The sequence below is a fragment of the Shewanella metallivivens genome, from assembly GCF_028750675.1.
GTDB lineage: Bacteria > Pseudomonadota > Gammaproteobacteria > Enterobacterales > Shewanellaceae > Shewanella > Shewanella metallivivens.
In genome coordinates, this window is sequence record NZ_JAQQPZ010000004.1 from 115,343 (window position 1) to 277,227 (window position 161,885).

Genomic DNA, 161,885 nt, shown 5'->3' on the forward strand with positions numbered 1-161,885 from the left:
ATTCAGCCGCTAACCTAGCAACAAGTTGACTGGTGCGTTGCACTGCATCAGATTGCCCTGTTGTACTAATGCCACTATAAATGCCCTGACATAAACTGCCCCAAGCTTGCAGTTGGATATCATGTTGATGGCAATATTCGAGTGTACCTGGGGTAAAGTTAATGTCTTTACCGTCTTGATTACCTGCGTAAACGGCTTCGTCAACCCAGGCATGTTTTTGCAAGCTCATCTCAATTTGATTGACCACTAACGGTTCATTCAGTGCCCGTTGCAAGGCGCTTATTTGATGCTGTTGCATGTTAGACACACCAAGAAAGCGCACTTTACCCGCCGCTTTTAGCTGATGAAATGTGTCTGCAATTTCACTCACTCGCATTAATGGGTCTGGTCGATGAAGCAGTAATACATCAATGTAATCTGTGTTTAACGCAGTGAGGCTTTTTTCAACGCTGTGGGTGATCCAAGCCGATGATAAATCGTATCGCTTTGGGCCTTGATGGTCCTCAAAACGAATACCACATTTGGTTTGCAAGTATAGGTTATCGCGCAATGTAGGCCGCTGCTTTAACACTTGGCCAAATACCGTTTCTGCCTTACCGAATGTGTATATGTCTGCATGATCAAAAAAATTAATCTGGTTTTGCAATGCGGTATCGATAATGTCGTGAGTCTGTTGAATATCGCTGGCACAAATAGGGTTATTATTCCAACCTCCGCCCAACCCCATACAGCCGTAGGCTAACGAACTCACATGAGGTAATACATTTTGTAATGGAAGCACTGACATTAAATAAACTCTCTTTAAATAAGGATATCACTAGTGTAGAGGTTTATTGATGAAGGTGAAGCGCAAAAAACAAAATTATGATTTGATAAAACAACCACTAAACAATACCCGTGGTGTTGGGTTAACGCTTATCGATAACAGAATTTATGTTACTTCGTTAAGGGCTGCAACATGCCAGAGCAACACCTTTTTACACAAATCAATGATACCCACGGCTAACTAAAAAAGTCTCTAAGATGTAGCAGTGCCAATAAACAATGCAACGCAATAAAACCGATAAATCCTTGTGCAAACAGAATATGATAACCGCGCCACACTAATGCAGCGTTAGGCTCTACCGCGTACCAAACACCACCAGTGATTACCACTAGCAGCAATAAAATAACCCCTATGCCTTCAATAACACTGATTAAGCCTTTGCCTCCTGAATGAGGTAATTGCCCCTGCAGTAAACCGCGCATATCAGCAAGAAGTGGTTTGAACTCAAGCGTTAGCCAAGGAAAAAATTGGCGCCATTGCCCTGCTGAACACACTTTATAAGTAAACATGATGGCCAACAAAGCAGTGAATAAACCAACATATACATGGAAAAAATCCCAAAAACTGGCACGCGAGCCAAGTTGACGGCCAATAAGGATCCACGGACTGGTGCAAATTAATAGCAAGCACATTAACATCACTAATGGATGTAACATCACTTCAATACGTTGCCATAACTGCTTGAATTTCATGACTGTTAAGCCTCTATCATTTGCTGAGCAAATTCATCGACTTTTTGCCAATCAGTAAACTCTACTTTGGTATTGGGATCGGTAGGCCCTTTGGTTATCCACATAATAAAGCGAATAATATTTCGGTCCATTGCTCCATAGCCTTGGTAATCTAAATTACCGCCAAACACTTGTAAAAGCTTAGGTTGCCATACGCTTTGGCTTAAAAACTGCTGCATATACATGTTCGTTTGTGGGGTGTTTTTAAGCGGTTTACGCGCCACTAAGCTGACAGAAAAGAACCCACTGGGGATGCTTTCTAACTCTTTACGGTGGTCTTCAATAAACTGGTATAGGGCTGGACGGTGCTTACCGTGCCGAATACTGGCACCGATAAACACTTTGTCGAACTTAGCTAGCTCAGGCACCTCAGACAAGGGCGCGATAGTAACGTGTTGCTGCTGGGCTTCTAGCTTGCCTTTGAGGTATTCACATATTTTTTGTGTATAACCATGGACACTCGAGTGGATCAGTAAAATGTGGCTCATGCTGACCTCAAATTGAAATCATATAAAGTAATACAATATCTTAGCTTACTGAATGATAAATTTACATGAAACCGATCACGCCATTGCAACCCGCTATGGTAGCAATGTGAAGTAATACACAAAATACCCTAGCTAACCCGCTAGGGTAAGTCGTAATGCTACATGTAACCTTGATTATAACGAGCGTAAAAACACAATCACTTGATTACGCTCATCTTGACTGAGTGCCATAAAATCATCAGTTGATTGCTGCGCTTCTCCACCATGCCATAAAATAGCTTCTTCTAGTGTTGTTGCCCTGCCATCATGTAAAAAGCCCGCTTGCGGATTAACTGTTTGCGTTAACCCAATGCCCCATAATGGGCGGGTGCGCCACTCGTTACCGTCGGCTAAAAAGTCTGGCCGTCCATCGGCTAAGCCTTCGCCCATGTCATGTAACAACATGTCGCTAAATGGATAAATCGTTTGGCCTTTTAAACTGTCACTCATCGGTAAACCACCAATATCGCCCGAAGTTTTGGTGACAAACGACGGTGTATGACAACCGCTACAATTAAGCTGTTCAAACAGCCGCGCGCCTTCGCGAACATCGCTATCGTCAACATTGCGCCTTGCTGGCACGGCTAATGTTTCGGCATAAAAAACCACCGAATCACTAAATGCTGCACTGGCTTCAGGCTCGCCATTGGCATCTTCGCCAGTATCAATAAAACCTGTTCGCGTTAAATATGAGTCGTGCAAACTGGTGCCAACGACACTTTCATCGGGAAACAGTGGGTTAGTAATACCGATGTCGCCTCGTAAAGCACCTAACGATTGTACCCGCACACTAGGGGTATTGGCTTTCCAGCCAAATCGGCCTAAAGAGACGGGATTTTCGTCACCTTGCTGCGCTTTTACCGCATCAAATACCCAATTTGCACGACCTGAAATGCCGTCGTTGTTGCTGTCTTCTGCATCGACATTTGCCAGAATACTCGCTTCTGGGATGGCTTCGAGTAACCCTAGGCCAAAGACTGGCATGCCATTACGCCAGCCCATTAACACATCGTCTTGCAATAAATTGGAGGTAACGTTGGTGCTTTGTTTGGTTTCGCCGGGTGCGTCATAGGGATTTTCAACCTCAAAAATCGGTTTTTTAAGGCTAACGACTACACCGTCGGCATAAGTCACATCGTGACGTTCATAAGATAAATACACATCGGCCTGGCCGACAAACGCATTGTCTTGCCAATCGGCACGGGCTTTTAATACCCCACGATGAAAGAGTTGGTCACCAAAATCAGGCACCTTAATGGGAGCGCAATATTGGTTGTCTGCCGAACCAACGGTACAGGGATGATCGGCAGCTTTGCTGATCCGTAAAAAAATCCCAGCAGAAGAGTCGAGTTTGACTCGAGTTTGGTCAGCCGCTAAAAACGGCGTTGAGTTTCGGCCATCACGTTGATGGCATGAATTACAATCGGCGTTATTAAATACCGGCCCTAAGCCATCTAACTCTGGGTGTTCGCTGTTAGGTGCTGTGGTAAATGACGCTTCAAAATTAGCATCGCCCTCTAGGTGCAATGCAAGCTCATCTTCGGTTAAGTTTAATGACGGGGTAGAAAATCCATGCCCTGAGTTACTGGCATCAAAGGTTGTGGTGTCACCGCCTAACGCGATGACATCTGTATAAGATGGATAACTCACTGTTGGTGTGGTGGGTGCGCCGCTGTCGTCGCCACTGCCACCACATGCCGTTAAGGTTAGCCCCATCAAGGCTAATAAAAAATAAGGTTGTTTCGAGAAATGATTCATTACAGGCTCACTCAAATAAGCCACGCTTACTCTAATTGTGTTTTTTTGTTAAGCGTTGGCGGTGATGTTTGGCCTACACCAAAGTGATATAGGCCAAACAAAGACAGACTATGAATTCCACTCAGATAACAGCGGAAGTACGTCTGACTCTAAAGAGGTTTGTAATGTCGTTAAGGCATCAACGGCAGTTTGTACCCGCTCGCGCCCCGCGTCATCCAAAATAGCTTGGCGAAATGGCATGTCAGTGGTGCCAGAAATAGCCTGGATTTTAGTAATGGCATCGTCAATTTCACTCGCCACTCGGGCAGATAACTGCGCATCGGCAGCAGCAACAAAATCAATCAGCCCGGTTTTATCGGCCGAGCCTGTAAACTCACCTTGATACACATTACGCACACCAATAATGTTGTCTGCAAAGTCGGTTAACGAGTTCCAAGAATATTGAGACTCCACTTTAGACGTGTCGGCAGTGGCTAGCGACTCGCCAAATGGATCGGCAATTTTACCGTTACCAACCTCATCTACAATGCCAATCATGCCGTTAATTAATTCTTCAATCACCGCAAGCTCAGATGAATAAATCGCATTGTTGGCATCACCTGGCGTTTTAAGTAACTCGCTATAAGGTAATGCATTGGTGTCTTGCGGGTTGTAGCTTACTTGCCATGCGTCATCAAGCTGTACTGCGTAGTCACGAAACACTTCTGCAAGGGCAATAAGATACTCACGCTCTTTGGTGGTTAAGTCTGCAATTTGTTTAGTATTGCTATTCACACCGTCGCCAAATAATAGGTACTCCATAGTATGGAAACCTTGCACGTCGTCGTTCCACCCCTTGATGGTTTCGGCATCAAAACCTTCGCTATTGGCCAGCTGAGTTTGCAAGTCTGTGGTATTGAGCGGCCAGCTGTCTAAGTGCGGATCGATACTTAACGAATCTACCGGGCCAAAAATATGCGCCTCGCCTTGCTCCCAAGGTTGTCTTGCGGCTTTCCAAGCATTTTGCGCGGCGACTAAATCAGCCTGCGAAGTTGAAGTTAATAATGTTTGTGTTGCTAAAAGTAATGCATCGCCTTGGGCGGCTAAGTCAGCATATCCGGCCACAATAATGTCATCGGTAATGTTGGTGATCATCTCTGTTGCGGCAAAACTAAAACCAATCGTTGGGGTTTCTGTGTCACCAGAATCAGAACCTGAACCACCACACGCAGATAATGTTGCCACTAATGCTAATGAGATTACGGTGTAGTTAAAACGCATAATAAAACTCCATTTAATAAATTTAGGTCGTACTCGTTAAATAAACTGACTTAAAGTGAAAATTGGTACCCAACACCTAACGCAAAAAATTCGGTGTCTGGAATACTCGCCACGGCGACTTGATGCAGCCCCCCTTCGGCTTTAATCACAATTTCTGGGATTGGGAAGTAGTTAATACCCACACTGCTCCAGGTATTTTCATAACGCTTGGTTGCGGTGCCTGTTTCGACATCCATAAGCGGGTTGGAATAATCAATATTGGCAAAAACGGTCATAGGCAAATCAAACCATTCGTCGAGTTTGACTCCGGCTTCGACAAAGAATGATTGCGACTCTGACCCTAGTTGCGCAAAGTTGCCCGGGCGTAAACCAGGGGTTGTTTTATTGGCTTGCGTAATGGCATCGGCGTTATCTAACGTGCCATAAAGGTATTGGCCACGCAGTATCCATGGACCTTCAACAAAAGCACCTGCAACAGACACAATGCGCAGTGCACCATCGACATCTAGCTTGTTACTTTTATGCCTATTACCACTGGTATTACCAAAGTAATACGCTACCCCAACGGCACTACCCGTTTTAAAATTGCCGTAATCAAGACGGCCCGCAAAGGCTAAATCATCAGTGTTGACATGTTCAAAGCGTTTTTGGTGGCCAGAAGCGACCCAATCATACGTGCGGAAGTATTCAGAATTTAACCCACTGACCACCTGAGCTTGGTAATGAAAGTCGGCAATTTCACCGTAGATCCCAATACCATTTTCATTCCAGACGGCCGGCATCATCGCCGCTTCGCTTTTATGGCGCTGCACCGTAAGATATTGATTAGGTTTGTGTAAAATACTAGTCAAACCCATTGGCAAGTGGATATTACCAAACTTAACACCAAACGCTTGGCTGGGGCGGTAACGGATCTCAGCCTTTTCAACAAGCACTTCACCGCCAGCTTCGACCTCAGACTCAAACTCGCCAAATTCGTCAAAACCGTCATATTCTAATGCTGATCCTGTGCCACCATGTTCGTATTCGATTTCAACTTCCATGCTCCAATGGTCAGTAAATTGATAGCCAAATTCAGTCACAATACGTTCAAGATCGGTGCGGTGACGTCGCTCACCGGTTGTATCTTGCACGTTATCGAAATATTCATCGCTGGTGTAATTGGCAGTACCATAGGATGTAAAGCTAAAGCGGCTAAAGCGGTCATCTGCTTTAGCAACATGGTGCGATACTTGTTCAACTTGTTTGGCAACGTCGGTATTATTTTGCTGTTGCTGTTTTTGCTCTGTTGCAAGTGTTGCCAATTGTTGTTTAAGCAAAGCAATTTCAGCTTCTTGCTTGGCAATGGCTTTGGCTAACGTCTCTGGATCGGTGGCTGCCTGCGCTTGAGTCATTAGACTGAACGCACTCGCGACAGAGACCGTCAGCAAGGTTAACTTTAGGTTCATTTCTCTCTCCAACAAAACGCACAATGCGTTAACAATTCCCAAAAAACTGCACACAACAATACACGTATTGATAACAATTCGCATTACAATTTACATTTCTATTTACTTTGTAAAGATTGGCATGCACTCAGTATTGCGGCTTGTTACATTGTTTAGTCACACGCTGAAACCTCGATTGAGTGCGCTATCTTAGCGCTGTACAAGAGTGGATTATCGCCATTAATTAACAACGTTTTTATTTGGAAATGAGATAAATCTAAGGCATAGTTGAGCCTATATTTAGGCGTAAAATCGTATTGATGTGTCGTTGATGATAATCAAACAAAAATTGGCGTTTATTTGATTTTTCGGCTCAAAAAAAAAAGCAAAATATTAACGACAGCGCCGACTAAGCCCCATTATTTTTTTGCTTTACATTAATACGTTAAATTTATTTTGGATGGATATGGCTGATATAGACCTAATAGATCTACCGGATGACAATACGCAAGTGTCTGCACGTAAAAAAGCGCTGTTACTCGGGCGTGTTATTGGTTTAGCAAGCGAAGATGAATACCGTCCATCATCGGCATCTATCGCAGAGCGTGCTGAGCATCGTCTGCGTAAACAACTTAGCCAGCATCAAAGTAATCTTGAGAGTATTTTTGCCCTCGCCCTTAACTATACTCCCTCAGATGTGACTGGCGTTGAGTTAGACCCAGACTGGCGTTATCAGTTTTTTCAAATGGCAGAACAAATACACAATCGTAAAATGCAAGATTTGTGGGCGCGGATTTTAGCAAGCGAAATCGTCAATCCTGGCAACTTTAGCCTGCGCACGTTAGCAGTGTTAAAGCAATTAACCTTGCGCGAAGCACAGATATTTGAAAAAGCGTTGGGCATGTCGGTAAAAATAAACACTGAACCTAGGTTTAAGCTATTAAGTGGTTATCGGCTAAATGGCGGGCTGACTCAATATTTTCGTAAACACAACCAAACTAACTTTGGCTTGTCGCAGTTTGGGTTGCCTTATTCAAATATTTTAACGCTAGTCGATGCGGGAATTTTACATAAAAGCGAATTTGAAACCGGCTTATTAAACCGTAATGAAGAGATTAAATTAACCTTGTGCCATGCCAATATGAGCTTAACGCCTAAAGGGCAACATTTATTATTTACCTATTATCGTTTTACTACGGTGGGGGATGAGTTGTGTCAGTTAATTCACGCCAAAAATGACCACGATTTTATCGGTGCCATAAAAGTGATATTAGCGAAAGATTTTAATGTTAACGATTAATGTCTTCATAAAGATGGGAAAACTTCGCTTTGTGTTGGTTGAACAAAAACTGCCTTAGCATCTGCCTGTTTTCGCCCTCGGCACTGATTTTAGCCGCCATCACACCGTTTTCAGTGCGAACAGGTTCAAACTCCATGTCGACCTGGGTACCATTAGGTAAAATAAGTCGTGTGTGTCTTGATGATTGAGTGTCGAGCTCTTTTGGTACTCTGATGGTGATACCTGAACTGGATAATGACAACACTTCAACAAGCTTCGATGTTTCACTGTCTATCACTCGCAAATCTTTTACATTATCTATACGCCAACTGCGCTCCCCGCCTCGCATATCAAGCACTTCTGGCGTGCCAAGCTCCGGCGTAAATTGGCCAAATTCATCTTGTTTAATTTGCAGCGGAAACCATAAGCGGTAATAGCTTATTTCTGCCAATAGGGTGAGTTTAGCGTTACCCAATATGTGTGATAACACTTGTGGAATTTCAGTGGCTACGCTCAGCGAATGTTTTGAAAATACATTATCTTCAGAATCACCAGAAGACTCTGGCGAAAACACATCGCTAAAGTAGGCTAACTCTTCTCTAGATAAAGTAGACATACATCACCTTAAACCAAATTATGACTAAACTATCTAATACTAACACCTTAGTATTAGATAGAACAAATTTTAGCCAACGAATTTACCCGATTTTACTGTGTAAATGGATTGTTTAAATTTTGAGCAGAAAAAAGGTGGACCATGTCCACCTTTGTGTTGGCCGAATGTGCGACATAAACGGTCGGTTAATTATCCGCTTCAATTTGTAATGCTTTTTTAAAGGCATCATGAGTTAGCAATTGTTGGTAATACTTGGCAATATTGGGGTACTTTTCAAACTCACCGTTTTGGCCAACAAGCTCAGCGATAAATGACATCATAATATCAGCACCGGTCAAACTATCACCCACTAAATAATGTTTCCCTGCTAATCGCTCATTAACGTAGCTGACGACTTTTGCGGTTTCTGCATCAGCGTAACGTCCAATAAAGCGAGTGTCAGCAGCTTCCATTTTGACAAATATTTTCAATAATAATGGCAATGCTGCAGAACTCTCAGCAAAGTGCATCCACTGAAGGTAATCAACATAATCGGCACTGCCTTTGGCTGGCATCAATTTATCTGCGCCATAGGTTTCAATAAGGTATTGTGTAATCGCACCAGACTCTGCAATAGTAAAACCGTCAGCCTCAAGCACAGGTGATTTACCTAAAGGGTGGATTTTTTTGAGCGACTCTGGGGCTAAAAAGGTTGTCGCATCGCGTTGATAAGCAACTAACTCATACTCCACGCCGAGTTCTTCTAGTAACCAAATAATGCGTTTTGATCGTGATTTATTTAAATGGTGTAATTTAATCATTTGCCATCCTTCCTTTGAGCAATAAAATCAGCCCAATGACATGTCACTGGACTGATTGATGTAGAGGTTAACCTGCTACTCGAGCAAGTTTGGATTAGCTAAGCAGCGCTAACATTTTTTCAGCGACTAACTCTGAAGACGCGGGGTTTTGCCCAGTAACCAGTTTGCCATCAACAACGGCATATGGGTGCCAATCATCCGCTTTGGTATAAGTTGCGCCATTTTCTTGCAGCATATCTTCCACTAAAAACGGTACCACATTTGTTAATTGCACGGCGGCTTCTTCGCCATTAGTAAAACCTGTTACATTTTTACCTGCAACTAACGCTGAACCATCAGCTTTTTTAGGATACTTAAGCACACCTGGTGCATGACACACTAAACCTAATGGCTTAGCCATGTTGTAACACGCTTCTATCAGTGCAATTGAATCTTTGTCGTTCGTTAAGTCCCATAAAGGCCCATGGCCACCGGGATAAAACACAGCATCAAAATCAGCAACGTTAATTGAAGCAAGTTTGTGGGTATTGGCTAACAACGCCTGAGCTTGCTGGTCTGCTGTAAAACGGCGAGTAGAGTCTGTTTGAAAATCTTCTTTGTCGCTTGTTGGATCTAATGGTGGCAAACCACCTTTTGGTGAAGATAAGACAATCTCAACACCTTTATCAATAAACGCATAGTATGGTGCTGCAAGCTCTTCTAACCAAAAACCAGTTTTATGCCCTGTGTCGCCAAGTTCATCGTGCGAAGTTAAAACCATTAATACTTTCATTTTGTGTCCTTTATTTTGGTCAATATTGGGCTAGCAGTTACTGTTATTATTCACTGTCATTGTTAAATATGTAGTTGATTGTGATTAGCGCAAAAATAGAATCGAAAGTGACTATAGCAGTGCGTATACCTTGCTTAAATCCACTCAATAACAATGAAAACCCTATGTCGAGTTGTACATAAAAACAGCATGGCCTTTAGTGGTATATACAAGTACACTACTTGTGCCTGTTATCTGCCAATAAAGCCATGTTGTACGAAAACATTACTTAGGTTGATCAAAAAACCATTTAGAATCGCTGAGCGCCAAATTATGAATGAACACCCACCTATTCGACTTAATAATCAGTTTTGCTTTGCGGTTTACTCTACTTCGCTAGCAATTATTCAACTCTATAAGCCATTACTTGAGTCTATTGGGCTAACTTACACCCAATACTTGGTCATGCTCATTTTGTGGGAGCAAGACGGCTTAAGTTTAAAAAGTGTCGCCACGCAACTAGGTCAGCAATCAGGAGCGCTCACACCAGTGATTAAACGCTTAGAGTCTGACGGCTTATTAAAACGTGTCCGCAAGCCTAATGATGAACGCATGCTGTGTTTACAACTCACTGATTTGGGCCGAGAGAAACAACCACAAGCACAATTGATACATAACAGTATTGTTGAACAATGCGGTGTCAGTGTTGACGAGATGGATCAACTCAAATTGTTACTCGATAAATTTAAGGCCAAACTCGTTGATCACATTGATTTCTAATCAGCAGCGCTTACTGAACTAGGTCCATGCACTTATAGTAACAACAATAATTAATTGCGCGCAATCTAAATTGACAAATATTAAGTTCATCACAATACAAATCTGTGAGCGCTATGCAACATGCACGCTGTTTCTGCCGACATTTTTTGATGAGTACAGTGCTTTATCTGCCCTGGAAAGCATTTGTGCGAAGGATTTATCTTTTACTGATAAAGTCGATACCCCAATACTAATGGTCACTTCAGGTAAGTCGTTGGCTTCATGTTGGCCAGGAAACCGATACGTTTGCTGCGATGCTCTTAAGCGCTCTGCTAATTTATAAGCCGAGTCAGTGTCTGTCCCAGGTAATAGAATCGCAAATTCTTCGCCGCCAATCCGCGCTAACACATCGGATTCACGTATGTGCTGAGCACACACCAATGCGACCCGCTTTATCACTTCATCGCCAATAAGATGCCCATAGGTGTCGTTGACACCTTTAAATAAATCGATATCAATAATCATCAACGATAAGGGCTCAAAATAACGCATAGCCCGAGCATATTCATGTTCACTAAATGCATTGAAAGATCGACGATTATACAGACCGGTCAGAGGGTCTGTATTAGCAAGTTGTTCTAGCTCTGAGCGTAAATTATATTCATCGGTAATCTCGGTAGACACACCGATTAGACCTGATAATTTACCTTTATCATCAAACAAAGGCTGCTTAACTTCATGAAAAACATGACAACTACCGTCTTGATCGCCCTCAACCATAATATCATCAGCAATTTTAAGCTGAAGCGCTAAAACTTTCCGGTCGTTTTGAAGCAGTAATTTGGCTACGGCTTTAGGAAAATAGTGAGTATCTGTCGTGCCTTTAAGCTGCTCTTGGGTGACGCCAAAAAAGTCTAAGGTCAGTTGATTGGCATACACATAGCGACAATGAATATCTTTAACATAGATATATGCGCCAGCTTGATTGAGGATTTGTTCGTAGGAATTTAACTGTTGGTTTTTGGCTTGTACTTGGCGATGCTCTTTTAAATTAAGCACCAGCAGTACAGCAACAAAGCACAATAACACCACCACTAACAGTGCGATATTATTAATCGGCATAAGCAATCCTTAGCTAAAATCCACATCCTGTGTCTCCACTGTGCAGCCTGTAATATCAACCTAATGCTGCAAAGACTTTATAGTGTTTGGTACCGCATAAACAGTGTTTACAATTATGAAAAATTTAATGCTAAAAATCAAACAAATAATTGTTTTGGCGTTTAAATATATACTGCGATTAAAAACATAAATTCTGGCAGTCAGGTAGCTAATCCACCAAGGTTACTGCCACAAAATATCATCAGCGTTTATAGATAACTCCAGCCTTCATCACAAAAGGCACATTTAATAGTGCATCAATATGCTTAAGTGGGCTTGTTGGCAGTGCAATAATGTAATGATTTTTCATTTTTATGATTATCCGAATGTCAAAAGTTCTACACTGACAAAAAGGCTGATATGTTACAACTGATAATAAATGAGTATGTGCATCTGTCATAATACAAAGAGGTGACCTAATGAGAATTGCCATTTTTGGTGCGGGCTCTACCGGGTGTTATCTTGCTGGGCAATTGTGCCTTTCTGGCTTAAATGTGAGCCTGATTTGCCGCCCAGCAATAAAGCAAACCCTTATCGAAAACAACGGCATTACTTTAAGTGATTACCAAGGTTTTTTACAAACGGTTATGCCACAAGCGCTGATCACCGACATTGAACAAGCGCCAACAGCTTATGACACTTTTGATGTGGTCTTTGTCACCTTAAAATGTCATCAAGTCAGTAGTATTGCTAATACATTAATTGCTATCACTCACAGCAACAGCAGCATTATTTTTATGCAAAATGGCTTAGGCAGTTTCGATACCATCACAGATACACTGAGTCACTGTCATTTGCTTCAAGGCATTACGCCTTTTAATGTGTTGCAGCAACCCCATGGCCGTTTTCATAAAGGGACCGAGGGTGTGTTCACTTTGCAAAAAAATGAACACACCAAGGTGATTCAAATTGCCATGCTTGCACAAGATTTTGGGTGTAATCTATATCAAAACATGGCCCCTGCAATATACGGTAAATTATTGTTAAACCTTAACAATGCATTAAATGCTATTACTGGATTACCCATAAAACAACAACTGAGTCAACGTGATTGTCGTCGTCAATTAGCTGCGGCAATGACCGAATGGCTCAACGTATGCCAAGCCGCTAACATAGAATTACATCAATACACTAAAGTGAAGCCCAAATGGCTACCGGTTATTTTATCGTTACCCAATATGCTATTTAACCTGCTGGCTAAACAGATGCTCGACATTGACCCGCAAGCCCGCTCATCTATGTGGGAAGATATTCAAGCTAAACGCAAAACAGAAATTGAATATATTAACGGGGCAGTCGTTCGATTAGGTGAAAAATACGGTATAAAAACCCCAGTGAATAGCGCCATAGTGACCAGCATCCATCAACTAGAACAGTCACGTTAACCTTAGTTGCAACATGGCGCATGACGCGCAATGCAACAACCTTAGATCAAGCACTAAAAATATCGTTCGTTGATGCGCTACGTTGATGCGCTATTGTGATTGGCTATATGTTGTTTATTAACATAACTGGCATACGCGATAAGCAGCCCGGCCCCCAAATACATGGTTAAACTGTACACGCCAGCAACCACAGCATAGCTGGGCATTTGCAATAAACTAATGCAAATGAGCATCGCCATGGTTGAGTTTTGCAAACCAATCTCAATGGCCAGTGTTAAGCCATCTTTGTGGGTTAGAGAGAATAATTTAGCACTCACCACGCCAATTAACATGGCACCAAAGTTTAGTAATAAACAGGCAATAAACACTTCGTTAAAAGCATCAACAATAATGGCATGCTCTTGAATGATCACCCCGGTTATCATCAATAACAAAAACACGACCGCAAAACGCCTAAAATACACTTCAACCTTAATGGCCCACTCACGGTAATAACTGCGCACAAGCATACCAAACACAATGGGTAGCAGCGTTATCACTAACAAGCCTAATGAGATGCTGGTTAACGACACATCAATGGGAGCACCATTGGCAAAATAGCCAACGGCAAATTGAATCACAAAAGGGGCTGTCAACACACATACGATACTGCTGATGGCGGTAAGGCTAACCGACAAGGCTAAATTGGCTTTAGCTAAATGGCTCACGACATTAGAGGTTGTCCCCCCTGGGCATGCAGCTAAAATCATCAAACCTATCGCCATAGGTGTCGATAACCCCATGGCTAAACAAATACCCAGCGCGAGTAAAGGCAGTGCAATAATTTGCCCAACAAACCCAGTAACAATCGGTGCAGGTGTTTGCCAAAGGCGTAAAAAATCAAAGCGGGTTAAGCTTAACCCCATACCAAACATAATAAAGGCAAGCGCAAGCGGCAGCAAAATTTCGGTAATAATCGAACCTGTCATAGATGCATCCTTGCTCGTCTAAGCCAAACGGCTTAGCGAGAGTCGTGTTAGCAGCTTGAGCAGCATTAATCTAAAAAGCTGTTATCTTGTGCCAGTACCACTTGATACATAGGTTGAAAATTGCCCCAGGTCACGAGATCTGAGCCATTCATTTGGCGGGTTTTGGTGGCAATATCATGGCCAATGAGTTTAAGGTCTCCAGCCGCTTGAGCCAATAACTGACTATGACAACAACTGTCTAACATGACAAAATTCGCGGTTGCTGCATCAACGGATTTACCAACCGTGAGTAATCCATGATTTTGTAAAATAACTGCAGCATGGCCTTGCAGTGCCTCGGCAATCATATCGCCTTCAGACAAATCAGCCACGACACCGGTAAAGGTGTCAAATACGCTATGGTTTTCGTAAAACATGCAGGCATCTTGTGAAATCGGTTTCAGTAACTCGCCTAATGCCGAAAAAGCCCGGCCGTAGGTGGTGTGCGCATGGGCAACAGCATTCACATCTGGGCGAGCATGATGAATACGAGAATGAATCGCGAATGCGGCATTATTAATGGGGTGCTTACCCTCCATAATGTTGCCTTTATGATCAACACGGACCAAATCTGACGCTCTGATTTGTGAAAAATGCACCGCCAATGGATTAACCCAAAAGGTGTCTGGGTCAATACAATCTCGAAGGGTAATGTGCCCTGCTAAGCCTTCGTCAAACCGGTAATGGGCAAACACTCTAAATGCAGCGGCTAAACGTTGTTTTTCATATTGTTGTTGCTGCTGGGGAGTGTCAAATTTAGGCGGTAATGGCATCGGGTATTTGTCGGTACCGATAGTCATTTTTTTAATTTGTAATGCTTCTTGTGATGTCGTCATGTTGAGTCTGCTTTTATTAGTTTAGTTTGACTTTAATTTAACCAAGCCTAAAATTAATTCAAATGATACTAACTCATAGATAACTATTAATATGCTGCATAGTAAAATAGACCTTAACTTATTTCTCATTATGGCAACGGTCTATCAACAAGGCGGCATCACCGCTGCAGCCAGTAAATTGCACTTAACGCAGCCTGCAGTAAGTCACGCTATTGCTCGTTTACGCACCAAGTTTAACGACCCATTATTTGTTCGCCATGGTCGCAAAATGGTGCCAACGCCTTTATGCCAAAAAATCATCCCCGATGTATTGCAAGCAATGGATTTACTTGGGCACACCCTCACAACCCCAGCCAAATTTGATATTCAACAACATAAACGAGAAATAAAACTCGGATTACGCGATATTTTAGAGTCGATGTTTTTCCCTGTTTTGGTTCCCGATTTACTCAACAACACGCCAAATCTGACCTTAAATAGTCGTCAAATTAAACGCACAGAGCTTGAGCCATCACTGGCTCAACAAACCTTAGACATAGTGATTGATGTACTTATGCCAACCCACAAAGACATTCGCAGTAGCTTAATTTGCCACGAATCGTTTTCACTGGTATGTCGCCAACATCACCCAATATTGCAGCAACTCACCTTAAATAATTACGCCAACGCATCACATGCGTTAGTCAGCTTAAAAGACTTTACCATCGACACCGTCGACATGGCGCTCGCAACCCAGGGCATTACCCGTAACATTGCCCTGCGCTGCGAACACTACTTTGCCGCCATTAATGTGGTGAGCCAGTCAGACATGATCATGACCATGCCAAGCAGTTACGCCATGCTGTTGCAACAATCCATGCCTATTGTGGTATCGCCCTTACCCTTTGAGGTACCCGATTTGGCTGTGCACATGTACTGGCACAAACAAGCCGATGACGATCCGGTTAACCAATGGATAAGACAAAAACTGTTAACGATTTCAGCGCAATTGTTTGACTAGGGCGTGTTTATCTTTGTTGATAAATTAAGCAAAGATAAACACGCCCTAATTAATTAAAAAAAATAAAACCCTTTTTAGGTTTTGCCGCGTTTACACAGATCAACAGGGTGTTTTACCCAAAACGCACCACTAGCGGAGTGAACAATGAATAAAATATTACTTAACAGCCTCATTTCAAGCACGTTATTCGCGTTAACTGCCACCAGCAATATAGCGACAATACAAGCAGCAGAGTTAAATTTCGCCCACATTGAAACGGTAGGCACCAGTACCATTGAAGCAAAAGCCGACATGGCGATTATTAGCGTTGAGGTATCAATTGAAGCGGCCAATGCAAAGTCGGCCAAAGATGAAGCCGACGAAGCGGTTAGCCAGTTTAGACAACGTTTACTTGAGGCGGGTATTGATAAACAGCACATTCAAACTGCCAATCTTCAACTCAATCCACAATATCGATATGTGCAAAATGAACCAAAAATCTTAACGGGTTACAGTGCTAATCGACAAATCACAGTGACCGTAATGGACCTAAGTATGCTCAACGAACTGCTAGACAGCGCCTTAGTTGATGGACTTAATCAAGTGAATAACATCGAGCTAAAGTCGAGTAAAGAAGCCGATATGATGGCTCAAGCACGCCAGGCTGCAATCAAAGATGCTAAACAAAAAGCAGAGTCATTGGCCAAGGGGTTTGGTGAGCAAGTGGCTGGGGTATGGCAGGTGAGATATTTTCCAACTCAATCTCATCAACCCGAAATGTACCGCGCCAGCATGAAAATGAATGCCGACGTGGCGCAAACTTATCAACAAGGCCAAGTGACTGTAAGCGACAGAGTTGAAGCAATATTTAGGCTTAAGTAACCTAAAGCTTCCCTCACAAACTGAGCCTAATGGGGCGACCCCGTTAGCTCTGTCTGTGGGAGTTAGAACAGCATAAATCAACCATCTTGCTGTCCATAATCATAAACAATGGCGAAAAAGTGCGACTTAACAGGTCTTACCATCGCTATTTTCATATTCATAACGCAATGTTAAATATGAAATAAATTCAAACATGCTTTTTAATTACCACAAAAATGATCTAAATCACGTCTGAACATTCCCTAGCCAATTAAACTGAATTTATCAACAGTGGGTGCAGAAACAACACCAAGGTAATCAAACGCAATCTGCAGAGCAGCATAATCCACGCTAAACAAACTCCGCTTTTTGTTGTGATACCTGAATGACGTCCAGTTATACGCTCCCCATTCAATGCAGAATTAAAAGGCCATGTAATGATTGACATCACCATAGACGGCGTACCCCTATCACTGCCCCAGGCAGATAGCTTGCTTAAAGCCGCCACCGATGCCGGTATTAACATCCCTAGCTTGTGTGACTTTTCTCACAATCAAGCCAAGCAGCCCTGTAACTTGTGCCAAGTGCAAATCAAAAATCATGACGGTAGTTTGCGCTGTGCTCGTGCATGTGAAACCGCATTAGAAACAGGCTTAGATGTGATTACCCAATCAAGCTATTTAAGTAAAGTGCGCCAGCAAGCACTCAACGACATCTTAAGTGATCACTTTGCCGACTGTGAGGCGCCATGCCAAACCGCCTGCCCTGCAGGTGTTGATGTGCAATCTTATCTTTACCATATAGGTAAAGGCGACCATCACGAAGCGGTTAAAGTCATTAAGCAAACCTTACCGTTACCCTTATCGATTGGCCGTGTCTGCCCCGCATTTTGTGAAGCAGAGTGTCGCCGAGGGCTCGTAGATGAGCCCGTGGCCATTAGGCAACTAAAGCGTCATGCTGCTGATTTAGACTTAAATGATCTCGAGTCTTACGTGCCACCAAAAGCCCCATCAACTAACAAACGCATCGCCATTATTGGTAGCGGGCCAGCAGGTCTTACCGCAGGCTATTATCTGTCAAATAACGGCCACGATGTCACCATTATGGAGTCGGCTGAAAAAGCCGGTGGCTGGTTACGTTATGGCATACCAGAGTATCGCTTACCTAAAGCAATTTTAGATAAAGAAATTGAGCTACTCACCCGTAACGGACTTAAGATTAAAACGGGTTGTGCACTGGGCCGTGATACTAATTTAACCGAGTTAGTGGCTAACTATGATGCGGTTTGTCTTGCCATTGGTGCGCAAAAAGCCGTACCAATGAACTACCCAGGTAGCGACTTACAAGGCTGCTATTTAGGTGTCGATTATTTACGCGATTATTGCACCGACAAAAAATTAATCACAGGTAAAAAAGTCGCGGTCATTGGTGGAGGAAATACCGCAATAGATTGTGCTCGCACTGCACTAAGAGATGGCGCCGATGTCACCTTAATCTATCGCCGTAGTCGCGAAGACATGCCCGCCGAACCCTACGAAATTCACGAGGCCGAAGTCGAAGGGGTTAAGTTTCATTTTCTGACAAACCCAATTGAAAACCACAGCGACAACCAAGGGCGTGTCTGTTCTGTCACCTTTGCCAAAATGGCATTGGGCGAGCCAGATTCTTCTGGTCGACGTTCGCCTAAAGCCACTGGCGAAACCTTTGAAGAAGCTTTCGATACCGTGATCCCAGCCGTGTCTCAACAGGTCGATGTCGACTTTTTAGAACAGCCCGAAAATCAAATAGACACAGGTCACCTTGCACTTAGCCGCTGGCACACTTTCTTGGGGTGTGAGCAAACCATGTCAGCAGGGGTTGAAAAACTGTTTGTTATTGGTGATTCACGCACCGGCCCTGGCACAGCTGTAGCCGCGGTTGCTGATGGTCGCAAAGCCGCTGAAGCCATTGAAGGTTTACTTAAAGAAGGCTTAACCTGCCACTTAGAGCCACAACAATTTAACTCACGCAAAGCAAAAAAAACCGCCTTGTTAGCGGCAAACTCATACCCAGAACTATACCCTGACACCACCAGACATCCGCGCTTAAAAATGCCCGAACTCAACCAGCTCACACGCACGGTTAACTTTGCTGAAGTTGAACTCGGTTTTAAACCAGACAAAGCAATGCAAGAAGCGCTGCGCTGCCTAGAGTGTGCCTGCCAAGCGAACACAGACTGTAAATTACGTGACTATGCCACCGAATATAAAGTCGATAGCAATAGTATTGAACAGCCCAACGCCCGCAAATTTAAAGTCGATAATAGCGCCCCATTTATTACCTTTGATGCCAATCGCTGCATCAGTTGCGGAGCCTGTGTTGAAGCTTGCCACCAGCAAAGTGGCCATAATGTGATTAGCTTTGCGCCCAATAGTTACCAAGCACTACCCGATGCAGCAATAGCAGACAACAGCCGAAATGCGCCACGCGTAGGCTTTAGCGCATCAATGAATGACAGTGATTGTGTGCAGTGTGGTAACTGTGTGCAAGTATGCCCAACGGGTGCATTAGTCGATGCCAGAGATAAAACCCAAGGCACCCACCGAAAACTAACCAAAACCTCAACGGTATGTACTTATTGTGGTGTCGGTTGTCGGGTTGAGTTACATGTTGATCAAACCAAAAACCGCGTAATGCGCGTCACTGGCGACAGCAACTCACTGGTTAATGAAGGTATGTTGTGTGTAAAAGGCCGCTCTGGTTTTGATTTTTTAAACAGCCCTAAGCGTCTTACCTCACCATTAATCCGTAAAAATGGTCAGTTACAACCAGCAAGCTGGAGCGAAGCCATAAACTACATTGCCGAGCAACTTAAGCCGATTAAAGAGGCTGCTGGGCCAAGTAAATTTGCCGCATTATCTTCAGCGAAATGCACCAACGAAGAAAACTATTTAATGCAAAAGTTTACCCGTAGCATTATGGGCACTAACAGCATCGACCACTGCGCAAGATTGTGTCATTCATCATCGGTTGCAGGCTTATTCGATACCATTGGTGGTGGGGCAATGACCAATGATATTCCTAGCATAAAAGAGTCTGATGTTATTTTTATTATCGGCTCAGATACCACCAGTGCTCACCCTATTATTGCTTCTCACATTAAACGTGCTGTCAGCCAGCATGGTGCGCGCTTAATTGTGGCAGACCCTAAAAAAACCACCATAGCAGACAGCGCCACCCTCTATGTCTCCCATAAACCCGGCACAGACGTTATGCTGCTCAATGCCATCATGCAGCAGATTATTCTCAATAATTGGCAAGACCAAGATTACATTGATAATCGGGTTGAATATTACGAGTTACTTAAGCAAGAAGTACTCAAATCAGAGTACAACCTAAAAAATGCGTCATTACTTACCGGTGTCAGCGCTGAAGACATTGCCGCAATGGCAAAAATGATTGGTACCGCAACCAAAACGGCCATGTACTATGCAATGGGAATCACCCAACATACCACCGGCTATGACAACGTAGTATCGACCTCTAATTTACAATTATTGTGTGGCAATATCGGCGTGGTCGGCGGCGGATTAAACCCATTACGCGGCCAAAGTAATGTGCAAGGCGCGTGTGATATGGGCGCGCTACCCGATTTTTATCCGGGTTATCAAAAAATCAATAACCCAGCCAATAACGCCAAATTTGCCCATGCATGGGGTAACAGCTCATTGCCTTCGACACCCGGTTATGCAGCAACAGAAATCATGCATGCCATTGTCAAAAATAAAATCGATGCTTTATATATATTGGGCGAAAATCCTGTGCTGAGCGACCCAGATCAGGCCCATGTCATTGCCGCACTTAAAAAAATTAACTTTATGGTAGTGCAAGATATCTTCTTAACCGAAACCGCTCAAATGGCGCATGTGGTACTGCCTGCCAGCGCCTTTGCAGAAAAACAAGGCCACTTCACCAACACTGAACGCCGAGTACAACAACTTCGAGTTGCATTAACCCCACCGGGTGAGGCAATGCTCGACTGGCAAATCATCCAAATGATTGCTAATAAACTCGATGCCAATTGGCAATATCAAAGCGCCAAGGATATTTGGCAAGAAATCAACCAGGTTACCCCGCAGTATCAAGGCTTAAATTGGCAACGTCTCGAGCATAAAGTAGATGGTTTACAGTGGCCATGTTTTGATGAACATCACCCCGGCACACCGGTTTTACATAGCGAAACCTTTTTACGCGGTAAAGGACGCATGATACCAGTCCGTTATCTTTTCCCGGCAGAAATGCCCGACAGCGATTACCCACTAATCTTGTCTACTGGTCGTTTATTGGAGCAATTTCATACCGGCACCATGACCCGTAAAACCCCAGAACTTGATATTAAAGGGGCGCCAAGAGTGATGATTTCGGTATATGACGCCGAGCAACTCGGTGTTAAAAATGGTGATATGTTAACCCTCAGTACGCGCCGAGGCACCATCGACATCGCGGCTTTTGTCACTAAGCGGGCACAGGTTGGGGTATTATTTTTACCCTTCCACTTTGCCGAATCTGCCGCTAACAAACTGACGATTAATGCATTAGATCCCATTGCAAAAATCCCTGAGTTTAAGGTGTGTTCAGTTAAAGCAGAAAAGTCACAACACACACTGACAGTGGCATAGTTTAAATGAGAAGTCGTAGTCACAGCTGCCGCTAAAACCAAAATGCCTCGTCCTAATTAGGACGAGGCATTTTTATCACGATACAGTTATCTAACTAAAACGATTAACGACTATCCATTAACCACTGCTGGCGTAATCTCGATATCTTTTTTAAGCACAAGCACAACAAGGAAAACCAAACCTAAAATAGGCACTATCGATAACCCTGCACCAATCACACCGGCTAAAACCGGCGATTGTGTTTTACGACGACCTAAGTAATAACAAATACAGCCCATAACTAGCGCAAAAACAATAATCAATTGCCCAACCAAAGTTGCATTAAAATCCATTTACCCTCTCCAAATTAACAGTTCGATGTAACACCATAACGTTCATCATTTAAACATATTTAATACAATATATTACTCACAGTAAAGTGAAGTATTATTATTCGCTAAATAAGCGATGTTATTTGCAACATTAACCCACGCAGCTTCCGCGCTAAACTTGCCATTTTGCTGAATTATCGGTAGTTTTAACCACATTGAAAGATGTAAAAATAACAACAAAGGATTACGAATGGGAAACATACTTTGGGTGGCCTCTTACCCTAAATCGGGTAACACTTGGGTACGCGCTTTTTTAGAGAACTACATTCAAAATCAAGATCAGCCTATCGATATTAATACGATGCACACCATTTCTACTGCCGAATCTGCAGCGCATCGTTATCAAGCTTATTTACCTAAAGATAAAGCCGCAACCACAGAGCTTACCTTAGAAGAAATCAGTGTTTTACGCCCTCAAGTGCAAGCCGATATCGCCCATCAAGCACAAGGCACCACATTCGTAAAAACTCACAATTATTTAGGCGAGTACAACGGCCAACCATTACATAACTCTTCTGTTACCTCCGGGGCAATTTATGTTGTGCGTAATCCACTTGATGTGGTGATTTCGATGGCCAATTACTTTGATTACACCATAGATGAAGCCATTGCCTACATGGCAGAAGAAATGACCGGTACCCCAAACGAAGCGCCACATGTTCCACAAATTATTACCTCGTGGTCGATGCACGTATCGAGCTGGACAAGCGATGATACGTCAAAGCTCATTTTGCGCTATGAAGACATGTTAGATGATCCTAAAAAAGCCTTCCGCAAAGTTGAGTCATTTTTAGGTTTAAAGAAAGATCCTGCAAGGCTCAAAAATGCCATTAAGCATTCATCATTTGCACAATTAAAAGCCCAAGAAGCCAAACGTGGATTTGTAGAAAAACATGAAAATGCCAATGCCTTCTTTAGGAAAGGCGGTAAGCATCAATGGCAATCACTGCTCACTCCAGAACAAGTAAAACGCATTGTTGATACCCATTACGAACAAATGAAGCGCTTTAAGTATTTACCTGCTGGGATGTAACCAGCTAACATAAAAAAACGTCCTAGTGCAGCTGCACTAGGACGTTTTTATTAACGATGTTCATCAGTTAGCGTTGCTTGCGATAAGCCATCACTAACAACACCACGCCCGTCAATAAAAATGGCAAACTTAACCATTGGCCAGCACTTAACATCGACTCATGGTAAGCCGCCTGGCTGACTTTAACGCTTTCTATCGCAATGCGCGCACTGAATACTGAGACTAAAAACACCCCAAAAATAGCACCGTGTTTTTGCTTCATATTGGTGTATTTGTAAATGGCGTAAAGGCCAATAAAAATCAATAAATACGCGAGTGACTCATACAGCTGCGCCGGGTGACGCGGCAACATATCAATCCGTTTAAAAATAATGCCCCAAGGCTGAGTGGTTGGCTCACCTAAAATTTCAGAGTTAGCAAAGTTAGCCATGCGCACAAAAAAGCCAAATATTGCGGTTGCAATGGCTAGACGATCAAGCAAAAACAAAAACGGCAACTTCACTTTACGTTGGTAGTAATACAAGGCCAATATGGCACCTAAACCACCACCATGGCTGGCTAAACCACCTTCCCAAATGGCCAGAATTTTAAGTGGATTAGCAAAATAATACCCAGGGTCATAGAAAACACAATGGGCTAAACGAGCACCAACAATAATGCCCACAACGCAATACACCAAAAGATTATCTAACGACTCAACATCAAGCCCCTCTTTTGTGTAAATCCGTTTCATCACCTGAAAACCAGTGGCAATCGCTAACGCAAAAAGTGCACCATACCAATGTACAGTTAAGCCCATAAACGAAACTAATATAGGGTCAAAATCCCAGACGATGTGTTCCAAATTGCCTACTCCAATTGCAATGTTGTTTTATCGCATTATGCTAAAACAACTTTACGACAGATGATACGTAACTGAAGAGAAAGTTTCATTAATCTAAGTGAGGTAAATTAACAATGAGGTTGTAAATAAGGTAACATTTAGTGTAATCGATGCTAAATCTCCTGATTGTTAGAGTTAACCCAATTAATGACCGATAAAACCGAATACCATATTGATGTGCTTGAGCACAGTACTGATGCAATTAATCTGCTGGCACAAGCAAGTGGTTTAGGTAAGCAAGTATTAAAAGATGCCATGCAAAAAGGCGCGGTTTGGCATACTCACGGCAAACAAACCAATCGAATTAGGCGGGCTAAAAAGCCCTTACAACCCGGCGATAAACTTCATCTTTACTTCAATCAATACATTTTAGATGAGCAAGTAGCACCTGCAGAGTTGTTGTTTGATGAAACTGACTACAGTGTATGGTACAAGCCTTACGGCATGCGCTGCCAAGGGTCAAAGTGGAGCGACCACACCACCATTAATCGTTTTGCTGAATTAAACATGCAGCCACAGCGCAATGCATTTATAATTCATCGTCTTGACCGTGCTGCCACTGGATTATTAATCCTAGGTCACAGTAAAAAAGCCACTGCCGCTATCGCTAAACTATTTGAAACTCGCGCATTAGAAAAACACTATCAAGTGATTGTTCACGGCAAGTTTTCCAGTGAAACGGTACAAATTGACACCCCTGTCGATAATAAACCGGCACTGTCTCATGCAACATTAATCACCTATCATTCAGGGCTCAATCAATCTAAAGTACAGGTCAAAATCGACACGGGGCGAAAGCATCAAATTCGTATTCATATGGCTAGCTTAGGGCATCCGGTGGTGGGTGACCGATTACATGGCGATGCCGATAACACTGCGCCCGATCTTAAATTAACCTCGTGTTATTTTACGTTTGTTTGCCCGTTATCCGGCAAACTCAAGGTCTTTGAACTACCTGAACAATACCGCCCCCAATTTGTAGATGAACAGCCGTAATAGCACAGCTGAACACTACATTAACTGGTTTCTACAATAGGATACACATATGCGTTTATTCATCCGTTTCGCACTCAGCTTAAGCGCATTAATTCTGTGCCAAAGCAGTTTTGCTGCCAGCTTACAGCTACCTAACAATGCCAATACAGTATTAGTGAATGGTGTCGCGACTGAGCAGCAACACGTTGCCTTAGACATCACTACTCCACAAGGGTTACAACAAATCGCCTTTCGCTATCATGCCCGCTTTAGAGATCAAGGCAGTCAACATAGCTTTAGCTCTGATGTGATTATTTTGCGTTTTGCCGCGAGCGACCAGGACTATCAATTAGCCCTACCCAGCATCCGTTCTCAAAGCAGCGCAGCGCGGTTTAATGACTCACCAGCACTGACATTAACTGATCAGGCAGGTAATGCAGTTGAGTTTACCCAAGACAAACTAATGAAAAAAGGCTTACAGCTTGGCCGTGACTTTGAGCAAGAAATCGCAAAATACAATAACGCAGCCAACCCTGCTAGCTGGAGTGCAGCCAAAGAGACGACCACGCCAATCACTTCAACTGTCTCCACCTCAACAGCAGCCACAGTGCCAGCCACGGTAATCACCGACAATACAGAACAACCCAACCAAGCTGAAGTGTCTACCATGCTCGATTACTGGTACCAAAAAGCAAGTCCACAAACGCAAGCTGAATTTAAGGCCAGAATAAATCAATAATTAACCAGAGTTGAAGTTAATGAGCTTTTATTGAAGGTGTAAACGAACAAAGCGATATATCCGCAGGTGTATATCGCTTTTTTATTAGGCGCAAATGTCGGCAAATGTCGCATTGAGTAAGCGCTGTAAATCATCAGGCTTAAGCGAAATATCGAGACCTCGTTTACCCGCACTCACATAGATTGTTTCAAACAGTTGCGCCGAAGCATCAATCACTGTCGCTAAGCGTCTTTTTTGCCCTAACGGACTGACGCCGCCAAGCACATAACCGCTAGACCGCTCAACGGCGACCGCCTCAGCCATTTGAGCTTTTTTAGCACCCGACGCTTTGGCCGTTAATTTCATACTCAACATTGCTGACACAGGTACAACTGCCACAGCTAATTTTTGATTATCAAGGCTCACCACCAAGGTTTTAAAGACTTGCTCGGCTGGTAAGGCTAATTTTTGCGCCGCTTCTAGGCCATAGGACTCGTTACTGGCATCATGTTGATACTCGTGCACCTTAAAATCAATCTTGTGCTTTTTTGCCATATCAATTGCTGGGGTCATGACGCCTCACTTATGCTGAAACTAATTTTCTGGGCTGATAAAAATGCAAATAACGCACACAAACATAACTGACAACCACAGTCGCAACAACGAGTTCAAACTCAGCTAAACCTCGCACCTGGGCAATATATTCTGCGCCAACATCCATGCTTTGCATCCAAGCTGCCACTTTAAATAATGCCGTAGCCCCTATCACCATTGGAAAGGTAAATGCAGCATAACCAGGACTAAACGGTAAACGCATCAGTTTAAAAAATGACAAATAAATAATACTGGTCATCAACACACCAATACCAAATAACAAACCAATAATCACTGGCGACGGCTGTGAGCTAATGGTTAAGTAGCCTGCTAACGATAAACTTGCTGGCGCGGCTAAAACAGCTAATGTCGGTTTAGCGGCATCGGGGATTTGCTCAGTAAAAATAAGTCGATAAATCATCATAGGTAACATCACTGCATAGCTCAGCATACCAAAAATCAACGCGCTATCGGCTATCCACAATAAATGCGCATTACCAGAAAAAGACACATCGGCAACCACAATACCAATCGGCGGAATAAACCAGCTCGGCACCATTTGAGGTAAGCTAAAGTGCTGGCTGCGATGATAAATAAACCCGACTAAAAAACTGATGTGCAGTATAACCGCAAAGCACCACAGTAAATCGCCGGCCATGGCTGAGGCATAACCCAGCGAGTTAGATACCACCATTAATGCCATGGCAAAAGTCGGCACCACACTGCCCACCACCGGATGGGCGACATCCTGGCGCAGTAGATCATGATGCAATACAAACTTACTGGCTAAGATCAGCAATAACACACTGGCAATCGCAGCACTGGTCCATTGACCATAATGCTGTAAATCAACAGCGTTCTCCCAGCTCCAACCTAAACTGGCAATACCTAACGCTAGCCCCGCCATAGGTGTAGGAACACCCACTATTTTTCGTTTTACTCTGTTTACCATAACAACCTCAACGGCCCAGTCCGCGACATACCGTTATATTACGCTTGCACTTTGTTTACATATATCCAATTATATAAAACATACGTTCAGAAAAACCAAACAGCTAATCCACTATTATTTTTCCAATTCAATATTATGAATATCTCACTCAAACAACTTAACGTGTTTAGCAGCATTACACAGCACAACACCTTAACGGCCGCAGCCGAGGCTTTGTTTTTGTCTAAGGCGGCAGTGAGTATGGCGCTAGCTGAATTAGAAAAGCAGCTAGGCCATCCGCTATTTGACCGGGTTAATAACCGATTAATTCTCAATCAAGAAGGTCACAAGCTGTTACCACTTGCTGATGAGCTGCTTAGTAGAGCAAATAACATCAGCCAATTGTTTGATGCAGACCACGCTTTTTCAGGTCAGTTGAAAATAGGCGCCAGTGATACCATCGGTAACCATGTTGTCCCGGGATTGCTAAGCCAATTTAGGCAACAATCACAGCATTTTTCGCAAAGCGTGGTGATTTCTAACTCACGATTAATTTGTCAAAAGCTGCTCGACTACGAGTTAGACATCGGTTTAATTGAAGGTAAAAGTCATCACCCAGAATTAGTTGCCCATCAGTTTAGTCACGACCAAATGTGTATTATTGCGGCGCCTCATTTGTCCATAAGCCAGCAAACACCCTGTAGATTTAACGAGTTAGAACACAGTGAATGGGTACTGCGTGAGGCAGGCTCAGGCTCAAGGGAGTTTTTTTTACGCACGGTTTCACCGCACATTGAGGCATGGCATGAGGTGTTTGAACTCAATACCACTGAAGCGCTCATCAACAGTGTCGCGGCAGGATTAGGTTTAGGGTGCTTATCGACCTTAGCCGCGCAGTACGCCATTAATGATGGCCGAGTCACTCAACTGCAATTACCTCACAATCATACCCTCAATATGCAACGCCCCTTTTGGCTAGTGGTGCACAAAGACAAATACCACAGCCCATTGTTGAAAAGCTTTATCGCGTTTTGCCATCAATGGGATAATACATAAAGCGGTTGTTTGCTGGGGTCTCGCTCTATGATTTATGGCTGAGTCGAATTTGAGCATTTGAAAACTAAGACTAAAACTAAAACTAAAACCAACTCGTTTTAGGCCAAGACTTGTTAACTCCCTTCTCGTCGTCCCGGCAATGCTGTTGAGCCGGGATCCAGGTGTTTCTTTATGCATTGCACTTATAAACTACGACCAAAAATATCGTGATGGCATGGTCAATGATGTTCCCTACATCAGTGTGACATTTCCCATATCCTAATCGGTCAGATGTGCGTGAAAGGCCATAGCCAGCTCACGTATTCTTTTGTAAAAAGCCTTCAACGACCTCAAATTATGAGTCGAATTTGAGCATTTGAAAACTAAGACCAACTAGCCCCACCAAAGCTTGTGATTCCACTATAGCTTAAACCATAGTTATAATAGTTAATTGACAAAATAACCTTGGTATCCATTAACTTATTATCTATGGCTTCCAGCTAATTTGGTTAAATAGATTATAATTAATGTGATTGTAACCACTAAGGAGACAGAGCATTGAAACCACTCAGTAGGTGTTGCCTTACCACTCGAGCACAGCAAAATGGTTGCGCAGTGTTGCAACCAACTAAATTTAAGCCGTGTTCATGACAAACGACCAATTATTGATTCTGCTGATTTTGTTCGCCACTGTAGGCCTGTTCCTATGGGGGCGTTGGCGCCATGACATGGTGGCTATCTGCTCTCTGGCGGCGTGTGTTCTCACCGGGCTAGTGCCATCAAGTGACGCTTTTGTTGGTTTTAGTCACCCAGCCGTAGTCACTGTGGCTTGTGTTCTTGTGCTCAGTCGAGGTCTTCAAACCTCAGGGGCTGTTGACGCGCTATCGCGTGCCGTACTGCCAGCTCGTGCCGGCGTGTTACTTAGTATGTCAACGCTTTGTGCACTTGGTGCGGTGCTTTCCGGTTTTATGAACAACGTTGGTGCAATGGCGTTGCTGATGCCTGTTGCCGTGCAACTCGCTGGTCGTCTTAACCTGACGCCTGGGCAACTTTTAATGCCGCTGGCGTTTAGCACTATTCTTGGCGGCATGACCACGATGATAGGCACACCTCCAAACCTGATCGTGTCAAGTTTTCGCGACCAGACTGGTACAGGCTTCGCCATGTTCGACTTTTTGCCAGTCGGGCTCGCAGTTGCCGCAGCCGGTGTCGGCTTTATCACTCTGATAGGCTGGCGACTGGTACCAGCACGTAAACAGTCTGGGGTAAAAGGCTTCGAATCAGAGGCTTATATAACCGAAGCCCGCGTACTCGAAAGCAGTAAAGTTACCGGCATAAGCCTGCGCGATATTGATAAAATGATCGATGAAATAGATGCCCAAATCATCGGTATGGTTCACAATGATGTCCGCATGATGGCACCCAGTGTTTGGCGTAAGGTTCGTGCCGGCGACATTCTCGTTATCGAGGCTGAAGCTAAATCGCTGGCGGTTGTACTCTCTACATTAGGCTTAGCGCTTGAGGAGGCAATTGAGCAAGAAGAGGCCGAACTGGACAAGACTAATGACGCAGTAGAAAACCGAGAAAATGCCCCAAAGGATGACGCTGATGGATCGGTAGACAAGAGTAAAGAACAAGATCAAACCAAATCCTCTGACCATATTGTGCTTATGGAACTTGCTGTGTTACCCGGGTCTCCTTTACTTGGACGTTCGGCCACCGATATCATGTTACGTTCGCGCTACGGCATGAACCTGTTAGCAGTATCACGCTATGGTAAGCCTTCATTGTCACGATTACGTTCACGGCCTTTCCGTTCAGGTGACTTACTACTGATGCAGGGCCCCCCCGAAGCCATCTCTGAATTTGCAAGTGATAACAACTGTGTCCCCTTAGCCAAACGGGAACTGCGCATACCAAGTAAACGTAAAGCTTGGGAAGCAGGTATCATCATGATTTTATCCGTAGGTGCTGCAGCCTTTGGTTTACTTCCGGCGGCAATATCATTTTCGCTTGGCGTACTCGCTTCTATGGTATTGCGAACCGTACCGCCACGCTCTGTGTACAATGCTATCGACTGGCCAGTGATTGTACTTCTCGGCGCTCTGATCCCCGTTGCTGGCGCAATGGAGTCCAGCGGTACAGCCGACCTAATGGCAAGATTCTTACTCGACAACATGGCTCAAGGCAATGCTGTATTTGGGTTGACGCTCATTCTGGTCGCCAGCATGTTCCTCTCAGACTTAATGAACAACACCGCGACAGCGGCCGTGATGTGTCCCATAGCCATTGCGACCGCGGCAGCGCTTGATGTCAACACCGACCCCTTCCTGATGGCTGTCGCGATCGGGGCATCTTGTGCCTTTCTCACTCCCATAGGTCACCAAAACAACACCTTGATTCTGGGGCCTGGAGGCTTTGGTTTTGGTGATTACTGGAAGCTAGGCATACCGCTAGAATTGTTAGTGATCGCCATCAGTCTTCCCATGCTGCTTTGGGTATGGCCGCTGTAAGTGATTACCACGTATAACGAATTTGTGCCCCGCGTTTGTTTCAACTATGGTATGGCCTGCGGCCACTATCGTCGTGGCGCTTCACCCACACCTGACTAACATCGCAAGGTCTCCCCCAGCACGGGCCAAATATGTTGGTAATACTTAGAAGTCATTAATAGATCCTACGAATCTCGCAATTCTCGACGTAAGATCTTGCCAACATTTGATTTTGGCAATTCATCTCTAAATTCGATTATTCTTGGATTTTTATAACCAGTAAGATATTTTCTACAATGCTTTTTTATTTCATCAACGGTCACATTGCCTTTGCGTACAATGAATAATTTCACTTTTTCTCCCGTGGCGTCATCAGGAACACCAATCGCCGCAGCTTCGATGATGTGAGGGTGAAGTGTTGCAACGGCTTCAATTTCAGTTGGGAAAACATTAAACCCCGACACGAGAATCATATCTTTTTTACGGTCTTCAATATAAAAAATGCCATCGTCATCCATTCTTCCTATATCGCCAGAGCTTAACCAACCTCCTGCATGCATTACCGTATTAGTTTCGGCTTCTTGTTGCCAATAGCCTTTCATCACTTGGGGCCCTCTAATTTGGATTTCACCTATTTGATTGGGACCTAAAGGTTCATTTTTATCATTAACAATACGGAGTTCAGTGCTGGGTAAAGGGACACCAATTGAAGAAATGAATGATTGTTGTTGATGAGTACCGGCAGCGACCACAGGGGAACATTCCGTTAAGCCATAACCTTCTATGACAGGCATTCCAGTGAGCTCTTGCCAACGATCTGCAATATGTTTCTGCGTTGGCATTCCACCTGCAATAGTAAAACGAGCGTGGCTAAAATCTAATTTTTGAAAACCAGCATGACTGTTTAAACCATTAAAAAGGGTATTTAAACCAAAAACCATTGTGAAGGGATATTTACTTAAATCGGAAACAAAACCATCGATATCTCTTGGATTAGTAATGAGTAAATTCGTTGCCCCGAGAAAAAGCATAAACATCATACTCACTGAGTTGGCAAAAATATGATAAAGCGGAAGTGGGGTTACAGCATATTCCTTATCGTATAAAGTTCTTGGGCTAAAATGAGCATGAACCTGCAGAACATTAGCAATAATATTGTTATGAGTAAGCATTGCCCCTTTCGCAAGCCCCGTCGTTCCACCTGTATATTGGAGATACGCTAAATCATCTGCTGTTATTTGAGGATCAATAAAGGGAAGTTTCTTACCATCGGTTAACGCTCTCCGCAATGAAATCGCGTCGGGAATATGATATTTAGGCACTATTTTTTTGACATGTTTAATAAGAAAGTTAACCAATGTACGTTTATGAATCGCTAACTCATCGCCGATTTTGGTTAAAATAACATGCTTAATGTGAGTCTCATCCAGTATTTGCTGAAGGTTATTACCAAAATTTGTTACAGCAACAATAGCACTGGCCCCTGAGTCTCGTAATTGATGTTTTAACTCTCGAGGGGTATAAAGCGGATTAACATTGACAATAATGAGTCCTGCTTTTAATGCACCTAAAATAGTGATGGGATATTGCAATAAATTAGGCATCATCAAGGCGATTCGTTCGCCTTTTTTCATTTTTAGTTCAGATTGTAGATAAGCAGCAAAAGCGTTACTTTTACTTTCAAGATCTTGGTAGGACAAACTATGTCCCATATTAATATATGCAGCTTTTTTAGCATGTACACTAAAAGACTCTTTAAACAAATCATTGATATTGTTATACATACTTGAGTCTATTGTTGTGGGAACATCCTCAGGGTATTGTGCTAACCACGGTTTATCATTTGCCATTATAATCATCACTGATGTTGTTGTTTAAACATCACTATTGTAAATTAATTTACCTGATTAGTATAAAAATAATAGCTTTAATTCAATGGATTAACGACTGTACTTGGGGGGTAGCCGTAGCGAATACTTCAGAATGTGACTCGTCTCTGCTTTTTCATTTACCCACTTCACGCTTTCTTTCTTAACAATGAAAAAACTAAAACCATGTCACCCATTATTTGAACATTCCAGAGGCTTGGTGGTTATGTCCTACTTATCGTGGCTGGCCATGTAAATTTTTATGTTTCTTTCGCCTAATACAATAACTTAAATAAATTAGTGAAATAAGCCAAAATAATACGCTGGTAAAGAGAGACCTAAAAATAAAATACCTAATCCCTCTCCATTCCCTTTTGCTAGTCGAGCATTTTCTTCATCACCTTCTTGATATAAAACATCAGCATGATGGCCTACAGGTATAATTTTAGAGTGAAATGATGTCTTAGACTTAACTTCATAAGTGGTACCATTTACTGTTAACTCGAAATGAGGACGATACACCTTTCTTTTAATATTATTACTATCTTTGGAAATGTACTCTTCATAACCCAGTACCCTACCTTTTATTTTAAGAGCTTTCTTATTAAAACGTCGATAGTCGTAGCATATGTATATACCTAATGCGCTGAAAACAATCCCTCCCAACAATGGAATAATGTTCATTTTTCCTTCCTTGACATCATTAAAAAGTAAACCGATTCAGTCATAAAACATAATGTTCCTAGAGTGACTCGTTTTAAAATTTATTTTAATTAATGAATAAACAATATCTGAGTTTATGTTTTGCTTCAATTATTTAGTGGTGTTTAGATTATTATTTAAAGAAAAAAATAAGCCATATATGGCCATGTTTAAGCCAAATAAACCCTTACAGTCATATACTTTGCAATAGGCGAAGCGCCACAGCGTTAGTGGCCGCAGGCCATAAAAACGAGTCCCGGCTCAAAGTCATGCCGAGACGACGTAAGTAGTGTATTTAACCTTTTGCTAAATAAAACTAAGCCACCTATTTTTTAACATATTGAAAGTTAAGACTTACTCGTTTTTAGACTAAATGAGTTAACCCCCTTCACCTCGTCCTGGCAATGCTTTTGAGCCGAGATCCAGGTGTTTGTTTTGCTTTGTGCTTATACCTTCAGCGTCCTCATGTTCAGAGTTGAAGCTAGCATTTTAAATGCTAAAACCAACTCGTTTTGGACGGAAGTACGTTTAAGTGACAAGTTTTGAACTGATATTTCAAAGGAATGAAAAGAGTCAGGCAGCACTCTTTATTTTTAAAGAAATCGCACTAAGAGAGCCTCTATATGTGTTTGCATGCTGTTGTGACTAAAAGCACGATGATTTGACAGCTAAATGACAGACGAAGTAGATGAATTTGTTGATTGACCATCTTGGATACTAAAGGTATTTGACTGCAAAAGCAGTCAAATAAGTTAGGCTCGCCTATTGACTGGCGGAAGGCTCATATGTGTTAAGGGGCCTCTCTAAGGTGATCTAAATATGGGCTGCATAATTGAATAAAAGTTGACTTCCAATCTCCAGGTAAATCATTGAAGTTATCAGGCCAATTATTCTGGATGTGTTGGTAAGCCTTATAAGGTTTTTCAGCACTTGGAGCATCATACCCGAGTAAATCTTCAATGCGCTCTTCAATCATTACCCTACGATCTTCGCCGGTCTGCTCAAGTATTGGTGCATTCATGGCTTCAGCTCGTTCAGTACCCGCATCACGATCATGCATAAGAATATAATTTACATTTAGAGCATTCAGATACTTAGCAATAGAAATCAACACTGCTTTACCTCTTGCACGAAGGAATTCACAGTTTCCTATAACCTTCGCTTTATCTTCAACTGACAACCTTTTGATAGTCTCCCTAACAACTACTTCCTCTGTGTCACCTTCAACAAAGATGCTCTTTTTAGTAAAGAACATCCTCGAAATATAATCATCTACCTTCAATAACATTTTCAAGTTTTGTTTTTCATCGTCTTGAAGAGTTATAAATGCATTTTCGAGATTAAATGAGTTTGACGTAGAAAAATTTGCCTCAGTAATAGTGAACTTGGTTAGGGAAACGCTCTTATCTGACCCAAGATTTACCATATAAGGGGAATGTGTTGTAGCGATAATTTGGCAATTCGGTCCTGCTAAATCATACAGTGAATCTCTCATTTGATTTGCCGCTGCCGGATGAAGGTATATTTCTGGCTCCTCGAAACAGAATATCGTTGCTCGAGGCGAACCCGAATTTCTATTAATAAAATTTTGAACATACCGTAGCAGCTGGAAAGCTGTAGCTCGGATCATTCCATGCCCTTGATAATTCACAGCAGTTTTAACATTGCTCTCCATTTCGACACTGAACTGAGGTTTTATTGATTTTTCTGGAACATCAAGTCTCGCATTAACATGCACCGCTGACTCTGGGAATAGATTATCGACCATTCCATTCAGTTCATTGATCAGCCTACCAAAATCTGTTTGATCATCGTTTGGGTCAAGCTCTGCTGCGAGATTATTAAGAAATTTCTGGGCTTGTGAATAGTTTTGTGAATTGCTCCGGACTTGCTCAAAAAGATCCCCAAGCAATGTCAATAATGCACCGCCTGAACTTGTTAACTCAGAAATACAGGATTCTGCCGGTATAACCACGATCCTCGGTAATTTTGACAGTACATTTCCCGGTATCCCACCGGGATTCTCCACCCAATTCGGCTCTTGATCCAACTGAACATCCCAGCAAGCAGGTAAATCATTGAATTTTGATTTTATTGCAACGGCCGTTAAACTCTTTTCAAAATTCGCTTCACCAAAGTGTTCTTTAAGAAACACCTCTGAATAATCCTCCCCAGCCAGATCGGATACTTTAGTACACTGTGAATAACGATCGCTCCTTAGCCGTGGATATTCCTTCATATAAATCTTTGGATTTGATTGATTCAACGACCAAACTTTTTTATAGATAATGGAATTTCCACTTTCACCATCAAGCTGTTCTTGTGATGGTATTACTCGGCCTTTGAATCCTAACCAACCATGGGCCTCCACAGGTACATTTTGGTATTCTGCAACAATCTCTACTTCATTCTCGTAAATATAGCTTTCCTCAGCATCACTGTATTCCTTAGAAAAATCCTCTCGATCTAAATTAGAGGTTTTATGCAAATACTGAAGAGCGGCAAAGACACTTGACTTGCCTGCATTGTTTGGCCCAATTAAAAAAGTAGTGTCTCTGAATTTAATGCAGCAATCTTTTAATTTTCTGAAGTTGTTTATTTTCAGCTCATGAAGTCTCATGTAAACATCCTTATTCGATTGAGGCGAAAGCCCCTTAACAGCTTATTGAAGGGCAAAGTAAATTTAAAGTCGCCCTTTTAAGTTATTGATTAATATCATCCTACATTTACTATCTTCTTGATGTAAAGCAGTTTTATTTAACTCCACTGACAAATAAAAGCGTGCTTGCGCGTTAAAAGTGGACTCAATATTCGACAAAAATAAAAAACTTTAATTTCAATTTATTCTGAGCAGCGCATACATCTCACTAAACAGAGTCTTTAACACCTGTAGATAAAACAAACATTAACAGCTTCATCATGGTGGTTTGCGAGCCGACCGTCCGACCCATGGACGGGTCGGTCGAGCTACATGGATGTACTAGCGCGTGTCGGTAAGTGAATACCATGTTGAAGCCAAATAAACCTTACAGTTATATGCTTTGCAATAGGCGAAGCGCCACAGCGTTAGTGGCCGCAGGCCATAAGTACAAAACAATAAAAGCTAACATCTGGATCCCGGCTCAAAAGCATTGCCGGGACGACGATTAAATTAACCTGCGTATTTAACACCCGCAGATAAGACAAACATTAACAGCTTCATCATGGTGGTTTGCGAGCCGACCGTCCGACCCACGGACGGGTCGGTCGAGCTACAGGGATGTACTAGTGCGTGTCGGTAAGTGAATACCATGTTGAAGCCAACTAACCCCTTACCGTCATATGCTTTGCAATAGGCGAAACGCCACAGCGTTAGTGGCCGCTGGCCATAAGTACATAACAATAAAAGCTAACACCTGGATCCCGGCTCAAAAGCATTGCCGGGACGACGAGAAAATAGCTAACAAGCTTCTATCCCAAAATACGTTAAATCGTTCAATTTCAAACAAGGTTAAATCGAAGATAACTATACGGCCGATGTAATCGCGGCTATGACCTTCGAAAACATGGATGTTTTCGCAGAGCGCCCATGGATGGGTTTACCGTGTGTCATAGAAGTGATTTCATTTGAGTATCTTTGCCTAACACCTCAATTTAGCCTGATTTGAATTTTTATAAATTTTCATCCCAAAATGCGTTAGAAAGCCTCTAAAGTAGCGACTTACTTTCATTGGACACTCATACTCAGCTGTGGGCGAAGCGCCACGACGCTAGTGGCCGCTGGCCATAAAAAAGAGTCCCGGCTCAAAATAATGCCGGGATAAGGTGAGGGGTGTAGTTAACCTTTTGCCATAAACTAGTTAAAACGGTGCAACGCTATCTAGTGCTGCCGTTGGTGTGGTCCAACGCTCGTGTGCATCTATGGTTGGGCGCTTAGCGCCTTGTGGTGGTATTTGGCCTCGGTCGCCATATAGCCACAACACAAAGTTGGTGCGCTCGCCACTCATTATAGGTTGAGCTGCATGAACCACATTGCCACGGTGGATCATTGCAGTACCTGGTCTAAAGGTTAAGCTATGTTTTTGCCCAGTTGCCACATCAAAAAAATCTACTTCAGAGCCGGTAAATGCTTCGCTTGGCAAGTTCAGGTTAATGTTTAATGTGACCGCCGATGCATCCGTATGTGGGCGGATCGAACTATCTGTATTGGGTTGATAATGAATCGAAAAACCAAAAGTTTGCGTGTCGTAGCCCATCACTTCAGGAAATAACATCCGCGCAATTGGGCGCATATAAGTGTCTAACATTTCACGATAAAATGTTTGAAAATTGGGTGCAGCAAGGTAGCCTTCAGAACGGCTGTCGAGCATTGCTCCACGGCGATTGAGCACAATGCCATAAGGTGGACGCAATGGAATTTGCGCATCCCAAACGCTTTCTAAATATTGACGTAAATCAGCTAAGCGCTCAGGGTTAAAAAACTGCAACTCAAATACGCCTGGTGCGACTTCTTGCAGTAAGTCTTTAACCGCAATTTCTTTACTTGGGTCTTGCCAGGCTTGCGCGACAGCATCGCGTAAACGTTTATCAAGTAATGAGCTGTCGAGAGTCAGAGCATCACCTTGCTGGCTGGCTTGCCACTCTTTCCAGGCGTCGCTGAACAACGCTTTATTGGTATGCCAAAATTGTTGTACTGAGGGGTCACGAGATAACATGGCTTCGCGAGACGGTAATGTTAAAGCCCGTGCACGTTGTAATTGAGTTGCTGACATAATGGGTAAAACTCCTATTCTGTGGCTCGGCGATCACTATCACCTTGCGAGGAGTTCAATTTATTACATCCATTTACCTGAATAAATAACACATTAAAGCAAACAGAATTAAGATTTTATTTATAATAAGGGGGGGGATGTATTGTTTTAGCTGTAGCTCTAGATTCAACTCCATGACTCGTGAGCCTTTAGAGTGTTAACGATCTCCTGAGATAATGCATCAAATGCATGCTGAACAGACTCAGTTAAGCCCATCATATTATCAAAATCAGGATTGGCCAGAATTGTAACCTCGAAAATGGAATATTCAGGCATTGCTTCTGAATCAACCCATGGAGCATCTTTTAATTTTTCCCAATAATGAGCTTGTACCTCTTTAGTTCGACCGAGTAACCACAGTTCGAAGTGCGCCTGCTGGTGATTAAACACAACAGCAAATTTAAGCTTGTGGTTTTTTAGGTAATCATTTTGCAAATAAAAATAGGTGAAGTCGATATAACCATGCATTACGCTGGCAACAGAAAACTCGCCTTGGTATATTTTTGAAAACTCAGTTCTAAGGCGCTGAACAATACCGACTAAACGTTGGTGAGTTTGTTGGATCTCTCCACTGGCAAAAGCCGCTTTGTAAGCAGATATCCGGTCGTTTATGTTTTTATCTGACATTATCCCCGCTCTCTACCTTTAACTGGCACCTAATAAACGAATGCAATAATGTTGATAAGCATTCTGAGAGATTTACCCTAAGCGCAGCTACATTAATGGAAACAAATTCTATTCTAGCGTTAGCCAAAGAGTATCAATGTTAATACTCGCAAAACGCAATCTCAAGTTCAGCATTAAGCACAAACAGGACATTAACTCCTGACGCACCTCACTGAAAACATATACTCTTTTGAGCTAGTGGCACGGCGAATTTCAGTTTTATGCGCATTCCACCACGAGTATGCAAGTGTGCGGATAATCGCTTGGCTGTTGGTTGCGCGGGTTGCGGTCCAAAATTCGGTGTAAGCCCCCTGAGTAATGTAAAATCCGTTCCATTTTACGCCTGCAGGTCTTGCAAAAAACTGCTGCTTATTGACAAGAGATGGTTCAAATTTAGCAAATGGGCCATCGGCTTGCGACTCTTTAAGCTGCAAACCAATATTTTGCTCACCGCCGCGCCAACCGTCTTTGTGCACCTCTGCTTCAGGCATGCCTAAGGTGCGCTCTAGGGTTTTCCAATCGTCATCGGTGGCAACTCGCCAGCCCACTGGGCAAAGATTTCGTTCATCTGACACATCATGCCAGTTGTACAAGCGGCCGTATGTTAATAGGTTTGCCGCATCATCGTTTGGCACTGCGCCCGAGTGCACCGCGGAGCCATCTTGAAACTGGGTGCTTCGTAGGTTTTCAGCAAGCCAAACTTGTTCGCCAATCTTAACCGTGCGATACACATTGCCTTCTCTGTCTTGAACCGTGTCGTCAAGTTTGTGTAACTCGCTGTTAATGCCGCTAGTCGATGCTGATGTTGATGCCGCTGTTGATGCCATGACCATGCTTACTCCTATCGATAAGATAAGTTGTTTCATAATGAGTCCCCTGCATTACTTTTATATACAAACAACTTTAACTCTCAAACTTGTAGTAAACTAGGCGATATACTGTCTAAAACATGCCTATTTGTATCAATATACGATTTTAGCCACTAGGCCACCTGTTCGAGTAAGGGGGCTGAATGACTCCATTGCTTAGGCGACTTGCCATACATACGCTTAAACTCTCGGCTAAATTGCGACGAGCTGACATAACCGACCTTCATCGCGGCCTCACTGACATTCATACCGGCGGCAATTCTCATGGCAGCATGATTAAGGCGCATCGATTTCATAAATTGAATAGGCGACATTCTGGTGGCTTGTTTAAATTTACGGTGAAAGACCGCTCGGCTCATTCCCACTAACGAGGCTAACTCATCAATGGTGACATTTTTGCTTAAATTCGTGGATAAATACTCAATTGAGCGAGCAATCTCATTGCCAACCCCAAACGCCCTTCTGGCTGAAATCCCCGCGTCACCTTTTAATACTGCGTAATACAGCTCTCGCAATCGGCTTTCGCCTAGTATTGACGCATCCATGGTGCCATCAAGTTGCAATAATCTCAGTAACGCATCGGCAAACGCATCGTCCCAGTTAGCAAGCGAAAGGCTTTGGGGTTGCGAGCTGGTTTTAGGCTGTTTAATCGCACCTGTAACGCTTTCCATTTCAATTGCCAATTCGGTCATGACTTGAGTGTCGAGAGAAATATAAACCCCAAGTAAGGGTTCCTCGGGTGAGGCCTCAGGCGTACCGGCCTCGACGGGCAAAGAAACGGTGCAGCACATATATTGACTGTTGTCGTAGATATACCTATGGCCATCTAAAATCGCCTCTTTACGGCCGTTCAAAATCACCACCACCGTCGGTTCGTAAAGTGCGGGCGCACAAGGCATAGCCTGGGTAATCTTAAACAAACTCACCCCTTTTATGGCGGTATCAACCATGCCATCGGCCGTGATGCGCTGTTCGACTAACTGTTTTATTTTTTGTTTCATCACTTTTACACCTCAACCGCAATTAGATACAAATAGGCATATTTTAGCGATTAATTCGCCTATTTATACCAAACCATGAGAGTTATAGTACATTTCAGATAACACTACTACCCTAGCTCGCAACATGCAACGGTAATTATTGCACAGGCTAACGGCTCAAATTAGCAACAAAGGTAACAATGATGACAACTCAACAATTTGGTCAAAAAGGTTGGACTCCTGAACGTATCGGCTCACTTGTCGGCAAGACGTATGTCATAACAGGTGCAAACAGTGGCGCAGGGTTTGAGGCATCTCGTATCTTGCTCAGTAAAGGTGCCAAGGTTGTTATGCTAAACCGCAACCCAGATAAATCGGCCAGCGCAATTGAAGCCTTAAAGCTGGCACTAGGTCAGCATATTGACGTGAGATTTATTCAGGTCGATTTAGGTGTGCTGGCCTCTGTGCGCCACGCCGCAAACCAACTGCTTAACACCACACCAGTCATCGATGCTCTGATCTGTAATGGCGCCATTGCACAGGTCGCCAAGCAACATCTCACCGTCGATGGCTTTGAAAGCCAACTTGGGGTAAATCACTTTGGCCACTTTTTACTGTGTGGTTTACTGTTTGATCGCATCAATGAGGCTAAAGGTCGCATTGTAATGGTAGGCAGCAACGCGTACAAAATGGGGCTTAAACGGATTAAGTTTGAAGATCTTAACTTTGACAAAAAATACACCGCCTGGGATTCATACGCACAAAGTAAGCTGGCACAAATGATGTTTGGTTACGAGTTGCAGCGCCGTATAAAAGCCGCGGGCAAAAACGTTGAGGTACAAGTGTGTCACCCTGGTGCTTCTCGTACCAACTTGCTTATGGATACCGCAAGCACCTTTAATAAAATGCTATGGGCGCTAATGTCTCGGATTATTGCTCAGTCAGCTGAAAAAGGCGCATGGCCCGAGGTGATGTGTGCAACAGAGCAAGGCCTGCAAACGGCCACACTTTATGGCCCCACCAAACGCGCCAATACTGTGGGGCCAGTGGACCAAAATAAACTCGATAGCATTGCACTTAATCAAGACATGGCAGCCAAATTGTGGGCGCTATCGTTAGAGAAAACATCACTAAACTGGTCGCTTTAATCTAGGATCATCGAGTGAACAAACAAATGCTCACGCAGAATTCATTACTGACACTCATCACGCTGGGGTTAATGGCTTGTGCGTCACCCAATGTTTACAACAAGCTTAATGCCGCTGCGCCAACGGTAAATGCAGAGCATGAGCTGGGCATTGCTTTTGGTGGCGGCGGTGTGCGCGGCTTTATGCATTTAGGGGTTATTAAAGCGTTAGAGGAAGAAGGAATAAAACCCGATGTGGTCAGTGGCACATCTGCAGGCTCCATCGCCGCCATTTTATACGCATCAGGAATGAGCGTCACAGCAATGACTGCGGCAATTGAAAAAATGGCAATACGCGATATTGCTGATGTTGTATTGTCGTCAAAAGGCTTTGTTAACGGCAAAAAATTATCCGATTGGATAAACACACAAATAGACTATGACGATCTTGCCGATATGCCGATGCCAGTGGCGGTTACCGCAACCAATATGACAACTCAACAATCGCTGATCATTCGCTCGGGTAATCCCGGCCATGCGGTGCAAACCTCATCGACGATTCCGGGGGTGTTTATTCCGGTTGAGCACCAGGGGGAGATGTTAATCGACGGCGGTGTTTTCAGTGTTGTGCCGGTTTATGCAGCCAAAACCTTAGGCGCCAAAAGGGTTATTGCGGTCGACATTTATTGTCACAACCACACTCAACGCAAAGGTGAAACATCGGCCACTCAGTTAACCCTGGCCGTATTTAGAATGCAAAGCTGTAGACTGTCACAGCAAGAACTAGACAGTGCCGATATTGTGATTTCGCCCGTGTATGAACCTAGTGGGATTGGCGCATTTAATCATAAAGCGGCGGCAATTCATGCCGGTTACACGGCGACTAAGGCAGTGATACCGCAGATAAAAGCGCTACTCTTAAATTAAACGATAACCGACACAGCTCATTGAGTTGTTAAGTCATTAGTAAAAGATGCGATAAACCTGAACTCTAGATAATAAAAACGGGATGGGTTGTTATATACCCCATCCCGTTTTTGTATCAATGCAGAGTGCTTAATTTAGCACTTAACTTTAATGCTTATTGACCCAGCGCTGGTGTGCGAGGTGGAATAACGCGCTTGTTGCCCGTTGATTCAAATGCACTCGCAAAACTTAAGAGCTTGTTGTCATCATAAGCACGGCCAGCGAATGTAAGTCCAACTGGCATGCCAATATCAGCCATCACACCCATTGGTACTGTGACTGTAGGCACTCCTAAGTGACGAATCGCAAGATTGCCGTTCGCGACCCAAACACCATTACTCCAGGCGATATCAGCTGAAGCGGGATTGACGTGCGCATCAGCTGGGCCAACGTCTGCAACGGCAGGGAACAGCACTGCATCAAGCTTGAGCTCGTCCATCCAGTCTTCTAGATCCAACTTGCGCGTTTTTTCTAAGCCGCGTAAACCATCGGGTACGCTGTCTATTTGGTTATAAGACTTAAGTCCTCTTTTGGCCATGTTGACGTATTCATCCATGCCAGCAGCTAAATCACCTTCACGATTTGGTAAGGTGCCTAAATCATGAGGAAAAATTAAATGCCCATTTACATCAGACAACTTGTTCAGTTTAGGGTCATTATTGGCACGCAAAAATTCATCAAAAGCCCAGCCTGAAAGCTCCCACAACTCATCTTCAAGAAACTCTGGCGTGACTATGCCACGGTTGTACACGGTCGGCGCACCTGGGCGATCGCCTTCGCAATTTGACACCAGTGGAAAATCAACTTCAATCACTTCAGCCCCCGCGGCTTCCAATGCTTTACGAGCCGCTTCACAAAGGTCGATGACCGATGCACGGGTATTGATGCGCTGACCGGTTGGACCGCCAATGCCTGGGTTTTCACTGGTGCCAGCCAATTCATCTTTATTAATGTACATGCGTGGCAAGCCGAAACGCTTACCTTTTAAGGTGTCAGCTTGAGCCGCAAGATCCAAATAAGATGGAGGACGCACACTTGAGGCTTTTGGGATCTCAACCCAAGGTTGCAGACGCCATAAGTCGCCGCGAGTAATGGGGTCATCCGCAACGATCACATCAAGCACTTCTAGCATGTCGGCCATGGTACGAGTGTAAGGCACCACGACATCCATCGTTGGGGTCAGTGGCCAATTGCCGCGTACAGAAATCACCCCGCGCGAGGGCGTATAGGCACACAAACCGTTATTTGATGCAGGGCCCCGGCCGCTCGACCATGTCTCTTCGGCTAAGCCAAAAGCGGAATAACTTGCGGCTGTACCGGTACCGGCTCCATTTGAAGAGCCAGAAGCAAAAGGTGCTGTCAGGTAGTTGGCGTTATATGGGCTTTCTGCACGACCATAATGGCCGCGTTGCATGCCGCCATTAGCCATAGGAGGCATGTTAGTTTTACCTAAGCATATTGCCCCTGCTTCACGCAGACGTTCAACGGCAAAAGCATCGTATTGGGCCACTAAATCTTTAAATGCTGGGCTGCCTGAAGCCGCAGTCAGCCCCTTAACTAGGTAGCTGTCTTTTGCAGTATAAGGAATACCGTCAAGTGGGCTGAGTGTTTCACCTCGAGCCCTTCTAGCATCCGAAGCCTCAGCTTCTTTTAACGCATCTTGATTACGCACCACTAATGCATTTAGCTTAGTTTCTGTTGCTGGGCCGTCGTAAGCATCAACTCGCGCTAAATATGACTGCACCAGTTCAACCGATGTAGTACGGCCCGATTCGAGCGCATTACGCAGCTCAGCAATGGACACCTCTGTTACTTCGAACATGTTAAACCTCTTCTTTAAAGCCCGTGGCTCTTAAAAGTCATTATCGAGAAAGACAGTGGCTTAACATTCACTGTCTTTCTTTTTATCTTGGTCTAGGTTTTTATTTACTGTCCAGCGGGGACTTGTTGAGTAATACAATGGATATTACCGCCACCTAATAAGATTTCACGGGCAGGCACACCCACAATCTCATACTCTGGGAAAATATCTTGTAATTTTTGTGCAGCAATATCATCTGTTGCAGGGTCGAGCAGTGGGAACACAATGCGTTGATTAGTGATTAAAAAGTTCACATATGAACCCGCTAAGCGTTCACCCGCCGTGCGTGGCACACCTGTGCCCTCTACTACGCCTTGGGCTTCTTCTTCGGTGCAATACAACGGGCCCGGTTGTGGCATTAAATGAATTTTTAACTTACGCCCTTGTGCATCTACCGCATTTTGTAACACATCTAAAGCCGCTTTTGAGCGAGGATACTGCGGATCGCTTTGATCGTCAGTCCAATGCAAAATCACTTCGCCTGGGCGCGCAAAACAGCACATATTATCAATGTGTCCATCGGTCTCATCCATGTACACGCCGTCTTCTAACCAAATAAATTGCTGTACGTTTAAATACTCAGACAAATAAGCTTCTATTTGTTCACGAGTCAAATCTGGGTTGCGGTTACTGTTAAGTAAACACTCAGCACTGGTCATGCAGGTGCCTTCACCGTCGACATGAATTGAACCGCCTTCAAGAATAAGCGGCGCACGATAAGCATCAAAACCATGTTGTGCGTTCATTTGCTGAGCAACTTGCTCATCTTTATCCCACGGAGAGTATAAACCACCGTTATGACCACCCCAGGCATTAAAGCCCCAATCAATACCACGGCGCTCCCCTTTTGCATTGACGACGACAGTCGGGCCAGTATCACGAGCCCAGCAATCGTCACTATCGATTTCGACCAAGGTGACATGAGCAGGCATAACCGCTTTAGCTTGTGCTAAAAATGCCTTAGGAACGCCCATATAGACAGGCGTTACAGCACCAATAGCATCGGCAACGTTTGCAAATGTTGCCTGAGCATAAGCCCCAGCTGCGCGCCAGTTGTCTGGGCGATGTGGCCAAAGCATCCACACTGCTTGCTGCGACGCCCATTCGGCTGGCATATAAAAACCATCTTGTGATGGCTTAGTCGATAACTGCGTGGCATGCGCATTTGTCATGAAATGAGTCTCCAGTAATGCTGAAAAACGATAAAATTGTGTGCCCTAATTTAGGACGAAATTCTGGGTGAATTTGAGCTTAGTCAAAATATGGTAAGTATCATATCATTTAAGCCTGTTTGCGCTAAATACTTGTATGCAGGGCATTGATAACTATTTTCAAATATATTGAGCGCAAGATAACCCAACACATATCGGGCGAGACTCTGCGCCAAAAAAAGCCCCCTTTGTTTAAGGAGGCTTTCGCTAACACAATTAAACTAATGATTCGTTAGTTTTTGCTTATGCGGGTTAATAGCCCAAGTCCAAAGACACCCAATAGCAACTCAAGTAACCCTAAACTACCACCGCTGCTACTGCCAGACGATGTTGTCGCTGTTGAAGTCAGCACTCCCACTGTGACAGGGTCGACAATAGTACCATTGGCCACACCATCTTCATCAAGCTCTCCGCCATCTGTGATACTCACTTGTATTAAGTTATCACCAATGAGCTGCCAGTCTGCTTCATCAACCTCAACCGTACTGCCATCGGCTTTTACTTTAAGTAGCACAATATCTGTCGGTAATGCACTGCCAAAATTAATGGTTACGGCAATCGTACTCCCCTCAACAAGGCCTGTGACGTTATAACTGAATTGTGGCATCGGATAAGTATAATCTGTTCCCGTTGCAGTGGTTTTAGACACCACAAGGCCGGTTACACTTCCCTGGTCAACGGTAATAGGTTGGCTGTAGTTATAAATGTAGGTGCCGTCATCAAGTAACGTCATAGGCGCGCCTGCATCTTCAAGATCGGCTTCAGCACGATACCTCACCACGGTATCTTGATAACCCGCAGCATCTGTTGAGGTTTCCATCCATACCGCATACAAATTATCACCATTAGGCTTCATTCTAAGTTGTGATTCAAAGTCTGGTTCGCCCTCAGGATCTAATGGCACGGTAATATTGGCAGACAACAATTTAAGTGGTTCGTAAGTGCGGCCGCCATCTCTGGTTTTGGTGACAAACACATCAAGCTCAGTACCCGTACCAATATGCGCTAAGGTATTTTTAATAGAACCCCAGGCTAAAATAAAGGCATTAGGGTCTTGGCAATTTTCACCATCTGGTGCATTAACAGCATCACAAGCTGAGGTACTACTAGGAGCCCCCACAATACGTGGTTCCTTAATATCGACTTCTAGTTCAGGTAGATAGTTAGTCAGGTTTTGGGTGCCTGTCCAAGTGTTACCACCGTCATAACTACGACGAGTGAAGAAGTTGTAGTTATCTTCGGTTGTGTATTTGGCCAATGCCCAGTCTGATGTATAACTGTAACCAAACAAGATAGTATCACCACGAATAGCACCACGGTGAGCACGGGCATCTTCAAGGTTATTATTTTCAGTAGTGATGGTTAATTGTTCGATAGTCTTAGTTGAGTCATCTGTGGTAATTTCAGCAAATGCATTAGTACTGAGATTAACCGCACCTGAGTTGCTAATACGATCTGACAGTGTAATGGGTGGAATATGGTCCCTATCTGCATCAGTTAAATAGTAGTTACAACCACCCGCCTCCTGATAGGTAACATCTAACACCGCATCATCGTCGACAACGTCAACCACATTGCCAATACCGTCAACATAGCCTCCAGCGCCATCAGGATAAACAACCGTTCCTGTCGAGGTCAGTACATAACGAGTAAATGTTGTAAAACTGGTATCGACAGCAGGGGTAAAATCAAGCGGTGTTAAGCCAGTGTTAGTGGCATCTTCTCCCACTACGCCAATGCGGCCCATAATGTCAGAAGGGCCACCTTGGTCATACGCCCCTTCTTTCCAGAAAACCATCAATTTGGTACCGCTTTGATTAATGGCTTCATCCATGCCTGCAACTTGATTATAAAAAAAGCGTACGCGTCGAGCATTTTCTCCAGGGTTACTGAGTACACAACCTATACGAGCAGGGTCTTGCCAATCGGGTGACTGATACACATCACTGAGTACCCCTTCTGTATCTGGATAAGCTACTTGCGTATCTTCACCATTGTAAACGGTGTCATCATCGGTAAAGTTGCCTTTAGCACCGGGTTTATTTTGGTTTTGAGAATTACCCGTTGAACTGCCGCCTTTTTGTAAGCCAGAGCTGAACGCGACATTAATATAACTTGCGGGTGGGTTATCGAAAGTAAAACGGTGATAACGCACAACTTTACCAAAATCGACACCTTCACCACCGCCCTTGGTTTCTTCATAGGCAATAATGGTTACAGGTTTTTGTTCAGGCACTTGCACCATGCCTAAATTGGCGCGTGATGCACCTTCTTTACCGGTTTCGACAAGTAAGGGTTGTGTGTCTGCACATTCCGGTGTGGCAGCACAGATGGGGTCTAGATAACCGGTTAATTCAGTAACAACATCATCACCTTCACGTTTTTTGAATGTTTTGAAGTTATTGGTGACACGAGACACATTGGCCGCAAACGAAATATCTGCAAGCGCAGGTGCTTTCATGTCTTCAATATAGGTATACCAAATATCAGTACCTTTATTCACATTCGCACCGCTAGCGCCATCGCCTGGGCCATCAGCATCTCCGGTTTTTAACCCTTCAGGGTCTTCTTGCCAAGCAACATTCCACGCGACTTTTGTGCCGTTACTATAACTGGTTGCACGCGGTGTATTTTGTTTGGCATCGCGTTCACCAAAGCTTAATTGTTCCCGTTTCCATGTCCCTCCAGTGGGATTGTTATCAGCATCAACAGCACTAGGATTTTTAGTATAGGCAATGTATGTACAACTAAAAGGTAGTTGCCTTCCCTCACGGTCAAGATAAGTTGCCGCTCCCTGATGGTAATTATAATCAGGGATATCGTCATCAAGGTTTGCTTCATCAATATCAATTGCTGGGCAGTATTTACTATCCCATGTCACGGCAACATAACCACTTGCAGCAAAAATATTGGGCTTACCTGAGTCACCGTAAAAATCAGCAAGAGAAACATCGCCATTAACATCGGTTACCCAGTTACTTTGTTTAGATGTTTTGCGTGCTGTATCAGAAATGTTGACCGCTTGCCCCCATGTCACGCCGTCATCTTTAGAAACGCGTATATAAATATCCTGAGCTGGGCGCTCTTTTTGTGCTTTCAAGTCATAAACTGTTTTGTTTTGGCTATTACCATAAGCATATGCACTGACCAAATCACCGTTGGGCAGCCGGATTATTTTACCTTTAGACGCTAAATCTTCAGTGATTATCCCACCGCCATCATGAGGAGATATAGCCGTGACATCACTTGCTAAGGCGATGGAATACGTTGCAGTTGAAAGGTAAGCGGCGGCCATACAATAGAGTAGTTTTTTAAATTTCATAATAAAATTTCCTTATTGTCATTATTCAATGAAAAATCTTATTGTTAGTTTTCTATCACTTAACCCCAAAGTTAATTGGATGATTTATATACAGCAATGACCGCGCCACAATGGAACCTGCATATAAAATTCTTGATAAACACTGATAAATATCAAGTTTATGTGTTTGATAGATATACATAGTTTTTGTTTTTGTTAACATAATTGTCATAAGTGACAATTTTGTTGACAAAAATGGAGTCAGTTATGCAAATTAGCCAAAAACAAGGCAATGATGATTTTGCCACTATGCTAAATGCCTACGATTGCCCAGCCATTTTGGTCACGCCGGAATATCAAATACTTGCAAGTAATCAGCGTTATCTTGAAAGTTACGGGTCAATAGATTTAAGCCAAGCAGCTTATTGTTTCAAGGTGTCACATTCTAATGATGTCCCTTGTGAGCAAGCAGGACAGGCCTGTCCTTTATTTGCCGCGTGTGCTTCTGGCAAAAAAGAACGTGCACTGCATATTCACCACTCTCCCCGCGGTAAAGAGCATATCGACATTGAAATTCTGCCTATTTTAGACCACAAAGGTGAGGTCAAATATTGTGTTGAATTGTTAAAATCAGTCACCAAGACCAACCCTAAAATTGGCAATAATGAAATGGTGGGTGCCAGCCCTGCATTTAATCAATTGGTTGAAAACATTACCCGCGTGGCACCGACAGATGCATCGGTATTATTAGTGGGAGACACCGGCAGCGGTAAAGAAATTGCGGCGTCAGCAGTGCATCTTGCAAGCAGCAGAAAAGATCATCCGATGGTGATACTAGAATGCTCAGGGTTGACTGAACCTTTATTCGAAAGTGAACTGTTTGGCCATACAAAAGGCGCTTTTACAGGCGCACTGTACAATAAACAAGGACTGGTTGAAGTCGCACACGGCGGGACATTGTTTTTAGATGAAATTGGCGACGTACCTTATGAATTACAAATCAAATTACTGCGTCTAATTGAAACCGGTACATATCGCCCCGTAGGCAGCAAAGAAACTAAAAGCGCAGACTTCAGACTCATTTGTGCAACACACCAAGATATTTTTGCCATGGTTGAGCGAGGTGAATTTAGGCGAGATCTGTACTACCGTATTAACGTATTTCCTATTCATATCCCCTCTTTAAAGGAGCGTAAACAAGATATTCCACTGTTAACAAAAACCCTTCTTCAACGAATTGATCAAAGCGGTCAATATAGCGTGACAGATTGCGCCATCGACTTGCTCAAAAAGCATGACTTTATGGGCAATATTAGGGAGCTACGTAATATTTTGTCACGCGCATTAGTGTTATCAAACACGCCAAGAATTGATCGTCATGTGATTAAAACCTGCCTCGATATCGATCGTGAAATAAGCGGAGATAATCAAGCGACCATTGATTTAAAAAGCAATGAGCTCAAATACCTAAAAAAACTGATAGACAGTGTGGATGGTGATAAAGACAAGGCCGCGGCACTCGCGGGGATTAGCACACGCTCATTATACCGCAAGATACAATAGCTACAGCACCATATGGTATAAACAAAACAGGCTACTTGAGCCTGTTCTGTCAAATCACGTCACTAGTAAGCAACACTAATACGTTGGTTAATATGCTTAGCACTTTCTGCTTCATCAAGCATGGCTTTGGCGTAATCGACTACCGACACTCGGCTTTGGCCAGCCGCATCGGTAAAGAACTCATCGCCGCCTAAACGGTATGGACCTTCTGACTCGCCCGGAAAAATCATCGCCGCTGGGCTAACGTAAGTCCACTTAATCGCAGAGTCGGTAGTGCGAAACACAGCAAGTGCTTCACCTTGCGCAATGGCTTCAGCTTTGTATTCTTCAGGAAACTCTGGGGTTGAAACCAAAGTAACACCTGGTGCAACTTCAAGGCTACCTGCTCCACCCACCCACAACAAACGCGGTGAGCCAGCTTTAGGCAAGTGTTGCAGTAATTGCTGTGCGGTGTGTGCAACAACCTCATGATTTTGCGCGGCGCGGCCACCAATTGAGGCAATCACGGCATCAACACCAGCAAACGCTGTGGCAATGTCTTGTGCTGACATTTGAGTCATATCAAGAGTACGCACACTAATATCTTGGGTCACTTTACTTGCATCACGTACAACGGCAATCACTTCATGACCACGGCTAATCGCTTCGTGGGTAATTGTGCTGCCAATCCAACCTGTTGCGCCTAATACTGCTAGTTTCATGTTTTGTCTCGCTCTATTAATTAACAATGGATCCAGTTTATAGCTAACAAATTTCGAGATAAATACCGAATATTAAGCTTAATTGTTTCAAATATTGATACAAAATAACCGATAAATATGCCCTTAAAAGCAATCTAAACGCCAAGTTAACACGTATGTATTTTCTCATTCACTATGGGATTTGGCGCCATGTCCGATATGGTCAAACAAGCAATTAATATCGTCTGGTTTAAACGTGACTTGCGTCTGTCTGATCATCAACCACTGGTAGAGGCATTTAATCAGCATTTACCTTGCTTACTGATATACAGTTTTGAACCATTTATGCTTGCAGACTCACATTACAATGAGCGCCATTGGCGTTTTGTGTGGCAGTCGCTTCAAGATATCAATCAACAGTTGGCCCGATTTAATGGCCAGGTCTACATTTTTGACCTGCCAATCATTGACCTACTGCAAGCGTTACATCAACAGTTTGAAATAAAAAACATTTATAGCCATCAAGAGATAGGACTACACAATAGTTTTGAGCGCGATAAAGCCGTTGCACATTGGTGTAATCAACAAGATATTCATTGGCAACAATCACCCACTGGCGCCGTTGTCAGGGGGCGTAAACATCGCATCGCATGGGATAAACACTGGCAACAGGTAATGGAAAGTCCCATTGCCGTGCCTCATTGGCAGCAATGCCAAATACAAACACTCAATCACTATCAAGCTCCCATGCTTGATGATGCCATCACAACTGCCAATGACCAGTTTCAATCTGGTGGACCTAAGGCAGCCAGAGCAATACTGAGCAGTTTTTTGACTCACAGAGGTAAAAACTATCAGCGCAGTATTTCTAGCCCGAGCTTAAGTCGTACTCATTGCTCACGTTTATCGCCTTACTTAGCTTGGGGAAACATCAGCTTAAAGCAGGTATACCAAGCCACATTAGCTCGTTATCAAGAGGTACAAACCAGTAATAGAGCTTGGCGAAAACCGTTATTAGCAATGATGTCGCGCCTACACTGGCATTGTCATTTTATGCAAAAATTTGAAAGCCAATGCAGTATGGAATTCACGCCAGTCAACCCAGGGTATCTCGATTATCCCTACCGCACTGATGATAAAGTACAACAGGATCTTCAGCGCTGGGCAGAAGGCCAAACAGGCATCCCTATTATTGATGCCTGCATGCGCTGCCTGCGCCAAACCGGTTACATAAACTTTAGAATGCGCGCCATGTTAGTCAGCTTTGTTACCCACCATCTAAACATTGCCTGGCAACATGCAAGCTTACCTTTAGCCAACTATTTTCTCGATTTTGAACCGGGTATCCACTACCCACAACTGCAAATGCAGGCATCGGTCACGGGCATTAACACCATTAGGTTATATAACCCCATCAAGCAGTCACAGGACCAAGATCCCAACGGGGAGTTTATTCGTCAGTGGTGCCCCGAGCTTAACAATTTACCCAATGAATATATCCACCAGCCATGGTTACAGCCGCCCATGGAAGCGATTTTCAACGACATGATCTTAGGCCGTGACTACCCTGAACCTATAATTGATTTAACTGTGGCATCACAAACTGCCCGCGATCGCTTATGGTCATATCGCGAACAACCACAAGTTAAACAACATATTGCGGCAGTATTAACCCGCCATGTTCGCCCCAAAGCCAAACGCACGAGCCCTCGCCATGACACATAAAAAACCGCATTTGCCACACAAAGTCTGTGTTGTGTGCCAACGACCTTTTGCCTGGCGTAAAAAATGGGCTAAAGACTGGGAAAACGTTAAATATTGTTCCGAACGCTGTCGCCGACACCAATAATTAAAGGTAATCACTATGACGATGCTTTACACACAGGCTTCACCGACACTGTTGCCGCAAACCGCAACATTAAGACTCATTTTGGGCGACCAACTCAATGCGTCGCACAGTTGGTTTAAAGATGTCAGCCCAAATACCGTGTATTTGATTGCTGAACTAGCACAAGAAGCCACCTATGCCACGCACCATGTGCAAAAAGTCTGTGCCTTTTTTAGCGCCATGGCCGAATTCGCCAACGCCTTAGCCAATTGCGGCCACCAGGTAATCTACCTTACGCTAGATGAAACTCAACACTACCCAGACTTGCCCGCATTGCTTGAGCACATCATTACCAGTAAACAGCTCACGGCATTTGACTACCAACAGCCAGATGAATATCGCCTAGCACAACAGTTAGGTGAGTTAGCTTGGCCAAATGTGACCAAAAGCAAGTATGACAGCGAGCATTTTTTATTGCCGTTTGACGATATCAAGGCGCAATTTGCGCCTAACAAACACGTCAAAATGGAATTTTTTTATCGACGTATGCGCAAACGCTTTAATGTGCTCATGCAAGACGTTGAGCCCTTAGGCGGCCAATGGAATTTTGACCAGCAAAACCGCGAACATTTTAAACAACAAGATCTCGCCGACATTCCTTCGCCTTTATTATTTGCTAACGATGTCAGCGCGATTTTAACTCGGCTAAAACGGCACAATATCAACACAATAGGTAAAGCACAAAGCTCATTATTGTGGCCGGTTAATCGCCGTCAAGCTCGGCAGTTACTTGATTATTTTTGCCAGCACTTACTCATACGTTTTGGTCGTTTTCAAGATGCCATGACCGAAAATAGCCGTGCCGATTGGAGCCTGTATCACTCACGCCTCTCATTTGCCATAAATGCAAAAATGATTTCTCCCAATGAAGTGATCCATAAAGTGATTCAGCATTGGCAAGCACATCAGCACGACATATCGCTCACCCAAGTTGAAGGGTTTGTGAGGCAAATACTTGGCTGGCGTGAATATGTACGCGGCATTTATTGGGGCAACATGCCCAATTACGCCACTAAAAATGCCTTACAAGCCCAAAGGCCATTGCCAAATTATTTTTGGACCGCCAACACCAAAATGAATTGCATGCACCAAGCTATCAAGCAGTCACTTGATTATGCCTACGCTCATCACATTCAGCGCTTAATGGTCACAGGTTGCTTCAGCTTGCTTGCGGGGTTACACCCAGATGAGGTAGACCAATGGTATTTAGGTATCTACATAGACGCCATAGAATGGGTCGAAATGCCCAACACCCGTGGCATGACTCAATTTGCCGACGGAGGTATAGTGGCGACCAAGCCGTATGCGGCAAGCGGCAATTACTTGAATAAAATGAGCGACTATTGCAAAACATGCCATTACAATGTCAAACTCAAAACAGAAGCTAACGCCTGCCCTTTCAATAGTTTATATTGGCATTTTATCGAGCGGCATCACGCGCAATTTAGCCGCAACCCTCGCATGACAATGGTATATAAAAATTGGCAAAAAATGGATACACACATGCAACAAGCCATTATTGATAAAGCCAATACACTATTAGAAAACATCGAAAACTTATAATACCATTCCGCATTAATAAGTGACCACTCAGAATGCGTCCAGCGGTTTTTGATTAAGGCGTCGCTATGTAGTAATGGTTGTTCCCTTTCAAATAGCGAGAACGCAGAGCAAAAGCCGCTGGGGCATTCCTTTCAGGCGAGTTTTAAAAGGGCTTATACTGCGTTGCATGACTTCGAAAGAGAATAACTATTCATTCAGTCATTCGCCTTGTTTAAGCCCTTTTAAATTCTCGCTGAGAGATCACTTGCTAACGCACAATGGTATAACCTTTGGCTGTAGCGACAGGAAGAACTTATGGACAAAATATCTGCGATGCGCAGCTTTGTTGAAGTGGCCAGTTGCGGCAGCTTTACCCAGGCGGCTGAACAACTTGGTTTAAGCCGTTTACAGGTTTCTCGGCACATTAAAGACCTTGAACAGTGGTTAGCCTTGCGATTATTACACCGCACAACTCGCCAGGTCAGCCTAACCTTGCAGGGCGAAGAAACACTGCACTACTGCCAACGTATTTTAAGCGAAGTTGCCGCCATGGAGTCTCGCGCCAATAGCCACAATACTGAACTGGTTGGCAGTATACGCATCGCCTCCCCCATAGGCCTTGGACAACAAAAACTGTACGACGTAGTAGAGGCTTTTTGCCGGCTGCATCCACAGGTCAATATTCAATTATTACTGTCTGATAATCTTTCGCAATTAGTCAACGACAGGGTCGATATCGCTCTGCGGTACACCCACCAGCCAGATGACAGTTTAATCGCAAGGCGGTTAATGCACATCGACAACGTCATCTGCGCCTCACCCGACTACCTAGCACAACATGGTGCCATTTTGGCGCCTCATGATTTATTACAACACAATTGCTTACGCCACTCGAGCCAACAACACTGGGAGGTTATTGCAAATTCGCAATCTCACCTACTTGATGTAAAAGGCAATTTACAAGCTAACGACATGGGCGTATTAATCAATGCCGCATTGCGGGGTAACGGTGTGGTGTGTTTGCCTACCGATTTAGCCAATAACTACCTTGAACAAGGTGAGCTAATTGATGTATTACCCCACACCTCGACGCCGGGTAAAACCCTATGGGCAGTGTATTTGTCGCGCAGTTACCAACAAAATGTGGTGCGCGCCTTTATCGACTTTACGGCCAATGCCTGGCAAGACGATATTGATAAATGGCAGCGCTAAATACGCTTTATACCAATTCCACTCATTATCTGGCCATTTAGCGGGAGACACCGGAAGCGGTAAAGAAATTGCGGCGTCAGCAGTGTATCTTGCAAGCAGTAGAAAAGATCACCCTATGGTGATACTAGAATACTCAGGGGTGACTGAACCTTTGTTCGAAAGTAAACTGTTGGACCATACAAAAGGCGCTTTTACAGGCGCACTGTACAATAAACAAGGACCGGTTGAAGTCGTACACGGCGGGACATTGTTTTTAGATTAAATTAGCGACGTGCCTTATGAATTACAAATCAAATTACTGCGTCTAATTGAAACCGGTACATATCGCCCCGTTGGCAGCAAAGAAACTAAAAGCGCAGACTTCAGATTCATTTGTGCAACACACCAAGATATTTAGCGAGGCGAATTTAGACGAGACTTGAACAACCGTATTAACGTATTTCCTATTCAGATCAGGGTGGGATCATACTTTGTTAACAGTAGGAAACTTTTTCGTATCAGCATGATCTGATCAGGCATGTTGTTCTGCTGAACATAATCCATGTCCTTATTTGAACACTTGAAACTCATCGAAGCCCTCGCTCTCACATCAACCTAGACCATGATTTAATTGATATTATTTTTCTTGTTTTAGCCGCAATCGCTTCAGGTTGTGATGGCTGGCAAGCTATCAAGAATTCGGTAACGAGAACCTATCTTGGCTACGTAAACATCGAGATTTTGACTAAGGGATCCCGACTCGGCATTCCATTGCCCGGATCATTAAAGTTATCGATACCGAAATACTGGTGTTAACGCTCTTTCGTTGGGCAAATAGCTTAAGAGAGGCTTTATCAAAACCATTAATTGCTATAGACGGCAAAACGTTGCGGGGTGCAGCAGTTAATCAACATGGCGCTAAAAATGCGCTACACCTCGTTCCGGCCTTTGATACCGAGCAAGGTATTGTGCTCTATCTGCAAGATACTCAGACCAAAGGTAACGAAATCGCAACGGTTCAAACACTGCTGCACATGTTAGACATTAAAGACGCTGTTGTAACCTTTGATGCACTTCATTGCCAGCGGGAAACGCTTCAACAAATCATCAAAGCAAAAGGCGACTATATTGTTCAGGTAAAAGGCAACCAACTTCTACTTAGGCAGGCCATAGAAATGCAGTTCCAACCTCACTGGGATAGCGACGGCGTCGACATATTGAGTATCTAAGAGGATGACAAGGGGCATGGCCGTAAGGAGCGTCGCACGACGTTTCAAATTCCAGCAAAGCTGCCTCAGGCGCTCGCAAAAAACTGGCCATCAGCCAAGTTGCTCATAGCTGTTGAGCATCAACGAACACATAAAGGTGTTACCACCATAAATACGGATTATTACTTAAGCCCTTTACCTTTGGACATCGAACTTGCCCCCAAAGCTGAGCTTCAGCACAGGCACATCGAGAACCAGCAACATAGGGTGCTTGACGTCACTTTTAGGGATGACTGTTCAAGGATTGGTGACCGTGAAAACGCGAAGATAATGGCATTATTTAGGCGTATCGTGCTGAACCTTTTAGAGCAGCATCCGCTAAAAGCCAGTAAACCAACCAAAATAAGAAAGGCTGCATAGAATGGTGATATTAGAAGCAAAATTTTATTTGGTAAAAAGATTTAACAAAGCTTAATCCCGCCCAGCCCTACATATTTGCACTTTAAAAACCACCTATCTAATTTAATCATTAGCTTTGAAGATTTTATTTTTGATTGAGATAAAAAGTAAAAATAAATTCATTAAAACTTATGAAAGCTTATGAAAAATTAAGACAATTTATTAAAATATATTTAACCACACTAAAAATAATGAAAGTTTATTCCCCAAGATAAATATAAATATAAATATTTTTAATATAAATATTTATATTTATATTAAAATGAAAACGCTAAAAAAATAACAGCGAAATAAACTAAAAAATACATACAAAACAACAACATGAAAAAATCACCCCTACAAGAAACATTAAAAAACTAGTATTTCCCTGAGCGCTTACGCAAAGATCTCGATCACGTATATTTTAATTATAAATTAACAATCACACATCTTAACACCCATTTAGTAATAGCTTTATATTTTTCAAAATCAAACCTACAATTTAATTAACACCAATCAAAACCAATTAACACCAAGAACATTAATTACACCAAACCATATAATAATTAACTGTAAGGCCAAGATGATGAACAAATTTATTATCACTACGTTACTTTTTAGGATATTCGCTTTTGCGTGTTTATCCCTCTCGGTTCAGGCGGCCCCTTGGAACCATCTCACAGGAGAACAATTAGAAGAGCAATTAGCGGAGAAATTTGCACAAGGTAAATACTCTAACAAAGGTGCGGATTCTTGTCTGATGTGCCATAAAAAAAATGCCACTGTAATGGCGTTATTTGATGGCGTGCACGGCAACATAAGCCAACCGGATTCGCCTATGGCTGGTCTGCAATGTGAAGCTTGCCATGGTCCGCTAGGCAAACATAATAAGGGCGGCAAGGAGCCGATGATTGCATTCGGCAAAGACAGCAAGCTTGATGCTGCCAGTCAAAATAGTACTTGTCTTGGCTGCCATAACGATCCTAAGCAAATGGCTTGGCACAGCAGCAGTCATAATCTTGATGAAGTCGCCTGCGCTGATTGTCACCAAATTCATACCGCTAAAGATCCCGTTATGAACAAGTTGACAGTAAATGACACTTGTACCAATTGTCATGCAGAAGAAAAAGCAGCAATGAACAAGCGCTCATCTCATCCAATGCAGTGGAACCAAATGACCTGTATTGATTGCCATAATCCTCATGGTTCAATGGGTGAAAGTAGCCTTAACCAGTTAACCGTTAACGACACGTGTTACAGCTGTCATGCCGAAAAACGCGGGCCCTTCCTTTGGGAGCATGCTCCAGTGACAGAAAACTGTGTTAACTGTCATAACCCCCATGGCAGCGTGAACAAATCAATGCTTAATAGCCGTACACCTCAACTATGTCAGCAATGCCATATGGATGATGGACATGCCAGCCGTGTTGTATCACAACCTGGCCAAGACGCATTCGGTGGCGGTAACAGCTGCTTGAACTGTCATAGTCAAATTCATGGTTCTAACCATCCTGCCGGCAGTAAGCTGCAACGTTAATTGAGGTCTTATAATATGAAATATCCATTAAATCTCATCACCCTAGCGCTTATCTCGGCGTCTACCTCAGTGATAGCAGCAGACTTTAGTGTTAATAAAGCCAATACCACTCGCGTTAATACTGACAAATATCAATGTAAGCGTTGTGCTGACACCAGTGGTTATCGCGGGAATGTTGAACTGGGTGCGGTGTATAACGACAGTGATGATATCCACAGTGCTAATGCGTTTAACAGTGAAGATGGCAGTAATGCTGTACTCAATGCTGATGTTCAGTATCGCGCTAAAGAGGGTTATCAAGCTAAAGCGCAAGCCATTAATCTCGGTCTTGCCAACAGCAGTGCTCATCTTGAAGCAGGTAAAGTGGGCAGTTATCAAGCTGAACTTGATTATCGTCAACTGAGTCAATACCAACATGGTGATGCTAAAAGCAACCTTTGGTATGCAGACGGCACCTTAACCTCAAGTGCGGCAGTGCAAACTCAAGAGTTATCACTTAAGCGCCAACAGATTGGTATGGGGCTATCTGCACAGCAACAATTTGGTGAGCAAGACTACCAAGTCTTTGCCCGTTATAGCCAAGAAGATAAGACAGGTTATAAGGCGTCTAGTTTTGTTAGCCCACGTCCAACCAACTTTGGTCTACCGGTTGATGCCAAAACTGACAAACTCAGTTCAGGTCTTAGCATCAGTGGCCAGAACTGGCTCACGTCACTGAATTATCAATACAGTGAATACGACAACCAAATCGACTCGCTAAGCTTGACTCATCTTGATGATGTTTATGCACCAGCGCCTGATAACAGTGCTTATCAAATTAGCCTAGCGGGTCAATACCTATTGAACCGTACTGCCATTAGTACCCAGTTGTCCCAAGGACGAATGATACAAGATGCAGCAGTGATACAAACTACAGGCACTCCAATTAAAAACTGGGATGGCCAAGTTGATACTACGGACGGCAAATTAGCTATCACTTCGATGCTCAATAATCGTTTACGTGTAAGCGGTAGTGTCAACTACGCCAAGCGTGACAATAAGAGCTCAAGCTGGGAGTTCGCTCAATTTGAATCCGATGGAATTAGTGGCGCTTTCAAGCAAAATGTACTGATTGATACAGAAAAACTAGCCTACAAAATCAATGCAAGCTATCGCATCAACAGTGACTATCGCCTACAAGCGGGCTTTGACCATAAAGCGCTAGAGCGTAGCTACAGTGACCGCGAGCAAACCAATGAAAGTACGGTATGGACTAAGCTAAACATCAAGAGCATTGCCAATAGTAAATTCAAACTGAAAGCCAGTTTTAGCCAGCGTGATGGTAGCCAATATCAAGCTAGTAGTCTGACGTCAAGCATTGAAAATCCATTACTGCGTAAGTTCTACCTAGCAGACCGTGACAGAACCGCTTTTGAAGCTAAGTTCAATCACGCCCCAGCAGATTGGATTAATGTCAATCTGACTGGCCGCTACGCCGAAGATGATTATAGCGATACCACCTTAGGCCTCACGTCTTCTGAAGACTACAGCTACAACCTCAATATCGATATGCAGTTTGCAGAAAAACTATCGGGTTATGCATTTGCTGGCCAACAGTGGATTGCGTCTAAGCAAAACGGCAGCCAAAGTTTCAGCGCCGCAGACTGGTCAGTCAATGTAGACGATGAGTTTATCAACCTCGGTGCGGGTATGGATTACAGCGGTTTAATGCAAGACAAGCTCAGCCTAGGTTTAGATTACCTATTTGCCAACTCAAACAGTGACAAGCAAGTGGTCTACACCACCACGCAACCTCAAGGAGATTACTACTCTTATCGTCACAGTGCAGAGCTGTACGCCAAATATAAGGTGAGTGAGCAACTGGGCGTCAAGCTGGGCTATCAGTATGAGCGCTATTACGACACCGACAATGCGCAAGTCGATGTTGATGCCATTAATGGGTTAACCACATTTGGCAAACTTAACCACAACTATAACGCGCACCAAGTGATGTTGTCGTTTAGCTACCAGCTGCGTTAATGGCTTTGGCTAATCAAAACTGCAATGAGGATATGATAATGGAACGCAGAAGTTTCTTAAAAATGAGTGCAGCTATGGGCTGCGCAGCAACAGTCGCAGGCTGTAATTCTAGCTCAAGCGATGTCGAAGTAGCACCGACGACTCCAATTGACCCAACAACACCAGCCTCAGTAGAAAAAATGAACTGGTCATCTTGTTTGGTAAATTGTGGCTCTAACTGCCCTGTAAGGGTTTTCTCTAAAGACGGCGTTATCACCCGAGTAGAGTCAAACTTTACCATTAGTGATAAATATGGCGATCATGATGTGCGTGCTTGCCCTCGTGGCCGTTCACTTCGTAAGCGGGTTTATGCGCCAGACCGATTAAAGTACCCAATGAAGCGCGTTGGCCCTCGTGGTGCTGGTCAATTTGAGCGTATAACTTGGGATCAAGCTTTAGATATTGTCGCTGAAAAATTACAAAGCACCATTGACCAGCATGGTAATGAGTCCATTCATTTTACCTATAACTCAGGTGCTCGCTATCACTTCTCTGGTAAGCAGTGCCTATATCGCTTAATGAATCTAAAAGGCGGTTATCTTAACGCATATGGTGACTACAGTTGGTCACAAATATATGAAGCTGCGAGTAAAACTTACGGTTCTGCGGGTCCAGGTTGGCAAGGTAGTTCCGTCTCTGAAATGCAAAATTCAGATTTGGTATTGATGGTAGGTTATAACCCGTCTGAGATCCGTATGAGTGGTTCTGGCGAAGCGTATGATTTCTTAAGTCTGAAGCAATCTAAGAAATTTAAGACCATCATTATCGATCCCCGTTACACCGATTCAGCCGTCGGTAAGGAAGATCAATGGCTAGCTATTCGCCCAGGTACCGATGCCGCCTTATTTGAAGCCTTGGCTTACGAGTGGATCACCAATAATAGCGTGAATCAAGCATTCCTTGATGAATATTGTGTTGGTTACGATGAAAAAACCATGCCTGCTGGCGTAGGCTACGAAGAAAGCTATAAATCTTACATCCTGGACAACAAGAATGTAGGCGAACTAACTGCTGGTGCAAATGCAAAAACCCCAGCTTGGGCTGCCAAAATCACTGGTATTGCTGAAGATCAGATTATTGAACTCGCCAGAGAATTAGCGGCTGCAAAAGCGCCATTTATTCAAATTGCCGCCTCGCTAAACCGTCAAGCAGCAGGCGAGAACAACACCCGCGCAGGTTATATGCTACCAATCTTGTTAGGTCAACTGGGTTTACCAGGTACTAACTGTGGTGGTTTATGTAAGGGGTCTTCAATGACAGCCCCTTCAATGCCAACAGGCGACAACCCAGTTAAAAAAGCGATATCTTTCTTTACCTTCACTCAAGCGATTGAAGACGGTAAAAATATGACAGTGTTATCTGATGGGGTTCAAGGTGTTGAACTTGATGCCGACGGTGACGGTAAGCTAGGTAATGATATTAAAGCCATTATTAATTATGGCGGTAATGCGTTAATCAACCAGCATTCTGATGTGAATAAAACAGCAGAAATCATCGGAGATGAAACTAAGTGTGAATTTATTCTAGTGGTTGATAACTGGATGACACCTAGTGCTAAATATGCTGATATCTTGCTCCCAGATGTGTCTTGGTTAGAGTCAGAAGATTTGGTTAACCAAAGCTACGCAGCGGGTGATACCGCGACCTTAGTTCAAATGAGTACGAGTGTTGAACCTATGTTCGAATCTCGTCCTATTTATGAGGTCTGCGTCGACTTAGCTAAGCGTATGGGTGTTGAATCAGAATTTACCGAAGGAAAAACCCGTCAGGATTGGTTAGATAGCTTCTATGCGACAGCCAAAGCGGCAACACCAGAACTACCTGAAAAAGAAGTCATGCTGAAGCAAGGTATCCATCGCAAATATTTGCCAGATGGCAGTTACATTGTATTAGAAGATTTCCGTAACGATCCTGTGGCGAATCCTCTAGGAACACCATCAGGTAAGATTGAGATATATTCTTCAGCCTTGGCTGAAAAAGCCAAAACGTGGAAATTGAAAGAAGGTGACGTGATTTCTGCATTACCTAAATACGTACCAACTTGGGAAGGTTTTGAAGATACGAAAACAAAGGAAAAGTATCCCCTGCAACTAACGGGTTATCATACTAAAGGCCGTGCTCACTCTAGTTTTCATAACGTACCTTGGCTTCGTGAAGCAGTGCAAGATGCGGTATGGATGAACCCTATCGACGCACAATCTCGTGGTTTAGTAACAGGAGATAAAGTACAAATATTTAACGACCGTGGCACCATTGAAGTCGAAGTTAAAGTCACCCCTCGTATCATGATTGGCGTAACTGCGTTAGGTCAAGGAGCTTGGTTCCAACCTGGTAGCTCTGTGGATAAAGGCGGCTGTTTAAATGTCTTAACCACACACCGAACCACACCGATTACTAAAGGTAATCCACAACACACTAACTTGGTTGAAATCCGCAAAGCCTAATAGGAGCTTAAAATGAGTAATGTTCAATACGGCTTTTATGTCGATGCAAGTAAATGTACTGGTTGTAAAACCTGTCAAATCGCCTGTAAAGATCGCAAAGATCTCCCTGTTGGGATTAACTGGCGTCGAGTGTATGAATATGGTGGTGGGACTTGGACCGAGAACAGTGATGGTAGCGTCAACCAAGATGTTTTCGCTTATTACACCTCTTTGGGGTGTAACCACTGCAGTGAACCCGTTTGTGTTAAGGCTTGTCCAACAGGTGCAATGCATAAGCGTAAAGAAGATGGTTTGGTACATGTTGCCGCAGACTTGTGTATTGGTTGTGAGAGCTGTGCGACTGCTTGCCCTTACGATGCACCACAAATCGATACAGCACGCAAAGTAATGACCAAGTGCGACGGCTGTTTTGAACGCCTAGCTGAAGGCAAGTTACCAAGTTGCGTTGAGTCTTGCCCTATGCGTGCCATCGACTTTGGCACCATGGATGAACTTAGAGCCAAATACCCTGATGCCGTTCAACCTAGCTTTGCGCCAATGCCAAACAGCAGCGTAACGTCACCTAACTTGTTGATGAAACCTAACCGTCATGCTCGCCCTAGCAGCAGCACCGACGGCAAAGTATTAAATCACTCTGAAGTATAGTTCCCCCGTTTGGCGCCCTTAGAGGCGCCTATTTTATATTGTGGTTTTCGTTATCAATATTTCTAGCAATGAGGCGCTTATGTCACAGTCTACTCAAATGAATATGCAAGAATTTCAAAGTCTGGCTCGCATTCTTCATAATGTGTTGTTTTATGATCCAACCACTGAGCTACTTGAGAACCTTATCAAATATCAAGTCATTGAAAGCTGGCCAATGTTTTCCGGCTCCCAAGCTGAAGCTCAGGCTAAAACTCAAATCCAAGCTTACCTACAGACTTGGAATAACGAGCAAACCCTAGCGTTGAAACTTGATTATGGACAACTTTTTTATGGCCCAGCTGAACCGAGTGCAGTGCCTTGGGGCTCGGTTTATTTAAGTGAAAAGCAATTGCTTAATGGTGAATCAACTCAAGAACTTATGGTATTTTATCAGCAACAAGGTGTGAGTTTTGAACTAGACTCTAACCAACCGGTTGATCATATCGGTTTATTTTTTGCTGTACTTGATCAAATGTTTGCTCAACTTGCTATAGATGAGAACGAAACGCTACGCAGCACGCTAATCATCTTGCTCCAACAGCACCTTCTACCTTGGTCTGCTCGTTGCCTAAGCTTAGTTCAACAGCATGCTCAAACTGATTTCTACCGTGGGTTCGCAATATTCGCCCAAGCTTATTTAGATGAAGTGTGTCGTGAATTGCAAATTGTTCCTTTGGCAACCCAGTTGTATCGTTAACACGGTTTGTTTTTAGTCTATCGATAATAAAAATTGGACTTAACATATGAGTTTTATTAAAGCGGTAGGTGATCAATGGCATAAGTCAGCTTTTGCCGACAAGATAGCCAATATGCTCAAATCAAATCCTGATGTCTGCCAACGTTTTGTTGGTGCAACTAGCATAACTACAGTAGCAAATCTTATTGCGGCGATGGCTTACAGTGAGCAAGATAGCCAATATCAAGACATACAATTTACCGATGCTGTAATACTCACCATTCTATTTGATTGTTTTCGCTTACTCATGATTAAAAATATTGAGCATGGCAATCTAAGCCAAGCTGAACACCTTATTATTGAGCTAGCAAATATGTGGGCAAATAAAGAGTTAAACGAGCCGCAAGGAAGCGATGTCAGCTTTAATCAATATCAAGAACTACAACAACAAATCCTTAAACTGACCACTCAGTTAGATGAGCTCAATCGGCAGAGACGACTCAAAAAACGAAGTATGTGACGTTATAACACAATGGCTTACATGAACATTTTTTAGCGATGAATAGGCTTAATAGCGACGATCTGAGTCGTTTAGGTTTTCGAGTTACTTCGCCTAATCGTTGGCTTATGATTCAGTCATTAAGCTGATTGTCCGGCAAATAACTTATCCCTTGTCAGTTAGCTATAATTTTAATGTTGAATCAGATTTTGTATTTTAGGGTAATACCACATAACGCCAATGTGACTCAGATCCTTTTACATGGATCTTTTTGTTACGTCCCACTCATTCCAAGGATATCTTTATAGGTGAATATGAAAAGTTATGAATAATAGTCATTATTATAAACACCATTTGGAGTCATCGATGCTACATACCGGATTGTCCAATACTGTGCTGGTTGTTGATGATGAAGCCGTGATCCGCGCTCGATTAAAAGGGTATTTTGAGAGAGAAGGTTATCGTGTACTTGAAGCTGGCGACGGCGAACAAATGTGGAAACAACTTACAAAACAACATGTCGATTTGGTGATGTTAGATATTAATTTACCAGGCACGGATGGCTTGAGTTTGGCGCGTCAACTCAGAAGCCATTCAGACGTTGGCATAATTTTAGTCACAGGACGCGATGAAACCATTGATAAAATCGTTGGGCTCGAAATGGGAGCTGATGATTATGTTACCAAGCCATTTGAATTAAGAGAATTATTAGTAAGAGTAAAAAATTTGCTATGGCGGATTTCGTTAGTTAAAAAATCGCAACAAGCTGTCAATCAGGCAGAAAAAAGTGATGATTTAATTGCCTTCGATCAATATCTTTTAGAATTAAATAGTCGAAAACTGCGTCGAGGCGATAAAGTGATTAAGCTGACTAAAGCCGAGTTCGAATTACTCACCGCCTTTGCATTGCATCCACAACAAGTGTTATCCCGAGAGTATTTGATGGAGCAAACTAGCCATCGTAATGAAGAGGTAAATGATAGAACCATAGATGTCATTATTCGTCGTTTACGTAACAAACTGCAAACAGACCTATTTGTTACTGTGCATGGAGAAGGTTACCTATTCGCGACTAAGGTTGATGATTAGTTTTTTAGTGACACTCGGTAAATGGGATAAAAGTCAGCTGGGGCTATGCTGTACTTAAATGTATTGGCCTGCTGGTCGCCTTGCGCTAACGCCTGTACTTGCGGACCAATATCACCAAATGAATAAGCTCCTTCAAGTTGTTTTACCATTATATCTATCGCTAATTTACCCTGTAACACAACTTGGTCGTCACTGCTAAAAGCCACTTTATGACGATAAAGTCCACGTAAAATCGCTGGGGATAAGTAACTACTGACCAGTTTTACTTGTTCAGTTAAATTTCTATGTTGTAGCGAGCCAATGGCGGCTTCAATAGCAACTGCACTGCCAAGAATATAATCAGGAATATAATCGTTGAGCAGGTTATGCAGCTGGTCACGATAAAGATCGCGATTGTTATCCGCATGAAGAATCGACGAAACTTGAATAGGACTATTGGCAATGGCATCAAAAAGGCCTTGCTCAACCAAATCACTTCCCCCAACACTTTTAGGGCCAGTGAGTAGCGCCAGTTTTACTGGTATTGAAGGTGAGGATTCTTGCACCGTTTGAGCAATAAAGTGCCCCGCAGTCCAGCCCATTTGATACCAATTAACGCCGACTCGAGTAGTCACAATGGCACTATCTAGACGGTTAACTAACGCGACAATGGGTTTGTTAATATGTCCTGAGTAGCTTTCAAGTAAATTGGGATCGACGGCACCAAGTAAGATGGCATCGAACGGTTGATTAAGGCAGTTTTTTAATTGTTTTAGTTGTTGATTTTTACTGTAATAACTTCCTGCTTCGAATAATTCTAAATGAATACCCAACTGACGGGCTTGTGAAACCAGACCATAGTCTATTCCTATCCAATAAGCATCTTTTAGATGTGGTACTAAAGCGCATATTCGCCAAGGTTTTTGGGTTGAGCTCAGAGGGGTATATTGGATAGTTTTGATGGTTTGAATTTTGGCATTATAGGGGGTGCGGAGCTCTAATGTCCAAGCAGAAGCGGCAGTTGCCTTGGCAAATAATGATAGTATCCCTAAGCAAGCTATGAGTATATAAATGAGTCGTCGCATGTTATTGTCTCGATTAAGGTTTCTAAACATTTAAATAAAAAATCGTAATAATTATAACATTTTAAGGAATGAGTGTGAGCACTTTATCACTATCAGGTAAAAGCTTAGTTGGCCGTCTCATGCTGGCATTTTGCCTACTAGGATTGTTATTACTCATGTTAGTGAGTCTTGGTAGTGTTTCGCTTTATTGGGTAAAGCTTGCCGACCAATATTTATATGAAGATGCATTACCTGCATCAGAGGCTGCACGGCAACTGATGTTGTCCTCTAATGGTTTACTCGACAATGCTCAAGGGCTTGGGCGAGTAGAAAACGAGGCTCAACGTGCAGTTATTGGTAAAAAAATGTCCCTTGAAAGCACACATTTACTTGTGGAAATTGATCGACTTTACTCGCTAAATCTGCAAAGCAGTGACGCAAGTAAAGATAAACACCTAGCCCTATTAGCCGATGATATTATTCACGACTTATCAGTATTTGGACATCAAGTAGATGAGCGGCTAGCGTTGACGGCTCAATTGAATGATAAGGGCCGCTCCCTTGCCGAAGCCGCCAGCATTAGCGGTGATTTACTGGAAGCTGAACAAGCCGTTGTCGACTCTGCGATTTTAGCTAAGTTGAGCTTAGCATACCCTCAGGTGGTAGGAACGGAACAAAGTGCACATCTGCTAGACACAATAATAGATCAAGATCTAGATATTCGAGAACGATTGAATCGCGCTTTGGCATTGATACATCACATAGCATTAGTGGGCCAATTATTACAATCTCCAGAGCAACAGCTTGGCTTAAATAAAGTGTTGGAGAATATGGCGAGAGTGCTTTTACCCACGCCTTACATCGTTGATCCGTCGAGTCTAAGCACAAAAAATAACAATGAGAATCCAGGCTCTGTGAAAGGTGAAAAAACGAATAATCAAATAGATTTAATGCCGCTAGCCCTACTTAAAGGATTAATTCGAGATCCCGTAAGGTCAACAGAGCTTGATCAACAGTTGATTGTATTAAGTCAAGTCAATATGGGCTTACATTTACAACAACAATATGCGCAAGTGTTAGCAAAACAAAATGCTCAACTATTAATACTGACAGATAAATTAGGCCAACTAAACCAGTCTGTTGATGGTGCAATGAAAGCACAACAACTTCAGGTAAAAAATGCTCGTAATGATTTTTTACAACAACTAATGTGGGCGAAATCAGGGCTGTGGGCAACAGGTTTTTTGATGCTAATCATTATGTTACTTGTAGTTTATCGAGTTATTTATAAGGGTATTGCATTACGTCTCAATGAAGCAACCGCGGCATTGTCTCAACTCAGCCGAGGCAATACAGAAGTTATGCTTGATCCACATGGGGATGACGAACTGACTGCGATGGCATCAGCCATTGAAGCTTTCAAACAAAAAACTGCACAAAATCAAACGCTACAAACACAACTGAAGTCAACCGCATCTGAATTATTTGCCCACAAAGCCTCACTCGAAAGCACGGTGCAAGAACGTACACTCGAACTAGCAGAAACGAATCGCCGGCTCGATGCTGAAGCGAAAGGTCATTCGTCGGCAAGGGAAATGGCAGAGCGAGCTAACAAAGCAAAATCACTATTTTTAGCCACTATGAGCCATGAAATTCGCACCCCGTTAAATGGCCTTTTAGGTACCTTAACCTTGTTAAGTCACTCCCCATTGCCTCAAGCGCAAAAACAAATGTTAGCCTTATCTCAATACAGCGGCACATTGTTGCAAAATGTGCTCAACGATATTTTAGATTTTTCTAGGTTAGAGCAAGGTAAATTAACCAATGAGCCAAGGGCGATCGCGCTCGATGAACTGCTCGATGAAGTTATGGCTATTATGATAGCGGGAGCAGGATTGTCAGGCATTTCCTTATACTTAGTGCGAGATGACTTGCCTAAATGGGTTAATTTAGATGGTCCCAAATTGCGCCAGGTACTGCTTAATTTACTCGGTAATGCCATTAAGTTTACGCCAAGTGGAGAAATTCAATTACGGGTAACTGTTGTTGGTCAACATTTAACCTTTGAAGTGTCTGATACCGGTGTGGGCATTAGTGAAACGGATATAAGGCAACTGTTTGTCGCCTATGGATCACAGCCTAACCAAGGCAAAACTCGAGGCACAGGTCTTGGTTTAGCTATCTGTAAAGAACTGGTTGCATTAATGAATAATGTTGATACAACCACTCAGTGTATTTGGGTTAATAGTAAACTAGGCAAAGGTTCAACTTTTGGCTTTAATTTACCTTTGCATACTTGTAAGCAAGCTGATGAAGTCATCTGCACAGAATTACCCAAAGTGGATCCTAAATGCGTACTTGTTATTGAAGACAACAAAGTGAACTCTCTGGTTGCACAAGGTTTTTTAGCACATCTTGGTCATCAATCTATTCTGGCTGAGAGCTGCACAGAAGCAAGATCTATTTTCCGTGTCGATAGTGCTGAGCAGTTTGATGGCATCATGCTAGATATTCAACTCAGTGATGGCTCAGGGGCTGAATTATTAGTTGAATTGAAAGAAATAGCAAAAGCAGCTCAAAAAAACATCAGCATTGTTGCATTTACAGCTCAAATTCAAGATGAAAAAATTAAAACCTTAGGTTTTGATGATGTATTAGCGAAACCACTAAATATTAAGTTATTAGCCAATTGGATCGGTGATGCCAGTGACATACAGACCAAAGATAACCACAACGCTAAATTTACAACGCAAGAACCACTGACAAAGGATAATACAAGTACTATATATAATGACAATCTAGAGACGGATATTGCTCATCAGCCTTTATTAAATGAAAAACAAATTAATGAGGATTTACAATATCTAGGGGCCGATGCCGTAAGTGAAATGTTAAGGTTATTTAGTATTAATAGTACAGAACAAGTTAATAAACTGGCCAATCTCCCTGTCGATAGTAATAAACTACTTCACTCACTTAAGGGCAGTAGTGCCAGCATTGGTTTAACTAAGTTAAGCTGTTTGTGCAAACAATTTGAAAAAGATGGCTTAAATAATATTTCTTATCAGTATCTTAAGCAAGTATGGCAAACATCCCTAACCGCACTTGAACTAAAAATTAATAATAATGAGTAAATACTACATCATTACTCACTATCCAAGTAAAAGCAAAATGAGCACTCGTAGCATTCAATTTTTTCATATTTTAATACAAAGAAGTTAATGAGCAACAATATTTAAGAGGATCATCTCTGAACCATTTAGTAAACATTTCTATGATTGAACACCTGAGCTGAATAAATACTTTATGATGTAAATACAATCGATTAACCAGCTTATTAATTAGATTGCATTGTGATTGGTGCTTTGTAATTAAGTGCTTTAATGTGCATTTATTTACCGAAAGCTTGAATGAAATTAACGGTTTTTATCTGTTATCAAAATGGTGTTCATAATCCCTCCTTAGATAAGCCTAATGAATAACAACTAATTGAAATCACTAAATAACACATCCCTTAACAATGTTTACATAAACTAAACAAATCAATATAGATCATATATTTAGAAATCAGTTATTGGCTTTGGTGATACCTCTCACATTAGCTCTTAAATAGAACTTTTATCATTATTGACAGAAAATAGCACAATACAGGTACCCTCAATGAGCACAATAGAATCGATCACCTTAATGCTGGCACTGGTTTATAGTACCAGCCTGCTTTATTGGAGCGGTAAAAAATGGGGCGCACTGGTCAGCGGAACATTATTAATTGGTGCCACCCTCGCCAGTTTTTTTTGGCCTTTACTTTTAATATTATTAGTTTCAGTTTTGGTCGTAACCCTTGTAGGGCAATACCAACCGGCATTTGCCACTGCCGAAGGTAGACCCAATACCATTAGAGAGTTCAGCCAACACTTTTTTGCGCTTTCAATGTTGTTAGTAGGAGTCCAATACGCCATTAACGCTGGGTTATTGTATTCTGGAGAAACGCCTTGGTTAATGCGACCAGATGTGGGTGATGCCTTTTTACCTATTGCAGGCGGTATTGAGCTTAAAGCGATTTTAACCTTAGGATTATGGGACCAAAACCACCCTGCTGCAGTAGTGATGCTGTGTGTGGTATTGCTTACCGGTGTACTATGCAAGCGCGCATTTTGCGGCTGGGCATGTCCGCTAGGATTAGCAGGCGAGTACCTTTATAAACTCAGAAAACGCGTTATTAAAGCAGAACTATTACCACCAGCATGGTTAGATTGGCCATTAAGAATGCTTAAATACCTGCTATTAGCCGCGTTGTTTGCTTTGGTGATTTCAATGCCTTCGAACAGTATTCCGCATTATTTGTCAGGTAATTACCACAAAGTCGCCGACCTCAAAATGGCCGCCTTTTTCCTTATGCCATCAATGGTGGCGTTAATCTGCTTTGGGATGATTTTTGCGTTAGCCGCTTGGCGCCGTCAGGGATTTTGTCGTTATATTTGCCCATACGGTGCACTACTTGGCCTAGTGAGCTTTTTAAGTCCGTTTAAAATCCGTCGCGACAGCCAACATTGTTTAATTGAAACAAAAGGCATGAAATGCGACAAATGCACTAGAGCATGTCCAGCTAATATTTCCGTGCACACTCAAAAAGATATCCGCTCAGATGAATGCCAAGCTTGCATGCGCTGCGTATCAGCTTGCCCTAAAAAAGAGGCATTACAACTCAGTACTCGTAATGGTATCAACCTGTCTACCAGAGGATTATTGGTTATCTTACTTACCGTCATGTTTATGGTGCCACTGTTTGCTTACGTGGGTGGATACTGGCACAGCCAAACGCCTGATAACATCAAAATGGAGCTTATCCAAAAACTCGATCGAATCGGACATTAGCATCGAAAGCACTTTCAATAATGCTCACTTAAGAGACAATAAAAAGGGCTGCAAATTGCAGCCCTTTTATATCAATCGCTTAAACGATTATGCAGCTGGTGCCACTTTACGTTTGTTATGTGCAATCAACAAACCAATAAAGGCAACCACACCCACTGCAATACCAACAGGCTGGCTTAACTCTTGTGGTAAGCCAAAACCAATACCTGCGGTCATAATGTACGACACGGTTACACAGGTACCAATAATGGCAGGAATACTCACAATCCAATGGAAGGTGCCACGGTCAAACAGGTACTTAGTCGCTAACCACAATACACTGGTAGACAACAACATGTTTGAGAACGCGAAGTAGCGCCAGATCAAGGTGAAGTCAATCTTTGTCATAAAATACGCAATAATCAATACAGGTACAGCAACCAATAGACGGTTAGTCATACTTTGTGGGATCTTAAACGCATCGATAATGGTAAGACGTAACGATCTAAATGCAGTATCGCCAGAGGTAATTGGGAATACAGCTACAGCGATAATCGCCATAATACCACCCGCTACACCTAAGTACGTCGTGGCCACTTGGTTTACAACCATACCAGGGCCGCCCTGCGCAAGAATTTCCTTAAGCTCAACATAGCCACCTGGGAACGCAGCAATACCCGCTGTTGCCCATACACATGCCACAATACCTTCAGAAACCATTGCACCATAATAAACAGGGCGAACGTATTTTTCGTTGGTTAAACAACGCGCCATAATCGGGGCTTGTGTTGAATGGAAACCACTAATCGCACCACAGGTAATGGTCACAAATAATAATGGCCATACTGGTAATCCATCAGGGTTAGGCTCTAACAAGTCATTGTTGTAATGGCTGTGGTCAAAATAAGCAAAGACATCGCCAAACTCAGGTAACTGAGGCGCGTTAATCAACAACGCCACAGCAATAGACGTGGTCATGACAATCATTAGCAAACCAAAGAATGGATATAGCTTGGTGATAATCTTGTCAATTGGCAATAATGTCGCGAAGAAGTAATACGCTAAAATAGCTAATACCCAAAAGGTATTGTTAGCAAAAATAGTATCTTTAAAATAATCTAAGTTACTTAAAAGACCCGCCGGACTCATGATGAATACGACGCCAACAAAAAACAGCAACATTGCAGTAAACACCAGCATTGCGGCTTTGAAGTAGATGTTAAAATAGTGGCCGGCGATTTCAGGTAAGCTTTTACCGTCTTCTTTGATACTCATCACCCCAGAGAAGTAATCGTGTACCGCACCACCTAAAATGTTACCCAACACAATCCAAACTAGCGCAATCGGACCGTATAATGCACCTAAAATAGGACCAAAAATGGGGCCTACACCTGCTACGTTTAGAAATTGGATTAAAAACGCTTTTGCAGGGTGAACAGCAACATAATCCACGCCGTCGTCAAAACGTTTTTGTGGCGTGGGTAAGTTAGGGTCAATACCAGCTTGTTTCTCAACAAACGGACTGTAGAGCTTGTATGCGAGAGCTAAAAGCGCAATACAAATGAGGAAAATTAACATGGTTTTATCATCCCATTAATTATAAGAATATATTCACTGCTGAGTTTGTTGCAGTTGCTTGTATAGGTCAAGCGACTACCTATTATACTAAAGTAGGGGTTGCTAACCCAAAACACTTATCATTTTTAATGCTTTATATTTTTTTATGCTTTTTAATTAGAGGCTTAGTTATTTATATATAAAAAACCAACTCTTTGTTAAATAAGTTGGTTTTTTTACTTTATGATGATTAATCTCGCTGGAAACTCAGTTCAGTAGTCGATTCAAGCGATGCTTGGATCTCTGCTTCGGTAAATAACAGCGGACGCAATTGTTTTTGAGTCGAGTAAAACTCACTTTGATCGTTAAAGCTTGAGCTTAATGCATTACTTGATTGCGAGTAACTCAATATGCCCTTCGCAACCGGCCCATCATCGGTAAAACTGACCGTCATCATCCAGCTTGAACCATAGCGAATATGATAGCCTTGCTCAGTTAACCCAGACGCAGCCGCCTTACCCGATAACACATCCATAACAGCTGCATAACGGTGCTGCGGAATTAATGTGTCGTCGCCCGACAAACTGGTCGAAAACACATTAAAGCCGCCTTCGGCATTGTGGCTGCCCGGCCAAGGTAATTTAACCCCTGATGCCGTGCCATCGGGCAATGACTTTTCAACAAACTGCACGTCACCTAAACTGGCATCAACACTAAAACCTGCTGCTTCTAGATTTAGGGCTGCATGAGCTAATGCGACGAGCGCACTGCCATCGCTGGCAAGTGTGTTTGGCGTAGAGGCTGCATTGGTGTAATCAAATACTTGAGTCAACATAGTGTCTTGATCAAACTGATGCGCAAACTCGCGAATTAATGCCCCGCCGACACTGTCGTTATCTTGCTTGCCATTCCATGTTGTTAGCGCGGTGCAAGCTGCACTGAGGTCTTTCGACAACGTCGGACTGACAATCACAGGCGTGACGCCTTGCGCTGCACATTGCGTCAGTAAATCAGCCAATACGAGCTCTGGTAAATAAGCTCGATTAGACAATAATGCCGCTTCTAACTCTGCTAATGAAAACTTACCGTCATCACCTGCCGCATCTTCCATTAAGGTTAATCCCATTCGGGTTCGTAATGACAATTGGCCCCGTTCGGGTCCATACATGGGTGAGTAGTTCTCTAATGGCTGTGCTAAGTTAGTTGACCAAAATGAGTTATTGGAGTTTTGTACAAAATCGCTACGCTCAAGCTTAGGTGCTCGCTCATACGGCATGGGCTCACTAAAACTGAATGTTGAAGTGTTACCCGGCAATATAGTAAATCCCGCTTGTGCTTTAGCCGCAATAATCTCTGGGGTGGTTTTAAGGATACCGATAATAAAGTCAGAGAAACCCGGTACCGTTGAATCATCAATATAAAAGGCATTACCTTCTTTATCTGCATACATGGTGTTATTAAAAATCACCCCGTCATAATTTTTAAAGGCTTGCTGAAAATCATCAAGATTACTGGCTCGATTCATGGCTAACCAATGGTCGAGCGGATCTTTATTAGCCATATTGGCATCTTGGATCATAAAGGCCTGTCCGTCATCCCAACCAAAGGGAGCCAAGGTCGGCGGCGCTTCGACCATTGGACCTTTTGCTGTGGTGTAAATGTCTTTTTCGGCAACCAACATTCCCGCCGCACCCGCATTGACTAACACCGAAACGGTTTCTTTAGTGATTGGCATGGCTTCACCGTCGAACATATATTGCAATCTGTCGCCAGCCATCAGCTCAAGGTTGTACATCACAAAATGTTCAGCCGTTGAAAAGGTATGTGTCCAGGCAACATCTTTGTTAAAACCAATGTTAACTAGACCTGGCATGCCGACTAGCGATCCTCCCATCACATCAATTTGCCCAGGAATGGTTAAGTGAGACTGCCAAAAACGTAAATTACCCGTATGCGGAAAATGAGGGTTGCCCAATACCATGCCTTTACCTGTCTCGGTTTTATCTTTGCCTAAGCCCCAGCCATTGGAGCCTAAGTCACGTGGGTTGGTGTCAGGAGTCGTGATATTTGCCGCTCGAGCAATGAGCTTTTGGTTCATGTCGCGAACAAAGGCTGTTTGCACCGATGATGCTGCGGGGCCAACAATGCGCGGTAAGTACTCTTCGCCATCACCTGGGTTAGCATAAAAAATTAAGTCTAAAAAGTTTGCGGCGCCCGGTAGCAGCGCGACCGAAAATAGATAGTTAGCCACATCAACCCCTGTGATGGGTTTAACCCAAGGTTGGCCAGCACAAAAAGGCTCTGCGGTTTGCTCTCCAGCTTCAACGTCAGCTAAAAATTGATTGTAACCCGCGCTAAAACCTTCCATTAGCGCGCGGGAATTATAACTAAACTGGGTGTATTGCGTTTCAGCAAGCTCTCTGATTTTTAATGCTTTATAGGCAAAATCAGAAATTAAATTGCCGTTATCTTCGTTGGTTGGTAAGCCGGTCGAAAAGTCGATTGAGGCATGAGGGCCAAAATACATTGAACGCTCAGAATTGGCTTTAATAAACCCATCGGCCATAACACATAGATTATCTTGCGCTTGAGCGTAACCGCTACCAAAGCCCAAGCTTTCTAAGTTGTCCGCGGTAATATGTGGTACACCATATTGGGTGCGGCGGATCTGTGCCTTAAGCGCGCCATTTGGAGCAAAAGCTTGAAGAAGAGGTGTGAGTTCTGGTTCAGGTGTAGGTTGAGTGGTTTTACTGAAGTCGGTGTCATCGCCACAGCCGACAATAAAAATCGTCGACGCCACGCCCACCGCAAGCAGGAGTTTATTGAAATCCATTATTATTATCCTTGTTGTTACCCAATATCTGGGTGAGGTATTTAATCCTTTATGCCTCAATCTATGTCGTCTATACCGATAACCCCAGTCATCGCAAACCTGTAACATAAATACAACAAAGACATCTATGATATTTAATCAATCAATCAAATGTCTGTCTACCTTTAATCATTTTAATATGCTAGAAAGCTTTATTTGGTCGCAAATAATCCCAAAAACATAATACATCTTCGAACTCACAGGGTAGATTACTTGCTAAGTAAAAAGTATGATCAATGTTATTCCAATTGTTAACATTGCAGCACGGTTTACGCTCAACCATCCAGAGGAATTACATTGAAAATTGACACAAAACTGCTATTAATGATGCTCGTTTCACCTCTGGCAATGGCAGAAGAACCGCTTAACGATTTAGACCTAGATCTTGACTCATTAATGGCAATGGATGTTCAAGTCACTTCAGCAATGAAACGGGCCCAATCAGCATTTGATACAGCTTCTTCAATCTATGTGTTAACCAAAGAACAAATTATCCGTTCTGGTGCAACGTCGATCCCTGAAGCCCTCAAAATGGTTCCTGGTCTTGCGGTTAGGCAGCTCGATAATAACCAGTGGGCCATTACATCACGCGGTGTCGCCTCTCGTTTTTCCGCCAAATTATTGGTGATGATTGATGGGCAGAGCTTTTATACCCCCAAATTTGCTGCTGTATATTGGGAAACCTTAGATGTACCGCTTTACGACATTGAGCGCATTGAAGTCATACGCGGTCAAGGCGGTTTATTGTGGGGCAGTAATGCTAGCAATGGGGTAATTAACATTATCACTAAAAACAGTATCGATACCCGTGGTGTCTATGCTGATTTAAGCAGTGGATCGCAAATTAATCACGATGCTAACTTACGCTATGGTGGTGATATTGGTAATCAAGGTAGCTTTCGAGTTTATGGCCATGTTAAAGATGGTGACGAGTCAGACAAAGGGATTTCGCTCGCTCCCTCCGATTATACTGAACAATATTCATTAGGGGCACGATTTGACTTTACCCCTAACGATGAATGGTCAGGGCTAATCCAAGGCAATATTACAGAGTCGACGTTAGGGCAAAACTTTCGTGGTGTCATTGACGAAACCAATCGTAATGTGTCTTTTTCTGGCCATTTAGATCGTACTGACTCGCGTATTATGGCGCGAATAGAAAACCGAATTTCAGACGATGCTAACCAAATGCTACAAACCTCTTGGTTAAAACAATCGGGCAGCCAAACCTTTCTACAAGAAGATTTTTCATCATTTGATATCGATTACCAAATGAACTTTTTGTATGGCGATCTTAAATTCGATTGGGGATTAAATTACCGCTATAACGATATTTCATTCGCTGAAAGCTCCTTTGTGCGCAGCGATGGTGGCTACAATACTTTAGAGCAATACGGCGCGTTAGTTCAGGCGCAATATACTATAATTGACAATAAGTTAGACGTTATTCTCGGTGCCAAAGTCGAGCATAACGATTTAACCGGTTGGGAAAACCAACCCTTGGCTAGATTGGTCTGGAAATTACAACCAAACCAGGTGTTATGGACATCGATATCTAAAAGCGTCCGTGTGCCCTCGTTAATTGAATTTAACGACGACTTTACGATTGACGGCCAACGTGTAGAAGAAGTGTCTCCTATCACCACTGGTATTGACATGATAGACACTTACTACATCAGAACATATCTAAACGGTAATAATGATGTAAAGTCTGAAGAATCAACATCATATGAATTAGGTTATCGTTTATCTCAAGGAGACTGGGGCGTAGATTTATCGATTTATCATACTGAAGTGAGCGACGTATTAGCGGTTGAAGTTGATGCCAAATCAGAACAATTTCTGCCCATTTTTGCCTTATTACAACAAGGTGAAATTGAGCTGGCGATGCAAAGCCTAGCCAGCACATCAATAAACTTCGATTTAGTGTCAAATGCCGAACTAACCACTAACGGTGGTGATATTATTTTAACTTGGCAGCCCACCGACACCTTCAACGCTGAAGTAGGTTACAGTTACAATACGTTCAATTATGACCTAGCAGAAAACACCTTTGAAGCCATTGGGTATGACTCAACCAGCCGTCAACTCTTCGCCAAAACAGATATACAATTGTTTGAAAACCATCGTTTATTTTCCTCATTACGAGTCGAAAACAGCGATGCCTATAACACTGATAACTACACAGTATTAGACTTAACATGGCAATGGGCATTTCACCCAAATTGGTCTGCTGCTGTGATGGGGAAAAACTTATTTGCCGGTTCTCATATCGAATACAGCAACGCTGGAGAAACCTATACTTTACCAAACTACATCGATGAAAGCGTGACCTTTAAATTAACGGCTAAATTTTAATAGAGCTAATACCCATGATTAAAAAATGGCTTTTGGGTTTACTGATTTCGCTTTGGCTTATTCCAAGCCAAAGCGTGCGCGCTATTGAAACCGAAAATGCACTAAAGGCCGGTTTTTTATTCAATTTTGCCCGTTATAGTGAATGGAGCCGCGCTCAAGACACCCAAACTGAGTTTGTACTTTGCAGCCCAGATAATCACTTTATCGATGTCGCTTCAGTGGTTTTAGCCAAAAGAATGGTTAACCATTTACCGATTCAAAGTAAAGCCGTTAACCTAACAGAAACTGATTTAAGTCAATGCCAAGTCTTGTTTATCACCTCTGACACTCTGTTGTTATGGCAGGCAGCAGAGTTAACAAAGCTAAACAACATCATGGTGGTCGGAGAAACAGAAGACTTTATCGAGCAAGGCGGTCATATTCGGTTCTTTTTATCGGGTGGTAAAATTCGTTTTGAAGTGTCACCCGCTAAACTCACTCAAGCCAACATCAACATGAGTTCGAAAGTATTACGTCTTGGTCGAGTGGTGGATAATTAGCACTATGAAGAACATTTTTAGCTTAAACACCATCAGTAAAAAGTTACTCTTCATTTTGATGAGTGTTGCACTTGTTTCAACGGTAAGTGTCACCTTAGTTTTTAGTGCTTATGAGCTTACCTCTGCCAAACGTGAGCAAGTACAAAGCTTACAAAGCCTATCGGAGATGCTTTCACCTAACGTCACCGCGGCAGTGTTATTTGATGACCAAGACACAATTAAAGAACTCATTAAACCTGTACTGCTTCGCGCTGATATTTTATCTGTCAGTGTCACCAACATAGAAAACCAAGTTTTAGTACAATTGTTTGCCAAAAATATCAGCCCAGACAATCTAAACAACAATACAGATCTCACTAACATATCCACCCCATTGTCTTTGGATAATCAAGGTTATGGTTATTTAACCATTATTGCTAATGACAGTTACATCAACGATAGGATTGCATTTTACATTAAGTTTTTGTTGTTTCTATTACTCTCCACCTTTGCAGTCAGTTTGTTTTTGTCAATATTGCTACAAAGAAAATTTTTGAGCCCGATTTTATACCTTGCTGAAACAGCAGAAAAAATCACCACATCACATGATTATAGTTTGCGGGCAAAACAACACTCCAAAGATGAAATCGGCCAGTTGACCACGTGTTTTAACAGTATGCTAGACACCATTGAGCAGCGTGAAAGCGTACTTGAAAGCCAAGTAAAATCTCGTACTGAAGAACTTGAGAATGCCAATATTCAATTACATGAGTTTGCATACCAAGACGGTTTAACCAACCTACCCAATAGGCGCTATTTTTATAAAAAGCTACAGTCTCTGCTAGATATCGACGACATGCATTTTGCATTAATTTTCATTGACCTTGACGGCTTTAAAGAAATTAACGACACATTAGGCCACGATCACGGCGACTTACTGCTACACCAGGTGGCAAAGCGCTTACGTAACTGTGTTCGAGGTAACGATACCGTCGCGAGACTCGGTGGCGATGAGTTCACCTTAATTATTGAAGGTATTAACGATGTAGAGCGAGCCAGTGAAATCGCTCAAAAGGTCAAACAAAGCCTAATGCAATGTATCACCATCAACGGTGCACAAGTCTATGTCACTGGCAGTATTGGCTTAACGTTTTACCCGGCCGATGGGCGCAGTGTTGAGGATTTAGTTAGGCATGCGGACCAAGCCATGTATTTATCAAAGAGTAAAGGTCGTAATCGGTATGAGTTTTTCTCTTATATCATTGAAGAACAAGCCATTGAGAAACGCAAAATCATTGAAGAAATCCGCGTAGCGCTGAGAGAAGATCAGTTTGTTTTATATTACCAACCCATTTTTGACCTAGACGGTATTAATGTCAGCAAAGCAGAAGCGCTGATCCGTTGGCAGCATCCTCAACATGGATTAATAGGCCCTAATGAGTTTATCCCCATCGCGGAACAAAACGGCCTGATAGAAGATATTGGTAACTGGGTTAGAGACCAAGCAATTAATGATGCCGCTCAGTGGTATTATATGTCGGGACAGATTTTACAAGTGAATGTTAACAGCTCACCCATGCAATTTGATCGCGCCGGACAATGGGTAGACGACTGGATTTTAGCCTGCAATAAACAAGGTTTGCCAAGAGACACTATGGTGATTGAGGTCACTGAAAATACCTTAATGGATCCTGACTCTCCCATCCAACAACAAATGCATCGGTTGAAGCAGCATGGAATCCACATTGCCATTGACGATTTTGGCGTGGGTTACTCATCTTTAGCTTACTTACAAAGGCTAGACATCGATATTTTAAAAATCGATCGCTCGTTTATTCAGCACATGGAAACCAACGAAAGTAGCATTGCCTTAGTCAGAGCGATTATTACCATGGCCAGTCACTTAAAAGTAAAAGTGGTTGCAGAAGGTGTTGAAACCAAAGGACAACACCAAATATTACAGCAATTATCCTGTGATTATTTACAAGGGTATTTATTCGCTAAACCTATGACAGCTAAAGACTTTACACAAACCTACATAAAGCCTTTAACTGCTCAAGCTGTACTGTAAGGTTACTTATCGATTAACATCAACAACCACGCGGCCTCTTACCTTACCTTCCATTAATTGATTGGCCACATTAACCGCCTCAGCCAAACTGACTTCCTTGACGATGTCATCAAAAAGGGTTGGCTCAATAATCTCTGCCAAACGTTGCCAAGCTTCAACACGATCCGCAATTGGGCGCATCACACTATCAATACCGGCTAAGGTCACACCACGTAAAATAAACGGTGCTACACTCGCAGGTAAATCCATTCCCTGTGCTAAGCCACAAGCAGCTACAGTTCCGCCATAGCGGGTGCTAGCACATACATTCGCTAATGTGTGACTACCGACAGAATCTACCGCACCAGCCCAACGTTCTCTCGCTAAAGGACGACCTGGTTCAGATAGCGTTGCTCTATCGATAATCTCACTGGCACCCAGTTTTTTCAGATAATCGCTTTCATCTACACGACCCGTTGACGCAACAACGGTATAACCTAGTTTAGCTAAAATAGCGATGGCAAAACTGCCAACCCCACCATTAGCACCAGTCACTAAAATTTCACCTTTATCTGGCGTAACACCATTTTTTTCAAGGGCGATAACACACAACATTGCGGTATAACCTGCCGTCCCAATCGCCATCGCTTGACGTGGAGTAAACGCGCTTGGCAGTGCAATTAACCAATCACTTTTTAAACGTGCTTTAGTCGCGAGTCCACCACAATGGGTTTCACCCACACCAAAACCATTTAACAACACAGTATCGCCAGCACTAAATTTATCACTGTCGCTTTGTTCAACAATTCCCACTAAATCGATACCAGGCACCATCGGAAAACTACGAACAACAGGTGCTTTACCCGTAATAGCCAGTGCATCTTTGTAGTTTAATGTACTGTAAAGTACGTTCACGGTCACGTCGCCCTCTGGCAATACAGACTCGTCAATATTTTTAACGGTAGTGCGATAACCTTGGTCATCTTTTTCAATTAGCATGGCGTTAAACATGATTTACTCCTAATTTAGACTGATCGTCTATTAATAGTTAAAAAATTTTTACGTGTACAACTATTTTGGTAAAGCTGCGATAAATAAGTCGCAAAAATTATCCAGCGGTGTGCCACTCTCAACTAGCTTTGCGCGGCTCACAGCACCTTCCCAACCCACCCAAAAGTTCTCTGCTAGTAATTGGCAGTTAGCATCAGTAGCAATTTGCCCATGCAATACCGCATCCTCAAGGCATTTGGCTAAGCAATTTTGCCAGCTGGCAAATATGGCTATCAGTTGCGGCCTAAAACTCTCTGGTAGTGCCCCGACTTCTTGCCCTAAATTCCCGACCAAACAGCCTCGTTTAAAATCATAGCGAGTCATCCCCGCTTTAGCATCTGCCACAAAATGACGGATCCGAGTTAACGGTAGGTGAGTGTCATCGTAAAGATGGTTGGTTAATTTAGTTAAGAAGTAATCTGCATAATTTTGCAATACAGCCTGACCAAATGCTTCTTTACTGGAGAAGTAATGATAGAAAGAGCCTTTAGGTACCCCCACCTTTTTTAAAATAGGCTCAATACCCGACGAGGCAAAGCCTTGCTCGGTAAGCTGTTCAAGGCCGCTTCTAATAAGTGCAGCCCGAGTATCTGGATTTTCTCGAGATACTTTTGGTGGTCGACCTCTACGAGGTTTGGCGTTATGTTCATTCATTAACCACATATTAGACCGAACGTCTATTAAATAGCAATGTTCTATATCAAAATCATGCAATGGTGCAATAAAACAGACGGTTTTGTGATTTACCCGCGTCTCATCTTTCACTCTATTGATACTCATATCACGACCAAATCATTACACCTCAAATAATTTGACGCAAAATAATTTTAGGTCTAACAACATTATATTTTCAGCTTAAAGTGGACATCCTCGACACCAAGTAGCATCGATAAAATCGTGTTCATTTGCCGCAAAATCGGCGAGCTAGCCCCTTTGAAAAAACAAATCCAACCAATGAACTCGGTATTAAAAAGTCAGTTTTATCATCATAAAAGCGAATAACGACCAAAAATACCAATCGATTAGAAAAAACATTTATAAAAAATAATGCGCCGCTTGCCCCTATAGGCTATGGGATGCGGCCCAACACAATGACTCTAACATCCTCAAAAACCTGTGCTTCATCTTGCATTAGATTGGAATTAGACAGGCAAATAGTGTTAATATAATTAGACCACTAACTAATTTAGTGGTTTTTTTATTGCTATTTTTTAACTATTTATTGCTAACGCCAATATTTACTTGCTCAGGAGGGCACAATGTCGACAGACATTCAGACAGAAGAAAATCTCATCACACAACTTTGGCATAAATCAGTTTCAAAACTTACCTATGCGACTCAACTACTGTGCTTATTTGCCATATTAAGTACCTATCTCTTTGTCATGTTGAAACCTAATGGGATTCAAAATAACAAAGCGTTAGGAGGCCAGTAGTTCATGCATTATTTAACGTATGTCTCATTAGCCATTTATTTCATCGTTATGCTTTGCATTGGTCTGTTTGCTTTTAAGAAGTCAACCAGCGATGTGTCTGGTTACATTCTTGGCGGCCGTAAGGTGAGCCCACAAGTCACAGCATTGTCTGCAGGCGCATCTGACATGAGTGGTTGGATGTTAATGGGTCTACCTGGCGCAATGTTTTTAGTGGGTTTTGAAACCCTCTACATTGCAATTGGCTTATTAATTGGTGCCATGGTTAATTACCTATTAGTTGCGCCCAAACTAAGGGTTTACACCGAAGTGGCGAATGACGCCCTGACGATCCCTGAGTTTTTTGCCAAACGCTTCCATGCTCCAAACAGTAATATCCGTATTATTGCAGCGGTTATTATTGTTATCTTTTTTACGCTATACACCTCTGCAGGCTTAGTCGCAGGCGGTAAATTATTTGTGTCAGCGTTTGATCTCAATTATGAGCTAGGTTTAATCGTCACCTTAGCGGTCGTGGTGTCATACACCTTACTCGGTGGTTTTTTAGCCGTAAGTCTGACTGACTTTGTTCAGGGCTGTATTATGTTTGTCGCTTTAGTCTTGGTGCCTGTTGTGGCATACCAAGAATTTTCTAACGCCGAGAAAATGATGAACTTTGCTTATGAGTCAATTCCGCATTTTTCTGAAGGCATGCAAAACGTCACCATGTTGGGGTTAATCTCTAGCTTGTCTTGGGGTTTAGGCTACTTTGGCCAGCCACATATTATTGTGCGTTTTATGGCGATTCGTTCAGTATCAGACATTAAAGCCGCTCGCCGAATTGGTATGAGTTGGATGACGGTAACGATTGTAGGCGCTCTTGCTACCGGTCTTGTAGGGATTGCATACGCAAACAAATTCGACATGAAATTAAGCGACCCAGAAACCATTTTCATTGTCTTCTCAGAATTGTTATTCCACCCTTTGATCAGCGGCTTTTTATTAGCAGCGATTTTAGCAGCAATCATGAGCACAATTTCATCACAGCTTTTAGTGTCTTCTAGCTCTTTAACTGAAGATATCTACCGTGTTGTTTCAAAGAAAGAAGCAACCGAGCAAGAAATGGTGAAAATGGGCCGTTTCGGTGTTGCAGGCGTTGCGATTGTGGCCAGTTTATTAGCGCTTGATCGCTCAAACAGCATTTTATCGTTAGTGAGTAATGCATGGGCTGGTTTTGGCGCGGCATTTGGTCCTCTTGTATTGTTTAGCCTTTATAAACACAACCTCACCCACAAAGCAGCCGTTGCAGGTATTGTCTCAGGTGCAGCTACCGTCCTATTTTGGATATATGCCCCTGTACTTGCCGATGGCAAAGCACTGTCTAGCTTAATGTACGAAATGATCCCAGGCTTCATTGTAAGCAGTGTGGTTATTTGGGTAGCAAGTGCATTAGATACTGACCCTTGTAAGAAAACAGTTGATACCTTCCACGAAGCCGGCCGCGTATTAGCTGAGCAGAAATAATTAAGAGGATATGATGTCAACTTCACATTGGAAACGCATTGTCGTTAAAGTGGGCAGTGCACTAATTGCGCCTCATGAACAGGGCTGTAGCAGTCATTATTTATTGGGAATAGCCCAATTTATCGCAACATGTCGCGCCCAAGGTTGCCAGGTCGTGCTCGTGTCATCGGGTTCTGTTGCAGCAGGGAAACACCATTTTTCTGATGTTGCAGATCCGAGTGTTTCACTTAAAAAAGCCATGGCCGCAGCAGGTCAAGCCGACATGATGGCCACATGGGACAAGCTATTCGATTTTGCATCTGCACAGTTACTAGTGACGCATGGTGACTTACGTGATCGTGAACGCTACGTCAGCATTAAAGACACCATCTTTACCTTGCTAGATCATGGCTTGCTACCCATCATCAACGAAAACGATGCAGTAACAACCGATAAATTACGTGTTGGCGACAACGATAATTTATCGGCCATGGTCGCAGCAGCCGCTGATGCTGATGCGTTGATTATTTGTTCAGACGTGAAAGGGTTGTATACCAAAAACCCTAATTTGCATGATGATGCCAAACTCATCAAACAAGTCAGTGATATCAACCCAGATATTTATGCCATGGCAGGAGGGGCAACCAGCAGCGTAGGTACTGGTGGAATGCGCACCAAAATCCAAGCGGCCGAAAAAGCCATTTCACATGGTATCGAAACCATGATTGTTGACGGCTTTGATGCAGATACCTTTAACCAACTTCTGAAAGGTCAAAATCCTGGGACTTTATTTACCCCGTATGACGAACCCATGCAGGAACATTTACATTGGATGACTCATACCTCTCAAGTACAGGGTGAATTAATTGTCGAAAATGACTTTGACAACGACCTAGAAAAACAAAATTCGCAACTGACCAGTGACGATGTAGTCGCCGTAAAAGGTAACTTTTCCGTCGGTGATACCATTTTAGTGCGTAAAGGCGATGGCACTAGATTGGCAAAAGCCAAATCAAATTACAGCAGTTGCTTACTTCATTTTATTTCTGATCAAGAAGACCGAGAATTTGCCAATAACGCGCAGCAAAAAACCGGCCCTTTAATTTCAGACAAGAACATCGCCATTTTGGAGAAAACATGAGCTTAATAAAGACCTTATCTCAAAATGCAGCCATTGCAGCACAATCACTTGCCATTTTAGACGAGCAAGTAAAAAACACCATATTGCTCGACATGGCGCGTGCGCTACGTGCGCACAGTGATGAAATTATCAAGGCTAACCAATTGGATTTAGCCAATGCAGAAAGCGCCAACATGGGCTCAGCAATGTTAGATCGGTTAACACTGAACAACGACCGCATTGAATCAATGGCTTCGGGGATTGAAACTGTAGCATCACTGCCCGACCCTGTCGGTATTGAACGCGATTTAGGTGACAGACCCAATGGCTTAAGTATTCGTAAAATGCGCGTACCATTAGGTGTTGTATGTATGATTTACGAAGCACGTCCTAATGTTACCGCAGATGCTGGCGCCTTATGCTTTAAATCAGGTAATGCGGTTATTTTACGTGGAGGTAAAGAAGCGTTGCACTCAAGTAAAATGATTGCCTCTATTTTACAAAAAGTGCTCGAAGTGTATCAGTTACCTCCGGCGCTCATTACTGTAGTGCCCGATCCTGATCGCGGCTTAATGATGGAGCTCATGCAGCAACGTGATTATATCGATGTGATTATTCCACGTGGCGGTGAAGGGTTAATTAATTTTGTCACCGACAATAGTAAGGTGCCGGTTATTCAGCACTTTAAAGGTGTTTGCCATTTATATGTTGATAAGGATGCCGATCTTGAGATTGCAATGGCATTATTACTCAATGGTAAAACCCAGCGTACCGGCGTATGTAACGCGCTAGAGGGATTGATTGTCCATAAAGATATTGCAACAGCGTTTTTACCAAAAGTAGCGCAAGCATTAGCTGAACACAAGGTAACGATTAACGCATGTCAGCAGGCAAAATCATACTTTGACGCTTGCAAGGTCATGAATAATGATGACTTTGGTCAAGAGTATTTAGACCTCGAAATTGCCATTAAGCAAGTGGATGACTTCGACGGCGCCATTAACCATATCCGTCGTTTTGGTAGCCACCATACTGAGGTGATTTGTACTCAAAATGACGTTACTGCCGCACGTTTTCAACGCACGGTAGATGCCTCTGTAGTAATGGTGAATGCATCATCTCGCTTCTCTGATGGCAGCGAGCTGGGTCTTGGCGCTGAAATTGGTATTGCTACCAGCAAGCTGCATGCTTACGGTCCTATGGGACTAGAGTCACTCACTACTGAAAAGTACCTGGTGAGTGGTGTCGGTCAAGTACGCGCATAATCTTATTTAGCTTTAGCGTCAGCGAGTTAGATCATTGACGAATATAAGTTGAACTGCACCAGATGATTAATCACACTTTAACAGTTCTTGTTTAATCAGCTTTAATAAAAAGGTCTCTCGTTGTATCGAGAGGCCTTTTTTGTTGCTGTTTGCCATAGTATCGAGATTATGTTGAATCGCGGCATCAATATCCATCCACACTGGCACCATGCCATTATTGATTTCATGAGCCTCAAACTGGGTTTCCCCTATCTCGTCAGCAATATTACACACATAACAGTATGACAGCATGTTCACTGACTCAAACCCATCTCTGCGCCACGGACGATATTCTTGATACAAGCCAAACGGAATAACATCACCCACCACTTGCGCGCCGGTTTCTTCTTGTAACTCGCGAATTAAACCCTGCTCAATATGCTCACCGTCATCAACTCCACCACCGGGTAATGAATAGTCATGATAGCGCCTTGTGTACACCATCAAAATTTGATTACCGCGCAGCACAATCGCTCGTGCGGCCAAACGCGTTAGCATGGTCGATTGATTATTATTGACGAAATCGACAGGCGTTTCAGGATGATAACTGGTCGTTAAATGGCGCATAATATTTGAATTAGGACTTGGAGGTTAAATCAAAAAACGCATCATACGTTGCTAGGCACTGCGATTCAATAACACTGCAGCTGACGAAAGAGTCAAAGACGCACTCAAGAGACAGAAGTAAAAGCCTCAAACAAGCCATGGGCTTGCTTTGATGTGCTCGCTCTCATACGGAACAACACGTAAACATCTTGTAATAACTTAACCGTAAAATTACCGTCATAATAGCGGTTATTGTTTAATAATATGACTATTATTAGGGGAAATAGTCGATGATGAATCAAGCAAATTACCACAGAATCTGTTACACCCTCGAAGTGCATATAGCGTGCGCATTTATTATCAATCACGGACTCAACTTCTATGATAAACCGTTGGTATAAACAGTTTACACAATATCCACCAGACCACCCGGACTACTGGCGTATCCGTTTAATCGAGCACTCGTTGTTGATTACCACCAGTTACTTTTTAATCCTCACATTAATTAACCTCTTTTATTTTGAGGGATATTCCTATGCACTACTAGATGCGACGGGATTAATCATTTCGATTGGCATTTACAGTCGGTTTCGACAAACCGGAAAAGTGAACGTCACCGCGTGGGCAGTGACATTAATGGTAGCAAGCTTAATCATGCTATTTGTCATATCAAGCAAAGGTTATTCACACTCACTTTTTTGGGCAACATTAATTCCCCCGTTTTCATTCTTTCTCATAGGCCGAACGTGGGGCACAGTTATCTCAGGTATCGCATTTAGCATCTGCGCTATTTTGGTATATCAGCAAACTCTACACTCTGAAGCTGTACCATTTAGTATTGGGTCGCTTTTTAATGTCGTAGAGGTATGTATCGCCCAAGTTTTATTATTTCGCTTTTACGAAAAAACTCGATTTTCTGCCTATAAAAAGCTCGCTTTACGAAATCTTGAAATACAAAAAATGGCCGAAACGGATAAGCTTACAGGTTTATTTAACCGAGAAAAACTCGACTTTGCATTAGATAAATTACTCACAACGCCCGCAGCTAACACCTATATAGAAAGAAGCACTATCAACACAAAAGACCCCACCGAGGCCTGTCCGATAATTTATCAACCTGAAGCTCATGCTAGTGAAACAAAGCTCTCTCAAGCATTATTGAATAAACAGGAGATGACCCAGTTTCCAATTTCAGTGGCGATCATCGACATTGATCATTTTAAGGAAATTAATGATAAGCATGGACATTTAATTGGAGATAAAGTGCTATGTGGACTCGCGGATTTATTGAAAACTCAAATGCGCAGTGATGACATATTAGCACGCTGGGGCGGTGAAGAATTTGTAGTGGTATTACCCAATACACGGCTAGCGGATGCGACAGAGCTTATCGACAGATTAAGGCATTTTATTGCGACAAAAAATATTCAAGCTATGGACCTAACGATCAGTCTAGGCGTGGCGCAATATCAAATTGAAGATACGGCTCACACCTTACTAGACCGTGCAGATAAAGCGTTATACTTAGCAAAATCAGCAGGACGTAATTGTGTTGCAATAGCCTAAGCTGTCGTCAAAAGACATCCCCCAAAAGCATGCGCTACATTAACATCGTGTTCAATCAGCCTCTTGTGTAACGACATAATGCTTGCCATTAATCCGCTCAATAATCTGTGTTGCGGTTAAGTCATGCACCACATTAATCACGGTAGACGCGGCATCGGTAATCGCTCCTATCACCACTAAAATCGGGATCACCTCCATGGGTAAACCTAAGGTGGTAACAATAAAAATCTCACCTAAAAACGCCCCACCCGGTACGCCGCCAATCACGAAGGCCGACAACACCGAAATCAAAATGGTCAGCATAAATACGTCAGTAGTGAAATCGAGTCCTAGTAACGAATAAATAAACACAATTTTTAATGCGGTAATTGCAGCAGCGCCACCTTTATTTAAATTAACCAGTAACGGCAGGCTGATTTCAGCAATTTGCTCATTTAACCCCATCTTAGTCGCGCTACGAATGGTCACAGGTAAGGTGGCTAAAGATGAGCTGGTGCCCAAAGCGGTCACGGCTGGCTCAAGCATGTGCTGCCAAAATTGTTTAACCCCTTTTACCCCGCCGCCAATCCACGCATATAGGGTTGAACCCACGGTTAAATACAGTGCCATGGCAACAAAGAACAACCCCACAGCCCGGGCAAAAGTGCCCATTAGTTCAGTGTCTTGGCTGGCCATGGTTGCTGCAAAGTAAGCCCCTAAGCCAATAGGTGCAACATACATTAATATTGAAATGACTTTCATAATAACCGTATTCACACTATCCAAAATACGGCTGACTACGAGACCATCTTCACCAGATTGGCCAATGGCAACACCGCCAATCACCGACATGATGATTAAGGCTAAAATATTCGACTTAGACAATAATCCGACAAAATCATTAGTGGTTAATAAGCTCACAAAATCCATACTGCCTGATGCAGCATCGACCGTATTGGCTAAATCTAAGGTCACACCTTGAGCTGGATCGTACGCCAGTGCTAATAACACTACCCCAACGGATGGCACTATCGCCATCACAATCGACACCGCCATAATTGACACCAATATCGCACCTAACTTTTTTAAGTCGGTCATATGAGCAATAGACGACATCACGCTCACTGCCACCAATGGCACGATAATCATAAACAGCAAATTTAAAAATATTTGTCCAATCGGTTTGAGTTTAATCGCCCACTCAGGAAACATACCACCCAATAGGCCGCCTATGAGTAACGCACTTAATAAAATAATGGACGAGCGATAAGCGCGTAGGCTTCTCAACATATCAATTCCTAAAACATAAAAACAAAGTTAATAGCAGATAAGCTAAATGACGTTAAAATATGACACAAATCTAAAGTGATACCAATCGCAAAAAATTAAGGTTGAGCCTGAATTTCGATAATCAGGTTTTCAGATCCGCGCACGAAAATTTGTTTCATTAACGTACCAGGGACTTCGCCCATTGAATAAGCTAAATTGAGCTTAGTAATGTGCTGCATTGTTTCCTGATAATTGTCGCTTAAAAAGCTGACATGATGGACAATATTTTGCTCTTGCTCAGTAATGGCTGGTGATTGATGATTGGAGAAAATATGGATGACATCTTTATCGCCAGCAAACAAAAAGTAGCCGTTAAAGCCTAAACGAGGCATAAAGCCATTTTAGCCTCAACCCGACGGGCAGTGGCTATTTTCCAGTCATACTGCCCACAAATTCACTTATTTAGCAGGGCATACCGGTTTACGCCGTTAAATGGATTGAAGCATTATTGTAGACGGCTAATATCTCTCAATAAACGGCTTAAACAGGTAAACATTATCTAATATAAATTGATAATCAGCAGGAATATTTGAAAATAGGTCAAAGTAAGCGGCCTAAATAAACAACGGAACAAACCACAAATAAGCTATAGCGCCGAGTCTACCTCAACCAAACGAATAAACGCTTTCATCGCCACTGACACACTGTATTTACGGGTCATGAATACCGTATCGCCAGGCGTAACATCTAATAACGTTTGAGCATGAAGATTGTGTAATTGCTTAGCCGACTTAGCTATTCCTCCACTCACAATCGCATACCCTAGCCCCTGCTTTATCGCACTAACAAGATGAAACAACGAGTCGGTTTCTAATACAATATTAAAACCGCCTCCAGCTTTTTCTATCGCATTATCAATGTATTGCCTAAATTGCATATTTTGACTTAATAATATCAAGGGTACAGATTTAAGCTGAACTAATGGCAACGCTTGTTGTAACAAGGTTTGTTGAGGCGCAGCCAGCTCAAGAGATACAGGCTTAAGCGACAAAACCGCCAAAGGATGACTCTGTTGAGGGTAAAACTGAAGTTGTCTGCGGCTTGATTCGTTAATGTTCTCATCAAAGCCTAAACCAATATCCATTTGATGCAAGGTGAGCTGTTCTAGCAACTTTTCGTTAGTGGTGACGTGTAATTTAATCGATATATGCGGATGTAACTGAGTAAAGTGTTTAATGATTGGCATAATATCAACACTGGATTGCGGCACAATACCAATATTAAGCGACCCCTTTAATGGCCCAGTAAAAGCACTGATCTCCTGCTTTAATGCAGCTTCATCTAGCAGCATCTTTTCTGCATACTGCTGCACAACACTGCCCGCCTCAGTTAATGCTACAAATTGGCTACCACGGACCACAAGCTCAGTGCCAAAACGTTTTTCGAGTGCATTAATACTGGCTGATAACGTTGGCTGGGTAATATGACAAGCCTTAGCCGCTTTAGCAAAATGCTTATGTTTAGCCAACTCATGAAAGTAATGTAACTGCCGCAGATTCATGTCACCGCGCAACCTCTAATATAAAGTTAAGCTATCAATTTTACCCTATTAATAGACAAAAACTATCAATCTATAAAATAGTTTGATTGGAATTGTATTTTAGCTCTCCATAAAATGTGACCCACATCAAACTTTAAGGCTAAAAGTATGAATGCGTCATATAAATGGTCACCGTCGATTGAACACTTGGTAGAAGAAGCCGCCGCGGCAATTAATCTCAATGGCATCAATTATGCCGTAATGATGATAACCCCAGACAACATTGAAGACTTTGCGATTGGTTTTTTGTTTTCCGAGGCCATTATTCAACATGATCATGATGTGCACGACATCCAAGTGACTAACTCAGAACATGGGTTTAATATTGATGTCACCATCGCAAATCGCTGTTTATACGCATTAAACAGCAAAAAGCGTCGATTAGTCGGGGCCACAGGTTGCGGTATTTGTGGGGTTGAAGCTATCACTCATGCACTGCCAGAATTAACCATATTACCTGCCACTCGGCCAATTGAATTATTGGATGTCGACGCCCTCAAACTGCAAATTGAAGAACATCAGCTCAAAGCCCAACAAAGCGGTGCCATTCATGCGGCTTTAGCCTTAAATGCCCAGGGCAACATCATTGCTTGCCGTGAAGACATCGGCCGCCACAATGCCTTAGATAAACTAATCGGTATGTTAATTAGGCAGCCAAGCTCATTGTCTGAGTGCAACACATTATTAATGACCAGCCGTTGCAGCAGTGAGCTCATTCATAAAGCGGTGTTACTGGGCGTAAATAACTTAATTAGCTTAGCGTCACCCAGCCAGTTAGCGGTAAAGCTGGCGCTAAAGTACAACCTCAACATTATTCATATTCCCAAATATTCTGCGCCTATTTATTACTCTAATTTCCAAGCCAACGTCAATTTAAGCAGTCTGCCTGTAAGTCCATTCGGAGCCATTAATGTCTAACCATATCGAAAAACCTAGTAAAGCAGGTGGTTTTCCCTCAATACAAGCCACATTAAGCCATGTATTACGAAGCCAACGCACCAAGCAAAATCTCAAGAATTTATTACGCGTTAATCAAACCGACGGATTTGATTGCCCAGGATGTGCATGGGGTGACAACAAGCACGGCGCATTTCAATTTTGTGAAAATGGCGCCAAAGCCGTTGCATGGGAATCAACAGGAAAAGGGGTTGGCAGTGAGTTTTTTGCTGAGCATTCGGTACGCCAATTAGCCAAGCAAACCGATTACTGGCTAGAGTATCAAGGCCGCTTAACCGAGCCTATGCGTTACAACGCCGCAACCGATCACTATGAGCCAGTGAGCTGGAACGACGCTTTTAGCATTATTGCCGACAAGCTCAACAGCTTGTCTAACCCTAACCAAGTCGAGTTTTATACCTCTGGCCGCGCCAGTAATGAAGCGTCGTACCTTTATCAATTATTTGGCCGTTTATATGGCACTAATAATTTTCCAGACTGTTCCAATATGTGTCACGAAGCCAGTGGCGTTGCACTGACAAAAGCCATAGGTATTGGTAAAGGCACAGTGGTATTAAATGACTTTGATGCCGCTGAAGCCATTTTTGTGTTTGGCCAAAATCCAGGGACAAACCACCCACGGATGATGAATGCGTTACGTAAAGCCGCCAAGCATGGCTGTAAAATAGTCACCTTTAATAATCTTAAAGAAGTCGCCCTTGAAAAGTTTGCCAGCCCACAAAGTCCAATCGAATTATTAACCCCCGCAGCCACCACCATTAGTCATCAATATTTAACCCCTAAACTTGGCGGTGATATGGCCGCAGTGCGCGGTATGGCAAAGTACATTATTGAACAGCGCCAGGACAAAATTGATCATGGGTTTATTGAGCAACACAGCGCCTTTTTTAACGAGTATCAACAGAGTGTTAAGCGCACCAGTTGGCAGCAGATTGAACAACAATCAGGGCTAACGAGAGCAGATATTATTAAAGCGACAATCTTATTTAGCGGCAGTAAATCCGTGATCAGCTGTTGGGCAATGGGATTAACCCAGCACAAGCATTCTGTCGACATCATTCGTGAAGTGATTAATCTCCATTTGTTGTGCGGGCAAATAGGCAAACCGGGTGCGGGCTTATGTCCAGTCAGGGGCCACAGTAATGTGCAAGGTAATCGCACCATGGGGATTAACGAAAAACCATCCAATGAGTTTATTGCTCACTTTGATAACTTTTTTGAAACTCGCCTACCACGCCAGGCTGGTCACAACGTAGTAGAAGCGCTTAAAGCGCTACAAACAAAAGACAGTAAAGTGCTAATCTGCCTAGGAGGCAACCTTGCTGCAGCCGCACCCGATACCGACTTTACCTATCAAGCCATCCGCAACGCTGAGCTTAACGTGCAAATCAGCACCAAACTTAATCGCAGCCATTTACAAGTGACACAAGATGCACTTATTTTGCCTTGCCTAGGCAGAACCGAGTTAGATATTCAACGCAGTGGTATTCAAAAAATTACCGTAGAAGACACTTTTAGCATGGTACATGCCTCAACGGGCATGACCGAACCAGTGTCAGAGCTGTGCTTGTCTGAAATCGACATCGTCGCCCAAATGGCCAACGCCACATTCCATCATCGTGATTTTAGTCAACGCGTTGGCAGTCACCAAATAAACAATCAAAACGCGGCCATAAAAATCGATTGGTTAGCATTACGTGATGACTATGGGCTGATCCGCCAATTAATACAAAACACCATAAATGGTTTTGAATACTATAACCAACGTATTGAACAACCTGCGGGGTTCTACCTTGGCAACAGCGCCGCCAGATTTGTATGGCACACTCAAACCAAACGCGCAGAATTTAATCCGAGTAACTTGCCAGACTCCGTGATTGCCGACTGTTCAAGCGATGCGCAATTACAGGGCTCACAAGGTACACAACAGCCCATATTATTGCTGCAAAGCTTGCGCTCACACGACCAGTACAACACCACAATTTATGGTATGGACGACAGGTATCGCGGCATTAAAGGCAAACGAAATATACTGTTTATCAACCCACAAGACGCACAAAACCTCAACCTAGTTGAAGGACAGTTAGTCGATTTACAATCGATTGCCAATGACAATGTTGTACGTAAAGTGTTTGGATTTAGCGTTGTCCTTTACGATATACCACAAGGCAATATTGCCGCCTACTACCCTGAAACCAACCCTTTGGTATCAATCAACAGTGTCGGCATTGACTCTTACACCCCTACGTCTAAATCTATCCCAGTGACCATAACACCCTCCACCAAGCCGGTGATTAATGTAGCTCAAGGATAAAATTAACCCAGTCACTTATTACTGATAACGCCCAGCGCGGTTAGCTCTGGGCGTTATCAGTTAGCAGTAGCGAATAAAAATACCAATGCCATGTGCGATAACGCTGACATTGGTATTTATTTTATCTCTTCACAATAATTGATGATTTGTCAGTAACCGTTATTTCCAAGCAAACGGTTTAAATACGTCATCAGTTGGAGTATGGGCAACATGATTGGTGTAGTTACTGATGACTTTTTGTGACAAGCCTAAAATGATTTCTAACACTTGTTGCTGGCCGTAACCTGCCGCATAAAAAGCTTCAAGTTCAGCAGCCGAAATATTACCGCGGTTACGCACAATGCTTAATGTAGCATCGTGTAGCGCTTGTAATTTAGCATTGGGCATAGCGGTTTTGTTACGCAATGCTTCTGTGATCGCAGGATCAACATTCATTGAATTCGCAATAGCTGTATGCGCAGGAACACAATAAGTACATTCATGCTCAACGTTAATGGTTTGCCACACTACCGTTAGCTCTTCTGCATCAAATGACGAGTCTAAAAAGAACTGATGTAGCTGTTGATAAGCTTTAAGTGTGTTTGGTGATTCAGCTAATACGCCAAACAAATTAGGTACCATGCCCATTTGTTTTTTAGCACCCTCTAGGATTGCTTTACTTTGTTGTGGGGCGCTTTCTGCTGTATGGATAGTAAATGAAGTCATAATATTCTCTCGTGTCGATAAATAAATGCTAGTGCTGTTAAATGCTGCTAAATGCCAGTGCAGCGTTTCAAATTGGGTTCACTATAGAACATCTTGAGCAACTGCTCAATATTATTTTGATCGACCACTCAAAAAATCGCAAAATTGACGTTTTACTGTTGTGTTGGCCAATAAAAAAGCCGTTAATCCTCGTGGGATTAACGACTTGATAGTAAATGACAAAGCCAGTTAGTTAGGCGATGGGCCAACGTTCATTAATGGGTTTTCTCTAAGCTAAAGTCGAGTCTCACCTGCTGGCGCTGTTGGCTAACAGCATGGCCTTGATCCACCTTAGGTTTATACTTCCAGCCTTTGACAGCCTGAATGGCAGAGCGATCAAATGTGCGTTTAGGCTGAGCCTCTATCACACTGACATTTATTACAGCCCCCACTTCATTGATATCAAATTCGACAATAACATAACCTTCAACCCCATCACGGGCTGCAACAATTGGATATTGAGGAGCAACTTGCACAACAGGCAATGCATCACTTGAACTGACACCGCGCTCATAGGTTTCAGACTGGCTCGGCATCACTGGCGGTAAAAGCTCATTTGGTATCATGGTCACTTCAGTTCCGCCAGCACTTGGTACTGCGACGCGCTCGATTTCAGGGATGACTGGTTTGGGTTTTAATCGCTCAACCGTTTTAGGTGGTATGGGTTTAGGCGTATCCTGAACCACACTAATAACCGGAGCATCGCTTGGCTCGCCAATATAGATTTGATCGTTTTTAACCAGTTGAGACATAAATATAAATAACCCTAAGGTTACCACTGCGCCAGTGATTAAAATGGCAGTTTGCCTAAACCATATTGGGTAATGAAATGCTCCCCCTGTATTGATGACACTTGCATGCAAAAATCCATCTTGTCGGCCAAGCAACGTATGTGAGTTCATAGACAATCCTTTATGAGTAACTCAAGACTAAAATAACCAGCCTTGTTAATGGTTTATTTAAATCAGGAATTAACGTGAGTTAAAGTAAGGTGCCTATTAATTGTTAGCAACATTGTCAACACATGTAAAACATTTTGTTACATATGGGCTTTTATCTTTAAAAATCAAACAACCTATTAACAATGCGCCAGCTAAGATTTAACATAAATCCCAGATTACATGCTTAGTCATCTTGTTTCATACACTCCAATTGAACAAATAATTGAGATTAATTATCATTACCAATATTCCGTGGTGAGTCTACCTTTTAAAAGTACAATAAACTCACTTTTTTCAATAACTTTCAACACAACATAGTGTAATTTGAGCGAATACAACATGAATATGGTTTCAATCTTAAAATGGCTTCATAACTGGATAGGCTTTGTTATTAGCATCACCATGTTAATTGTGCTAACGACAGGGGTTTATTTAGGCAGCGTAGATTTATTAAAACGCACAGACAATTTAGGGCAAACCTTTGTCCCGCTAACGATTGAACAAAAAGCCGAGACGTTAGCAACGGTATTTGAACGCTACCCTGAAATGAGCACGGTACGTTTTCCCACAGAGCATACACCTTATATTCAAGCCACTGCGCGCGGTAAAGCCATCGCATTAGACAGCGAGCTCAACGAACTTGCTAGCCGCGCTTCATTCGACCTGCCTTTTTATGAAACCGTCTTTTGGTTACATCGTAATTTTTTAATCGACAACGGCGGTAAATACATCAATGCATGGGCCTCTTTGGCTGGCGCGATTGTCACATTAATTGGGATTTATTTATGGTGGCGGGTACGTAACGGCTTTCGCTTAAAACAAACACTGCCAAAAAATACTCGTTCAAGCAGTCTGCTAAAAAGCCATATTCAGCTTGGGCTATTTATCTCAATACCTTTATTTATTTTGTGTTTAAGCGGTTTTTTAATAACCTACAATAGCTTATGGACTGGGGCGCTAAATCAAAAACCTGTTACTCAATCGTTTCCACTAAGCCAAGGCAATGATTGGTTAAGCCAGCTAAATAGTGCTCAACAAGTGTGGCCAGACGCAGAGTTAGTCTCAGTAAGTAAACCTCGTTCAAAACCGGGTAAAAAGCCGACCCCAAAAATGCAAGGTGATGCGATTAAACCGCTAGCACAGATGTTTTCGATTCAATTTGATGAACATCCAGGCGTTTGGTTAAGAGAAGCCGATCGCATTAGCATTAACCATACTACAGGCGTTATCGAGTCAGCATTAAAACACAGCGAAAGACCTTTATCGGGCAGGATTGCAAGCTTTGTACGCCCACTTCATGATGGGCTGAATATGCCGGCCAGTTATGTGGCATTGATTACATTAGTCTCATTGATTGGCACGGGCATTTTATCGTTCAGCTTGGTGACTTTTTGCCGTCGCACATTTGGTCGTAAAGCGAAAAAAGCCGCTTAACATTATTTATACCATTGCACGTGAGTAAATGATCTCTTCGCGAGAATTATTAATGCACAATGGTATTAGCATGCAGTGCGATAAGTCTCGCACTGCATGACTAAAAAGACAAACTACACGCCGTATAAGGTCACAACAACGGCACCGCCCAACCCCACATTATGCTGTAATGCCAATTTGGCGTTATCAACCTGCCTATGACCTGCTTGGCCACGTAAATGCCAGGTTAGCTCAGTACATTGCGCTAAACCGGTCGCCCCAATGGGATGGCCTTTTGACATTAACCCGCCCGATGGCCCAATCACATAACGGCCGCCATAGGTGTTATCACCATCGGCAATAAATTGCACCGCCTCACCTTCAGGACACAGCCCTAGAGCCTCATAAGTAATCACCTCATTTGGGGTAAAGCAATCATGCAACTCAATCACATCAATATCGCGAGGGCCAATAGCTGCATCGCAATAGACTTGCTCAACCGCTTGTTGCGTCATGGCCTTACCAACCGCATTAATAGGGTCTTGCCACGAGAGTTCGGTGTCGGTTGCCATGGCTTGTGCAAGTATTTTGACCTGAGAAGAAATACCATGCTGGCGGGCAAATGCCTCACTGCATACGATAACCGCCGCGGCGCCACAGGTTGGCGGACACGCCATTAAGCGCGTGAGGTAATTGTCGTATATCACTTTATCGTTGAGCACTTGTTGGTAAGTTAATGGCGTTGAAAACATTGAGTACGGATTATTGATGGCATGTCTGCGTGACTTTTCGGCCACCTTAGCAAAGATATCAGCGCCTACATGGTATTTGTCCATATAATGGCGGCCAGCCGCGCCAAAAGCACGTAACGCAATAGGCCCTTGTGGTGCGTTGAATTGCTGCAATACAGGATCGAGCCGTTCGAATGGACTTTCTCTGTCTTGCCAGTGTGAGCCTAACGCGCCAGGTTGCATTTCTTCAAAGCCAAATGCTAATGCACACTCAACCTGACCCGATAACACCGCCTGGCGAGCCAAAAACAATGCGGTTGAACCACTCGAGCAATTGTTGTTCACATTAATAATCGGAATACCGTTTTGACATACATCATAAAATGCATGCTGGGCGCTGGTACTGTCACCATATATATAAGCGCCATAAGCCTGGCCAATCGCTTTAGCATGTAAACCCGCATCTGCTAATGCTAACTTAATGGCTTCAGCAGCCATCACCCGATATGGTCGCTGTTGTCCCGGTTTACAAAATGGGATCATTCCCACACCTGCCACTCTAACTGTGTTCATACCACTCCCGTTATGACAGTTTTTAACGTTAGTCTTTCATGCTAAGTACAGAATACTCGATACGTTTATAAAGTAAAAAAAATGTTAACATTCACCGTTAGCAGCGCACCACATTGAAACATTGATGCACCAAAATTGAACCATAACCGCAAAGCCACTAGCTTACCCTGCCGATTTTACCTCTTTAAATGCTGTTTAAGCGCACCATCTCTGATCGTTATCATTATCATTTCAGCAACATATTCAGACATTTGCACCATTCAAGGTCAACAAACGTTAAATACCTCCGCGTTTTAGGAATGACTTTTGCTTTATAAAAGCATGAATTTCAACAGAGAAATGTTTTTTTGGGAACTGAAATGAACAATATTAGTGATGCTATTGGGGTTATTGCACAAAGTGCGGACACGGTATTTATCTTACTTGGTGCAATCATGGTTTTGGCCATGCACGCTGGCTTTGCATTTTTAGAAGTCGGTACTGTAAGACACAAAAACCAGGTGAATGCCTTGGTTAAAATTCTAACGGACTTTGCTTTTTCGGCCATTGCCTACTTTGTCATTGGATATCAAATCGCATACGGAAGCCACTTTTTTGTGAGTGCTGAAACGCTTGGGGCAGATAACGGCTATCAGTTAGTTAAGTTCTTCTTTCTATTAACCTTCGCAGCTGCGATCCCAGCCATTGTTTCGGGCGGCATTGCCGAGCGCGGCAGTTTTAGACCCTTCTTGTTTGCCTCGGCCATGATTGTGGCTTTTGTATACCCGTTATTTGAAGGCATTATCTGGAACGGCAATTATGGCTTTCAAACTTGGTTAGAAAACCAATTTGGCGCACAATTTCATGACTTTGCCGGTTCTGTGGTAGTACATGCTATGGGAGGGTGGCTTGCATTTGTGGCCATTTATTTACTTGGTGCTCGTCGTGGTCGTAAACCGGGTATTGCATTTGCACCGTCTAACATTCCCTTCTTGGCGCTAGGCTCATGGGTGCTGATTGTGGGCTGGTTTGGCTTTAATGTGATGTCAGCACAAACACTTGATGGTATTAGTGGCTTAGTGGCAGTCAATAGTTTAATGGCCATGGTTGGCGGCACGGTTATCGCGCTAATTGTGGGTAAAAACGACCCAGGATTTATTCATAACGGGCCGTTAGCAGGATTAGTTGCTGTTTGTGCAGGCTCTGACTTAATGCACCCTGTCGGCGCATTTATTGTAGGCGGTATCGCGGGCGGTTTATTTGTGTGGGTGTACACTAAATTACAACGCAGCAGTAAAATAGATGACGTACTCGGTGTATGGCCGCTTCACGGTTTATGTGGCGTGTGGGGCGGTATTGCGGCAGGTATTTTTGGCCAGCAAGCATTGGGCGGCCTTGGCGGGGTAAGCTTAATGTCTCAATTAGTCGGTAGTGTTGCAGGTGTTGTCGTCGCATTAATGGGCGGTCTCATCGTTTACGGCATTGTAAATAAAATCTCAAGCTTACGTTTAAGCCAGGAACATGAGTTTATTGGCGCTGACTTAGCCATTCATAAAATTGGCTCAACTAACTCAGACAAGTAACTCAAATCAACGAGTAAAAAAGGCAGAATCAGTATTCTGCCTTTTTTACGCCTCACCTTAAGCAATTCGAACCCTCCACAATCACCGACATAAAGCCCTCTGCTAAAAGACAATAAATCAATAACATTAAGCCTTTGTCACAGCAGCTAAATACCCCAAAAAACCATCCGTTATTGAACCAGACGCCAGTACCTTTAACCGCAATAATAATATCTGGCTTAAAGCGCAAATTTTCATTGCAAAGAATTTGGCCAAACCCTAGTATACACAACAAAAATCATACAATTAATTTACATTCTAAGAATGTATTTTCACAACATTGTGCAAGGATGAAAAATGTTAACGAAAACCCGCTCCTCGCTCGCATTTGCGATTTTATTTTCTCTTTCGGCTTGTGGTGGTGGCGGAGACTCTTCTGACACATCCAGTGAAACGCCCGATTATCCAGCTGGCACCAGCTCACAGTCTGATATTATTAAAAACGCCAATAACTATAATGCTATTGAGTTAGAGAACGCGGCATCGCAATTAGTCAGCGCGCGCTACACTGGCAGTAAATCATTGACGACATTAACCCTCGCAAATACCCAACATGTGTTTAAAAAAGTGGTTATTGGAGAAGGCGTTTTACTGCCTAACTTACATTTAGAAGAACTTGATTATAATGTAACCAACTCTGGAAAAGTGGATTTTACTGCCCAATGTTCGACCTCTGGCAGTATCAAATTTAAAGGCCAATTAAGCAGTCAATTTACCGGAAACCTTGCCGTAAGTTACAATAATTGTAGCGACGGCTATAGCAATAATGTCAACGGTAATATGGCCTTTTCGCTAAAAACTAACACAGACAGCCAATATAATTTTAGCTTTAACTTTGATAATTTATCTTGGAAAGAAGGTAGTCTCACAACATCGCTCACTGGCAGCTATGGAATTAATAGCCAAGAAACCCCCAATACAGATCAATTCAGCAACAGCATCAAAACCAATCTTCTTTATACTTACTCAGGCCAAACACAAGCACTTTTTCAGGTAACTCAAACTCAATCCTATCAAAACAACCAGTTTAATTGGATCATTTCAGGGGCTTATTTTCATAGCACCTTAGGTCAATTCAACATATCGACCAATGCTTTAGATGGAAATTTAGAACAAGGAAAGATCATCGTTAAGGGCACCAATTCGTCTACGCTAGCGTTTTTAAATGGCCCGGTAAAATATACCCAAGATACAGACAATAATGGCATTGATGATGTAGGTACTTACTTTGCATCTGTTAATGACTTAATCACCAATAATTTATCAAATAAACCGCTTGTTGATGTGGCTAAGATGTCATTACCGCCAGAAGTTTATGCGCCAAGCGGTAATAATTATCAGTTATATACAACAACACCACTGACTGTGTCACCAGGGCATTATTTCGATCCAGATAACAGTCTTGATCAACTCACTGTCAGTTACCGCTGGTATATTAATGGCCAGCTAGTCAGCGGGCAAACCAATTACATTCTGCCAGCTCACATTGCAGTTTATGGGGATGAAGTTAAAGTGGCAATGGTTGTTTCCGACGGTATTAATACTGTTGAGAGTGATTACTTTTTCTTTACCATTAACGACTCACCCGCACAATTTAATGCCGTTAACCTACCTAACCACATACAATCTGGCCAAACTGTGCAATTTAGTGCATTGCTCACTGACCCAGACAATATTGATCCGGCTAAAATTGGCTCGTTAATTTCAGGGCCTAGTGGCGCGACCATTGACAGCCAGGGACTTGTTACTTGGTCAGTCGGAAATGACTATCTTTTCCCCTTACAAAGTGTCGACTTTGTTTTTGCTCTTACCGATGCCAATGGCAATATCCTCGAATCGGCATCGGTTTCACTCGATGTAAACGCAGATAAACCTTTACCATTAACTCGCTCAGGCATTGAAGTCCCTCGTAACGAAAAATCAATGTGGGTGGGAGATTTTGATGGTGACGGTAGCAATGAGCTGGTGTCGACTGATAATAATAACAGGGTGTTTATTTTAACCGAACAAAATGGCAGTTACGTACAAACCTGGTTTTATCCATTTAAATTAGCCACTAAAGGTACCATACAACAGGTGTTGGTTTTTGATACCAACAAAGATAATCGTGATGATATTGTGCTGATTACAACACACGGTATTAGCGTGATTAACGATCTCAATGCGTTGTCATACGAACTATTCTCAACTGAGGATACGATTTTCAGCGCAGCAATCGATGATATTGATAGTGACGGAATCCCAGAAATCGCTTATTTGCATGCGCGAGGGGTAAATAATTATGAGACGGAATCTCTACTCAGTGTTATCAGCATGTCTGCGCCATCTGATGTATTATTTTCGGTCAACATTGATGCTCAGAAAGTCATTTTTGCAAATGTTGATCTGCAACCTGGTCTTGAACTTATTACCAATAGCGGTTTGGTTTATGATACTCAAACTTGGCAAAACAAGTGGGCTAACAGTACACCATTCGGAGATCGAGTCCTGACTACCGGTGATTACAACGGCGATGGCGTTAATGAGATTGCCGGGGGGAATTACTGGTCAACGGTCAGTATTTACTCTGCTGTCAATAAATCGCAATTAGCCACCGTTGAAGTATCTAATACTTGTTCAATCAATACCATGAATTTAGATAATGACGCCGCCGACGAATTAGTGGTGGGAGAATGTCAGTCTGGAGAAGTGCATGCTTATAAGTTAACAAGTAATGAGCTATCACAAATATGGTCTCAATATACTCCACACTCTAGCGTAAGCGCGTTAACTGTCGGCGACTCTGATAATGATGGTGAAGACGAACTTCATTGGGGCGTTGATACAATGACCACTGCCGAAGATCGTTTGCTTGTGGCTGATATTGGTATCAATACCATCGACATTAAACAAAACCCGTCTACCGTTCAATTAGATTCTTTTAGCAGTGCAGGTTGGTCAACTATCACTGATAATGATGAAAAAGCCGTATTCTTTGTACCGCAAACCGCAAACGGCTATCAAGGCAGTCGAATCCTGACAATGGCAGCTGATGGATCTTACCAATTAAGTGAGCAAATATCCTCAAACTGGGATAGGAGCTTCCATGCCGTCACCACTGATTATAACCACGACGGCTTTGGCGATTTACTACTGCCAACAACAGAGTATTACGACGGAGGGATGGGTGTCATGCAGTTATTTGACTATAGCTTCCACTGGCAATCTACCACCAGCAGTCAATCTGATATTGGCGCGATTAAGGCATTTGATATTAACCAAGATGGTTTTGAAGATGCCATTTATGCCGACGGCAAGACACTCAAAATCGTTAATATTGACGACCAAAGCCTAATTGCCCAATACAGTTTTGAAAGCAATATTACCGACTTTGTCATCAATGAAAAAACCGTGATTGTGGCCCGAAATAATACCGTAAGCCTACTAACACTAAACACGAGTTCACTGTCAGAGCAATCGTTTATAAATCAAAACTGCCAGTATTTGACGTTAATAAACCTAGATAGCGATACACAACAAGAACTGATGTGTATTAACACTGATCATTATGAAAATAACAGCAATATCTATACATACGAAATAGCCAACTTAACCCTTGTTGAAAAAGACACTAGAGCCATCAAGCGTTCAATTTTTGGCATTGCTATCGATGAGACCACCAGCAGTAACCAAGGCTATTTTGTCGCAGTTCAAGTCGGGCAAGCATACTTCAGCGAAGAAGACACAGATTATCATATTGAAAAACACGATGTTAACAGCAATGTTATTTGGAGAAGTCCAAGTTTAATTGGTGAGCCATCTGAACAAGGGCTTAAAGCACGTTACTCTTCTGCGAAGGGATTACAGCTGATGTTGTCGACAAACAAAGCAATGTACCTTATTCATTAATCCTAGGACAATGCAGCATCAAAACCATTAAAAAGGCAGAATCGTTATTCTGCCTTTTTTTGTTTAAACGGTATTCGTCTTGATTAAACCCGGGGAGATCAGTGCTTAGGCTTAACCCCATTTTTAACCATATCTTGACCCGCTTCGAAAATTTCCGGCGTTACCCAGCGGCCAAGTAAAAGCTTATGGTTATCACCAAATACCGCAACAAAATGACGACCATCAGCATTACTGGTGGCCATACCTACGCCAGCCACACCTTCTAAACCTAAACCGCCCTTTTCAACTAACACCAAAAAACGTTCTAAATCGGCTAAATTATCAATCACTTCATTTTCAATATTCATTTGCGTTCCTAAAGACCTTTTGTACAATCTTGCACAATCTCAACTAAAAATGGGGATTACTTTAACGCATTAACTCGTAATAATCTTCACTTTATCCGTGGCAGCTTCACCCTTAACGTCACTTTTCTCTTTCATGATTATCTAGGTTAAAAGTGTAACGTGAGATCAATTAACTGCGCATCATCATCGTATGAATCAAAATTAATCGACAACATTACCCCCCCTTTTGTCAGCATGATGTTATCAAAGTTATCTTCAGCATTAGGATATCGCGCTAACCATTCAGATTTAGTGGCAGGCAACTGATAACTGGCAAGCACAGCGTTAAACTCACTCATGGATTGCGTACCAAACATCGACTCGGTAATTTGGATCGAATTAACAACCCCCTGGCGATCAACTCCCAATAATACATTGCTGTTGGCCAGTACTTTTACGCCACTGTCAGTTAATTGAATTTGGTTACCAAGTTGTTGTGGTTGCAAAGCATAAGCCTGTGTTGAAGCTAATGTCAGCATTTTTGCGATAGTAATATGATCAAAATTGCCGAAGTTAACGAGATGCTTATCGCTTGCTGTTAACGGCAAAATAGCAAAGCTGTTCAGCCGAGAAACAGCCTCTTGAGACACGCTTTCTTTATAGTCTTCAAAAATTAATAACAAGCGGCTATCTTTACCTGCAACACTATAGTCATCATCTTGCTTTTTAAGGGGTAAATGCGCCTTAACACTGCTGAGTTCATCACCGTGATGCACCAGGTTAGCAATCACCCAATTATCGCTATCGTAATTTTCACTTAAGGCAATTTGATTTTGACCATGACCATTTAAAAGCCCTAAATCTTGGGTAATCATCACGACACGAGTGTCTTTAATCACAAACCATAAGCTACGTCCGTAACCATAAACGGTGGCACCATTGTCGAGTTGCAACTGAATACTATGGGAACCTAATGCTTGTTGTAAATCATCAACCGAGCCACCCATTTGTACGCCGTAGGCACTGTTGGTAGTGATAAGCGCATCGGGTGCTTGATGCTTTTGTGCTTGTTTTAGCAGATTGCCCTCTTCTGGCATCGTCAACTTAACGGTGGTTTGGGTGTACGACACCGCTTGACCTTCGCTGTTATACGGGGTGGGATCACTGGTAAGTTGCGTATCGTCACACAGGTTAACGTATTGCGCTGTAGTGATTACATGGATTTGTTGGGTATTAGACTGAACTCGGCTGCTATCATCTTGCAAATCAATGCTGCGCTCAATTCCGCCAACCGTTAATCTATCAATAATGACCGCATCTGCGCCTGCTACCACGGCTTTGCGCTGTATTTCAACTAAAGCTTGCTTTACATATGCATCACGATGGGACAATACGTCACCATGAGAGGATTTCAGTAAGTCAGGGTCAATATCGTAAATCATTTTATCATTGCGTGTATCGATAGTTTGCGGACTGCAAAGAGGGTAAAAATCTAAAATGGGCGGTAATTCGTTGGCAAACGTGACAGGACTAAAAGCCGCTAAACAAATAAAATAATATAAAAATTTCATGAATCTTCCTTGAGTAAAATCCGTGTTTTTTGCGATAACACTTATCAGTGACTCTACCCTAATGTGAAAAACCATGGCTGTAAACTCATCGGTGTTATCGAAACTTTAGAGATGATGTAAAAAGCCAATAAATAAGTCCTTTAATATCCTAAGGTAAATGTCCCCGACACTTAGATTTAAACCTCGCAAGGCTTAATTCCTATCACGACATGCAGTGCTGGCTCAGACATCATTTTTATCAACTTGCTCTATATATCCTTTTTCTCTGCACAATTTTTACACCTTTGAGCACTAACATCTTGTTAACGATTTTATTTCAGTGAATCAACCAACACACCTCACGACAAATAGACAAGATTTAGGAGTATTTGATGTTTAATACCAACAGCTTAAATAGCACTAGTCGGCTATTTAATCAGCCAATGATGATATTGCTAATCATCATGTTTGCTAGCATGTTAGTCCTTACTGGTTGCGACGGCGACTCGAGTGAGAACACGACAGACACAACTGAAGTTTCCAGTTCAACAGACACTGATACCAGCACTGATACAGATACAGATACAGATACCGATACCGATACTGAAGTTGATGATGTTGATTTTGAAGCCACTGATTGGACAGATGAAACCCACAGTAAAGATGTTGATCCAAATTTTGATGAAGTGTTTAGCGACACCGAAGTTAAACGTTTTGACATTGTCGTCACCGAAGAACGCTGGGAAAGCATGATAGATAACATGACTGAACTTTATGGCGTATTTGGCAGAGGTTCATCAAGTAGCTTAAGTGATTCCGATGAAGATCCTATCTTTGTACCCGCAGAAGTATTTTATAACGGCATCGAATGGTATCGTGTTGGTATTCGTTTTAAAGGCAATTCATCACTTCAAACCAGTTGGCAGCAAGGTATTTTAAAGCTCGCCTTTAAACTCGACTTTGACGAATATGAAGATGATTACCCGCAAATAAAAAACCAACGTTTTTACGGTTTTAAAAAGTTTAGTTTAAAAAATAACTATAACGACGAGTCGATGCTTCGTGAAAAAGTCGCCGCTGATGTGTTTAAAGATGCGGGATTAGCCGTATCACACACCGGTTTTTATACCTTATATGTCGACCATGGAGACGGCCCTGAATATTTTGGTTTATATACCCTAGTTGAAGAAGTGGATGATACTGTAATCGACACGCAGTTCTCTAGCGACGATGGTAATTTATATAAACCCGAAGATGATGGTGCGATGTTTGTTGAAGGTTCGTTTAACCAAGACGATTTCGAGAAAAAAACCAACGAAGACGACGAAGACTGGTCTGACATTGAAGCACTATTTAGCGCGCTGCATGACGACACCTATACCAGCGATCGTGCAACCTGGCGCACCAACCTTGAAGCTGTATTTGATGTTGACGTATTTTTAAAATACTTAGCAGTCAATGGCATTATTCAAAACTGGGATACTTATGGTCTTATGCCACACAACTATTACTTGTATAACGACCCTGACACCTCAAAGCTAACCTGGATCCCATGGGACAACAACGAAGCGTTACAAGACGGTAATATGGGTGGTGCATTGGCGTTAGATTTCTCAGATCTTAATTCAAGCAGTTGGCCGCTTATCTCGAAACTGTACGCAGATGATGTATATCGTGAGCAATATAACGAATATATACTTGAGGTGATTAGCGATGCATTTGAAACCAATAAAATGCAAGCCAAGTATAATGCCTATTCAGCACTGGTTGCCCCTTATGCGACAACAGAAATATCTGGCTACACGTTCTTGGAAAGTACCAGTGATTTTTATAAAGCCGTCGATGAGTTATTAGAGCACGCAGAAGACCGCGCCACAGCAGTTGATAATTACTTAGATACACAGTAATCAAGTATTAAATAAAGCCCATCATCACTACGATGGGCTTTACATTAACAGGCTAACTTAACGAGTTTACAACCCCGCTTTAATTTTACGGGCTTGGTGCAGTTTTTTATAACTTTCAATCAAGCGTAAATGTGGCTCAATGCCTTCCAGCTTAATACTGGTTTTAGTCAGACCATAAAAACGCACAGTACCATTAACAGAGCCAACCACATTATCCATCACCTCTTTACCAAACATACGGGTAAAGTTACCGATAAAGTCCTCAAGCGCTAAGTCTTCATCTAAGGTCACTTCAAGCACGGCATTCACTGCTTGATAAAACAAGCGGCGCTGTACTGTGTTGTCGTTAAACTGTAAAAACTCTTCCACCAGCTCTAACGCGTCTTCATGTTCACCGAGGGCAAGATAAATCAAAATCTTTAACTCGATAATGGTTAACTGGCCCCAAACCGTGTTTTCATCAAACACAATGCCAATCAAGGTCGGGATATCGGTTTGATTATCTAATTGGCTTTCTTCTAAACGGTTCACCAACTTAGACAAAGCTTTAGTGCTTAACGAGTGCAGATTTAAAATGTCTTCACGGTAGTTAAGTGCTTTGTTAGTGTTATCCCAAATCAAATCATCAACAGGGTAAACTTCAGAGTAATCTGGCACCAAAATACGGCAGGCTGATGCGCCTAAGTCAGTAAACTCAGCAATGTACACTTCACGGCCCATGGCTTCTAAAATACCAAACAGTGCGTTAGCTTCTTGCTCGTTAGTGCCGCTGAAGTCCCACTCACAGAATTCGTAATCAAATTTGCTGCTAAAGAAGCGCCAAGAGATAACCCCTGTAGAATCAATAAAGTGCTCAACAAAGTTTTCAGGTTCGGTAACTGCCATGCTATTAAAGGTCGGCTTAGGCACATCGTTTAAGCCTTCAAAACTGCGACCTTGTAACAACTCAGTTAAACTGCGCTCTAATGCCACTTCAAAGCTTGGGTGCGCGCCAAATGACGCAAACACACCACCGGTGCGCGGGTTCATTAAGGTCACGCACATTACCGGGAACTGCCCGCCTAACGAGGCATCTTTTACTACAACAGGGAAACCCTGCTCCTCTAGGCCTTTAATACCCGCTAAAATACTTGGGTACTTCTCTAACACCGCCATTGGCACATCTGGTAAGACAATTTCTTGCTCAATGATTTGACGTTTTACTGCGCGCTCAAAAATCTCAGACAAGCATTGTACATGGGCTTCTTGCAAGTTGTTGCCTGCACTCATGCCATTACTTAAAAATAAGTTTTCAATCAAATTAGACGGGAAATATACCGTTTCACCATCTGACTGGCGCGTGTAAGGAATGGCACAAATGCCGCGCGCTTTATTGCCTGAGTTAGTATCAATTAAATGCGAGCCGCGCAGCTCTTCATCTGGGTTATAAATGTCTAAGCAATACTCATCAAGTAAGCCTGTTGGCAGCGCGTCATCGTCTTCAAGCGCAAACCATTTTTCGTTCGGGTAATGTACAAACTCGCTATTGGCGATTTCGTCACCAAAAAATTGATCATTATAAAAAAAGTTATTGTTTAAACGCTCAATAAACTCACCTAAAGCCGAGCATAATGCACTTTCTTTAGTGGCACCTTTACCGTTAGTGAAACACATAGGCGATGCCGCATCACGAATATGCAAAGACCATACGTTAGGTACAATATTACGCCACGATGAAATCTCAATCTTCATGCCAAGGTCGGCCAATAAAGCTGTCATGTTTTTAATGGTTTGTTCCAACGGCAAATCTTTACCTAAAATATAGGTATTGCTGCCGCCATCGGGTTGCCCCATCAACATGGCATTGGCGTCTGAGTCTAAGTTTTCAACGGTTTCGATTTTAAATTCTGGACCAGTTTGCACGACTTTTTTAACGGTACAACGGTCAATAGAGCGTAAAATACCTTCGCGGTCTTTATCCGAAATATCATCTGGCAGCTCAACCTGAATTTGAAAAATTTGGTTATAGCGATCTTCAGGATCAACAATATTGTTTTGTGACAACCTGATGTGCTCAGTAGAGATATCGCGAGCCTTACAGTACACCTTAATAAAGTAAGCGGCACACAAGGCAGATGAGGCTAAAAAATAATCAAAAGGACTTGGGGCAGAGCCATCACCTTTGTAACGAATAGGTTGGTCGGCCGTAACGGTAAAGTCGTCAAATTTGGCTTCGAGTCTCAAATTGTCGAGAAAATTTACTTTGATTTCCATTGAATATTTCCACAGTCGTGCACAGCCAAACGGCCAGCTTGTCTAAATTAGGGGGAATTATCGGTGTTTTTGCCGCAATAGTCTTGGGTTAATTGCTTAAAAGTGCGCAATTAGCTTAATTGTAAATAATCTGTAGGTAGATCGGTTTAGAGAATGCCAATCTCATGAAGCATCTAAACAATCTAGAAGTTGAGTAATACTATGGATTCTATGGTAATGATAAAATAAAAAGGCCACTTATCGTGACCCTCTGTTTCATTCGCTGCAAATTATGACTCTTCAGGAAGCCCGACATGCATATGACCAGACTTATAGTCTATGGTTAACACAAAATGTTTAAGAATGTCGTAACCCACTAGACCTTTAATATTTTTACCTTTAATACGAGACAAACCACTTCTATCTTGGCCTGATATAAACTCACTTTGACCATCGGCAGGCACGCTAGATTGGACATTTTCGATAGTAAATGGACCAAACTTCACTTCAGGCAATCGAAAGTTATCGATACTGGCAATGTTATTAACACCATAGCCCGTACCCGATTGTGCACCATATAAACTTAACCAATTAGAATCTGTAGCCAATGTTCGCTTTAAAAACAAACCGCTGTTATTACCCGTATCAAGAATAAGCCAGGCGTTCTTTTCACCATTTAATTCAACTTTAACAATTGGTTGGCCCGTCCCGCGATCAATTTGCATATCAATATTTTTAAGTTTTGCTAAATCAATTGAGTCTCGCTCAAATAATCTCAAACGATTATTAGGGTAATCAATTTGAAAAATAAATTTTTCGAGTAAACCCGCACCTAATAATAACTGCACCTCATGATGACCTAAACGTAAACCAACCAGCTCATCTAACTCAAGGTCGGCTCCAAATAATTTAACATTCACATTGTTATACAGTTGGCGAGTTTCGGTGCCATAAACACCTTTAATATCGACTTTGCTTCCTTTAGAGAATTCAAACTTATTTTTATTAATAAAGCTGATATTGATTGCATTTACCTGAGAGCCACTGTCGAGTATCGCCTTTCCTTCAATGCCATTAATCGTCACTGGAAGGTTGATATGACCATTGATCACTTCGAAATCAACCCAATTAGTTACAGCAAAAGAGTTAAAAGAAGCAATGGTAACGACCACGAATGTCAGTAATTGCAGTAATGTTGAACGCATCGATTTTCCTTAATCTAGCACAAAAATTAGCTCAACAATTTATTAACAAAATAGCTAAAAGTCAATAATTTAGGTAAATAAAAATCATCATTGGTATGTTTATCATTAAGATAAGGATAGATTTTGATAAGGTGTTTTCACAGAGGGCAATCAGGGGGAAGAGTCCCCCCATTGGTAGGTAATGTAAATGACTTTCTAGCGAATAGTAATATTTCTGCCAAAGTATTCTTCAGCTTCATATTTTTCAATCACTTTTTCGAGCGTATCGTTGTTGTTATCCATCACCAACTTATGCGAAATCGCACTTAAGGCAATCAAAATATCCTTACACTCAATTCGCGCTTTCATCACCGAGCCAGAAGCAGTACGTAACACTTGCGACAATAGCTCATGGTTTTTGCCAATCAATGCCAAAATAAAATGAATCACCACCTCAGAGCACAAATCTTTATCTTCAATTTTACTCGGTCTAACAACTTTTTCTAAGTAGTCTTCTTCTTTGCCAGCAGGGACAAATCGTTGCACCCAGTAAAAATAATCTTCGTCATAAATGATCGACTGAATAGGTTTCATGAATTTTTCATCACTCGAAATCTTCTGAAACAGGGCTTTCTTGTCATCATCAGTGATATCAATGAGATCATCACCGAATTCATTATTCAGTAAAGTAACAACCGCTTGTAACTCTTTAAGCAGTGACACATTCCCAGATGTCATTTGATTGTAGGCATCGCCCACTTCATCAATGTTACGCTGAAACACACCAATGTACTTGTCACCTTCTTCAATGGCATCAAGCAACGGAATTAAACTATAACGTCTCACTTGAATGAGCTCATAAAACTGGCCTAGCTCAAGACGAATGGCTTGTAGGCGATCAATAGCTTTTACTAAAAAGTTCTCGTCTCTCTTAATCGCAGCATTTAAACGGGAAAAATCTAATTGATCATTAACTTTACGCACTCGGTTATCAATCATATTTTCATATGCTTGTGTTTCATTAATCAACACTGAAAACTTATCTTCCATCTCAAACAGCACATCTTGCACTTTTTTCAGACTGGTCGAACGTACTTGCTGGTTAATCCCACGTGCTTTTTCAGCTTCTGCTTGCTTCTTTTCACGTATCACCCAAGTAATTGCTGCGCCAACAATCGTTAGACTTGTCGCCATATCAAAACCAAGCTGAACATTAGTAAACCATGGATTCATTTTTTTCCCTTAAATGTCATTTGTTTATAAGTGCAAAATAGTAATAACGGATCCAAAATGGAATGTCACCCGTAAATCAATAAAAACACTGTGAAACTCACAAAAAAATGTGACAAAAAGCGCATTAAGCTCGATTGATAATTTTTTTAAATGAACATTTAACAAGATAAAAATCAATAGAATAAGTTATAACGCTAAATAAAGCTGTTGTTACATCACTAAAATAAGAACATTGGCTATTTTTGCTCAACATTTTCAAAAAAACAAACTACATTATCAATAAGCTGATATTAAAAATTAATACCTTATATTACAAATAGTTAAAATAGATTGATCGCTATATATACAGAGTAAAAGATAAGTGTGGAAATCAGGAGATTTAATGGGCCGTAAGTCAAAATGGAGCGGATTAAACGCAGTAAATGATAAGTAAAGGAGAGGCGCATGGTTGACAAACAATAGGCAAAAAAAAGCGCAAACAGTCGCTAGACTATTTGCGCTATCTTACAAAGTAAGCGTTACTCAGCTACTACGTTAGCAGCTTGAGGGCCTTTTTGGCCTTGCTCAACTTCGAAAGATACTTTTTGGCCTTCAGCTAAAGTTTTGAAACCTTCTGAAGCGATTGAACGGAAGTGAACGAACACGTCAGCGCCACCGTTATCAGGAGTGATAAAACCAAAACCTTTATCTTCGTTGAACCATTTTACTAAACCAGTAGTTTTAGACATTTTGTGTCCCTTAATAAGTTAAATTAATCAATCTGTCGCGAAAATGCGATGCGCTCAAGCTTGAATTATTGAATGTCACGATGAAGCTAAGGGAAACACAGAGGATAACAACGATAACGAAGATTCTAAGGCTTTTCTTTTACTTGATGTTCATTAATAACTCTGAATGTCAGAGCGAGACTGATGTTACATGAGTTTCGAATATTGTAAAGGTTTTCTTTTATGCTAAAACAACACATAAAATGATTATGGGCTTATGCCAGATTGAAAAGCCACAACGGATTATAGACAATACCTTATAAATCAGCATTAAAGCGCGCGACTCGCGCCTCAACAAGCGAGCATTGGGTTAACTGCATTAATTCAGCTAATGTCACCCCAGGGTTTTGGGTAATTAATCGATGTAGCTTGGCTTCTAACGGTTCTAATTTATCGCCATGTTCCAACAGTGCCACCGAAACTTTAGCCATAAGATAACGAAAGCCCTCATCGCCTTGAGTTTGTAAACCCGCCACAAACGCTTGAACATGTATCGCGTTCCCTATAAGCGCCCAATTTCGAGAGCGGCGTACACGTTTAAGCTCACAGTCATATTGTACCGCTATTGCTTTAGCTTGTTTGGTTTTGTCACTGCCGATGCGATGGATAAGCGATGGCAAGCGCACAGTGATCGGTTCATTCATATCGAGTCAGTATCTCTAAACAATTTATGCTAAACATCATCTATTTAACCTGAATTAGGGATAAGGGATGAACTGATACTATTTATAATCATCACGTTAATCCTCCTCACTTTCAAGCTTGTCATTTGTTATGCTAACAAGGCAAATTGACGCGTCAATAGCTAGAAAGCACTGTTTGAAAGGTGTTTATACCAATCCGCATTAGAATTTGCTCTTTTAGCGAAAGTTATCAGTGAGGTATTCGAGGCAGCCTTTGTTAATTTAGCTGATTTTGGAAAGGGAACGACCATTACCCGCAATCAATGTCTTGCCTAAACGCGGTAAATTCTTGCTGAAATCGAGCATCTTCAGGTTGATTGGGTATATAATGCCGCTCGAATAATGATAACCCGGTAAAAATCAGTCAACCGTTAGCTCGATTATGCGCCAGTGTAATCAATAACCTTGCATAAAACTAAGCAGAATGACCCAATGAGCCCAGAACGTTTTGCCCGCATAAACCAAATGCTTGATAACCGCCAAGTCGATCTCACTGTATGTCTTGATAAAGTGCATATGACCAACAACATCGCCGCGGTTATTCGTTCGGCGGATTGTGTCGGCATTCATCAAATTCATGCAGTATGGCCCGACATCGAAATGCGGGTATCGGGTAATACGGCCTCTGGCAGCCAGCAATGGGTCAGCACGGTAAAGCACTATACTTTTGCAGAGGCGCATCGAGCCTTTAAAGCACAAAACATGCAAATACTAACAACCACTTTTTCAGACACCGCTGTTGATTTTCGCGACATTGACTACACTCGCCCCACCGTGATTGTCATGGGTAATGAGCGTGATGGCGTGAGTGATGAAGCCATTGCAGCAGCAGACCAACACATTATTATTCCTATGCGCGGTATGGTGCAATCACTCAATGTCTCTGTGGCTTCGGCCCTAGTGATGTACGAAGCCCAGCGCCAACGCGAACAAGCTAATATGTACGGTACTCGTAAACTAGACTACGCTTACTGCCAAAAAATGCTGTTTGAACAAGGCCATCCGGTTTATGCCAAAGCGTGTCGCCGCAAGCAAATCCCCTATCCCGTCATCGATGATCAAGGCCAAATTGTTGCCGACAAAGACTGGTGGGACAGAATGCGCGCCCCTGATCCACATGCTCTCACAGAACAAATAACTTAAATCACTAATCCCATAACCCACACTCTGGCAGTACAGGCATATTCGCAAGCAATGCCAGCACAAGCTTATTAACAAAGTGTGCTGTACTACGTTACTTTATTTTTTTACCAAATCCCTTCGCCATAAAGCGTGCGCTGCTTTTAACCACCAATTGGCCTGCAACATATAACTCACCCTCCACCTTATACAGAGGGTAACGAGCAGAAATAATCTTACCTTTAATCAAAATATGACTATTTACAGGTACTTCATGTAAGTAGCGGATATTCATATCGGCAGTAACTGCTTCTATGTTCTGCTGGAAAAGCGCTTGGCACATACCGCTATCGAGTAACGCCGATAAATAACCGCCGTGTAAAATCCCTTGGTAACCCTGTTGATGAATCGACCCTTTGGCGCGCGCCCATACCTGTTGGTCTGCCGTACTGAAAAATTGCAAGTGAAGCCCTAATAAATTCTGCGTGCCACACAACATGCAATACTGATGGCTCAATGGCTTAACCACCTCAAATAAATCATCGGCTGACATATCCTGCGAAACCAAGCTTAAACTTTCAATCAAGAACGCTTTTTCAGATTGATATTGCTGACTCATAAAACCCCACAAAATAAAAACAAAACCAATATTGGCATATGCTATTAATTATTTTACAATATCACATCAATATCAATTTGAGATACTTGATAGGTGCTAAAACGTGATGTTTAAGCCAATCATTGCAACAGCAAAGGTAAATAGCATGCAATTTATAATGACTTTTATGGTGTTTTTAGTGTTTTTTGCAGTGATGGCATTAGGTATTTTTTTAGGGCGAAGACCCATTCAAGGTAGCTGTGCCGGGCTTGCGAATGTAGGAATAGAAAAGAGTTGCGACTGTGAAGTCACCTGCGATGAACATAACGCCCTTTACCAAATACAAGAACCCACTCAAAAATATAATCATTAATGGTGATATCGCCCGTTATGCATTGATGACACCCGAGTTTAGGCTAGCGTTTGCCAATATCTTTGATCAGCGCTTAACAATAATGGCCTCGAATTCAACGACACGATACCAAACACACCATTAACACAGCGCTACGACAATGATTGAATCTTACCTTTAAACTCATTAGGATCGGTCTATCGATCGCTAATTAGAATCTACACCATGACCACTGAGCTTTACTTTATCTTCGACTCGCATTGCCCCTGGAGTTACGCGACCACGCCATTAGTCAACGCATTGCAGCAAGCCTATCCAGACATGACAATACATTTGCTACACAGTGCGCATTACATCGGTAAAGACTGCGCTGGCGAAGAGCAAATACAAGCAGCGACAAAAGCCAGTGGTGTTAAATTTGGCCGTGAGCATATTCGTTATGCCAATAGCCCTAAAAATTCAATCAAATCGGCAAACTTAATGGCCTGGATGCAAGATAAACAAGCCAACAAACAATTAGCACTGCTCAATGCATTGCAAGCGGCCCACTTTGTTGAAGGCAATCCACTGAACACAAAACATGACTTTAACGCCATTGTTGAAAAATTAAAGCTATCACCTAGCAATAAAGTGTTTAAAGATGAACTCAGTGTCGACGCTGAAAACATTTTAGAAGCCATTGCAGAAATACAACAAATGTTGGGCACCACAAGCTTTCCCGTATTAGTGATGACAGTGAATGACAACGCCATCTTTATTGATCATTCTCAATACCTTAATAACCCAAAAGGCGTTGTAACCGCAGTAGAACAAGAGATAGCCGCAATACAACAACCTAAAAAGCATTAATCCTAAAACGTAAAAACCACGGGAATTAGCCGTGGTTTTTACGTTTTGATCGCCTCAACATTTAGCTTTGTACTTGCGAAGCCAATAACCAAATCGCTAAGGCAAAAAACACCAACCCCATAAATTTGTTTTGATAAGTACGAAACTTTTCACTGTTTAATAATGGTTTGCCCAAACGGCCAACCAAGGCCACCAGCATTAAATTAAACGCTAATCCCATTACATTGAGCAATAAGCCTAACGCTAACATTTGCTCACCAGAGCTAGCACTGAGCTGAGTTGACACAAATTGCGGTAAAAACAACACAAAAAAGAGCAGCGCTTTCGGGTTCAATAAATTACTCATGACCGCACGTCGATAAAGCAGTTTAGCCAGATTGTTTTGTACAGCAATGTCAGGAGCATCAACCGAATCACAGCGAATACAATCCCACGCCATTTTAAGTAAATAAGCACCGCCTAAAATTCGCAGTAACTCTAATGCCATTGGGTTCATGGCCACCAATGCCGATACGCCCATCGCAGCAAGCAAGGTTAAAATTAACCCAGATGTGGCATTGCCAAAGCTAGCATACACACCCACTTTGCGGCCATAGCTCAAACTCGAACTGGCAATCAGCAACATATCGGGGCCAGGAATTAACAATAACGCCACGACAGTCGTTAAATAAACAGGCAATAAAGCCAAATCAATCATCATAAATTCGCAAATAGACAGGTAAAACACGGCGCGGATTTTACAGCCATTGCACATGAATGAAAGTCACGATGGCTACCAATAAGTTTTTAAAGGTGGAAAGCACTGGCAGGGATTGTTTACGACTATAACGTTATCGAACAAACATCAAGCAAAACCTAACGGACCTGAACTCAGGATAATAAACGCCTTTCAAACAATGCTTTGCCCTGCTAACTGCGTTGAATCGACTGACAATAGACTAACTTGAAAGCGAGAATGGTTAATATATTGATTTTAACATGCATAAGTTAACCCCTTCATCCCGGTCTCAGGTTAACTGATTTAAATAAATCAAACACAAAAAAGGCTAACCTCAATGATTAGCCTTCATTTTAAATGCTAAAATCTTATTTATAAAAGAGCTTATTTATAAAAGAGCTTACTTGTAAAAAGCTTCAATCGTACCTTTAACCGTCATTGTAAGCGGTTGGCCACGACGGTCTAACGCTTTACCTGCTGGCACTTTAACCCAACCTTCACTGATGCAATATTCTTCAACATCAAAGCGCTCTTTCCCATTCACTTTAATGCCAATATCAAATTCAAAAATCGCTGCAACATGATGTTTGCTGCGTGGATTAACGCTTAAGCGATCAGGTAAAGCAGGTTTAGCGGTAGTATCGTTCATAGTCATATACTGTAATTAATAAAACGTGCGTCATTGTAGGCAATCGCTGCAAGATGCTCAATAGCGGCAATCATAAATGTGAGGCCCAATCAAAAGATACCGGTGTCGATAATAAAACCGACGCGATCAACGATCACAAAAACAACTGTTATCAGTTAATTTTTGCACCTAAGCAGTGTTTTAATGATTAATCGTTTTATGCATTAATACCTTCAAATTGTATATCGATACCGTTAACTGAATTAAAAGTAGGGAAGAATGAAGCTCTAGACTACAGTTGTTGTGATTGAATTAGCCGGACACTTCAATAAAGGGATATTAGACAGGGAATGATGACGCAAAAGCGATCCGCTATATGGCATTGCTTTTTAGACGGTAAGATAGACCGCGCAAACTTTAAGGCAGCAATGTTAGAGGCCTACTCTCACCCCAATGCAAACAAGTGGCAGCAATTAATTACCAATCAATTATTGTATCTCGGGGTGCTATTAGTGGGTGTGGGAGTGATATTTTTCATGGCGTTTAACTGGGATGCGCTAACACCATCACAGCGACTGATCCAGTATCGTGTTCGCGATGGCAGGGCCAAGCTGGCCAGCAACGCATTTTTCTTTCAAGAAGGTCGAGCAGAAGAGTTTGAACGCGCAAGATATGGCGAGTGTAGAGTTAACCAGGCAGGAAAATTGTTACTCAGTAACATGATAGACATAGGTTTTAAGCGGATTTAAGCGAGGGAGGTAGATAAAATAATCGATAAACTTGTACATGAGTCTGCCCAAAGCACAGCTTTCGCATTAAGCGGTTCAGATAAGCCTATATAACGTGCATTCTTTTGTGCAGGCGTATACAGGCAATATATTTATATAAACCAAAAAACAATGCATGATAAATAAAAGCAGTGCTGATTTAGGTTTTCAATACGCGTTAATGGCTAAGTAAGAAACCCTCGAGTTTTCCAGTCAAGCTTCTTAAAGCGCGCTGTTTAAGTATCAATTAGATTCAAACCTTATTGACAATATTATGTATCCAACCAACAAAGCCATGGCAATTAGTCACGATAAATTTATAGATTAAATTGAAAACTAACAGCAAAAACTATGCCTCCTAAAATAATATGACACCATTTTAAACAATATAAATAAGATTACTCCCCACCACATTTTCAACTAAGTCTCCGTTATTTCAAAATGATCGACCAAGCGATCTAGTAGTTTTCGTATCGCGATGGATTGGTGTTTTCTAGAACGATATATCGCGTAAATCCCCAAGGATACAGGCTCGTAATTGGGCAATACATGAACAAGTTTCTTGTCGTTGATCATAGCTTGTACTGCGTGTTTAGGTTGTAAGGAAATCCCGCGCCCTTTTAGCACTGATTGTAGTAATAACAACGATTCATTAGCACTGTAATTACCTGATACTGAAGTCACAACTGCTTGCTCATTTTTAGTGAAATGCCACAAACTTTTACCAAAATTAGAATAAATAAGACAGTTATGTTTAGCTAAGTCATCAGGATAAACAGGATAACCATTGCGCTTTAAATACGCTTCTGTTGCACACAATACTGAACGACACCGCCCAAGAGGACGCGCAATAATATTGGGATCTAATTCATTGGTGATGCGTATTGCCAAATCAATTCTGTCTTCAACGAGATTGGTAACTTGGTTACTGATATGAACGTCAATGTGCACTTTTGGAAATTCATCTAGAAATGCATCTATGACCGTTGGCAATAAATCTGCTGCAACAAATTGAGAGCAAGCAATTCGAATAGTGCCTTCTGGTTGCGCCGCGTGCTCAGATGCAAGCGGGGCAGATACTTCTTTAGCAAAATCGAGTATAGATCGGCAATTCTCAAATGCTTTTTCACCTGCTGCGGTGAGTGTGAGCTTTCGAGTAGAGCGATGAAGCAATTGCGCATCCGCCCAGCGTTCCATTTCGCTTAAATATCTTGTCACCATAGACCGTGACATATCCAATGACTGAGCGGCGCCGACCATACTGCCTTGCTCAACAATTCTAACAAAGACCTGTGCTGCGGTAATTCTATCCATTCTCTGCCTATATGTTCGATTTATGCAACTAACTATTACCCTTAATAGGGTTTTTTTGCAACATATTTGCAATTTACACTTGCGTCATCAACTCAATTTACGGCTTTGACAGGACAACAATGAAGACCTTACATTTCATCATGGATCCACAATGTGGCTGGTGCTATGCCGCTGCACCACTGTTAGATGCGCTCACTCAATTGACAAACATCGAAATTAAGATGCATGGCGGTGGATTATTCTCAGGCGCAAAAAAAGGGCCATTATCGGTAAGTTTTCATCAGCGCATAAAAGAAATGGACAACAAGATTACCGCATTAACGGGTCAAGTATTTAGTCAAACCTACTACTCGATACTATTAGAAGATAAACATCGTATTGTCGATTCTGACACTCCCATTGCTGCACTTTTAGCGGCTGAGTCCTTAGGGATTAATCCGCTATCCATGTTACATAAAATGCAAATAGCCCAATTTGTTGATGGCTATTCTCAATCGAATATTAAAAATCTAACGAGTATTGCTAATGAACTCGGTTTGAGTTCAAACAGTTTCATCAGTGCATTTGATGCTTTTAATGGCGAGAAAACGCAGCAGCATATTCGCCAAGCAGGACATATGTTGGATTTAGTCGGTTCAAGTGGATTCCCTACATTTGCGTTTGAACATTCAGATGGTGCATTTACCAAATTAGACCACAGCCGTTATTACGGCCAAACAGGGCAGTGGATTGCTTATGTAAAACAATCAATGGATACCGTCGATTAAACAACTGTTACTCAACAAGACATGGCTTAAAAACAATATGGAAAACAATATGAATACTACATTGGACACTAAAGCGCTAAATCAAAAGGCACTAGATCAAAAGGCACTCAATCAACTGTTTACCGAAGCTCGCACATTTAATGCTTTTACGGATAAAGCCGTGCCAGATGAATTGATTAAACAACTTTATGAGTTGATGAAGTGGGCACCAACATCCATGAACTGCCAACCTGGTTATTATTTAGTGATAAAAAGTGCGGACGCAAAAGAGAAATTAAATAAAGCGTTAGCTCCGGGTAATCAGCAAAAAAGCCTAGCAGCACCAGCCTCGGTGATCATTGCTTCAGACACGCAGTTTTATAACAACTTACCAAAGCAATTCCCTGCTTATCCGACGGCTAAAGACATGTTCGAAAACAATGAAAGTTTCCGAGATACAACTGCGTTTAGAAACTCAAGTTTACAAGGCGCGTATTTCATCATGGCAGCTCGTAGTCTTGGTTTAGATTGCGGCCCTATGAGCGGATTTGACAACAAGGTGGTCGATGACACCTTCTTTCCAGAGGGTCGTTACAAGTCTAACTTCATCATCAATATTGGTTATGGCGATGCCACTAAAAACTATCCTAGAGGACCGCGTCTCGCTTTCGAAGATGTCGTCAAAATACTTTAGCGGTTGACGCTAAACCGCCATTTGCAACGTTATAAATGGTGTCTTTGGCTCCAAAACCTTTTAGCTTAAACCGTTATCAATACAATACTTAGTCGCTGCAACTGCAGCATTTTAGAGGTGATTATGAAATTTTTGTCAAAATTAATTCAGGCAAGCGCGATGTTAACTATGATGGCAGTATCCGCCAGCGCTGTCAGTGCAACATTAACAACGACCGTGTTTAATCCACAAGAAAAGAGCATGTTCCCTGTTAGCTCAGTGTTAATTACAGGGCCAAAAGAAGCCATCTTAGTAGATGCTCAGTTTCAGCGTAATGACGCACAGGCTGTAGTTGAGCTGATAAAACAGTCAGGTAAAAAACTGACGACTATTTACATTAGTCATGGGGATCCAGATTATTATTTTGGACTTGATGTGATTACCGCAGCCTACCCCAATGCCAAGGTGTTATCATCTGCCACAACCCAAGAATACATAAAGGCGACAATGGCGCCTAAAAAAGCCTACTGGGGGCCTATCCTTAAAGAAAATGCACCACAAACACTGGTAGTGCCAGAAGTACTACAAGGCGACACCTTAACCGTTGATGGTGAACAGGTTAACGTTATTGGCCTTGAGGGGCACGATCCAAAACATACTTTTGTTTGGATCCCTTCCAGTAAAACAATGCTTGGGGGCGTGGTGATTTTTAACAATATGCACGTTTTTTTAGCTGATAGTAAAACTCCAGAGTCGCGCCAAAATTGGTATAAAACCCTTGATGTTATTGAAAAGCTAAACCCTACAACGGTGATATCTGGGCATATGCTGGGCGACAAACCGTTGACCATTCAAGCGGTTAAATTCACCCGCCAGTACATTGAAGACTTTGAAACTGCAGCCAAATCGGCAGCAAATTCAGAGGAATTAATGGCCAAAATGAAAGCCATTTATCCAAATATTGGCGGCGACAGCATATTGAGTTTAAGTGCAAAAGTGATCATGGGCGAAATGCCTTGGGGCTAAGCAACACAACATAAATCAACCTCAACTCGAGATAATAGCCAGTCTATTATCTCGCTCCTTATGTTGCATTAAGCTGCAATCAATACCTCAAAATACGGAACCTCATTCATGACAAATCTAGACATTATTAAAAGTACTTATGAAGGTAAAACCTCAGAAGACAACGGTAAAAACCTTAAGCGTTATATTTCAAACGAGACACGTTGGACTGAAGCTGCCGGCTTCCCTTATGCTGGGACGTATCAAGGATTTGATGAGATTGAAAAAAATGTATTTGCTCGTTTAAGCACTGAGTGGATTGATTACAATTTTGCAGTGGAAGACTATGTTGCCGCAGGTAACAAGGTTTTTGCTTATGGTACATATAGCGGAACCAATAAAGCCACTGGCCGATATTTCAAGGCGAGAGTAGCCCATCTTTGGACACTTAAAGATGGAAAAGTCATCAGTTTTGAACAATTTGTCGATAGCAAAACTGTTTATGATGCGATGGTATAAACAATGTCGTTGACTTAACGATTACTCATTCAAGGACTAAGGCTAAGTCAGTATTTATCGGCTAATAAAAAAGGAGCCTGGTTAAGGCCCCTTTTTTGGGGTAAATGATCGATATCAATAAGCTTTAGATAATCTACTCTTGATAGCTTTAGCTTAGAAACGGCCAACAACATCAATTGCAGCACCGAAACCGTCTACGTCAGAATCAAGTACTTTTGATAGTTCAAACGTAGCAAAAATGCGTCATTCATACGTAACCAGTCAGCGGTTTTTGCAGCAAAATCTGTGGCACACCATCGGCATGGAAAGCGATGCCTATTGGCTTACCGACTCCCAAGGTACTGTTTTTGCCCTAGGCGGCTTAAATGTTACCACCCGCGACTACGCCCGCTTTGGCCGATTGCTACTAAATAATGGCGAGTTTAACGGCAAGCAAATCGTCTCTGCTGAGTAGATAAAAGCCGCCACCACGCCCCAATCAGAATACCTTAAACCACAACAAGACAAACTTGGGTACGGTTACCAAATTTGGCTACCACCAGAAGCACAGCAAGGTGAATTCTTTTGCGTTGGCGTTTATGGGCAATATATCTATGTGAACCAACAACACAATGTGGTCATTGTAAAAAACAGTGCCGATTTACACTTTCAAGACGAGCTGATATCAAAGCATGAAACCATCGCGTTTTTCCGCGAAATTGTGGCGTCATTACAATAAAGGCCTCCCCTAAACCATAGTACCCCAAAAACATTAACGAGCTCACTTGATAGGGCCCGTTTGAAGGGGGACTATGCATTAACCAACGCTATTGAATCTACCGGCAATTTTCACTGCAAACAACTCAACCTCGGTGCTCTGCACAATCTAAAACAGCTTCCTTTTTGCCTTTTGGCAACAAAATGTTAGCCACGATGACTAACATCAACATCACCCAAACCACAGGCCATAACGTTCCGTTATAAAGTTGGGTCGTCAGCCCTCCCATTAATGCTCCGCCAGTAAACTGCCCAGCCCCTAACAGTGCTGATGCTGAGCCGGTATTTTCGGTAAACTGGCTCATGTACAACGCATTGGCATTAGGCATAATGGCACCAACCATGCCTACGGCTCCCATAATGCCAAATACAAACAGATACAATGAGGCGTCAAACGCGGTAAAGCTGAGTAACAGCAACACAAAAAATGCCTGACACAAAATAGCCACTCGCAACAATGTATTGGCCGGCTTACGGTTAAGCAGTTTTGAATTGCTTCTATTCACTAAAATATTCATCACCGTATTAGCCGCAAATACCAATCCGAATATTTGTTCACTTAAGCCAAACTGAACCTGATAAATAAATGACGCATTAGTGATAAACACCATCATGACACTGTAGCCGCAGGCCTGTACCAGCAAGTAGCGCATGGCAGTGGTGTTTTTCATCACTAACAGATAACGCCGATACGCAGGGATTTTTACCTGTTGAGTTTTAGCGGGGCATTGAGGTAATGACTTAGCCACAAGTATCGCGACAAACACTGCATAGCCCGCGGTAAAATAGAAAATATTCTGCCATTTGCCCGTTAACAGAATTAGCGCGCCAATACTCGGGGCAATCGCAGGAGCAAGCACCATAATAAGTGCAATTAAGCCAAACAGTTTTGCAGCGGCATTTCCGCTCTCTCTCATCCTAACTAACGGCGCAACACAAACACCTGCAAATCCCCCACCTACAGCTTGAAAAATCCGCGAAATTTGAATCACATTAAGGTCACTGGCAGAGGCAATAACCAGCGAACTCAAGGCATACAGCAACAGCCCACCCACAATAATGCTGCGTTTTTCAAAGCGATCTGCAAGCGGGCCACCAATAAGCTGGCCCATCGCCATACCCACAAAATAAAAACTGACCGTCGTTGCAACAGAATCAATACCCACGCCCAAATACTCTGACATGGAGGGAATACCCGGCAAATAAGCATCAACCGCAAAAGGACCTGCGGCCATCACCAACGCCATCAAAAAGACAAAATGCCCTTTGGACATAACACCTCACCAACAATCTTTATTATCTTCCCAGGAAGATATATTAGCTTGAGGTTATCTTTCTGGCAAGATATAATTGCCAGCCAATCGTATACTGATGAAGCGACAACGATGATAGAGAAGTTTGAAACCTTTCTTTCTTTAATGAAGGAGAACTGGCCAGAAGCTTATGAGGACATGATTCCCTCACTGCCATTAATTGATAAAATTCAGTCTATTAATGAAGAGAAACGCAGCAAAACAATGGCAGAATATGGTCTGCAGACCTCTGATTTTGGGCTACTCACTGCGCTAAGAAGAACCCCCGCTCCGCACCTACTGATGCCCACACAAATTATGGACTACATGCTCATCAGTTCCGGCGGCTTAACCAAAGCACTGTACCGACTTGAACAAAAAGCCTTAATATCCAGAAGCCCTTCTTCAGAAGACGGCCGAGTCAAGCGTGTGCAATTAACCGCAAAAGGTAAACAGGTCATAGAAGAAATTGTTGTTAAGGCGCAGGAAAGTCACAGATTGATGAACGCAAGCTTTTCTGAACAAGAAAAAAATCAACTTGATATGTTATTGAGAAAATTACTCAATACACTAGAGGCACCTGGTAATTAATTGATGCAATCAGTCAATAAGGGTCCGTAAAGACAAAGCGATGCTATAGGTCAAATCACGCGCATCTATTCAATAGTACATACTTGATATTGCCAGTTAAGTGTCCAAATAGCATTGCGAGGAGAATAAAAGTAGGATTATCAACTCATCCCAAACAGTAAAAATGTGGCTAAAAGTCCAAGCAAAAATAGATAAATATGAATGCTATTGAGTATGTCGATATTCTTCTTCAATGCCATCAAGTAAGACTAAAAAGTCTAATAAATGCGCTCTCATTGCTTGCTCTGCACCAGCCTCATCGCCTGCAATCACAGCATCAATAATAGAATGATGCATGCCCGGGGGATGTATTTTATCAGTATCAGGTTGAAACTTACTGGCAATTGAACCCACTAACTGAATCAATGACTTATCAATAGCGGTTAAAAAGCGGTTATTACACATATCTGCCAGCAAATAATGAATTTTGCTTCTTAACATGACAGTTTCAGGGTATTCCAATGTCAGGCTTTCATTGGCATTCGCCTCGAGTAACAATTTAGCATACTCAGGAGTACAGTGTTTTGCCGCAAGACCTGCAACAATGGGTTCAATATGTAAGCGCGCTTGGCAGATCTCATTAAATGACATTTTACCTAAAAAGAACAAATCGTTGCAGTCACTACTTAACCGATCAAATGTCATTTCTTTTACAAAAGCACCGCCAGTAGCGCCTTGCTTAATGACCACAAGTCCGCGGGCTTCTAACGATTTTATCGCTTCTCTAACAACCGTGCGACTCACGGCAAATTTTTCGATCAACTCGCGCTCCGAGGGCAGTTTATCACCCGCGGAAAATCGCCCTGAGAAAATAGCTTCTCTGAGCTGATTAAAAACTTCATCAGATGCCTTTATCTGCTTGATTGGTTTGAAGTTATTCAAAATACGTCCTTACGCTACTTTATCGTCCAATTGTAACACAGCGTCACCACCAAAGAGTACTACTGTTAAACCTAAAGCAGTAAATATAATTCCCCTTTAAAAAACAATAGATTAAATAACCTCGCAACCCTCTTTACCTCATCAAAAACTCCTGCTAGGAGCCCTGCTGTTTCACAAATAGCTTATTTAAGCAGCAAGTCACAAAATAATTAATTTTGCGGATGGCTGCAAAAATTTAACAACCAACGCTTATTATGAAACGTTATATGTCATACATTTAACGTATCAGAAGTGGAGAGTAAAAATTAGTCATGACTAATAACAAAGGCTTTATCTACTTTTTGAACAAACCTACTTAAGTCAGTAGAAAACAGTCGTTCTAAGCGGTTATGACCGGGTTCTATATCAAAGTCTTGATGACGGATCTGCCTCGAGCCGTGAGGGGTAAAGGAGTTTTAAAATGAGTAAAAATGATTCAAACAAGTCGAATGAAATCGACCAATATACCCGCAATGTCCTGCAAAATGGTCTTTCACGACGCAGTTTTTTAACTCGTGCCGCTATGGGTACTGGCGCCGTCGCTTTTACAGGTCTTACTGGCAGCATGGCCACAGCCTCAACAGATGATTGCGTTAAAACGGCCAAGAGCTCAGATGGCGGTGCAACGCTCGAATTCATGCCAAAACCGAAACCGATTTCTGACAGAGATATTGTTTCAACTCAAACATTTGATGTCGTTGTCGTTGGTGCAGGTGCATCTGGTGTACCCGCTGCGTTATCTGCTGCTGAAAACGGTGCCAAAGTAGCGGTATTGCAAAAGCAAGCCATTGTGGTTTCGCAAGGTAATACAGGATCTGGCATCGATTTAGCCAACAGTGACAAAGCCGCAGTAGAAGCCATGGTAAACCGCTTAATGGGCGACAGTGCCCACCGCTGTCACCCTGAACTCGTGAGAGAATGGGCATACAACTCTGGTGAAGCCGTTTCATGGGTGATCGACCGCGCTAAAAAAGGTGGCGCACAAATCGTTGACCAAGGCACTAAAGTGCAACATGGCATTCATGGTGTTACCGAACATAAACTTAACTTTGTTACCTCATATTGTGGACCTAAGCCTTACACCACAGGTGACGGCATGCGTGCTTTAGCTAAAGTGGCAGAAAAAGCTGGGGTTAAATTCTTCTTCAACATGCCAGCTCAGCAACTTGTTCAAGATGACTCAGGCAAAGTGATTGGGGTTATCGCCCAAGACCGTGACGGTAAATACCACAAATACATGGCCAAAAAAGGCGTGATTTTGTCTTCAGGTGATTACCAAAACAACGAAGCAATGTGTAACTTCTTCATCCCTGATTTGAAAAACTTTGAACGTAAACAAATGGATCGTACCGGTGACGGTTTCTCAATGGCATATTGGGCAGGCGGCGTTATCGAACCAATTGGCCACACCAAAATGCTCCATGACTTTGATGCAGGCCCTGCGTCAATGTGTGATATGCCGTTCCTTGCCGTCAACCGCAAAGGTGAGCGCTTCGTCAATGAAACCGTTGCTATGTCACTGATGAACAACTATCTACGTGATGAAGAAAATGCCGGTCACTACTCGCAAGTCTTCGACGCGAACTACATGGAACAAGCAGCGAACTGGCCAGGCAAACTCTACTCGCCTGAGCAGATGAAAATCTACATGCCAGAAGATCCATCACCAAAGATTGGCGTTTACGAGTCTCAAATTAATACCTACTCAGCCAATACCTTAGAAGAGCTCGCAGTCAAACTAGAATGCGACCCTAAAACCTTCGTTGCCAATGTGAAGCGCTACAACGAGCTATGCAAAACCGGCAAAGATGATGATTTTGGTAAGCCTTCAGCAAAAATGCTGCCAGTGGTAAAAGCACCTTTTTATGGCATTCATCGCCGCATGCGCATCTCAACCTTGTGTTCAGGCATGCTCGTGGACAAAAACCATCAAGCACTGGATGCAGACGGCAACAAAATTGGCGGTTTATTTGTTATCGGTAACCTTGGCGGTGGCTTCTATGGCGGTGTCGACTACCCACTCACCGTATTCGGTTTGTCATTAGGACGTTGCTACACATTTGGCTACTTAGCAGGTAAGTACGTCGCCAAACTGTAACCCAAAAAGACAAGTAAATGGATGCCAGACCTTTGGCACCTTTCACACAGAATTATGGAATAACACAATGAAAAAATTAACACTGCGCAACATCATGCTTTGTCTTGCATTGAGCTTTTTCGCAAGCAGTGCAATGGCTGATAAAACCACCTTACTCGACCAAACTCATGCAGCTAAAGGACTTAAATGTGCCAGCTGCCATGGTAACGCCGAACAACGCGAAGCGGTCACTATGACCAAATGCATCAAATGTCATAACACCGAAAAGTTGGCTAAAAAAACCAAAGATGTAAAACCAACAAACCCACATGAAAACCGCCACTTTGGCACCGAAACCGACTGTGCAAAATGCCACAACGTACACCAGAAGTCTGAAAACTACTGCGGTAGCTGTCACCTTCGTTTTGACTTTGTGGTCCCTTAAAATAGTAAGGCCCCCGATATCTCGACCATAAAAAGTCAATACGAAACAGGATGAGAATGATGAATATTAAAACTAAATTATTACCGCTAGTCGTAGCATGTCTAGCCGCAAGCCCAGCCTTTGCCGCTGAGCCAATGGCAAACATATTTAATGATGCAACCTTGAAAGGTCAATTCCAACTTTTTGATTTTCAACGTAACTTTGATGGTGATAGCACAGATCGCCACGACACCTCGTTCGGTGGTTTATTCTACCTGCGTTCAGGTGAAGCTAATGGCATCAGTTTTGGCGGCTCATTTGCGTCAGCAAACCCAATATGGGAGTCAAACAACGACGGGCTTTACGGCCTTGTAGGTGGTGGCGCACCTGGCTCAGTTGTCGAGCGTACCGCTGTTAACCGTTTACAAGAGTACTTTGTCAGCGGCAACTGGTACGACACACAAATCGTGGTCGGTGCACAAGAGTTACGTACCCCAATGATGAACCCGTTCCCATTACGTGCTATTCCGTTCACGTATCGTGGTGCCAGTGTTAAAAATACCTCTATAGAAAATTTAGCGATATCAGCACTATACATCACAGACTACATGGGTTGGACTGACGAAGAGTTTAACAACGTATCAAGCGGGATCCGCAGTGAGTTTGCACGTAAAGGTGTCATTGTCGATGTAGAAGACAACCCAATCTATGCGCTAGGTTTAGACTACAACCTGCCAATCGAAGCGATAAACGCTAAGACCAGTTTGTGGTACTACAGCATGGAAGATGTGTATAACCAGTACCATGTTAAGTTAAACCTTAGCGGCGAAATGGGTGCAGCTAACTGGTATTTCAATCCATCTTACCTAAAGCAAGACTCAACTGGTGCACTTAGTCAAACCGAAGCGCAATTTGACACATACCAAGCGGGTTTCCACTTAGGGATGAAATGGAACGGATTTGATGCAACAGTAAAATATGTTACCACCGGTGACGGCGACGTTGTGGCACCATTTGGCGATGACAAAGTCATCATCCAACAAGTGGTTCAATCAGCACGCGCTAACGAAGATGGCTACGGCTTACAACTTGCTTATCAATTTGCACCAGATTCTGCATTAAGTGGCGTTAGCACTTATGTTAACTGGGCAAACTATGAAATTGATGGCGACTCAAGTAAAGACATCGACGAAACCGACTTTTCAGTGGTGTACGATCTAGCCAAATATGTTGACGGTTTAAGCGTACGCGCACGTCATGCCATTGTGAACTACTCAACAGGTGACGACTTAACCGATACGCGTTTCTACGTTTACTACAAGTTCGCAATTTAATCTTCGTAACAAAAGCTTACGCAGCTTTCATTAAGTAAAGGGCCACCGCTCCCGGCCCTTTTACTTTTTGATTGACTCTCAATTCGCAAAAAGGATTTCCCGTGAAACTTAATACAATAGCCGTCTCTATTGCCATGACGCTTGCGCTAACAGGCTGTGATAGTGACGAAAAAGACACAAGCCTACCGATTTTAACCGCCGCCCAACCTGCCACATTAATAAACTGCACATCGCTAGTTGATGCTTTTAACTTTGACGACACCGAAATCACCTCAGCGGTGATGGTTGACGCCGGCGAGGTTGACTACGATGGCCGTGGTGTCATGTTTAAATCACCCGCTCACTGTGTGCTAACCGGTAAAATGGAACAGCGTTTAGGTAAAGGTTTGCAAGGTAGTGAAACCCAAGAATATGCCATCGGCTTTGAAATGCGCATGCCAACCGATTGGAATGGCCGCTTTCTCTACCAAGCAAATGGTGGCTTAGACGGCCGAGTGAACAAAGCCTTAGGTCGTTTTTTAATAACCGATGACTATGACGCTACCGCACTTAACAAAGGTTTTGCAGTAATAAGCTCCGATGCTGGACACGAAGGGTATGGCCAACAATATTTTGGACTCGATCATCAAGCACGCATTAATTATGGCTACGGTGCTGTTGAAAAACTCACCCCAATGGCAAAAGCACTAATATCAGACGCTTATGGCAAACAACCCGATCGTTCATACTTTGCAGGTTGCTCTAACGGTGGCCGCCACACTATGGTTGCTGCAACACGTTTTCCTGAAATGTATGACGGGTTTTTGGTTGGCGATCCAGGAAATGACTTGCCTCAAGCCGCTGTTGCACAATTATATGGTGTACAGCAATTTGCCAACTTAATCCCTGCTAATACACCTTTAACCACTGCCGATGAAATCAATGCCGCCATAGTCAGCACCGTCACCGCGCAAGAATATACATTATTAGCTAATAGTGTCAGCGAGCAATGTGACGCTTTAGATGGCGCAGCAGACGGGATGATTAACGACCTAGTTGGCTGTCAGCTTGCCTTTGATATTGACCGTGACGTGCCACTTTGTACCGCTGAGCGTGATGGAACCTGTTTAACTGCCGAGCAAAAACAAACGCTAGGTAATATTATGACCGGGGCACAAACCTCAGCTGGCGCAGCACTTTACACAAGCTTCCCTTACGATGTGGGCATAGGTGCCAGTGGTTGGGCAAGTTGGGAAATGTCAGCCGCCTTTAGCCGCGATGCAGGCACTGTAGCAACGGTATTTTCAACGCCGCCAGTCGAATTCAATGACTACAACACCTTTGCTGATGCAGGGTTAATTGAAGCCTACAACTACGCTGTGAACTTGAACTTAGATGAAGCCCAAGCCGCAATCAATGCGACCACCAGTGAGTTCCCTGAATCATCAATGTCATTTATGGCCTTAGGTGGTGAAACGGACTATGACGTATTACGTGAACGTGGCGCCAAAATGATCTTAGTGCATGGTACTGCCGACCCAGTATTCTCTGTGCAAAATACCATTGACTGGTACAAATCTGTTGATGAAGCTAATGCGGGTAATGCTGATGAATTTGCCAAGCTATACCTTATTCCAGGCATGAATCACTGCGGTAATGGCCCAGCAACCGATCAAGTCAATACGATTTTAGATGACATCGTGGCTTGGGTAGAAACAGGCACCGCACCAGAAGCCATCACCGCCAATGCGCGCGAAGCCAACACTGAGCTACCAGAAGATTGGGCTAAAGACCGCTCTCGCCCATTGTGTCCATTCCCACAAGTGGCCACATACAATGGTTCAGGAGACATAGAACTCGCAGAAAGCTTTAGCTGTGTGACCCCAGAGTAATTCCCCCAAGAGAATTACCCTCGCTCCACGACACAAAATGGGTTGCCATATTCGGCAACCCATTTTTTTATCCAATAAACATCATCAAATCATAGCTAGCAAGCGTTTACGGTTGTAGCAGTATGCGCAAGTTAGCAACGCCCACTGAAGATTAAAAGACTACCGTTTGCAACAATAGGTTAATCATAATTTAAAGATTAAATTAATGTATTTATGTTGTGCGCATTGTATTGATTTATAAAATTTTTGATATAAATCACATTCAAGTGCAAACACTGTGAAAAGAGGTTTAAATAATAATGATTATCACTTATATTACTGCCAATTCTAAAGCTAAAAATATATTGAGGTATTGGCAATGGTATTTAAGTACTCAGTAATCGGTTTCGCTGTGGGTTCTGCATTAATGGTGTCACCATCGATAGCACAAGGGGCTAGCGACTCAAATATTGAACGCATAACGGTTTCAGGTCTTTCGTTTAATGATTATAAAGTCGGTACTTCATCTGGCGCAATGCGTGGCGACATAGACTTAATGGATACTCCGCAATCAGTGAATGTTATCCCTGATTTTGTCACTGACGAACAACTCGCAACTAACCTTGCCGAAGTCCTTGTTAATGATTCTAGTGTGACAGCGGGTACGACTCGTTGGAACCGTCAAGTTTTTGGTATTCGTGGCTTTGAATTAGATTCTGGTAATGGTTATTTAATTAATGGCCACCAGCAATGGTCTCATTATGTTCAGCCTATTGAAACGCTCCAACAAGTCGAGGTACTTAAAGGGCCTTCTAGTATGCTATATGGCCAATCTGGTCCTGGCGGCTTAGTGAATATGGTCACCAAAAAACCAACTTATGACTCAATGCTCGAGATTGGTTTTGATACAGATGAAAATGGCTCTACTCGTGTACAGCTTGATGCCGGTGGCAGCTTGAACGAAGCACAAAGCGTTCGTTATCGTGCTGTTTTAGTCAAACAAGATACGGAGTACTGGCGTGAATATTCAACAACTGACGAAAACCAAGAGCGAGATCGTTGGCTAGGTTATATCAACATGGAGTTCGACCTTAGCGATGATATTTTGTTATCGGTTAAGTATGATCATACTCAAGATAAAGCGGGAATAGATGCTGGTAGTTGGCTAGATAATGACGGTAATGTGATTGGTGATAACGAGACGATTTGGGACACTGATTGGGCATTTACTGATAATAGCGTATCAAATTTAGGGGCTGATATTACATGGTATATAAATGATGAGTGGAAAGTGAAAGCGGGTTATAACGATCAGCAGTTTAATCGTCAGCGTTTAGACTCATCGCCACAATACACAACAGATCCATTCAGTAATGGTTATAGTATTAAACCTTTTGACCGCTATGACGATTGGCAACATAAAACCGCTTTTGTCGACTTTACTGCAAACCTAAATGTTGCAGATATTGAACATCAGTTATTAGTAGGTGCTAACTATTTAGACTACTTCTACCAGCAGCAGATTCAACGTGGTGCCACTCAAACAATTATTCCTGGACAGGCTGCCATTAAACCAGATCTTGATTATCACTTATCTGCTAAAGGGACACCGAGTGAATACAACTATTACGGTTTCTATTTACAAGATTTAATGACATTCAATGATCAGTGGCAATTGCTTGCAGGTGTACGTTACGACGAGCAAAAGAAAGACGGTTTAGGTGAAAATAGCTATGCCGTTTCACCTAAGTTTGGTGTGATTTATTCACCAAATGAAAATGGCAGTATTTATGTTAATTATTCAAAAAGCTTTACCCCGCAAGGTGCAGTTAATAATCAATTTGATGTTAATAATGAACTCGATTTAAAACCTGAATACGGTATTCAGTATGAAATCGGAACCAAGTGGGAATTGTTTGACGCCCGTTTATTAATGACGGCAGCTGTATTTGATATCACCTTAGAAAACATCACGATTTCGGAAACATTAGCGGTACCAACAGACTCATTTACCGATATCACCACACAAGGTGGTAAACAAAAACATCGTGGCTTTGAATTAGGCGCTCAAGGTCAAATAAGTCAGGATTGGTTTGTCACGTCATCAATGATGTATTTAGATGCTGAATATCAAACCGGTGATGATCGAGAAGGTAATACACCGATTGATGCGCCAGAATGGTCTGCAAATATTTGGACGCGTTACGAAATAACCGACGACTTTGCCATGAACTTTGGTGCTGTGTATGTCGGTGAGCGTTACGCCAATACTGACAACACTATCAGTAAAGATGATTATATTCGTTTTGACTTGGGCGCAGCATATACCATGAATATTATGAGCAAAGATGTTAGCGTGCGTGCCAACGTTAAAAATGTATTTGATACCGATTATATCGAAGGTGGTCAGTACAATATGGTCACTGTCGGCCAGGAACGTAATATCAGTTTAGCGGCAGAAATTAAGTTTTAAACCTCGAATATTACTGTCTATATTCCGTAATCCTCTAAAACCTCTGCTTACCACAGAGGTTTTTTATTTTTGTCCAATTTTTAAGCTCTACGCACTGTTCGATATTTATCCACCGGGCTGGGCAGCCAAGTTATCTTAATAAATGGGGTAAAAGCCTGACGAATCCCCACAAAAAGAACTGAGTAAATAAAAAGGTATGTAAAAAAGAAAGGAAAATTCATGGCATTTGGTGATCAAATTTATCGCCAAATAAAAATTACCACGAGTAAATGCCATGAATGCAAAACAAGTTTTATCAAAATGTCTCTCACTTGTCACCCCCGCCGTTAACGTAAAAAACGCATAAAACTCGCCGACATAATAAATGGGGTCAGAGTAAACTTTAAATTGTCAGCTATACACTTTAGCTCAAGTCACTTTGCAAATGGATCTTGCACATGCCTAGAAAACCTAGAGTATCCCCTATCGGTATTCCTCAACATATTATTCAACGGTGAAATAATCGCCAAGCTTGCTTCACATCCGAACAAGATTTCAAAGCCTATGCTGGTTGGCTAAAAGAATACTCACGTAAATTTCATGTCGATATTCACGCGTGGGTATTTATGACAAATCATGTTCATTTACTTTGCACTCCTCAAAAAGCAAATGCTGTTAGCCTTATGATGCAATCACTTGGCAGACAATATGTGAGATATTTTAATTACACATACAAACGTACTGGGACACTTTGGGAAGGTCGTTTCAAGTCTTGCTTAGTGCAAACCGAAGAATACTTAATCCAACTATATCGTTATATTGAACTCAACCCAGTAAGAGCTAATATGGTTAATGACCCAGCCGAATATGTCTGGTCAAGCTATCAAATCAACGCCCTAGGTAAAGCCTCTCAGCTTTGTACTCCACATCAGGTTTACCTTTCAATAAGCAACGACACTCAAGCAAGGCAATCATCTTATCGAGCCCTATTTCAACATCAATTAGATGCAAAAATGATTAACGATATTCGTCAAGCAACCAATAAAGGCATGGTAATCGGCAGCGACACATTTAAAGACCAAATAGAAAAACTAACGGGTAACAGCATGCATCCAAAGAAATGGGGCGCCCTTTTAAGGTAATAGAATAAAGTTTACTCTGACCCCACTTATCTTATCTGACCCCACTTATCTTATCTGACCCCACTTATCCCACCTAACCAAAAGCCCAAGAGATACTGGCTCTCTTGGGCTGTCTTGTGCGTAGATGTTCCCGCGATGTTAAGTGCAAGCTGTTTTACTTACTACTTACTACTTACCACCGGGCTCTGCAAAACGAGTCACCCAATCCTTCACTTGGCCGTACCAATAAATCGAGTTATTTGGCTTCAGTATCCAGTGGTTCTCATCAGGGAAGTAAATCATTCGCGATTCAATACCTTTGGTTTGCAATGTACGGAATAACTCAAACCCTTGTCCTACGGGCACTCGTTGGTCTAACTGACCATGGATAACCAATGTTGGCGTATCAAAATTGGCCGCTCCATAGTGAGGTGATATCGATTTATAAATTTCAGGTTTTTCCCAAAAACTACCAAAACGCGTACTGTGTACCGCGAAATCCGCCGCCATTTGTGAGTACATGTTATAAACCGCTGCGTGGATAAATAGTGCGTTAAAAGGATTATCTTTTTGCCCCAAAATAATCGAACTTAAGTACCCCCCATAACTACCACCACCAGCGACTAAACGTTCGCTATCAATCCAGTCTTTGTTCTTAAACCAATCCGTTGCTTTATAGATATCCTCAAGCGACTTGTTCTTCCAGTCAGGGTTAATACTGTCAGTAAATTTTTGGCCGAAGCTGCCTGAGCCGTGAAAATTAGGCCAAGCGGTCACGTAACCCCAAGAGGAGAACGTCTGCGCATTCCAGCGGTAATGGAAGCTGTCTGAAATCGCGCCATGAGGACCACCATGGATCAACATCATCAGTGGGTATTTTTGGGTTTTATCAAATCCCGGCGGGTAGTGCACCCACATCTGGATATCATCTCCGTTATAACCTTTATACGTCACCGACTCATAAGTACCCATGTCGACATTGGCCAATACATCATCGTTAAAGCTATCTAAACGCGTTATTTTTCCATTGCGGGAGTCAATCTTCACCACGCGTGCGGGATGTAAAAAACTTTGATTGGCTGCAACCAAAGTACCGTCTTTGGCGATAGAGGGTTTGCCAAAATCGGTATTGTTGGTGACTTGTCTCACTTGGCCATTTTTAGCATTGATGTAGTAAATGCGGTTTGTAGCTGCATCGGCTATTGATGCATAAAACCCCTTACTATCTGGCGTCCAGAGATATTTAGAAACAGATCGGTCCCAATCTTTGGTCACTACACGTTCGCTACGTTTGTCCATATCGAACAACACCAAGCGTGAAGTGTCACCGTAGAAGCCATGAATTGATTGGCGGGTGAAGGCAAGTGTTTTACCATCGGGACTAAATTTAGGTTCACGATCAGGTGCTTGATTGTTCGGGGTTAAATTTTCATATTTTCCGCTACCGATTTCAGCAAGAAATACATCAATTTTAGGGTCAACTTGGTTAGCTGAGCCGTTTGAGTTAAAAGCAATCCAACGTTCGCTTGGGTCGATATCGTAGCTGCCAGCGTTTTGTGAAGAACGTGGCAATTGCTTTTTCAGTGGTTGAGTGACGGCTTCAACGTCTCCACCTTTGGCTGAAATACGAAAAACATGTGCATCTCTTTCTTCATCAATCCAATGGTCAAAATGTGAATAAGGCAGTGCGTTCCACTGGTGGGCGGAGACCTTATCGTCTTTATCAGCTTTGAGCTGCTCGGTCATTTGTTCCCAGTCTTTGCCTGGGAAAATACGGCTAATGAAGTAAATGTGCTCTCCCACCCACTTAATACCATTCACGCCACCGGGAACCTCAGTTAAGCGTTGCGCTTCGCCCGGTCCATTCATTGGTAATAAGTAGATTTGCCCTGCTTCGTCTTTGTCACGTTTACTGACAAAAGCTAAGGTTTTTCCGTCTGGAGAAAACACAGGTTCACTCGCGCGTAAGCCTTTTGCAGTAAGTGCACGCTGGCCTGAGCCATCTTTTGCAAACGACCATAGCTGAGTCGTGCCTTTATCTTCTGGTATGTCGAACTCAGTAACGGCAGCAATAATATGATCACCTTGGGGTGAAACAATCGGACTACCAATACGCTTGAGTTGCCAAAGCACCTCTGCCGATAATGTTTCGGTTTGCTCTGCAAAAGCTGATGCCATTGGCATCAACAAACACAGTATTAGAATCCCTACTTTTTTCACGAGAGCTTCTCCTTCATTCTGAATGAGTTCGTAGTCATTTTTATGAGTTGATGTGCAACAGCGTTTGGTTGGGTGACAACCGTTTGTTCCCACTCAAAAACCAGCACATACAGACGCCCCAGTATAGCGAGCAAAGTCCGTAAAAAGATACGAATAACAACGGACTGTAGCAGCTGTTTACAAATTAATTGTTTTGAATAATAAAACCGGCAATAAAGGCGCGAATAAGTCATAAATGGGGTTACTAAGTGGAAGACAGAGCGTGAGGGATCCCAAACATGCAAACTGTATTTTATCGGCATGACCTCCCACAATACGCCATAAGGCAATCGAATGGTTTGATGCATGAGATCAGAATGATTTCGGTGAGATTGTGACACCACTCACTTTACCCAAAAGGGTTAATTAAGCAGTACAAAATTAATACTAATGTGATAACTCTATTCAATATTTTTAGGCTAACTTTTAATTATAAGGTTTTTCTAAACAACACACCAACAACCTCCGCACATTTCATATAAGGATATAGTTATGCGTAAGTTACTGTTTATAATATTGATAATGTTAATACAAGGATGTGGTTCACTCGCAAATACTTATCTACCTAAAGCTGTTATGGCCGATAACAATGAGAAAATCCCCTATTTTAATGCTAAAAACGAAATTATTTTAAGCGTCACCGACTTAACGACTCTTAATAGTGATAGTGCTAAACGTAAAGCATTTATAGCTCAAGCAATATTAAGTTCAGACAAAAAGTGTCTCCAACATCAGGCAAACATTATCAGCAATGCCAATTCTTGGAATGTAGGTATGGGGAGTTTATCCATGCTATTAACAGGTACTGCTGCCGTTATTAGCCATGCCCAAACTGCAGCAGAGTTAGCCGCGGCAGCTACCGCTGTTACCGGTATTCAATCAATGGCAAATGAAGAAATTTATGCCAATGCAATGGGAACCGCCATCATCAGAGCGATGGATGTAAGCAGAGCTAAATCATTAGCGATTATTGATCAAAAAATATTAACTGAAACCACAGACAGTGCAAAAGTTTATACGACTGAAAATGCTTTAGTCGATATTCAAAGATATCATTCGCAATGCTCATTGATGGCCGGGTTAGTTGAAATAACTAAGGCTTTGGAACAACGAAAATTGTCGACTCAAGAGGTTTTACTTAAGAAAAAACAACTTGAAGCAAACATAGGTGCATATACGGCTCAATTAGTTGCTCAAAATAACGCTTTCGCCCCGACGCAAGCAGAGACTGACAAACAGAAGCAAGACCTTTCTGAAATGAATGAACGATTAAAAGCCCTTATGCTTCAGAGTGTTGAGTCACCTGATTAAGACTGACTGTAGTGGTCAGGTAAAATTGGCCACGCTTTTAGTGCCACAGGCCATAGGTGCAAAAAAAAGCATAAGCAAACACCTGGATTCCGGCTAAAAAGCATTGCCGGAAAGACGTTTGTTCGGAATTTACTGGAATGACAGGCACAAAAAAGCGAACCAATCGGTTCGCTTTTTAATTCTCAAATTTCAATGAAGCCCACTACCATCATAATTGCGTCGCTGGCGATGATAAGACAATGAAGTTTGAGGTTTTCGCCGCGGAGTTGACTGGTGTCAAATTCCTTATTTCGAGCTATGCGAAAACTCTCAGCTGTAAATAGCGTTACTGCCGAAAGTAAGACAAAAAAGCGAACCAATCGGTTCGCTTTTTAATTCTCAAATTTCAATGGAGCCCACTACCATCATAATTGCGTCGCTGGCGATGATAAGACAATGAAGTTTGAGGTTTTCGCCGCGGAGTTGACTGGTGTCAATTAGCAGCGAAAACCTTAAACTGAAGCAGTATTATCGAGACTAAGCAGCAATTATTCGTAGTCACTGAGAGGGACGCACGAACACATAAGGTTACGATCCCCATACACATCATCAATACGGTTAACCGTTGGCCAAAACTTATTCGCCTTAACCGCTGCGGTTGGGAACACGGCCACTTCGCGGCTGTACGGACGTGAGTCAAACTCAGGATCCATAATGTCTGCTAGTGTGTGCGGTGCATTGTGCAGTGGGTTGTTGTCTACTGGCCACTCGCCTGCTTCTACTTTGGCGATTTCGCCACGTATCGCAATCATGGCTTCGATGAAACGGTCTAATTCAACTTTAGACTCTGATTCAGTTGGCTCAATCATTAAGGTGCCCGCAACTGGGAAACTCATGGTTGGCGCATGGAAACCGTAGTCGTTTAGACGCTTAGCAATGTCCATTTCGGTCACGCCTGAAGCTTCTTTTAATGGGCGTAAATCGATAATACATTCATGGGCGACGCGATCATTTCGGCCAGTAAATAATACTGGGTAATGGGCTGATAGCTTTTTCATGATGTAGTTAGCGTTTAACAATGCCGTTTGGGTCGATTGTTTAATGCCTTTAGTGCCTAACAGCTTGATGTACATCCAGCTGATTGGCAGGATGCTGGCACTACCATAAGGTGCGGCAGATACTGCGCCGTTATGGTCGCTTTCGCGCCCTGGTTTAATCACTGTGTGACCAGCAACAAATGGCGCTAGGTGAGCTTTAACACCAATTGGGCCCATACCAGGACCGCCACCGCCATGCGGAATAGCAAAAGTTTTGTGTAAGTTTAAGTGCGATACGTCGGCGCCGATAAAGCCTGGTGATGTTAAGCCAACCTGTGCGTTCATGTTTGCACCGTCGAGGTATACCTGGCCGCCATATTGATGGACGATTTCGCATACTTCGCGGATTGATTCTTCGTACACACCGTGGGTCGATGGGTACGTGATCATGATGCACGATAAGCTGTCAGCTAACTCTGATGCCTTGGCACGTAAGTCTTCTAAATCAACGTTACCTTGTTTGTCACAGGCGGTAACAACCACTTTCATACCGGCAAGTTGCGCTGATGCAGGGTTGGTACCGTGGGCAGATTGCGGGATTAAACAAATGTCACGGTGCGAGTCGCCGCGAGATTCGTGGTATTTCTTAATTGCTAGCAAGCCAGCGTATTCGCCTTGTGCGCCTGAGTTTGGTTGAATACACACGGCATCGTAACCGGTGATTTTAACTAAAAACTCAGACAACTCATTGATTAACTGCGTGTAACCTTGGGCCTGCTCTAGCGGGCAGAATGGGTGCATGTTGGCAAATTCTGGCCAGCTGACCGGCAGCATTTCTACAGCTGCGTTAAGTTTCATGGTACATGAACCTAACGAAATCATTGAGTGGTTTAAGGCTAAATCTTTATTCTCGAGACGCTTAATGTAACGCATCATCTCGGTTTCGCTTTGGTAGCGATTAAACGTTGGGTGAGTTAATACCACATCTTGTCGTACAAGCGCTTGCGGAATTGACTGGCTGTCATTAGCAACGATGTCAGCATCGAGTGCTGCCACGTCTAAACCATTATCTGCACCTAAAATCACCTCAAACAACACGGCGATGTCTTCACGAGTGGTGGTTTCGTCTAGGCTGATACCCACTATGCCATCGGCATCGACACGTAAGTTAATTTGTGCGGCTAATGCACGGGCATTAATGGCTGCAACATCAACATCTTTAAGGCTGATAGTGTCAAACCAAGTGTTGTTAACTAGGTTAACGCCTTTAGCTTGCAAGCCCGCCGCTAAAATATCCGTTAAACGGTTAATGCGTGAGGCAATGGTTTTTAAGCCTTGTGGACCATGGAACACGGCATAGAACGATGCCATGTTGGCTAATAAAATCTGTGCGGTACAAATGTTTGAGTTAGCTTTTTCGCGGCGAATATGCTGTTCGCGCGTTTGCATGGCCATACGTAAGGCTTTGTTACCGCGGGTGTCTTTTGACACACCAATAATACGCCCTGGCATTGAACGTTTGTGCTCGTCACGGGCAACAAAGAAGGCCGCGTGTGGCCCGCCGTATCCCATTGGCACACCAAAACGTTGCGCACTACCAAATACCACGTCGGCGCCCATCGCGCCCGGCGACTTAAGTAATAATAGCGACATAATGTCTGCAGCAACGGTGACAACCACCTTGTTGTCACGCAATGTGGCAAACAGTTCAGCGTAATCGGTAATTTGGCCGTAACGGTTGGTGTACTGGAATAACGCGCCAAACAGTTCGTAGTTGACGGCTTCATTAGCTGGGCCAACAACCACCTCAAACCCAAAGCATTCTGCACGGGTTTTTACTACATCCAAGGTTTGCGGGAAAACGTCATCTGCCACAAAGAAGATGTTGGCTTTTTTAGCTTTAGACACACGCTTGGCCAGCGCCATGGCTTCTGCTGCTGCAGTGGCTTCGTCAAGTAATGACGCTGACGCAAGGTCAAGGCCAGTTAGGTCCATCGACACTTGTTGGAAGTTTAAAATGGCTTCAAGACGACCTTGAGCGATTTCAGGCTGGTATGGCGTGTACGCGGTGTACCAACCTGGGTTTTCAAACACGTTACGCAAAATGACATTGGGGACTTGCACGCCGTAATAGCCCATACCGATATAGCTTTTAAACACTTTGTTTTGATCTGCTATGTTACGGATATAAGCGATACCTTCGGCTTCGCCGCATGAGTCACCAATAGTGAGGTCTTGCGGAAGAAGAATTTTACCTGGTACCGTTTGAGCGGTGAGATCGTCGAGTGACTCAGCACCAACAAAGTTCAGCATATCTTGCTGTTGCTCTGCATTTGGGCCGATGTGACGAGTCAGGAAAAGTTCGTGCTGTTCTAGTTGTGTCAGGGTTTGCTTGGTCATGATAAACCTTGTTCCAAATCGACCAGTTAAGGCGGTAGGGCACAGAACTGGAAAAGGGTGAAAACGTGTAATACGTGACTAACCCGTAAAGGGTTTATATGCAGCACACTTGCCCTTGGCTTATCGCTGCCAAAGGTGCAATGGCCCTGCATTTGCCAATCACTTTAGCTAAGCGCTAAAGGTACATAGCAAAGAAGCTCCCTAGGGAGCTTCCTGTGTTTGGCGATTATTCTTCGTCAATCACTTCTTGATAACCGTCGGCATCAAGTAATGAATCAATTTCTGACTCATCAGATGGCATGACACGGAAGAACCAACCGTCGCCATATGCGTCACTGTTGACTAACTCTGGCGAGTCTTCTAATGCTTCGTTTACAGCAATCACGTCACCAGAAATGGGGGCATAAATGTCTGATGCGGCTTTAACTGACTCAGCCACTGCACAGTCTTCACCAGCAGTTACTGTGTCGCCTACTTCTGGTAATTCGACAAATACCATATCGCCAAGAAGCTCTTGAGCATGCTCAGTGATACCTACAGTGTAGCTACCGTCTGCTTCTTTACGGATCCATTCGTGCGAAGATGCATATTTCAAGTCTGCTGGAATAGTGCTCATTGTTGTTGTTCCTTTATCTGATGTTCTAGTTCTTAATCAATAAATTCTTTTAGGGTAAACGACAACCCGACTTTAGTGAAAAGCGTGTTGCGATGTTTGATCCATTTTTAATGTCAGCGCTGTTGATAATAATCAATATTGACTGACAAGCAAACGTTGTAAACATGCAATTACTTTACATTAAAAGACTTGTTTACCGTTGCGCACAAAGCTCGGCGCGATAACTTTTACCGCAACCCGCTTTTTACGCATTTCAACTTCGGCTGTGGCACCTACACCCGCAGGCACACGAGCCATTGCAATTGAGTAACCTAGGGTTGGCGAAAACGAACCGCTAGTAATAACACCTTGATGCTCTACACCGTCTGCGTCGGTGAAAAAGACAGCCATATCATGGCGTAACACGCCCTTTTCTTCCATGACGAGGCCAACTAACTTATCTGTGCCAGCTGCTTTAATTGCGGTTAGCGCTTCGCGGCCAATAAAATCACGATCACTTGGTTCCCATGCTACAGTCCAGCCCATGTTGGCGGCTAACGGGTTAATTGACTCGTCCATGTCTTGACCGTATAGGTTCATGCCGGCTTCTAAACGTAAAGTGTCACGTGCGCCAAGACCGCATGGCTTAACGCCTGTGTCTAATAATGCTTGCCATAACGCTTCGGCTTCGGCTTCTGGAACAATGATTTCGTAGCCCGCTTCACCGGTATAACCGGTAGTCGCAATAAATAAACTGCCTGACTGCACGCCAAAAAATGGCTTCATGCCTTCTACGGCTGCGTTTTGGTCGGCGCTGAACACCTGTGCGGCTTTCGCTTTAGCGTTAGGGCCTTGTACGGCTATCATGGCCAGTTCTGGACGCTCGGTAACCACAACATCAAATGCAGCGGCTTGTTTGTTGATCCACGCTAAGTCTTTGTCGCGTGTGGCTGAGTTAACCACGACACGGTAATGCGTATCGGTGAGGTAATAGGTAATAAGGTCGTCGATGATGCCAGCGCTTTCATCTAGCATGCCGCCGTAAAGCGCTTTGCCTGGTACAGTGAGTTTGGCAACATCATTAGCAAGTAACTTACGTAAAAAGGCACAAGCCTCGCTGCCGGTTACGTCAACGACGGTCATGTGCGATACGTCGAACATGCCTGCATCTTGACGCACTGCATGGTGTTCTTCGATTTGAGAGCCGTAATTTATCGGCATTTCCCAACCGTGAAAATCAACCATTTTGGCTTTTGATTCTAAATGCTTGTTAAAAAGTACAGTTTTGCTAGCCATTATTATCCCTTTTTTTGAGGCCTTTCTTGTATAGGTCTTTGATAAAATGCGCTGAAATTATACTCTGCAGACCTGTTTTGTATACAAAAAAATTTTCTAATCCGAGCATAATCGCATTAGTTTAGCTAATCCATTGCTGTTATATTTTTTTACACATCTTTTTACAATAAAATGACTGATTTAACTGTATTGCCTGATATTAAACAAGTTTCTACATTAGCTAAGATGAAATTGACTCACGACAAAGTTTAGGTAATGTCATCTTGTTGCCCATAGCCTGTTTGATGAACACTGTTTTCAGCCCAGCAACATTATCAACTAAGGTTAGGCCAATATCACGAATGGCTTTTTTAAGCGGATGACTGCCGGCAAACAGTCTTTTAAAACCTTCCATGGTGGCAATCATCTCCATTGCGTCAGCTTTACGCCAACGTTCAAGTGCACGTAAATGGCTATATTCGCCTAAATCTTTGCCTTGTTCGTGCAGGTCGGTAAAGGTGTCGACAATACTGGCAGCGTCTAAAAAGCCAAGGTTTACGCCCTGGCCAGCTAACGGATGAATAGTATGTGCAGCATCACCAGCTAAGACTAAACGATGGCGAGCAAAGTGACGCGCATAACGCATGCGCAGTGGGAATGATTGACGCTCGCTTTCAACCTGACACACTCCTAAACGGCCATCGAGTGCCGCAGTTAATGCCTTGCCAAATTCAACATCATCTAGGGCTTGTAAATACTCGGCTTGCTCGGGTGACACTGACCACACGATGGAACATAAGTTATCTTCATACAGTGGCAACATGGCTAATGGGCCACCGGGTAAAAAGGCTTGCCTGGCGGTAGCATCATGAGCGAGTTCGGTGCGGACGGTTGCCACTATGGCGTGGTGGCCGTAGTCCCAAAACGTTAATGGAATATTGCATTGCTGGCGCACCCAAGAGTTGGCACCGTCTGCGGCAACCACCACCGCGGCGCTAACGTTGTCACCATTAGCAAGAGTGAGCCAGGCTTCGCGCTCGCCAAAGGCGACACGCTCGAGACGCTGGCCTTCAAGGTGGGTTAGATTGCTGATTTCGCTGGCACGTTTGGCAAGGGCGAAGCTAATTGCGTCGTTCTCAATAATCGACCCTAAGTAGGTTTCGCTAATGCTGTGAGCATCAAATTCAATTTTGCCTAGACCGTCTTTGTCCCACACTGACATTTTTTGATAAGGACTCATGCGGCTGTCGTCGAGGAATTGCCATGCGCCGAGGTTTTCCAGCAGTTGCTGGCTGGCTTTGTTAATGGCGCTAACACGTAATTTAGGCTCACCACTGACGACTTGGGTTGTTCCTGCGTCGATCACTACCACTTTAAGGTCTGCATTCGCTAAACCAATGGCGGTTGCGAGTCCGACCATTCCCCCGCCAACAATGGCGACATCATATGTTTGGGTTGAAAACATGGACAATCCTTACCTTAAAATGAGTTAACGCCAGCCCATGGCCGTTTGTGCTACGGGGCGTTTTAACGGCGGTAGCCAAGACAATAACCGTAGGCCAATATTGCGCCCAGCCACTAATGGCCAATATTGATTGGAAAAGCCACGGACTAAAAATTCGATGTTACGCAAGGTGCTGTCGCGATCGTGTTGGCGAGCAGCCAAATATTGATGTACTAACGCACTACTACCCACATCAACTTCACCTTGTTGTGTAAACGCTTGCGCTATCACATCTAACAATCCCACCACATCACGCAGACCTAAATTAAACCCTTGCCCTGCAATAGGGTGTAGGGTTTGCGCGGCATTCCCTACAAACACACAACGGTGATATATCGGTCTTGGCATGTATGACAAGGTGAGCGGGTAACTGACACGTTGACCAACATCAACAAACCGGCCGGCCCTGTGGCCAAAGGCATGTTGTAATGCGGCTAAAAATTCGCTTTTATCGGCATTTTTTAAGTCATCTGCTTGCGTTGGCGGCAATGCCCACACTAGCGAATAACGCGATAGTCCTTTGGCAGAACTTGTTAATTGCGCTGAAGGTTCTTTAAGTTGCGTCGATGCTGCCATATTTTGCATAGGCAGTAAGGCAAGAGGGCCGGTTTGAGTAAAGCGCTCATACGCCCAATTATGATGAGGCGCAGAACAAACCACATTGGCAACAATGGCCGTTTGCTGAAAATCAACGTGTTCAGTTGTTTGGCCTAAATGCTGACGTACTACTGAGTGCGCGCCGTCTGCAGCCACCAGCAACTGGCAATGTAGTTGACTTCCGTCGTCTAACAACAATAAGTGGCCATCTTGTTGGGCCTGTAAATCGGTGACTTTAGCAGGGCAATAAACCTGCACCGACGATTTAGCCAGCTCATCAAATAACACGCTGCCCACTTTAGCCAGTTCAACCACCTGCCCTAGTGCATCTAACCCTAATGGTTTAGCATTTAGCTCGGTCATACCAAAGTGGCCGCGATCAGACACATGGATGTTTTCGATGGGTGTACCTAAATGCTTAAGCTTCGACCAAATACCCAAACGGCTTAACTCAAAAATAGAACCATGAGCAATTGCAATGGAGCGAGCGTCAAACCCTGGGTGTTGATTGTCAGCTACATGGGCTTCAATTAAGGCAATGCGAAGCGGACGAGACAAAGTGGTAGATAACTTCGCCAGCCCTAGGGCAAGGGTGGCTCCTGCCATCGCACCACCGACAATAGCAATGTCGACGGCCTGAAGTTGAGTTGAATTGTGTGCTGTGGTCATACGCTGCGCCGCGGCTAATACCGATAGAAATTAATGAATAGTCGATGATTTGTCGGTGTCATTTAATGGCATATCTAAACCAAACTCTGAGTAACATAAAATGGCTGACATTCTGACAAACTCTTGTAATTCAATGTAGGCGGTTTCTGATTCGTCATCATCGCCAACATCAAACTCAACTTGGGCGATTTCTGCTAAGTCTTTAATCACTTCGCGCACGTCGGGTGACGCTTTAGCTAATTCAGGTTGAATAATGGCGATACCAGTTAAAAAGCTTTGGGTCCACAGTGCTAATGCTTCGACACGTTGGCTAAGTGAGACTTCTTCTTCTGGCAGTAATAAAGTAAAGCCAAATTCGAAATCAGCCAAACGGGCGACCGTGTCTTGATAAAGCTCAGTAATTAAATGCTGCAAATTATGTTCTAAGGCTTGGCCGTCGTTCATTAGCTCAACCAATGGTTTTAGCCACGCCATATGGTCTTGTTTTACACCACCACAAATTAGCCCAACAAGTGCACCATGCACTTCTACTGGGTGCTGGCCAATTTCGGCCGCATCTAAGGCTTGTTTAAGTTTTTCGATACATAACGAAGGTGGGGTTGCCATGGTTTTTTCCTAATAGCGCGATAACAGTCTCAATGCTAGCAGAGATAGTATGATGCTCCAAATACTAGCGCGAGTTGTGCTCAAATTTGTGAATAGTAATACAGCGATTGCAGGCGATTTGTTCAGTCAAACAGCAAATCGTTAAAAACCCTTGTTGTTGCCTTGCTCTTTTAAATTCAGCCCTATATAGTTCGCGAACTAACTAAGGGATCTGAGGCGACATTATGAGTAACAGTGCTGTTGAAATTACCCTTTTGGGACGCACCTACTCTATCGCATGTCCAAAGGGACGTGAAGATGCCTTACGCACTGTGGCCAGAGAAGTTGAAAACCAACTGACCACCTTAAAGTCGCGCACTAACAATTTAAGCCGTGAAGAATTAGCCATTATGGCTGCACTGAACATTGGCAATGAATTGTTTGAAGAAAAGCAAAAAAATAAACAATATATGGCGCAAATGGATGAGCGTATCTCGTTATTACAAGCAACATTAGAAACATCGTTGGTTGAACGAAGCCGCAAGGATGACTAAACTAAGAATTCAGAATTAAGTTAAACATGGCTTGATTCTACCCTGTTTTGCTCCCTGGGATATGCGCGAGTTGGCTATGTCCCTGTGCCGATACTTACAAACCCAGGGTGAATGCTTTTGTTGACATTGTGCATGCTCGGCTCGTACCGAGAAGCCTTAGGAAATGAACATTTACCCGCCTTGAACCTACGGTTCAAGGGCTACGCCGGCAGCGGTATTTTGGGGAGCATCCTAATTTTTATCTATATCACGCTTACGTGCTAATTATGCAACACCTCCTAGCGTCATTGACTCTGTAATCCATTGATGAATGGACAACGAAAATGTTCGCTGTTAGCACCTCTTTCAAAATAAGCAAAACAGCGCACCTTCACACTTTAACGTGTCAGGCTAATTACTTAGTCTTACACGGTTGTTTTAACGCTATTGTTAATGTATAAAACATTAAATATTAATAACTTGTAAACATGGATCATGATAAGTCGTAGCGTTATCATTAAGGTTTACTGCACCATTATTGTTGTTCTACTGTTCACTTTAACCGGCTGTAAATCCACTCCCCCCCCAGCGAAACCCATTAATACGACGCCTGCAGAGCTATCTCATTTACCTACAGATGCTCTTACTCAAGGCACAAATATTATTGACACTCAATTGAGTCTAGCTGACCGACATTTATATCTGGCTAACAGTGGCAATATTAAAATGCTGTCTACGGCTCAATGCCCGATAGAGATATCAGCCCATCGAGGTGATTTTCGCCAGCCAGAAAGTAGTGCCAATGCGATTGCCTCAGCATTGAATGACAACTTTAACAGTGTTGAAATTGACGTGATGTTGTTAAAGGACGGCACTTGGGTTAATCATCACGACAGCCAAACGGGCCGTGCAACCGTGTATTACACCGGCGAACGGTTCAAACTAAACCGCATGAGCTTTAAAGAATTTGCTAACCTTAAGCTGCGAGACAAGCACAGTAACAATTTACTCAATCAACGCCCTATTGCCGCTATTGAAGCTTTTAAAACCTTTGCTGCGTATCGCAAACGCAACCAACAACTCAATGTTGAAATTAAATCAGACACCAACGGCCAAAAGTTAGTTGAACTTGATAACATGCTCCGCAAATACATAGGGCTAGGTGGGTTTTATTATTCTGCAACCAACCAAGAAACCCTTTATAAATTACGAGGCATTAACCCCTCTGTGTATTTAGGTTTTATTCAAGGTGGCCACCCTACCAGCGTTGAAAAATTAGTCGCCGATTTACGTAAAGGCGTCAAAAATGATGCGTACTATTTAGATAATCAAAATAACCTTGAACTCGTAGGCCGTTACGGAACAAAACGTTACCGCTCACGCTATAAAGACTACACCGCAAAGTCGTCGTTATCTGCATTACAAAAAAAGCTAGGAAGTCATGCTGGCATTCATTTAGATATTCGCAGCTTTATCCAACATCCAAATGTGTTAACTCACGCACACCAGCTTGGTATGAAGGTATATACCTACTCCCTGAATGGTAGCGAATATCATCAATCACAGTTAGTTAAATTATCTCCATCAAAGTTACCTGATGGGGTTATTGTCGATGCAACGCCCTACAACATTTGCCAACGTTTATTTAATGCCGCAACCCCCATAAAGCAATACCAAGCAATAAGCCCAATGGGTCGTTATATTACGTCATTACCGCAAGATGCCGACTTTGACCGTTTTGATGAAATGCGCGGCTATCAACAAGAAGGTTACTATTTGTCGTTAAACTCCGGCCTTAAAGCCATTCATAGCGTGCAGCGAATCCCTGACATTAACAATATACCGACACCGTTGTTAGAGCATGGTTTCCCGACGATTACCGATGAAAAGATTGATAACGACACCGGCGAAACCATTATTTTAAGGTTGCCGACACATTCGCAGTAATACATAACCTGAGCTCAGGTTACATAAAAATTAAAAATAATGGCTGATAAAAACGACTATGACTGAGCATAACAAAAGTCCATTTGCGACAAACCTGCTTAACAGCGCCCCTACACAGAAAAAAATGGAATCAGCGGCAAAAGAGCTGAAAAAAGTACAAAAAAATCAACAATCGAGCGCGGCCAAAGCCGCCAAACAACAAGCAGTAGAAGCCCAAATATCCCAAACTGGCAAACCCTTTTGGTGGATGTTGTTAATGTTTATCTGCTCGCTAGTGTATTTATTCCCTGAAGCGGTATTTAATGCCGCATTAACCGACGTTGCAGGTGGGCGTAACGCCACCATTGAAGACTTACGCGTGGTGGAGTTATTTGGCCGAACTATCAGTGGTATCGGGGTAACCTTACTGTTGGCAGATTTATTATTAAAAGGTAAAAAACTTGCTAATGTTACCCGCGCGTTAGGGTATTTTGCCCTCATAGCGGTGCTGGTATGGCCAACAGTGTTTTTTGGCCAAAAGTGGCTAGTGGATCATTTTATTATTGATGCCTCTACACCCGAAGAACGCCAACAAGCGTATTTATCTCAAATACTGCGCAGCGCACTGATTGAAAACTCAATTAAATTTGAAGGCATTGAGTACGACCCCAATAAAACTCACAACGCGACCGAAAAAACGTTTTTGTCCGTTTTTGGTGGTTTAGTTTACGCTGATGATCAATTGATTGAAGATTTAAAACAAAAGAAACAACTGATCATGGAGAAGTTTGTTCGTGATCGCGCGATGTCTCGTTTTGATGAGCACTATGGCCAATATGATAATTTCCGCCAAACCCTACGTGACAAATACACTGAGTACGCCTCTGGCTCTAATCAATATAATCAAGCGCTAGCCAGTGTACAAACTCGCTCTGACGAATACTGGCTTGATACGCAAAATCAAGTAAAACAAGGCTGGGAGCAATATCAACAAGGGACCAAGGCTTATGAAGCTAGAGTCGAATCTCGTGCACAAAAAATTGCCCCTAAATTATATGATTATTTTGAACGTCGTAATAAATGCGCCGAAAAGAAAAGTGGCAGTAGTAAAGATCGCTGCTTTGAACGACTGCAAAAAGGCTACGACAAAGAAATTGCCAAATACAGTATTCCGTATATTCCGCCTGACGATTGGCTTATTCGCGAGGAGATCTCAACCTCTGAAAACGTTGGTAACTCTATTATTTCAGGGATCATGACCCTAGGCCTATATACCGCGATGCAAGCGGCCGATGCGATAACTGGAGGTGATGCGGGTTTTAAAGATCATCGCATGGTGTATACCAACGACGTAAACCATTATAAAAACGTATTGATGGTAAAAATGGCGCCAGACTTTATTAAAGAATCAGGCGGTTACCCATTAGGCATTAACTCCATCCATGATTTTAGGGTCCATGAACTCACCAGCGTGAAAGTGAATAAACAGCTGAAGAAAAAAGGCTTAACCTTATCGCCTGCTTGGTCAATCACCGACCGCAACAGCTTTGATATTGCCGTTGCCAAAAAAGTCCGTCAGCAAGCTGATGAAAAATGGCGATCAAGCATGAAAGCCAAAGGCAGCGATATGCCACCTAATTTGAGCTGGCAAGCATTTCAAAAGCAAAACGATATCCAACAACGTATTCAAGCTCAAATGAAAGAACTGTACGTAAGCCCAACACTGGCCGACTGGAATAATCGTGAATTTAAACAATACATTATTGAGCCCAACATTAAGCGTAAAACCGTTGAGTATCTGAAGGTGCTTGAGGCTCAGCAAGCTGAATTTGCCGATGGAGGTGTGTTTGAATCAACCGGAAAATCAGCATTAAGGTCAACGATTATTCCGCCAATATCAATGTCGATTAGCTTAGTACTTGTGTTGTTAACGGTATTAAAGTTACCAATGAAAGCCGTAGAGCTTGTACAGGCTAAAAGGTCATCGACAACGCCAACGTCTAAACCTAACCATTTAATAAAACCTGCTATTTCTGCTCTTTTACTGGCATCGATTTTTGTGGTGCCTTTATCCATGGGCAGCAACCAATACACAATGCAGGGATCGTCATTACATTACTTTTTTGAACAAATGGAAAAGAACGACTCTGCCACGATTTCATTCACACTGAAATGGCTATTAGTGACCTTACCTATGGTGCAACCGGTTGGTTCATCGATTGACCAACACTTATTGATTACCCGTGGGTTTAATGCCATTAGTGAGCCAATTAACCGCTTTGATATAGCGGTAATGCCAACACATGACACGAGCAAACCTCGTCAGTCATCTTCTAACAGTGCGGCGTTACTGCCACTGACCATTAAGACTAATATTGCCAATGCCCGCATTTCGGTTATGAGCATAAAACCCAAATATCAAGCAGGCATGATGTTACCCGCAGGGAGCTATGACATTAAAGTCTCAGCGCCAGGACAAACAACCATTAGAAAATGGGTTTACCTAAAAGCCGATGAGACTGAGTTTGAATTCAACTTTTAAGTCGCAGTGTTGTACATAAACAAAACAGCAAGCATTCACGCAAAGATTATGGGATGTATTACGTGAGCAAATTAGAACAATTTCAGAGCTTTATCCGCAGCAACGGTAAAGCACTTACTGGTGTCGATGTGCCAGTAAAATTAAGTAATGAACAAGCCAAACTGCCACAACTTAAATTTACTTTTGGCTGGACAATTGAAGTCGGAGTGAGTGAGCATCAACACGGTGGTCATTGCCCTGTAGGGATTAAATCTGGCAGCGCATCAAATGCACGGGACTATGCTCATGACAAAGCCAAAGAATACGCTAGCGGACAAAACTCACTGTTTAATGACCGTTTTTTAAATATTTTAGGGCCCGATATTACCAGCAATTTTTTAATCCGTAACAGAGGGCTTAAATCTGCACCAGAAACCTATGTCGGCAGTAAAGTTTGCTACAACTGTAGTGGCTCTGGCAGCCAAAGTTGCTCCAGTTGCTATGGTTCTGGTAAAAACAGTTGTCATGGCTGCAGTGGCACAGGCCGCGTGAGTGTGTCACGCTACGACAGTTATAACCAACGCACGGTATACACCACAGAATCATGTTCTAGTTGCTGGGGCAGTGGTAAAAAAACCTGTTCAAGATGTGGGGGCTCAGGCTCTGTAACCTGCAACACGTGTAGCGGTGGCGGTTACCTTTATTACAGTTACACTATTGATGGTGATGCCAAGCGCAGCACAAAGTGGGCTTATAACAGCAATGACTACCACGAATGGACCTCTGAGTTTGTTAAAAATAACGGCTTAAACTTAGTTTACCATTTAACCGATATTACTGAGGTTGATGTGGAAGGTGCCTTAGATGGCTGTACGTTTATCTATGCTTTTACCGCAAAACTGCCAACGCTACAATTTACTGCAACCATTGACAGCATTGACACAAAAATGTGTTTCGCAGGCAAAAAAGACACCACTCATAATGCGGGAGGCGTTTATGATCCTGCAGTGTGGCGCGTCGCACAAAAAATGACAGGCAAAAACCAAGCTGAAGACAAAGCCGTTTTAGCCACGCCGGCAATAAAAGATATTATCGAAGCCAGTGCCACCAGTACTCAAATTGCCTTATTAACAGAAAACTGGGTGTCGACAGACATTAAAGATGCCGTCATATCAAATTACCAAACCTTGGTCAGCTCATTAAAAAAACAAAGTGTTAAGGGTATCGCACCCAACATGTTGTTAAGTTTGGTTAAATACACTTACCTGTTCTTTGTTTTGGGTATGTTAATTGCGTTGTTATTCCCCTCTTTTGCTGCCGAGTCGGGTCAGCGTATGAGTGTTACACAGGTGCCAGAATGGATGTTTGCCCTACTAACCATGAAGTTTGGATTATTTGGACTGCCCGCATTCGCTAACTATGCTTTTGCATTCGGTTTGTTGTGGTTAAGCTACCAATGCGTGAAGAAATGGTATTGGAAAAACATCAGTAACACCAAAATTTGGTTATTAACCCTCAGCATCACCTTGTTATTCCCTCATATCGCATTTTCAATTTATTACAATACGTTGGCACTGCTTAACGGCTCCCCAGCCATTGCAAATACTCTGGTAGGCGGCTCAATATTGCTGGGGGTTTATCTCGTGGTCATTGGTTTTAAGTGGCCACAAAAGTGGTATAGCAAATTACTGGGGCTCCTTGCCGCTGTAGGTGCTTATTGCGCTATACAATATGGACTTTATGCCATAAACCCTACCTATGCGTTTATTGCCGATCATGCTCATTACACCCGAGAAGTGACTCAATTATTAGCCTCTGGTGTCGATTTTATGCAGACAAATCTAGTTGAGTGGGGCTTATTATCAATTAGCTTTACTTACTTTTTAACCCGAAGACGATTTTGGTTAAAAGCAAAAACGATGGTGGCTGATTACGATAGTCCAGTATTGTTAAAATCAATGAATATGGATAAATAAGCTAGTACGTTTTGAGTTGATATAAAGCAACATTAGTATCAGATAACCCTGTGCTTTCATATCTATTCAGAACGCGGTAGTCTAGCCAGAATATTGAGTGATTAATTACATTTTGTATAACTGATGGAGTGCTCCCTACCTATGAGTATCATGCGTTTTATGACGAACACAGACAACCGCCCTGTGACGTCTACCTCTTCGGCACGCATCAGTTATTTTGCCACTCCATCGGAGTTACAAGCGCCTTTATTTGATAGTTCAGGCATGAGCCGTGACAGCATTCGCCGTCACGTTAGGCAAGAACGCAACAGTTTATCAAATGAAGAGCAAAGCCAATTTGCGTTGATTGCCAGCAGGCACATGTTGGCAGAAATTCAGGCTCACTCAGCAGAGCATGTGGCGCTATATTTAACCCACGACGGCGAATTAGCCACACAGAAATTGATTGATGCGCTGTGGGAGCTCAACATCAATGTTTACTTGCCGCTTATTCATCCATTTTGTAAAGGCCACTTGTTGTTTGTTCGTTATGCACCCGACACGGTAATGGTTAAAAATCAATACGGTATTAGCGAACCACAACTCAATGTTCAGCATGTGATTACCCTTGATAAGCTCGATATGATCATCACTCCCCTGGTGGCCTTTGATGCACATGGAAACCGGATGGGAATGGGCGGCGGCTACTACGACCGCACGTTGTCGCAAGTGGAAAACAACAAACCGTTAGCCGTTGGTTTTGCCCACGACTGCCAAGAAGTGAGCCAGGTACCAACCGACTTTTGGGATGTGCCTTTGCCAGTGATTATTACCCCAACGAGACGATTGGCTATTTAAAATCGTTTTGTAATAAGAAAGCCCCATCAATACACCTTATTGATGGGGCTTTTTATTAAATGTTTTACTAAAAGTGAGCTTATACAATTGCCTTATCTAGTGCCTGGCTGACATCGGCAATGATGTCGTCGATGTGTTCAATACCCACAGAAATTCGCACGAGATCTTCAGACACCCCCGCTTTAGCCAGCTCTGCACCGCTAAGTTGACGGTGAGTGGTACTGGCAGGATGACAAGCTAGCGATTTAGCATCACCAATGTTGACCAAACGCAGCACCATTTGCAGCGCATCAATAAACTTACCACCAGCAATTTTACCTGCTTCGGCATCAGCAGATTTAATGCCAAAGCTGATAATACCTGAAGCTTTACCGCCAGTGATTTTTTGACAGGTGGCATGGTATGGGCTGTCTGGCAGTGCGGCGTAATTGACCCAACTAACACTTGGGTGTTTTTGTAAAAACTCAGCCAGCGCGAGTGCATTACTGCAATGGCGCTCCATACGCAAGCTAAGGGTTTCGAGCCCTTGCAACAGTAAAAACGCGCTTTGTGGCGACAAGGCTGCGCCAGTATTACGCAGTGGCACAACACGGCAGCGGCCAATGTAGGCTGCAGGGCCAAAGGCGTCGGTGTATACCACGCCGTGATAAGACGGGTCTGGCTGGTTCAAGATCGCAAAGCGTGCTTTGTTGGCCACCCAATCAAACTTACCTGAGTCAATAATCACCCCACCAATGGTGGTGCCGTGTCCGCCAATGTATTTGGTCAATGAATGGATAACAATGTCGGCGCCGTGATCAAATGCGCGGCACAATACCGGTGTAGCCACAGTATTATCAACAATGAGTGGCAGCCCATGTTTATGGGCAATATCAGCTAAACGCTGTAAATCGACGATGTTACCGGCTGGGTTACCAATCGATTCGCAAAAAAGCGCTTTGGTGTTGTCATCTATTAATGCATCTAACCCGTCAAAATCATCAAATGCCGCCATGCGTACTTCAACGCCCTGGCGCGGCAGCGTATGGGCAAATAAGTTATAGGTGCCGCCATAAAGTTGGCTGGTACTGACGATGTTGTCACCTACTTGAGTAAGCGCTTGAATCGCATAGGTAATGGCAGCCATGCCTGATGCCACAGCCAGTGCACCAATACCGCCTTCAATCGCAGCTAAACGTTGTTCTAATACACTGGTGGTTGGGTTCATTATGCGGGTGTATATGTTACCTGCGACTTTAAGATCAAACAGATCTGCGCCATGTTGGGTATCGTCAAAGGTGTATGAAGTGGTTTGGTAGATGGGGACGGCTGCGGCTTTAGTGGTCGCTTCTGACTCATAACCATAATGTAATGCCAGCGATTCCAGTTTCATGTTTTCTACAGACATAGTGACTTCCTTGAGATAATAGACGGTGCAGATATTGGTGAATATCTACACTACCAATTAGCCATCTAGAAGTCTATACCTAATAACCTGAAAAGGCTCAATTCCAGCATCTACAAGTTGGTTGGGAGAATAATACCATTGCGCATTAATAAGTGACCACTCAGAATGCGTCCAGCTGTTTTTGATTAAGGCGTCGCTATGTAGTAATGGTTGTTCCCTTTCAAATAGCGAGAACGTAAAGCAAAAGCGGCTGGGGCATTCCTTTTAGGCGAGTTTTAAAAGGGCTTACACTGTGTTGCATGACTTCGAAAGAGAATAACTATTCATTCAGTCATTCGCCTTGTTTAAGCCCTTATAAATTCTCGCTGAGAGATCACTTACTAACGCGCAATGGTATAGCTTATTTTAACTGTCTGCCACCATCGACGGCATAACTGCGGCCCGTAACATAATGGCTATTTTGCAGATAATCGATAAGGCTGATGATTTCATTATTGCCGGCTTCTTTTGGCAATATTGCCTTTGCTAACGCTTTAACTTTATAAGCATCATCGTCGTGCTCGTTAAATAAAATCATCGCGGGGGCAATCGAATTCACTTTAACGTGCGGCGCAAGTAAGCTGGCAAACGACAAGGTCATATTATGCAATGCCGCTTTACTGGCCGCGTAGGCAATGTGCTTTTTACTGCCCTTTTCAGCAACATAATCAGTAATATGAATAATATTGCTGGCACCGATATTGTCGTCATTAGTTTTAGCGGCGGCAATCAACAATGGCGCTAATGCAAGGTTGATTTGATAAGGCGCTGATACATGAATTTGCATCATTCGCGCCATGGTATCACCGGGGCTTAAGCCATTATTGTCTGGCAACCAGTCTGAGGCGTTGTGGATAATGGTATCAAGACGAGCATGGTGCTCATTGATGTGGGCAATTAACGCCTCAATAGCCGCAGGGTCGGTTAAGTCGCACGAATGTAAGCTTGCGCCTAGCTTACCCAATTGCTCAATACTGTCGTAATGAGTGCGATAGGTGCCAATAACATGATGACCTTGAGCCAAATAATGTTTAGCCAGTGCATAACCAATGCGCTTACCTACACCGGTTATCAGTATTGTGCGTTCCATAATGCTCTCTTTATGTTTAGTTAATGACATACCCTAAAACTTATCATAAGCAAATTAGGTGCTTATCTCAAAGTAATCTCGGGGTAATGTTTTCATATAGGGTTCAAAATAAACAAATGACCTCAACTCAGGGAGGTGAAGCCATTCATTAAATTGAAGTTAACCGTGTGACATTAGGCTAAAAATTCAGCACGACTGGCTGGATTAGCTTTAAAACAACCGCCAAGCGCTGTGGTTTGGGTGCTTGATGAAGTGTCCATAATGCCGCGGGATTTAACGCAATAATGGGTCGCATTGATGCTCACTGCAACGTCGTCGGTTTCGAGCAAGGTTTGCAGCGCCACTAAAATTTGTTGCGTGAGGCGCTCTTGCACCTGCGGCCGCTGAGCAAAAAAGCGCACTATACGGTTAATTTTAGATAAGCCGATAATGTTGCCTTTAGGGATGTATGCCACTTTGGCTAACCCATCGATGGTAATAAAATGATGCTCGCAGGTACTCACCACACTGATGTTGCTAATTTTAACCATTTCTTCGACACCCATTTTGTTGTCAATTTGGGTGATTTTAGGAAAGTTAGCGTAATCAAGGCCGGAGAAAATCTCATTGACGTACATTTTTGCAATACGGTGCGGCGTTTCGGCTAAGCTGTCGTCGGTTAAATCAAGCCCAAGGGTTGAGACAACTTCGGTCATTAAACCTTTAATGCGCTGATATTTTTGCTCGCTGGTCATCTCACTTGGGATAAGAGGCGTTTCAAGACCATGGGCAAGCAACGCTTGTTGAACTTTTAGTGCCTCGGCAGACAATTCTGCGCGAGTTATGTCATTAATGGTGGTCATAATAACATCCTTAATAAATTAGGCTTGATACTCTAAAGACAAAGAAACAGAGTCGGCAAAACGCAATGCATGGGGTTTATCGATAGTGACTCGGGCTAAGGTTACGCTAGGGTGCTCACGACAAATGTCGAGCACGTCAGCCACCAGTTTTTCAAGTAATAAGAAACGACCTTCTTCGACATGCTGGATCACTTTTTTGGTGATCACTTTGTAGTTTAGCGCATCTGCGACATCGTCGGTTTG

124 protein-coding genes, 1 other RNA gene and 3 pseudogenes (1 of these 128 cut by a window edge) are annotated in these 161,885 nt (G+C 42.9%); 65 read left to right on the plus strand and 63 right to left on the minus strand.

Annotated features, from left to right (window positions below; genetic code table 11):
- From PQR79_RS07490 to PQR79_RS07515, 6 genes are all read right to left on the minus strand, one after another.
- Positions 1 to 787, minus strand: partial view of an aldo/keto reductase gene (locus PQR79_RS07490; RefSeq protein ID WP_238106753.1) — the 5' portion only. 185 nt of this gene lie to the left of the window's left edge; the window shows 787 of its 972 coding nt (coding positions 1–787); it begins with the start codon at positions 785 to 787; the stop codon falls past the left edge of the window.
- Positions 788 to 1,002: 215 nt separating this feature from the next.
- Positions 1,003 to 1,518, minus strand: coding sequence for a cytochrome b/b6 domain-containing protein (locus tag PQR79_RS07495; protein ID WP_238106752.1), 516 nt, complete (start codon positions 1,516 to 1,518; stop codon positions 1,003 to 1,005).
- A 5-nt stretch (positions 1,519 to 1,523) separates the two neighbouring features.
- Positions 1,524 to 2,045 carry a menaquinone-dependent protoporphyrinogen IX dehydrogenase gene (gene hemG / locus PQR79_RS07500; RefSeq protein WP_238106751.1) on the minus strand — a complete coding sequence of 174 codons (522 nt, stop codon included), beginning with the start codon at positions 2,043 to 2,045 and terminating at the stop codon, positions 1,524 to 1,526.
- A 174-nt stretch (positions 2,046 to 2,219) separates the two neighbouring features.
- Positions 2,220 to 3,842: a di-heme oxidoredictase family protein gene (locus PQR79_RS07505; protein WP_238106750.1), complete on the minus strand. Its 1,623-nt coding sequence runs from the start codon at positions 3,840 to 3,842 to the stop codon at positions 2,220 to 2,222.
- A gap of 108 nt (positions 3,843 to 3,950) precedes the next feature.
- Complete coding sequence (locus tag PQR79_RS07510) at positions 3,951 to 5,102, minus strand: imelysin family protein (protein ID WP_238106749.1); 1,152 nt, start codon at positions 5,100 to 5,102, stop codon at positions 3,951 to 3,953.
- 50 nt (positions 5,103 to 5,152) lie between these two features.
- The gene (locus tag PQR79_RS07515; RefSeq protein ID WP_238106748.1) at positions 5,153 to 6,550 is read right to left on the minus strand and encodes a porin family protein; all 1,398 of its coding nucleotides are present in this window, start codon (positions 6,548 to 6,550) and stop codon (positions 5,153 to 5,155) included.
- Between the two features lie 445 nt (positions 6,551 to 6,995).
- Here PQR79_RS07515 and PQR79_RS07520 point away from each other — a divergent pair, with 445 nt between their 5' ends.
- Positions 6,996 to 7,829 carry a TIGR03899 family protein gene (locus tag PQR79_RS07520; protein WP_238106747.1) on the plus strand — a complete coding sequence of 278 codons (834 nt, stop codon included), beginning with the start codon at positions 6,996 to 6,998 and terminating at the stop codon, positions 7,827 to 7,829.
- Here the strand turns inward: PQR79_RS07520 and PQR79_RS07525 are convergent.
- The 3 genes from PQR79_RS07525 to PQR79_RS07535 all read right to left on the minus strand — a co-directional run bounded on the left by PQR79_RS07525 (position 7,819) and on the right by PQR79_RS07535 (position 9,996).
- On the minus strand, positions 7,819 to 8,424 hold the full coding sequence (locus PQR79_RS07525) for a hypothetical protein (RefSeq protein WP_238106746.1): 606 nt from the start codon (positions 8,422 to 8,424) through the stop codon (positions 7,819 to 7,821). The two genes, PQR79_RS07520 and PQR79_RS07525, sit on opposite strands and share 11 nt — an antisense overlap.
- 185 nt (positions 8,425 to 8,609) lie before the next feature.
- Complete coding sequence (locus PQR79_RS07530; RefSeq protein ID WP_238106745.1) at positions 8,610 to 9,224, minus strand: glutathione S-transferase family protein; 615 nt, start codon at positions 9,222 to 9,224, stop codon at positions 8,610 to 8,612.
- A 94-nt stretch (positions 9,225 to 9,318) separates the two neighbouring features.
- On the minus strand, positions 9,319 to 9,996 hold the full coding sequence (locus PQR79_RS07535) for a type 1 glutamine amidotransferase domain-containing protein (RefSeq protein ID WP_238106744.1): 678 nt from the start codon (positions 9,994 to 9,996) through the stop codon (positions 9,319 to 9,321).
- Positions 9,997 to 10,308: 312 nt separating this feature from the next.
- Here PQR79_RS07535 and PQR79_RS07540 point away from each other — a divergent pair, with 312 nt between their 5' ends.
- Entirely contained in the window at positions 10,309 to 10,755 is a 447-nt protein-coding gene (locus PQR79_RS07540) for a MarR family winged helix-turn-helix transcriptional regulator (protein WP_238106743.1), read from the plus strand.
- Positions 10,756 to 10,866: 111 nt separating this feature from the next.
- On the opposite strand, the gene PQR79_RS07545 is transcribed toward PQR79_RS07540, so the two are convergent.
- Positions 10,867 to 11,856 (minus strand): sensor domain-containing diguanylate cyclase, encoded by a 990-nt coding sequence (locus tag PQR79_RS07545; protein ID WP_238106742.1) that lies wholly within the window; start codon positions 11,854 to 11,856, stop codon positions 10,867 to 10,869.
- A gap of 458 nt (positions 11,857 to 12,314) precedes the next feature.
- On the opposite strand from PQR79_RS07545, the gene PQR79_RS07550 reads away from it, so the two are divergent.
- Complete coding sequence (locus tag PQR79_RS07550) at positions 12,315 to 13,280, plus strand: 2-dehydropantoate 2-reductase (RefSeq protein WP_238106741.1); 966 nt, start codon at positions 12,315 to 12,317, stop codon at positions 13,278 to 13,280.
- Positions 13,281 to 13,357: 77 nt separating this feature from the next.
- Here the strand turns inward: PQR79_RS07550 and PQR79_RS07555 are convergent, their stop codons facing one another.
- Together PQR79_RS07555 and PQR79_RS07560 are read right to left on the minus strand one after the other, a co-directional pair.
- On the minus strand, positions 13,358 to 14,248 hold the full coding sequence (locus PQR79_RS07555; RefSeq protein WP_238106740.1) for a bile acid:sodium symporter family protein: 891 nt from the start codon (positions 14,246 to 14,248) through the stop codon (positions 13,358 to 13,360).
- A 65-nt stretch (positions 14,249 to 14,313) separates the two neighbouring features.
- Complete coding sequence (locus PQR79_RS07560; protein ID WP_238106739.1) at positions 14,314 to 15,123, minus strand: class II aldolase/adducin family protein; 810 nt, start codon at positions 15,121 to 15,123, stop codon at positions 14,314 to 14,316.
- A gap of 91 nt (positions 15,124 to 15,214) precedes the next feature.
- On the opposite strand from PQR79_RS07560, the gene PQR79_RS07565 reads away from it, so the two are divergent.
- The 3 genes from PQR79_RS07565 (at position 15,215) to fdhF (ending at position 21,621) form a co-directional block, all read left to right on the plus strand.
- Positions 15,215 to 16,123: a LysR family transcriptional regulator gene (locus PQR79_RS07565; RefSeq protein WP_238106738.1), complete on the plus strand. Its 909-nt coding sequence runs from the start codon at positions 15,215 to 15,217 to the stop codon at positions 16,121 to 16,123.
- 144 nt (positions 16,124 to 16,267) lie between these two features.
- The gene (locus PQR79_RS07570) at positions 16,268 to 16,984 is read left to right on the plus strand and encodes an oxidative stress defense protein (RefSeq protein ID WP_238106737.1); all 717 of its coding nucleotides are present in this window, start codon (positions 16,268 to 16,270) and stop codon (positions 16,982 to 16,984) included.
- 416 nt (positions 16,985 to 17,400) lie between these two features.
- Positions 17,401 to 21,621 (plus strand): formate dehydrogenase subunit alpha, encoded by a 4,221-nt coding sequence (gene fdhF / locus PQR79_RS07575; RefSeq protein WP_238106736.1) that lies wholly within the window; start codon positions 17,401 to 17,403, stop codon positions 21,619 to 21,621.
- Between the two features lie 110 nt (positions 21,622 to 21,731).
- Here the strand turns inward: fdhF and PQR79_RS07580 are convergent, their stop codons facing one another.
- Positions 21,732 to 21,953: a hypothetical protein gene (locus PQR79_RS07580; protein WP_238106735.1), complete on the minus strand. Its 222-nt coding sequence runs from the start codon at positions 21,951 to 21,953 to the stop codon at positions 21,732 to 21,734.
- Positions 21,954 to 22,182: 229 nt separating this feature from the next.
- On the opposite strand from PQR79_RS07580, the gene PQR79_RS07585 reads away from it, so the two are divergent.
- Positions 22,183 to 23,025, plus strand: coding sequence for a sulfotransferase domain-containing protein (locus PQR79_RS07585; RefSeq protein WP_238106734.1), 843 nt, complete (start codon positions 22,183 to 22,185; stop codon positions 23,023 to 23,025).
- A gap of 67 nt (positions 23,026 to 23,092) precedes the next feature.
- On the opposite strand, the gene lgt is transcribed toward PQR79_RS07585, so the two are convergent.
- Positions 23,093 to 23,869, minus strand: coding sequence for a prolipoprotein diacylglyceryl transferase (gene lgt, locus PQR79_RS07590; protein WP_238106733.1), 777 nt, complete (start codon positions 23,867 to 23,869; stop codon positions 23,093 to 23,095).
- Between the two features lie 186 nt (positions 23,870 to 24,055).
- Between lgt and PQR79_RS07595 the strand changes: the two genes are divergently transcribed.
- Both PQR79_RS07595 and PQR79_RS07600 read left to right on the plus strand, forming a co-directional pair.
- Entirely contained in the window at positions 24,056 to 24,904 is an 849-nt protein-coding gene (locus tag PQR79_RS07595; RefSeq protein ID WP_238106732.1) for a pseudouridine synthase family protein, read from the plus strand.
- A 49-nt stretch (positions 24,905 to 24,953) separates the two neighbouring features.
- On the plus strand, positions 24,954 to 25,622 hold the full coding sequence (locus PQR79_RS07600; protein WP_238106731.1) for a DUF2057 domain-containing protein: 669 nt from the start codon (positions 24,954 to 24,956) through the stop codon (positions 25,620 to 25,622).
- An 84-nt stretch (positions 25,623 to 25,706) separates the two neighbouring features.
- On the opposite strand, the gene ybaK is transcribed toward PQR79_RS07600, so the two are convergent.
- Positions 25,707 to 26,174, minus strand: a complete 468-nt coding sequence (gene ybaK / locus PQR79_RS07605; protein ID WP_238106730.1) for a Cys-tRNA(Pro) deacylase — start codon at positions 26,172 to 26,174, stop codon at positions 25,707 to 25,709.
- A gap of 10 nt (positions 26,175 to 26,184) precedes the next feature.
- Positions 26,185 to 27,147 (minus strand): TDT family transporter, encoded by a 963-nt coding sequence (locus PQR79_RS07610; RefSeq protein ID WP_238106729.1) that lies wholly within the window; start codon positions 27,145 to 27,147, stop codon positions 26,185 to 26,187.
- A gap of 135 nt (positions 27,148 to 27,282) precedes the next feature.
- Here PQR79_RS07610 and PQR79_RS07615 point away from each other — a divergent pair, with 135 nt between their 5' ends.
- Positions 27,283 to 28,182, plus strand: a complete 900-nt coding sequence (locus tag PQR79_RS07615) for a LysR substrate-binding domain-containing protein (RefSeq protein ID WP_238106728.1) — start codon at positions 27,283 to 27,285, stop codon at positions 28,180 to 28,182.
- A gap of 626 nt (positions 28,183 to 28,808) precedes the next feature.
- Positions 28,809 to 30,674, plus strand: coding sequence for an SLC13 family permease (locus PQR79_RS07620; protein ID WP_238106727.1), 1,866 nt, complete (start codon positions 28,809 to 28,811; stop codon positions 30,672 to 30,674).
- 164 nt (positions 30,675 to 30,838) lie between these two features.
- Here PQR79_RS07620 and PQR79_RS07625 read toward each other — a convergent pair whose 3' ends face one another.
- The 7 genes from PQR79_RS07625 to PQR79_RS07655 form a co-directional block, all read right to left on the minus strand.
- Positions 30,839 to 32,503, minus strand: coding sequence for an AMP-binding protein (locus tag PQR79_RS07625; protein WP_238106726.1), 1,665 nt, complete (start codon positions 32,501 to 32,503; stop codon positions 30,839 to 30,841).
- Between the two features lie 315 nt (positions 32,504 to 32,818).
- Complete coding sequence (locus tag PQR79_RS07630; RefSeq protein WP_238106725.1) at positions 32,819 to 33,205, minus strand: DUF3592 domain-containing protein; 387 nt, start codon at positions 33,203 to 33,205, stop codon at positions 32,819 to 32,821.
- Between the two features lie 808 nt (positions 33,206 to 34,013).
- A complete protein-coding gene (locus tag PQR79_RS07635) occupies positions 34,014 to 35,843 on the minus strand; it encodes an ATP-dependent nuclease (protein WP_238106724.1) in 1,830 nt (609 codons plus the stop codon).
- A gap of 1,219 nt (positions 35,844 to 37,062) precedes the next feature.
- Positions 37,063 to 37,974, minus strand: coding sequence for a 2OG-Fe(II) oxygenase family protein (locus PQR79_RS07640; protein WP_238106723.1), 912 nt, complete (start codon positions 37,972 to 37,974; stop codon positions 37,063 to 37,065).
- Between the two features lie 165 nt (positions 37,975 to 38,139).
- On the minus strand, positions 38,140 to 38,640 hold the full coding sequence (locus PQR79_RS07645) for a DUF7000 family protein (RefSeq protein ID WP_238106722.1): 501 nt from the start codon (positions 38,638 to 38,640) through the stop codon (positions 38,140 to 38,142).
- Between the two features lie 191 nt (positions 38,641 to 38,831).
- Positions 38,832 to 39,545, minus strand: a complete 714-nt coding sequence (locus tag PQR79_RS07650) for a fibrobacter succinogenes major paralogous domain-containing protein (protein ID WP_238106721.1) — start codon at positions 39,543 to 39,545, stop codon at positions 38,832 to 38,834.
- Positions 39,546 to 39,661: 116 nt separating this feature from the next.
- Positions 39,662 to 40,552, minus strand: a complete 891-nt coding sequence (locus tag PQR79_RS07655; protein WP_238106720.1) for an AraC family transcriptional regulator — start codon at positions 40,550 to 40,552, stop codon at positions 39,662 to 39,664.
- Positions 40,553 to 40,728: 176 nt separating this feature from the next.
- Between PQR79_RS07655 and PQR79_RS07660 the strand changes: the two genes are divergently transcribed.
- Both PQR79_RS07660 and PQR79_RS07665 read left to right on the plus strand, forming a co-directional pair.
- Positions 40,729 to 41,676, plus strand: coding sequence for an SDR family oxidoreductase (locus PQR79_RS07660; protein WP_238106719.1), 948 nt, complete (start codon positions 40,729 to 40,731; stop codon positions 41,674 to 41,676).
- A 14-nt stretch (positions 41,677 to 41,690) separates the two neighbouring features.
- Positions 41,691 to 42,581, plus strand: coding sequence for a patatin-like phospholipase family protein (locus PQR79_RS07665; protein ID WP_238106718.1), 891 nt, complete (start codon positions 41,691 to 41,693; stop codon positions 42,579 to 42,581).
- Between the two features lie 154 nt (positions 42,582 to 42,735).
- Here PQR79_RS07665 and PQR79_RS07670 read toward each other — a convergent pair whose 3' ends face one another.
- From PQR79_RS07670 to PQR79_RS07680, 3 genes are all read right to left on the minus strand, one after another.
- Positions 42,736 to 44,442 (minus strand): amidase, encoded by a 1,707-nt coding sequence (locus PQR79_RS07670; RefSeq protein WP_238106717.1) that lies wholly within the window; start codon positions 44,440 to 44,442, stop codon positions 42,736 to 42,738.
- A 104-nt stretch (positions 44,443 to 44,546) separates the two neighbouring features.
- Positions 44,547 to 45,653: an agmatine deiminase gene (gene aguA / locus PQR79_RS07675; protein ID WP_238106716.1), complete on the minus strand. Its 1,107-nt coding sequence runs from the start codon at positions 45,651 to 45,653 to the stop codon at positions 44,547 to 44,549.
- Positions 45,654 to 45,924: 271 nt separating this feature from the next.
- Complete coding sequence (locus tag PQR79_RS07680; RefSeq protein WP_238106715.1) at positions 45,925 to 49,014, minus strand: choice-of-anchor O protein; 3,090 nt, start codon at positions 49,012 to 49,014, stop codon at positions 45,925 to 45,927.
- 246 nt (positions 49,015 to 49,260) lie between these two features.
- On the opposite strand from PQR79_RS07680, the gene PQR79_RS07685 reads away from it, so the two are divergent.
- Positions 49,261 to 50,556: a sigma-54 interaction domain-containing protein gene (locus PQR79_RS07685; protein ID WP_238106714.1), complete on the plus strand. Its 1,296-nt coding sequence runs from the start codon at positions 49,261 to 49,263 to the stop codon at positions 50,554 to 50,556.
- Between the two features lie 62 nt (positions 50,557 to 50,618).
- Here the strand turns inward: PQR79_RS07685 and PQR79_RS07690 are convergent, their stop codons facing one another.
- Positions 50,619 to 51,257, minus strand: a complete 639-nt coding sequence (locus tag PQR79_RS07690; protein WP_238106713.1) for an NAD(P)-dependent oxidoreductase — start codon at positions 51,255 to 51,257, stop codon at positions 50,619 to 50,621.
- 189 nt (positions 51,258 to 51,446) lie between these two features.
- Between PQR79_RS07690 and PQR79_RS07695 the strand changes: the two genes are divergently transcribed.
- From PQR79_RS07695 to torR, 13 genes and pseudogenes are all read left to right on the plus strand, one after another.
- Positions 51,447 to 52,961: a cryptochrome/deoxyribodipyrimidine photo-lyase family protein gene (locus tag PQR79_RS07695; protein ID WP_238106712.1), complete on the plus strand. Its 1,515-nt coding sequence runs from the start codon at positions 51,447 to 51,449 to the stop codon at positions 52,959 to 52,961.
- Positions 52,951 to 53,085: a DUF2256 domain-containing protein gene (locus tag PQR79_RS07700; protein ID WP_188738556.1), complete on the plus strand. Its 135-nt coding sequence runs from the start codon at positions 52,951 to 52,953 to the stop codon at positions 53,083 to 53,085. Before PQR79_RS07695 ends, PQR79_RS07700 begins: the two co-directional genes overlap by 11 nt.
- 21 nt (positions 53,086 to 53,106) lie before the next feature.
- The gene (locus PQR79_RS07705) at positions 53,107 to 54,687 is read left to right on the plus strand and encodes a cryptochrome/photolyase family protein (RefSeq protein ID WP_438270811.1); all 1,581 of its coding nucleotides are present in this window, start codon (positions 53,107 to 53,109) and stop codon (positions 54,685 to 54,687) included.
- A 294-nt stretch (positions 54,688 to 54,981) separates the two neighbouring features.
- Entirely contained in the window at positions 54,982 to 55,878 is an 897-nt protein-coding gene (locus tag PQR79_RS07710; RefSeq protein WP_238106710.1) for a LysR family transcriptional regulator, read from the plus strand.
- Positions 55,841 to 56,275 (plus strand): annotated as a pseudogene (locus PQR79_RS07715) (sigma 54-interacting transcriptional regulator). Before PQR79_RS07710 ends, PQR79_RS07715 begins: the two are co-directional and overlap by 38 nt.
- A 144-nt stretch (positions 56,276 to 56,419) precedes the next feature.
- A pseudogene (locus PQR79_RS07720) lies at positions 56,420 to 57,485 on the plus strand (ISAs1 family transposase).
- Between the two features lie 601 nt (positions 57,486 to 58,086).
- Positions 58,087 to 59,040, plus strand: a complete 954-nt coding sequence (locus tag PQR79_RS07725; RefSeq protein WP_238106709.1) for a DmsE family decaheme c-type cytochrome — start codon at positions 58,087 to 58,089, stop codon at positions 59,038 to 59,040.
- A gap of 15 nt (positions 59,041 to 59,055) precedes the next feature.
- Positions 59,056 to 61,059 carry an MtrB/PioB family decaheme-associated outer membrane protein gene (locus tag PQR79_RS07730; protein ID WP_238106708.1) on the plus strand — a complete coding sequence of 668 codons (2,004 nt, stop codon included), beginning with the start codon at positions 59,056 to 59,058 and terminating at the stop codon, positions 61,057 to 61,059.
- 38 nt (positions 61,060 to 61,097) lie between these two features.
- Positions 61,098 to 63,542, plus strand: a complete 2,445-nt coding sequence (locus tag PQR79_RS07735; RefSeq protein ID WP_238106707.1) for a DMSO/selenate family reductase complex A subunit — start codon at positions 61,098 to 61,100, stop codon at positions 63,540 to 63,542.
- Positions 63,543 to 63,554: 12 nt separating this feature from the next.
- Positions 63,555 to 64,187, plus strand: a complete 633-nt coding sequence (locus PQR79_RS07740; RefSeq protein ID WP_238106706.1) for a DMSO/selenate family reductase complex B subunit — start codon at positions 63,555 to 63,557, stop codon at positions 64,185 to 64,187.
- Positions 64,188 to 64,266: 79 nt separating this feature from the next.
- Positions 64,267 to 64,923 carry a TorD/DmsD family molecular chaperone gene (locus PQR79_RS07745; protein ID WP_238106705.1) on the plus strand — a complete coding sequence of 219 codons (657 nt, stop codon included), beginning with the start codon at positions 64,267 to 64,269 and terminating at the stop codon, positions 64,921 to 64,923.
- A 46-nt stretch (positions 64,924 to 64,969) separates the two neighbouring features.
- Positions 64,970 to 65,422, plus strand: a complete 453-nt coding sequence (locus tag PQR79_RS07750) for a hypothetical protein (protein ID WP_238106704.1) — start codon at positions 64,970 to 64,972, stop codon at positions 65,420 to 65,422.
- Positions 65,423 to 65,782: 360 nt separating this feature from the next.
- Positions 65,783 to 66,490 (plus strand): two-component system response regulator TorR, encoded by a 708-nt coding sequence (gene torR / locus PQR79_RS07755; RefSeq protein ID WP_274408442.1) that lies wholly within the window; start codon positions 65,783 to 65,785, stop codon positions 66,488 to 66,490.
- On the opposite strand, the gene torT is transcribed toward torR, so the two are convergent.
- Complete coding sequence (torT, locus tag PQR79_RS07760) at positions 66,487 to 67,554, minus strand: TMAO reductase system periplasmic protein TorT (RefSeq protein WP_238106702.1); 1,068 nt, start codon at positions 67,552 to 67,554, stop codon at positions 66,487 to 66,489. The two genes, torR and torT, sit on opposite strands and share 4 nt — an antisense overlap.
- 68 nt (positions 67,555 to 67,622) lie before the next feature.
- Between torT and torS the strand changes: the two genes are divergently transcribed.
- Both torS and PQR79_RS07770 read left to right on the plus strand, forming a co-directional pair.
- Positions 67,623 to 70,667, plus strand: a complete 3,045-nt coding sequence (gene torS, locus PQR79_RS07765; protein ID WP_438270809.1) for a TMAO reductase system sensor histidine kinase/response regulator TorS — start codon at positions 67,623 to 67,625, stop codon at positions 70,665 to 70,667.
- 526 nt (positions 70,668 to 71,193) lie between these two features.
- Positions 71,194 to 72,408, plus strand: a complete 1,215-nt coding sequence (locus PQR79_RS07770; protein WP_238106700.1) for a 4Fe-4S binding protein — start codon at positions 71,194 to 71,196, stop codon at positions 72,406 to 72,408.
- Between the two features lie 87 nt (positions 72,409 to 72,495).
- Here PQR79_RS07770 and PQR79_RS07775 read toward each other — a convergent pair whose 3' ends face one another.
- Both PQR79_RS07775 and PQR79_RS07780 read right to left on the minus strand, forming a co-directional pair.
- Positions 72,496 to 73,965, minus strand: coding sequence for a carbon starvation CstA family protein (locus PQR79_RS07775; RefSeq protein ID WP_238106699.1), 1,470 nt, complete (start codon positions 73,963 to 73,965; stop codon positions 72,496 to 72,498).
- A gap of 229 nt (positions 73,966 to 74,194) precedes the next feature.
- On the minus strand, positions 74,195 to 76,777 hold the full coding sequence (locus PQR79_RS07780) for an acylase (RefSeq protein ID WP_238106698.1): 2,583 nt from the start codon (positions 76,775 to 76,777) through the stop codon (positions 74,195 to 74,197).
- A gap of 336 nt (positions 76,778 to 77,113) precedes the next feature.
- Between PQR79_RS07780 and PQR79_RS07785 the strand changes: the two genes are divergently transcribed.
- The 3 genes from PQR79_RS07785 to PQR79_RS07795 are packed head-to-tail and all read left to right on the plus strand — an operon-like array spanning position 77,114 to position 81,763.
- On the plus strand, positions 77,114 to 79,174 hold the full coding sequence (locus tag PQR79_RS07785; protein WP_438270810.1) for a TonB-dependent receptor plug domain-containing protein: 2,061 nt from the start codon (positions 77,114 to 77,116) through the stop codon (positions 79,172 to 79,174).
- A 14-nt stretch (positions 79,175 to 79,188) separates the two neighbouring features.
- Positions 79,189 to 79,713 carry a YfiR family protein gene (locus PQR79_RS07790; protein WP_238106697.1) on the plus strand — a complete coding sequence of 175 codons (525 nt, stop codon included), beginning with the start codon at positions 79,189 to 79,191 and terminating at the stop codon, positions 79,711 to 79,713.
- A 4-nt stretch (positions 79,714 to 79,717) separates the two neighbouring features.
- Complete coding sequence (locus PQR79_RS07795) at positions 79,718 to 81,763, plus strand: EAL domain-containing protein (protein ID WP_238106696.1); 2,046 nt, start codon at positions 79,718 to 79,720, stop codon at positions 81,761 to 81,763.
- 6 nt (positions 81,764 to 81,769) lie between these two features.
- Here PQR79_RS07795 and acuI read toward each other — a convergent pair whose 3' ends face one another.
- Both acuI and acuR read right to left on the minus strand, forming a co-directional pair.
- Complete coding sequence (acuI, locus tag PQR79_RS07800; protein ID WP_238106695.1) at positions 81,770 to 82,753, minus strand: acrylyl-CoA reductase (NADPH); 984 nt, start codon at positions 82,751 to 82,753, stop codon at positions 81,770 to 81,772.
- 60 nt (positions 82,754 to 82,813) lie between these two features.
- Entirely contained in the window at positions 82,814 to 83,446 is a 633-nt protein-coding gene (gene acuR, locus PQR79_RS07805) for an acrylate utilization transcriptional regulator AcuR (protein ID WP_238107197.1), read from the minus strand.
- 785 nt (positions 83,447 to 84,231) lie between these two features.
- On the opposite strand from acuR, the gene putP reads away from it, so the two are divergent.
- Genes putP through PQR79_RS07820 form a run of 3 tightly spaced genes read left to right on the plus strand, consistent with a single transcriptional unit; the run spans position 84,232 to position 88,092 of the window.
- A complete protein-coding gene (gene putP, locus PQR79_RS07810) occupies positions 84,232 to 85,728 on the plus strand; it encodes a sodium/proline symporter PutP (protein WP_238106693.1) in 1,497 nt (498 codons plus the stop codon).
- Positions 85,729 to 85,741: 13 nt separating this feature from the next.
- Complete coding sequence (gene proB, locus PQR79_RS07815) at positions 85,742 to 86,848, plus strand: glutamate 5-kinase (protein ID WP_238106692.1); 1,107 nt, start codon at positions 85,742 to 85,744, stop codon at positions 86,846 to 86,848.
- On the plus strand, positions 86,845 to 88,092 hold the full coding sequence (locus PQR79_RS07820) for a glutamate-5-semialdehyde dehydrogenase (protein WP_238106691.1): 1,248 nt from the start codon (positions 86,845 to 86,847) through the stop codon (positions 88,090 to 88,092). Before proB ends, PQR79_RS07820 begins: the two co-directional genes overlap by 4 nt.
- Positions 88,093 to 88,158: 66 nt before the next feature.
- Here PQR79_RS07820 and PQR79_RS07825 read toward each other — a convergent pair whose 3' ends face one another.
- Complete coding sequence (locus tag PQR79_RS07825) at positions 88,159 to 88,698, minus strand: NUDIX hydrolase (protein ID WP_238106690.1); 540 nt, start codon at positions 88,696 to 88,698, stop codon at positions 88,159 to 88,161.
- A 360-nt stretch (positions 88,699 to 89,058) separates the two neighbouring features.
- On the opposite strand from PQR79_RS07825, the gene PQR79_RS07830 reads away from it, so the two are divergent.
- The gene (locus tag PQR79_RS07830; RefSeq protein WP_238106689.1) at positions 89,059 to 90,243 is read left to right on the plus strand and encodes a GGDEF domain-containing protein; all 1,185 of its coding nucleotides are present in this window, start codon (positions 89,059 to 89,061) and stop codon (positions 90,241 to 90,243) included.
- 51 nt (positions 90,244 to 90,294) lie between these two features.
- On the opposite strand, the gene PQR79_RS07835 is transcribed toward PQR79_RS07830, so the two are convergent.
- The 3 genes from PQR79_RS07835 to PQR79_RS07845 all read right to left on the minus strand — a co-directional run bounded on the left by PQR79_RS07835 (position 90,295) and on the right by PQR79_RS07845 (position 93,052).
- Complete coding sequence (locus PQR79_RS07835; RefSeq protein WP_238106688.1) at positions 90,295 to 91,512, minus strand: dicarboxylate/amino acid:cation symporter; 1,218 nt, start codon at positions 91,510 to 91,512, stop codon at positions 90,295 to 90,297.
- 95 nt (positions 91,513 to 91,607) lie between these two features.
- A complete protein-coding gene (locus tag PQR79_RS07840; protein WP_238106687.1) occupies positions 91,608 to 91,883 on the minus strand; it encodes a VOC family protein in 276 nt (91 codons plus the stop codon).
- A gap of 254 nt (positions 91,884 to 92,137) precedes the next feature.
- Entirely contained in the window at positions 92,138 to 93,052 is a 915-nt protein-coding gene (locus PQR79_RS07845; RefSeq protein WP_238106686.1) for a LysR family transcriptional regulator, read from the minus strand.
- A gap of 147 nt (positions 93,053 to 93,199) precedes the next feature.
- Between PQR79_RS07845 and fdhD the strand changes: the two genes are divergently transcribed.
- Together fdhD and PQR79_RS07855 are read left to right on the plus strand one after the other, a co-directional pair.
- Positions 93,200 to 94,009 carry a formate dehydrogenase accessory sulfurtransferase FdhD gene (gene fdhD / locus PQR79_RS07850; RefSeq protein ID WP_238106685.1) on the plus strand — a complete coding sequence of 270 codons (810 nt, stop codon included), beginning with the start codon at positions 93,200 to 93,202 and terminating at the stop codon, positions 94,007 to 94,009.
- Entirely contained in the window at positions 94,002 to 96,362 is a 2,361-nt protein-coding gene (locus PQR79_RS07855) for an FdhF/YdeP family oxidoreductase (protein WP_238106684.1), read from the plus strand. Before fdhD ends, PQR79_RS07855 begins: the two co-directional genes overlap by 8 nt.
- 159 nt (positions 96,363 to 96,521) lie before the next feature.
- Here PQR79_RS07855 and PQR79_RS07860 read toward each other — a convergent pair whose 3' ends face one another.
- Together PQR79_RS07860 and PQR79_RS07865 are read right to left on the minus strand one after the other, a co-directional pair.
- Positions 96,522 to 97,067 (minus strand): carboxymuconolactone decarboxylase family protein, encoded by a 546-nt coding sequence (locus tag PQR79_RS07860; RefSeq protein WP_238106683.1) that lies wholly within the window; start codon positions 97,065 to 97,067, stop codon positions 96,522 to 96,524.
- Positions 97,068 to 97,321: 254 nt separating this feature from the next.
- Positions 97,322 to 98,008 (minus strand): energy transducer TonB, encoded by a 687-nt coding sequence (locus PQR79_RS07865; protein WP_274408433.1) that lies wholly within the window; start codon positions 98,006 to 98,008, stop codon positions 97,322 to 97,324.
- Positions 98,009 to 98,386: 378 nt separating this feature from the next.
- On the opposite strand from PQR79_RS07865, the gene PQR79_RS07870 reads away from it, so the two are divergent.
- On the plus strand, positions 98,387 to 99,481 hold the full coding sequence (locus tag PQR79_RS07870) for a PepSY-associated TM helix domain-containing protein (RefSeq protein ID WP_238106681.1): 1,095 nt from the start codon (positions 98,387 to 98,389) through the stop codon (positions 99,479 to 99,481).
- 113 nt (positions 99,482 to 99,594) lie between these two features.
- Here the strand turns inward: PQR79_RS07870 and PQR79_RS07875 are convergent, their stop codons facing one another.
- Entirely contained in the window at positions 99,595 to 100,764 is a 1,170-nt protein-coding gene (locus tag PQR79_RS07875; RefSeq protein ID WP_238106680.1) for a lipid-transfer protein, read from the minus strand.
- A 359-nt stretch (positions 100,765 to 101,123) separates the two neighbouring features.
- Here PQR79_RS07875 and PQR79_RS07880 point away from each other — a divergent pair, with 359 nt between their 5' ends.
- On the plus strand, positions 101,124 to 102,326 hold the full coding sequence (locus PQR79_RS07880; protein ID WP_238106679.1) for an ammonium transporter: 1,203 nt from the start codon (positions 101,124 to 101,126) through the stop codon (positions 102,324 to 102,326).
- Positions 102,327 to 102,662: 336 nt separating this feature from the next.
- Positions 102,663 to 106,253, plus strand: a complete 3,591-nt coding sequence (locus tag PQR79_RS07885; protein WP_238106678.1) for an FG-GAP repeat domain-containing protein — start codon at positions 102,663 to 102,665, stop codon at positions 106,251 to 106,253.
- Between the two features lie 98 nt (positions 106,254 to 106,351).
- Here the strand turns inward: PQR79_RS07885 and PQR79_RS07890 are convergent, their stop codons facing one another.
- The gene (locus PQR79_RS07890; protein WP_238106677.1) at positions 106,352 to 106,600 is read right to left on the minus strand and encodes a hypothetical protein; all 249 of its coding nucleotides are present in this window, start codon (positions 106,598 to 106,600) and stop codon (positions 106,352 to 106,354) included.
- Between the two features lie 146 nt (positions 106,601 to 106,746).
- On the minus strand, positions 106,747 to 108,150 hold the full coding sequence (locus tag PQR79_RS07895) for a hypothetical protein (RefSeq protein ID WP_238106676.1): 1,404 nt from the start codon (positions 108,148 to 108,150) through the stop codon (positions 106,747 to 106,749).
- A 371-nt stretch (positions 108,151 to 108,521) separates the two neighbouring features.
- Between PQR79_RS07895 and PQR79_RS07900 the strand changes: the two genes are divergently transcribed.
- Positions 108,522 to 110,036 (plus strand): CotH kinase family protein, encoded by a 1,515-nt coding sequence (locus tag PQR79_RS07900; RefSeq protein WP_238106675.1) that lies wholly within the window; start codon positions 108,522 to 108,524, stop codon positions 110,034 to 110,036.
- 66 nt (positions 110,037 to 110,102) lie between these two features.
- Here PQR79_RS07900 and PQR79_RS07905 read toward each other — a convergent pair whose 3' ends face one another.
- The 5 genes from PQR79_RS07905 to PQR79_RS07925 form a co-directional block, all read right to left on the minus strand.
- Positions 110,103 to 112,289 (minus strand): OsmC domain/YcaO domain-containing protein, encoded by a 2,187-nt coding sequence (locus PQR79_RS07905; RefSeq protein ID WP_238106674.1) that lies wholly within the window; start codon positions 112,287 to 112,289, stop codon positions 110,103 to 110,105.
- A gap of 269 nt (positions 112,290 to 112,558) precedes the next feature.
- The gene (locus tag PQR79_RS07910; RefSeq protein ID WP_238106673.1) at positions 112,559 to 113,473 is read right to left on the minus strand and encodes an aspartyl protease family protein; all 915 of its coding nucleotides are present in this window, start codon (positions 113,471 to 113,473) and stop codon (positions 112,559 to 112,561) included.
- Positions 113,474 to 113,668: 195 nt separating this feature from the next.
- Complete coding sequence (locus PQR79_RS07915) at positions 113,669 to 114,685, minus strand: hypothetical protein (RefSeq protein WP_238106672.1); 1,017 nt, start codon at positions 114,683 to 114,685, stop codon at positions 113,669 to 113,671.
- 518 nt (positions 114,686 to 115,203) lie between these two features.
- Complete coding sequence (cspE, locus tag PQR79_RS07920) at positions 115,204 to 115,413, minus strand: transcription antiterminator/RNA stability regulator CspE (protein WP_188922038.1); 210 nt, start codon at positions 115,411 to 115,413, stop codon at positions 115,204 to 115,206.
- Positions 115,414 to 115,709: 296 nt separating this feature from the next.
- The gene (locus PQR79_RS07925) at positions 115,710 to 116,096 is read right to left on the minus strand and encodes a ribosome recycling factor family protein (RefSeq protein ID WP_238106671.1); all 387 of its coding nucleotides are present in this window, start codon (positions 116,094 to 116,096) and stop codon (positions 115,710 to 115,712) included.
- A gap of 471 nt (positions 116,097 to 116,567) precedes the next feature.
- Between PQR79_RS07925 and trmH the strand changes: the two genes are divergently transcribed.
- On the plus strand, positions 116,568 to 117,278 hold the full coding sequence (trmH, locus tag PQR79_RS07930) for a tRNA (guanosine(18)-2'-O)-methyltransferase TrmH (protein ID WP_238106670.1): 711 nt from the start codon (positions 116,568 to 116,570) through the stop codon (positions 117,276 to 117,278).
- 91 nt (positions 117,279 to 117,369) lie between these two features.
- On the opposite strand, the gene PQR79_RS07935 is transcribed toward trmH, so the two are convergent.
- Positions 117,370 to 117,873, minus strand: coding sequence for a PaaI family thioesterase (locus PQR79_RS07935; RefSeq protein ID WP_238106669.1), 504 nt, complete (start codon positions 117,871 to 117,873; stop codon positions 117,370 to 117,372).
- 145 nt (positions 117,874 to 118,018) lie between these two features.
- On the opposite strand from PQR79_RS07935, the gene nqrM reads away from it, so the two are divergent.
- Positions 118,019 to 118,225, plus strand: coding sequence for a (Na+)-NQR maturation NqrM (nqrM, locus tag PQR79_RS07940; RefSeq protein ID WP_274408434.1), 207 nt, complete (start codon positions 118,019 to 118,021; stop codon positions 118,223 to 118,225).
- A gap of 204 nt (positions 118,226 to 118,429) precedes the next feature.
- Positions 118,430 to 119,053 (plus strand): protein-disulfide isomerase, encoded by a 624-nt coding sequence (locus tag PQR79_RS07945; RefSeq protein WP_238106667.1) that lies wholly within the window; start codon positions 118,430 to 118,432, stop codon positions 119,051 to 119,053.
- A gap of 61 nt (positions 119,054 to 119,114) precedes the next feature.
- Here the strand turns inward: PQR79_RS07945 and PQR79_RS07950 are convergent, their stop codons facing one another.
- Positions 119,115 to 119,750 (minus strand): LysE family translocator, encoded by a 636-nt coding sequence (locus tag PQR79_RS07950; protein ID WP_372942606.1) that lies wholly within the window; start codon positions 119,748 to 119,750, stop codon positions 119,115 to 119,117.
- Between the two features lie 421 nt (positions 119,751 to 120,171).
- Positions 120,172 to 120,420, minus strand: coding sequence for a DUF3297 family protein (locus PQR79_RS07955; protein WP_238106665.1), 249 nt, complete (start codon positions 120,418 to 120,420; stop codon positions 120,172 to 120,174).
- A gap of 329 nt (positions 120,421 to 120,749) precedes the next feature.
- Here PQR79_RS07955 and PQR79_RS07960 point away from each other — a divergent pair, with 329 nt between their 5' ends.
- Positions 120,750 to 121,148, plus strand: coding sequence for a GDYXXLXY domain-containing protein (locus PQR79_RS07960; RefSeq protein ID WP_238106664.1), 399 nt, complete (start codon positions 120,750 to 120,752; stop codon positions 121,146 to 121,148).
- A 438-nt stretch (positions 121,149 to 121,586) separates the two neighbouring features.
- On the opposite strand, the gene PQR79_RS07965 is transcribed toward PQR79_RS07960, so the two are convergent.
- Positions 121,587 to 122,480, minus strand: coding sequence for a LysR family transcriptional regulator (locus PQR79_RS07965; protein WP_238106663.1), 894 nt, complete (start codon positions 122,478 to 122,480; stop codon positions 121,587 to 121,589).
- 119 nt (positions 122,481 to 122,599) lie between these two features.
- Here PQR79_RS07965 and PQR79_RS07970 point away from each other — a divergent pair, with 119 nt between their 5' ends.
- The 5 genes from PQR79_RS07970 (at position 122,600) to PQR79_RS07990 (ending at position 125,877) form a co-directional block, all read left to right on the plus strand.
- Entirely contained in the window at positions 122,600 to 123,247 is a 648-nt protein-coding gene (locus PQR79_RS07970; protein ID WP_238106662.1) for a DsbA family protein, read from the plus strand.
- A gap of 49 nt (positions 123,248 to 123,296) precedes the next feature.
- Entirely contained in the window at positions 123,297 to 123,920 is a 624-nt protein-coding gene (locus PQR79_RS07975) for a malonic semialdehyde reductase (protein WP_238106661.1), read from the plus strand.
- 123 nt (positions 123,921 to 124,043) lie between these two features.
- Complete coding sequence (locus PQR79_RS07980) at positions 124,044 to 124,925, plus strand: MBL fold metallo-hydrolase (protein WP_238106660.1); 882 nt, start codon at positions 124,044 to 124,046, stop codon at positions 124,923 to 124,925.
- 108 nt (positions 124,926 to 125,033) lie between these two features.
- A complete protein-coding gene (locus tag PQR79_RS07985; protein WP_238106659.1) occupies positions 125,034 to 125,423 on the plus strand; it encodes a nuclear transport factor 2 family protein in 390 nt (129 codons plus the stop codon).
- 238 nt (positions 125,424 to 125,661) lie between these two features.
- The gene (locus PQR79_RS07990) at positions 125,662 to 125,877 is read left to right on the plus strand and encodes a hypothetical protein (protein WP_238106658.1); all 216 of its coding nucleotides are present in this window, start codon (positions 125,662 to 125,664) and stop codon (positions 125,875 to 125,877) included.
- 388 nt (positions 125,878 to 126,265) lie between these two features.
- Here PQR79_RS07990 and PQR79_RS07995 read toward each other — a convergent pair whose 3' ends face one another.
- Positions 126,266 to 127,453 (minus strand): multidrug effflux MFS transporter, encoded by a 1,188-nt coding sequence (locus tag PQR79_RS07995; protein WP_238106657.1) that lies wholly within the window; start codon positions 127,451 to 127,453, stop codon positions 126,266 to 126,268.
- Here PQR79_RS07995 and PQR79_RS08000 point away from each other — a divergent pair.
- A complete protein-coding gene (locus tag PQR79_RS08000; protein WP_274408435.1) occupies positions 127,439 to 128,062 on the plus strand; it encodes a MarR family winged helix-turn-helix transcriptional regulator in 624 nt (207 codons plus the stop codon). The two genes, PQR79_RS07995 and PQR79_RS08000, sit on opposite strands and share 15 nt — an antisense overlap.
- A 204-nt stretch (positions 128,063 to 128,266) precedes the next feature.
- On the opposite strand, the gene PQR79_RS08005 is transcribed toward PQR79_RS08000, so the two are convergent.
- The gene (locus PQR79_RS08005; protein ID WP_238106655.1) at positions 128,267 to 128,983 is read right to left on the minus strand and encodes a FadR/GntR family transcriptional regulator; all 717 of its coding nucleotides are present in this window, start codon (positions 128,981 to 128,983) and stop codon (positions 128,267 to 128,269) included.
- Between the two features lie 460 nt (positions 128,984 to 129,443).
- Between PQR79_RS08005 and PQR79_RS08010 the strand changes: the two genes are divergently transcribed.
- The 6 genes and pseudogenes from PQR79_RS08010 (at position 129,444) to PQR79_RS08035 (ending at position 138,301) form a co-directional block, all read left to right on the plus strand.
- A complete protein-coding gene (locus tag PQR79_RS08010) occupies positions 129,444 to 131,120 on the plus strand; it encodes an FAD-binding protein (protein ID WP_238106654.1) in 1,677 nt (558 codons plus the stop codon).
- Positions 131,121 to 131,187: 67 nt separating this feature from the next.
- Entirely contained in the window at positions 131,188 to 131,544 is a 357-nt protein-coding gene (locus PQR79_RS08015; protein WP_238106653.1) for a cytochrome c3 family protein, read from the plus strand.
- Positions 131,545 to 131,600: 56 nt separating this feature from the next.
- Positions 131,601 to 132,857, plus strand: a complete 1,257-nt coding sequence (locus PQR79_RS08020; RefSeq protein WP_368389125.1) for an OprD family outer membrane porin — start codon at positions 131,601 to 131,603, stop codon at positions 132,855 to 132,857.
- A gap of 101 nt (positions 132,858 to 132,958) precedes the next feature.
- Complete coding sequence (locus PQR79_RS08025; protein WP_238106652.1) at positions 132,959 to 134,728, plus strand: tannase/feruloyl esterase family alpha/beta hydrolase; 1,770 nt, start codon at positions 132,959 to 132,961, stop codon at positions 134,726 to 134,728.
- Positions 134,729 to 135,086: 358 nt separating this feature from the next.
- Entirely contained in the window at positions 135,087 to 137,180 is a 2,094-nt protein-coding gene (locus tag PQR79_RS08030) for a TonB-dependent receptor (protein WP_238106651.1), read from the plus strand.
- A gap of 437 nt (positions 137,181 to 137,617) precedes the next feature.
- Positions 137,618 to 138,301: pseudogene (locus PQR79_RS08035) on the plus strand (transposase).
- 168 nt (positions 138,302 to 138,469) lie between these two features.
- Here PQR79_RS08035 and PQR79_RS08040 read toward each other — a convergent pair.
- Positions 138,470 to 140,500, minus strand: coding sequence for a S9 family peptidase (locus PQR79_RS08040; RefSeq protein ID WP_238106650.1), 2,031 nt, complete (start codon positions 140,498 to 140,500; stop codon positions 138,470 to 138,472).
- 531 nt (positions 140,501 to 141,031) lie between these two features.
- On the opposite strand from PQR79_RS08040, the gene PQR79_RS08045 reads away from it, so the two are divergent.
- The gene (locus tag PQR79_RS08045) at positions 141,032 to 141,850 is read left to right on the plus strand and encodes a hypothetical protein (RefSeq protein WP_238106649.1); all 819 of its coding nucleotides are present in this window, start codon (positions 141,032 to 141,034) and stop codon (positions 141,848 to 141,850) included.
- 527 nt (positions 141,851 to 142,377) lie between these two features.
- Here the strand turns inward: PQR79_RS08045 and gcvP are convergent.
- The 6 genes from gcvP to PQR79_RS08075 form a co-directional block, all read right to left on the minus strand.
- Complete coding sequence (gcvP, locus tag PQR79_RS08050) at positions 142,378 to 145,266, minus strand: aminomethyl-transferring glycine dehydrogenase (protein ID WP_238106648.1); 2,889 nt, start codon at positions 145,264 to 145,266, stop codon at positions 142,378 to 142,380.
- A 226-nt stretch (positions 145,267 to 145,492) separates the two neighbouring features.
- Positions 145,493 to 145,882, minus strand: coding sequence for a glycine cleavage system protein GcvH (gene gcvH, locus PQR79_RS08055; protein WP_238106647.1), 390 nt, complete (start codon positions 145,880 to 145,882; stop codon positions 145,493 to 145,495).
- A gap of 180 nt (positions 145,883 to 146,062) precedes the next feature.
- Entirely contained in the window at positions 146,063 to 147,157 is a 1,095-nt protein-coding gene (gene gcvT / locus PQR79_RS08060; RefSeq protein WP_238106646.1) for a glycine cleavage system aminomethyltransferase GcvT, read from the minus strand.
- A gap of 220 nt (positions 147,158 to 147,377) precedes the next feature.
- Positions 147,378 to 148,601: an FAD-dependent monooxygenase gene (locus PQR79_RS08065; protein ID WP_238106645.1), complete on the minus strand. Its 1,224-nt coding sequence runs from the start codon at positions 148,599 to 148,601 to the stop codon at positions 147,378 to 147,380.
- 24 nt (positions 148,602 to 148,625) lie between these two features.
- A complete protein-coding gene (gene ubiH, locus PQR79_RS08070; protein ID WP_238106642.1) occupies positions 148,626 to 149,906 on the minus strand; it encodes a 2-octaprenyl-6-methoxyphenyl hydroxylase in 1,281 nt (426 codons plus the stop codon).
- A gap of 30 nt (positions 149,907 to 149,936) precedes the next feature.
- Positions 149,937 to 150,512, minus strand: coding sequence for a UPF0149 family protein (locus PQR79_RS08075; protein WP_238106638.1), 576 nt, complete (start codon positions 150,510 to 150,512; stop codon positions 149,937 to 149,939).
- Between the two features lie 224 nt (positions 150,513 to 150,736).
- Between PQR79_RS08075 and PQR79_RS08080 the strand changes: the two genes are divergently transcribed.
- The 6 genes from PQR79_RS08080 (at position 150,737) to PQR79_RS08105 (ending at position 158,284) form a co-directional block, all read left to right on the plus strand.
- Positions 150,737 to 151,045 carry a cell division protein ZapA gene (locus PQR79_RS08080; protein WP_238106634.1) on the plus strand — a complete coding sequence of 103 codons (309 nt, stop codon included), beginning with the start codon at positions 150,737 to 150,739 and terminating at the stop codon, positions 151,043 to 151,045.
- Between the two features lie 48 nt (positions 151,046 to 151,093).
- Positions 151,094 to 151,275, plus strand: a non-coding RNA gene (gene ssrS, locus PQR79_RS08085) — 6S RNA.
- Positions 151,276 to 151,519: 244 nt separating this feature from the next.
- Positions 151,520 to 152,971, plus strand: a complete 1,452-nt coding sequence (locus tag PQR79_RS08090; protein ID WP_274408436.1) for a glycerophosphodiester phosphodiesterase — start codon at positions 151,520 to 151,522, stop codon at positions 152,969 to 152,971.
- A gap of 58 nt (positions 152,972 to 153,029) precedes the next feature.
- Positions 153,030 to 155,492, plus strand: coding sequence for a peptidase associated/transthyretin-like domain-containing protein (locus tag PQR79_RS08095; RefSeq protein ID WP_274408437.1), 2,463 nt, complete (start codon positions 153,030 to 153,032; stop codon positions 155,490 to 155,492).
- A 53-nt stretch (positions 155,493 to 155,545) separates the two neighbouring features.
- A complete protein-coding gene (locus tag PQR79_RS08100; RefSeq protein ID WP_274408438.1) occupies positions 155,546 to 157,447 on the plus strand; it encodes a hypothetical protein in 1,902 nt (633 codons plus the stop codon).
- Between the two features lie 141 nt (positions 157,448 to 157,588).
- Positions 157,589 to 158,284, plus strand: a complete 696-nt coding sequence (locus PQR79_RS08105; RefSeq protein WP_238106630.1) for a 5-formyltetrahydrofolate cyclo-ligase — start codon at positions 157,589 to 157,591, stop codon at positions 158,282 to 158,284.
- Positions 158,285 to 158,363: 79 nt separating this feature from the next.
- Here PQR79_RS08105 and PQR79_RS08110 read toward each other — a convergent pair whose 3' ends face one another.
- The 4 genes from PQR79_RS08110 to PQR79_RS08125 all read right to left on the minus strand — a co-directional run.
- Positions 158,364 to 159,656 carry an O-acetylhomoserine aminocarboxypropyltransferase/cysteine synthase family protein gene (locus PQR79_RS08110; RefSeq protein ID WP_238107195.1) on the minus strand — a complete coding sequence of 431 codons (1,293 nt, stop codon included), beginning with the start codon at positions 159,654 to 159,656 and terminating at the stop codon, positions 158,364 to 158,366.
- Positions 159,657 to 160,071: 415 nt separating this feature from the next.
- Positions 160,072 to 160,800, minus strand: a complete 729-nt coding sequence (gene folM, locus PQR79_RS08115) for a dihydromonapterin reductase (protein WP_238106629.1) — start codon at positions 160,798 to 160,800, stop codon at positions 160,072 to 160,074.
- 173 nt (positions 160,801 to 160,973) lie between these two features.
- The gene (gene folE, locus PQR79_RS08120) at positions 160,974 to 161,642 is read right to left on the minus strand and encodes a GTP cyclohydrolase I FolE (protein ID WP_238106628.1); all 669 of its coding nucleotides are present in this window, start codon (positions 161,640 to 161,642) and stop codon (positions 160,974 to 160,976) included.
- Between the two features lie 18 nt (positions 161,643 to 161,660).
- The coding region (locus PQR79_RS08125; RefSeq protein WP_274408439.1) for a dihydroneopterin aldolase at positions 161,661 to 161,885 on the minus strand (225 nt) is incomplete at its 5' end.

What these genes read in the sequence shown, in the direction of transcription:
- PQR79_RS07495 (WP_238106752.1), bottom strand. Translation starts at nt 1,518, where the DNA reads ATGAAATTCAAGCAGTTATGGCAACGTATTGAAGTGATGTTACATCCA.
- hemG (WP_238106751.1), bottom strand. Translation starts at nt 2,045, where the DNA reads ATGAGCCACATTTTACTGATCCACTCGAGTGTCCATGGTTATACACAA.
- PQR79_RS07505 (WP_238106750.1), bottom strand. Translation starts at nt 3,842, where the DNA reads ATGAATCATTTCTCGAAACAACCTTATTTTTTATTAGCCTTGATGGGG.
- PQR79_RS07510 (WP_238106749.1), bottom strand. Translation starts at nt 5,102, where the DNA reads ATGCGTTTTAACTACACCGTAATCTCATTAGCATTAGTGGCAACATTA.
- PQR79_RS07515 (WP_238106748.1), bottom strand. Translation starts at nt 6,550, where the DNA reads ATGAACCTAAAGTTAACCTTGCTGACGGTCTCTGTCGCGAGTGCGTTC.
- PQR79_RS07520 (WP_238106747.1), top strand. Translation starts at nt 6,996, where the DNA reads ATGGCTGATATAGACCTAATAGATCTACCGGATGACAATACGCAAGTG.
- PQR79_RS07525 (WP_238106746.1), bottom strand. Translation starts at nt 8,424, where the DNA reads ATGTCTACTTTATCTAGAGAAGAGTTAGCCTACTTTAGCGATGTGTTT.
- PQR79_RS07530 (WP_238106745.1), bottom strand. Translation starts at nt 9,224, where the DNA reads ATGATTAAATTACACCATTTAAATAAATCACGATCAAAACGCATTATT.
- PQR79_RS07535 (WP_238106744.1), bottom strand. Translation starts at nt 9,996, where the DNA reads ATGAAAGTATTAATGGTTTTAACTTCGCACGATGAACTTGGCGACACA.
- PQR79_RS07540 (WP_238106743.1), top strand. Translation starts at nt 10,309, where the DNA reads ATGAATGAACACCCACCTATTCGACTTAATAATCAGTTTTGCTTTGCG.
- PQR79_RS07545 (WP_238106742.1), bottom strand. Translation starts at nt 11,856, where the DNA reads ATGCCGATTAATAATATCGCACTGTTAGTGGTGGTGTTATTGTGCTTT.
- PQR79_RS07550 (WP_238106741.1), top strand. Translation starts at nt 12,315, where the DNA reads ATGAGAATTGCCATTTTTGGTGCGGGCTCTACCGGGTGTTATCTTGCT.
- PQR79_RS07555 (WP_238106740.1), bottom strand. Translation starts at nt 14,248, where the DNA reads ATGACAGGTTCGATTATTACCGAAATTTTGCTGCCGCTTGCGCTTGCC.
- PQR79_RS07560 (WP_238106739.1), bottom strand. Translation starts at nt 15,123, where the DNA reads ATGACGACATCACAAGAAGCATTACAAATTAAAAAAATGACTATCGGT.
- PQR79_RS07565 (WP_238106738.1), top strand. Translation starts at nt 15,215, where the DNA reads ATGCTGCATAGTAAAATAGACCTTAACTTATTTCTCATTATGGCAACG.
- PQR79_RS07570 (WP_238106737.1), top strand. Translation starts at nt 16,268, where the DNA reads ATGAATAAAATATTACTTAACAGCCTCATTTCAAGCACGTTATTCGCG.
- fdhF (WP_238106736.1), top strand. Translation starts at nt 17,401, where the DNA reads ATGATTGACATCACCATAGACGGCGTACCCCTATCACTGCCCCAGGCA.
- PQR79_RS07580 (WP_238106735.1), bottom strand. Translation starts at nt 21,953, where the DNA reads ATGGATTTTAATGCAACTTTGGTTGGGCAATTGATTATTGTTTTTGCG.
- PQR79_RS07585 (WP_238106734.1), top strand. Translation starts at nt 22,183, where the DNA reads ATGGGAAACATACTTTGGGTGGCCTCTTACCCTAAATCGGGTAACACT.
- PQR79_RS07595 (WP_238106732.1), top strand. Translation starts at nt 24,056, where the DNA reads ATGACCGATAAAACCGAATACCATATTGATGTGCTTGAGCACAGTACT.
- PQR79_RS07600 (WP_238106731.1), top strand. Translation starts at nt 24,954, where the DNA reads ATGCGTTTATTCATCCGTTTCGCACTCAGCTTAAGCGCATTAATTCTG.
- ybaK (WP_238106730.1), bottom strand. Translation starts at nt 26,174, where the DNA reads ATGACCCCAGCAATTGATATGGCAAAAAAGCACAAGATTGATTTTAAG.
- PQR79_RS07610 (WP_238106729.1), bottom strand. Translation starts at nt 27,147, where the DNA reads ATGGTAAACAGAGTAAAACGAAAAATAGTGGGTGTTCCTACACCTATG.
- PQR79_RS07615 (WP_238106728.1), top strand. Translation starts at nt 27,283, where the DNA reads ATGAATATCTCACTCAAACAACTTAACGTGTTTAGCAGCATTACACAG.
- PQR79_RS07620 (WP_238106727.1), top strand. Translation starts at nt 28,809, where the DNA reads ATGACAAACGACCAATTATTGATTCTGCTGATTTTGTTCGCCACTGTA.
- PQR79_RS07625 (WP_238106726.1), bottom strand. Translation starts at nt 32,503, where the DNA reads ATGGCAAATGATAAACCGTGGTTAGCACAATACCCTGAGGATGTTCCC.
- PQR79_RS07630 (WP_238106725.1), bottom strand. Translation starts at nt 33,205, where the DNA reads ATGAACATTATTCCATTGTTGGGAGGGATTGTTTTCAGCGCATTAGGT.
- PQR79_RS07635 (WP_238106724.1), bottom strand. Translation starts at nt 35,843, where the DNA reads ATGAGACTTCATGAGCTGAAAATAAACAACTTCAGAAAATTAAAAGAT.
- PQR79_RS07640 (WP_238106723.1), bottom strand. Translation starts at nt 37,974, where the DNA reads ATGTCAGCAACTCAATTACAACGTGCACGGGCTTTAACATTACCGTCT.
- PQR79_RS07645 (WP_238106722.1), bottom strand. Translation starts at nt 38,640, where the DNA reads ATGTCAGATAAAAACATAAACGACCGGATATCTGCTTACAAAGCGGCT.
- PQR79_RS07650 (WP_238106721.1), bottom strand. Translation starts at nt 39,545, where the DNA reads ATGAAACAACTTATCTTATCGATAGGAGTAAGCATGGTCATGGCATCA.
- PQR79_RS07660 (WP_238106719.1), top strand. Translation starts at nt 40,729, where the DNA reads ATGATGACAACTCAACAATTTGGTCAAAAAGGTTGGACTCCTGAACGT.
- PQR79_RS07670 (WP_238106717.1), bottom strand. Translation starts at nt 44,442, where the DNA reads ATGTTCGAAGTAACAGAGGTGTCCATTGCTGAGCTGCGTAATGCGCTC.
- aguA (WP_238106716.1), bottom strand. Translation starts at nt 45,653, where the DNA reads ATGACAAATGCGCATGCCACGCAGTTATCGACTAAGCCATCACAAGAT.
- PQR79_RS07680 (WP_238106715.1), bottom strand. Translation starts at nt 49,014, where the DNA reads ATGAAATTTAAAAAACTACTCTATTGTATGGCCGCCGCTTACCTTTCA.
- PQR79_RS07685 (WP_238106714.1), top strand. Translation starts at nt 49,261, where the DNA reads ATGCAAATTAGCCAAAAACAAGGCAATGATGATTTTGCCACTATGCTA.
- PQR79_RS07690 (WP_238106713.1), bottom strand. Translation starts at nt 51,257, where the DNA reads ATGAAACTAGCAGTATTAGGCGCAACAGGTTGGATTGGCAGCACAATT.
- PQR79_RS07695 (WP_238106712.1), top strand. Translation starts at nt 51,447, where the DNA reads ATGTCCGATATGGTCAAACAAGCAATTAATATCGTCTGGTTTAAACGT.
- PQR79_RS07700 (WP_188738556.1), top strand. Translation starts at nt 52,951, where the DNA reads ATGACACATAAAAAACCGCATTTGCCACACAAAGTCTGTGTTGTGTGC.
- PQR79_RS07705 (WP_438270811.1), top strand. Translation starts at nt 53,107, where the DNA reads ATGCTTTACACACAGGCTTCACCGACACTGTTGCCGCAAACCGCAACA.
- PQR79_RS07710 (WP_238106710.1), top strand. Translation starts at nt 54,982, where the DNA reads ATGGACAAAATATCTGCGATGCGCAGCTTTGTTGAAGTGGCCAGTTGC.
- PQR79_RS07725 (WP_238106709.1), top strand. Translation starts at nt 58,087, where the DNA reads ATGATGAACAAATTTATTATCACTACGTTACTTTTTAGGATATTCGCT.
- PQR79_RS07730 (WP_238106708.1), top strand. Translation starts at nt 59,056, where the DNA reads ATGAAATATCCATTAAATCTCATCACCCTAGCGCTTATCTCGGCGTCT.
- PQR79_RS07735 (WP_238106707.1), top strand. Translation starts at nt 61,098, where the DNA reads ATGGAACGCAGAAGTTTCTTAAAAATGAGTGCAGCTATGGGCTGCGCA.
- PQR79_RS07740 (WP_238106706.1), top strand. Translation starts at nt 63,555, where the DNA reads ATGAGTAATGTTCAATACGGCTTTTATGTCGATGCAAGTAAATGTACT.
- PQR79_RS07745 (WP_238106705.1), top strand. Translation starts at nt 64,267, where the DNA reads ATGTCACAGTCTACTCAAATGAATATGCAAGAATTTCAAAGTCTGGCT.
- PQR79_RS07750 (WP_238106704.1), top strand. Translation starts at nt 64,970, where the DNA reads ATGAGTTTTATTAAAGCGGTAGGTGATCAATGGCATAAGTCAGCTTTT.
- torT (WP_238106702.1), bottom strand. Translation starts at nt 67,554, where the DNA reads ATGCGACGACTCATTTATATACTCATAGCTTGCTTAGGGATACTATCA.
- torS (WP_438270809.1), top strand. Translation starts at nt 67,623, where the DNA reads ATGAGTGTGAGCACTTTATCACTATCAGGTAAAAGCTTAGTTGGCCGT.
- PQR79_RS07770 (WP_238106700.1), top strand. Translation starts at nt 71,194, where the DNA reads ATGAGCACAATAGAATCGATCACCTTAATGCTGGCACTGGTTTATAGT.
- PQR79_RS07775 (WP_238106699.1), bottom strand. Translation starts at nt 73,965, where the DNA reads ATGTTAATTTTCCTCATTTGTATTGCGCTTTTAGCTCTCGCATACAAG.
- PQR79_RS07780 (WP_238106698.1), bottom strand. Translation starts at nt 76,777, where the DNA reads ATGGATTTCAATAAACTCCTGCTTGCGGTGGGCGTGGCGTCGACGATT.
- PQR79_RS07790 (WP_238106697.1), top strand. Translation starts at nt 79,189, where the DNA reads ATGATTAAAAAATGGCTTTTGGGTTTACTGATTTCGCTTTGGCTTATT.
- PQR79_RS07795 (WP_238106696.1), top strand. Translation starts at nt 79,718, where the DNA reads ATGAAGAACATTTTTAGCTTAAACACCATCAGTAAAAAGTTACTCTTC.
- acuI (WP_238106695.1), bottom strand. Translation starts at nt 82,753, where the DNA reads ATGTTTAACGCCATGCTAATTGAAAAAGATGACCAAGGTTATCGCACT.
- acuR (WP_238107197.1), bottom strand. Translation starts at nt 83,446, where the DNA reads ATGAATGAACATAACGCCAAACCTCGTAGAGGTCGACCACCAAAAGTA.
- putP (WP_238106693.1), top strand. Translation starts at nt 84,232, where the DNA reads ATGCATTATTTAACGTATGTCTCATTAGCCATTTATTTCATCGTTATG.
- proB (WP_238106692.1), top strand. Translation starts at nt 85,742, where the DNA reads ATGTCAACTTCACATTGGAAACGCATTGTCGTTAAAGTGGGCAGTGCA.
- PQR79_RS07820 (WP_238106691.1), top strand. Translation starts at nt 86,845, where the DNA reads ATGAGCTTAATAAAGACCTTATCTCAAAATGCAGCCATTGCAGCACAA.
- PQR79_RS07825 (WP_238106690.1), bottom strand. Translation starts at nt 88,698, where the DNA reads ATGCGCCATTTAACGACCAGTTATCATCCTGAAACGCCTGTCGATTTC.
- PQR79_RS07830 (WP_238106689.1), top strand. Translation starts at nt 89,059, where the DNA reads ATGATAAACCGTTGGTATAAACAGTTTACACAATATCCACCAGACCAC.
- PQR79_RS07835 (WP_238106688.1), bottom strand. Translation starts at nt 91,512, where the DNA reads ATGTTGAGAAGCCTACGCGCTTATCGCTCGTCCATTATTTTATTAAGT.
- PQR79_RS07840 (WP_238106687.1), bottom strand. Translation starts at nt 91,883, where the DNA reads ATGCCTCGTTTAGGCTTTAACGGCTACTTTTTGTTTGCTGGCGATAAA.
- PQR79_RS07845 (WP_238106686.1), bottom strand. Translation starts at nt 93,052, where the DNA reads ATGAATCTGCGGCAGTTACATTACTTTCATGAGTTGGCTAAACATAAG.
- fdhD (WP_238106685.1), top strand. Translation starts at nt 93,200, where the DNA reads ATGAATGCGTCATATAAATGGTCACCGTCGATTGAACACTTGGTAGAA.
- PQR79_RS07855 (WP_238106684.1), top strand. Translation starts at nt 94,002, where the DNA reads ATGTCTAACCATATCGAAAAACCTAGTAAAGCAGGTGGTTTTCCCTCA.
- PQR79_RS07860 (WP_238106683.1), bottom strand. Translation starts at nt 97,067, where the DNA reads ATGACTTCATTTACTATCCATACAGCAGAAAGCGCCCCACAACAAAGT.
- PQR79_RS07865 (WP_274408433.1), bottom strand. Translation starts at nt 98,008, where the DNA reads ATGAACTCACATACGTTGCTTGGCCGACAAGATGGATTTTTGCATGCA.
- PQR79_RS07870 (WP_238106681.1), top strand. Translation starts at nt 98,387, where the DNA reads ATGAATATGGTTTCAATCTTAAAATGGCTTCATAACTGGATAGGCTTT.
- PQR79_RS07875 (WP_238106680.1), bottom strand. Translation starts at nt 100,764, where the DNA reads ATGAACACAGTTAGAGTGGCAGGTGTGGGAATGATCCCATTTTGTAAA.
- PQR79_RS07880 (WP_238106679.1), top strand. Translation starts at nt 101,124, where the DNA reads ATGAACAATATTAGTGATGCTATTGGGGTTATTGCACAAAGTGCGGAC.
- PQR79_RS07885 (WP_238106678.1), top strand. Translation starts at nt 102,663, where the DNA reads ATGTTAACGAAAACCCGCTCCTCGCTCGCATTTGCGATTTTATTTTCT.
- PQR79_RS07890 (WP_238106677.1), bottom strand. Translation starts at nt 106,600, where the DNA reads ATGAATATTGAAAATGAAGTGATTGATAATTTAGCCGATTTAGAACGT.
- PQR79_RS07895 (WP_238106676.1), bottom strand. Translation starts at nt 108,150, where the DNA reads ATGAAATTTTTATATTATTTTATTTGTTTAGCGGCTTTTAGTCCTGTC.
- PQR79_RS07900 (WP_238106675.1), top strand. Translation starts at nt 108,522, where the DNA reads ATGTTTAATACCAACAGCTTAAATAGCACTAGTCGGCTATTTAATCAG.
- PQR79_RS07905 (WP_238106674.1), bottom strand. Translation starts at nt 112,289, where the DNA reads ATGGAAATCAAAGTAAATTTTCTCGACAATTTGAGACTCGAAGCCAAA.
- PQR79_RS07910 (WP_238106673.1), bottom strand. Translation starts at nt 113,473, where the DNA reads ATGCGTTCAACATTACTGCAATTACTGACATTCGTGGTCGTTACCATT.
- PQR79_RS07915 (WP_238106672.1), bottom strand. Translation starts at nt 114,685, where the DNA reads ATGAATCCATGGTTTACTAATGTTCAGCTTGGTTTTGATATGGCGACA.
- cspE (WP_188922038.1), bottom strand. Translation starts at nt 115,413, where the DNA reads ATGTCTAAAACTACTGGTTTAGTAAAATGGTTCAACGAAGATAAAGGT.
- PQR79_RS07925 (WP_238106671.1), bottom strand. Translation starts at nt 116,096, where the DNA reads ATGAATGAACCGATCACTGTGCGCTTGCCATCGCTTATCCATCGCATC.
- trmH (WP_238106670.1), top strand. Translation starts at nt 116,568, where the DNA reads ATGAGCCCAGAACGTTTTGCCCGCATAAACCAAATGCTTGATAACCGC.
- PQR79_RS07935 (WP_238106669.1), bottom strand. Translation starts at nt 117,873, where the DNA reads ATGAGTCAGCAATATCAATCTGAAAAAGCGTTCTTGATTGAAAGTTTA.
- nqrM (WP_274408434.1), top strand. Translation starts at nt 118,019, where the DNA reads ATGCAATTTATAATGACTTTTATGGTGTTTTTAGTGTTTTTTGCAGTG.
- PQR79_RS07945 (WP_238106667.1), top strand. Translation starts at nt 118,430, where the DNA reads ATGACCACTGAGCTTTACTTTATCTTCGACTCGCATTGCCCCTGGAGT.
- PQR79_RS07950 (WP_372942606.1), bottom strand. Translation starts at nt 119,750, where the DNA reads ATGATTGATTTGGCTTTATTGCCTGTTTATTTAACGACTGTCGTGGCG.
- PQR79_RS07955 (WP_238106665.1), bottom strand. Translation starts at nt 120,420, where the DNA reads ATGAACGATACTACCGCTAAACCTGCTTTACCTGATCGCTTAAGCGTT.
- PQR79_RS07960 (WP_238106664.1), top strand. Translation starts at nt 120,750, where the DNA reads ATGATGACGCAAAAGCGATCCGCTATATGGCATTGCTTTTTAGACGGT.
- PQR79_RS07965 (WP_238106663.1), bottom strand. Translation starts at nt 122,480, where the DNA reads ATGGATAGAATTACCGCAGCACAGGTCTTTGTTAGAATTGTTGAGCAA.
- PQR79_RS07970 (WP_238106662.1), top strand. Translation starts at nt 122,600, where the DNA reads ATGAAGACCTTACATTTCATCATGGATCCACAATGTGGCTGGTGCTAT.
- PQR79_RS07975 (WP_238106661.1), top strand. Translation starts at nt 123,297, where the DNA reads ATGAATACTACATTGGACACTAAAGCGCTAAATCAAAAGGCACTAGAT.
- PQR79_RS07980 (WP_238106660.1), top strand. Translation starts at nt 124,044, where the DNA reads ATGAAATTTTTGTCAAAATTAATTCAGGCAAGCGCGATGTTAACTATG.
- PQR79_RS07985 (WP_238106659.1), top strand. Translation starts at nt 125,034, where the DNA reads ATGACAAATCTAGACATTATTAAAAGTACTTATGAAGGTAAAACCTCA.
- PQR79_RS07990 (WP_238106658.1), top strand. Translation starts at nt 125,662, where the DNA reads ATGCGTCATTCATACGTAACCAGTCAGCGGTTTTTGCAGCAAAATCTG.
- PQR79_RS08000 (WP_274408435.1), top strand. Translation starts at nt 127,439, where the DNA reads ATGCCCTTTGGACATAACACCTCACCAACAATCTTTATTATCTTCCCA.
- PQR79_RS07995 (WP_238106657.1), bottom strand. Translation starts at nt 127,453, where the DNA reads ATGTCCAAAGGGCATTTTGTCTTTTTGATGGCGTTGGTGATGGCCGCA.
- PQR79_RS08010 (WP_238106654.1), top strand. Translation starts at nt 129,444, where the DNA reads ATGAGTAAAAATGATTCAAACAAGTCGAATGAAATCGACCAATATACC.
- PQR79_RS08015 (WP_238106653.1), top strand. Translation starts at nt 131,188, where the DNA reads ATGAAAAAATTAACACTGCGCAACATCATGCTTTGTCTTGCATTGAGC.
- PQR79_RS08020 (WP_368389125.1), top strand. Translation starts at nt 131,601, where the DNA reads ATGATGAATATTAAAACTAAATTATTACCGCTAGTCGTAGCATGTCTA.
- PQR79_RS08030 (WP_238106651.1), top strand. Translation starts at nt 135,087, where the DNA reads ATGGTATTTAAGTACTCAGTAATCGGTTTCGCTGTGGGTTCTGCATTA.
- PQR79_RS08045 (WP_238106649.1), top strand. Translation starts at nt 141,032, where the DNA reads ATGCGTAAGTTACTGTTTATAATATTGATAATGTTAATACAAGGATGT.
- gcvP (WP_238106648.1), bottom strand. Translation starts at nt 145,266, where the DNA reads ATGACCAAGCAAACCCTGACACAACTAGAACAGCACGAACTTTTCCTG.
- gcvH (WP_238106647.1), bottom strand. Translation starts at nt 145,882, where the DNA reads ATGAGCACTATTCCAGCAGACTTGAAATATGCATCTTCGCACGAATGG.
- gcvT (WP_238106646.1), bottom strand. Translation starts at nt 147,157, where the DNA reads ATGGCTAGCAAAACTGTACTTTTTAACAAGCATTTAGAATCAAAAGCC.
- PQR79_RS08065 (WP_238106645.1), bottom strand. Translation starts at nt 148,601, where the DNA reads ATGTTTTCAACCCAAACATATGATGTCGCCATTGTTGGCGGGGGAATG.
- ubiH (WP_238106642.1), bottom strand. Translation starts at nt 149,906, where the DNA reads ATGACCACAGCACACAATTCAACTCAACTTCAGGCCGTCGACATTGCT.
- PQR79_RS08075 (WP_238106638.1), bottom strand. Translation starts at nt 150,512, where the DNA reads ATGGCAACCCCACCTTCGTTATGTATCGAAAAACTTAAACAAGCCTTA.
- PQR79_RS08080 (WP_238106634.1), top strand. Translation starts at nt 150,737, where the DNA reads ATGAGTAACAGTGCTGTTGAAATTACCCTTTTGGGACGCACCTACTCT.
- PQR79_RS08090 (WP_274408436.1), top strand. Translation starts at nt 151,520, where the DNA reads ATGATAAGTCGTAGCGTTATCATTAAGGTTTACTGCACCATTATTGTT.
- PQR79_RS08095 (WP_274408437.1), top strand. Translation starts at nt 153,030, where the DNA reads ATGACTGAGCATAACAAAAGTCCATTTGCGACAAACCTGCTTAACAGC.
- PQR79_RS08100 (WP_274408438.1), top strand. Translation starts at nt 155,546, where the DNA reads ATGTATTACGTGAGCAAATTAGAACAATTTCAGAGCTTTATCCGCAGC.
- PQR79_RS08105 (WP_238106630.1), top strand. Translation starts at nt 157,589, where the DNA reads ATGAGTATCATGCGTTTTATGACGAACACAGACAACCGCCCTGTGACG.
- PQR79_RS08110 (WP_238107195.1), bottom strand. Translation starts at nt 159,656, where the DNA reads ATGAAACTGGAATCGCTGGCATTACATTATGGTTATGAGTCAGAAGCG.
- folM (WP_238106629.1), bottom strand. Translation starts at nt 160,800, where the DNA reads ATGGAACGCACAATACTGATAACCGGTGTAGGTAAGCGCATTGGTTAT.
- folE (WP_238106628.1), bottom strand. Translation starts at nt 161,642, where the DNA reads ATGACCACCATTAATGACATAACTCGCGCAGAATTGTCTGCCGAGGCA.